This is a genomic window from Streptomyces sp. NPDC096048 (assembly GCF_044763415.1).
Lineage (GTDB): Bacteria > Actinomycetota > Actinomycetes > Streptomycetales > Streptomycetaceae > Streptomyces.
The window spans coordinates 112,490-340,535 of record NZ_JBIWGG010000003.1; the positions used below are offsets into that span (position 1 = coordinate 112,490).

At 71.7% G+C, this 228,046-nt stretch carries 196 protein-coding genes, 1 tRNA gene and 1 pseudogene (2 of these 198 cut by a window edge); 84 read left to right on the top strand and 114 right to left on the bottom strand.

Annotated elements, in window-relative coordinates; genetic code table 11:
- Positions 1-1,106, top strand: the 3' portion of a protein-coding gene (locus ACIQ6R_RS08525; protein ID WP_404219761.1) for an MFS transporter. The gene continues 142 nt to the left of window position 1, outside the view; 1,106 of the gene's 1,248 nt are visible here — the last part of the coding sequence; its start codon lies beyond the left edge, outside the window; it ends in the stop codon at positions 1,104-1,106.
- A 114-nt stretch (positions 1,107-1,220) separates the two neighbouring features.
- On the opposite strand, the gene ACIQ6R_RS08530 is transcribed toward ACIQ6R_RS08525, so the two are convergent.
- The gene (locus tag ACIQ6R_RS08530; RefSeq protein WP_404219763.1) at positions 1,221-2,387 is read right to left on the bottom strand and encodes a hypothetical protein; all 1,167 of its coding nucleotides are present in this window, start codon (positions 2,385-2,387) and stop codon (positions 1,221-1,223) included.
- The gene (locus ACIQ6R_RS08535; protein ID WP_404185436.1) at positions 2,384-3,334 is read right to left on the bottom strand and encodes a 5-dehydro-4-deoxyglucarate dehydratase; all 951 of its coding nucleotides are present in this window, start codon (positions 3,332-3,334) and stop codon (positions 2,384-2,386) included. Before ACIQ6R_RS08535 ends, ACIQ6R_RS08530 begins: the two co-directional genes overlap by 4 nt.
- A 236-nt stretch (positions 3,335-3,570) precedes the next feature.
- On the opposite strand from ACIQ6R_RS08535, the gene ACIQ6R_RS08540 reads away from it, so the two are divergent.
- The 7 genes from ACIQ6R_RS08540 to ACIQ6R_RS08570 all read left to right on the top strand — a co-directional run bounded on the left by ACIQ6R_RS08540 (position 3,571) and on the right by ACIQ6R_RS08570 (position 11,099).
- Entirely contained in the window at positions 3,571-4,380 is an 810-nt protein-coding gene (locus tag ACIQ6R_RS08540) for an NAD-dependent epimerase/dehydratase family protein (RefSeq protein ID WP_404219765.1), read from the top strand.
- Between the two features lie 272 nt (positions 4,381-4,652).
- Positions 4,653-5,423, top strand: a complete 771-nt coding sequence (locus tag ACIQ6R_RS08545; protein ID WP_404185531.1) for a DeoR/GlpR family DNA-binding transcription regulator — start codon at positions 4,653-4,655, stop codon at positions 5,421-5,423.
- Between the two features lie 79 nt (positions 5,424-5,502).
- Positions 5,503-6,873, top strand: a complete 1,371-nt coding sequence (locus ACIQ6R_RS08550; RefSeq protein WP_404185442.1) for an ABC transporter substrate-binding protein — start codon at positions 5,503-5,505, stop codon at positions 6,871-6,873.
- Entirely contained in the window at positions 6,870-7,814 is a 945-nt protein-coding gene (locus tag ACIQ6R_RS08555; protein ID WP_404185445.1) for a carbohydrate ABC transporter permease, read from the top strand. The genes ACIQ6R_RS08550 and ACIQ6R_RS08555 overlap by 4 nt, the downstream gene beginning before the upstream one ends.
- A complete protein-coding gene (locus ACIQ6R_RS08560) occupies positions 7,811-8,695 on the top strand; it encodes a carbohydrate ABC transporter permease (protein WP_404219766.1) in 885 nt (294 codons plus the stop codon). Before ACIQ6R_RS08555 ends, ACIQ6R_RS08560 begins: the two co-directional genes overlap by 4 nt.
- Positions 8,692-9,681, top strand: a complete 990-nt coding sequence (locus ACIQ6R_RS08565; protein WP_404185451.1) for a zinc-dependent alcohol dehydrogenase family protein — start codon at positions 8,692-8,694, stop codon at positions 9,679-9,681. The genes ACIQ6R_RS08560 and ACIQ6R_RS08565 overlap by 4 nt, the downstream gene beginning before the upstream one ends.
- Before the next feature lie 197 nt (positions 9,682-9,878).
- Positions 9,879-11,099 carry a TerD family protein gene (locus ACIQ6R_RS08570; RefSeq protein WP_404219768.1) on the top strand — a complete coding sequence of 407 codons (1,221 nt, stop codon included), beginning with the start codon at positions 9,879-9,881 and terminating at the stop codon, positions 11,097-11,099.
- 127 nt (positions 11,100-11,226) lie between these two features.
- Here ACIQ6R_RS08570 and ACIQ6R_RS08575 read toward each other — a convergent pair whose 3' ends face one another.
- The 3 genes from ACIQ6R_RS08575 to ACIQ6R_RS08585 form a co-directional block, all read right to left on the bottom strand.
- Complete coding sequence (locus tag ACIQ6R_RS08575) at positions 11,227-11,805, bottom strand: TetR/AcrR family transcriptional regulator (protein WP_404185454.1); 579 nt, start codon at positions 11,803-11,805, stop codon at positions 11,227-11,229.
- Between the two features lie 329 nt (positions 11,806-12,134).
- The gene (locus ACIQ6R_RS08580) at positions 12,135-13,598 is read right to left on the bottom strand and encodes an alkaline phosphatase PhoX (protein ID WP_404219770.1); all 1,464 of its coding nucleotides are present in this window, start codon (positions 13,596-13,598) and stop codon (positions 12,135-12,137) included.
- Between the two features lie 289 nt (positions 13,599-13,887).
- On the bottom strand, positions 13,888-15,315 hold the full coding sequence (locus ACIQ6R_RS08585; RefSeq protein ID WP_404185468.1) for a hypothetical protein: 1,428 nt from the start codon (positions 15,313-15,315) through the stop codon (positions 13,888-13,890).
- A gap of 313 nt (positions 15,316-15,628) precedes the next feature.
- Here ACIQ6R_RS08585 and ACIQ6R_RS08590 point away from each other — a divergent pair, with 313 nt between their 5' ends.
- Entirely contained in the window at positions 15,629-17,458 is a 1,830-nt protein-coding gene (locus ACIQ6R_RS08590) for an endonuclease/exonuclease/phosphatase family protein (protein WP_404219772.1), read from the top strand.
- Positions 17,459-17,751: 293 nt separating this feature from the next.
- On the opposite strand, the gene ACIQ6R_RS08595 is transcribed toward ACIQ6R_RS08590, so the two are convergent.
- Positions 17,752-18,249 (bottom strand): DUF3618 domain-containing protein, encoded by a 498-nt coding sequence (locus ACIQ6R_RS08595; protein WP_404219774.1) that lies wholly within the window; start codon positions 18,247-18,249, stop codon positions 17,752-17,754.
- Positions 18,246-18,668, bottom strand: coding sequence for a phage holin family protein (locus tag ACIQ6R_RS08600; protein WP_404185476.1), 423 nt, complete (start codon positions 18,666-18,668; stop codon positions 18,246-18,248). The genes ACIQ6R_RS08595 and ACIQ6R_RS08600 overlap by 4 nt, the downstream gene beginning before the upstream one ends.
- A 155-nt stretch (positions 18,669-18,823) precedes the next feature.
- On the opposite strand from ACIQ6R_RS08600, the gene dapA reads away from it, so the two are divergent.
- The gene (gene dapA, locus ACIQ6R_RS08605; RefSeq protein WP_404219776.1) at positions 18,824-19,750 is read left to right on the top strand and encodes a 4-hydroxy-tetrahydrodipicolinate synthase; all 927 of its coding nucleotides are present in this window, start codon (positions 18,824-18,826) and stop codon (positions 19,748-19,750) included.
- Here the strand turns inward: dapA and ACIQ6R_RS08610 are convergent.
- The 12 genes from ACIQ6R_RS08610 to ACIQ6R_RS08665 form a co-directional block, all read right to left on the bottom strand.
- On the bottom strand, positions 19,735-19,965 hold the full coding sequence (locus tag ACIQ6R_RS08610; protein ID WP_404185482.1) for a hypothetical protein: 231 nt from the start codon (positions 19,963-19,965) through the stop codon (positions 19,735-19,737). The genes dapA and ACIQ6R_RS08610 overlap by 16 nt on opposite strands.
- Positions 19,966-20,210: 245 nt before the next feature.
- Positions 20,211-21,212 carry a 2,3,4,5-tetrahydropyridine-2,6-dicarboxylate N-succinyltransferase gene (gene dapD / locus ACIQ6R_RS08615; protein ID WP_404219778.1) on the bottom strand — a complete coding sequence of 334 codons (1,002 nt, stop codon included), beginning with the start codon at positions 21,210-21,212 and terminating at the stop codon, positions 20,211-20,213.
- A gap of 109 nt (positions 21,213-21,321) precedes the next feature.
- Positions 21,322-21,861 (bottom strand): TetR/AcrR family transcriptional regulator, encoded by a 540-nt coding sequence (locus ACIQ6R_RS08620; protein WP_404185488.1) that lies wholly within the window; start codon positions 21,859-21,861, stop codon positions 21,322-21,324.
- Positions 21,861-22,181: a DMT family transporter gene (locus ACIQ6R_RS08625; RefSeq protein ID WP_404185491.1), complete on the bottom strand. Its 321-nt coding sequence runs from the start codon at positions 22,179-22,181 to the stop codon at positions 21,861-21,863. The genes ACIQ6R_RS08620 and ACIQ6R_RS08625 overlap by 1 nt, the downstream gene beginning before the upstream one ends.
- Positions 22,182-22,298: 117 nt before the next feature.
- Positions 22,299-22,631: a metal-sulfur cluster assembly factor gene (locus ACIQ6R_RS08630; RefSeq protein WP_055416328.1), complete on the bottom strand. Its 333-nt coding sequence runs from the start codon at positions 22,629-22,631 to the stop codon at positions 22,299-22,301.
- Positions 22,628-23,098, bottom strand: a complete 471-nt coding sequence (sufU, locus tag ACIQ6R_RS08635; RefSeq protein WP_404185494.1) for a Fe-S cluster assembly sulfur transfer protein SufU — start codon at positions 23,096-23,098, stop codon at positions 22,628-22,630. The genes ACIQ6R_RS08630 and sufU overlap by 4 nt, the downstream gene beginning before the upstream one ends.
- A gap of 17 nt (positions 23,099-23,115) precedes the next feature.
- Complete coding sequence (locus tag ACIQ6R_RS08640; RefSeq protein WP_404185497.1) at positions 23,116-24,372, bottom strand: cysteine desulfurase; 1,257 nt, start codon at positions 24,370-24,372, stop codon at positions 23,116-23,118.
- Positions 24,369-25,133 (bottom strand): Fe-S cluster assembly ATPase SufC, encoded by a 765-nt coding sequence (gene sufC / locus ACIQ6R_RS08645; RefSeq protein ID WP_404185500.1) that lies wholly within the window; start codon positions 25,131-25,133, stop codon positions 24,369-24,371. The genes ACIQ6R_RS08640 and sufC overlap by 4 nt, the downstream gene beginning before the upstream one ends.
- A gap of 7 nt (positions 25,134-25,140) precedes the next feature.
- Positions 25,141-25,458 (bottom strand): non-heme iron oxygenase ferredoxin subunit, encoded by a 318-nt coding sequence (locus ACIQ6R_RS08650; protein WP_003976896.1) that lies wholly within the window; start codon positions 25,456-25,458, stop codon positions 25,141-25,143.
- A complete protein-coding gene (gene sufD / locus ACIQ6R_RS08655) occupies positions 25,455-26,639 on the bottom strand; it encodes a Fe-S cluster assembly protein SufD (RefSeq protein WP_404219780.1) in 1,185 nt (394 codons plus the stop codon). The genes ACIQ6R_RS08650 and sufD overlap by 4 nt, the downstream gene beginning before the upstream one ends.
- 58 nt (positions 26,640-26,697) lie before the next feature.
- Positions 26,698-28,119 carry a Fe-S cluster assembly protein SufB gene (gene sufB, locus ACIQ6R_RS08660; RefSeq protein WP_003976894.1) on the bottom strand — a complete coding sequence of 474 codons (1,422 nt, stop codon included), beginning with the start codon at positions 28,117-28,119 and terminating at the stop codon, positions 26,698-26,700.
- A complete protein-coding gene (locus ACIQ6R_RS08665) occupies positions 28,116-28,877 on the bottom strand; it encodes a helix-turn-helix transcriptional regulator (RefSeq protein ID WP_404219781.1) in 762 nt (253 codons plus the stop codon). Before ACIQ6R_RS08665 ends, sufB begins: the two co-directional genes overlap by 4 nt.
- A gap of 160 nt (positions 28,878-29,037) precedes the next feature.
- Here ACIQ6R_RS08665 and ACIQ6R_RS08670 point away from each other — a divergent pair, with 160 nt between their 5' ends.
- The 4 genes from ACIQ6R_RS08670 to ACIQ6R_RS08685 all read left to right on the top strand — a co-directional run bounded on the left by ACIQ6R_RS08670 (position 29,038) and on the right by ACIQ6R_RS08685 (position 32,883).
- On the top strand, positions 29,038-29,826 hold the full coding sequence (locus ACIQ6R_RS08670; RefSeq protein WP_404219783.1) for an aminoglycoside N(3)-acetyltransferase: 789 nt from the start codon (positions 29,038-29,040) through the stop codon (positions 29,824-29,826).
- Between the two features lie 294 nt (positions 29,827-30,120).
- Positions 30,121-31,044: an ABC transporter ATP-binding protein gene (locus ACIQ6R_RS08675; protein ID WP_404185513.1), complete on the top strand. Its 924-nt coding sequence runs from the start codon at positions 30,121-30,123 to the stop codon at positions 31,042-31,044.
- Positions 31,041-31,817, top strand: a complete 777-nt coding sequence (locus ACIQ6R_RS08680) for an ABC transporter permease (RefSeq protein ID WP_404219785.1) — start codon at positions 31,041-31,043, stop codon at positions 31,815-31,817. The genes ACIQ6R_RS08675 and ACIQ6R_RS08680 overlap by 4 nt, the downstream gene beginning before the upstream one ends.
- A 58-nt stretch (positions 31,818-31,875) precedes the next feature.
- Positions 31,876-32,883 carry a heme A synthase gene (locus ACIQ6R_RS08685; protein WP_404185519.1) on the top strand — a complete coding sequence of 336 codons (1,008 nt, stop codon included), beginning with the start codon at positions 31,876-31,878 and terminating at the stop codon, positions 32,881-32,883.
- Here the strand turns inward: ACIQ6R_RS08685 and ACIQ6R_RS08690 are convergent.
- From ACIQ6R_RS08690 to ACIQ6R_RS08700, 3 genes are all read right to left on the bottom strand, one after another.
- The gene (locus ACIQ6R_RS08690) at positions 32,870-34,024 is read right to left on the bottom strand and encodes an amidohydrolase family protein (protein WP_404219787.1); all 1,155 of its coding nucleotides are present in this window, start codon (positions 34,022-34,024) and stop codon (positions 32,870-32,872) included. The two genes, ACIQ6R_RS08685 and ACIQ6R_RS08690, sit on opposite strands and share 14 nt — an antisense overlap.
- A 131-nt stretch (positions 34,025-34,155) precedes the next feature.
- The gene (locus tag ACIQ6R_RS08695; protein ID WP_404185525.1) at positions 34,156-34,500 is read right to left on the bottom strand and encodes a hypothetical protein; all 345 of its coding nucleotides are present in this window, start codon (positions 34,498-34,500) and stop codon (positions 34,156-34,158) included.
- A gap of 98 nt (positions 34,501-34,598) precedes the next feature.
- Positions 34,599-35,552, bottom strand: a complete 954-nt coding sequence (locus ACIQ6R_RS08700; RefSeq protein WP_404173816.1) for a heme o synthase — start codon at positions 35,550-35,552, stop codon at positions 34,599-34,601.
- A gap of 398 nt (positions 35,553-35,950) precedes the next feature.
- Between ACIQ6R_RS08700 and tkt the strand changes: the two genes are divergently transcribed.
- From tkt to pgl, 5 genes are read left to right on the top strand one after another with little or no spacing between them, the layout of a single operon-like run.
- Positions 35,951-38,038, top strand: coding sequence for a transketolase (gene tkt / locus ACIQ6R_RS08705; RefSeq protein WP_404219789.1), 2,088 nt, complete (start codon positions 35,951-35,953; stop codon positions 38,036-38,038).
- Between the two features lie 34 nt (positions 38,039-38,072).
- Positions 38,073-39,191 carry a transaldolase gene (gene tal / locus ACIQ6R_RS08710; RefSeq protein WP_404219791.1) on the top strand — a complete coding sequence of 373 codons (1,119 nt, stop codon included), beginning with the start codon at positions 38,073-38,075 and terminating at the stop codon, positions 39,189-39,191.
- 4 nt (positions 39,192-39,195) lie between these two features.
- Complete coding sequence (zwf, locus tag ACIQ6R_RS08715; RefSeq protein ID WP_404173825.1) at positions 39,196-40,719, top strand: glucose-6-phosphate dehydrogenase; 1,524 nt, start codon at positions 39,196-39,198, stop codon at positions 40,717-40,719.
- Positions 40,716-41,783 carry a glucose-6-phosphate dehydrogenase assembly protein OpcA gene (opcA, locus tag ACIQ6R_RS08720; RefSeq protein WP_404219793.1) on the top strand — a complete coding sequence of 356 codons (1,068 nt, stop codon included), beginning with the start codon at positions 40,716-40,718 and terminating at the stop codon, positions 41,781-41,783. The genes zwf and opcA overlap by 4 nt, the downstream gene beginning before the upstream one ends.
- Complete coding sequence (gene pgl, locus ACIQ6R_RS08725; protein ID WP_404173831.1) at positions 41,780-42,562, top strand: 6-phosphogluconolactonase; 783 nt, start codon at positions 41,780-41,782, stop codon at positions 42,560-42,562. Before opcA ends, pgl begins: the two co-directional genes overlap by 4 nt.
- Before the next feature lie 124 nt (positions 42,563-42,686).
- Here pgl and ACIQ6R_RS08730 read toward each other — a convergent pair whose 3' ends face one another.
- The 5 genes from ACIQ6R_RS08730 to ACIQ6R_RS08750 all read right to left on the bottom strand — a co-directional run bounded on the left by ACIQ6R_RS08730 (position 42,687) and on the right by ACIQ6R_RS08750 (position 49,373).
- Positions 42,687-43,526, bottom strand: a complete 840-nt coding sequence (locus ACIQ6R_RS08730) for a carbohydrate ABC transporter permease (RefSeq protein ID WP_375924448.1) — start codon at positions 43,524-43,526, stop codon at positions 42,687-42,689.
- Positions 43,527-43,536: 10 nt separating this feature from the next.
- Positions 43,537-44,904, bottom strand: a complete 1,368-nt coding sequence (locus ACIQ6R_RS08735; RefSeq protein WP_404219795.1) for a carbohydrate ABC transporter permease — start codon at positions 44,902-44,904, stop codon at positions 43,537-43,539.
- A 6-nt stretch (positions 44,905-44,910) separates the two neighbouring features.
- Entirely contained in the window at positions 44,911-46,242 is a 1,332-nt protein-coding gene (locus tag ACIQ6R_RS08740; protein ID WP_404219797.1) for an ABC transporter substrate-binding protein, read from the bottom strand.
- A gap of 47 nt (positions 46,243-46,289) precedes the next feature.
- On the bottom strand, positions 46,290-47,912 hold the full coding sequence (locus tag ACIQ6R_RS08745) for a glycoside hydrolase family 13 protein (protein ID WP_404219799.1): 1,623 nt from the start codon (positions 47,910-47,912) through the stop codon (positions 46,290-46,292).
- A 189-nt stretch (positions 47,913-48,101) separates the two neighbouring features.
- Positions 48,102-49,373 (bottom strand): ABC transporter substrate-binding protein, encoded by a 1,272-nt coding sequence (locus ACIQ6R_RS08750; protein ID WP_404173843.1) that lies wholly within the window; start codon positions 49,371-49,373, stop codon positions 48,102-48,104.
- A gap of 110 nt (positions 49,374-49,483) precedes the next feature.
- Here ACIQ6R_RS08750 and ACIQ6R_RS08755 point away from each other — a divergent pair, with 110 nt between their 5' ends.
- The 3 genes from ACIQ6R_RS08755 to ACIQ6R_RS08765 are packed head-to-tail and all read left to right on the top strand — an operon-like array spanning position 49,484 to position 53,265.
- Positions 49,484-49,999 carry a PadR family transcriptional regulator gene (locus tag ACIQ6R_RS08755; RefSeq protein WP_404173846.1) on the top strand — a complete coding sequence of 172 codons (516 nt, stop codon included), beginning with the start codon at positions 49,484-49,486 and terminating at the stop codon, positions 49,997-49,999.
- Positions 49,996-50,751 (top strand): ABC transporter ATP-binding protein, encoded by a 756-nt coding sequence (locus ACIQ6R_RS08760; RefSeq protein ID WP_404173849.1) that lies wholly within the window; start codon positions 49,996-49,998, stop codon positions 50,749-50,751. The genes ACIQ6R_RS08755 and ACIQ6R_RS08760 overlap by 4 nt, the downstream gene beginning before the upstream one ends.
- A gap of 51 nt (positions 50,752-50,802) precedes the next feature.
- Positions 50,803-53,265, top strand: a complete 2,463-nt coding sequence (locus ACIQ6R_RS08765) for an FtsX-like permease family protein (RefSeq protein WP_404219801.1) — start codon at positions 50,803-50,805, stop codon at positions 53,263-53,265.
- A 33-nt stretch (positions 53,266-53,298) separates the two neighbouring features.
- On the opposite strand, the gene pgi is transcribed toward ACIQ6R_RS08765, so the two are convergent.
- The 11 genes from pgi to uvrC all read right to left on the bottom strand — a co-directional run bounded on the left by pgi (position 53,299) and on the right by uvrC (position 67,716).
- On the bottom strand, positions 53,299-54,975 hold the full coding sequence (gene pgi / locus ACIQ6R_RS08770; protein ID WP_404219803.1) for a glucose-6-phosphate isomerase: 1,677 nt from the start codon (positions 54,973-54,975) through the stop codon (positions 53,299-53,301).
- Between the two features lie 118 nt (positions 54,976-55,093).
- Complete coding sequence (locus ACIQ6R_RS08775; RefSeq protein WP_003976875.1) at positions 55,094-55,429, bottom strand: RNA polymerase-binding protein RbpA; 336 nt, start codon at positions 55,427-55,429, stop codon at positions 55,094-55,096.
- 205 nt (positions 55,430-55,634) lie between these two features.
- Positions 55,635-55,871, bottom strand: coding sequence for a preprotein translocase subunit SecG (gene secG / locus ACIQ6R_RS08780; protein WP_079160504.1), 237 nt, complete (start codon positions 55,869-55,871; stop codon positions 55,635-55,637).
- Between the two features lie 137 nt (positions 55,872-56,008).
- Entirely contained in the window at positions 56,009-56,785 is a 777-nt protein-coding gene (tpiA, locus tag ACIQ6R_RS08785) for a triose-phosphate isomerase (RefSeq protein ID WP_404219805.1), read from the bottom strand.
- A gap of 5 nt (positions 56,786-56,790) precedes the next feature.
- On the bottom strand, positions 56,791-58,002 hold the full coding sequence (locus ACIQ6R_RS08790) for a phosphoglycerate kinase (protein ID WP_404219807.1): 1,212 nt from the start codon (positions 58,000-58,002) through the stop codon (positions 56,791-56,793).
- A 139-nt stretch (positions 58,003-58,141) separates the two neighbouring features.
- Complete coding sequence (gene gap / locus ACIQ6R_RS08795) at positions 58,142-59,149, bottom strand: type I glyceraldehyde-3-phosphate dehydrogenase (RefSeq protein ID WP_404173865.1); 1,008 nt, start codon at positions 59,147-59,149, stop codon at positions 58,142-58,144.
- Positions 59,150-59,376: 227 nt separating this feature from the next.
- Positions 59,377-62,331, bottom strand: coding sequence for a M14 family zinc carboxypeptidase (locus tag ACIQ6R_RS08800; RefSeq protein ID WP_404219808.1), 2,955 nt, complete (start codon positions 62,329-62,331; stop codon positions 59,377-59,379).
- 210 nt (positions 62,332-62,541) lie between these two features.
- Positions 62,542-63,534, bottom strand: coding sequence for a DNA-binding protein WhiA (whiA, locus tag ACIQ6R_RS08805; RefSeq protein WP_122615079.1), 993 nt, complete (start codon positions 63,532-63,534; stop codon positions 62,542-62,544).
- Entirely contained in the window at positions 63,525-64,616 is a 1,092-nt protein-coding gene (gene yvcK, locus ACIQ6R_RS08810) for a uridine diphosphate-N-acetylglucosamine-binding protein YvcK (protein WP_404173870.1), read from the bottom strand. Before yvcK ends, whiA begins: the two co-directional genes overlap by 10 nt.
- Positions 64,613-65,629 (bottom strand): RNase adapter RapZ, encoded by a 1,017-nt coding sequence (gene rapZ / locus ACIQ6R_RS08815; RefSeq protein ID WP_404219810.1) that lies wholly within the window; start codon positions 65,627-65,629, stop codon positions 64,613-64,615. The genes yvcK and rapZ overlap by 4 nt, the downstream gene beginning before the upstream one ends.
- A complete protein-coding gene (uvrC, locus tag ACIQ6R_RS08820; protein WP_404173875.1) occupies positions 65,626-67,716 on the bottom strand; it encodes an excinuclease ABC subunit UvrC in 2,091 nt (696 codons plus the stop codon). The genes rapZ and uvrC overlap by 4 nt, the downstream gene beginning before the upstream one ends.
- Before the next feature lie 372 nt (positions 67,717-68,088).
- Here uvrC and ACIQ6R_RS08825 point away from each other — a divergent pair, with 372 nt between their 5' ends.
- A complete protein-coding gene (locus tag ACIQ6R_RS08825; RefSeq protein ID WP_404219812.1) occupies positions 68,089-69,039 on the top strand; it encodes a hypothetical protein in 951 nt (316 codons plus the stop codon).
- 256 nt (positions 69,040-69,295) lie between these two features.
- Here the strand turns inward: ACIQ6R_RS08825 and ACIQ6R_RS08830 are convergent, their stop codons facing one another.
- Positions 69,296-69,721, bottom strand: coding sequence for a Rieske 2Fe-2S domain-containing protein (locus ACIQ6R_RS08830; RefSeq protein WP_404173881.1), 426 nt, complete (start codon positions 69,719-69,721; stop codon positions 69,296-69,298).
- 216 nt (positions 69,722-69,937) lie between these two features.
- Between ACIQ6R_RS08830 and ACIQ6R_RS08835 the strand changes: the two genes are divergently transcribed.
- Together ACIQ6R_RS08835 and ACIQ6R_RS08840 are read left to right on the top strand one after the other, a co-directional pair.
- Complete coding sequence (locus tag ACIQ6R_RS08835) at positions 69,938-71,002, top strand: LacI family DNA-binding transcriptional regulator (protein ID WP_404219814.1); 1,065 nt, start codon at positions 69,938-69,940, stop codon at positions 71,000-71,002.
- Entirely contained in the window at positions 70,999-71,907 is a 909-nt protein-coding gene (locus tag ACIQ6R_RS08840) for a carbohydrate kinase (RefSeq protein ID WP_404219816.1), read from the top strand. The genes ACIQ6R_RS08835 and ACIQ6R_RS08840 overlap by 4 nt, the downstream gene beginning before the upstream one ends.
- Positions 71,908-72,386: 479 nt before the next feature.
- Here ACIQ6R_RS08840 and uvrA read toward each other — a convergent pair whose 3' ends face one another.
- Positions 72,387-75,431, bottom strand: coding sequence for an excinuclease ABC subunit UvrA (uvrA, locus tag ACIQ6R_RS08845; RefSeq protein WP_404219818.1), 3,045 nt, complete (start codon positions 75,429-75,431; stop codon positions 72,387-72,389).
- Between the two features lie 223 nt (positions 75,432-75,654).
- Between uvrA and ACIQ6R_RS08850 the strand changes: the two genes are divergently transcribed.
- Together ACIQ6R_RS08850 and ACIQ6R_RS08855 are read left to right on the top strand one after the other, a co-directional pair.
- Positions 75,655-76,341: a maleylpyruvate isomerase family mycothiol-dependent enzyme gene (locus ACIQ6R_RS08850; protein WP_404219820.1), complete on the top strand. Its 687-nt coding sequence runs from the start codon at positions 75,655-75,657 to the stop codon at positions 76,339-76,341.
- A 46-nt stretch (positions 76,342-76,387) separates the two neighbouring features.
- Entirely contained in the window at positions 76,388-77,044 is a 657-nt protein-coding gene (locus tag ACIQ6R_RS08855; RefSeq protein WP_404219822.1) for an MBL fold metallo-hydrolase, read from the top strand.
- Between the two features lie 79 nt (positions 77,045-77,123).
- On the opposite strand, the gene aroQ is transcribed toward ACIQ6R_RS08855, so the two are convergent.
- Entirely contained in the window at positions 77,124-77,597 is a 474-nt protein-coding gene (gene aroQ, locus ACIQ6R_RS08860) for a type II 3-dehydroquinate dehydratase (RefSeq protein WP_404219824.1), read from the bottom strand.
- Positions 77,598-77,701: 104 nt separating this feature from the next.
- Here aroQ and ACIQ6R_RS08865 point away from each other — a divergent pair, with 104 nt between their 5' ends.
- Positions 77,702-78,748 (top strand): S66 peptidase family protein, encoded by a 1,047-nt coding sequence (locus ACIQ6R_RS08865; RefSeq protein WP_404219826.1) that lies wholly within the window; start codon positions 77,702-77,704, stop codon positions 78,746-78,748.
- A 48-nt stretch (positions 78,749-78,796) separates the two neighbouring features.
- Here the strand turns inward: ACIQ6R_RS08865 and ACIQ6R_RS08870 are convergent, their stop codons facing one another.
- The 6 genes from ACIQ6R_RS08870 to ACIQ6R_RS08895 all read right to left on the bottom strand — a co-directional run bounded on the left by ACIQ6R_RS08870 (position 78,797) and on the right by ACIQ6R_RS08895 (position 86,269).
- Positions 78,797-78,925: a hypothetical protein gene (locus ACIQ6R_RS08870; RefSeq protein WP_404219828.1), complete on the bottom strand. Its 129-nt coding sequence runs from the start codon at positions 78,923-78,925 to the stop codon at positions 78,797-78,799.
- Positions 78,926-79,089: 164 nt separating this feature from the next.
- A complete protein-coding gene (locus ACIQ6R_RS08875) occupies positions 79,090-80,091 on the bottom strand; it encodes a TerC family protein (protein ID WP_404219830.1) in 1,002 nt (333 codons plus the stop codon).
- 254 nt (positions 80,092-80,345) lie between these two features.
- Positions 80,346-82,388, bottom strand: a complete 2,043-nt coding sequence (locus tag ACIQ6R_RS08880; RefSeq protein ID WP_404219832.1) for a TerD family protein — start codon at positions 82,386-82,388, stop codon at positions 80,346-80,348.
- A gap of 95 nt (positions 82,389-82,483) precedes the next feature.
- The gene (locus ACIQ6R_RS08885) at positions 82,484-83,062 is read right to left on the bottom strand and encodes a TerD family protein (RefSeq protein ID WP_404173910.1); all 579 of its coding nucleotides are present in this window, start codon (positions 83,060-83,062) and stop codon (positions 82,484-82,486) included.
- Between the two features lie 140 nt (positions 83,063-83,202).
- On the bottom strand, positions 83,203-85,353 hold the full coding sequence (gene uvrB / locus ACIQ6R_RS08890; protein ID WP_404219834.1) for an excinuclease ABC subunit UvrB: 2,151 nt from the start codon (positions 85,351-85,353) through the stop codon (positions 83,203-83,205).
- 40 nt (positions 85,354-85,393) lie between these two features.
- Positions 85,394-86,269: an MHYT domain-containing protein gene (locus ACIQ6R_RS08895; protein WP_404173916.1), complete on the bottom strand. Its 876-nt coding sequence runs from the start codon at positions 86,267-86,269 to the stop codon at positions 85,394-85,396.
- 289 nt (positions 86,270-86,558) lie between these two features.
- Between ACIQ6R_RS08895 and ACIQ6R_RS08900 the strand changes: the two genes are divergently transcribed.
- Entirely contained in the window at positions 86,559-87,452 is an 894-nt protein-coding gene (locus ACIQ6R_RS08900; protein WP_404219836.1) for a glycerophosphodiester phosphodiesterase, read from the top strand.
- Between the two features lie 81 nt (positions 87,453-87,533).
- Positions 87,534-88,088 carry a methylated-DNA--[protein]-cysteine S-methyltransferase gene (locus ACIQ6R_RS08905; protein ID WP_404219838.1) on the top strand — a complete coding sequence of 185 codons (555 nt, stop codon included), beginning with the start codon at positions 87,534-87,536 and terminating at the stop codon, positions 88,086-88,088.
- Between the two features lie 50 nt (positions 88,089-88,138).
- Here ACIQ6R_RS08905 and ACIQ6R_RS08910 read toward each other — a convergent pair whose 3' ends face one another.
- Complete coding sequence (locus ACIQ6R_RS08910) at positions 88,139-88,567, bottom strand: VOC family protein (protein WP_404219840.1); 429 nt, start codon at positions 88,565-88,567, stop codon at positions 88,139-88,141.
- 121 nt (positions 88,568-88,688) lie between these two features.
- Here ACIQ6R_RS08910 and ACIQ6R_RS08915 point away from each other — a divergent pair, with 121 nt between their 5' ends.
- Both ACIQ6R_RS08915 and ACIQ6R_RS08920 read left to right on the top strand, forming a co-directional pair.
- Positions 88,689-89,597, top strand: coding sequence for a pseudouridine-5'-phosphate glycosidase (locus ACIQ6R_RS08915; protein ID WP_404173928.1), 909 nt, complete (start codon positions 88,689-88,691; stop codon positions 89,595-89,597).
- The gene (locus tag ACIQ6R_RS08920; protein WP_404219842.1) at positions 89,594-90,520 is read left to right on the top strand and encodes a carbohydrate kinase family protein; all 927 of its coding nucleotides are present in this window, start codon (positions 89,594-89,596) and stop codon (positions 90,518-90,520) included. Before ACIQ6R_RS08915 ends, ACIQ6R_RS08920 begins: the two co-directional genes overlap by 4 nt.
- Before the next feature lie 276 nt (positions 90,521-90,796).
- Here the strand turns inward: ACIQ6R_RS08920 and ACIQ6R_RS08925 are convergent, their stop codons facing one another.
- Positions 90,797-91,591: a methyltransferase domain-containing protein gene (locus tag ACIQ6R_RS08925; protein WP_404219844.1), complete on the bottom strand. Its 795-nt coding sequence runs from the start codon at positions 91,589-91,591 to the stop codon at positions 90,797-90,799.
- 233 nt (positions 91,592-91,824) lie between these two features.
- Between ACIQ6R_RS08925 and ACIQ6R_RS08930 the strand changes: the two genes are divergently transcribed.
- The gene (locus ACIQ6R_RS08930) at positions 91,825-92,952 is read left to right on the top strand and encodes a magnesium and cobalt transport protein CorA (protein WP_404219846.1); all 1,128 of its coding nucleotides are present in this window, start codon (positions 91,825-91,827) and stop codon (positions 92,950-92,952) included.
- A 105-nt stretch (positions 92,953-93,057) separates the two neighbouring features.
- On the opposite strand, the gene ACIQ6R_RS08935 is transcribed toward ACIQ6R_RS08930, so the two are convergent.
- Positions 93,058-93,690 (bottom strand): uridine kinase, encoded by a 633-nt coding sequence (locus tag ACIQ6R_RS08935; RefSeq protein WP_404219848.1) that lies wholly within the window; start codon positions 93,688-93,690, stop codon positions 93,058-93,060.
- Between the two features lie 163 nt (positions 93,691-93,853).
- On the opposite strand from ACIQ6R_RS08935, the gene ACIQ6R_RS08940 reads away from it, so the two are divergent.
- Positions 93,854-94,333, top strand: a complete 480-nt coding sequence (locus ACIQ6R_RS08940) for a DUF1772 domain-containing protein (protein ID WP_404173943.1) — start codon at positions 93,854-93,856, stop codon at positions 94,331-94,333.
- A 190-nt stretch (positions 94,334-94,523) separates the two neighbouring features.
- Complete coding sequence (locus tag ACIQ6R_RS08945; protein WP_404219850.1) at positions 94,524-96,014, top strand: glutamate synthase subunit beta; 1,491 nt, start codon at positions 94,524-94,526, stop codon at positions 96,012-96,014.
- A gap of 159 nt (positions 96,015-96,173) precedes the next feature.
- Here the strand turns inward: ACIQ6R_RS08945 and ACIQ6R_RS08950 are convergent, their stop codons facing one another.
- Entirely contained in the window at positions 96,174-96,449 is a 276-nt protein-coding gene (locus ACIQ6R_RS08950) for a DUF397 domain-containing protein (protein ID WP_404173949.1), read from the bottom strand.
- The gene (locus tag ACIQ6R_RS08955; protein ID WP_404173952.1) at positions 96,450-97,310 is read right to left on the bottom strand and encodes a helix-turn-helix transcriptional regulator; all 861 of its coding nucleotides are present in this window, start codon (positions 97,308-97,310) and stop codon (positions 96,450-96,452) included.
- A 223-nt stretch (positions 97,311-97,533) separates the two neighbouring features.
- Here ACIQ6R_RS08955 and ACIQ6R_RS08960 point away from each other — a divergent pair, with 223 nt between their 5' ends.
- The 3 genes from ACIQ6R_RS08960 to ACIQ6R_RS08970 all read left to right on the top strand — a co-directional run bounded on the left by ACIQ6R_RS08960 (position 97,534) and on the right by ACIQ6R_RS08970 (position 100,741).
- The gene (locus tag ACIQ6R_RS08960) at positions 97,534-98,175 is read left to right on the top strand and encodes an ATP-binding protein (protein ID WP_404173955.1); all 642 of its coding nucleotides are present in this window, start codon (positions 97,534-97,536) and stop codon (positions 98,173-98,175) included.
- On the top strand, positions 98,172-98,618 hold the full coding sequence (locus ACIQ6R_RS08965) for a hypothetical protein (protein ID WP_404219852.1): 447 nt from the start codon (positions 98,172-98,174) through the stop codon (positions 98,616-98,618). Before ACIQ6R_RS08960 ends, ACIQ6R_RS08965 begins: the two co-directional genes overlap by 4 nt.
- Before the next feature lie 161 nt (positions 98,619-98,779).
- The gene (locus tag ACIQ6R_RS08970; protein WP_404219854.1) at positions 98,780-100,741 is read left to right on the top strand and encodes an ABC transporter ATP-binding protein; all 1,962 of its coding nucleotides are present in this window, start codon (positions 98,780-98,782) and stop codon (positions 100,739-100,741) included.
- A 45-nt stretch (positions 100,742-100,786) separates the two neighbouring features.
- Here ACIQ6R_RS08970 and ACIQ6R_RS08975 read toward each other — a convergent pair whose 3' ends face one another.
- The 4 genes from ACIQ6R_RS08975 to ACIQ6R_RS08990 all read right to left on the bottom strand — a co-directional run bounded on the left by ACIQ6R_RS08975 (position 100,787) and on the right by ACIQ6R_RS08990 (position 105,286).
- Entirely contained in the window at positions 100,787-100,972 is a 186-nt protein-coding gene (locus ACIQ6R_RS08975) for a hypothetical protein (protein WP_121746457.1), read from the bottom strand.
- Positions 100,973-101,127: 155 nt separating this feature from the next.
- On the bottom strand, positions 101,128-101,817 hold the full coding sequence (locus tag ACIQ6R_RS08980) for a DUF899 domain-containing protein (RefSeq protein ID WP_404219856.1): 690 nt from the start codon (positions 101,815-101,817) through the stop codon (positions 101,128-101,130).
- 140 nt (positions 101,818-101,957) lie between these two features.
- Positions 101,958-103,376, bottom strand: a complete 1,419-nt coding sequence (locus ACIQ6R_RS08985) for an amidohydrolase (protein WP_404219858.1) — start codon at positions 103,374-103,376, stop codon at positions 101,958-101,960.
- On the bottom strand, positions 103,376-105,286 hold the full coding sequence (locus tag ACIQ6R_RS08990; protein WP_404219860.1) for an FUSC family protein: 1,911 nt from the start codon (positions 105,284-105,286) through the stop codon (positions 103,376-103,378). Before ACIQ6R_RS08990 ends, ACIQ6R_RS08985 begins: the two co-directional genes overlap by 1 nt.
- Positions 105,287-105,585: 299 nt before the next feature.
- Between ACIQ6R_RS08990 and ACIQ6R_RS08995 the strand changes: the two genes are divergently transcribed.
- The 3 genes from ACIQ6R_RS08995 to ACIQ6R_RS09005 all read left to right on the top strand — a co-directional run bounded on the left by ACIQ6R_RS08995 (position 105,586) and on the right by ACIQ6R_RS09005 (position 114,827).
- A complete protein-coding gene (locus ACIQ6R_RS08995; RefSeq protein ID WP_404219862.1) occupies positions 105,586-106,827 on the top strand; it encodes a serine/threonine protein kinase in 1,242 nt (413 codons plus the stop codon).
- Between the two features lie 206 nt (positions 106,828-107,033).
- A complete protein-coding gene (locus tag ACIQ6R_RS09000) occupies positions 107,034-109,796 on the top strand; it encodes a DEAD/DEAH box helicase (RefSeq protein ID WP_404220306.1) in 2,763 nt (920 codons plus the stop codon).
- Positions 109,797-109,817: 21 nt separating this feature from the next.
- Positions 109,818-114,827 (top strand): class I SAM-dependent DNA methyltransferase, encoded by a 5,010-nt coding sequence (locus ACIQ6R_RS09005; RefSeq protein ID WP_404219864.1) that lies wholly within the window; start codon positions 109,818-109,820, stop codon positions 114,825-114,827.
- Between the two features lie 56 nt (positions 114,828-114,883).
- On the opposite strand, the gene ACIQ6R_RS09010 is transcribed toward ACIQ6R_RS09005, so the two are convergent.
- Both ACIQ6R_RS09010 and ACIQ6R_RS09015 read right to left on the bottom strand, forming a co-directional pair.
- Positions 114,884-115,096: a DUF397 domain-containing protein gene (locus tag ACIQ6R_RS09010; RefSeq protein ID WP_404219866.1), complete on the bottom strand. Its 213-nt coding sequence runs from the start codon at positions 115,094-115,096 to the stop codon at positions 114,884-114,886.
- Positions 115,093-115,932: a helix-turn-helix domain-containing protein gene (locus ACIQ6R_RS09015; protein ID WP_404220308.1), complete on the bottom strand. Its 840-nt coding sequence runs from the start codon at positions 115,930-115,932 to the stop codon at positions 115,093-115,095. The genes ACIQ6R_RS09010 and ACIQ6R_RS09015 overlap by 4 nt, the downstream gene beginning before the upstream one ends.
- Before the next feature lie 193 nt (positions 115,933-116,125).
- On the opposite strand from ACIQ6R_RS09015, the gene ACIQ6R_RS09020 reads away from it, so the two are divergent.
- Complete coding sequence (locus ACIQ6R_RS09020; protein ID WP_404173988.1) at positions 116,126-116,680, top strand: ATP-binding protein; 555 nt, start codon at positions 116,126-116,128, stop codon at positions 116,678-116,680.
- On the opposite strand, the gene ACIQ6R_RS09025 is transcribed toward ACIQ6R_RS09020, so the two are convergent.
- The 4 genes from ACIQ6R_RS09025 to ACIQ6R_RS09040 all read right to left on the bottom strand — a co-directional run bounded on the left by ACIQ6R_RS09025 (position 116,616) and on the right by ACIQ6R_RS09040 (position 119,522).
- On the bottom strand, positions 116,616-117,740 hold the full coding sequence (locus ACIQ6R_RS09025; RefSeq protein WP_404219868.1) for a hypothetical protein: 1,125 nt from the start codon (positions 117,738-117,740) through the stop codon (positions 116,616-116,618). The two genes, ACIQ6R_RS09020 and ACIQ6R_RS09025, sit on opposite strands and share 65 nt — an antisense overlap.
- A complete protein-coding gene (locus ACIQ6R_RS09030; RefSeq protein ID WP_404219870.1) occupies positions 117,737-118,159 on the bottom strand; it encodes a hypothetical protein in 423 nt (140 codons plus the stop codon). Before ACIQ6R_RS09030 ends, ACIQ6R_RS09025 begins: the two co-directional genes overlap by 4 nt.
- 113 nt (positions 118,160-118,272) lie before the next feature.
- Positions 118,273-118,890, bottom strand: coding sequence for a hypothetical protein (locus tag ACIQ6R_RS09035; protein ID WP_404219872.1), 618 nt, complete (start codon positions 118,888-118,890; stop codon positions 118,273-118,275).
- Between the two features lie 14 nt (positions 118,891-118,904).
- The gene (locus ACIQ6R_RS09040; RefSeq protein ID WP_404219874.1) at positions 118,905-119,522 is read right to left on the bottom strand and encodes a hypothetical protein; all 618 of its coding nucleotides are present in this window, start codon (positions 119,520-119,522) and stop codon (positions 118,905-118,907) included.
- Between the two features lie 153 nt (positions 119,523-119,675).
- Between ACIQ6R_RS09040 and ACIQ6R_RS09045 the strand changes: the two genes are divergently transcribed.
- From ACIQ6R_RS09045 to ACIQ6R_RS09060, 4 genes are all read left to right on the top strand, one after another.
- A complete protein-coding gene (locus ACIQ6R_RS09045) occupies positions 119,676-120,794 on the top strand; it encodes a hypothetical protein (RefSeq protein ID WP_404219876.1) in 1,119 nt (372 codons plus the stop codon).
- Between the two features lie 159 nt (positions 120,795-120,953).
- The gene (locus ACIQ6R_RS09050; RefSeq protein WP_404219878.1) at positions 120,954-122,258 is read left to right on the top strand and encodes a DUF262 domain-containing protein; all 1,305 of its coding nucleotides are present in this window, start codon (positions 120,954-120,956) and stop codon (positions 122,256-122,258) included.
- Between the two features lie 3 nt (positions 122,259-122,261).
- Complete coding sequence (locus ACIQ6R_RS09055; RefSeq protein ID WP_404174009.1) at positions 122,262-123,401, top strand: DUF3696 domain-containing protein; 1,140 nt, start codon at positions 122,262-122,264, stop codon at positions 123,399-123,401.
- Positions 123,402-123,430: 29 nt separating this feature from the next.
- The gene (locus ACIQ6R_RS09060) at positions 123,431-124,375 is read left to right on the top strand and encodes a hypothetical protein (RefSeq protein ID WP_404219880.1); all 945 of its coding nucleotides are present in this window, start codon (positions 123,431-123,433) and stop codon (positions 124,373-124,375) included.
- Positions 124,376-124,519: 144 nt separating this feature from the next.
- On the opposite strand, the gene ACIQ6R_RS09065 is transcribed toward ACIQ6R_RS09060, so the two are convergent.
- Positions 124,520-125,638 carry a hypothetical protein gene (locus ACIQ6R_RS09065; protein ID WP_404219881.1) on the bottom strand — a complete coding sequence of 373 codons (1,119 nt, stop codon included), beginning with the start codon at positions 125,636-125,638 and terminating at the stop codon, positions 124,520-124,522.
- A 203-nt stretch (positions 125,639-125,841) separates the two neighbouring features.
- Here ACIQ6R_RS09065 and ACIQ6R_RS09070 point away from each other — a divergent pair, with 203 nt between their 5' ends.
- Positions 125,842-132,738, top strand: a complete 6,897-nt coding sequence (locus ACIQ6R_RS09070) for a DEAD/DEAH box helicase (protein ID WP_404219882.1) — start codon at positions 125,842-125,844, stop codon at positions 132,736-132,738.
- A complete protein-coding gene (locus tag ACIQ6R_RS09075) occupies positions 132,735-134,975 on the top strand; it encodes a UvrD-helicase domain-containing protein (protein ID WP_404219884.1) in 2,241 nt (746 codons plus the stop codon). The genes ACIQ6R_RS09070 and ACIQ6R_RS09075 overlap by 4 nt, the downstream gene beginning before the upstream one ends.
- Before the next feature lie 101 nt (positions 134,976-135,076).
- On the opposite strand, the gene ACIQ6R_RS09080 is transcribed toward ACIQ6R_RS09075, so the two are convergent.
- Entirely contained in the window at positions 135,077-135,853 is a 777-nt protein-coding gene (locus tag ACIQ6R_RS09080; RefSeq protein ID WP_404219886.1) for a nucleotidyltransferase domain-containing protein, read from the bottom strand.
- Between the two features lie 142 nt (positions 135,854-135,995).
- On the opposite strand from ACIQ6R_RS09080, the gene ACIQ6R_RS09085 reads away from it, so the two are divergent.
- Genes ACIQ6R_RS09085 through ACIQ6R_RS09095 form a run of 3 tightly spaced genes read left to right on the top strand, consistent with a single transcriptional unit; the run spans position 135,996 to position 137,361 of the window.
- Positions 135,996-136,487 (top strand): hypothetical protein, encoded by a 492-nt coding sequence (locus ACIQ6R_RS09085; protein WP_404219888.1) that lies wholly within the window; start codon positions 135,996-135,998, stop codon positions 136,485-136,487.
- Positions 136,484-136,897, top strand: a complete 414-nt coding sequence (locus ACIQ6R_RS09090) for a RidA family protein (RefSeq protein ID WP_404219890.1) — start codon at positions 136,484-136,486, stop codon at positions 136,895-136,897. Before ACIQ6R_RS09085 ends, ACIQ6R_RS09090 begins: the two co-directional genes overlap by 4 nt.
- Complete coding sequence (locus ACIQ6R_RS09095) at positions 136,894-137,361, top strand: GNAT family N-acetyltransferase (RefSeq protein WP_404219892.1); 468 nt, start codon at positions 136,894-136,896, stop codon at positions 137,359-137,361. Before ACIQ6R_RS09090 ends, ACIQ6R_RS09095 begins: the two co-directional genes overlap by 4 nt.
- 46 nt (positions 137,362-137,407) lie before the next feature.
- Here the strand turns inward: ACIQ6R_RS09095 and pip are convergent, their stop codons facing one another.
- Together pip and ACIQ6R_RS09105 are read right to left on the bottom strand one after the other, a co-directional pair.
- Positions 137,408-138,373, bottom strand: coding sequence for a prolyl aminopeptidase (gene pip / locus ACIQ6R_RS09100; RefSeq protein WP_404174039.1), 966 nt, complete (start codon positions 138,371-138,373; stop codon positions 137,408-137,410).
- Between the two features lie 55 nt (positions 138,374-138,428).
- The gene (locus tag ACIQ6R_RS09105) at positions 138,429-139,142 is read right to left on the bottom strand and encodes a uracil-DNA glycosylase (protein WP_404174042.1); all 714 of its coding nucleotides are present in this window, start codon (positions 139,140-139,142) and stop codon (positions 138,429-138,431) included.
- A gap of 149 nt (positions 139,143-139,291) precedes the next feature.
- Between ACIQ6R_RS09105 and ACIQ6R_RS09110 the strand changes: the two genes are divergently transcribed.
- A complete protein-coding gene (locus ACIQ6R_RS09110) occupies positions 139,292-139,960 on the top strand; it encodes an RNA-binding S4 domain-containing protein (protein WP_404219894.1) in 669 nt (222 codons plus the stop codon).
- A 26-nt stretch (positions 139,961-139,986) separates the two neighbouring features.
- Here ACIQ6R_RS09110 and ACIQ6R_RS09115 read toward each other — a convergent pair whose 3' ends face one another.
- The 3 genes from ACIQ6R_RS09115 to ACIQ6R_RS09125 all read right to left on the bottom strand — a co-directional run bounded on the left by ACIQ6R_RS09115 (position 139,987) and on the right by ACIQ6R_RS09125 (position 141,789).
- On the bottom strand, positions 139,987-140,463 hold the full coding sequence (locus tag ACIQ6R_RS09115; protein WP_404219896.1) for a DoxX family protein: 477 nt from the start codon (positions 140,461-140,463) through the stop codon (positions 139,987-139,989).
- An 80-nt stretch (positions 140,464-140,543) separates the two neighbouring features.
- Positions 140,544-141,230, bottom strand: coding sequence for a class I SAM-dependent methyltransferase (locus ACIQ6R_RS09120; protein WP_404219898.1), 687 nt, complete (start codon positions 141,228-141,230; stop codon positions 140,544-140,546).
- Positions 141,231-141,519: 289 nt separating this feature from the next.
- A complete protein-coding gene (locus ACIQ6R_RS09125) occupies positions 141,520-141,789 on the bottom strand; it encodes an acyltransferase domain-containing protein (RefSeq protein ID WP_404219900.1) in 270 nt (89 codons plus the stop codon).
- A gap of 57 nt (positions 141,790-141,846) precedes the next feature.
- Here ACIQ6R_RS09125 and ACIQ6R_RS09130 point away from each other — a divergent pair, with 57 nt between their 5' ends.
- Complete coding sequence (locus ACIQ6R_RS09130; protein WP_404174054.1) at positions 141,847-142,104, top strand: DUF6343 family protein; 258 nt, start codon at positions 141,847-141,849, stop codon at positions 142,102-142,104.
- A gap of 3 nt (positions 142,105-142,107) precedes the next feature.
- Here ACIQ6R_RS09130 and ACIQ6R_RS09135 read toward each other — a convergent pair whose 3' ends face one another.
- The 4 genes from ACIQ6R_RS09135 to rpsA all read right to left on the bottom strand — a co-directional run bounded on the left by ACIQ6R_RS09135 (position 142,108) and on the right by rpsA (position 145,966).
- Positions 142,108-142,488 carry a tetratricopeptide repeat protein gene (locus tag ACIQ6R_RS09135; RefSeq protein WP_404174057.1) on the bottom strand — a complete coding sequence of 127 codons (381 nt, stop codon included), beginning with the start codon at positions 142,486-142,488 and terminating at the stop codon, positions 142,108-142,110.
- A gap of 100 nt (positions 142,489-142,588) precedes the next feature.
- On the bottom strand, positions 142,589-143,194 hold the full coding sequence (coaE, locus tag ACIQ6R_RS09140) for a dephospho-CoA kinase (RefSeq protein WP_404174060.1): 606 nt from the start codon (positions 143,192-143,194) through the stop codon (positions 142,589-142,591).
- Between the two features lie 135 nt (positions 143,195-143,329).
- Positions 143,330-144,268, bottom strand: a complete 939-nt coding sequence (locus ACIQ6R_RS09145) for a PAC2 family protein (protein ID WP_404174063.1) — start codon at positions 144,266-144,268, stop codon at positions 143,330-143,332.
- A 183-nt stretch (positions 144,269-144,451) separates the two neighbouring features.
- On the bottom strand, positions 144,452-145,966 hold the full coding sequence (gene rpsA / locus ACIQ6R_RS09150) for a 30S ribosomal protein S1 (protein WP_404174066.1): 1,515 nt from the start codon (positions 145,964-145,966) through the stop codon (positions 144,452-144,454).
- 337 nt (positions 145,967-146,303) lie between these two features.
- Here rpsA and ACIQ6R_RS09155 point away from each other — a divergent pair, with 337 nt between their 5' ends.
- Together ACIQ6R_RS09155 and ACIQ6R_RS09160 are read left to right on the top strand one after the other, a co-directional pair.
- Positions 146,304-147,173, top strand: coding sequence for a class I SAM-dependent methyltransferase (locus tag ACIQ6R_RS09155; protein WP_404219902.1), 870 nt, complete (start codon positions 146,304-146,306; stop codon positions 147,171-147,173).
- 148 nt (positions 147,174-147,321) lie between these two features.
- Positions 147,322-150,117 carry an ATP-dependent RNA helicase gene (locus ACIQ6R_RS09160; protein ID WP_404219904.1) on the top strand — a complete coding sequence of 932 codons (2,796 nt, stop codon included), beginning with the start codon at positions 147,322-147,324 and terminating at the stop codon, positions 150,115-150,117.
- A gap of 64 nt (positions 150,118-150,181) precedes the next feature.
- Here ACIQ6R_RS09160 and ACIQ6R_RS09165 read toward each other — a convergent pair whose 3' ends face one another.
- Positions 150,182-152,035: a lytic murein transglycosylase gene (locus ACIQ6R_RS09165; protein ID WP_404219906.1), complete on the bottom strand. Its 1,854-nt coding sequence runs from the start codon at positions 152,033-152,035 to the stop codon at positions 150,182-150,184.
- 261 nt (positions 152,036-152,296) lie between these two features.
- On the opposite strand from ACIQ6R_RS09165, the gene ACIQ6R_RS09170 reads away from it, so the two are divergent.
- Positions 152,297-153,151, top strand: a complete 855-nt coding sequence (locus ACIQ6R_RS09170; RefSeq protein ID WP_404219908.1) for a DUF4184 family protein — start codon at positions 152,297-152,299, stop codon at positions 153,149-153,151.
- Here ACIQ6R_RS09170 and ACIQ6R_RS09175 read toward each other — a convergent pair.
- Complete coding sequence (locus tag ACIQ6R_RS09175) at positions 153,072-153,419, bottom strand: hypothetical protein (RefSeq protein WP_404219910.1); 348 nt, start codon at positions 153,417-153,419, stop codon at positions 153,072-153,074. The genes ACIQ6R_RS09170 and ACIQ6R_RS09175 overlap by 80 nt on opposite strands.
- Before the next feature lie 472 nt (positions 153,420-153,891).
- Positions 153,892-156,618 carry a DNA polymerase I gene (gene polA, locus ACIQ6R_RS09180; protein WP_404219912.1) on the bottom strand — a complete coding sequence of 909 codons (2,727 nt, stop codon included), beginning with the start codon at positions 156,616-156,618 and terminating at the stop codon, positions 153,892-153,894.
- A gap of 222 nt (positions 156,619-156,840) precedes the next feature.
- Here polA and ACIQ6R_RS09185 point away from each other — a divergent pair, with 222 nt between their 5' ends.
- From ACIQ6R_RS09185 to ACIQ6R_RS09225, 9 genes are all read left to right on the top strand, one after another.
- Positions 156,841-159,135, top strand: a complete 2,295-nt coding sequence (locus tag ACIQ6R_RS09185; RefSeq protein ID WP_404219914.1) for an FdhF/YdeP family oxidoreductase — start codon at positions 156,841-156,843, stop codon at positions 159,133-159,135.
- 79 nt (positions 159,136-159,214) lie between these two features.
- Positions 159,215-159,703 (top strand): PaaI family thioesterase, encoded by a 489-nt coding sequence (locus tag ACIQ6R_RS09190; protein ID WP_404219916.1) that lies wholly within the window; start codon positions 159,215-159,217, stop codon positions 159,701-159,703.
- Positions 159,704-159,997: 294 nt separating this feature from the next.
- Positions 159,998-160,474, top strand: coding sequence for a hypothetical protein (locus ACIQ6R_RS09195; protein ID WP_404219918.1), 477 nt, complete (start codon positions 159,998-160,000; stop codon positions 160,472-160,474).
- Complete coding sequence (locus ACIQ6R_RS09200) at positions 160,471-161,070, top strand: Tat pathway signal sequence domain protein (RefSeq protein WP_404220310.1); 600 nt, start codon at positions 160,471-160,473, stop codon at positions 161,068-161,070. The genes ACIQ6R_RS09195 and ACIQ6R_RS09200 overlap by 4 nt, the downstream gene beginning before the upstream one ends.
- Before the next feature lie 287 nt (positions 161,071-161,357).
- Positions 161,358-162,599, top strand: a complete 1,242-nt coding sequence (locus ACIQ6R_RS09205) for a branched-chain amino acid ABC transporter substrate-binding protein (protein ID WP_404219920.1) — start codon at positions 161,358-161,360, stop codon at positions 162,597-162,599.
- Between the two features lie 120 nt (positions 162,600-162,719).
- Entirely contained in the window at positions 162,720-163,652 is a 933-nt protein-coding gene (locus ACIQ6R_RS09210; protein ID WP_404174098.1) for a branched-chain amino acid ABC transporter permease, read from the top strand.
- A 5-nt stretch (positions 163,653-163,657) separates the two neighbouring features.
- On the top strand, positions 163,658-165,481 hold the full coding sequence (locus tag ACIQ6R_RS09215) for a branched-chain amino acid ABC transporter permease (protein WP_404219922.1): 1,824 nt from the start codon (positions 163,658-163,660) through the stop codon (positions 165,479-165,481).
- Between the two features lie 5 nt (positions 165,482-165,486).
- Positions 165,487-166,404, top strand: a complete 918-nt coding sequence (locus ACIQ6R_RS09220) for an ABC transporter ATP-binding protein (RefSeq protein ID WP_404174104.1) — start codon at positions 165,487-165,489, stop codon at positions 166,402-166,404.
- Positions 166,401-167,117, top strand: a complete 717-nt coding sequence (locus ACIQ6R_RS09225; RefSeq protein ID WP_121746487.1) for an ABC transporter ATP-binding protein — start codon at positions 166,401-166,403, stop codon at positions 167,115-167,117. Before ACIQ6R_RS09220 ends, ACIQ6R_RS09225 begins: the two co-directional genes overlap by 4 nt.
- 73 nt (positions 167,118-167,190) lie before the next feature.
- On the opposite strand, the gene ACIQ6R_RS09230 is transcribed toward ACIQ6R_RS09225, so the two are convergent.
- Positions 167,191-167,847, bottom strand: coding sequence for an ANTAR domain-containing response regulator (locus ACIQ6R_RS09230; RefSeq protein ID WP_404174107.1), 657 nt, complete (start codon positions 167,845-167,847; stop codon positions 167,191-167,193).
- 101 nt (positions 167,848-167,948) lie between these two features.
- On the opposite strand from ACIQ6R_RS09230, the gene ACIQ6R_RS09235 reads away from it, so the two are divergent.
- Positions 167,949-168,022: transfer RNA gene (locus ACIQ6R_RS09235), tRNA-Leu, on the top strand.
- 57 nt (positions 168,023-168,079) lie between these two features.
- On the opposite strand, the gene pyk is transcribed toward ACIQ6R_RS09235, so the two are convergent.
- The gene (gene pyk / locus ACIQ6R_RS09240; protein WP_404219924.1) at positions 168,080-169,510 is read right to left on the bottom strand and encodes a pyruvate kinase; all 1,431 of its coding nucleotides are present in this window, start codon (positions 169,508-169,510) and stop codon (positions 168,080-168,082) included.
- Between the two features lie 213 nt (positions 169,511-169,723).
- On the opposite strand from pyk, the gene ACIQ6R_RS09245 reads away from it, so the two are divergent.
- On the top strand, positions 169,724-171,529 hold the full coding sequence (locus tag ACIQ6R_RS09245; RefSeq protein ID WP_404219926.1) for a bifunctional metallophosphatase/5'-nucleotidase: 1,806 nt from the start codon (positions 169,724-169,726) through the stop codon (positions 171,527-171,529).
- Positions 171,530-171,551: 22 nt separating this feature from the next.
- Here the strand turns inward: ACIQ6R_RS09245 and ACIQ6R_RS09250 are convergent, their stop codons facing one another.
- The 5 genes from ACIQ6R_RS09250 to ACIQ6R_RS09270 form a co-directional block, all read right to left on the bottom strand.
- On the bottom strand, positions 171,552-172,958 hold the full coding sequence (locus ACIQ6R_RS09250; RefSeq protein ID WP_404219928.1) for a lysine N(6)-hydroxylase/L-ornithine N(5)-oxygenase family protein: 1,407 nt from the start codon (positions 172,956-172,958) through the stop codon (positions 171,552-171,554).
- Positions 172,955-174,325 (bottom strand): pyridoxal phosphate-dependent decarboxylase family protein, encoded by a 1,371-nt coding sequence (locus ACIQ6R_RS09255; RefSeq protein WP_404219930.1) that lies wholly within the window; start codon positions 174,323-174,325, stop codon positions 172,955-172,957. Before ACIQ6R_RS09255 ends, ACIQ6R_RS09250 begins: the two co-directional genes overlap by 4 nt.
- A 140-nt stretch (positions 174,326-174,465) precedes the next feature.
- Positions 174,466-176,964, bottom strand: a complete 2,499-nt coding sequence (pepN, locus tag ACIQ6R_RS09260) for an aminopeptidase N (protein WP_404219932.1) — start codon at positions 176,962-176,964, stop codon at positions 174,466-174,468.
- 133 nt (positions 176,965-177,097) lie between these two features.
- The gene (locus ACIQ6R_RS09265) at positions 177,098-177,472 is read right to left on the bottom strand and encodes a chorismate mutase (RefSeq protein ID WP_404219934.1); all 375 of its coding nucleotides are present in this window, start codon (positions 177,470-177,472) and stop codon (positions 177,098-177,100) included.
- Between the two features lie 44 nt (positions 177,473-177,516).
- On the bottom strand, positions 177,517-177,990 hold the full coding sequence (locus tag ACIQ6R_RS09270) for a GNAT family N-acetyltransferase (protein ID WP_404174127.1): 474 nt from the start codon (positions 177,988-177,990) through the stop codon (positions 177,517-177,519).
- Between the two features lie 138 nt (positions 177,991-178,128).
- On the opposite strand from ACIQ6R_RS09270, the gene ACIQ6R_RS09275 reads away from it, so the two are divergent.
- Entirely contained in the window at positions 178,129-179,028 is a 900-nt protein-coding gene (locus tag ACIQ6R_RS09275; protein WP_404219936.1) for a hypothetical protein, read from the top strand.
- Between the two features lie 88 nt (positions 179,029-179,116).
- On the top strand, positions 179,117-179,752 hold the full coding sequence (locus ACIQ6R_RS09280; RefSeq protein WP_404219938.1) for an SIMPL domain-containing protein: 636 nt from the start codon (positions 179,117-179,119) through the stop codon (positions 179,750-179,752).
- Positions 179,753-179,780: 28 nt separating this feature from the next.
- Here the strand turns inward: ACIQ6R_RS09280 and ACIQ6R_RS09285 are convergent, their stop codons facing one another.
- Entirely contained in the window at positions 179,781-180,506 is a 726-nt protein-coding gene (locus ACIQ6R_RS09285) for a vWA domain-containing protein (RefSeq protein WP_404219940.1), read from the bottom strand.
- Between the two features lie 153 nt (positions 180,507-180,659).
- Between ACIQ6R_RS09285 and ACIQ6R_RS09290 the strand changes: the two genes are divergently transcribed.
- Together ACIQ6R_RS09290 and ACIQ6R_RS09295 are read left to right on the top strand one after the other, a co-directional pair.
- Positions 180,660-181,595, top strand: a complete 936-nt coding sequence (locus ACIQ6R_RS09290) for a rhomboid family intramembrane serine protease (protein WP_404219942.1) — start codon at positions 180,660-180,662, stop codon at positions 181,593-181,595.
- Positions 181,592-182,494 carry a chitosanase gene (locus ACIQ6R_RS09295; RefSeq protein ID WP_404219944.1) on the top strand — a complete coding sequence of 301 codons (903 nt, stop codon included), beginning with the start codon at positions 181,592-181,594 and terminating at the stop codon, positions 182,492-182,494. Before ACIQ6R_RS09290 ends, ACIQ6R_RS09295 begins: the two co-directional genes overlap by 4 nt.
- Before the next feature lie 110 nt (positions 182,495-182,604).
- Here the strand turns inward: ACIQ6R_RS09295 and ACIQ6R_RS09300 are convergent, their stop codons facing one another.
- From ACIQ6R_RS09300 to ACIQ6R_RS09310, 3 genes are all read right to left on the bottom strand, one after another.
- A complete protein-coding gene (locus ACIQ6R_RS09300; RefSeq protein ID WP_404174145.1) occupies positions 182,605-184,068 on the bottom strand; it encodes a glutamate synthase subunit beta in 1,464 nt (487 codons plus the stop codon).
- Entirely contained in the window at positions 184,061-188,605 is a 4,545-nt protein-coding gene (gltB, locus tag ACIQ6R_RS09305; RefSeq protein ID WP_404219946.1) for a glutamate synthase large subunit, read from the bottom strand. Before gltB ends, ACIQ6R_RS09300 begins: the two co-directional genes overlap by 8 nt.
- A 427-nt stretch (positions 188,606-189,032) precedes the next feature.
- Entirely contained in the window at positions 189,033-189,764 is a 732-nt protein-coding gene (locus ACIQ6R_RS09310; protein ID WP_404174151.1) for a VIT1/CCC1 transporter family protein, read from the bottom strand.
- Positions 189,765-189,999: 235 nt separating this feature from the next.
- On the opposite strand from ACIQ6R_RS09310, the gene ACIQ6R_RS09315 reads away from it, so the two are divergent.
- From ACIQ6R_RS09315 to ACIQ6R_RS09340, 6 genes are read left to right on the top strand one after another with little or no spacing between them, the layout of a single operon-like run.
- Positions 190,000-191,190 (top strand): ADP-ribosylglycohydrolase family protein, encoded by a 1,191-nt coding sequence (locus ACIQ6R_RS09315; RefSeq protein ID WP_404174154.1) that lies wholly within the window; start codon positions 190,000-190,002, stop codon positions 191,188-191,190.
- Complete coding sequence (locus ACIQ6R_RS09320; protein ID WP_404219948.1) at positions 191,187-192,506, top strand: ADP-ribosylglycohydrolase family protein; 1,320 nt, start codon at positions 191,187-191,189, stop codon at positions 192,504-192,506. Before ACIQ6R_RS09315 ends, ACIQ6R_RS09320 begins: the two co-directional genes overlap by 4 nt.
- Entirely contained in the window at positions 192,503-193,726 is a 1,224-nt protein-coding gene (locus ACIQ6R_RS09325; RefSeq protein ID WP_404219950.1) for an ADP-ribosylglycohydrolase family protein, read from the top strand. Before ACIQ6R_RS09320 ends, ACIQ6R_RS09325 begins: the two co-directional genes overlap by 4 nt.
- A complete protein-coding gene (locus tag ACIQ6R_RS09330; protein WP_404219952.1) occupies positions 193,714-195,072 on the top strand; it encodes an ADP-ribosylglycohydrolase family protein in 1,359 nt (452 codons plus the stop codon). Before ACIQ6R_RS09325 ends, ACIQ6R_RS09330 begins: the two co-directional genes overlap by 13 nt.
- Positions 195,069-196,292, top strand: coding sequence for a CaiB/BaiF CoA transferase family protein (locus tag ACIQ6R_RS09335; protein ID WP_404219954.1), 1,224 nt, complete (start codon positions 195,069-195,071; stop codon positions 196,290-196,292). The genes ACIQ6R_RS09330 and ACIQ6R_RS09335 overlap by 4 nt, the downstream gene beginning before the upstream one ends.
- Positions 196,289-197,113 carry an HpcH/HpaI aldolase/citrate lyase family protein gene (locus ACIQ6R_RS09340; RefSeq protein ID WP_404219956.1) on the top strand — a complete coding sequence of 275 codons (825 nt, stop codon included), beginning with the start codon at positions 196,289-196,291 and terminating at the stop codon, positions 197,111-197,113. Before ACIQ6R_RS09335 ends, ACIQ6R_RS09340 begins: the two co-directional genes overlap by 4 nt.
- 257 nt (positions 197,114-197,370) lie before the next feature.
- On the opposite strand, the pseudogene lgt reads toward ACIQ6R_RS09340, so the two are convergent.
- The 11 genes and pseudogenes from lgt to hisI form a co-directional block, all read right to left on the bottom strand.
- Positions 197,371-198,214, bottom strand: a pseudogene (gene lgt, locus ACIQ6R_RS09345) (prolipoprotein diacylglyceryl transferase); the annotation flags it as partial.
- A gap of 114 nt (positions 198,215-198,328) precedes the next feature.
- Positions 198,329-199,102 carry a DsbA family protein gene (locus ACIQ6R_RS09350; RefSeq protein WP_404174171.1) on the bottom strand — a complete coding sequence of 258 codons (774 nt, stop codon included), beginning with the start codon at positions 199,100-199,102 and terminating at the stop codon, positions 198,329-198,331.
- Between the two features lie 86 nt (positions 199,103-199,188).
- The gene (gene trpA / locus ACIQ6R_RS09355; protein ID WP_404174174.1) at positions 199,189-200,004 is read right to left on the bottom strand and encodes a tryptophan synthase subunit alpha; all 816 of its coding nucleotides are present in this window, start codon (positions 200,002-200,004) and stop codon (positions 199,189-199,191) included.
- On the bottom strand, positions 200,001-201,284 hold the full coding sequence (gene trpB / locus ACIQ6R_RS09360; RefSeq protein WP_404219958.1) for a tryptophan synthase subunit beta: 1,284 nt from the start codon (positions 201,282-201,284) through the stop codon (positions 200,001-200,003). The genes trpA and trpB overlap by 4 nt, the downstream gene beginning before the upstream one ends.
- Positions 201,285-201,389: 105 nt before the next feature.
- The gene (gene trpM / locus ACIQ6R_RS09365; protein WP_104635843.1) at positions 201,390-201,563 is read right to left on the bottom strand and encodes a tryptophan biosynthesis modulator TrpM; all 174 of its coding nucleotides are present in this window, start codon (positions 201,561-201,563) and stop codon (positions 201,390-201,392) included.
- A 20-nt stretch (positions 201,564-201,583) separates the two neighbouring features.
- Positions 201,584-202,393 carry an indole-3-glycerol phosphate synthase TrpC gene (gene trpC / locus ACIQ6R_RS09370; protein WP_121746507.1) on the bottom strand — a complete coding sequence of 270 codons (810 nt, stop codon included), beginning with the start codon at positions 202,391-202,393 and terminating at the stop codon, positions 201,584-201,586.
- Positions 202,394-202,510: 117 nt separating this feature from the next.
- On the bottom strand, positions 202,511-202,969 hold the full coding sequence (locus ACIQ6R_RS09375) for a DUF2752 domain-containing protein (protein WP_404175175.1): 459 nt from the start codon (positions 202,967-202,969) through the stop codon (positions 202,511-202,513).
- 95 nt (positions 202,970-203,064) lie between these two features.
- Positions 203,065-203,316 carry an HGxxPAAW family protein gene (locus ACIQ6R_RS09380; RefSeq protein WP_404174181.1) on the bottom strand — a complete coding sequence of 84 codons (252 nt, stop codon included), beginning with the start codon at positions 203,314-203,316 and terminating at the stop codon, positions 203,065-203,067.
- Between the two features lie 205 nt (positions 203,317-203,521).
- Entirely contained in the window at positions 203,522-204,163 is a 642-nt protein-coding gene (locus ACIQ6R_RS09385) for a TIGR02234 family membrane protein (protein ID WP_404174184.1), read from the bottom strand.
- Positions 204,164-204,247: 84 nt separating this feature from the next.
- Positions 204,248-205,747, bottom strand: coding sequence for an anthranilate synthase component I (locus ACIQ6R_RS09390; protein ID WP_404175177.1), 1,500 nt, complete (start codon positions 205,745-205,747; stop codon positions 204,248-204,250).
- A 29-nt stretch (positions 205,748-205,776) separates the two neighbouring features.
- Positions 205,777-206,214 (bottom strand): phosphoribosyl-AMP cyclohydrolase, encoded by a 438-nt coding sequence (gene hisI, locus ACIQ6R_RS09395; protein ID WP_404219960.1) that lies wholly within the window; start codon positions 206,212-206,214, stop codon positions 205,777-205,779.
- An 81-nt stretch (positions 206,215-206,295) separates the two neighbouring features.
- Here hisI and ACIQ6R_RS09400 point away from each other — a divergent pair, with 81 nt between their 5' ends.
- Complete coding sequence (locus tag ACIQ6R_RS09400) at positions 206,296-206,931, top strand: TIGR03085 family metal-binding protein (RefSeq protein ID WP_310873838.1); 636 nt, start codon at positions 206,296-206,298, stop codon at positions 206,929-206,931.
- Between the two features lie 17 nt (positions 206,932-206,948).
- Here the strand turns inward: ACIQ6R_RS09400 and ACIQ6R_RS09405 are convergent, their stop codons facing one another.
- The 11 genes from ACIQ6R_RS09405 to hisD all read right to left on the bottom strand — a co-directional run bounded on the left by ACIQ6R_RS09405 (position 206,949) and on the right by hisD (position 214,617).
- A complete protein-coding gene (locus ACIQ6R_RS09405; protein ID WP_404219962.1) occupies positions 206,949-208,214 on the bottom strand; it encodes an MFS transporter in 1,266 nt (421 codons plus the stop codon).
- 4 nt (positions 208,215-208,218) lie between these two features.
- Positions 208,219-208,593, bottom strand: coding sequence for a hypothetical protein (locus tag ACIQ6R_RS09410; RefSeq protein WP_404219964.1), 375 nt, complete (start codon positions 208,591-208,593; stop codon positions 208,219-208,221).
- Positions 208,590-208,808: a hypothetical protein gene (locus ACIQ6R_RS09415; protein ID WP_018545641.1), complete on the bottom strand. Its 219-nt coding sequence runs from the start codon at positions 208,806-208,808 to the stop codon at positions 208,590-208,592. Before ACIQ6R_RS09415 ends, ACIQ6R_RS09410 begins: the two co-directional genes overlap by 4 nt.
- Positions 208,809-208,875: 67 nt before the next feature.
- A complete protein-coding gene (hisF, locus tag ACIQ6R_RS09420) occupies positions 208,876-209,631 on the bottom strand; it encodes an imidazole glycerol phosphate synthase subunit HisF (protein ID WP_404174198.1) in 756 nt (251 codons plus the stop codon).
- Positions 209,628-210,032 (bottom strand): RidA family protein, encoded by a 405-nt coding sequence (locus ACIQ6R_RS09425; RefSeq protein WP_003976767.1) that lies wholly within the window; start codon positions 210,030-210,032, stop codon positions 209,628-209,630. Before ACIQ6R_RS09425 ends, hisF begins: the two co-directional genes overlap by 4 nt.
- Complete coding sequence (gene priA / locus ACIQ6R_RS09430) at positions 210,029-210,754, bottom strand: bifunctional 1-(5-phosphoribosyl)-5-((5-phosphoribosylamino)methylideneamino)imidazole-4-carboxamide isomerase/phosphoribosylanthranilate isomerase PriA (RefSeq protein ID WP_404174201.1); 726 nt, start codon at positions 210,752-210,754, stop codon at positions 210,029-210,031. The genes ACIQ6R_RS09425 and priA overlap by 4 nt, the downstream gene beginning before the upstream one ends.
- A 2-nt stretch (positions 210,755-210,756) precedes the next feature.
- Positions 210,757-211,410, bottom strand: a complete 654-nt coding sequence (gene hisH, locus ACIQ6R_RS09435) for an imidazole glycerol phosphate synthase subunit HisH (protein ID WP_375905961.1) — start codon at positions 211,408-211,410, stop codon at positions 210,757-210,759.
- Positions 211,407-211,571, bottom strand: a complete 165-nt coding sequence (locus ACIQ6R_RS09440; protein WP_375905958.1) for a hypothetical protein — start codon at positions 211,569-211,571, stop codon at positions 211,407-211,409. The genes hisH and ACIQ6R_RS09440 overlap by 4 nt, the downstream gene beginning before the upstream one ends.
- 3 nt (positions 211,572-211,574) lie before the next feature.
- A complete protein-coding gene (hisB, locus tag ACIQ6R_RS09445; RefSeq protein WP_404174205.1) occupies positions 211,575-212,168 on the bottom strand; it encodes an imidazoleglycerol-phosphate dehydratase HisB in 594 nt (197 codons plus the stop codon).
- Entirely contained in the window at positions 212,165-213,295 is a 1,131-nt protein-coding gene (locus ACIQ6R_RS09450) for a histidinol-phosphate transaminase (protein ID WP_404174208.1), read from the bottom strand. Before ACIQ6R_RS09450 ends, hisB begins: the two co-directional genes overlap by 4 nt.
- Positions 213,292-214,617, bottom strand: a complete 1,326-nt coding sequence (gene hisD / locus ACIQ6R_RS09455; protein WP_404174211.1) for a histidinol dehydrogenase — start codon at positions 214,615-214,617, stop codon at positions 213,292-213,294. The genes ACIQ6R_RS09450 and hisD overlap by 4 nt, the downstream gene beginning before the upstream one ends.
- A 211-nt stretch (positions 214,618-214,828) precedes the next feature.
- On the opposite strand from hisD, the gene ACIQ6R_RS09460 reads away from it, so the two are divergent.
- The 4 genes from ACIQ6R_RS09460 to ybaK all read left to right on the top strand — a co-directional run bounded on the left by ACIQ6R_RS09460 (position 214,829) and on the right by ybaK (position 218,942).
- On the top strand, positions 214,829-216,406 hold the full coding sequence (locus ACIQ6R_RS09460) for an oxidoreductase (RefSeq protein ID WP_404219966.1): 1,578 nt from the start codon (positions 214,829-214,831) through the stop codon (positions 216,404-216,406).
- Between the two features lie 250 nt (positions 216,407-216,656).
- A complete protein-coding gene (locus tag ACIQ6R_RS09465; protein ID WP_404175180.1) occupies positions 216,657-217,676 on the top strand; it encodes a hypothetical protein in 1,020 nt (339 codons plus the stop codon).
- A gap of 11 nt (positions 217,677-217,687) precedes the next feature.
- Positions 217,688-218,428, top strand: coding sequence for an LON peptidase substrate-binding domain-containing protein (locus tag ACIQ6R_RS09470; RefSeq protein ID WP_404174217.1), 741 nt, complete (start codon positions 217,688-217,690; stop codon positions 218,426-218,428).
- A 13-nt stretch (positions 218,429-218,441) separates the two neighbouring features.
- A complete protein-coding gene (ybaK, locus tag ACIQ6R_RS09475) occupies positions 218,442-218,942 on the top strand; it encodes a Cys-tRNA(Pro) deacylase (RefSeq protein ID WP_404174220.1) in 501 nt (166 codons plus the stop codon).
- Positions 218,943-219,060: 118 nt separating this feature from the next.
- Here ybaK and ACIQ6R_RS09480 read toward each other — a convergent pair whose 3' ends face one another.
- From ACIQ6R_RS09480 to ACIQ6R_RS09495, 4 genes are all read right to left on the bottom strand, one after another.
- Positions 219,061-219,771, bottom strand: coding sequence for an AAA family ATPase (locus ACIQ6R_RS09480; protein WP_404174223.1), 711 nt, complete (start codon positions 219,769-219,771; stop codon positions 219,061-219,063).
- Positions 219,772-219,805: 34 nt separating this feature from the next.
- Positions 219,806-220,630, bottom strand: coding sequence for an ABC transporter permease (locus ACIQ6R_RS09485; RefSeq protein ID WP_404174226.1), 825 nt, complete (start codon positions 220,628-220,630; stop codon positions 219,806-219,808).
- A gap of 125 nt (positions 220,631-220,755) precedes the next feature.
- Entirely contained in the window at positions 220,756-221,730 is a 975-nt protein-coding gene (locus ACIQ6R_RS09490; protein ID WP_404175183.1) for an ABC transporter ATP-binding protein, read from the bottom strand.
- A gap of 142 nt (positions 221,731-221,872) precedes the next feature.
- Entirely contained in the window at positions 221,873-223,093 is a 1,221-nt protein-coding gene (locus ACIQ6R_RS09495) for an NYN domain-containing protein (protein ID WP_404219968.1), read from the bottom strand.
- A gap of 236 nt (positions 223,094-223,329) precedes the next feature.
- Here ACIQ6R_RS09495 and ACIQ6R_RS09500 point away from each other — a divergent pair, with 236 nt between their 5' ends.
- Positions 223,330-223,494 (top strand): hypothetical protein, encoded by a 165-nt coding sequence (locus tag ACIQ6R_RS09500; RefSeq protein WP_404174232.1) that lies wholly within the window; start codon positions 223,330-223,332, stop codon positions 223,492-223,494.
- A 123-nt stretch (positions 223,495-223,617) separates the two neighbouring features.
- On the opposite strand, the gene dnaE is transcribed toward ACIQ6R_RS09500, so the two are convergent.
- Positions 223,618-227,157: a DNA polymerase III subunit alpha gene (dnaE, locus tag ACIQ6R_RS09505; protein WP_404219970.1), complete on the bottom strand. Its 3,540-nt coding sequence runs from the start codon at positions 227,155-227,157 to the stop codon at positions 223,618-223,620.
- 298 nt (positions 227,158-227,455) lie between these two features.
- On the opposite strand from dnaE, the gene ACIQ6R_RS09510 reads away from it, so the two are divergent.
- Positions 227,456-228,046: the beginning of a DUF2252 domain-containing protein gene (locus ACIQ6R_RS09510; RefSeq protein WP_404174238.1), read on the top strand. It continues 747 nt past the right edge of the window; only the first 591 of its 1,338 coding nucleotides appear in the window; its start codon is at positions 227,456-227,458; its stop codon lies beyond the right edge, outside the window.

The following is a 228,046-nucleotide window of genomic DNA, read 5'->3' on the forward strand; positions in this document are numbered from 1 at the left end:
CCGGTGTCTGGGTGAAGGACCTCACCGGCTCGGACGGACTCGCGGCGCTGTGCATGCTCGCCATGTGGGCGCCGACGCTGGTGGGCCCGGTGCTGGGCACGCTCGCCGACCGCGTCCGCCGCAGGCCGCTGCTGATCGCCACCAACCTGCTGCTGGCCGTCCTCCTGCTCTCCCTCTTCGCCGTGGACTCGCCGGACGCGCTGTGGCTGCTGTTCGCGGTCCTGTTCGTGTACGGCGCGGCGGGCGTCGTCCACGACGCGGCCGAGTCGGCACTCGTCGCCGCGGTCGTCGGCCCTCGCCTGCTCGGCGACTTCAACGGGCTGCGCATGACCGCGGGCGAGGGCCTGAAGCTGGTGGCGCCGCTGGCGGGGGCGGGCGTCTACGCGGCGTACGGCGGCGCGAGCGTGGCGGCGCTGGACGCGGCGACGTTCGTGCTGGCCACGGGGTTGTACGCCGCCCTGCGGGTACGGGAGGCACCGCCGGGGCGCCCCGCGGCGAACTGGCGGCGGCGGACGGCCGAGGGCGCCCGGTACCTGTGGGGGCGCCCGCGGCTGCGCCCGCTCGTCGTCGCGGGCGGCGTCATGATGCTGTGCGCGGGCGTCTGCGGGCCCACGGTGTACGCCGTGGTCGAGTCCCTCGGGCACTCCCCCGCGTACGCCGGTGTGCTGTACGCCTGCCAGGGCGCCGGCTCGGTGGCGGTCGGCCTGCTGGCCGGGCCCGCCCTGCGGCGACTGGGCGAGCGGCGGTTCGCGGCGGCCGGGATCGCACTGCTGGCGGTGGCGGTGGCGGTGCGGGCCGTTCCGTACGACGCGGTGGCCCTGGCGTCCGGTGCGGCGGCCGGAGCGGGGATGCCGGCGGTGCTGATCGCCGCCCTGACCGCCGTCCAGCACGAGACGCCGGGGCCGCTGCTGGGCCGGGTCACGGCGACGGCCAACTCCCTGATCTTCCTACCGAACGTGCTCGGACTGGCCGCGGGCGCGGCACTGGTCGAGACGGTCGGGCTGCCGCTGCTGCTGCCGACGCTGGGCGGCGTCCTGCTGGCGACGGCGGTGGCACTCGTGGCGGCTCCCCGCACCCCCTCGGGTACCTGCGCCGGACGCCCCTGAAAGGGGCGCGGGGAACCGCGCGACCGGCCCCCACCGACCCGCAGCCGAAACACGACGTCCAGTCCTCACCGGCCCGCAGCCGGACCCCGACGTCCCGCCCCGCCCCCGTCCCGCTCACCTCACCCGCAGCCCCGCCCGCACCCCCTCCAGGTCCGCGTCCGACGCCAGCCCCGCGTGGTACAGCCGCAGTTCCGTCGCACCCAGTTCGCGCGCGCGGGCGGCGTCGGCCGCGAGCGCGTCCGGTCTGCCGCCCATGCCGGAGACCACGGTGAGGTTGGCGGCGAGTACGGCCCCGGCGCGGCCCTGCTCGGCGAAGGGCGTCAGCAGGCCCGCGCCGCCCGTGCAGGGCACGATCACGCCGTCCGCGACGGACAGGATGTGCGCGGGGTCCACGCCGGCGTTGGCGCCGCAGTGGTACGAGACGGGGTCGGCGTGCAGCAGGACCTGGAAGCCGTCGGGCGCGGCGGCGCGTACGGCCGCGACCGCCGCCTCCTGGAGCGTGCGGGCGGTCTCGTCCCGCCACGCGCGCGTGGCGTTCGCCGGCGCCTCGCCGAGCAGCTTCGCCACGCCCGCCCAGCCCCCGTCCGACGGCACCGCTCCCCGCCACACCGGTTCGAGCGCGGCGCGCACGGCGGCGGCCAGTTCGTCGGGGTCGAGGCCCTGACCGCCGTAACCCGCCCGGCAGTCCGGGCAGAAGCACAGTGACATCAGGTACTGCCCGGCGTCCCCGAGGCCGACTCCGCCGGTCTTGTCGTGGGCGTGCAGGTGGGCGAGCCCGTACCAGCCGAGGGACTCCAGTTCGGTGCCGCGCGCCCCCGGCCGCACCGCCGCCTCGGCGGCCAGGTCGGTGAGGTACGCGCGCGTGGCGGGCTGCGCGATACAGGGCGCCCATGGGTAGCGGTCGCCGTAGGCGTTGACGACGGAAGTGCGCGGACGCTCGGCGCCGAGGCGGGAGTTGTGGGCGAGGACGACCCAGGTGTGCACGTCCAGGCCCGCGTCCGCGAGGGCGGCGGCGGCCTCGCCCCAGGCATCGCCGGGCGCCCAGTCACCGGCCTCGTACGGGCGCAGGTCCCGTCCCTCCCAGCGGGCGTCCGGCGGGTAGAGGACGGCGGCGTACTCGGCGGTGACGACGCGGTGGCGCGGGTGACGGGGGGTGAGGGCGCGGGTGGAGTGGTAGGCGGCGGCGAGCGTCACCTGCCCGACGCCGGTTCCGGCGAGGAACTCCGGCGCCGACGGGTCCCCGTTGACGTCCCAGGGGTAGACGAACGCCGACGCCCTCATTTGCGGCCCTCCTCGTCGAGCAGCGCGTAACCCCGCTCGATCAGCCGCGCGAGTTGCTTCACATGGTCCTCGGTCGGCTCCTGCAACGGCGGCCGCACCTCCCCCACGTCCAGCCCGCGCAGCCGTACGCCCGCCTTGACCAGGGCGACGGCGTACCCGCGGCCCTGTGCGCGCAGTTCGACGAACGGCCGGTAGAAGCCGTCCAGCAGGCGGTGCGCGACGGCGTCGTCGCCCGAGCGGAGCGCCCGGTGGAAGGCGAGGGCGATCTCGGGGGCGAAGCAGAACGCGGCGGACGAGTAGAGGGTGACGCCGAGCGCGCGGTAGGCGAGCTGCGTCTGCTCGGCGGTCGGCAGCCCGTTGAAGTAGAGGAACTCGTCGCCGGGCGCCTCGGTGCGCACGGCGCTGATGATCCGCTGCATGAGGTCGAGGTCGCCGAGCCCGTCCTTGAGGCCGACGATCCCGTCCGTGCGGGCCAGTTCGACCACGCTCTCCGGCGTGAACACGGCGTTGTCGCGCTGATAGACGATCACCGGCAGGGAGGTCGCCGCGGCCACCTCCCGGTAGTGCCGGACCAGCCCCTCCTGCCCGGCGAGCACGAGGTACGGCGGCATGGCGAGCAGCCCGTCGGCGCCGGCCTCCTCGGCGAGGCGGGCGTAGCGCACGGCGAGGGCGGTGCCGTAGCCGGCGCCCGCCAGGACGGGCACCCGCCCCGCGGCCTCCTCGACGGCCGCCCGGACGCAGGCCTGGAACTCCTCCGGGGTGAGCGCGTGGAACTCGCCGGTGCCGCAGCAGGCGAACACGGCGGCGGCTCCGGCCTCGATCCCGCGGCGCACGTGCGTACGGAAGGCGTCGAGGTCGGCCTCGCCGCCGGGGCCGTAGGCCGTGACGGGGAAGAACAGCGGACCGCTGGGGGTGGTGAGCCGGGCGGCGAGAGGGGCTGAGGTCACGGGCGCTCCCCATTCCATGTGTAAGGCCTGCGTCTGCGAGACCTGCATCATATTCGTGATCTGCGTCTACATTTCTGAACGCAACCACGCTAAGCCGCCCCGCGAACACCGTCAAGCAGGCCGCCTCTTGACGGGCCACCACCCGTTCTTTAGCGTGTCCACGCATATGAACGGCAGGCGCCCATACGCACGGCCGCCGGTTCAGGAGACCCACAGGAGACCTAGGAGTCCCGAGGATGCCCGCTCCCCGCACCGTCCTGCTCACCGGCGCCGCCGGCGGCCTCGGCACCCTGATGCGGGACCTGCTTCCCGACCACGGGTACACGCTGCGCCTGCTCGACCTGCGCCCGATCGAGGGCGAGCCGGACGCCGTGGTCGCCGATCTCGCCGACCGGGCGGCCGTGCGCGAGGCGGTCCGCGGCGTCGACGCGATCATCCACCTCGCGGGCATCTCCCTGGAAGCCCCGTTCGAGAAGATCCTGAAGGCCAACATCGAGGGGACGTACAACCTCTACGAGGCCGCGCGCGAGGAAGGCATCCGGCGCGTCGTCTTCGCCTCCTCCAACCACGCCGTCGGCTACACCCCGCGCCCCCAGGGCGACGACCCCCTCATCCCGGTCGACACCCCGCGCCGCCCGGACACCTTCTACGGCCTGTCCAAGTCCTTCGGCGAGGACCTCGCCCAGTTCTACTGGGACAAGCACGGCATGGAGACCGTCTCGGTCCGCATCGGCTCCTGCTTCCCCGAGCCGACCAGCGTGCGCATGCTCTCGGTGTGGATGAGCCCCGCCGACGGCGCCCGCCTCTTCCACGCCGCCCTGACCGCCGAGAACGTCGGGCACACCGTCGTCCACGGCTCCTCCGCCAACACCCGCCTGTGGTGGGACCTCACCTCCGCGCGGGCGCTCGGTTACGAACCGCGGGACGACTCCGAGTCGTATGCCGAGAAGCTCGTCGCCGAGCAGGGCGACCTCGACCCGGACAACCCGGCGCACGCCTGCCTCGGCGGCCACTTCGTGACCGACCCCCCGATCTGGCCGTACTGACCAAAAACCGATCGATCACGAGGCGGGCGGGCACCGAACGGGCCCGCCCGCCTCCGCATGCGGGCATCCGTGTTGCCCGTTCTCACGCCCCGCCCCGCCGCCTCCCAGGTCCGTGACGGGCACCCGGCGACCGGAACGGGCACAAGCGGGCAGTATCGGATCCGCAACAGGCCTGGTCAGTGCCGCGCGGCCGCTGTAGAACTTCCCCCATGGCCCTCACGGGCCCGAACGGGCAAGGACACGGCGACGAGGCGGTGAGGCAGGTGTTCGGCATGGGCACGAGGACGACGGAAGAACGCCGGCACGAGATCGTGCGGCTCGCCCGCGCCACCGGCTCGGTCGACGTCACCGCGCTCGCGGCCGACCTGGGCGTCGCGAAGGAGACGGTGCGACGGGACCTGCGCGCCCTGGAGGACCACGGCCTGGTCCGCCGCACCCACGGGGGCGCCTACCCCGTGGAGAGCGCCGGGTTCGAGACCACGCTCGCCTTCCGCGCCACCAGCCACGTGCCCGAGAAGCGCCGGGTCGCCGCCGCGGCGGCCGAACTGCTCGGCGACGCGGAGACGGTCTTCGTCGACGAGGGCTTCACCCCCCAGCTCATCGCCGAGGCCCTGCCCCGGGACCGGCCGCTGACCGTGGTCACCGCGTCCCTGCCGGTCGCCGGCGCGCTCGCCGAGGCCGGCGACATGTCCGTCCTGCTGCTCGGCGGCCGGGTCCGCTCGGGCACGCTGGCCACCGTGGACCACTGGACGACGAAGATGCTGGCCGGCTTCGTCATCGACCTGGCGTACATCGGCGCCAACGGCATCTCCCGCGAACACGGCCTCACCACCCCCGACCCGGCGGTCAGCGAGGTCAAGACCCAGGCCATCCGCGCCGCCCGCCGCACCGTCTTCGCGGGCACGCACACCAAGTTCGGGGCGGTCAGCTTCTGCCGGTTCGCGGAGGTCGGCGCCCTGGAGGCGATCGTCACCAGCACGCTGCTGCCCACGGCCGAGGCGCACCGCTACTCGCTGCTCGGGCCGCAGATCATCCGCGTCTGAGAACAACACGCACGTCCCCCGCAGGGCGCCCTTTCGCCCCGCACTGCCCCATACCTCCCCATATGTTCAGGAGCGATCCATGCGAACCCAGAGCCGACGGAGGCCGCGAGCCACGCTCGCCATGGCCGCCGCAGGGACGCTGCTCGCCCCGCTGCTCTCCGGCTGCTGGGTCGGGGCGGGCGGCGCCGGCTCCGGCGGCAACGCCATCAACGTCCTGATGGTCAACAACCCGCAGATGGCCGAGTTGCAGAAACTCACCGCCGACCACTTCACCGAGGAGACCGGCATCAAGGTGAACTTCACCGTCCTGCCGGAGAACGATGTCCGCGACAAGATCAGCCAGGACTTCGCCAACCAGGCCGGCCAGTACGACGTCGCCACCCTCTCCAACTACGAGATACCGATCTACGCCCGCAACGAGTGGCTGCGGCCGATGGACTCCTACGTCGCCGAGGACCCGGCGTACGACGAGAAGGACGTCCTGGGGCCGATGCGCGAGTCCCTCACCGGCGACGACGGCAAGCTCTACGGCCAGCCCTTCTACGGCGAGTCGTCCTTCCTGATGTACCGCAAGGACATCTTCGAGAAGGAGGGCCTGACGATGCCCGAGCACCCCACCTGGACCCAGGTGGCCGAGCTCGCCGCCGAACTCGACGGTGCCGAGCCGGACATGAAGGGCATCTGCCTGCGCGGCCTGCCCGGCTGGGGCGAGCTGATGGCGCCGCTGACGACGGTCGTGAACACCTTCGGCGGCACCTGGTTCGACACGGACTGGCAGGCACGACTGGACTCCCCCGAGTGGGAGAAGGCGACGAAGTTCTATGTCGACCTCGTCCGCGAGCACGGCCAGTCCGGCGCCGCCCAGTCCGGTTTCGCCGAGTGCCTGAACAACATGACGCAGGGCAACGTCGCCATGTGGTACGACGCCACCTCCGCCGCCGGATCGCTGGAGTCGGCGAACTCCCCCGTCAAGGGAAAGATGGGCTACGCGCCCGCTCCCGTGGAGAAGACCGAGTCCTCCGGCTGGCTCTACACCTGGGCCTGGGGCATCCAACAGGCCTCCCGCAACGCCGACAAGGCGTGGAAGTTCGTCTCCTGGGCGTCCAGCAAGGAGTACGAGCAGCTGGTCGGCGACGAGATCGGCTGGTCCAATGTCCCGGCCGGCAAGCGCGCCTCGACGTACGAGAACCCGGACTACGTCAAGGAGGCCGCCGCCTTCCAGGAGATGACCCGGAAGGCCATCGAGGGCGCCAAGCCCAACGACCCCGGCGTCCAGCCGCGTCCCGCGCCCGGCATCCAGTTCGTCGGCATCCCCGAGTTCACCGACCTCGGCACCAAGGTCTCCCAGGAGATCAGCGCGGCCATCGCCGGACGTCAGTCCGTCGAGGAGGCCCTGAAGAAGTCCCAGCAGCTCGCCGAGCAGATCTCCGAGGAGTACGAGGGACGATGACCGCCACGACAACGGCCCCCTCGGCCGCACCCGACCACGCACGACCCGCCGTCCGCCCGCCGTCCTCCCGGCTGCGGGCCTGGGCCACCCGGGCCCCTCTCCTGCCCGCCCTGATCTTCATGATCGTGGTCACCCAGCTGCCCTTCGTGGCGACCCTGGTGATCTCCTTCTTCGACTGGAACTCCCTCTATCCGGACGCCCGCACCTTCACCGGCTTCGGCAACTACGGCGATGTCCTGTCCGACCCGGCGCTGCGCAAGTCGGTGTGGACGACGATCCTGCTGACGGTGGCGGTGGTCCTCGCCAGCCTGGTCCTCGGCCTGGCGCTCGCCCTGCTCCTGGACCGCCGGTTCAAGGGCCGGGGTGTGGTCCGCACCCTGCTGATCGCCCCCTTCCTGGTGGTCCCGGTGGCGGCGGCCCTGCTCTGGAAGCACGTCCTCTACAACCCGGAGTACGGCCTGCTCAACGGCCTGCTGCACTACGTCGGCGGCCCACAGCCGGACTGGATCTCGAACACCCCGCTGCTCGCGGTGGAGGCCGCGCTGGTGTGGCAGTGGACGCCCTTCATGATGCTCATCCTGCTGGCCGGACTGCAGAGCCGGGACCAGCAGCAGATCGAGGCCGCCCGGGTGGACGGCGCGAGCGACTGGCAGATCTTCGTCCACCTCACCCTCCCCCACCTGCGCCGCTACCTGGAACTCGGCGCCCTGCTGGGCTCGATCTACATCGTCCAGAACTTCGACGCGGTCTTCACGATCACGTCCGGCGGCCTGGGCACCGCCAACCTGCCCTACACCGTCTACCAGAGCTTCTACCAGGCCCACGAGAACGGCCTCGCCTCGGCCGCGGGCGTCCTGGTCGTCATCGGCTCCATCATCATCGCCACCTTCGCGCTGCGCGTGGTGTCGTCCCTGTTCCGCGAGGAGGTCGGCCGCGCATGAGCGCCACCGCCGTACGACCCGCCGCCACCGGCACCACCGCCGACAAGCCCGTGCGAGTCCGCCGCAAGGCGGGTGCCGGACTGGGCCTGGTGGCCTGGCTGGCCGGCATCGTCTTCTTCCTGCCCATCGCCTGGATGGCCCTGACCTCCTTCCACTCGGAGGAGGACGCCGCCACCAACCCGCCGTCCTTCGCGGCCTCCCTCACCCTCGACGGCTACCGCGAGTTCTTCGGCGCGGACGGTGGCGCCAGCCCCTGGCCGGCGCTGATCAACTCGGCGGTGGCGTCGGTCGCGTCGACCCTGTTCGTCCTGGTCCTGGCCCTCCCCGCCGCGTACGCCCTCTCCATCCGCCCGGTGAAGAAGTGGACGGACGTCCTGTTCTTCTTCCTCTCCACCAAGATGCTGCCGGTGGTGGCGGGCCTGCTGCCGATCTACCTGTTCGCCAAGAACACGGACCTGCTGGACAACATCTGGCTGCTGGTCATCCTCTACACGTCCATGAACCTGCCGATCGCGGTATGGATGATGCAGTCCTTCCTGGCCGAGGTCCCGGTCGCGATCATCGAGGCGGCCCGGGTGGACGGCGCGAATCTGCCGACGATTCTGGCGAGGATCGTCGCCCCGATCGCCCTCCCCGGCATCGCCGCTACCTCCCTCATCTGCTTCATCTTCAGCTGGAACGAACTGCTCTTCGCCCGGGTGCTGACGGGCGTGGTCGCCGAGACCGCCCCCGTCTTCCTGACCGGCTTCATCACCAGCCAGGGCCTCTTCCTGGCCAAGGTGTGCGCCGCGTCGCTCGTCATCTCCCTGCCGGTGCTCGCCGCGGGGTTCGCCGCCCAGGACAAACTGGTCCAGGGCCTGTCGTTGGGAGCCGTGAAATGAAGGCCGCCGTCATCGAGTCCGTGGGCCGTGCCGTCGTCTCCGAGGTCCCCGACCCGACGCCAGGGCCGCGCGAGGTCGTCGTCGAGGTCGCCGCCTGCGGCCTGTGCGGCACCGACCTGCACATCCTCCAGGGCGAGTTCGCGCCCAAGCTCCCCATCGTGCCGGGCCACGAGTTCGCCGGCGAGGTGGTCGGCGTCGGCGACCGGGTCACGGAGGTGTCCGTCGGCGACCAGGTCGCGGTGGACCCGTCCCTGTACTGCTACGAGTGCCGCTACTGCCGCACCGGCCACAACAACCTCTGCGAGCGGTGGGCGGCCATCGGCGTGACGACGGCCGGCGGCGCCGCGAAGTACGCGGTGGCACCCGTGGCGAACTGCGTGAAGCTCCCCGAGCACGTCCGCACCCAGGACGCGGCCCTGATCGAGCCCCTGTCCTGCGCGGTCCGCGGCTACGACGTCCTCCAGTCCCGCCTCGGCGCCCACGTCCTGATCTACGGCTCCGGCACGATGGGCCTGATGATGCTGGAGCTCGCCAAGCGCACCGGCGCGGCCAGCGTCGACATGGTCGACCTCAACCCGGCCCGCCTGGAGACCGCCCGCGGCCTCGGCGTCTCGGCCTCGGCGGCGACCCCGGACGAACTGGACCGCCCCCAGGGCTGGGACCTCGTCATCGACGCGACCGGCAACGCGGCGGCCATCCAGGACGGCCTGGACCGGGTCGCCAAGGCGGGCACGTTCCTCCAGTTCGGCGTGGCCGACTACGCGACACGGGTGCGGATCGACCCGTACCGCATCTACAACCAGGAGATCACCATCACCGGCTCGATGGCGGTCCTGCACAGCTACGAACGCGCCGCCGAACTCTTCGCCAACGGCGTCCTGGACCCGGACGTCTTCATCAGCGACCGCATCCCGCTGGACCGCTACCCCGAGGCGCTGGAGCAGTTCGCGGCGGGGGTGGGGAGGAAGATCGTGGTCGTGCCGTGATGATGAGCCCGTCCGGCGCTTGAGGACGAGGCCGAAGGCCGAAAGGGGTCTCTGGGGGCGCGGCCCCCGGGGACGGGGAGGGAAGGGGCGGCGGGGGCGAAACCCCTGGACCGGCCGCCCCACCACCGCACTCCCCGATTGGCCCTCGGGTAAGGGAACGGTAAAACGCCCTCGCTCGTTCACCCGGCATGACAGCTATGACCCCCGGCTCGAACATCCCCCTCTCCGCCGCCCGCGTGACGGTGGACGTCGCCGCGCCCGTGCGGCTCGACGTATCGGGCCTGCTGCTCACCGCCGACGGCAAGGTGCGCTCCGACGACGACTTCATCTTCTACAACCAGCCCACCGGCCAGGGCGTGACCTACCGCTCCGGCGGCGGCGCCGCCCCGGACGCGATCGTGGTGGACACCTCCGCCGTGCCGCCGGGCATCGAGAAGATCGTCGTCACCGCCAGCCCGGACGCCGCCGGGCAGTCCTTCCAGGGCATCGAACCGACCGCCACCATCCGCAACGCGGACGACAACTCCGTCCTCGCCACCTTCACGCCCCCGCAGCTCGGCACCGAGACCGCGCTGGTGATCGTGGAGGTCTATCTGCGCAACGGCGCCTGGAAGGCCCGCGCGGTCGGCCAGGGCTACGCCAACGGACTCGCCGGTATCGCGACGGACTTCGGCGTCACCGTCGAGGAGCCCGCCGCCCCGGCCGCCCAGCCGACCACCCCGCCGGCCCCGCAGCGGTCCCAGGCGGCCACCCCGCCGCCCCCGCCCGCCGCCGCGCCCACGATGCCCTCCGCGCCGCCCACCGCACCGGCCGCCCCGCCGGCCCCCGCCCCGGGCGCCGGGAAGATCAACCTCGACAAGGGCCGGGTCAGCCTCCAGAAGAACCAGACCGTCTCCCTCGTCAAGGGCGGCCGCCCGATGCTCGCCCAGGTCAAGATGGGCCTCGGCTGGGAGCCGGCGTACCGCGGCAAGGACATCGACCTGGACGCCTCGGTCATCGCGTACGGCCCGCAGCGCAACCACATCGACAGCTGCTACTTCGGCAAGTTGTCCATCGTCGGCGGCGCCATCAAGCACTCCGGGGACAACCTCACGGGCGAGGGCGGCGGCGACGACGAGGTCATCACCGTCGACCTCGGCCGGCTCCCCCAGGAGGTCAGCGGCCTGGTCTTCACGGTGAACTCCTTCTCCGGCCAGAAGTTCACCGAGGTCGCCAAGGCCTACTGCCGCCTCATGGACGCCGCGACCGGCGAGGAACTGGTCCGCTTCGACCTGACCAGCGCCGAGCCGCAGACCGGCGTGATGATGGCGAAGCTGATCCGCCAGTACTCCGGCGAGTGGGAGATGACCGCCATGGGCGACTTCGTCAAGTCCCGCACGGTCCGGGGCATGGTCAAGCCGTCGGCCCAGGCCCTGTAGGCAACGGCAGGCGGGGCGCTCCCGGCACCGCGAGCGCCCCGCCGAAGCCGCCGAGAGCCCGTCCGGCGGATCCTGTCGCAGGAAGGCGACGGCGCCTCATCCGCGCCGATGAGCCGCCGGACCGGCCCTACGCCCGCAACCCGCCCCACACCAGGGACAGATACCGGCGGACGGACTCCCCGGCGTCCCCGCCCGCCCCGTCGGTCGACTCGGACGCCGTCACCACCCCGTGCACCAGCCGCAGCACCTCGATCGGCTCGACGTCCCGCCGCAACGTGCCCTGGTCCCGCGCCGCCCGCACCAGCCGCCCGGCCGCGCCCCGCACACAGTCGCCGCACGCCGTGTCCACCGCCGAGCCACCGGCCGTGACGGCGGTGCCCAGCAAGGCCTTCATCCCGCGGACCTGGATCATCCCCGCGGCAAGCTCGTTCAGCCACTCCAGCAACGCCTCGTCCGGCGCCCGCTCGGCCGCGATCACATCGGCACGCGCCGCGATCGCCTCGATCCGGTCGAGGTAGGCGGCCTCCAGCAACGCCCGTCGCGTCGGGAAATGCCGGTACAGCGTGCCGGTCCCGACGCCCGCGCGCTTGGCGATGTCGTCCAGGGAGGCGCCCTCCCCGTGCTCCGCGAACGCCACGACCGCGGCTTCCAGCAGCCGCTCATGGTTACGGCGGGCGTCCGCGCGCATGGGCCTGACCTGCGCCATTCCCGACTCCCTACCCAGCGGTGTCTCCCCGGCCAGCCTATCCGAGGCATCCACCACCACGGATGACGCGCATCGAGCACAGTGGGTGGGCGAAGTCCGTAGGTCCTTGTGCCGCCCCGGTGACCAAGCCATTCACGATGAACAGGACGCGGGCCCGACGGTCGGACTCAAGACCCGTCCACCACCCGCCGCTTCGATCCGGGTGACTCTGTCCAGAGCTCGCCTCTCCCGGACATGCCCATCCGTGTCGATCAGTCCGGAAACGCATCCGCCCCAGAAGCGGTGGCTCAACAGCTCCCAGGGCAGTCGCCGCCGAGTGGCAGAGGCGCTTACCGGCGCTTCTGCCGCTTCCAGGGCCCGGTGATGGCGAGCAGGATACCGGGGTCCTGGATGTTGGCGTAGAGGGTCTTTCCGTCGGGCGAGAAGGTGACGCCGGCGAACTCGCTGTACTCGGGCTCCTCTTCGGAGCCGACGTTCAGGTCGTTGCGGGCGATGGGGTACGTGCGCCCGCTGTCGGTGGCGCCGAAGAGGTGCTGGACGCCGTCGCCGTCCTCGGCGATGACGATGCCGCCGTACGGGGAGACGGTGATGTTGTCGGGGCCGTCGAAGGCGCCGTCCGCCGACGGGTCGGGGTTGACGCCGAGGAGGACCTTGAGGGTGAGGGTGCGGCGCTTGGGGTCGTAGAACCAGACCTGGCCGTCGTGCGGCCGGCCGGGGCTCTCGTCACGGGCGAACGAGGAGACGATGTACGCGCCGCCGTCGGCCCACCACATGCCCTCCAGCTTGCGGGCGCGGGTGACCTGGCCGGCGCCGAACTGCTTGCGCACGGAGGTGCTCTGCGCGTCGCGGTCGGGGACGTCGATCCAGTCGACGCCGTAGACGGTGCCGGTCTTCGTCGCGCGGGAGAGGTCGTCGACGAACTTGCCGCCGGAGTCGAAGCACTTGAACGCCTGGAGGACCCCGGCGTCGTCGGCGAGGGTGCGCAGCCTGCCGCGGCCGTGCCGGAAGCCCTCCGGCGGGGTCCAGCGGTAGAAGAGGCCGTTGGGGCCGGAGGCGTCCTCGGTGAGGTAGAGGTGGCCGCGCCTGGGGTCGACGACGACGGCCTCGTGGGCGTAGCGGCCGAGCGCCTTGATCGGCTTGGGGTCGCGGTTGGCGCGGCGGTCCTCGGGGTCGACCTCGAAGACGTAGCCGTGGTCCTTGGTCATCCCCTCCTCGCCGGCCTTGTCCTCGGTCTCCTCGCAGGTCAGCCAGGTGCCCCAGGGGGTGCTGCCGCCCGCGCAGTTCTGGGCGGTGCCGGCGATGCCGACCCACTCGGCGACGTGGCCGCCGCGGCGGACCTCGACGACCGTGCAGCCGCCGGCCGCGGCGGGGTCGTAGACGAGGCCCTCGATGAGCGGGACGGGGTGGTCCCAGTCGTCGCGGTGGCCGCCGAGCTCGTGGTTGTTGACGAGGAGGGTGGTGCCGCGCGGGCCGTCGAAGGCGGCGGTGCCGTCGTGGTTGGACGGGGTGTACTCGCCCGACTCCAGCTTGGTCCGGCCGCAGTAGGTGAGGATCTCGTAGCGGAAGCCGGCGGGCAGGGCGAGGATGCCGTCCGGGTCGGGGATCAGCGGCCCGTAGCCGACCCCGCCGTGGTCGTGTCCGTGGCCTCTGCCGTGCTCCTCCCCCGCGCTCTCGGTGTCCGTGGACGCGAGGGCGTTCGGGGCGGTGGCGAGGGCGCCGACGCTGCCCGCCAGCACGACTCCGGCGCCGGTGAGCGCGGAGCGACTGGCGAAGTCCCTGCGGGTGAGCGACATGGTGACTCCTGTGACGGTGGACGTGCCGTGGAGGGTGGCGGACCTCGGTCCGGCGACACGGTTCCGCTCGCGCCTGAACGGCGGTTGAACTGTGCACGGCGCCCGCGGGGCAACCCGCACAACCACGAGCCCGCCCCCGGCAGCCACGGTCACCCGCGGGCATGCGTCCCGCTCTGGGCGGCACGGCTGGGCGCGGGCGGCACCCCGCGACGCCGGGCCGCGGCATCCACCCCCACCCTGCCGACCGACCGGAACCAGGCTCCGCCCGGCTCCGTCCCGCGCGCCGGCGTCAGCCGCCCTGCTGCGACCGTGCCTTGAACGCCGCCTTGCGCGCTTCCTTCGCCACCTTCTTGTCGGGATGCAGCCGCCCCATCGCCTCCAGGACGTCCGGCGTGGCCGGGTGGTCGACCCGCCAGACCGTCTCGAAGAACCCGCTGTGCTGCCGGGCCAGGCCCTCCACCAGGAGGCGCAGTTCCTCGGAGTTGCCCTCGGCCGCGAGCTGCGCCGCCACGGTGTCGATGGTCAGCCAGAAGACCATCTCCTGCGGCGGGGCGGGAACGTCCTGCGCGCCGTGCTCGGTCAGCCAGACCCGGGCCAGGCCGCCCAGCTCGGCGTCGTCGAGGACCTCCCGCAGCGCGGGCTCCGCCTCGGCGCCGACCAGGGACAGCGCCTGCTGGCAGCGCAGCCGGCGCAGGGGCGCCCCGGTGTCCGAGCCGCGTGCCGCCGCCAGCAGTTCACGGGCCGCGTCGAGAGGGCTCCGGCCGGCCAGCCACAGCTCGGTCTCGGCGTGCGCCGCGGCCGGCGGGAAGGGTGCGGTGCCGTCCAGCAGCGCGTCGGCGCCCTTGTCGGCGAGGTCACCGACGGCGGGTGCGTCGAAGCCGGCCTCCAGGAGCCGGGCGCGCAGTCCGTACAGGCCGAGCGGGGTGAGCCGCACCATGCCGTAGCGGGCGACGTCGGTCTCGTCGACGGGCGCCGCGGGCTCCTCGTCCGCGTCGGCCATCAGGGCCTCGTCGACCGGCTGGTACTCGACGAGGCCGATGGGCTCCAGCAGCCGGAACTGGTCGTCCAGCCGCATCATCGCGTCGGACACCTGCTCCAGTACGTCGTTGGTGGGCTCGCCCATGTCGCTGGGCACGATCACGGACGCCGCCAGCGCGGGCAGCGGCACCGAGGCGTCGCCGGGGCGGTCCTCGCCGACGGTGAGCAGGTAGAGGTTGCCGAGCACGCCGTCGAGGAACTCGGCCTCGGCCTCCGGGTCCCAGTCGAGGGACGACAGGTCGACCTCGCCGCCCTCGGCCATCGCGTCGACCAGGTCGTCGAGGTCGGGCACGCTCGCGTCGGCGAGGACCGCCTCCAGGGCGGTGAGCCACAGCCCGAGCACGTCCTGCGGGGAGCCGCCGGTGAGCAGGGCGACGTCCTCGCCCGCCGCGACGGTGCCCGCCTCCTCGTCGGTGATCTCGACGAGACCGGTGTCCACGGCGATCCGCCACGCCTCGCTCGCGTGGGCCGCGGCGTCGTCCCCGCTCAGCCCGAGCTCCTCGGCCGCCGTCGGCAGCTGCTCCTCGACGAGCCCGCCCCCGGCGTCGACACGGGTGTCGGGACCGGCCCAGCGGGCCAGCCGGGCGGCCCGGGAGAGCACCGGCGTGGACAGCGCGTCGCGGGCCAGTTCCGCTTCGGCGCGCAGCCGTGCGGGCGGCAGGGTGGAGCTGTCTGACATCGGCTGTTCTCTCCTCGCGCGCCTTGACCGCCGTACGGCCATCCGGACGCCGTACGGCTCAACAGCTCAGCCTAGACGGGTTTCCACCCATGCCGCCCGGTTCATCTCCCCGACGGGTGGAGTACATGGCCGAAACCTTGACAACTGGCGTGGCCAAGCAGGAGATTGACGCGCGTAGAAAGCGGGGGGACAAGTGTTCACTCAGGTCCACGTGTGCCCTGCGGCCCCTCGCGTCCCCTCACCCTCGTCCCGTCGCGCCACCCCTCGTCCCACCCTCGTCCCGGCGCTCTTTCACGTCCCCGGAGGGATCACGTTGGCCAGCAAGTCCTCCTCGCGCCTCGCCGCGCTCACCGTCGCCGCAGTCTGCTCGGCGGCGTCCACGGTCGTCCTCGTCCCGCCCGCGCACGCCGACTCCGTGCGCGTCCACGACATCCAGGGCAGCACCCGGCTGTCGCCGTACGCCGGCGAGCAGGTCACGGACGTGGCCGGAATCGTCACCGGCGTCCGCGGCTACGGCTCCTCCAGAGGTTTCTGGATCCAGGATCCGCGGCCGGACGCCGACCCTGCCACCAGCGAGGGCGTCTTCGTCTTCACCGGTTCCACCCCGAAGGGCGTCGCCGTCGGTGACGCGGTCACCGTGTCCGGCACCGTCTCGGAGTACGTCCCGGGCGGCACCTCGTCCGGGAACCAGTCGCTGACCGAGATCACCCGCCCGACCTTCACGGTCGTCTCCAGCGGCAACGCGGTCCCGGCCGCGACGACCGTCTCCGCCCGCACCGTGCCGCGCGCGTACGCCCCCGAGGGCGACGAGGCCGCGAACGGTTCGGTCAACGGCCTGCCGCTGCGGCCCACGCGCTACGCCCTGGACCACTACGAGTCCCTGGAGGGCATGAACGTCCGGGTCGCCGACGCTCGCGTGGTCGGCGCCACCGACCCGTACACCGAGCTGTGGGTCACGGTGAAGCCCTGGGAGAACGCCAACCGTCGCGGCGGCACGGTGTACGGCTCCTACGACTCCCAGAACACCGGCCGGCTCCAGGTCCAGTCCCTGGGCGAGCCGGCCGACTTCCCCGACGCCCACGTGGGCGACACCCTCGCCGGGACTACCGCGGGCCCCCTGGACTACAACCAGTACGGCGGCTACACGCTGGTCGCGAGCGAGATCGGGGCGCTGGAGAGCGGGGGCCTGGAGCGCGAGTCGACGCGCCGGCAGAGCAGCCGCGAGCTGGCGGTGGCGACGTACAACGTCGAGAACCTCGACCCGTCCGACGGCACCTTCGCCGCGCACGCCGAGGCGATCGTGCACAACCTCGCGTCGCCCGACATCGTGTCCCTGGAGGAGATCCAGGACAACAACGGCGCCACGAACGACGGCACGGTGGCCGCCGACGCGACGGTCGGCAAGCTGATCGACGCGATCGTCGCGGCCGGCGGCCCGCGCTACGACTGGCGCGGCATCGACCCGGTCGACGGCGAGGACGGCGGCCAGCCCGGCGGCAACATCCGCCAGGCGTTCCTGTTCAACCCGGAGCGGGTCTCCTTCACCGACCGCGGGTCCGGCGACGCGACCACCGCGACCGGGGTGACGAAGGTGCGCGGCAAGGCGGCGCTCACCCACTCCCCCGGCCGTGTGGACCCGGCGAACCCCGCCTGGGAGGACAGCCGCAAGCCGCTGGCCGGCGAGTTCGTCTTCCGCGGCCGGACGGTCCTGGTCATCGCCAACCACTTCAACTCCAAGGGCGGCGACCAAGGGCTGACGGCTCAGTACCAGCCGCCGTCGCGTGGTTCGGAGACGCAGCGCCACCTCCAGGCGGAGGTCGTGAACACCTTCGTCAAGGACGTGCTCTCCACCCAGAAGAACGCGGACGTCATCGCCCTCGGCGACATCAACGACTTCGAGTTCTCGCAGACCACGCGCATCCTGGAGGACGACGGCGCCCTGTGGTCGGCGGTCAGGTCGCTGCCGCGGAGCGAGCGTTACTCGTACGTCTACCAGGGCAACAGCCAGGTCCTCGACCAGATCCTGGTCAGCCCGTCGATCCGGTGGGGCGGACGCCTGTCGTACGACAGCGTGCACGTCAACGCCGAGTTCCACGACCAGATCAGCGACCACGACCCGCAGGTACTGCGGTTCCGTCCGTGACCGGTGGCCGGAGGGAGCGGGTCCAGCGGGGTACGAGGCCGAGGGCGTGGTCGTAGCGGTTGACCGTACCGCTCTTCGGACCCGGCCGGTTCCGCACCCGCTCCCACCGTGCCTACGCCGAGCCGACGCCGTCGCCCGGTGTGGCGAGGGCGTCGACGCGGGCCTGGACAGCGGCTCCGCCGCGGGCCCGCCGGCGCGAGCGCGCCCGGCACGCCGTGCACCGGTACGCCGTACACCGCTACGCCATGCGTGACGAGGGGCCCCGCCCGGAGCCCCTCGTCACGCCCGCGCCCTCAGCAAGGCCCGTGCCGGTGACGGCGCCGCCACACGCCCGCGGCGACCACCGCGCCGGCCGCCGCACCGGCGACCAGCACCGCACGGGGATGCCCGAGCCCGGCCCGAACCGCACCGCGCGCCCTTCCCGGCACCCGCTGCTCCACGGTGTGCCCGGCCCTGCCCGCCTTGTCCTGCGCTGTACGGCCGGCCCGGCTCGCCTTGTCCTGCGCGGTGTGCCCGGCCCGGCTCGCCTTGTTCTGCACGGTGTGCCCGGCCTGCGCGGCGGAACTGCGCAGCTGCACGGTCATGGCACCGGCCTTGTCCCTGAGGTCGGCGGCCCGGGCCTTGGCGCGGCCCTTCACATCCGCCTTCCCCGCCAGCTCCTCCACGGTGTCGCCGAGCTGGCCGCGGGTCTGCTCGATCTGCTGCCGCAGCTCGTCGGGCCCCTTGGCCCCGCCGATCGGCTGCGCGGTGGAGCCGGTCCTCGTGCCGTCACCGCTTGTCGCGTCGGTCATCGATGCGCCCTTTCCCTGATCTGGTCCACGTCGGCCTTGACGCTGCCGAGGGCTTCCTCGGGTTTCGGGGGCACGGCGCGGCGGAGCTGGGCGCGGCCCATCATGGCCAGTACGCCGGCGATCACGAAGAGCACCGCCGTCACGATGAGGGCCGCGGCCCAGACGGGCAGCGCCAGCGAGAGCGCGGCGGTGGCCGTTCCGGCCAGGGCGAACAGGCCGACGTACGCGATGGCGCCCGCGGCGCCGAGCATCCCGCCGCCACGCCCGGCCCGCTTGCCCTTCTCGGCCAGCTCCATCTTGGCGAGGGCCACTTCCTGGCGCACGAGCCGGGAGAGCTGTTCGGTGGCCTGACCGACGAGTTCACCCACGGAGTGCTGCTGCTCGTCGCGCACAGGCCTGGTGTGCATGGTCCCGGTCACGGTTCCGCCTCCTCTCGGTTCGGAGCACCCCGGGTACCCATGGCCGACCGGCACTACCCTGCCCTGTCCCGCCCGCCGACCACGCAGCACTCCTTACACATACCTCGTAGCAGATTTAAGTGGAGCTACACGATTCGTCCGCCGACACTACTCCCATGACGACAGACGACGACCGCCCCTCCCCACCCCCCTTCGGCCGCGCCCTGTGCGCCATGGTCACGCCCTTCACCGGGACCGGCGCGCTCGATCTCGACGGCGCGCAGCGGCTCGCCGACCGGCTGGTGGCGCGGGGCTGCGACGGCCTGGTGCTGTCCGGCACCACGGGTGAGTCGCCGACCACCACGGACGCCGAGAAGGCGGCACTGGTCACGGCGGTCCGGGAGGCGGTCGGGGACCGGGCGTCGGTCGTCGCCGGAGTGGGCACCGCCGACACCCGGCACACGGTGGAACTGGCGCTGGCCGCGGAGAGGGCCGGCGCGGACGGGCTGCTGGTGGTCACGCCGTACTACAGCAAGCCCCCGCAGGACGCCCTGGAGGCGCACTTCCTGGAGGTCGCGGACGCCTGCGGACTGCCGCTCGCCCTCTACGACATCCCGGGCCGCACCGGCACCCGCATCGAACCCGACACACTCGTCCGCCTCGCCGGTCACCCGCGGATCGTCGCCGTCAAGGACTGCTCCTACGACGTCCTCGGCATCCAGAAGGTGCTGTCCCGCTCGGACCTGGCGTACTACGCGGGATGCGACGAGCAGGTCCTCGCCTTGTACGCGGTCGGCGCGGCGGGGTACGTCAGCACGGTCGCGAACGTCGTGCCGGACCTGTTCCGGGCCGTCCTCGACGCCTTCGACGCGGGCGACACCGGGCGGGCCGCCCTGCTCCAGCGGCGGGCGATCGCGCTCGTCGAGCCGATGATGGCCGCGGACCTGCCCGGCACGGTCACCGCGAAGGCCCTCCTCGGCGCACTGGGCCTGCCCGCGGGGCCGGTCCGCGCACCGCTGCGGCCCGCGGACCGCGAGACGACCGACCGGCTGCTGGCGACCTACGAGGAACTGGTCGCCGACACCGGTCAGCTCCAGGTGTAGCCGTCCCCGAGCAGCAGCGTGTGCTCCAGTACGTCCTCCGCCGGGTCGTCGATCTGCCCCACGTTGACGTTGAGGAGGCCGACCCGGGGGCCGTTGTGCGAACCGGAGGTGGTCTCGTCCGCCTGCGCGACCCCCGCCGAGCCCCAGCACACCAGCACCGCGGCGCCCGCCCCGGCCAGCCAACGCGCCACGGTCCTCGCCCGCTCGTTCGTCATACCAGGCCCCTCGTTTCGTCGGATCGGCGTCTGATCGGACTCTGCGTCCACCAGTTCATCCGCCAAGACCACCGGAAGGTCACGGGCCGTCATCCGTACGTGCGGGGGCGCTCGCGGCACGCGCCCTCGCCGCGTCGGCGGAACACACCCCCCACAGCCACGCCCAAAAACGGCGACCGCCCTCCCGACAGCCCGGCAGGGGCGTGTCAGAAGGGCGGCCCGTCCGTCGGCGACCGGCTACGGCGTCAGTTGTGGCTGTGCAGGACGTCGTTCAGACCGCCCCACACCGCGTTGTTCGGGCGAGCCTCGACCGTGCCCGTGACCGAGTTGCGGCGGAAGAGGATGTTGGAGGCGCCGGAGAGTTCGCGGGCCTTGACGACCTGGCCGTCGGGCATCGTCACGCGGGTGCCGGCGGTGACGTAGAGGCCGGCCTCGACCACGCATTCGTCGCCGAGCGCGATGCCGACGCCCGCCTCGGCGCCGACCAGGCAGCGCTCGCCGATGACGATGCGGACGTTGCCGCCGCCGGAGAGGGTGCCCATGGTGGAGGCGCCGCCGCCGATGTCGGAGCCGTCGCCGACGACGACGCCCGCGGAGATGCGGCCCTCGACCATCGAGGTGCCGAGCGTGCCCGCGTTGAAGTTGACGAAGCCCTCGTGCATGACCGTGGTGCCCGCGGAGAGGTGCGCGCCGAGCCGGACCCGGTCGGCGTCGGCGATGCGGACGCCCTTGGGGGCGACGTAGTCCGTCATGCGCGGGAACTTGTCGACCGAGGTCACCTGGAGGTGCAGGCCCTCGGCGCGGGCGTTGAGGCGCACCTTCTCGATGTCGTCCACGGCGACCGGGCCGAGCGAGGTCCAGGCGACGTTGGCCAGGTGGGCGAAGATGCCGTCCAGGTTCTGGCCGTGCGGCTTGACCAGGCGGTGGGAGAGCAGGTGCAGGCGCAGGTAGACGTCGTGCGTGTCGACCGGCTTCTCGTCCAGCGAGGCGATGACCGTGCGGACCGCGACCACTTCGACGCCGCGCCGGGCGTCCGGACCGACCGCCGCGGCCGCGCCGCCGCCGAGGAGTTCGGCGGCCTGCTCGGCGGTGAGGCGCTCGGTGCCGGACGGGCCAGGGCCCTCGGCGCTCGCAGCGGAGAGTTCGGGGGCCGGGAACCAGGTGTCGAGGACGGTGCCGTCGGCGGCGATCGTGGCAAGCCCGGCGGCCACGGCGCCGGTGGTGCGGGGAGCAGTCGTGTCGGTCATGAGGGCAACCTAACCGGCCGTCGCCCGCGGAAGCGAGCCGGCCCCTCGGGCGTCTCGCGTGCCGGGCGGTACGGGACGCGCCGGGGGCTTTTCGCGAGGTTCGTCCCGGTCACCGACCGTGTACCCGCCCCAGCATCTCCCTCGCGCACTCCTCGTCGTACGGCGCCCCCGTCAGCAGTACCTGGAGGCAGATGCCGTCCAGCAGGGCGACCAGGGCGCGGGCCGTGACCGGGTCCGTGCGGCAGGCGAGGAGGTCGGCGACGCCCTCGGCCCACTCCGCGGCGACCGGGCGCAGGGCGGGGCGGCGCAGGGCGGCCAGGTACAGCTCGTACTCCAGCTCGACGCCGGTGCGGTCGCCGGCCAGCCATTCGCCGAGCACGCGGGCGAGTTCGGCGGGCAGGTCGGCGCGGGGGTCCGCCAGGGCCGGGTGGGCGGCGACCACCTTGGCGAAGCCCTCGTTCGCCTGGCGCAGGGCGGCGACCAGGAGTTCGTCCAGGGTCGCGAAGTGGTACGTCGTCGAGCCGAGGGGCACGTCGGCCTCGGCGGCGACGGTGCGGTGACTGAGGCCGGCGATGCCCTTCCGTCCGACGACCCGGATCGCCGCGTCGATGATGCGCTGGCGCCGCTCGGGGTCGTGGCGCCGGGACATCAGTGCGCGCCGCCCAGGTTCAGCACCACCACGCCGACGATGATCAGTGCGATGCCGGCGGCCTTGGTGACGGTCATCCCCTCGCCCATGAACGTCACCCCGATCGCGGCGATGGCGGCGGTGCCCACGCCGGCCCAGATGGCGTACGCGGTGCCGACGGCGAGGACCTTCAGGGTCTGGGCGAGCAGCGCGAAGGAGAGCACGTACGCGAGCGCCGTCAGCAGTGAGGGGCCCAGCCTGCTGAAGCCCTCGCTGTACTTCATGGCGGTGGTCCCGGCGACCTCGGCGGCGATGGCTCCGGCCAGGAGCAGATATCCCATGTGTACGAGCGTACATAACGGAGCCCCGAGAGGCTCCCCGGACACAGAAACGGCGACACCCGGTGGGTGTCGCCGTTCTCGTTGTGTACCGCGGTGTCTACGCGGCAGCGGTGTGCCTCAGACGTTGAACCCCAGCGCGCGCAGCTGCTCGCGGCCGTCGTCCGTGATCTTGTCCGGGCCCCACGGCGGCATCCAGACCCAGTTGATCCGCAGCTCGTTGACGATGCCGTCCGTGGCGGACTTGGCCTGGTCCTCGATCACGTCGGTCAGCGGACAGGCCGCCGACGTCAGGGTCATGTCGATGGTCGCGATGTTCGCGTCGTCGATGTGGACGCCGTAGATCAGGCCCAGATTGACCACGTCGATGCCCAGCTCGGGGTCCACGACGTCCAGCAGGGCCTCGCGGACCTCCTCCTCGGAGGCCGGCTTCATTTCCACGGTCTCACTCATGCCGTCGTCTCCTTCTCGGCGTCGGCGCCGTCCAGTGCCTGGGACGTCGCGTCCTTCCAGGCCATCCAGCTCAGCAGGGCGCACTTGACCCGGGCCGGGTACTTCGAGACCCCGGCGAACGCGACCGCGTCCTCCAGGACCTCCTCCATCGCGTCGTCCGGCTCGATCCTGCCCTTGGACTGCATCAGCTCCAGGAAGGTCTCCTGGATCCGCTGCGCCTGGGCGAGGTCCTTGCCGACCAGCAGGTCGTTCAGCACGGAGGCGCTCGCCTGGCTGATCGAGCAGCCCTGGCCCTCGTAGCTGACGTCGCTGACCGTCGTGCCGTCGTACTTCACGCGCAGCGTGATCTCGTCGCCGCACGTCGGGTTGACGTGGTGCACCTCGGCGTCGCCGTCCCTCAGACCACGCCCGTGCGGGTTCTTGTAGTGGTCCAGGATGACTTCCTGGTACATGGAGTCCAGCTTCATGCTCTTCGCTCGTCCCGTCAGCCGAAGAAGTTCCGTACGTGCTCCAGGCCGTCGACCAGTGCGTCGATCTCGGCCGGCGTGGAGTACAGATAGAACGACGCTCGCGTGGTCGCAGGAATTCCGTAGCGCAGGCAGACGGGGCGGGCGCAGTGGTGGCCGACCCGGACCGCGATGCCCTGCTCGTCGAGGACCTGGCCCACGTCGTGGGGGTGGATGTCGCCGAGCGCGAAGCTGATCGCCGCGCCGCGTTCCTCGGCCGTCGTCGGGCCGATGATGCGCAGGTCCGGGACCTCCAGCAGGCGCTTCACCGCGTACTCGGTCAGCGCGTGCTCGTGGGCCAGGATCTTGTCCATGCCGATCGAGCCGAGATAGTCGATCGCCGCGCCCAGGCCCACCGCCTGCGCGATCGGGGGCGTGCCCGCCTCGAACTTGTGGGGGGCCGGGGCGTAGGTCGAGGAGTGCATCGAGACCGTCTCGATCATCTCGCCGCCGCCGAGGAAGGGCGGGAGGTCCTCCAGCAGTTCCTGGCGGCCCCACAGGACGCCGATGCCCGTCGGGCCGCACATCTTGTGGCCGGTGAAGGCCACGAAGTCGGCCTGGAGGGCCTGTACGTCCATCGGCATGTGCGGCGCGGCCTGGGAGGCGTCGACGCAGACGAGCGCGCCGACCTCCTGGGCGCGGCGCACGATCGCCTCGACCGGGTTCTGGGTGCCCAGGATGTTGGAGACCAGCACGAAGGAGACGATCTTCGTCTTCTCGGTGATGACCTCCTCGATGTTCGAGAGGTCGAGGCGGCCGTCGTCCGTGAGGCCGAACCAGCGGAGCTTCGCGCCGGTGCGCTGGGCGAGCAGCTGCCACGGCACGATGTTGGAGTGGTGCTCCATCTCCGTGATGACGATCTCGGTGTCGGAGTCCACGCGGTAGGGGTCGTCGGCCCAGCCCAGCATGTTCGCGACCAGGTTGAGCGACTCCGAGGCGTTCTTGGTGAAGATCACCTCGTCGCGGGAGGGCGCGTTGATGAACTCCGCGACCTTGTCCCGCGCGCCCTCGTACAGTGCCGTGGCCTCCTCGGCGAGGACGTGCACGCCACGGTGGACGTTGGCGTTGTAGCGCTCGTAGTACTCGCTGAGCGCGTCCAGCACCTGGCGCGGCTTCTGCGAGGTCGCCGCGTTGTCCAGGTAGACGAGCTTGTGCCCGTCGTGGACCTGGCGGTCCAGGATCGGGAAGTCCTTGCGGATCGCCTCGGTGTCGAGGAGGCCCGGCAGCTGTGTCACTCGGATGCGCCGCCCTTCGTGTATGCCTCGTAGCCCTCGGCCTCCAGCTTGTCGGCCAGCTCGGGGCCGCCCGACTCGGCGATGCGGCCGCCTGCGAAGACGTGGACGTGGTCGGGCTTGATGTAGCGCAGGATGCGCGTGTAGTGGGTGATCAGCAGAGTGCCGACCTCGCCCGACTCGTGGACGCGGTTGACGCCCTCGGAGACGACGCGCAGGGCGTCGACGTCGAGGCCGGAGTCGGTCTCGTCGAGGATCGCGATCTTCGGCTTGAGCAGCTCCAGCTGGAGGATCTCGTGGCGCTTCTTCTCACCGCCGGAGAAGCCCTCGTTGACGTTGCGCTCGGCGAAGGCGGGGTCCATGTTGAGGCGCTCCATGGTCTCCTTGACCTCCTTCACCCAGTGGCGCAGCTTGGGGGCCTCGCCGCGGACGGCGGTGGCGGAGGTGCGCAGGAAGTTGGAGACCGAGACGCCGGGGACCTCGACCGGGTACTGCATCGCGAGGAACAGGCCGGCGCGGGCGCGCTCGTCGACGGACATCTCCAGGACGTCCTCACCGTCGAGCAGCACGGTGCCGCCGGTGATCGTGTACTTGGGGTGACCCGCGAGGGAGTAGGCGAGGGTCGACTTGCCGGAGCCGTTCGGGCCCATGATGGCGTGCGTCTCGCCCTGCTTCACGGTGAGGTCGACGCCCTTGAGGATCTCCTTCGTGGCGTTGTCGGCCTCGACGGTGACGTGCAGGTCTCGGATTTCAAGCGTTGCCATGGGTGCCTCAGGACTCCTGGGTGAGGGAGACGAGCACGTCGTCCCCTTCGATCTTTACGGGGTATACGGGGACGGGGCGCGTCGCCGGAAGACTGTCGGGCTTGCCGGAACGGAGGTCGAAGCGCGAGCCGTGCAGCCAGCACTCGATGTGGCAGTCGTCGACCTCGCCCTCGGCGAGGGAGACGTTCGCGTGCGAGCAGATGTCGTGGATCGCGAACAGCTCGCCCTCGGTCCGCACGACGGAGATCGGCGTGCCGTCGAGTTCCACCCTCTTGGGGGTGTCCTCCTCCAGCTCGTCCGCTCCACAGACGCGTACGAAGGTCATGCGACCGACGCCTCCAGCTCCTCGTCGATCTTGGCGAGCAGACGCTCCTCGATGTCCGCGACGCCGATCTGCTGGACCAGCTCGGCGAAGAAGCCGCGGACCACCAGGCGGCGGGCGTCGATCTCGGGGATGCCGCGCGCCATCAGGTAGAAGAGCTGCTCGTCGTCGAAGCGGCCGGTGGCGGAGGCGTGACCGGCGCCGACGATCTCGCCGGTCTCGATCTCCAGGTTCGGCACCGAGTCGACCCGGGCGCCGTCCGTGAGGACGAGGTTGCGGTTCATCTCGTAGGTGTCGGTGCCCTCGGCCGCGGCCTCGATGAGCACGTCGCCGATCCAGACCGCGTGCGCGTCGTCGCCCTGCAGCGCGCCCTTGTAGACGACGTTGGACTTGCAGTGCGGGACGTTGTGGTCGACCAGGAGGCGGTGCTCCTGGTGCTGGCCCTGGTCGGTGAAGTACAGGCCGAACAGCTCGGCCTCGCCGCCGGGACCGGCGTAGGCGACGCGCGGGTGCAGCCGGACCAGGTCGCCGCCGAAGGTGACCACGAACGACTTGAAGGTCGCGTCCCGGCCGATCAGCGCGTTGTGCTGGCCGACGTGCACGGCCTTGTCGTCCCAGTCCTGGACGGAGACGACGGTCAGCTTGGCGCCGTCGCCCAGGACGTAGTCGACGTTGGCCGCGAGTACCGCGTCACCGGTGTGGTCGATGACGACCACGGCCTCGGCGAAGGCACCCAGCTCGACGACCTGGTGGGCGTAGGCGGTGCCGCCGTCGCCGTGCACGGAGATGCGGATCGGCTCGGTGAGGACCGTCTCCTTGGGGACGGTGAGCACGCCGGCCTTCTCGAACGCCGAGTAGGCCTGGGCGGCGACCCGGTCCACCGGGGTGCCGGCCCTGCCGATGCGCGCGTCGTCACGGCCGACGGTCTCGACGACGACGCCCTCGGGCGCGTCGATGTCGACCTTCACGCCGTCGCCGGTGGCGACCGCGGTGCCGTCGTGCAGCCCGCGCAGCCGCTCCAGCGGCGTGAACCGCCACTCCTCCTCGCGGCCGTGCGGGACCGGGAAGTCCGCCACGTCGAAGGACGCGGGCGCGCTCATGCGCGTGGCGACGGTCGACTCGGCGGCCACCGCGATCTGGCCCGCGGTGGTGGACCCCACGGGGATGTTCTGAGCCTCAGCCATGGCTGTCGGTCTGCTCTCTTCCTACGTCAGAAATCTGGCGACTGCTTCGGGGCGGGTCTTAACCGACCGCGCCTTCCATCTGCAGCTCGATCAGCCGGTTGAGCTCGAGGGCGTACTCCATCGGCAGCTCCTTGGCGATCGGCTCGACGAAGCCGCGCACGATCATCGCCATCGCCTCGAACTCGCTCAGACCGCGGCTCATCAGGTAGAAGAGCTGGTCCTCGGAGACCTTGGAGACGGTCGCCTCGTGGCCCATGGACACGTCGTCCTCGCGGACGTCCACGTACGGGTACGTGTCGGAGCGGGAGATGGTGTCGACGAGCAGCGCGTCGCACAGCACGTTCGACTTGGAGCCGTGGGCGCCCTCGCCGATCTCGACGAGACCGCGGTAGGACGTACGGCCGCCGCCGCGCGCCACGGACTTCGAGACGATGTTGGAGGACGTGTTCGGCGCCATGTGGACCATCTTGGAGCCGGCGTCCTGGTGCTGGCCCTCGCCCGCGAAGGCGATGGACAGGGTCTCGCCCTTGGCGTGCTCGCCCATCAGGTAGACGGCCGGGTACTTCATCGTCACCTTGGAGCCGATGTTGCCGTCGATCCACTCCATGGTCGCGCCCTCGTACGCCACGGCGCGCTTGGTGACCAGGTTGTAGACGTTGTTCGACCAGTTCTGGATGGTCGTGTAGCGGCAGCGGGCGTTCTTCTTGACGATGATCTCGACGACCGCGGAGTGCAGCGAGTCCGACTTGTAGATCGGGGCGGTGCAGCCCTCGACGTAGTGCACGTAGGCGCCCTCGTCGACGATGATCAGGGTCCGCTCGAACTGGCCCATGTTCTCCGTGTTGATACGGAAGTAGGCCTGGAGCGGGATCTCGACGTGCACGCCCTTCGGCACGTAGATGAAGGAGCCGCCGGACCACACCGCGCTGTTCAGCGAGGCGAACTTGTTGTCGCCGACGGGGATGACGGTCCCGAAGTACTCCTTGAAGAGCTCCGGGTGCTCCTTCAGGGCCGTGTCGGTGTCCAGGAAGATGACGCCCTGCTCCTCCAGGTCCTCACGGATCTGGTGGTAGACGACCTCCGACTCGTACTGGGCCGCGACACCGGCGACGAGGCGCTGCTTCTCCGCCTCGGGGATGCCGAGCTTGTCGTACGTGTTCTTGATGTCCTCGGGCAGGTCCTCCCAGGACTCCGCCTGCTTCTCCGTGGAGCGCACGAAGTACTTGATGTTGTCGAAGTCGATGCCCGACAGGTCCGAGCCCCAGTTGGGCATGGGCTTCTTCTCGAAGAGGCGCAGGCCCTTGAGGCGGAGCTTGGTCATCCACTCCGGCTCGTTCTTCTTCGCGGAGATGTCGCGGACGACGTCCTCGTTGATGCCGCGCTTGGCAGAGGCGCCGGCCGTGTCGGAGTCGGCCCAGCCGTATTCGTACTTGCCCAGGCCCTCGAGCTCAGGGTGAGCAGTCTCCGTGGGGAGAGTCATGCGGGGTTCCTCCCGGCCGTGCTTGCAGATGCGTTAGCGGTGTTCGTGGACGCTTGCGCCGCCGTGGGCGGCGCGTGCGAAGTCTTCGGAATGAACGTGGTGCAGACCCCGTCGCCGTGCGCGATGGTCGCGAGCCGCTGTACATGAGTACCGAGCAGCTCGGCGAAAAATTCCGTCTCCGCCTCGCACAGCTGCGGAAACTGCTCTGCGACGTGGGCGACCGGGCAGTGGTGCTGGCACAGCTGCTCGCCCTGTTGGGGATGGGGTGCGCTCCGCGCGGTAGCAGCGTACCCGTCCGCGCTCAGGGCCCTGGCCAGCGCTTCCGTGCGCTTTTCGGGCGGGACGGACTCGACCGCCTTGCGGTACGCGCCTGACTGGGCGGCGATCCGGGCGCGGGCGAAGGCGGCGATCGCCTGCTCCCCGCCCTCCTGCCGACCGATCCAGCGCAGGGCGTCCGCGGCCAGCTTGTCGTACGACTGGTCGAAGGCGTCCCGGCCGCAGTCGGTGAGCGCGAAGACCTTGGCGGGTCGCCCGCGCGTGCGCGTGCCGTAGACCCGCTGCTCACGGGCTTCGACCACGTCGTCGGCGACCAGCGCGTCGAGGTGGCGCCGGACGGCGGCCTGAGTGAGGCCCAGGCGCCCGGCGAGCTCGGCGACGGTCGACGGCCCGTGGTCCAGGATGGAGCGCGCGACGCGGTTGCGGGTGGACCGCTCACCGGTCGCGAGTTCCTCCTGCGGAGCCTCGCCAACGTTTTTCACAACGCCATTGTTGCGTAATTCCGCCGAGGCGGGCAAGCCGGGTCCGGATCTTCGGACGGTGCCCTGCGTCACTTAGGTATACCTAATCTGACCTGCGGAAACGATCTTTGATCGATCAATCCGGTGGCGCCCGTGACCGGCCTGCGGGACACTCCCCGGCATGCCCACACCCCCTCCCACCGGCCCACTCGTCACCCGCGGCACGATCGCCGCCGGGCTGCGCGAGCTGGGCGTGCGGACCGACGACACCCTGCTCGTGCACTCCTCCCTCAGCTCCCTCGGCTGGGTCTGCGGAGGCCCGGTCGCGGTCGTCCAGGGACTGCTCGACGCGCTCGGCCCGGACGGCACGCTGGTGGTCCCCACCCAGACCGGCGACCTCTCGGACCCGGCCCTGTGGAAGAGCCCGCCGGTGCCCGAGGAATGGTGGGCCACCGTCCGGACCGCGATGCCCGCCTACGACCCGCTGATCACTCCCTCACGCGGGGTCGGGGTGGTTCCCGAGACCGTGCGCACCTGGCCGGGCGCCCTGCGCAGCGCGCACCCGCAGACGTCCTTCGCGGCCCTGGGCCCCCGCGCCGCCGAGGTGGTCGCGGGGCACGCGACCGACTGCCGGCTGGGCGAGCGCAGCCCGCTGGCGACCCTGGAGCGGATGGGTGCCCGGGTCCTTCTGCTCGGCACGGGCTTCGAGGCCTGCACGGGCTTCCACCTCGCCGAGTACCGGATTCCGTCCCCGCTGGTGGAGGTGGGGCGGCCGGGTCCGGTGGGCTGGGAACGCGTGACCGAGGTGTCGATCACCTCGGACCGGTTCGACGAGCTGGGCCACGACTTCGAACGCGATCGGCCCGTCGTACGCGGGCGGGTCGGCGCGGCCGTCACCCGGCTGTTCCCGCTGGTGGACGCGGTCGCCTACGCGGAGCGGTGGCTGCCGGTGCACCGGCCCCGCGAGTAGCGGCGCGGGCGGGGGCGACGTGCCCGGTCGCGCAGCCCCCGCACCGCTCACCGGCGCGGGTCGGCGGCGGCCCCGCACGGACCCCGCGCACCCCGCGAGCGACGGCTCACGGGGCCCCGAGCGCCGTACGCCGGCCCCGCCGCAGCCCCCGCGCGGGCCCCTTGAGCGCGCCGTACGCCGGTCCGACGCGGGGCGTTCACCGGCCCCCGCGAGCGCCCCGTACGCCCACCCCCGGGGAGGAGATCCCGCACCCCCGCGCCTGAGCCCCCGTCCGCGTACCTAGACTCGTGACCCATGCGAAGCGAGCCCGTGGTCCAGGTCCAGGCCCTGGTGAAGCGGTACGGCACGAAGACCGCGGTGGACGGCCTCGACCTGGCGGCCCGGGCGGGTGTCACCGCCGTACTCGGCCCCAACGGGGCGGGCAAGACGACCACGGTCGAGACCTGCGAGGGGTACCGCAGGCCCGACTCCGGCACGGTGCGCGTGCTGGGCCTCGACCCGGTGGCACAGGGCTCCGAGCTGCGGCCCCGGATCGGCGTGATGCTCCAGTCCGGCGGCGTCTACTCCGGCGCCCGCGCGGACGAGATGCTGCGGCACGTCGCGAAGCTGCACGCCCACCCGCTGGACGTCGACGCGCTCATCGAGCGGCTCGGCCTCGGCGCGTGCGGCCGGACGACGTACCGCAGGCTCTCCGGCGGCCAGCAGCAGCGGCTCGCCCTCGCGATGGCCGTGGTCGGCCGCCCCGAGCTGGTGTTCCTGGACGAGCCGACCGCCGGCCTGGACCCGCAGGCCCGCCGCGCCACCTGGGACCTCGTACGGGACCTGCGCGGTGACGGCGTCTCGGTGATCCTCACCACGCACCACATGGACGAGGCCGAGCAGCTGGCCGACGACGTCGCCATCATCGACGCCGGCCGGGTCATCGCGCAGGGCTCGCCCGAGGAGCTGTGCCGCGGCGGGGCCGAGAACACCCTGCGGTTCTCCGGCCGGCCGGGACTGGACGTCGCCTCCCTGCTCAAGGCGCTGCCCGCGGACTCCGCGGCCGCCGAGCTGACCCCGGGCTCCTACCGCGTCAACGGCAAGGTCGATCCCCAGCTGCTCGCCACGGTGACCTCCTGGTGCGCCCAGCACGGAGTGATGCCGGACCGCATCTCGGTGGAGCGGCACACCTTGGAGGACGTGTTCTTGGAACTGACGGGCAAGGAACTGCGCTCATGACGACGACACCCACCGGCACCTACACGCCGAAGCCCGGTGCCGCGCCGCTCGGCCGGATGATCGCGACCCAGGCCCTGCTCGAGACGAAGATGCTGCTGCGCAACGGCGAGCAGCTGCTGCTGACGGTGATCATCCCGACGCTGCTGCTCGTCCTGTTCAGTTCCGTGGACATCATCGACACCGGCGCCGGCGAGGCCGTCGACTTCCTCGCGCCCGGCGTCCTGGCGCTCGCCGTGATGTCGACGGCGTTCACCGGGCAGGCCATCGGCACCGGCTTCGAGCGCCGGTACGGGGTGCTGAAGCGGCTGGCCGCCTCACCGCTGCCGCGCTGGGGCCTGATGACCGCGAAGACGGTGTCCGTGCTGGTCACCGAGGTGCTCCAGATCGTGCTGCTGACGGTGATCGCCTTCGCGCTGGGCTGGTCGCCGCACGGCAACCCGTTCGCCGTGCTGCTGCTCCTGGTCCTCGGCACGGCCGCCTTCTCCGGGCTCGGGCTGCTCATGGCGGGCACGCTGAAGGCGGAGGCCACGCTGGCCGCCGCCAACCTGGTCTTCCTGCTGCTGCTCGTGGGCGGCGGCGTGATCGTGCCGCTGGACGAGTTCCCGGACGCGGCGCAGAGCGTGCTGGGGCTGCTGCCGATCTCCGCCCTGTCGGACGGGCTGCGGGACGTCCTCCAGCACGGGGCCGGGATGCCCTGGGGCGACCTGGGAATCCTCGCCGTCTGGGCGGTCGCGGGGCTCGCGGCGGCCGGGAGGTTCTTCCGCTGGGAGTGAGGACGCGCGCGGGGGGACGGGGCCCCCTCGTGAAAGCGTGCACAAGCGGGCGCCTACGATGGACGGCGTGCCAAACGTGACCCGTGCCGACGCCGCAGCCGCCGTGCGCAACCCGCTCGCCTTCATCGCCGCACGCTGGACCCCGGAGCCCCGGACGGTCCGCCGGGCGGCCCTCGCCGCGCTCACCATGGCGGTGCTCATCGTCGTCACCGGCGGTGCCGTACGCCTGACCGGCTCGGGCCTCGGCTGCCCGACCTGGCCCAAGTGCACCGACGACTCGCTGACCACCACCAGCGAGATGGGCTTCCACGGCGTCATCGAGTTCGGCAACCGCCTGCTGACCTACGTGCTGTGCGCCGCGGTCGGCTGGGCGATCATCGCCGCGCGGTCGCAGAAGCCCTACCGGCGCGGCGTGACGCGGCTGGGCTGGCTGCAGTTCTGGATCGTGATGGGCAATGCCGTCCTCGGCGGCATCGTGGTCCTGGTCGGCCTCAACCCGTACACCGTCGCGGCCCACTTCCTGCTGTCGACCGCGCTGATCGCGGTCGCGACCGTGATGTGGCAGCGCACCCGGGAGGGCGACGCGGCACCGCGCCCCCTGGTCGGCAAGGCCGTCCAGCAGCTGGTGTGGGCGCTGATCGCCGTCTCCGTGCTGCTGATCGCGGTCGGCACGGTGGTCACCGGCGCCGGCCCGCACGCGGGCGACTCCAGTGACGTCCCCCGGATGCCGCTCGACTGGGAGACGGTGAGCAAGGTGCACGCCGTGCTGGCGTGGATCGTGGTGACGCTGACGTTCGCCCTGTGGTTCGTCCTGAAGGCGGTCGACGCGCCCAAGGGCCCGCTGGCCCGCACCCGCGACCTGTTCCTGGTGCTGCTCGCGCAGGGGGCCATCGGCTACGTCCAGTACTTCACCGACCTGCCCGAGGTCCTGGTCGCCCTGCACATGTTCGGCTCGTGCGTGATGTGGATCGCGGCGCTGAGGGTGCTGCTGGCGCTGCGCGAGCGGCCGGAGGAGACGGCCGGTGTGCCCGGCCCGGCGGTGGAGGCGACGCTCACACGGGCCTGAACGGCCTCACGTTCCCGGCGGCACCCGCCGGTTCCCGCTCCAGGCCGTACACCCGCCCCGCGTTCCCCGACGCGATCATCCCGGCCACCCGCTGCGCGTCCCCGAGGGACCAGGCCCCCTCGGCCACCCAGGTGCCCAGCACCCGTCCCAGGGCCTCGCGGAACAGGCGGGCGGCGACCACGTGCAGTTCGGGCAGGCCCTGGGCGCCGCTGGAGAACAGGATCTTGCCGAAGGGGGCCAGCTCCAGGATCTCCGCGAGGACCGTCGCCGCGCGGGCACCGGTGCGTACCAGGGCGGCGCCCGAGTCGGCGTAGACGTGCGGGAAGACGCCGGCGAGGTGGGCGGCGTGGCGGTGGTACGGGTAGCCGTGCAGCAGGACCAGGTCGGTGCCGAGGCCGGCGGTGGCCCGCACGAAGTCGGTCAGCAGGACCGGGTCGGTGCGGTCGATGCGCAGGCCGGGCTCGCCGAGGCCCGCGTGCAGCTGGAGCGGCAGCCCCGAGGCCACGGCGATCCACAGCAGGTGCCGCAGGAGCACCGGGTCGCTCAGCTCACCGCCGACCTCGCGTCCCGTCAGCCAGCGGGCGGCGGCGCCGCGCACCTCCCCCGGGCCCGGCGGTTCCGGCGCGAGCGCCAGACCGTGCCGTACGCCCGCGACGGAGGTGAAGGCGACCGCGTTCGCGGCGGCGCCGTGCACGGCCTCGGCGAGGTTGGCGAGAAAGGACTCGACGGTGCCGGAGGTGTCGGCGACCTGCTCGGCCAGCAGTTCGAGGCGCACGATCTCGTGAGCGTCCGCGTCCGCCGCGGACGCCATCTCGGCGGGGCCGGTGAGGTCGCCGGGCAGGCCCGCGTCGACCAGGTAGGTCGTGATGCCGCTGCCGCGCAGCAGCCGGCGGTCGGCCTCCATGACGCCCAGTTCGCGGCGCCGGGCCAGATAGCGGGCGGGCGTGCAGTGCGGTTCCAGGCCCAGCAGGGGCGGGCACCAGCGGCGTACCGCGAAGCCGGTCTGGGTGTCGAAGAGGGTGGTGCCCGGCGCGGGCGGTCCCTCGGTGCGGGCCAGCCGGGCCTCGAAGGTGCCGAGGCCCAGCTCCGTTCTCAGGACGCCGTGGCAGTACTGGTCCACCAGGGACGGCGTTTCGATCATCCGGACTCCCCGTGATGGGACCGTGCGCCTTTTGGCTCGTGCGCCTTGTCGCTCGTGCGCCCTGGGGCACGTGCGCCTTCACGGCTCGCGCGCCTCACGGCTTCCTACGGTCCTAACGGGTGAACCCGGTCTCAGGTGTTGCTCGGCCCGCCCACCTGGATGCCCGCCATGCGCGACCACTCGTAGGGGCCGGTCTCCACCTTGGCCGCGAACTCGCCGTCGAAGTCCTCGTGGACGGTGATCCCGGACTTCTCGACGGCCTTCCGCGCCGTCTCGTAGGAGCGCGCGACCAGGTCGCCCCAGGCGCCGTCCGCGCCGACGAGCACGATCCGGGCGCCGCGCTCACCGAGGTAGGCCACCTGGCCCTCGGCGCCGCCGTGCGCCTTGGAGAAGGAGTCGATCCGCCCGGCCAGCCGGGTCACCCGGCGCTCGGCCCACCGGTCGGCCTTCGTCTCAACCTGCTGCGTGTCTGCCATGACCAGGATGCTACCGACGGGTAGATCGAACGGCGACGGGCGGGGTGCGTGGCCTTGGCCACGCACCCCGCCCGTCGGAGTTCTCGGAGAACGGGTACTCAGCGCAGGAAGGGGTCCACCGCGATCGCCAGGAACAGCACCGACACATAGGTGATGGACCAGTGGAAGAGGCGCATCTCCTTGAGCTTGCCGCCCGTGGCCTCGGCCTTGGCGCGGTTCTGCAGCCCGTGCGCCTCCCACAGCCACATGCCGCCGGCCAGCAGGGCGACCGCCGTGTAGAACCAGCCGGTGTAGCCGAGCGGCGTCAGCAGCAGCGACACGACGACCATCACCCAGCTGTAGATGACGATCTGCCGGGCCACGACCTTGTTGGAGGCGATGACCGGGAGCATCGGCACGCCCACGCGCGCGTAGTCCTCCTTGACCTTCATGGACAGCGGCCAGTAGTGCGGCGGCGTCCAGAAGAACATCACCCCGAAGAGGATGATCGGTGCCCAGGACATCGAGTCGGTCACGGCCGACCAGCCGATGAGCACCGGCAGACAGCCGGCGATGCCGCCCCAGACGATGTTCTGCGAGGTGCGGCGCTTGAGGATCATCGTGTAGACGACGACGTAGAAGAGGAGCGCGCCGAGCGAGAGCCAGGCCGACAGCCAGTTCACGGTGAGGCCGAACAGCAGGGTCGAGACGATGGCCAGCGTGATACCGAAGACGAGGCATTCGGCCGGGCTGACCATGCCGGTCACCAGCGGGCGCTGCGAGGTGCGGTCCATCAGCGCGTCGATGTCGCGGTCGATGTACATGTTCAGGGCGTTGGCGCCGCCCGCGGACAGATAGCCGCCGACGCAGGTCAGCAGCACCAGCTTCAGATCCGGAACACCCTGCTCGGCGAGGAACATCACCGGAACGGTGGTGATCAGCAGAAGCTCGATGATCCGCGGCTTGGTCAACGCCACGAATGCCTTGACACGGGCCCCGAACGGCCGGTGACTCGGGCTCTCGCTCGTCCCGATAACCCCCGCAGGACGGGATTCAACGGCCGTCACGCACACCCCTGACAGAGACTCCCAGCAAGCCCGACCGTGTGAAGTGGCGGTAAAGGGCTCGCGCGTACCACGCCACTTTAGACGTTGCCCATACCTCGGCCTTCGCGGGGGTGGGGTCGTGTTGAGGGGGGTGCTCCAGGACGCATGCGAGGGGGTGCTCCGACGTGCGTTCGGGGAGTCGATTGAGCGGTCAGATGAGCGGCTCCGTATTCACTTGCCGAATGCGGTTTCGCCCAGTCGACAGGCGGATCCAGGAGAGTCCCGGCAGTCTGGTTTCCAGCGGAAAAACGCACGTACTTACGGGGGTAGGCTCAACAACGGCCGGCCGACTCAGGACGCGCCGGCAGCCGGTGGGCGCCCACGTGCACCGGCATCCGACATGTGGAGAGGAGCCCTGACTCAGGGTGAGCACCAAGCCGACCACCACAGACCTCGAGTGGACCGAACTGGACCAGCGGGCCGTGGACACCGCCCGCGTCCTGGCCGCCGATGCCGTACAGAAGGTTGGCAACGGCCATCCGGGTACGGCGATGAGCCTGGCGCCCGCCGCCTACACCCTCTTCCAGAAGGTGATGCGGCACGACCCCGCCGACGCGAACTGGGTCGGACGCGACCGTTTCGTGCTGTCCGCCGGCCACTCGTCGCTGACCCTCTACACCCAGCTCTACCTGGCCGGCTTCGGCCTGGAGCTGGCGGACCTGGAGTCCTTCCGCACGTGGGGCTCCAAGACCCCGGGCCACCCCGAGTACGGCCACACCACGGGCGTGGAGACGACGACCGGCCCGCTCGGTCAGGGTGTCGCCAACGCGGTGGGCATGGCGATGGCCGCCCGCTACGAGCGCGGCCTGTTCGACCCGGAGGCCGCCGAGGGCGAGTCCCCGTTCGACCACTTCATCTACTGCATCGCCGGTGACGGCTGCCTCCAGGAGGGCATCTCCGCCGAGGCCTCCTCCCTCGCGGGCCACCAGAAGCTCGGCAACCTGGTCCTGCTGTGGGACGACAACCACATCTCGATCGAGGGCGACACCGAGACCGCCGTCTCCGAGGACACCTGCAAGCGGTACGAGGCGTACGGCTGGCACGTGCAGCGCGTCGCCCCGAAGCCGGACGGCGACCTGGACCCGAACGCGCTCTACGACGCGATCGAGGCGGCGAAGAAGGTCACCGACCGGCCGTCCTTCATCGCCATGCGCTCGATCATCGCCTGGCCCGCCCCGAACGCCCAGAACACCGAGGCCGCGCACGGCTCGGCGCTCGGCGACGACGAGGTCGCGGCGACCAAGCGGGTCCTGGGCTTCGACCCGGAGAAGTCCTTCGAGGTCTCCGACGAGGTCATCGGCCACACCCGGCAGGCGCTGGAGCGGGGCCAGGCGGCCCGCGCGGTGTGGGAGAAGTCCTTCCAGCAGTGGCGGGACAACAACCCCGACCGCGCCGCCGAGTACGAGCGGGTCGCCAAGGGCGAGCTGCCCAAGGGCTGGGAGGAGAAGATCCCGGTCTTCGAGACGGGCAAGGGCGTCGCCACCCGCGCCGCGTCCGGCAAGGTCCTCCAGGCGCTCGGCGCGGTCGTCCCCGAGCTGTGGGGCGGCTCGGCCGACCTGGCCGGCTCGAACAACACGACGATCGACAAGACGTCGTCCTTCCTCCCGGCGGACAACCCGCTGCCCGAGGCGGACCCGTACGGCCGCACGATCCACTTCGGTATCCGCGAGCACGCGATGGCCGCGGAGATGAACGGCATCGCGCTGCACGGCAACACCCGCATCTACGGCGGAACGTTCCTGGTCTTCTCGGACTACATGCGCAACGCCGTCCGTCTGTCGGCGCTGATGCACCTGCCGGTGACGTACGTGTGGACGCACGACTCCATCGGTCTGGGCGAGGACGGCCCGACCCACCAGCCCGTCGAGCACCTCGCCTCGCTGCGCGCCATCCCGGGTCTGAACGTGGTCCGCCCGGCGGACGCCAACGAGACCGCGATCGCCTGGCGCGAGATCCTGGGGCGCTGGACGAAGGAGTTCGGCAAGGGCCAGCCGCACGGCCTGGCGCTGACCCGTCAGGGTGTGCCGACGTACGAGGCGAACGAGGACGCGGCCAAGGGCGGCTACGTGCTGTTCGAGGCGGAGGGCGGCGACGCCGAGGTCCTCCTCATCGCCACCGGTTCCGAGGTACACGTCGCCGTGGAGGCGCGCGAGCGGCTCCAGGCCGACGGTGTGCCGACCCGCGTGGTGTCCATGCCGTCCGTCGAGTGGTTCGAGCAGCAGGACCAGGGGTACCGGGACAGCGTCCTGCCCCCGTCCGTGCGGGCCCGTGTCGCGGTGGAGGCCGGGATCGGCCTCACCTGGCACAAGTACGTGGGGGACGCCGGCCGCATCGTTTCCCTGGAGCACTTCGGTGCTTCGGCGGACGGCAAGGTGCTCTTCCGCGAGTTCGGCTTCACTGCCGAGAACGTGGCCGCCGCCGCCCGGGAATCGCTGACCGCAGCCCAGCGCTGACGCTGACACACGACACGTAGGAGATGCATTTTCCATGACAGACGCACTCAAGCGCCTCTCCGATGAAGGCGTCGCGATCTGGCTGGACGACCTGTCGCGCAAGCGGATCACGTCCGGCAACCTCGCCGAGCTGATCGACCAGCAGCACGTCGTGGGCGTCACCACCAACCCGTCGATCTTCCAGAAGGCGATCTCCCAGGGCGACGGCTACGACCAGCAGCTCTCCGACCTCGCCTTCCGCAAGGTCACGGTCGAAGAGGCCATCCGCATGATCACCACGGCGGACGTCCGCGACGCCGCCGACATCCTGCGCCCCGTCTTCGACGCCACCGGCGGCAAGGACGGCCGGGTCTCCATCGAGGTCGACCCGCGCCTCGCGCACAACACCAAGGCGACGGTCGCCGAGGCCAAGCAGCTCGCCTGGCTGGTGGACCGGCCCAACACGCTGATCAAGATCCCGGCGACCGAGGCCGGTATCCCGGCGATCGCCGAGACGATCGGTCTGGGCATCAGCGTCAACGTCACGCTGATCTTCTCGCTGGAGCGCTACCGCCTGGTCATGGACGCCTTCCTCACCGGCCTGGAGAAGGCCAAGGAACGCGGCCTGGACCTCTCGCAGATCCACTCCGTGGCGTCCTTCTTCGTGTCCCGCGTGGACACCGAGATCGACAAGCGGATCGACGCGCTCGGCACCGACGAGGCCAAGGCGCTGCGCGGTAAGGCCGCCGTCGCCAACGCCCGGCTCGCCTACCAGGCGTACGAGGAGATCTTCTCCTCCGACCGCTGGAACGCCCTGGAGAAGGCCGGTGCCAACAAGCAGCGTCCGCTGTGGGCGTCGACCGGCGTGAAGGACAAGGCGTACAGCGACACCATGTACGTCACCGACCTGGTCGCGCCCAACACGGTGAACACCATGCCGGAGGCGACCCTGTTCGCCACCGAGGACCACGGCGAGATCACCGGCAACACCGTCGCCGGCACCTACGAGCAGGCCCGAGCCGACCTCGACGCGGTCGAGAAGCTCGGGATCGGCTACGACGAGGTGGTCCAGCTGCTGGAGAAGGAGGGCGTCGACAAGTTCGAGGACTCCTGGAACGACCTGCTGAAGTCGACCGAGGCGGAGCTGAAGCGCCTCGCCCCCTCGGAGGGCTAGGACATTGTCAAGCAGCAATCCGCTGCGTGACCCCGCAGACCGACGGCTCCCGCGTATCGCGGGGCCGTCGGGTCTGGTCATTTTCGGCGTCACCGGCGACCTCTCCCGCAAGAAGCTCATGCCCGCCGTGTACGACCTCGCCAACCGGGGTCTGCTGCCGCCGGGCTTCTCGCTCGTCGGTTTCGCCCGCCGCGACTGGGAACACGAGGACTTCGCCCAGGTCGTGCACGATGCCGTCAAGGAACACTCGCGAACCCCCTTCCGTGAGGAGGTCTGGCAGCAGCTCAGCCAGGGCATGCGCTTCGTCCAGGGCACCTTCGACGACGACGAGGCGTTCGAGCGGCTGCGCGGCACCATCGACGAGCTGGACAAGGCGCAGGGCACGGGCGGCAACTTCGCCTTCTACCTCTCGGTGCCGCCCAAGTCCTTCCCCGTGGTCATCCAGCAGCTGAAGAAGCACCAGCTGGCCGACCAGTCGAGCGGCTCCTGGCGCCGCGCGGTGATCGAGAAGCCGTTCGGCCATGACCTGAAGTCGGCCGAGGAGCTCAACGGGATCGTCCACGAGGTCTTCGCCCCGGACCAGGTCTTCCGCATCGACCACTACCTGGGCAAGGAGACCGTCCAGAACATCCTGGCGCTGCGTTTCGCCAACCAGATGTTCGAGCCGATCTGGAACCGGTCCTACGTCGACCACGTGCAGATCACGATGGCCGAGGACATCGGCATCGGCGGCCGGGCCGGCTACTACGACGGCATCGGCGCCGCCCGTGACGTCATCCAGAACCACCTCCTCCAACTGCTCGCGCTGACCGCGATGGAGGAGCCCGCCTCCTTCGACGCGGACGCGCTGGCCGCCGAGAAGACCAAGGTGCTCGGCGCGGTCCGGCTCCCCAAGGACCTGGGCCGGGACACCGTGCACGCCCAGTACGCGGCGGGGTGGCAGGGCGGCGCGAAGGCCGTCGGCTACCTCGAAGAGGACGGCATCGACCCGAAGTCGAAGACGGACACCTACGCCGCGATCAAGGTCGGCATCGACAACCGCCGCTGGGCGGGCGTCCCCTTCTACCTGCGCACCGGCAAGCGGCTCGGCCGCCGGGTCACCGAGATCGCGGTCGTCTTCCAGCGCGCCCCGCACTCCCCCTTCGACTCCACGGCCACCGAGGAACTCGGCTCGAACGCGATCGTCATCCGGGTCCAGCCCGACGAGGGCGTCACCGTCCGCTTCGGCTCCAAGGTTCCGGGCACGTCGATGGAGATCCGGGACGTGTCCATGGACTTCGCGTACGGCGAGTCCTTCACGGAGTCCAGCCCGGAGGCGTACGAGCGCCTCATCCTGGACGTCCTGCTCGGCGACGCCAACCTCTTCCCGCGCACCGAGGAGGTCGAGCTGTCCTGGAAGATCCTCGACCCGATCGAGGAGTACTGGGACGAGCACGGCGCTCCGGCCCAGTACCCGGCGGGCACCTGGGGGCCCGTCGAGGCGGACCACATGCTCGAACGAGACGGACGGAGCTGGCGCCGCCCATGAAGACAGACCTCACGGACACCACGGCCAGCAAGATCAACAAGGCGCTGGTGCTGGGCCGCCGGGCGATCGGCACCCCGGCCATCGGCATGGTGCTCACGCTGGTCATCGTCACCGACGAGGAGAACGCCTACGACGCGCTGAAGGCCGCGAGCGACGCCGCGCACGAGCACCCCTCGCGCACGCTCGTCGTCATCAAGCGCGTCTCGCGTTCGCCCCGGGACCGTACGAAGTCCCGGCTGGACGCCGAGGTACGGCTCGGCGCCGACGCGGGCACCGGGGAGACGATCGTGCTGCGCCTGTACGGCGACGTCGTCGACCACGCCCAGTCGGTGGTCCTGCCGCTGCTGCTGCCGGACGCGCCGGTCGTGGTGTGGTGGCCGGTGAACGCGCCGCTGGACCCGGCCGGGGACCCGCTGGGCGCGCTGGCCCAGCGCCGGGTCACCGACACCTACGCCTGCGAGGAGCCGGTACGGGAACTGGCCGCCCGCGCCGACGCCTACGCGCCGGGCGACACCGACCTGTCCTGGACCCGGATCACGCCGTGGCGTTCGATGCTGGCGGCGGCCCTGGACCAGGTCGACTGCAAGGTGCGGTCGGTCGAGGTGGAGGGCGAGGAGTACAACCCGAGCTGCGAACTGCTCGCGATGTGGCTCGCGGACCGGCTTGACGTCCCGGTGCAGCGCTCCGCGTCGAACGGTCCGGGTCTGACGGCGGTCCGGATGGACACCGACTGCGGCCCGGTCGTCCTGGACCGGGCCGACGGCTCGCTGGCGAACCTGTCCATCCAGGGCCAGCCGGCCCGCGCGGTGGCGCTCAAGCGCCGCGAGACGGCCGAGCTGATCGCCGAGGAGCTGCGGCGCCTCGACCCGGACGACACCTATGCCTCGGCGCTGCGGTACGGGGTGCACCGGCTGAACGCGCCGGACGAGCCGGACGCCCCGGGCAAAGGGGGCTCCGGCGACGGGGCCGTCGCGGTGGCCGCTCCCGTCGAGACGGCCGCGAAGGCTCCCGCGAAGGACGCGGCGCGGGAGAAGACCCCGGTGAGGAAGGCGGCGGCGAAGTGAGCACTCCCCAGCTGGTCGTGCACCGAGACAAGGAGCTGATGGCCGAGGCCGCGGCGGCCCGGCTGATCACGAAGATCGTGGACGCGCAGGCCTCCCGGGGCAGCGCGTCCGTGGTCCTGACCGGCGGCCGCAACGGCAACGGCCTGCTGGCCGCGATCGCCGGGTCCCCGGCCCGGGACGCCGTCGACTGGGCCCGCCTCGACCTGTGGTGGGGCGACGAGCGCTACCTCCCGGAGGGGGACCCGGAGCGCAACGTCACCCAGGCACGGGAGGCGCTGCTCGACTCGGTGCCGCTGGACCCGCAGCGGGTGCACGCGATGCCGGCGTCCGACGGGCCGCACGGCTCGGACGTGGAGGCCGCCGCGGCGGCGTACGCGCGGGAGCTGGCCGAGGCGTCCGTTCCCGAGAACCACGCCGCGGTGCCGTCCTTCGACGTCCTGCTGCTGGGCGTGGGCCCGGACACGCACGTGGCGTCGCTCTTCCCGGAGCATCCGGGCGTACGGGAGACCGAGCGCACGGTGATCGGCGTCCACGGCTCCCCCAAGCCGCCGCCCACCCGCGTCTCCCTGACCCTCCCGGCCATCCGCACGGCCCGCGAGGTATGGCTGCTCGCGGCCGGCGAGGACAAGGCGAACGCGGTCGCGATGGCCCTGTCGGGCGCGGGCGAGATCCAGGCCCCGGCGGCCGGGGCGCAGGGCCGCGCCCGCACCCTGTGGCTCCTGGACACGACGGCGGCTTCGCGACTACCGAGGTCCCTCTACCCACCGGCGTCGGCCTGACCAGCCCGCCCGGCGTTCGAGGACGAGGCCGTCAAGGCCGGAAGCGGGGGTCTGGGGGCGCAGCCCCCGGGACGGGAACGGGAAGGGGCGGCGGGGGCGAAATCCCTCCCCGCCCCGCCCACCGTCACTTCACCGACCCCGCCATGACTCCTTGCACGAAGTGCCGCTGGAACGCGAAGAACACCACCACCGGCACCACCAGCGACAGGAACGCCCCCGGCGCCAGCACGTCGATGTTGCTGCCGAACTGCCGGATTTGCGACTGGAGTTCCACGGTCAGCGGCTGTGACGAGCTGTCCGCGAACAACAGCGCCACCAGCATGTCGTTCCACACCCACAGGAACTGGAAGATGGCGAGGCTGGCGATGGCCGGCTTCCCCACCGGCAGCACCAGCCGCGTGAAGATCCGCCACTCGTTGCCGCCGTCCATCCGTGCGGCCTCCAGCATCTCCTTGGGCATCTCCGCGAAGTAGTTCCGCAGCAGGAACACCGCGAACGGCAGCCCGTACGCCACATGGAACAGCACGACACCCGGGATGGTCCCGAACAGCCCCAGCTGGCCGAAGAGTTTGGCGACCGGCAGCAGCCCGATCTGCACGGGCACCACCAGCAGCGCCACGACCAGCAGGAAGATCGCCTCGCGCCCCGGGAAGTCCAGCCACGCGAAGGCGTACCCGGCGAGCGCGCCGACGACCACGACGAGCACGGTCGTCGGCACGGAGATGAGCACCGTGTTCCAGAAGGCCTGGGTGATGCCCGAGTTGCCGAGCAGCGCGGAGTAGTTGTCGAGGGACAGCTGCCCGGGGCTGGCCAGCGCCGTCCACCAGCCGCCCTTCGCCGTGTCCTCGGCCGACCGCAGCGAGGACAGGAACAGCCCGGCCAGCGGCGTCATCCACACCAGGCCGATGAGCACGAGGAAGGCCTGCACGACCCCGTTGCCCAGATACCGCCGCACGGCGTTCATCGCTGACTCCTCATCGCTGACTCCTCTTGAAGCGGCGGACGTTGAAGACCATGGCCGGGACGACGAGCAGCAGGAGCAGTACGCCCAGCGCGCTGCCGAGCCCTTGGTTGTTGCCGCCGCCGAACGACACGAGCCACATCTGCGTCGCGAGCACCGTCGCGTCCTCCTGCACGGGTCCGGGCGCGATGATGTAGACGAGGTCGAAGACCTTCATCACGTTGATCACGAGGGTGATGAAGACGACCGTCAGCACCGGTGCCAGCAGCGGGACGGTGATCCGCCGGAAGATCTGCCATTCGTTGGCGCCGTCCATCCGCGCCGCCTCCAAGGCGTCACGCGGCAGCGACGACAGGCCGGCGCCGATCAGGACCATCGCGAACCCGGTCCAGATCCACAGGTACGCGCCGATGATCGCGGGCGTGACCAGCGCGGGGCCTAGCCAGGAGACGCCCTCGTAGGGCGGGGCGAAGTTCGACGCGGGCAGCTCGACGGCGTACGAGCCCTCGGCCAGGTCCTCGAAACGGAAGGAGCCGTCGGCCGCGGTGGTCGTGGTGGCGACCGTACGGCCGTCGCGCACGGCCTCGACCGTCATCTCGGGCAGCCCGCTCTCGCGCCGGTCCACCCTGCCCCGCTCCCCTCCCCCGCCGGGCGTGAAGTCCAGGTACACGACACCGCTCACCTCACCGGCGGCCGCCTCGCGCCCCGCCGCGCCGTACGCGGGCTCCGTGCCGGACGGCAGGTCGTCGGGCCCCACCCCGACCAGGCCGAGCGCCACCGTGTCGCCCGGGGACACGTCCGTACTCGTCCGGTACGAACCGTCCGCCGCCTTGACCAGACCGCCGCCGTCCTGTCCCTCGCGGGCGCGCGCGCCCGGATAGGTCGACGTACCGGCGAAGGCGTCGTGCACGCCGGTCACGGCGGCGTTGAGGACGCCCTTGTCCGGGTCGTGGTCGTAGGCGAGCCGGAAGATGATGCCGGCGGCCAGGAAGGACACCGCCATCGGCATGAAGAGGAGCAGTTTGAAGGCGGTGGCCCAGCGGACCTTCTCGACCAGCACGGCGAGGATCAGGCCGAGGCCGGTCAGCAGGGTGGGGGCGATCACGACCCAGATGGCCGTGTTGCGTACGGCCTTGAGGGTGGCCGGGTCGCTGAACATCTCGGTGTAGTTGTCGCCGCCCACGAAACGCGTGCCCGAGGCGTCGAAGAGGCTGCGCCCGACGGAGAACAGCACGGGGTAGACGACGAGTGCGCCCAGCAGGAGCAGTGCGGGCAGGACGAAGAGCAGGGCGACGGCCGCCCGGCGCCGCCGGGGGCGCCGTACGGGCGCCGGGCCGGGGGCGGTGGGCGGGCTCGCCTCTTTCACCAGGGTCGTGGTCATGACCGGTCAGCCCTTGTAGGCCTTGGCCGCCGCGGCTTCCAGCTGCGCGGCGGTCGCCTTCGGGTCGGACGGGTCGCGCAGGAAGTCCTGGAGGATCTTCCACTCGCCCGTGCCCTTGGTGCCGCCGAAGGCCGCCGGTGCCTGGTCGGACATGTCGAAGCGGACCGAGTCGCCGGCGTCCACGAGGGACTTGGCGGTGGCCCGGCCGACGTCGTTCCCGTAGGAGGCGAGGTCGAGCTTCTTGTTCGGGGAGAGGAAGCCGCCCGCCTCGGCCCACACGGCCGCGGCCTCGGGGGTGGCGAGGTACTCCAGGAGCGCCATGCCGGCCTCGGAGTTCTTGCCGTCCTTCAGGACGACGGCCGCGTCGCCGCCGCTGACCACGGGCGCCTCACCGCCCGCGACCGCGGGGAACGGGAAGAAGTTCGCGTCCTTGCCGATCTCCTTGCCGAACTGGTCCTTGGCGACCCCGGCGACGAAGTCGCCCTCGTAGACCATGCCGGCCTCGGGCTCGGGGCCGAAGACCTTCTCCACCGAGCCCGGGAAGTCGGTGTTCAGGGCGCCCTTCTGGCCGCCCTCGATGAGCTGCTTGTCCTTGAAGAGCTTGCCGAGGGTGGTGAGCGCCTCGACCACGCTCGCGTCGGTCCACTTCAGTTCGTGGGCGGCGAGGGCGTCGTACTTCTCGGGGCCGGCCTGGGAGAGGTAGATGTTCTCGAACCAGTCCGTGAGCGTCCAGCCGTCCTGTCCGGCGACCGAGAAGGCGGCGAGCCCGGAGTCGGAGACGGTCTGCCCGGCCTTCAGCATCTCGTCGTACGTCTTCGGCGGCTCGACCCCGGCCTGGTTCAGGGCGTCGGGGCTGTACCAGACGGTCGACTTGTGGGCGGCCTTGAAGTACAGCCCGTAGAGGGCGCCGTCGACGCTGCCGTACGACTTCCAGACATTCGCGAAGTTGGCGTCCACGGACTGCTGGGCCGTCTTGGACAGCGGCTTCAGCCAGCCCTTGCCGGCGAACTGCTCGAGCACGCCCACCTGCGGGACCATCACGACGTCGGGGGCGTTGCCGCCCTCGATCTTGCTGCCGACGACGGTGGAGACGTTGTCGCCGGTGGAGACGAAGGAGGTCTTGGCGCCGGTCTTCTCGGTGAAGGCGTCCAGCACCTTCTGGAAGTTCTCCTGCTCGGTGCCGGACCAGACGCCGGCCACGGTGACGGACTGTCCGCCGAGCGCCTTGTCACCGCCGCCGGCCGTGACGGGTCCGCCGCCGCCGCCGCACGCGGTGGCGCCGAGGGCGAGTACGAGGGCGGTGCAGCCGGTGAGCAGGGTGGTACGTCGTCGCATCATCGTCGATGTCCCTTCGAGGATCGGGCAGGCAGAGGTCGCGTCGCAGGTCAGAGGTCGGCGATCCACCAGGCGGCGGTGGAGCCGGGCAGGACGCCGGGTGGGCAGGGTCCGCTGGTGAGCAGCGGGGTGCCGGGGACCGGCGCCGGGGTGGGGGCGGTGCCGAAGTTGACGGCACAGACCAGGCCGTCGCCGCGGACGAAGGCCAGGACGCCGGGCGGGGTGTCGAGCCAGCGCAGGGTGCCCTCGCCCAGCTGGGGCAGGTCGCCCCGGAGCTGGAGGCCGTCGCGGTAGAGGTGCCAGAAGGAGCGGGTGTCGGCGAGGGCGCGGTCGGTGGCGTACTCGGCGAAGTACTCCGGCTGCGGCAGCCAGGGCTTGGCGCTCCCGTCACCGGAGGTGAAGCCGAACGGGGAGGCCTGACCCGACCAGGGCAGCGGCACCCGGCAGCCGTCGCGGATGCGGGCGCGGCTGCCGGTGCGGTGGAAGATCGGGTCGGTGAGCACGTCGTCGGGCAGGTCGACGACCTCGGGAAGGCCCAGTTCCTCGCCCTGGTAGATGTACGCGGCACCCGGCAGCGCCAGCATCAGCAGCGCGGCGGCGCGGGCGCGGGCGGTGCCGAGGCCGCTGCCGTCGGTGGCGGGCTCGCCGTAGCGGGTGACGGTGCGGACCTGGTCGTGGTTGTTGAGGACCCAGGTGACCGTGGAGCCGGTCCCGGCGATGTCCTGCATGGCCTCGGAGATGACCTTGCGGAAGGCGTCGGGGTCCCAGGGGGCGCCGAGGAGGTCGAAGAAGAAGGCCTGGTGGAGCTCGTCGGGGCGGACGTAACGCGCGTGTTCGCGGGCGCTGGGGACCGACACCTCGCCGACGAGGAGGCGTTCGCGGCCGTCGCGGTCGGCGTACTCCTCGCACACCGCGCGCCACTGCCGCCACACGTCGTGCACCTCGGGCTGGTTCCAGGCGAGCGGGTTGACCGAGTCGCGGGTGCGGGCGTCGGCCTCCGGGTCCGGCGAGTCGGGCAGGTCCGGGTGCTTGAAGAGGCCGGCGGCCACGTCGATGCGGAAGCCGTCGACGCCCCGGTCGAGCCAGAAGCGGAGTATCCGGTCGAACTCGGCGGCGACCTCGGGGGTGCGCCAGTTCCAGTCCGGCTGCTCGGGCGTGAACATGTGCAGATACCACTGGCCGGGGCGGCCGTCGGCCTCGGTCACGCGGGTCCAGGCGGGGCCGCCGAACATGGCGTGCCAGTTGTTGGGCGGTTCGTCGCCGTGCGGACCACGGCCGTCGGCGAAGTGGAAGCGGGCGCGGGCCGGGCTGCCGGGCTCGGCGGCGAGGGCCTCGCGGAACCACGGGTGCTCGCTGGAGCAGTGGTTGGGGACGATGTCCAGCAGCAGCCGGATGCCGAGGCGCCGGGCCGCCGTGACCAGCGCGTCGAACTCGTCGAGGTCGCCGAAGATCGGGTCGACGCCTCGGTAGTCGGCGACGTCGTAGCCGTGGTCGTGCTGGGGCGAGGGGTAGAAGGGGCTCAGCCAGATCCCGTCCACGCCGAGCTTGCGCAGATACGGCAGTCCGGCACGGACGCCGGCGAGATCGCCGACACCGTCGCCGGTGCTGTCGAGGAAGCTGCGGACGTAGACCTGGTAGATCACCGCGTCACGCCACCAGTGGTGCCTGTTCACCCCGTAGACCTGTCTGTCGAGAGCCGCCGTTGTTATGCATGCATGTTAGGTAGCCGTGTCGCGGAGATGTCAACGAACAGAACGGAAGCTACTGAGGGGTTGGGGCCTTAAATGCTGACTTTTCACCGCACTGGGAGGCGAGATGAGACGCCCGCGTTACCTAACACGTAACTAGGGAGGAGTGCGGAATCAGCGCTGCGAGATCGCGGCCAGCTCGCGCGCCAGCCGGCGCACCGCCGCCTCGGGCGTCTGCCGCCCGGTCATCGCGTCGCGCACGACCGCCTGCACGGCCAGGCTGACCTGGTCGTAGCGCGGGCTCTTGGGGCGCGGTGCGGCGGCGAGCACACTCTCGCGCAGAGTCGGCAGGTACGGGAACGCCTCGACGAGCCGGGGGTCCTCGTAGAGATCGGCCCGTACGGGCGGCAGCGCGCCGCGGGTGAGGACCTGGCGCTGGACGCGCTCGCTGGTGAGGTACGCGATGAGGCGCGCGGCCGAGTCGGGGTGCCGGGCATGGGTGCCGACGGCCAGGTTGGAGCCGCCGAGGACGCTCGTACCGGGACCGCCGGGTCCGGGCAGCGGTACGGCGCCCACCTTTCCGGCGATCTTGGAGTCCTCGGCGGAGGCGCCGACGTAGGCGTAGGGCCAGTTGCGCAGGAAGAGCAGGCGGCCGTCCTGGAAGGCCTGCTTGGACTCCTCCTCCTTGTAGGTCAGCGCGTCCTTCGGGATCCAGCCCTCGCGCACCCCGCGCGCCAGGAATCCGATGCCCTCGCGGGCCGCCGCCGAGTCCACGGTGACGCGTTCGCCCTCGTCGCCGAGGATGCTGCCGCCGGCCGAGTAGACGGCCTCGGCGACGTTGACGGTGAGGCCCTCGTAGGGGAGGAACTGGCCCGCGTAGCCGTCGAGACCGTGCTTCGGGGCCAGGGTCTCGGCGTACCGCTCCAGCTCCGCCCAGGTGCGCGGCGGCGGGACGCCCTCCTCGGCGAGGACGTCCTTGCGGTAGAGGAGGAGGCCCGCGTTGGTGACGTACGGGACGGCGTACAGCCGCCCGTCGTAGGTCGCGGTGTCGACGACCGGCGGCAGGAAGGTGCCGAGCGGGAAGCGGTCGCGGGGCAGCGGGCGTATCCAGCCCGCGGCGGCGAACTCGGAGGTCCAGTTGACGTCGATGTTGAGGACGTCGAAGCGGTGCCGGTCGCCGTCGCGCAGGTCGGTGGCCATCTGCGCGCGGGTCTCGTCGGCGGAGTCGGGAAGTTCGACGAGGGTGACCCGCTCGCCGGGATGGTCGCGGTTCCAGCCCTCCAGCAGCGGGCCGAGATAGCCGGTGAGGTCACCGGCGGTGGCCAGGGTGAGCGGTCCGCGCCCGCTCTCGACGCCCACGTCGGCGCGGGCGCCCGAGGCGACGTACCCGGTCAGGAGCACGACGAGGACGAGAAGGCCCCTACCGGCGGCGTGGATCCACCGCATAGGTTCCTCCCTGTACACCCTCGTACACCGGTCAGGGGCCATGTATACCTGTTAGGTATGCGCGATACTAGGGCCTGGAGCACATGTGACCAGAAGGGAAGGACGGCTGAGTGCGCCTGCACCTTCTGGCCCTTCTGGCCCGCGGACCGGCCCACGGCTACGAGCTGAAGCAGGACCTTGAGCAACTGCTGGGCTCCGCGTACCCTCAGCCGAACGTCGGCCAGATCTACGTCACCCTCGGCCGCCTCGAGAAGACGGGACTGATCGAGGGCGAGGACATCGCGCAGTCGAGCCGGCCCAACAAGAAGGTCTACCACCTCACCGAAGCCGGGCGCGACGAGCTGCGGGCCTGGTACGAGGAGACGGCGGACGAGCCGCGGGTGCGGGACGAGTTCTTCATGAAGCTCGCCCTGGCTCCGCAGACGGGGCTCGCCGACCAGGTCGCCCTCATCAACAAACAGCGGCGGCAGTATCTGAACACGATGCGCCAGTTGTCGAAGCTGGCCGCCGCCGAAGACCGTGACAACCGCGTCGCCCACCTCCTCATCGAGGGCGCGATGCTGCACCTGCAGGCCGACCTCGACTGGCTGGAACGGTGTCAGGAAGAGCTGGAGGAGCTGGAGTGAGCGCGGACGAGGCTCCCCTGCTGCGCGCCGAGGGGCTGGTCAAGACGCATCACGGCGAGGGCGCCCCGGCGCACGCCGTGCGCGGGGTCGGCCTGTCCGTGCGGCGGGGCGAGTTCGTGGCGATCACCGGTCCGTCCGGCGCCGGGAAGTCGACGCTGCTGCATCTGCTCGGCGGGCTCCAGCGGCCGGACGCCGGCAGCCTCTGGCTGGACGGCGCGTGCACGGACCGGTACAGCGAGGCGCGCTGGGCGGTCGAGCGCAGGAAGCGCATCGGGATCGTCTTCCAGTTCTTCAACCTCGTCTCCGACCTGTCCGTCGCGGACAACGTCGAGCTGCCCGCCCTGCTCGCCGGGCTGCCGCCGAAGCGGGCGCGCGCCGAGCGGGAGGAGCTGCTGGCCGAGCTGGGCCTCGCGGGCAAGGAGCGCAGCATGCCCGGTGAGCTGTCCGGCGGCGAGCAGCAGCGGGTGGCGCTCGCCCGGGCGCTGGTCAACCATCCGCCGCTGCTGCTGGCCGACGAGCCCGCGGGCAGCCTGGACAGCAAGGGCACCCGCGAGGTGATGCGGCTGCTGACCCGCTTCCACCAGCGCGGGCAGACGATCCTGCTGGTCACCCACGACGCCCGGCTCGCGAGCGCCGCGGACCGGGTGATCAGCTTCTTCGACGGGCGCATAGCCGACGACGCCGAACTGGACGCCGGTACGCCCCCGCGCCACCGGTCCGGGGCGTCCGCCGTGCTGGAACTCAAGGACTGACATGCGGGCGTACGACCACCGCGTGCACCGCTCACCGGAGGGCTGAGGCCCGTGCGAGCCACCCTGCGCTGGGCCCACTCCGATCTGCGCACGCACCGGGGCGAGGCGCTGTTCCTCGTCCTCGCCACCGCGGGCATCGTCGCCTCGCTGCTGCTGGCCACGGCCCTGTTCGGGTACGCGACCAACCCCTGGCAGCGCGTCTTCACGCAGGCCCGCGGTGCCCACGTCTGGCTGCACACCGACACCGCGGCCGACACCGACAGGCTGACCGGCCTGGGCGGCGTCCAGTCCGTCGCCGGCCCCTACCCCACCGCCTCCGCCACCGTCGCCGTACGCGGCACCCGCGCCTCCGTCGAGCTGCGCGGCACCGCCGACGAGCCCGACGTGGGGCGCCCGCTGCTCACCGCCGGGCACTGGCTCGACCCGGCCGATCCCGACGGGGTGGTCCTGGAGAGCCGCCTCGCCCGCGCGCTGCTGGCCCAGCCCGGGGACACCCTCACGCTGCCCGGCACCGCGCGCACCCTGACGGTGCTGGGCATCGCCGACAGTCCCGAACGCCGCTACCGGCCGGGCGAGCGGCCTGGCCTGGTGTGGGCGCCGCCGGCCGCGGTGCCCGACCCGGGCGGCCAGGTGATCGGGCTGCGGCTGACGGATCCCGGGGACACCGACTACGCCGTGCAGCGCGCGGTGACCGTGCTGGGCGCCGGTGCGATCGGGCAGGTCTCCACCTGGCAGCAGGCCCGCGCGGAGGCCCAGGGCGACAACCGGCTGCTCGGCCAGGTCCTCGGCCTCTTCGGTCTCGGCGCGCTGCTCGCCGCCGGGCTCGCGGTGCACGGGGCGATCGGCACCCGGATCCGCGGCCATCTGCGGGACATCTCCGTCCTGAAGGCGATCGGCTTCACGCCGGGCCAGGTCGTCCGGGTCTTCCTGCTCCAGCACCTGGCCTACGCCCTGCTCGGCGCGGTGGCCGCTGCCGTGCTCACGCAGACCCTCGGCAGCCTCGTCCCCGGGCGGCTCGGGGACGCGGTCGGCGTGTGGCAGGGCCTGCCCGGGCACACCGTCGCGCTGTTCGCCGTACCGGCGGGCGCGGTGCTGTTCATCGGCGCCACCACCGGGCTCGCGGCCTGGCGGGCGGGACGGGTGCCGCCGGTTCCGGTGCCGCGCCCGGCGGCGGCGCGGGGCAGCCGGCTGTCCGACGCGGCACGGAGGGCGCTGGGGCTGCGGGTGCTCAGGGTGCGGGTGCCGGTGCGGGTGCGGGGCGTCCAGGGACGCGGCGGGCGAGCGTCCGGCGAACGCGCGGCCGATGAGCGGGCGCCCGACGCACAGGGCCGCCCTGGTGAGCGGCGTTCCGAAGAGCGGCCCGCCGGTGCACCGCGTCCCGACGTACGCGCACTCGAGGTCCGGGTGCCGCCGGCGCTCGTCCTCGGCTGGCACAAGGCGTTCACGCGCCGCCCGCGCTCGCTCGCCACGGTCGCCCGCCTCACGCTGCCACTGCTGCTGATCGTGGTGGCGATGAGCGCGTGGACCACCATCGACCGCTTCCACAGCCGGCCCGAGCAGCTCGGCCTGCCCACCGCCCTCACCGTCCGTGCCGACGCCGGTCTCGGCGACCGCGGCACCCGTGCCCTGCTGGGCGGCGACCCGCAGGTCGCCGCCGCCTACCCGGGCGTCGAGGTGGCCGCCCTGGTGCCGGGCCAGACCGCGACCATCGCGCTGCGCGGGCTCGGCACCCGCGAGGACCCCTACCCGTACGCCCTGGCCGAGGGCCGCCGCGCGCACGGACCGGACGAGGCGGTGGCGGGGCAGGGGCTGCTCGACCTGCTGGACGTGCGGGTCGGTGACTGGGTGCGGATGACCGTCGGCGACCAGCCGCAGATCCTGCACATCGTGGGCCGCAGCATCGAACCGGAGAACGGGGGCCGGGTCATCTCCACGTCCCTCGACACCCTCCGGGAGAACGACCCGCGGCTGAGCCCGACCCTCTACCAGCTCCGACTGCGCCCCGGCGCCGACCCGGGCGAGGTCGCCGGGCGGCTCGCCGAGGCCGGGCACGGACGGCTCGACGTGCACTCCGTGACGAACCCCGCCGACGGGCTCTCGCCGCTGCGTGGAGTCGTCCTCGGACTGATCGCCGTCCTCGCTCTCATCGGCCTGATCGAACTGCTCACCGCCATCGGCGGCACCGTCCGGGAGAGCGAACGCGACCTGCTCGCCCTCAAGGCGATCGGCCTGTCCCCGCGCCAGATCACCGGCATCACCGTCACGGCCACCGCGTGCACCGCCCTGGCGGCCGTGCTTCTCGCCACCGCTCTCGGGCTGCCGCTCGCGCGCTGGCTGATCGACGCCCAGGGCGCCTCCAGCGGCATCGGCGCGGGGATCGCCCAGGCCCCCTCCCCCGTCTTCCTCGCCCTCCTGGGCGCGACCGCCGTGTTCGGTGCCGCGGCGCTGGCCGCCGTACCGTCGGCACGGGCGGCCCGGCGCCGCCTCGCGGACACCCTGAGCGCGGTGGCCTGACCGGACCGGCCGGACCACCGCGCCCGCCGCCCGTCACTGCCGCCCGCGCAGCTCCCGGTAGGCGGCGACCAGCGCCTTGGTGGAGGCGTCCAGACCGGGGACCGAGCCCGCCGCGGCAGCGGCTGACGGGAACGTCTCGGTGAGGGCGGGTTCGACGCGCTTGGCGAGCACCTTGCCGAGTTCGACGCCCCACTGGTCGAAGGAGTCGATGTTCCAGATGGCGCCCTGGACGAACACCTTGTGCTCGTAGAGGGCGACGAGCTGGCCGAGTACCGACGGGGTCAGCTCGCGGGCGAGGATCGTGGTCGTCGGGTGGTTGCCCCGGAACGTCTTGTGCGGGACCAGTTCCTCCGGCACGCCCTCGGCCCGCACCTCGTCCGGCGTCTTGCCGAAGGCGAGCGCCTGGGTCTGCGCGAAGAAGTTGGCCATCAGCAGGTCGTGCTGGGCCTTCAGCTCGTCGCTCAGCTCGGCCACCGGCTCGGCGAAGCCGATGAAGTCCGCCGGGACGAGCTTGGTGCCCTGGTGGATCAGCTGGTAGTAGGCGTGCTGTCCGTTGGTGCCGGGCGTGCCCCAGACGACCGGTCCGGTCTCCCACTCCACGGGGCGCCCGTCGCGGTCGACCGACTTGCCGTTGGACTCCATGTCCAACTGCTGGAGGTACGCGGTGAACTTCGACAGGTAGTGCGAGTACGGCAGCACCGCGTGCGACTGGGCGTCGTGGAAGTTGCCGTACCAGATGCCCAACAGGCCCATCAGCAGGGGCACGTTGGACTCCGCGGGGGCGGTGCGGAAGTGTTCGTCGACGAGGTGGAAGCCGTCGAGCATCTCGCGGAAGCGGTCCGGGCCGATGGCGATCATCAGGGAGAGGCCGATCGCCGAGTCGTACGAGTAGCGTCCGCCGACCCAGTCCCAGAACTCGAACATGTTGGCCGTGTCGATGCCGAAGCCGGCGACCTTCTCGGCGTTCGTCGACAGGGCGACGAAGTGTCGGGCGACGGCCTTCTCGTCACCGAGTGCGCTCAGCAGCCAGGTCCGGGCGGAGGTCGCGTTGGTGACCGTCTCGATGGTGGTGAAGGTCTTGGAGGCGATGACGAACAGCGTCTCGGCCGGGTCCAGGTCGCGGGTGGCCTCGTGCAGGTCGGCGCCGTCGACGTTGGAGACGAAACGCACCGTCAGCTCGCGGTCGGTGAAGGCGCGCAGCGCCTCGTAGGCCATGGCGGGGCCCAGGTCGGAGCCGCCGATGCCGATGTTGACGACGTTCTTGACGCGCTTGCCGGTGTGGCCCTTCCACTCACCGGAGCGGATCCGGTCGGCGAAGCCGGCCATCTTGTCGAGCACCGCGTGCACCTTGGGCACGACGTTCTCGCCGTCGACCTCGATCACCGCGTCCCGCGGGGCGCGCAGCGCGGTGTGCAGCACCGCCCGGTCCTCGGTGGTGTTGATCTTCTCGCCGCGGAACATGGCGTCGCGCAGCCCGAACACGTCGGTGGCGGCGGCCAGCTCGCGCAGCAGCCGCAGGGTCTCGTCGGTGACGAGGTGCTTGGAGTGGTCGACGTACAGGTCTCCCACCCGGAGCGTGCAGGCGGTGCCGCGGCCCGGGTCGGCGGCGAACAGCTCGCGCAGCCGCACCTCGCCGAGTTCTTCGCGGTGCTTGGCCAGTGCGGCCCATTCGGGCGTCTGGTTGAGCCTGGTACGGCCGTCTGCGTTCATGTCGGACTTCAGCCTTCTTCCTTAGGTGTCCCAGCTGTCCCGGCTGTTCCAACCTAATTGATCAGCACGGGAGAAGACCCGGCTGAAGAAGACCGAAGGGGCCCTGAAGGGGGCCGCTCTAGATCTCGCCCCGCAGTTTGGCGAGCGCCTCGGCGAGAATCGCCTCCCCGTCCGCGTCGCTGCGACGCTCGCGCACATAGGCGAGGTGGGTCTTGTAGGGCTCGGTGCGCGGCGGGTCCGGTGGATTGTCCCGGTCCTGTCCGGCGGGGAAGCCGCAGCGCGGGCAGTCCCAGGTCTCGGGGACCTGTGCGTCGCTCGCGAAGCTCGGCTGCGTCTCGTGTCCGTTGGAGCACCAGAAGGAGATGCGCAGGCGCGGCGCGGACTCGCCGCGCTCGGCCTCGCCCATCGGCCCCGCCCCGACCCGGCTTCCCCGGATCGCGTTGCCACTTGCCACGGTCGTAACTCCCTGCGTGATGGTGCCGCAAAGCGAGTCGGCGTTCGCTTCGCTGCGAGCGCCTCAGTCTACGTAAGGGCCAACGCGCGTCCAGTGATTGGAGTTACAAGCCCCACACAAGACGCAGGCCCCATGATAGGCGGCGCCGTGGGGCGCGTACCGAACATGGGGCTTTACGTGCTCGAGTGGGGGGTGTGTCAGTTGTTCAGTTGTTCGCCTTCATCAGCAGGCCGAGCACCATGATGCACGCGAACCACAGCAGACCGACCACCACGGTGATCCGGTCGAGGTTGCGCTCGGCGACCGAGGAGCCGCCGACGGACGACTGCATGCCGCCACCGAACATGTCGGAGAGGCCGCCGCCCTTCCCCTTGTGCATCAGCACCAGCAGCATCAGCAGCAGGCTGAAGACGATCAGGGCGATCGAGAACCCCAAAACCACGGCTGGACCAACTTCCTCGGATTCGGATGAACGACGGGGGCACGGTGACTGCAGGCCACCATGCCCCCGCAAGGGTACGACGTATCGCCGCTACGGCATACTCACCGGCCGATCTGCCGGACGGCGGGCCTGCCGGCCTACTGGTCGCGGAAGCGGACGATCTTGACGAACTCGTCCGAGTCCAGCGAGGCGCCGCCGACCAGGGCGCCGTCGATGTCGGCCTGCGACATGATCTCGGCGACGTTGCCGGACTTGACCGAGCCGCCGTACTGGATGCGGACCTTGTCGGCCAGCTCCCGCGAGTACAGCTCGGCGAGCTTGCCGCGGATGGCCGCGCAGACCTCCTGGGCGTCCTCGGCGCCGCAGACCTTGCCGGTGCCGATGGCCCACACGGGCTCGTAGGCGATCACGACGGTCTCGGCCTGCTCGGCCGGGAGGTCCTTCAGGCCGCCCTCGACCTGGGCGAGGGTGTGGGCGACGTGGTTGCCCGCCTCGCGCACGTCCAGCTCCTCGCCGACGCACAGGATCGGGGTCAGGCCGTGCTTGTAGGCGGCCTTGACCTTGGCGTTGACCAGCTCGTCGGTCTCGGCGTGGTACTGCCGGCGCTCGGAGTGGCCGATCGCGACATAGGTGCAGCGCAGCTTGGCCAGCATCGGGCCGGAGATCTCGCCGGTGTAGGCGCCGCCGTCGTGGGCGGAGACGTCCTGGGCGCCGTACTTGATCTTGAGCTTGTCGTGCTCGACCAGGGTCTGCACCGAGCGCAGGTCGGTGAAGGGGACGAGGACGGCGACCTCGACGGCGTCGTAGTCCTTGTCCGCGAGGGCGAAGGCGAGCTTCTGGACGTGGGCGATGGCCTCGAGGTGGTTGAGGTTCATCTTCCAGTTGCCCGCCATCAGCGGCGTGCGGGTGGTCATTGAGGTCAGTCCTCCAGTGCGGCGAGGCCGGGGAGCGTCTTGCCCTCGAGGTATTCGAGGGAGGCGCCGCCGCCGGTCGAGATGTGGCCGAATGCGTTCTCGTCGAAGCCGAGCGTACGGACGGCCGCGGCGGAGTCGCCGCCGCCGACCACGGTGAAGCCCGGGGCGTCGAGGAGGGCCTGGGCGACCGCCTTGGTGCCCTCGGCGTAGTCGGGGTGCTCGAAGACGCCCATGGGGCCGTTCCAGAAGACGGTGGCGGCGTCGGCGAGCTTCGATGCGTACAGCTTGCGGGTCTCGGGACCGATGTCCAGACCCTCCTGGTCGGCCGGGATGGCGTCCGCGGCGACGGTGGCGGGGTTGGCCGGGGCCTTGGTCTTCAGGTCCGGGAACTCGGACGCGACCAGGACGTCGACGGGGAGGACCAGCTCGACGCCGTTCTTCTCCGCGCGCTCCATGTACTCCTTGACGGTCGGGATCTGGTCCTCCTGGAGGAGGGAGATGCCGACCTCGTGGCCCTGGGCCTTGAGGAAGGTGTACGCCATGCCGCCGCCGATGAGGAGCCGGTCGGCCTTGCCGAGCAGCTGGTCGATGACGGCGAGCTTGTCGGAGACCTTGGCGCCGCCGAGGGCGACCACGTACGGGCGCTGGACGTCGTCGGTGAGCTTCTTCAGGACGCCGACCTCGGTGGCGATGAGGTAGCCGGCGTAGTGCGGGAGCTTCTTCGGCAGGTCGTAGACCGACGCGTGCTTGCGGTGCACGGCGCCGAAGCCGTCGCCGACGTAGACGTCCGCGAGGCCGGCCAGCTTGTCGGCGAAGGCGGCGCGCTCGGCGTCGTCCTTGCTGGTCTCACCGGCGTTGAAGCGCAGGTTCTCGATGACGGCCACCTGGCCGTCGGTGAGGCCGGACACGACGGCCTCGGCGGAGGCTCCGACCGTGTCCTCGGCGAAGGCGACGTCGGCGCCGAGCAGTTCACCGAGACGGGCGGCGGCCGGGGCGAGGGAGAAGGCCGGGTCCGGGGCGCCCTTGGGGCGGCCCAGGTGCGAGGCGACGATCACGCGCGCGCCCGCGTCGGCCAGGGCCTTGACGGTGGGCACCACGGCGCGGATGCGGCCGTCGTCGGTGATGGTGGTGCCGTCCAGCGGCACGTTGAGGTCGGCGCGGACGAAGACGCGCTTGCCCGCGACGCCTTCGGAGAGCAGTTCGTCGATCGTCTTCAAGAGGGCTCCTGGGTTCTCGTGATCGCTCGTGATCCTACGAGGGCTGGTCGCTGCGGACGCGACGCAGGGCTCGGGCAGCGCGGCCTTGCGCTGCCCGAGCCCTGCTACCGCATCGAGGTGCCTGCTGCGTCCGAGTCGATCAGAGCTGGTTGCCGACGAAGACCGTGAGGTCGACGAGGCGGTTGGAGTAGCCCCACTCGTTGTCGTACCAGCCGATGACCTTCACGTTCTTGCCGTCCTGGACCATGGTCAGGGACGAGTCGAAGGTGCAGGACGCCGGGGCGTTGACGATGTCCGAGGAGACGATCTCGTCCTCGGTGTACTCCAGGATGCCCTTGAGCTCGCCCTCGGCGGCCTTCTGGAAGGCGGCGTTGACCTCTTCCTTGGTGACCTCGCGGCCGAGCTCCAGGACGAGGTCGGTGACCGAGCCGGTCGGGACCGGGACGCGCATGGCCATGCCGTCCAGCTTGCCCTTGAGCTGCGGGAGGACCAGCGCGGTGGCCTTGGCGGCGCCCGTGGTGGTCGGGATGATGTTCTCCGCGGCGGCACGGGCGCGGCGCAGGTCCTTGTGCGGGAAGTCCAGGATGCGCTGGTCGTTCGTGTACGCGTGCACCGTCGTCATCAGGCCCTTGACGATGCCGAAGTTCTCGTCGAGGACCTTCGCCATCGGCGCCACGCAGTTGGTGGTGCAGGAGGCGTTGGAGATGACGTGGTGGTTCGCCGGGTCGTACTTGTCCTGGTTGACGCCCATCACGATGGTGACGTCCTCGTCCTTGGCCGGGGCCGAGATGAGGACCTTCTTCGCGCCGCCCGCGATGTGCTTCTCGGCGTCGGCCTTCTTGGTGAAGATGCCGGTCGACTCGATGACGATGTCGACACCCAGCTCGCCCCACGGGATGTCGGCGGGGTTGCGCTCGGCGAGGACCTTGATGGTCTTGTCGCCGACGGTGATGGTGTCCTCGGTGTGCGAGACCTCGTACGGGAGGCGCCCGAGGATGGTGTCGTACTTCAGCAGATGGGCGGTGGTCGCGGTGTCACCCAGGTCGTTGACAGCCACGATCTCGATGTCTGCACCCTGCTCCAGCAGCGCGCGGAAGTAGTTACGACCGATGCGGCCAAAGCCGTTGATGCCTACGCGGATCGTCACGAACCGATCTCCTCGTTGGTACGCCGGCCCGATGTGCCGGCGAGCTGTATTTGGGATGTCCCCGACCACCTCCGACCCTACCTCTCCGGGGCCTCGGGGGTGACATCGAGACGCCCCATACCCGGCAGGGCGGTCCGTACCCGCCAGTAGGGGTACGGACCGCCCTGGGCCGTGGGGACCGATCACCCGATTTCGCTACACCGTGTCAGTCCCCAGCGGCCCGGGATTCACTCATCCAGGGCACGCAGCGCCTGCCGGACCAGAGCCGTCCGGGCGGCCGGCTCGGTGAGGTGCTCCAGGCCGAAGCCCAGCAGGACCGTGTCGTCCGTGGTGACCGCGCCGTACGTCTGGAACAGGGTTCCGGTACGGCTCCAGTCCTTCAGGACGGCGGGGCTGCCCGCGGGCGGTCCGGAGACCCGCCAGGCGCCGAGCGCGGTCTCGAAGCCCTCGGTCGCGGTCGTCGTACCGCCGACGACCAGCGAGGCCTCGTCGGCGAGGACGCCGCGTCCGCCGCTGCCGGGGTCGGTGACGTAGGCGATCGACACCTCGACGGACTTCCCGGCGTACGCGCTCAGGTCGAACTCGACCTGCCGCCATCCCCCGGAGGAGCCGGTGAGGCTGTTCCACTGCCCGGTCGTGCCGGTCGCGGTGCAGCCGTCGTCGGACAGGGTCAGGTAGTGCTCCAGCCAGGGGTGCTCGCCCATGTAGAAACCGGCCGCGCATTCCGCCGGTACGGCCGTGCCGGTGGCGCCGCCCGCCTCGGGGAGCGTGGTCCAGTCGTCGCCGCCGGTGGTGTGCGCCTCGACCAGGGCGTGGTCGTAGCCGCGCTCGGTGTCCCACAGCAGCTGGGTGCGGAGCGTGGGCCGGTCGGCGGCGGTGACACCGGTGAGGTCGACGGTGCGGGTGAGGCGCTTGTAGGCGTCGTCGGTGTGGACGGCGGCGGCCATCCACTCCCCCGCGTAGGGCCCGTACGGGTTGACTGTCCCGGCGAACTTCCCGGCGCCCTCGCTCGCGAACTGCGGGTAGGTGTCGGCGGGCAGCTGGTCCGAGGTCACGCTGTAGGTGCCCGCTGTGTCCAGCGGGTTGCCGGGGGCGTCGCCGAGTGCGCCGGCGGTCCCGTCGAGCTTGCCGGAGCCGGTGAACCCGGTGGCCCCGGGGGTCGACGTACGGGTGTAGGCGCCCAGGTAGTACTGGCTGAAGTCGTCGGACAGGGTGCCGCCGCCGAGGTCGACGCTGCCGCCGGCCCGCTCGCCCGCCTCGATCAGCCTGCCGCCCTCGTTGAGGAAGGCACGCAGCTGGAGCTGGGTGGTGTTGCCGGGCACCGCGGCGCCGGTGTAGTGGACGACGGTGTGGAAGTGGGCGAGGACGCCGAGCGCGTCGGGCGCGCCCTGCGCGGCGACGTCCCAGACGGCCGCCCGCTTGCCGTTGGCCTTGAGGGCGTCGACGTACTTCTGGGTCTGCGTGGCCTTCGCGCCCTCCTCGGCGACGACGAGGACGTCCGCGCGGGGCCGCTCGGCGATCGTGTACGTGAAGTGCTCGCTCTCGGTCCGCTTGCCGCGCTTCGTCTCGCCGGCGAACCAGACCTCGACCCGGTCGCCGCGGTCGCCGTCCCTGACCTTGGCCCGGTACTCGTCGAAGTAGAGGTTGTCCTCGCCGCCGTACGTCTCGCCGCCCCGCCAGGGCCGCAGCTTCATGTCGTGGACGCGTCCACCGTTGACGCGGTACTTCAGCTCCTTGTCGCGTACCGACTTGCGTACGACGACGGAGACCTCCTGGTCGGCGCCGCGCGAGTAGGACGTGGTGAAGGGGGCCGGGGTGAAGTCGGCGGCCTCCAGGCCGACCGCGGAGGACGGCCGGTCGGGGTGGGCGGCGCTCTCGGCCAGCGACAGCGCGAAGGGGATGTTCTTCGCGAACTCCTTCTGGATGAGTTCCTCGTCGTCGGGGAAGTTGAAGCCCGACTGGCAGTCGCGCGGGTCCCACTCGTCGTCGGGGTCCTGCTGGGAGATGGTCTGGCAGGTCGACATCTCCGGGGTGAACATCGCCACGCCGTTGACGTTGGCCGCGTGGCCGTCCGCCTCGCCGTTGGTGGTGTACAGCTCCGAGGAGACCTGCGGGTGGTAGCCGGGGATCGCGGGGTTGTCCGGCGTGCCGGCGAGCGCCTCGTAGAGGACGTCGTCCGGAGTGTTCGTGGCCACCTGCCAGCCGACCCCGTAGAGGATCAGTTCGGCGGCGGAGTGGTAGTTGATGCCGTAGGTGAAGCCGATCCGCTTCTGGAAGGCGTCCAGGGCCTTGGTCTCGGGCTCGGAGTTCGGGCCGTCGCCGCGGTAGGTCTGGCTGGTGGGATTGGGGGACGATCCCTCGTCGTCGTAGCCCCACTTGTAGGCGAAGTTGCGGTTGAGGTCGACGCCGTCGCCGGTGCCGATGGCGCCGTCGCCGTTGTTGTCGCGCAGGTTCTTGCGCCACAGGCGGTTGTCGGTGCTCTCGAACGTGTAGTCGTAGCCGTCGGGGTTGGCCGACAGGAGGAACCACAGTTCGGTGGAGTCGACCAGCTTCTTGATCCGCCGGTCCTCGTCGTACTTGTCCAGGTAGTGGTGCATCAGCCGCCGGGTCATCTCCGGGGTGATCCACTCGCGCGCGTGCTGGTTGGACATGTAGAGGACGGAGGGCTTGGAGCCGTCCTTCGACTTCTTCGCGTTCTTGGTGAGCTTGAGCGCGAGGATGTCCTGACCGTTCACCGACTTGCCGATGGAGACGACCTTGGTGAGGCGGGGATTGTCCCGCGCGGTCCGCAGGATCTCCTCCTTCAGGCCGCCGCTGCCGCTGTACGGGCGGAAGACGCCCTCGGCGGCGTCCTCGACCCGCTTCTCGGCGCGGGAGGAGAGGGTGTGCTCCTCGAGGTCGACGCCCTGTTTCTCCAGCTTCCCGGCCTGCTGGTCGGTGAGGTAGACCTCGACGGTGGCCGTCCCCCGGTCGGGGACCCGCTCACCGAGTTCGTGGCCGTCCTGGCCGGCGGCCAGCAGCAGGGGTACCTGCTCCTGGGTCACGTCGGCACGGAAGACCTTCACCTCGTCGGCGTCCGCGGTCGCGGGGCCTTCGGGTTGTGCCTGGGCGATGGGCGCGAAGCTCGCTCCGCCGATCAGGAGCGCGCCGACGGCGAGGATCGATCTCGCTCTTCGTCTCATGAACCCCCCTAGATGGGGCCTGTCCGACAGGCCTGCGTTCGCCACAGCAGCGAACAGATGCCAGGCTCATGACAGCTCATGATCGAGTCAAGAGCGCGGCAAGGACACGCGAAAGCCGGTGCGGGTCACCCAAGTGGGCGCCCGCACCGGCTTGTTGACGGACCGTGTGCGGCGGGCCGGTTCGCGTGCGGCGGGCCGACGCGTGTTCGGTCAGCCGACGAGGTTGTCGGCCAGCTCCTCCTCGCCGAGGTTGGCGTCCGTGCCGGGGATGCCGAGGTCCGAGGCCCGCTTGTCGGCCATGGCCAGCAGGCGGCGGATGCGGCCGGCGACGGCGTCCTTGGTCAGCGGCGGGTCGGCGAGGGCGCCCAGCTCCTCCAGGGAGGCCTGCTTGTGCTCCATGCGGAGCCGGCCCGCGGCGGCGAGGTGCTCGGGCACGTCGTCGGCGAGGATCTCCAGGGCGCGCTGGACCCGGGCGCCGGCGGCGACGGCCGCACGGGCCGAGCGGCGCAGGTTGGCGTCGTCGAAGTTGGCGAGGCGGTTGGCGGTGGCGCGGACCTCGCGCCGCAGCCGCCGCTCCTCCCAGGCCAGCACCGAGTCGTGGGCGCCGAGCCGGGTGAGCAGGGCGCCGATCGCGTCGCCGTCGCGGACCACGACCCGGTCCACGCCGCGCACCTCGCGGGCCTTGGCCGGGATCGACAGCCTGCGGGCGGCGCCGACCAGGGCGAGCGCGGCCTCGGGGCCCGGGCAGGTCACCTCCAGGGAGGAGGAGCGGCCGGGCTCGGTGAGCGAGCCGTGCGCCAGGAAGGCCCCTCGCCAGGCCGCCTCGGCGTCGCAGGTGGCCCCCGAGACCACCTGCGGCGGCAGGCCCCGGATCGGGCGGCCCCGGCCGTCCACCAGGCCGGTCTGGCGGGCCAGCTGGTCACCGCCCGCGACCACCCGAACGACGTAACGCGAACCGCGGCGCAGTCCGCCCGGCGCCATCACGATCAGCTCCGAGCTGTGCCCGAAGATCTCCAGAATGTCCTGCTTCAGCCGGCGGGCCGCCCTCGCGGTGTCCAGCTCGGCCTCGATCACGATGCGCCCGCTCACCAGGTGAAGGCCGCCGGCGAACCGCAGAATGGCGGAGACCTCCGCCTTTCTGCAGCAGGTACGGGTGACGGGGAGCCGGGAGATCTCATCCTTCACCGCTGCCGTCATCGCCATGGGCCGATCCTTCCATGCATCCGAAAAATACGGTCGTACGCGGCGGCCAGCAGCTCCGGGTCGTGCCTCGGGGTCCCGTCGGTCCGGGCGACCGGAGCCAGTTCGACCGCGGCGCCGAACCGTTTCGCGGCGTCGGTGAGCGAGTCACGGTCGGGCACGGCGGCCTCGTCGGCCAGCACCACGTCCAGGGCGAGTTTAGGGGCGTGTCGTCCCAAAACCTCCAAATGACGCTGCGGGGAGAAGCCCTCGGTTTCTCCGGGTTGCGGAGCGAGGTTCAAGGAGAGCACCCGGCGGGCCTTCGTCTCGGCGAGCGCGTCCAGCAGATCGGGTACGAGCAGGTGCGGGATGACCGAGGAGAACCAGGAGCCGGGGCCGAGCACCACCCAGTCCGCGTCCAGGACGGCGTCGACCGCCTCGGGGACGGCGGGCGGGTCGTTCGGCACCAGGTGCACGGACTGCACCTCACCGGGCGTGAGCGCCACGTTCGCCTGCCCGCGCACGGTGTCCACCTCGTCGGGCCGGTCCGGGTCGTGCCCCCTGACCAGGGCCTGGAGCTCCAGCGGCACGGCCGACATGGGCAGCACGCGCCCCTGCGCGCCGAGCAGCTTGCCGACCAGGTCCAGCGCCTGGACGTGGTCGCCCAGCTGCTCCCACAGGGCGACGATCAGCAGATTGCCGACCGCGTGCTCGTGCAGGTCGCCCTGGGACTGGAAGCGGTGCTGGATGACGCGGGCCCAGGTCTGGCCCCAGTCGTCGTCGCCGCACAGCGCGGCCAGCGCCTTGCGCAGGTCGCCGGGCGGCAGGACACCCAGCTCGTCGCGCAGCCGCCCGCTGGAGCCGCCGTCGTCGGCCACGGTGACGACGGCGGTGAGGTCGCCGGTGATCCGGCGCAGTGCGGCGAGCGAGGCGGACAGGCCCATGCCGCCGCCGAGGGCGACGACCTTGGGCTGGGTGCCGCGGCGACGCGGCTTGCCGCCGCGCGCCTGTTCGGGCCGGGCGGCGCGGGCTTCGGCGGGCCTGCCGCCGCGCCCCTCGGGCACCACCCGGCGCAGCCTGCTCAGCCGCGGAGTACGTCCTGTCATTCCCGTCCCATGTCCCGGTGGACGACCACCGTCTCCACGCCCTCGGCGACGAGCCGGGCGGCGAGCTTCTCCGACATGGCCACGGACCGGTGCTTGCCGCCGGTGCAGCCGACGGCGACGGTCACATAGCGCTTGCCCTCCCGACGGTAGCCCGCGGCGATCATCTGGAGCAGCTCGGTGTAGCGGTCGAGGAACTCCTTGGCCCCGGGCTGGTTGAGGACGTACGAGGACACCTCCTCGTTCAGGCCGGTGAAGGGGCGCAGCTCCGGGACCCAGTGCGGGTTGGGCAGGAAGCGCATGTCCACGACCAGGTCGGCGTCGACCGGGAGGCCGTACTTGAAGCCGAAGGACATGACGGTGGCCCGCAGCTCGGGCTCCTCGTCGCCGGCGAACTGGGCGTCCATCTTGGCGCGCAGCTCGTGCACGTTGAGACTGGAGGTGTCGATCACCAGGTCGGCGTCGCCGCGCAGCTCGCGCAGCAGTTCCCGCTCGGCGGCGATGCCGTCGACGATGCGGCCGTCGCCCTGGAGGGGGTGCGGGCGGCGCACCGACTCGAAGCGGCGCACCAGTGCGTCGTCGGAGGACTCCAGGAAGACGATCCGCCGGGTGACGCCGCGGGCGTCGAGGTCCGCGAGGGATTCGCGCAGGTTGTCGAAGAAGCGCCGGCCGCGGACGTCGACGACGACCGCGATCCGGGCCACGTTGCCCTGGGAGCGGGCGCCGAGCTCCACCATGGTGGGGATCAGCGCGGGCGGGAGGTTGTCGACGACGAACCAGCCCAGGTCCTCCAGACACTTGGCGGCCGTCGAGCGGCCTGCCCCGGACATGCCGGAGATGATCACCAGCTCGGGGATGGCCGCCTCGTGCGCCCCGGCTGTTTCCTTGCCCGTACTCACCTGTGCTCCGTCGTCCTGGCGCTGTTCGGAGGCGGCCGTCTGCGGGCCCGCCCCCTCGCCGGTCGTGCCGTGGGCCTGTTCTCGTTCCACTGCGGGCTGTGCCTCGTGCTCGGTCATCTCTCCTGCCCCCGTCGTTCGTCCGGGGTGCCCGCGGACACGGGCTCCCCCGGGGCATCCGTCGTCGTCTCGGGTGCCCCGTCCTCGTCATCCATGATCTCTCCGGTCGCCGTGTTCACGGCGGGCGCGGCCGGGGTGGCCCGGGCGAGGGCCACGGCCACGGTCTCGGCCGTCTTGCGGCCTATGCCGGGCACCTCGCAGATCTGGTCGATCGTCGCCGACCGGAGCCTCTTCACCGAACCGAAGTGCTTGATCAGCGCCTGCTTGCGGGTCTCCCCGAGGCCCGGCACGTCGTCCAGCGGGCTGGAGCGGAAGCGCTTGGCGCGCTTGGCGCGCTGGTAGGTGATCGCGAAGCGGTGCGCCTCGTCGCGGACCCGCTGGAGCAGGTACAGGCCCTCACTGGTGCGGGGCAGGACGACCGGGTCGTCCTCGCGGGGCAGCCACACCTCCTCCAGTCGCTTGGCGAGTCCGCAGACGGCGATGTCGTCGATGCCGAGCTCGTCCAGGGCCCGCTGGGCCGCCGCGACCTGCGGCTGCCCGCCGTCGACGACGACGAGCTGCGGCGGGTAGGCGAAGCGCTTGGGACGGCCGTCGTCGTCCTTCAGGGCCGGGCCGTCCGTGAGCTGCTCGCCGCCTGCCTCCGTCCCGTCCGCCGGGTCCTCCCCGTCCGCCCACTCGCCGGTCTTCTCCTTCTCCGCGAGGTAGCGGCGGAAGCGGCGGGTGATGACCTCGTGCATGGAGCGGACGTCGTCCTGGCCGGCGAAGCCCTTGATCTGGAACCGGCGGTATTCGCTCTTCCGGGCCAGCCCGTCCTCGAAGACGACCATGGAGGCCACGACGTCGTCGCCCTGGAGGTGCGAGATGTCGTAGCACTCGATCCGGAGCGGGGCGCTGTCCAGGTCGAGGGCCTCGGCGATCTCCTCCAGCGCGCGCGAGCGCGTCGTCAGGTCGGAGGCGCGCTTGGTCTTGTGCAGGACGAGTGCCTGCTGTGCGTTGCGCTGGACGGTCTCCATCAGCGCCTTCTTGTCGCCGCGCTGCGGGATCCGCAGCGACACGCCCGACCCGCGGCGCTCCGTCAGCCACTGCTGGACCGGCTCCAGCGGATCGGGCAGGGCGGTGACCAGGACCTCCTTGGGGACGGCGTCCCCGGTCTCCTCGCCGTACAGCTGCTGGAGGGCGTGCTCGACGAGGGCGCCGGTGGTGACCTCCTCCACCTTGTCCGTGACCCAGCCGCGCTGGCCGCGCACGCGCCCGCCGCGCACGTGGAAGATCTGGACGGCCGCCTCCAGCTCGTCCTCGGCGACCGCGATCAGGTCGGCGTCGGTCGCGTCGGCGAGCACGACCGCGCTCTTCTCCATGGCCTTCTTGAGGGCCCCGATGTCGTCGCGCAGGCGCGCCGCCCGCTCGTACTCCATCTCCTCGGCCGCCTCGGCCATCTGCCGCTCCAGGCGGCGCAGGTAGGTACCGGTGCGGCCGGTCATGAAGTCGCAGAACTCGTCGGCCAGGTCCCAGTGGTCGTCCGCGGAGATGCGCTCGACACAGGGCGCCGAGCACTTGCCGATGTAGCCGAGCAGACAGGGGCGGCCGGTCCGGGCGGCGTTCTTGAAGACTCCGGCGGAGCAGGTGCGCACCGGGAAGACGCGCAGCAGGAGGTCGACCGTGTCGCGGATCGCCCAGGCGTGTCCGTACGGTCCGAAGTAGCGCACGCCCTTCTTCTTGTGGCCGCGCATCACCTGCACGCGCGGGAACTCCTCGTTCATCGTCACCGCGAGGTACGGGTAGCTCTTGTCGTCGCGGTACTTCACGTTGAACCGGGGGTCGTACTCCTTGATCCAGGAGTACTCCAGCTGCAGCGCCTCGACCTCCGTGGACACCACCGTCCACTCCACGGACGCGGCCGTGGTGACCATGGTGCGGGTGCGGGGGTGGAGGTTCGCCAGGTCCTGGAAGTAGTTCGCCAGGCGCTGGCGCAGGCTCTTCGCCTTTCCGACGTAGATCACCCGGCGGTGCTCGTCACGGAACCTGTACACCCCCGGGGAGTCCGGGATCTCACCCGGCCTGGGGCGGTAGCTGGAGGGGTCGGCCATGACTCACACCCTACTGGCGGGGACCGACACTCCGACGGGGCTGTGGACGACGGGCCAGGACCTTGCGGACGACCGGAAGGGGGGGCGGGGGGGCGACGGTCCGGGGCCGCTCGGTCACGCCGGGTGCCCTCGGGGCGGCGGGCCGGTGTGTTCTCGGCCAGGAGCGCGTCGCGGTCGGGCGTCAGGTGTTGTCGGGGCTTGGTCAACACGCTTCAATGCGGGGGGACTCGGGGCCCTGGAGCGCGGCGTACGGATGTGAAGACCCTCTGTGCCGCAACGGGGGCGGCGGCCCCGACCCTCGGCGGATCCACTCGACGGATCCGCGCCGAACGGTCTGACCAGCCGTTGTGGACTTCACAGAAAGGCCCCTGCATGCCGCACGCCACTCAGCACGCGGACGTCGCCACCGCGGAACTCGACTCGGCCCTGCGCGGCGGCCCCTTCCACGTCGCCCTGCGCGCCGCGATCGCCGCTCGTGGACTACCGCTGCAGCGGGTGCAGCACCATCTGTCGCGCCACGGGGTGAGAGTGGGCGTCACGAGTCTGAGCTACTGGCAGCAGGGCGCTCGGCGGCCGCAGCGCCCGGAGTCGCTGCGGGCCGTGCGTGCACTGGAGGAGATACTCCAGCTGCCCGAGGAGTCGCTGATACGCCTGCTCGCCGAGGCCGACGAGGACACCTCGGCCAAGCGGCCCGCGACCCGTTCCTACCGCTCCTACGTGGAGGCCTCGGGCGCACTCGACCGGCTGCTGGCCGAGCTGGATCATCCGCCGTCGGACGGCGGGGTGTACACCCTCGGGCACCAGGAACTGATCCGGGTCGGGCCCCGCCGCGAGCTCGCGGGCCGCGAGTCGCACCACATCGTCCGTGCCCACCGCGACGGCGTCGACCGTTTCGTCGCCGTCCACCAGGGCGACCCGGGATGCGCTCCCGCGCGGATGACCGTCCACGCGCTGGAGAACTGCCGTACGGGACGCGTCCGCACCCACCACGAGACCGGGGTGCTCGTGACCGAGCTGCTCTTCGACACGCGCCTGCGGGCCGGGGACACCCACCTCTTCCGCTACGGCGTGGAGGACGGCACGGCGGGGGCGTCGCGCGAGTACGTCCGCGGGTTCGGCTCGGCGAGCGGGCAGTACGCGCTCCAGGTGCGGTTCGACGCCGCGGCCCTGCCGGTGCGCTGCCACCGGTTCACGCAGCACTCGCCGGCGGCACCGCGCGGCGGCCGGCAGGAGCTGGCCCTCAGCGGGCGGCACCACTCGGTGCATCTCGTGGAGCCGCGGGTGCGGTCGGGGATGCTGGGGATCGGGTGGGACTGGGAGTGAACTGGTCGCACTGGGAGTGAGCGGGCCTGCCTGACAGTAGGCGGGCCGACCTGGGAGTGAGCGGGCCGACCTGGGAGTGAGCGGGTGGGACCCGAGGCAACAGGCGGGACCCGGAAGGGACAGGCGGGACCGGCACGGGCAGGTGGAACCGGCAGGGACAGGCAGAACCGGCACGGACAGGCGGAACCGGAAGGGACAGGCGGAACCGGAAGGGACAGGTGGAACCGGAAGGAGCAGGTGACGCCGCCCGTGCCGGTCAGACCCCGGGGCTCGCGACGATCCGGCCCTGCTTCTCCTCGACCGGCAGTTCGATGAGTGGCACGGTCGCCGGGGCGTGCAGCACCTCGCCGGTCCGGGCGTCGAATTCGCTGCCGTGGCAGGGACAGACGAGTTTCGTTCCCTCCAGCTTCTTGATGGGACAGCCCGCGTGCGTGCAGACCGTGCTGAACGCCTTCAGGGAGCCGTCCTCGGCCCGGCTGACCACCACGTTCGCGTCCCGGTAGAGCTTGGTCGCGCCCTTGGCGACCTCACCGTCCGTACCGAGGTCGACCGGCGCGGTCGGCCTGGCCGGCGCGGCACCGTCGTCGCCCGGTGAACAGGCGGCCAGACCGAGTCCGGCGACAGGCGTGAGGGCCGCCGAGCGCAGGACGGTGCGGCGGCTCGGGACGGGACGGCCGGGCATGGGGTCTCCACTGGTCGGGGGCGTGCAGGGCGACGATATCCGGCGGCCGTGACCGCGACCGAGGGCGGGTCGCACCGACGCGGCGGCATCCGCGAGGGTCGCGTAAACGCTTGCGCAAGCGTTTACGCGACCCTCGCGGATGGGGTACGGTCCCGGCCAGTACGCGCGGGGCGGCACAGAGGCGACGCGCGGCAGTACGGGAAAGGGGGCACGCCGATGGCGACCATGGCCGACGTCGCACGCAGCGCCGGGGTCTCCGTGGCGACCGTCTCGCACGTGCTCAACGACACCCGTCCCGTGCTGCCGCGCACCCGCCAGGCGGTGCTGGACGCCATCGAGGAGCTCGGCTACACCCCGAACACCCTGGCCCGCTCCCTGGTGACCGCCCGCACCCGCTCCATCGGGCTCGCGGTGTCGGCGATCAGCAACCCGTACTTCACGGAGATCCTCCAGGGCGTCGAGGCCGCCGCCCTGGAGCACGGCTACAGTCTGCTCATCGCGGACCCGCACGACGATCCGGGACACGAGCGCAAGGTCGTCCAGCTACTGCACGAGCGGCGTGTGGACGGCATGATCGTCGCGCCCTCCGCCGATCCGCGCGACCTCGTCGCCTACCTCGGCCGCCATCGCGTGCCGGCCGTGTTCCTCGACCGGGTCCTGGACGTGCCGGAGGGCGACGGGGCCCCGCGCTTCGACCAGGTGTGCGCCGAGAGCGCCGAGCCGACGACCCGGCTGGTCACCCATCTCTCCGGGCTCGGCCACCGCAGGATCGGGCTGGTCGCGGGCCGGCCGGGGCTCAGCACGACGCGCGAGCGGATCACCGGCTACCGGCACGGCCTCGCCGCCGCCGGACTGCCGTACGACGAACGGCTCCTGGTCCATGGCGACTCCGAGGCGGACGGCGGTGCCCGGGCCACGGCGGCCCTGCTGTCCCTGGCGGTGCCGCCCACCGCGCTGGTCACCGCGAACAACGCGATGACCATCGGCGCGCTGCGCGCCCTGCGGGACCACGGTCTGTCCGTGCCCGCCGACCTCGCACTGTGCTGCTTCGACGACTTCGCCTGGGCGGACCTCTTCTCCCCCCGGCTCACCGCCGTCGCGCAGCCCAGCAGGGAGCTGGGCGCCCAGGCCGTACGGCTGCTGCTGGAACGCCTCGCCGCGCCGGACCGGCCGGCGCGGACCCTGCGGCTGCCCTGCGCCTTCGTCCACCGCACCTCGTGCGGCTGCCCCGAGCAGCCCCAACGAGCCTCCGCAAAGGCTCAGGAAAGGAGTCTTCCGTGATCGTCGTCGCCGGTGAGGCACTGATCGACCTGGTACCGCAGGGCACGGGTGCGCTCGCCGCGCTGCGGCCGGCGCTCGGCGGCGGGCCGTTCAACACGGCCGTCGCGCTGGGCCGTCTCGGCTCGCCCACCGCCTTCTGCTCCCGGGTGTCGCACGACGCCTTCGGCGAGGCGCTCCTGGACCGGCTGCGTGAAACCGGCGTGGACGTCTCGCCGGTACAGCGCGGGGCCGAGCCGACGACACTCGCCGTGGCCACGGTGGACGCCGACGGCTCGGCCGCGTACTCCTTCTACGTGGACGGGACGGCGGACCGGCTGTTCTCGGTGCCCGCCGCGCTGCCGTCCGGCGCCCGGGCGGTCTCCTTCGGCACCTGCTCGCTGGTGCTGGAGCCGGGGGCGAGCGCGTACGAGGAACTGCTGCGCGGGACGGCCGCGCGGGGGGTCTTCACGGCGCTGGACCCGAACATCCGGGCGGGTTTGATCGCGGACCCGGACGCCTACCGGGCCCGGTTCAGGAGCTGGCTGCCCTCGGTGTCGCTGCTGAAGCTGTCCGCCGAGGACGCCGAGTGGCTGGGCGGCACGCCCCGGGAGTGGCTGTCGGCGGGCCCGGCGGCGGTCGTGGTCACCCGGGGCGGTGCCGGGCTGACGGCGTACACCCGTGACGGGAGTGAGTACACCGTGCCGGGCGAGCGCGTCGACGTGGTGGACACGATCGGTGCGGGCGACACGGTGAACGCGGCGCTGCTGCACGGCCTCGCGGTACGGGACGCCCTCGGTGCGGAGGCGGTGGCCGGTCTGGGGGCGGAGGGCTGGGCGGAGCTGCTGGGGTTCGCCGCCCGCGCGGCGGCGGTCACCTGTTCGCGGGCGGGCGCGGAGCCGCCGTACGCCCACGAGGTGGCCGTCTGAACACCAACGGCAACGGCTCGTCTCGGTGATCAGCCCGTCGGCCTCACCCCACGCAGGGCGCCGGGGCGGCGGCCGTCGAGGCGGTCCGGGGCCGCGGCCGTGGCGTCGTTCGCGGGGAGGTGTACGACGATCCGTCGGCCCTCCTCGGGAAGCGCCGGCGTCTCGTACGACAGCTGCGGGGGCCCGGCCTCCGGGTGCTCGACGTACTGCGTCCCGACGCGTCGAGGGCCACAGCGAGGTCTGCGAACCGGTCGGCCACCACCGGCCGACACCGGTTGACACGGGTTGACGCCGGTTGACGCCGGTTGACGCCGCCCTCGCCGTCACCGTCAGCTCGTCGCTCCGGGGCTGCTCGGGGAGGTGGTGAAGATCCAGCTCCTCATACGGTTCGTGGAGCCGGCGGGTGCCTGCGCCGCGTCGGTGCGCGAACGCCGCGCCGGGCCCCACGGGATCTCCGTGGGGCCCGGCGCGGCTTCGGCTCAGGCCTTGCTCGTCCGCGTCGTCTTCTTCGCGGCGGGCTTGGTGGCCTTCGTGGTGGCCTTCTTGGCCGCCGTGGTGGCGGATTTCTTCGCGGCCGTGCCGGTGACCGTCCTGGTGGCGGTCTTCTTCGCGGAGGCCCTGGTCGCCACCGTCTTGGCGGCCGCCTTGCGCGGGGCCTTCACCGGGGCGGCGTCACTGATCCGGTCGGCGCCCAGGACGTCTTGCAGGAACTTCCCGGTGTGGCTGGCGGGAACGCCGGCCACCTGCTCGGGCGTGCCCTCGGCGACCACCAGGCCACCACCGGCGCCGCCCTCGGGGCCCATGTCGACGACCCAGTCGGCGGTCTTGATCACGTCGAGGTTGTGCTCGATGACGATGACCGTGTTGCCCTTGTCGACCAGGCCGGACAGGACGGTGAGCAGCTTGCTGATGTCCTCGAAGTGCAGACCGGTGGTCGGCTCGTCCAGGACGTAGACCGTGCGCCCGGTGGAGCGGCGCTGCAGCTCGCTGGCGAGCTTGACGCGCTGTGCCTCGCCGCCGGACAGGGTGGTCGCGGACTGACCGAGCCGGACGTAGCCGAGGCCGACGTCCTTCAGCGTCTTCATGTGCCGGGAGATCGCGGGGACCGCCTCGAAGAAGTCGGTCGCCTCCTCGATCGGCATGTTCAGGACGTCGGCGATGGACTTGCCCTTGTAGTGGACCTCCAGGGTCTCCCGGTTGTACCGGGCACCGTGGCAGACCTCGCACGGGACGTAGACGTCCGGGAGGAAGTTCATCTCGATCTTGATCGTGCCGTCGCCCGCGCAGTTCTCGCAGCGGCCGCCCTTGACGTTGAAGGAGAACCGGCCGGGCATGTAGCCGCGGACCTTCGCCTCGGTCGTCTCGGCGAACAGCTTGCGGACGTGGTCGAAGACGCCGGTGTACGTCGCCGGGTTCGACCGCGGGGTGCGGCCGATGGGCGACTGGTCGACGTGGACGACCTTGTCGACCAGGTCGTCGCCGTCCACGCGCGTGTGCCGGCCGGGGACGCTCCGTGCGCCGTTCAGCTCGCGCGCCAGGTGCGTGTACAGGATGTCGTTGACCAGGGTCGACTTGCCGGAACCGGAGACGCCGGTGACGGCCGTGAACACGCCCAGCGGGAAGGACACGTCGATGTCCTGGAGGTTGTTCTCGCGGGCGCCGTGCACGGTGAGCTGCCGGGAGGGGTCGCGCGGGCGCCGGATGTCGGGCAGCGGGATGGCCTTCTTGCCGGACAGGTACAGACCGGTCTGCGACTCGGCGTTGTCGAGCAGTTCCTTGAGGGAGCCGCTGTGCACGACCTTGCCGCCGTGCTCACCGGCGCCGGGGCCGATGTCGACGATCCAGTCGGCGACCTTGATGGTGTCCTCGTCGTGCTCGACGACGATGAGCGTGTTGCCCATGTCGCGGAGCCGGACGAGGGTCTCGATCAGCCGGTGGTTGTCGCGCTGGTGCAGGCCGATGGACGGCTCGTCGAGGACGTACAGCACGCCGACGAGTCCGGAGCCGATCTGGGTGGCCAGGCGGATGCGCTGGGCCTCGCCGCCGGAGAGGGTGCCTGCCGCGCGGTTCAGCGAGAGGTAGTCCAGGCCTACGTCGACCAGGAACCGCAGCCGCTCGTTGACCTCCTTGAGCACGCGCTCGGCGATCTTCTTGTCGCGGGCGCTGAGCTTCAGCTCGCCCAGGAAGTCCGCGCAGTCGCTGATGGACATCGCCGAGACCTCGGCGATCGACTTGCCCATGACGGTGACCGCGAGGACGAGCGGCTTCAGCCTGGTGCCCTCACAGGTGGGGCAGGGCACCTCGCGCATGTAGCCCTCGAAGCGCTCACGGCTGGCGTCGCTCTCGGCCTCGCTGTGCCGGCGCTTGACGAAGGGGATCGCGCCCTCGAAGGCCGTGGTGTACCGGCGCTCGCGGCCGTACCGGTTGCGGTAGCGGACCTCGACCTGGGTCTTGTGGCCGTACAGCAGGGCCTTGCGGGCGCGCAGCGGCAGGCCCGCGAAGGGGATGTCCGTCCGGAAACCCAGGGCGTCCGCGAGGGCACCGATGAGGCGGCCGAAGTAGTCCTTGGTGTGTCCGTGCGACCAGGGGTGGATGGCGCCCTCGTCGAGGGACTTGTCCTCGTCCGGGACGATCAGTTCCGCGTCGACCTCCATGCGCGTGCCGATGCCGGAGCAGTCGGGGCAGGCGCCGAAGGGCGAGTTGAAGGAGAAGGAGCGGGGCTCCAGCTCCTCGAAGGACAGGTCGTCGTACGGGCAGTACAGGTGCTCCGAGTACATGCGCTCGCGCTCGGGGTCGTCCTCGGGGAGGTCGACGAAGTCGAGCACGACCATGCCGCCGGAGAGGCCGAGGGCGGTCTCCACGGAGTCGGTGAGGCGGCGCTTGGCGGTGTCCTTGACCGTGAGGCGGTCGACGACCACCTCGATGGTGTGCTTCTCCTGCTTCTTCAGCGTGGGCGGGTTGGAGAGCTGGATGGTCTCCCCGTCGACACGCGCGCGGGAGTAGCCCTTGGTCTGGAGGTCGGCGAAGAGGTCGACGAACTCGCCCTTGCGCTCGCGCACCAGCGGCGACAGCACCTGGAAGCGACTGCCCTCGGGCAGCTCCAGGACCCTGTCGACGATGGCCTGCGGCGACTGGCGCGTGATCGGCCGGGCGCACTGGGGGCAGTGCGGCTTGCCGATGCGGGCGAAGAGCAGGCGCAGGTAGTCGTAGACCTCGGTGATGGTGCCGACGGTGGAGCGAGGGTTGCGCGAGGTCGACTTCTGGTCGATGGAGACCGCCGGGGAGAGGCCCTCGATGAAGTCGACGTCCGGCTTGTCCATCTGGCCGAGGAACTGCCGGGCGTAGGAGGAGAGCGACTCCACGTAGCGCCGCTGGCCCTCGGCGAAGATGGTGTCGAAGGCCAGGGAGGACTTGCCCGACCCGGACAGGCCCGTGAAGACGATGAGCGAGTCACGAGGCAGGTCGAGCGAGACGTTCTTCAGGTTGTGCTCGCGCGCGCCACGGACGATGAGACGGTCGGCCACGCCGGTCCGCACCTTTCTTGAGAGAAGTGACAGGGGCGAGGCCCCCGTCTTTCTCAGACTAGGGGGAGCCACTGACAACGCCGGTCGGATTCACCGGTTGTCAACAAACCCCGACTCCCCAGCATGCCCGACGCCGCATCCGACCATATAGCACGTGCATTCGATTTGCGGGCGTCGTCCGCCACCTTCACCCGAAGGTGTGGCACGGTCTAGGGTCAGCAGCATGATTGATCACGCGCATGACCTGGCGTCTGTACGTGACGCTACCGAGCGGCTGCTCACCGCGGTCGGGAAACTGGACAACGCGTCCGTGACGGAGTCGTCACGGCTTCCGGGCTGGACCCGGGGCCACGTCCTCGCCCACCTCGCCCGCAACGCGGACGCCCTCGTGAACGTCCTCGAAGGACGCCCCATGTACGTCTCCGGCGAGGCCCGGGACGCCGACATCGAGCGGGACGCCCCGCGCCCCCTCGACGCCCAGCTCACCGACGTGCGCGAGAGCGCGGCCCGGTTCCAGGACGCCTCGGCCGCGCTCGCGGACTGGTCGCGCACGGTGGAGCTGCGGGGCGGCGTCACCGACTCCGCGTCCCGGTTGCCGTTCCGGCGGTGGGTCGAGGTGGAGCTGCACCACGTGGACCTGGACATCGGGTACGAGCTGGAGGACCTTCCGGCGGAGTTCACGGAGCGGGAGACCGACTTCCTGGCCGCCCGGTTCGCGGGGCACCCTGACGTGCCGCCCACCCGCCTCACGGACGGCACGCGCGCGTGGAGCACGGGCCGGGAGGCGGCCGGGCCCGAGGTGACGGTCACCGGTCCCCCGGCCGACTTGCTGGGCTGGCTCGCCGGGCGCCGCGAGGGGACCGCGCTGTCGGCGGAGGGCGGCCCGCTGCCGTCGCTGCCGCCGCTGTAGCCCGGGGACGGCGGTCGGGCCGCCTCCCAGCGCTAGGCTGGCGGTCATGACCTACAGCGGAGAGGTGCGGGTCGGCGGCCCCGCCGACGTGCACGAGCTCAAGGACCTGATGATCACCAAGGTCGCGGTCGGCCCGATGGACAACAACGCCTATCTGCTGCGCTGCCGGGCCACCGACGAGCAGCTGCTGATCGACGCCGCGAACGACGCGCACTCGCTGCTCGGCACGATCGGTGACGGCGGCCTCGCGTCCGTCGTCACCACCCACCGGCACGGCGACCACTGGCAGGCGCTCGCCGACGTCGTCGGGGCCACCGGCGCCCGCACCTACGCGGGCCGGCACGACGCCGAGGGCATCCCGGTGCCGACCGATGTCCCGGTCGACGACGGCGACACGATCCGGGTGGGGCAGGTGGAACTCACCGCGCGTCACCTGGTCGGGCACACTCCGGGCTCCATCGTCCTGGTGTACGACGATCCGCACGGGCATCCCCATGTGTTCACCGGGGACTGTCTCTTCCCCGGCGGTGTGGGCAACACACACGACGATCCGGAGGCGTTCGCGAGCCTGATCCGCGATGTCGAGACCAAGGTCTTCGACGTCCTCCCGGACGAGACGTGGGTCTACCCGGGGCACGGCAAGGACACCACGCTCGGCGCGGAGCGGCCCCACGTGCCGGAGTGGCGCGCTCGCGGCTGGTGAACGCCGCACGCGCCTCGTGTGACGCGTACAAGGGCCGCCGGTTCCCCGATTCCCGCTCCCGGCCGGCGGCCCCGGCAGCTCAGGCCTGGGCCCGTCCCGCCCCGGCCAGCGCCGCGATCCGCTCCACGCCGAACACGTACCCCTGCACACCGCACCCCGCGATCACACCGTCGGCGCGCTGCGAGACGTAGGAGTGGTGCCGGAACGACTCGCGCTGGTGGATGTTGGAGATGTGGACCTCCACCACCGGCAGCCCGTCGCAGGTGTTGAGCGCATCCAGGAGCGCGACGGATGTGTGCGAGTAGGCGGCGGGGTTGATCACGATCCCGCAGTGGTTCAGCCGGGCCTCGTGGATCCAGTCGACGAGTTCGCCCTCGTGGTTGGACTGCCGGAAGTCCACCGTGCCTCCGTGTGCCGTCGCCGCCTTCACGCACAATGCCTCGACGTCGGCGAGGGTGTCGGAGCCGTAGATCTCCGGCTGACGCTGACCCAGCAGGTTCAGGTTGGGGCCGTTGAGGATCATGATCGGGGCGCTGGCCAGGGTGCGGGGCACGGTTCCTCCGGTCCGTTCGGGGTGCGGTGGCCCTTGCGCGACCGCTGCTCGGACCCCGGTCTATCACGGTGCGCCGATGATCCGTCCGGCCGTACCCTCCGTGCATGACGCCGATCGCGTACCCGCCCAAGCCCTCGCCCGGCGACCGTGTCGCGGTGCTGTCCCCCTCCTCCGGTCTGCCTGGACTCTTCCCGCTCCCCTACGAGTTGGGCCTGGAACGGCTGCGCAAGGAGTACGGGCTGGAGCCGGTGGAGTACCCGGCCACCCGGAAGATGGGCTCGACGCCCGGCGAGCGGGCCGCCGACATCCACGCGGCCTTCGCCGACCCCGGGATCAAGGCCGTGATCGCGTCGATCGGCGGCGACGATCAGATCACCGTACTGCCGCTGCTCGACCGGGAGCTGATCCGGGCCAACCCGAAGCCGTTCTTCGGCACGAGCGACAACACGAACCTGCTCGCCTATCTGCGCAACACCGGCATCGTCGGCTACCACGGCGCGAGCGTCATGGTCGAGCTGGGACGTCCCGTCGCCATGCACCCGCAGACCGCCGACTCCCTGCGCGCGGCGCTGTTCACCCCGGGCCCGTACGAGCTGCGGCCGGCCGAGCGCTGGAACGACGTCAACCGCGACTGGGCCGACCCGGCGACCTTCGACGAGGAGCCCGGGTCCCGGCCCGGTTCGGGCTGGTCCTGGGTGAACGCCGGCCGGGTGGCCGAGGGACGCAGCTGGGGCGGCTGCCTGGAGATCCTCGCCGGGCTGCTGATGGCCGACCGCGAGATAGCGCGCGACCCCGCGGAGTACGACGGCGGCGTGCTGATCCTGGAGACCTCCGAGGAACTGCCGAGCGCCACGGAGGTCTTCCGCACCCTGCGCAACATGGGCGAGCGCGGGCTGCTCCACCGTTTCTCCGCACTGCTGATGGCCCGACCCAGGACGTGGTCCTTCGAGCGGCCCAACAGCCCCGAGGAGGCCGCCCGGTACGCGGCGGAGCAGCGTGAGGCGGTACTGCGGGCGATGCGGGCCTACGCTCCCGAGGCCACGATCGTCTTCGACGTGGACTTCGGCCACACCGATCCGCAGGTCGTCATCCCGTACGGGGGCACCGTACGGGTCGACGGACCCGCCCGGCGCATCACCGTCACGTACTGACGCTCGCCCCGCCTATGTCCGTGTCTACGACTGTGACTACGGCTACGGCTACGGCTTGACGGCGAGTTCCAGATACGCCGCGAACGGCACCAGGTGGGTGAAGGCCAGCCGCACGACCGCGACCACGGACGTGGCAGTCGTCCCATGCGTGATGAGCGCCCTGGGACGAGTGACCATGCGGAGATCGTCGCAGCGGGCGACGGCCCCGCATTCTTAGTCACGCGGGCCGGGGGGACCGGTTCGTCCTCCCCGCGGTGGGCACGCCAGAAGCGGCGGGCGGCTCTTCGCCGCCCGCCGCTCCCGGTGCCGGTCCCCGACGCCCGGCCGGGGGTCGTACGTGGTCAGGCCTCGACGCTGTCCTTCGGGGCGTCGTCGTCCTTGGCGACCGCGGCTTCCGCCTCGGCCTGCTTCTTGGAGGCGCGGAGGCTGGTGATCGTGGTGATGATCAGGACGGAGCAGATCACGCCGAGCGAGACCGGGATGCTGATCTCGGGGACGTGGACCCCGGACTCGTGCAGGGCGTGCAGCACCAGCTTGATGCCGATGAAGCCCAGGATGACCGACAGACCGTAGGAGAGGTGCACCAGCTTCCTCAGCAGGCCGCCGAGGAGGAAGTACAGCTGGCGCAGACCCATCAGGGCGAACGCGTTGGCCGTGAACACGATGTACGGGTCCTGGGTCAGACCGAAGATCGCCGGAATGGAGTCCAGGGCGAAGAGCACGTCGGTGGTGCCGATCGCGAGCATCACGACCAGCATCGGGGTCATGACGCGCTTGCCGTTCTCCTCGATCCACAGCTTGGTGCCGTGATAGCGGTCGGCGACGCCGAAGCGGCGCTCGGCCGCCTTGAGCAGCTTGTTCTCTTCGAACTCCGCGTCGTCCTCGTCGGCCCTGGCCTCCTGGATGAGCTTCCAGGCGGTGTAGATGAGGAAGGCACCGAAGATGTAGAAGACCCAGGAGAAGTTGGCGATGATCGCGGCGCCCGCCGCGATGAAGATGGTCCTGAGGATCAGGGCCACGAGGACACCGATGAGGAGGACTCGCTGCTGGTACTGCGTGGGCACCGCGAACTTCGCCATGATCAGGATGAAGACGAAGAGGTTGTCCACGCTGAGGGACTTCTCGGTGATGTAGCCCGCGAAGAACTCGCCGGCGGGCTGACCGCCACCGAAGACGAACAGGCCGATTCCGAAGAGGGCCGCCAGGGCGATCCAGACGGCCGTCCAGATCCCGGCTTCCTTGATCGATACGTCGTGCGGCTTGCGGCCGATGAAGAAATCGGCGCCGATCAGAGCGGCAAGGCCCACGACGGTCAGGACCCAAAGGGTCACAGAAACTTCCACTACTACGCCTCCGGCAGTACGTCACACGGCAAATGTCAGCGTCGTCGCTACCGGAGGTCTCTTCCACCCGGGTCCGGGACGCGTGACGCGCTCGGAACCCACGGGCCGACGCCCCGGGATCTGGCCTGATCCGTATTGACGGGTACGCCGCACAGACAGGGAGTACTCCCCTCCGTACGGACGACAGTACCCCATTCCCCAAGGGAGGGTAAAGAGATTTGCAAATTAAGCTCAAAAGCCCAGCTCGGGAGCGGTCACCGGTCCCACGGACGGCGGGCTGCGGCGACCTGGGTGAGCACGCGCTGGAGCACCTGGCTGCCGGGCGGCACGAGCGCGGGCTCGTACGTCCAGGCATGCCCGACCCACGGGTCGGCGAGGTGGTCGTCGGCCACCGGCGTCAGCCGGAGCAACGAGCGCCACAGCGGGTCGAGCAACGGCCCGTACCCGGCGGACTCCTCACGGTCGGCGACCATCATCAGGTGGACGCCCACGGCCGGCCCCTCGTCGGCGAGATAGCGGAGCTGGTTCACCGCCCGGTCGTCGAAACCGTGCGGGAAGTCGTTGACGATCAGGAGCTGCTGGGACGTGTCGAGACCGGGCGGAAGCGCGTCGGGAGCGCCTCCGCGCAACGCCATCTGCACCAGGTCGACGCGCTGGGTGAGGCGGGCGAGCACGTCCGCCGTCCCGGCGGCGCCCAGGGCGGGCGGGGCCGCGAGCACTCCGGTCTGCACCAGCGGCGCCAGTGCCGACGCCCCTGATCCGGCCGGGTCGATGACGTGCACGGTGAACTCGCCCGCCGGATAGACGGCGAGCAGCCTCGCCGCGTGCGCGACCGCCGTCTCCAGACCCAGGCGCCGCATCTCGTGGGAGTCGGCGAACGAACCGTCGCGCGAGGCGGAACGCCCGCTGTCGATCCACAGACCGCGCTCCAGCGGCAGCCGGACCAGCAGCGGGATGCGTATGCGGTCCGTCTCGGGGAGATGGAGATCACCCAGCCGCAGGGCCATGGGGATCTCCATGGGTACGCGGTAGGCGTGCCAGACCGGGTTGTCCCAGCGCGCGTAGGCCGCCGGGAGGGCGGGCTCGACCACTTCCGCCTCGGCGGCGAGCTGAGCGACGTCCCGGTCCAGGGCCTCCCGGGCCTTGGACACGAGCTGGGTGTGCCGGGTGCGCGCCGCTTCCCGGGCGGCGTCGCCCTGACCGCCGATCCGGCTGCGCGGGTCGGACAGGACCTGGTCGAGTTCCTTCTCCATACGCGAGTCGGCGAAGTCGACGGCGCTGCGGTACGCGGCCGTGGTGCGGGCCAGGTCCTCGAACATGCCCCACACCTGGTTGTAGAGCCGCTCTTCCATGGACCAGCCGGTGGCGTCGCCCGCGACGGGCCGCGCGGGCTGCCCGGGTGCGGCCGGGGGCGCGGTCGGTGGAGGCGGAGGCGGAGCGGCGTTCCGCCGGCGCGGGTGGCTGTAGTCGATCGGGCCGCTGCCGGTGGGCGCGGACGGCTGGCCGGCGGTGGTGGAGTCCCCCGGTGCGGCCGGATACGGCTGCTGTGTGCCGTGCTGTGCCGGAACGCCGGGCGTCTGCGGGTCGGACACACCCTGGGCGTCGTACGGGGACGCCGGGGGCACGGGGCCGGGGGCGCCCTGGGGTGCGGCGGCGCCGTGGTCCGGGCCGTGCGCCGGGGTGGCGGCCTGCCGGGAGCGGTTGCCGTCGGCCGTCCGTGCCGGGGGTGCCGGCACCGAACGGGCCAGGCCGCCGGCCACCGCCTCCTGGATGCTTCGGGCGAGCTGGTGGGCCTGGGGCAGGTTCTGGTCGGTGAGGAGTTCGGCGAGGCCGCCCGTGTAGCCCTGACCGACGGCGCGCACCTTCCAGGCACCCTGCCGCCGGTAGAGCTCCAGCGCGATGACGGCTGACTCGGCCTCAAGACCGGTGATGGTGTAGCTGGCGACCTCGTCGCCGTCGAGGTCCGTGACGGCGACGAAGGGGGCGGCGACGGCACCGAAGCGGCCCGGGCCCGTCCCGCCGGCAGGCAGGGCGAGCAGCACACTGACGCGGTGCACCGCGTCCGGCACGGCGTCCAGGTCCACCGCGAGACGGTGGTCGGCGGCCGCCTGCCGGGAGACCTCCAGACCGGGCAGGGCGGGCGTGCCCGGGTGGGCCACCCATTCGACGCCGTGGACCCTGCCGCTCTCGTCGCCGAGCGTTGCTCCGGCCACGATCGGCGTGCCGGCCGAGACCCGGATCTCGAGACGGGTCCGGGGAAGCGGGTGGTTCTGTCCCCGCGTCAGCTCGGCCGTCATCGCCTTTCCCCCTGTGTCACTCGTGCGTCACTCGTGATGTGTCGTGCGGCGACCGCCCGCCCTGCTCACGGGGCCGGCCAGTACCTGTCGTCCTGCTACAGGACCGGCAGGATGGTCGGCATGAGGTCCTGGAAGGTGCGGCCGTTGGCCGGGGAACCGATGGCGGTCATCGCCCAGCCCTGGCCCGCGCGGTGCACCTTCGCCATGATCTGGGCCGTGTAGGCGCCGCCGCCGGCCAGCGTGTAGCGGGCGAGCTCCTGGCCGTTGGTCTCGTCGACCAGGCGGCAGAACGCGTTCTGCACTTCCTGGAAGGTCTGGCCCGTGAAGGAGTTCACGGTGAAGACGATCTGGTCGATGTGGACCGGGACGCGCTGCAGGTCGACGAGGATCGCCTCGTCGTCGCCGCCCTGGCCGACACCGCCGACGAGGTTGTCCCCGGTGTGGCGCACCGAGCCGTCGTCGCTCACCAGGTGGCGGAAGAAGACGACGTCGACCGGCTGCTTGTCCGCGAACAGGACGGCCGAGGCGTCCAGGTCGATCTCCCGGGTGCGCGAGCCGAAGAGGCCGCGCCGGGGAGCCGCCTGCCAGCCGAGACCCATGCGCACCGACGTCAGGCTGCCGCCGTCGCTCTTCTGCAGACTGATGGCCTGACCCTTGGTCATGTTGACGGTCACGCGCTGATCCCCTCTCGAACTGTCCCCTGTTGCCGCGGACCCGCGGTTGACCAGAACCCTACGCAGGGACACTGACAGCGCCCCACCCCGGTCCGCACTTTGTGTCGGTCTTGCAACACAGCGCGTGCCCGGGCGGGCCGTCAGGCCAGACCGGCCTCCTTCATCTGACGCAGTTCCTTCTTCATCTCGGAGACCTCGTCCCGCAGCCGGGCCGCGATCTCGAACTGCAGGTCCGCGGCGGCCGCCCGCATACGGGTGGTGAGGTCCTCGATCTGTCCGGCGAGCTCCGCCGCGGGCCGGTCGGTCGGCACGGTTTCCTTGCTCTTGCCCTTGCCCTTGCTCTTGGCCGCCTTGGCGCCGGCCGTCGCCTGGCCGCCGAGGGCGGGCACGGGGGCCTTGGCGCCCTTGCCGTCCTTCGACTGGCGGTAGCCGGAGCCGAGCAGCTGCTCGGTGTCGATGTCCTCGCGGGCGATCTGCGCGACGATGTCGTTGATCTTCTTGCGGAGCGGCTGCGGGTCGATGCCGTTCGCCTTGTTGAACGCGACCTGCTTCTCGCGGCGGCGGTTGGTCTCGTCGATCGCCTTCTCCATCGCCGGCGTGATCTTGTCGGCGTACATGTGGACCTGGCCCGAGACGTTGCGCGCGGCGCGGCCGATGGTCTGGATCAGGGAGGTGCCGGAGCGCAGGAAGCCCTCCTTGTCGGCGTCGAGGATCGCCACCAGGGAGACCTCCGGCAGGTCGAGGCCCTCCCTCAGCAGGTTGATGCCGACCAGGACGTCGTACTCACCGGCGCGTAGCTCACGCAGGAGTTCGACGCGGCGCAGGGTGTCGACGTCGCTGTGCAGGTAGCGGACCTGGATGCCGAGTTCCAGGAAGTAGTCGGTGAGGTCCTCGGCCATCTTCTTGGTGAGCGTGGTCACCAGGACGCGCTCGTCCTTCTCGGTCCGCTTGCGGATCTCGTGCACCAGGTCGTCGATCTGGCCCTCGGTGGGCTTGACGACGACCTCCGGGTCGACGAGCCCGGTGGGGCGGATGATCTGCTCGACGGCGCCGTCCGAGCGGGAGAGCTCGTAGGTGCCCGGGGTCGCCGACAGGTACACCGTCTGTCCGATGCGTCCCTGGAACTCCTCCCACTTCAGTGGACGGTTGTCGAGGGCGGAGGGCAGCCGGAAGCCGTGGTCGACCAGGGTCCGCTTGCGGGAGGCGTCGCCCTCGTACATGGCGCCGATCTGCGGGACGGTGACGTGCGACTCGTCGATGACGAGCAGGAAGTCGTCCGGGAAGTAGTCCAGCAGGGTGTTCGGAGGGGAGCCGGGCAGGCGGCCGTCGAAGTGCATGGAGTAGTTCTCGACGCCGGAGCAGGAGCCGATCTGGCGGAGCATCTCCAGGTCGTACGTCGTGCGCATCCGCAGTCGCTGGGCCTCCAGCAGCTTGCCCTGCTTCTCCAGCTCGGACAGTCTCTCGCCCAGCTCCTTCTCGATGTCGTTGACCGCCCGCTCCAGGCGCTCGGGACCCGCGACGTAGTGGGAGGCGGGGAAGACGTACAGCTGCTGGTCGTCGCTGATGATCTCGCCGGTGACCGGGTGGAGCGTGGACAGGGCCTCGATCTCGTCACCGAACATCTCGATGCGGACCGCGAGCTCCTCGTAGACCGGGAAGATCTCGATGGTGTCGCCGCGCACCCGGAAGGTGCCGCGGGCGAAGGCCATGTCGTTGCGCGTGTACTGGATGTCCACGAAGCGGCGCAGCAGCTCGTCCCGGTCGTGCTCCTCGCCCACCCGGAGCGGGACCATGCGGTCCACGTACTCCTGCGGGGTGCCGAGGCCGTAGATGCAGGAGACGGAGGCGACCACGACGACGTCGCGGCGGGTGAGCAGCGAGTTGGTCGCCGAGTGGCGCAGGCGCTCCACCTCCTCGTTGACCGAGGAGTCCTTCTCGATGTAGGTGTCCGACTGCGGGACGTACGCCTCGGGCTGGTAGTAGTCGTAGTACGAGACGAAGTACTCGACGGCGTTGTTCGGCAGCAGTTCGCGGAACTCGTTCGCCAGCTGGGCGGCCAGTGTCTTGTTCGGTGCCATCACGAGAGTGGGGCGCTGGAGCTTCTCGATCATCCACGCGGTGGTGGCGGACTTGCCGGTGCCGGTCGCGCCGAGCAGGACGACGTCCTTCTCGCCTGCTTCGATACGCCGGGCGAGCTCGGCGATGGCCGCCGGCTGGTCGCCGTTCGGCTGGTAGGGGCTGACGACCTCGAAGGGCGCCACCGTGCGTTCGATCTGGGAAACGGGCCGCATGGGTTCCACCGTACGACCCCGCACTGACAACGGGTCCGGATCAGCGGTTCTGCGGGGTTCGGGAGCGCCGGACGCGCGGGCGGCGCGTGTGGTGGGCGGGGTGGTGCGGAGGACGGCGGACCGTGCGCGGAGGCTCGGGGTGGGCGGGGACGCCCGGCTTCCGCTCGACGGGGGCTCCGGCGGACTTCTCCATGATCATCAGCGGGTCGAACATCACCACGACGCCGGCGAGGAGGAGGAAGGCCAGAGGGCCGATCAGCATGGGGGCGAGCAGTTCCGCGGCCGAGCCCCCGGTGGAGGGATCGGCCGTGCCGTGGAGGTGGACTTCGAGGGCGGCCATGCCCGTGTAGTGCATGCCGGTGACGGCCAGCCCCATGACCAGGCTGGCGCCGACGCTCCACAGGAATCCCCGGACCTGTCCGGCAGCCCACAGGGCGGCGGTGGCGGCGGCCATGGCTATGACGACGGACACGGCCACGGTGAACGTGTTGTACGTCAGCTGCCCGTCCAGGCGCATCCCGGCCATACCCAGGTAGTGCATCGACGCGATGCCCAGGCCGGTGATGGTGCCGCCGGTGAACAGGGCCGTTCCTCGCGCGCCCCGATAGCCGACGATGAAGATCCCGATGCCCACCATGACGATGGCGACGGCCAGGCTGGCGAAGGTCATCAGCCAGTCGTAGCGGATCGGCGTGTGTTCGATCGTGAAGCCCATCATGGCGATGAAGTGCATGGTCCAGATACCGGAGCCGATCGCCGCCGAGCCGAGCGCGAGCCATCCCGGGCGCCCGGACCGGGTGACCCGCATGGACCTGGTGGTGCAGCGCAGACCGAGGGCACCGCCGAGGCAGGCCATGAGGTAGGCCACCAGCGGTGTGACGAGTCCGTAGCTGAATCCGTCGACCGTGCCTTGCATGTGCGGCTGCCCTTCCGCCTTCTTGCACCCCGGTTACGACCCGGAATCACCTGATGTGCGCCCCTCCCGGAACCGCGCGAACGGTCAGGGTCGAGGCAGAGAGTATGACTCCCACCGGAATGGTCGAACGATTCTCCGGCAAAGAATCACGGCCCTGACCCACTTGTGGGGCCCCGGTGAGCGGAGTTGAGCAACTCCATTCAGCCTGTGGCCATTCTGCACCCCTCTCCCGTTGACTCTCCGGTGTCACAGTGGTGCTGTCCGTGATCGCTCGACGCGAGGAGTACGTATGCACGCGCGCGCAGTCGCCGTCACGACCACCGCGTTCCTGGGAGTCGCCCTGCTCACTCCGCTCTCGCACGCCAGGACCGCCCAGAGCGGGGACGACGGTCCCTCGGTCGTCGCCCACCGGGGCGCCTCCGGGTATGCGCCCGAGAACACGCTGGCCGCCGTCGACAAGGCGGCCGAGCTGGGCATCCGCTGGGTGGAGAACGACGTCCAGCGCACCAGGGACGGCGAACTCGTCGTCCTCCACGACGACAACCTGCGGCGCACGACCGACGTGGAGGAGGTCTTCCCCGACCGCTCGCCCTGGAAGGTGAAGGACTTCACCGCGGCGGAGATCGCGCGGCTGGACGCGGGAAGCTGGTTCGGATCCGAGTACGCGGGCGCGCGTGTGCCGACGCTGAAGCAGTACGTGGACCGCGTGGAGCACAACCACCAGAAGCTGCTGCTGGAGCTGAAGAACCCCCAGCTGTACCCGGGCATCGAGCAGCAGACCCTCAAGGTCCTCGCCAACGAGGGCTGGCTCGACCGGCGGCACGTGGCCGGCCGGCTGGTCGTGCAGAGTTTCAGCGCGGACAGCGTCCGGACCGTCCACGAGCTCAAGCCTGCCGTCAAGACCGGGTTCCTCGGCACCCCGCCGGTGTCGGACCTGCCGGAGTACGCGGAGTTCACCGACCAGATCAACCCCTCGTACGGCTCCCTCTCCATGGGCTACGTCTCCTCCGTGCACGCGTTCACGGGGCCGCACGGCAGGCCGATGGAGGTCCTCACCTGGACGGTCGACGACGCGGACACCGCCCGGCGGGTCGCCGGGTACGGCGTGGACGGCATCATCACCAACAAGCCCGACGTGGTGCGGGACGCCGTCGGCGAGGACGAGGACTCGGCACGCTGGTGATCCAGTCCCGCCCGGGGCCGGGGGCGGGCCGCGTCCGCCGCCGCCCCGGGCGTTGTCAGTGGTCGGCCGTACCGTTGGCGCATGGACAGCCATGGGCAGTACGAACAGCAGGTCGTGTGGACCGTCGTCGGCACCGACATCGGTCCGCTGCTGCTGGCCGCCACCCGCGACGGACTGGTCAACGTCGTGTTCCACGCCACCGACGCCGCGCGCGACCGTGCGCTCGAAAGGCTCGCGGCGCGGCTGGGCACGGAGCCCGTCGAGGTGCCCGGCTCGCCGCTGCTGTCCGAGGCGATACGGCAGGTGGAGGCGTACTTCGCGGGCCGCCGACGCGACTTCGACCTGCCGCTGGACTGGTCGCTGACCTCGGGCTTCAACCGGGAGGTGCTGCGCGAACTGGCGTCCGGCGTCCCCTACGGCTCGGTCGTCGGCTACGGCGACCTCGCCGGCCGGGTCGGCCAGCCGGGCGCCGCCCAGGCGGTGGGCATGGCGATGGGGGCCAATCCGCTGCCGGTCGTCGTGCCGTGCCACCGGGTCCTCGAGAGCGACGGTGGCATCGGCGGGTTCGGGGGCGGCGTGGGCACCAAGCGGCAGTTGCTCGCGCTCGAGGGCGTGCTGCCCGAGCCGCTGTTCTGAGAGGTCGGCCTTCCGGGAACCCGGCGGGGCTACTCGTGACACCTCGCCTTCTACTCGTAGTGCCGTGCCTCGAAGATGTTGCCGTCCGGGTCACCGAAGTAGAAGCTGCGCCGGGCCGGACCTCGGGCACCGTAGGAGTCGTACGCCAGTTCCGAGACCGGCACGGCCTGTTCTTCAAGGCGGGCGCGCAGTGCCTCGAAGTCCCGCGGTGACAGCGACAGGCAGACGTGGTTGACGGGATGGCCCGCGCTGGCGTCGGCGCCGGGGACCACTCGCATGCGTTCCGCCAGGGAGTGCGGCGCCAGGTCGAGGATGGTCTCGTCGTTGAGGCGTACAGAGGGGAAGCTCACGGTCCCCGCGGCGTACTCGGTGACCCGCAAGGGCTCCAGCCCCAGGGTCTTCTCGTAGAAATCGGCAGCGGCGACCGGGTCGCGCACCCAGAGGACGACATGGTCGAGACGTGTCGTGTTGTCCGTCATGGTTCCCAGGCTGGTGGTCTTCCCGGAGGGCCGCAAGACTCCGGCCGGGGCCCTTGAGGGGTTTGGCCCGGTCCCCCGCCCGCCAGAGATGAGGGAGAACCGACGGACAGGAGGCAGACGCGTGATGCTGATGGTGTCGGAAGAGGTACGGGCGGCGATCGACGCGCGTCGCCCCGTGGTGGCGCTGGAGTCCACGATCATCGCGCACGGGCTGCCGCGCCCGCGCAATCTGCTGGTGGCGCGTGAGCTGGAGGAGGCCGTACGGCAGGAGGGCGCCATACCGGCGACCATCGCCGTGCTGGACGGGCGGCCCCATGTCGGCCTGGACAAGGAGCAGCTGGAGCGGGTCGCGAACGAGGACGGCATCCGCAAGCTGGGCCACCGCGACCTGCCGCTCGCGGTGGCCGCCGGAGCGAGCGGGGCGACCACCGTCTCGGCGACCGCCCTGCTGGCGGCCCTGGCGGGCGTCCGGGTGTTCGCCACCGGCGGGCTCGGCGGCGTGCACCGGGAGTGGACGGTGACGCAGGACGAGTCGGCCGACCTGGGCCTGCTGGCACGCACCCGCATCACGGTGGTCTGCGCGGGCGTGAAGTCCATCCTGGACGTGCCGGCGACACTCCAGCGGCTGGAGACGCTGGGGGTCGCGGTGGCCGGTTACGGTACGGACCGCTTCCCCGGCTTCTACCTGTCCGACTCGGGGCATCCGGTGGACTGGACGCTGCACACCCCGGAAGAGGTGGCGACGGTCATGCGGGCGCAGGACGCGCTGGGCGGGCCGCGGTCCGCGCTCGTGGTGGCCCATCCCGTCCCCGAGGAGGAGCAACTCGATCCCGCGCTGCACGCGCGGGTGCTCGCCGACGCGCTGCACGCCTGCGAGGAGGAGGGGGTCAAGGGCCAGGCGGTCACGCCGTTCCTGCTCGACTACCTGGTACGGCACACCGACGGGGCCTCGCTGAGCGCCAACCTGGCGGCGGTGCGCGGAAACGTGCGGCTGGCGGCACGCGTCGCGGCGGCCTGGGCCGCGGCATGACCACGGGGCCGGGCGGCGCGCTGCTGGTCGTCGGGGACGTCATCACGGACGTCGTCGCCCGGCACCGGGGGCCGCTGGCCTCCGGCACGGACACGGCCGCCTCGATCCGCCGACTGCCCGGCGGGGCGGGTGCCAACGTGGCCTGCTGGGCCGCGTACGGAGGGTGCCGGGACGTGCGGCTGCTCGGGCGGGTCGGCACCGACGCGGCGGACTGGCACGAGCGTGAGCTGGCGGACCGTGGTGTGCGTCCTCTTCTGGTCGTCGACGACGCGGCGCCGACGGGGACGGTGATCTGCCTCGTCGACACGGGCGACTCGGCCGAGCGGACGTTCCTCACGGACAGCGGGGCGTCGCTGCGGCTCGGCCCCGGCGACTGGTCGGACACGCTGCTCGACGGCGTCGCCCGGCTGCACCTGTCGGGCTACCTCCTGTTCTCGAAGCCGAGCCGTGCCCTGGTGCCGGTCGCCCTGGCCGCGGCACGCGCGCGCGGGGTGCCGGTCAGCCTGGACCCGGCGTCGGCCGGGTTCCTCACCGAGCTGGGCGTCGACCGTTTCCTGGACCTGGTCGAGGGGGTGGACGTGCTGCTGCCCAGCCGGGACGAGGCGTGCCTGCTCACCGGGCTGCCCGACGCGGCGGACGCGGCGGCGAAGCTGAGCCGGCTTGTCCCGCTGGTGGTCTCCAAGCAGGGCGCGGAGGGGGCCTTGGTGGCCCGGTCCGGCACCGTGTCCGCGCGTGTCCCCGCCGCCCCGGCGTCGCCACGGGACAGTACGGGCGCCGGTGACGCCTTCACCGGCGCGTTCCTGGCCGCACTGCTCACGGGCGCGGGGCCCGAGGAGGCGGCGGTGGCGGGGTGCCGGGCGGGAGCGCGGGCGGTCGAACAGGTGGGCGGGAGGCCTCCACGGGCGACGGCTGACGGTCGGTAGGCAGGTAGGCAGGTAGGCAGGTGTGAGAGGAGGGCGCCGGTGGCGACGGGCGCCAGGAGTTCGCCGTGGTCGGTGGCGGCGCGAGCGCGTGCGACCCGAGGTACGAGGGCACGGGGCGCGGGGCATGGGCGCGTTCGATGGCCCGTCGGCAGCCCTCGCCCACGACACCGCATCGGTCGACCGGGCCGTGCCACGGCCGCCGCGGCTCCATGAGGCGAGGTGGTGCCCCGTCGCGTGTCGGCCGGGGGCATTCCGGGCCGGCCGGGACCCGCTTCCCTATGCCTTGCGTCCCCACGCCGAGACCATCGGAGCCGTCGCGAGGTCCATGCTGCCGGACGCGACGTTCGCGAGGTGGCGGTCGATGTCCTCGTGGGTGGCCACCCCGGCGCCTACCAGCTGGTCGCGGACCTGACGGACCGTCGCGGATTCCAGGACGGCGCACGCGGGCGAGGTGACCGGGAAGTAGGCATCGGCCTCCACGCGGCGCAGCCCGGCCTCCCGGAGCAGACGCGGGAGCCGGCGGCCGTAGGAGAGATCGGCGCCGCGCCGGGTCAGCAGTTGGCGGAAGCCGTGCCGCAGCCGGTTCGCCAGCTGCTGCTCGGGACCGTGCTCGTCGGGACAGAGCAGGGGCTGCAGCGCGGGATCGGCGTCCTCGACCAGGAGGCGGCCGCCGGGACGCAGGGCTTCGACCATCGAGCGCAACGCTCTCTCCCGGTCCGGGACATGGACGAGCACGAGCCGGGCGTGCACCAGGTCGAACCCCTCCCCCGGCGGTTCCTCGACGCCCACGTCGTGCACGCGCACCTCGACCGGAGGCCGGCCCGCCGGAGCGACCCGCGAGGTGTCGATGTCGGTCGCGAGGACCCTCCCGGTCGGCCCCACCCTCTTGGCCAGCCAGGACGCCACCGAGGTGCCTCCGGCCCCGACCTCCCAGCAGCGCCAGCCGGGTCCGACGCCGAGCGCTTGAAGGTGCCGGAACGTGGTGGGGTCGAAGAGGGTGGCGAAGGCCTCGAAGCGCTCCGCCGCCTCGGCCTGCCGGTTGTCGAGGAGGTATCCGTCGGTTCGCGTCATGCCGCGATCATCCCAGTTGTCCGGCTTGCCGGAAGCGGTCGACGCTCCGGCGCGGCGGCCTGTCGGGGGAGGCCGGATCATGTGCGTCCGCGTCCGAACGCCCTGTCCACAGCCGGGAACAAAGCGGAACGCTCCGTACCCACAGGCTCGTCCGCGGTTGACGCCGGCCTGGCAGACTGGCTCGCCAGGGCGCGGGAAGCACGGCGCGAGGGGACCCACGCGAGGGGACACGGATGACGATGGCAGGGAATCTACGGAAGGTCACGGGCCTGGGGCGGGCCGGCGGCCTCCGCAAGGTGGCCCGGCTGGCCCGGCGGCGCCCGCGCGTGGACCTGAGCCACCCCGCCCGCTCCCCGCTCGGTTCCTCGGTGGTGAACTGCGTGACCTACCGGGACGGTGTCCGTACCCCCGAGGGCGGCGATCCGGTCGACGCGGTGAAGCGGATGCGGGGGCGCGGGGCCGGTTTCGTCTGGCTCGGCCTGCACGAGCCCACGGACCAGGAGTTCGCGGGTGTCGCGGAGCTCTTCGACCTGCACCCGCTGGCGGTCGAGGACGCGATCGAGGCCCACCAGCGCCCGAAGGTGGAGCGGTACGGGGAGACGCTCTTCGCCGTGTTCAAGACGGTCTGCTACGTGGAGCACGAGGAGCTCACGGCCGCGAGCGAGGTGGTGAACACCGGCGAGATCATGGTGTTCGTCGGCCAGGACTTCGTGATCACCGTGCGGCACGGGCGACACGGCTCGCTGGGACCGTTGCGGGAAGGGCTGGAGTCCGATCCCGCGCAGCTCGCCAAGGGGCCGTCCGCTGTACTGCACGCGATCGCGGACCACGTGGTGGACGAGTTCCTGAGCGTCATCGACGCAGTTCAGGCGGACATCGACCATGTCGAGACGGAAGTGTTCGCGGAGCACGGTGCGCGGGTCGACCCGGGGCGGATCTATCAGCTCAAGCGGGAACTCCTGGAGCTGAGGCGGGCCGTGGTACCGCTCGGCCGGCCGCTGGAGGAACTGGCCACCCGGCCGGTCCGCGTGGTCGAGCCGGAGATCCAGGCCTACTTCCGCGACGTCGCCGACCATCTGCTGCGTGCCACGGAGCAGATCGCGGCGTTCGACGAACTCCTCAACTCCATCCTCCAGGCGCACCTCGCACGGGTGACGGTCGCGCAGAACGAGGACATGCGGAAGATCACCGCCTGGGCCGCGATCATCGCGGTACCCACGATGGTCTGTGGGGTGTACGGCATGAACTTCGACCACATGCCCGAACTGCGCTGGCGGTACGGCTACGGCCTGGTCATAGGGGTGATAGCCGTCGCGTGCCTGGCGCTGCACCGGGGCTTCCGGCGCAACGGCTGGCTCTGACGACGGGCGGTCTCGGCGGTACCGCGCATTCCTGCGGACGCGTACGGGTTGGCGAAGTCGTGGGCAGACGGGCTGATTGGGCGAACCGGCCGTCCGCCCGGCGCGTCAGCCGTTCCACGCGGGATGCCGTGGATCGTCGGCGCGCACGAGGACGTCGGCGGTGCCGGAGGGGTCGGCCTCGTCCTCGTAGCGCTCGAAGGCGGGCAGGGTCCAGTGCTCGGCCTCGGGGGTGCGGCGGCGCAGTGCGCCGGGGCTGAGGACCAGATGGACGCTCAGATCGAGGGGGAACCAGTGGCGCAGCAGGAAGGGGCCGTGCAGCAGCAGAGCGCCGCCGGGTGGGAGGCGGACGTAGGAGCTGCGGGTGGCGCGGTCGGTGACCGGGTCCCAGAGGTCGGGCAGAAGGCGCCCGTCGCCGCCGGGCCCGAGGGGGTCGAAGACCTCGCGCCACAGAGCGCCGGTGTCGTGCCAGCCGTTGTAGTAGGACTCGACGTCCTCATGCCCGTATTCGAGGCGGAGCGAAGCGGGGCGCAGGAAGCCCTCCGCCCCGACGACGACGGAGGGGCGGCCGCGCACACGGAGCGCCTCGGAGACCCGCTCCGCGAGCTCGCCGGGGCGGGCTGCCGGGGCACCGTCGAAGGCGACGCGCGACCAGGCGCTGCCGTCGGCGGGATCGAGGTCGAGCAGGCGCTCGGCGAGCAGGTCGCCGAGCCGGTCCCAGGTGATCGCTTCCAGTCGCACCCGCCCATGATGCGTCAGCCACCGGTCCGCCCGCCTGGACGCTCGCGCATGCGCTCGCGCCGGTCGGCCATGGTCACCGTGCCCGTGCGGAGGTTGACTTGGGGTGATCGATGGCCGACGGTGCCGAGCGGGCATCGACGCGACGGGTGGGAGCTGACGCGACATGATCGACGGACCGTACTTCGTACTGACGGTGCTGGGTGTGCTGGGGACCGGTCTGACGGCCGGCGCCTTCTGCGCGTTCTCGACCTTCGTCATGCGGGGGCTCGCGGCGCTGCCGCCCGCGCAGGGAGTCGCCGCGATGAACGCGATCAACACGGCGGCGGTGCGGCCGGCCTTCATGCTCGTGTTCCTGGGGACGGCGGTGCTGACCGCGGTGATCGCCGTGGTGACCTTCGTGCTGTGGCCGGACGGGGCCGCGGTGGAGCTGCTGCTGGGCAGCGCGCTGTACCTGTTCGGGTCGTTCGGGGTGACCGCGGCCGCCAATGTGCCGCGCAACACCGCGCTGCTCCGGCTGGAGCCGGGCACTGCGGAGGCGGCCGACCAGTGGCCCTCGTACGTGCGCGAGTGGACGGCGTGGAACCACGTGCGTACGGTCGCCTCGGCCGGGGCGGCGGTGGCGTACGTGCTGGCCCTCGCCTGAGGAGGCGGGCGCGCCTCGCCTGAGAAGCAGGCGCCGCCACCTCGCCTGAGAAGCGGGCGCCGCCACGGCCGGGACCTGTGGCGAGGGGCCGCCCGGCGCTCTGCGCGCGGGGCGGGCGGGACGTATGGTGGGCCGGAAGAGCGCCGCCCCACGACGCACGGCCTGCCACCCGCACGCAAGGAAGACGGCCATGGCCGATCCCAAGGGTTTCCTGACCACGCCCCGCGAGGAGTGGCCCCGCAGGCCGGCCGAGGAGCGGGTCCGGGACTGGCGGGAGGTCTACGCCCCGGGAGCGCTGCTGCCGATCATCGACGCCCAGGCCGACCGCTGCATGGACTGCGGCGTCCCCTTCTGCCACGAGGCCTGCCCGCTCGGCAACCTGATCCCGGAGTGGAACGACCTGGTCTCCCGGGCGGACTGGAGGGCGGCCAGCGAGCGGCTGCACGCCACGAACAACTTCCCCGAGTTCACCGGCCGGTTGTGCCCGGCACCGTGCGAGGCCGGCTGTGTGCTCGCCATCAACCAACCGGCCGTCACCATCAAGAACGTCGAGTGCGCGATCGCCGACAAGGCCTGGGAGGAGGGCTTCACCCCGCCGCGTCCACCGGACCGGCTGTCCGGGCGGACGGTGGCGGTGGTCGGTTCGGGGCCCACCGGGCTCGCGGCGGCACAGCAGCTGACCCGGGCCGGGCACACGGTCGCGGTCTACGAGCGGGACGACCGGATCGGGGGGCTGATGCGGTACGGCATCCCCGCGTTCAAGATGGAGAAACGGCACCTGGAGCGGCGCATCGACCAGATGCGGGCCGAGGGGACGAAGTTCCGTACGTCGACGGCGGTCGGACGGGACGTGGCCGCCGGCGAGCTGCGGGCCCGCTACGACGCGGTGGTGATCGCCACCGGCGCGACCGCCTGGCGCGAACTGGCGGTGCCCGGCCGCGAGCTGGCCGGCGTCCATCAGGCGATGGAGTACCTGCCGCTGGCCAACCGGGTGTGCGAGGGCGACCTGGAGGGCTCCCCGCTGTCGGCAGCCGGCCTGCACGTCGTCATCGTCGGCGGTGGCGACACGGGCGCGGACTGTCTCGGCACCGCGGTGCGGGAGGGGGCCGCGTCCGTGACCCAGCTGGACATCTACGCGCGGCCAGGCGGGGAACGCGACGAGGAGGCGGAGCCCTGGCCGACGTATCCGCGGTTGTACCGGCTGTCGGCCGCGCACGAGGAGGCACGTGACCTGCGGTCCGCTCCGGCGGCGGACGCCGACGCGCGGCTCTTCGCCGCGTCGACGCTCCGACTCACCGGTGACGCGGAGGGGCACGTGCGGTCGCTGCACCTGGTCGGTGTGGACGCCGGGCGCCGTCCGCTGCCCGGCACCGAACGGTCGCTCCGCGCGGACCTCGTCCTCCTCGCCCTGGGCTTCTCAGGACCGGACCGGGAGGACGGGCTCGTCGAGGGGCTGGGGCTGGAACTGGAGCCCCGTGGCACGATCGCCCGGGACCGGGACTTCGCGACCAACGTCCCGGGGGTGTTCGCCGCCGGGGACGCGGCACGCGGGCAGTCGCTGATCGTGTGGGCGATCGCGGAGGGGCGGGCGGTGGCGGCGGCCGTCGACCGCCACCTGTCGGGCGGCAGCACACGGCTCCCGGCACCGGTCGGCCCGTACGACCGGCCGATGACGGCCTGAACGCACCCGCCGCTACCCGGCCCGCGACCGGTTCGCCCAGCTCCGGGGGAACAACGGGCGAACTCGGCGGGTGTCTCGTCCTCCTCGCGATCAGTGATCGACTCAGTGCCAAACTCAGTGCCAAACAGCTTAAGAACAACAATCAACAGGGCGCGCGCCTCAGGCCAGCAGGAAGTCCGCCTCTCCCGCCTTGGCGCCCTCGATGAAGGCCGTCATCTCGGCGGAGGTGTAGATCAGCGCGGGGCCGTCGGGGTCGGTGGACTGACGTACCGCGATCCGGCCGTCGGCGAGTTTCATCGCTTCCAGGCAGTTGCCCCCGTTGCCGCCGCTCCACGGCTTGTGCCAGCCCTCGCTGCCCAGCTCACGGGCGGGCATGCCGTTGTAGATCCGCTCACTGCGGGTCCGCGGCGAGCGCTGGGGTTTGATGCGGTTCATTCACAGCTCCTTGCGGAGATCCCGGAGGATCTCCTTCGTGCGATGTGCCGTGGCGGCCTGCGCCGCCATGCGGTCCATGACCTCGAGGTGGGTCGCCACCTCGGCACGCGCGTCGAGGTAGACGGCGCCGGTCAGGTACTCGCTGTAGACCATGTCCGGCAGTTCCGGCATGGCGAATCGGAACAGCACGAAGGGCCCGTACGTGCCCGGGTGCGGCCCGTTGGAGAACGGGGCGACCTGCAGCGTCACATTGGGCAGCTTCGTGGCCTCGAGCAGCCTGTCGATCTGGGCACGCATCACCTCCGGGCCCCCGACGGGGCGGCGCAGCGCGGTCTCGTCCATGACGACCCACAGCCTGGGCGCGTCCTTACGGGTGAGCAGTTCCTGGCGTCGCATGCGCAGGTCGACGTGGCGCTCGATGTCGTCGGGCCGGGTCTGTCCGATGGCTCCCGAGCGGAGCACCCCGCGCGCGTAGTCCTCGGTCTGCAGCACTCCGGGGACGAAGTGGGGCTCGTAGGAGCGGATCAGGGCGGCCGCGCCCTCCAGGCTGACGTACATGGAGAACCAGCCCGGCAGGATGTCGTGGAAGCGCTGCCACCATCCGGGCTTGTTGGCGTCCTCGGCCAGCCGGACGAAGGCGTCGGCCTCGTCGTCGCCGATGCCGTAGGCCTTCAGCAGGAGCTGGAGGTACGGGATCTTGAAGGCGACCTCGGCCATCTCCATGCGGCGGACCGTGGCGGGGGCGACGCGCAGGATGCGGGCGGCTTCCTCGCGCTTGAGACCGGCGCGTTCCCGGAGGTCCAGCAGGCGTCGGCCGAGAACGACCTGGCCGACCGTCGGCGCGGACCGCGGCTCGCTCACCGCCCACCTCCTGAAGAGTCCCGAAGAATCCCTGTGCCCTTGTGCGGACAGCCCGGCGGCGCCATTCGAAGATCTGTTCGAAAGCCTTGGCAGGCCTTCGGGGATCCGAAGTGGCGCCGCTCGACATGCTGTTGCGAGCAGTGTGCCACGGCCGTCCAGACCGTCACACAGCACTCTGCATTTTTCAGAGTGACTCTTGCCAAGTGTTCACGGCGGGGCGATAGTGGCAAGCGTGATTCCGTCCGCGCCCTTAGGAACAGACGCCACCGCGGGCTCTCTGGGCCTCGGTGCCGCCATGGGAGCCGGCCCTTCGGGGGCCGCCGCCGTCGAGCGCCGGTTCCGTTTCGAGCTGGCCGCTCATCCGGGCTCTCCCTCGCAGGCCAGACGCCTGACACGGGCCCGGCTGAGCGGCTGGTCGGTGTGCGAGGACACCTGCGACACCGCGGCCCTGGTCGTCTCCGAGCTGGTGACCAACGCGATCGTGCACACCGCGAGCAGACACATAGTGTGCGAGCTGCACGACGACGCCGACCTGGTCCGCATAGCCGTGCGCGACGAGGGCTGCGCCCCCGGCCAGCCCCACCCCTCGGCCGATCAGCAGCCCGAGGACGAACACGGCAGGGGACTGCTCCTGGTCGACGCCCTGTGCGACGCCTGGGGCGCCCACGAGCACGGCCCCGGACTGCTGGTCTGGGCCGAGCTGCCACGCAAGGCCGACGGACCGCGCGACCCGTCGGAGCCCCACAACGACCTGGGCTGGGGCGCCCGCCCGAAGCCCGGCCCCGCCGACGGCACGGGTGACGAGGGCGAGGCGGAGGAACGCCGTCGAGAGGCGCGCCGCGGAACGGGGACCGAATGGCAATGAGGGCAGCGTCCGGCATCCGACCGCTCGGTCTGGACACCCTGGTACGCCTCCAGCGCGGGCTGACCACCCGCGGAACGGCTTCCGCGACACCCCGGCGGCTGCCGGTGCCGGACGGCATGACGGCCCCGCTGGGCTGCGACGCGGTGGCGGTGCCCGCCCGCTTCGGCCCCCTGGTGCTGCCCCGGCTGCCGCGCGTGGGGTGCGTCTACGCCGACGACGCGCACTGGTGGTGGATCGTCCCGTCCGACTCCGACTACGCACTGGAGTGGCCCGCGCCCGCGCGGTATGCCACGGGTGCGATGGTTCCCGACACTCCGGGCCTGCCCGGCCTCATCCACCGCCCGGACGGCACGGTCCCGTACACCCCGCCCATCCCGCTCTACCTGGCACTGTGCCGGCTGACGGACACGACGCCGACCTGGTCGCGGCCGGTGAGCGCGTAGGCGCCGCCGCGCTCTCCCGTCCCTCTTCGCTCCCCCGGCTCCACCCCGCACGCCCCCTTCCGGCTTCCTCCGGCCGGGCGTGCGCCCGCGCGCTCCGGCCTCCCCCGTCCGCGCCCTGCCCGTAGGCGTCCCGCCCCCGCGATAGTGGCCGTCCGTCCACGATGGGGAGGCAGACGGTGCGCAGGAAGGGCGGCACGGAACCAGCCGGGGTCTCGGAGTCGGAGCGGCTGCTCTTCGGCGGTCCACTGCGCTACGACATGGGCTGGAACCAGCACGCCGACGCGTTTCTGGAGCTGGGTTTCCGGGCGATGCTGACACGGTTGCCGTCCCTGCTGTCGTCCAGCCTCCGGCTCGCCCGGCAGGCCGACCCGCAGGCCGCGCGGACCGTACTGGCGGCCGAGGTGGGCCGTGGTCTGGCCCAGGCGGTCAGTCTGCTCGCGGTCAACAGTGTGCTGGCCGGGCTGATGGCCGCCGGGCCCATCGAGGGACGCCTGCGCGAGGCGCTACCGGCGCTGGTCACCGTAGCGGCGGTGATGGTGCTCGCGGCGCTGCTGCGGGCGGCCTCGACGTACGCCACCGGACGGCTGGAGCCCAAAGTGGAGCGGGTGGCCACCGAGCGGTACCTGGAGCGGGCGGCGGCCGTGGAGCTGTCCGCGATCGAGGACCACGCCTTCCACAAACTCCTGGACACCGCCCAGTACGGCGCGGCCTCCGCACGACGCATGATCATGTACGGCACGCGCGTGGTGAACGCGATGATCTCCCTGATCGCGGCGGCCGGCGTCCTGACCGTGCTGCATCCGGCGCTGCTGCCGCTGCTGGTGACGATGACCCTGCCGAGCGCCTGGAGCGCGCTGACCCTGGCCCGCCGCCGGTACGAGTCGTTCCACGCCTGGGTGCAGCACGAACGCGCGGGGCGGCTGCTGGGCAGTCTGCTCATCGAACCGGCCGCGGCCCCGGAGATCCGGGTGCACGGCGTGGGCCCCTTCCTGCTGCGGCACTTCCGCGCGATGTCGGAGACCGCCGAGGCGGAGCAGGCCCGACTGGCCCGGCTGGCGGCCCGTACGGGGCTGATCGCGGCGGCGTGGACCGGGCTGGCCACGGCGGCGACGTACGCGACGCTCGGCGGGCTGCTGCTGGGCGGAGCGATGTCCCTGGCGGTGGCGGGTACGGCCGTGATCGCCATCCGCACCGGCTCGCAGAGCCTCGGCACCCTGGTCGTGGAGGTCAACGCGCTCCACGAGGAGGCCCTGTTCGTCGGCGATCTGGAACGGCTGCACGTGGAGGCGGCCGACCGGGCCATTCCGGTGGGCGGTGCCGCGCTGCCGGAGGACCCGAAGGAGATCCGGTTCGAGAACGTCACGTTCCGCTACCCGGGTGACGCCACCCGCCCGGCGCTCGACGACGTGACGCTCTCCCTGCCGCTGGGCCGGATCGTGGCGCTCGTCGGCGAGAACGGCTCGGGCAAGACGACACTGGTGAAACTGCTCGCCGGGCTGTACACGCCGGACCGGGGCCGGATCACGTGGGACGGCGTCGACGCGGCAACGGCGGACCGGCACGCGCTCGCCGAACGCGTCGCGATGGTGGCGCAGGACTTCAAGCGGTGGCCGTTCACCGCGCGGGTGAACGTCGCGGTGGGCCGCTCCTCGGTACCGCTCGGTGACGACCGGGTGGCCGCCGCGGTCGCCGAGGCCGGGGCCGAGGAGGTGGTCGCGGATCTGCCGCGCGGCCTGGACACCCTGCTGGCCCGCAACTTCAGCGGCGGCCACGAGCTGTCCGGCGGTCAGTGGCAGCGGGTCGGAATCGCCCGCGCGGCGTACCGGCAGGGCCGCATCCTCATCGTGGACGAGCCGACGGCGGCCTTGGACGCCCGGGCCGAACTGGAGGTCTTCGAGAAGATCCGCGCCCTGGCCGGCAGCGGACAGACGGTCGTCCTGATCACCCACCGGCTGGCGTCCGTGCGCCACGCCGACCTGGTGCACGTCCTCGACCAGGGCCGGCTCGTGGAGTCCGGAACACCGGACGAGCTCCTGGCCACCGGTGGCGTGTACGCGGAGCTCTACTCCCTGCAGGCGGAACAGTTCACCAGGGCGCCGGTACCCGCCCCGAAGGCGGGCTGACGCCCGGGCCGCGCACTGACGCCAGGACCGCGCCCGCCCCGCCCGTCAGGCGGCTACGTCACCGGCGGCGTCGCCGGCCCGGACGATGACCAGGAACATGTCCGTGGCGAGATCCATGACGACCTCGGCGGGCAGGCCCTCCAGACGCCGCGCGTTCGCGAACTCCTCCGCCGGCCAGGAACCACGCGGTCCGCCGGCGGGAAAGCGTTCGAGCACCGTTCGCCCGTTCACCCTGCACCTCCATGTAGCGCTGTACTCGTAGAGTTAAACGCCAACCATGGAGCGATCGCCTCGCGGAGTGATGGTACTGAGACATAGTTGACACTCGTTCACCGCAAAGTGTGAGCGGCGTCTCAGCCGTTCGGTCTCCTTCGCTACGGTGCGTGTCAGCCCTCGTACTCGTCGTGGTACCGGATTCTCTCGCTTCCCGCAGGCGCACCGAGAGCCGACGCGCGCCCCTCGGGTTTCTCCCACTGCTCCTGCCTGCCGAGGGCGGTCAGGTCGAGCAGACTGGTGGTCGAGCCGAGTCCGTCGAGGCCGCGTTCGTACGTCGAGTAGGTGTGGAAGACCCGGTCGCGGTCCCGCAGGAAGCAGCTGAGCCCGGGCCTCTCGACCAGCTCGCCCTCGTGTTCGAGGGTCACCTCGAAGTCGGAGTTGAAGTCGCTGACGTACGACGAGTACCAGGGCAGCGTCCAGCCCATCCGCGCCTTGAACGGAAGGATCCGCGGGTACGGCGCACGGGACACGGCCGCGAAGGACGTACCGCGCGCCCTGAGGTGCGCGAGGTGTCCGATCTGGTCCAGGAACGCCGAGCAGCTCCGGCAGCCGGCGTCCCACTCGGGCGCGAACATGAAGTGGTAGACGACGAGCTGGTCGCGTCCCTCGAAGAGGTCGAGCAGCGTGGCCTTGCCGTCGCCGCCCTCGAACACGTACTCCTTGTCGACCTCCACCATGGGCAGCCCGCGCCGCTCGGCGTTGAGCGCGTCACGCGCGCGTGTCGCCGCCTTCTCCTTGGCCAGGAAGGCCTCGCGCGCCGCGCGCCAGTCCGCGCGGGTGACGATCTCGGGCAACGACATGGGATCCAGCTCCTCCGGTGCGACACACGACGGTCCGTCGGAGGTGGTGACCGACGGGCGGAGCGGAACTCATCGCGGCTCGGCAAGATTCTTTCCGAGACGCCGCCCGAAGGCCGCCGGTAAGCCGCTGACCTCGTCGTTCAGGTGTCGTACTCCTGGACCCGCCGGCCGTGTCCGCGGTCGGTCAGGGCGGGCAGCCGCTCTCCGAGTTCCCGTACCACCGCGGGGACGTCGAGGGTCAGCAGCTCGCGGTCCCGCATGAGGACGCGCCCGTCGACGATCGTCGTGCGCACGTCCGAGGACCGCGCGCTGTGCCCCAGGGTGGCGGCGAGGTCGTGCACGGGCTGGGTGTGCGGGCCGGTGAGGTCGACGAGGACGAGGTCGGCCCGTCTCCCCGGCGCGATGCGGCCGACGGTGTCGCCGAGCCCGACCGCGAGGGCGCTCTGCGGGCCGGCGTGGTGGAGGGCCTGACGGGAGGTCAGCCAGCGGGGGTCGCCCTCGGTGGACTTCTGGATCAGGGAGGTGAGCGCCATCGACTCCCACACGTCCAGGGAGTTGTTGGACGCGGCGCCGTCGGTGGCGAGCCCCACGGGGACGCCGATGTCGCGCAGGGCGCGCACGGGTGTGGTGGTGGGCCAGGCGAACTTGAGGTAGCCGCGGGGCGCGGTCGCCACCGCCGTCCGGCCGCCCGCGCGCGCGAGCAGCGGCAGATCGGCCTCGACGATGCCGGTGCCGTGCGCGATGAGCACGTCGGTGTCGAGGATGCCGGCGCGTTCCAGGATCTCGATCGGGGTGGCGCCGTGCCGGGCGAGGCTGGTGTCGGTCTGGTCGCGGTTCTCGGCGGCGTGGAGGTGCACGGGCAGGCCGTGGTCGCGGGCGAGTCCGGCGGTGGCGGCGAGGTCGGCGTCGGTCACGGTGTAGGGGGCGTGCGGGGCGAGGGCGGTGGTGATGCGCCCGCCGGCGGTGCCGCGGTGCCGCAGCGCGAACTCCAGTGACGCCTCCCGCCCCTCGGGCCCCTGCGAGGAGAAGTACGCCTGGCCCAGCAGCGCCCGCATCCCGCAGTCGGCGACGACGGCGGCGACGGCGTCCATGGCGAAGTAGTGGTCCGCGAAACAGGTCACGCCCGCGCGGATCATCTCGGCGCAGGCGAGCCGGGCCCCCAGTTCCACGTCGCGGTCGGTGAGGTTGGACTCGACGGGCCAGACGACGTCGTTGAACCACTCCTCGGTGGGCAGATCCTCGGCGAGGCCCCGCAGGGCGACCATCGGCGCGTGCGTGTGGCAGTTGATCAGCCCGGGGAGGGCGACCTGGCCGCGCGCGTCGATGCGGTCGCCGGCCGCGAGGCCTTCCACGGCGGCGGCGGTCGTCACGGAGTCGACGGCTCCGTCCCGTACGACGACGGCCGCGTCCTCCTGGAAGCCGATCCGTTCCCGGTCGTCGTGCACGAGGACGGTGCAGCCGGTGATGACGAGATCGGCGGGCTTCTCGGAACCATGATGGCCCTTGTGGCTCTCTCGGCTCTCGTGGCTCTCACGGCTCTCGTGGGAAGAAGGCGTCATCACGCCAACGTACGGTGCCGTCCCACGCGCCCGCGCCGCTCCGCGAGTTCGTCCCGCAGTCCGGCGAGCCGGTCGGTGTGGCGGGGCGTGAGCCGGCCGGTGTCGTCGAGATGCACGGCGCACGCGGTGGTGGTGTCGACGAGCCGTTCGAGGACGGCGGCGACCTCGTCCGCGCCCTCCGAGTGCCGGGCGAGGGCGGGCAGTTCCGCGGCGGCGAGGGCGATCGCCGCGCGGGCCTCGGCGAGCGTGCGGTAGGCCTCGCGTCGCAGCGTCCACCGGCCGGCGCGGTCGCCGGACTCGCCCAGTACGTGGGCGAGGTAGGCGTGGGCCGCGGCGTCGGCGACGTCGATCCGGGCCCGGACCCGGCCGCCCCGCTGCCCCGGCACCGGCAGGTGCCCGACGACCAGGACGATCGCGCAGGCCAGCAGTGTCTCGCCGATGCGGCTGACGGAGGCCTGCGGTTCGCCGCCCACCATGACCAGCGCGAGGACGAGGACGGTGACGACGGTGGTCTGGGCGGCGAAGTGCCGCGCGGCGACCGGCACCAGGGCACCGCAGACGGCGACGAGCGCGACGAGCCCTTCCGGCCGGGGCAGCACGGCGGCGAACCCGGCGAAGACGAGCGCCCCCAGGACGGTCCCGGCCGCCCGGCACAGCACCCGGGAGACCAGCGGGCCGAGGTCGGGCTTGACGAGGAAGACGGCGGTGGCCGGCAGCCAGTACCAGTGCTGGTGGGACCCGTACCAGTGGCCGTGGTGCAGTACCTGGGCGACGGCGGCACTGGCACCGAAGCACAGCCCCGCGCGCAGCCCGTACTCCCGTCCGCCCGCACCGAGGACGGTGCGGGCCAGGGAGACGACCGACCGCCTGCGGGTGTGCAGGTCCCGGCCCCTGCCCCGGTCGAAGGCCTCCGCGGCGTGCAGCAGGGCGTCGTCCAGGGCGCGCAGGGCGGGTTCGGTGCGCGTGGGCGCGGGCAGCGGACCCGCGTGGGTGCTGCCGCGGACGGCCGCGGCGAGCCTCCGGGGCCCCTCGGACGCTCGCGCGGGCACGGCCTGCTCGGCCCAGGCGAGGGCGGTCGCGGCCTCGCCGAGAGGCAACGCGGCGGCGTACTGGGCGTGCAGCCGCCGTTCGGCCGCGGACGCGGCACGGCGCCGCAGCCGGGGCCCGGCGAGCGCGTCCTGCGCGTGATCGAGGGCGGCGGTGAGCGCGGCCCGGCGGGCGACGGCCTGCTCCGTGCCGACCGCGTCCAGGAGCGCGGCAACCGCGTCGTAGACCTCGGCGACGGCCGCCCGCTCCCCGTCGAAACGGAAGTCGAGGCGGAAGTCGAAACGGGAGTCGAGGCGGGAGTCGAGGCGGAAGTCGCCCGTGAGGGAGCCGGGCGTGGGCAGGACCAGCCGCAGCGCGAGCAGCCATCCGGCGCCGGCGAGGAAGGCCAGCACACTCTGCCACCCGGGGTCGGGCAACGGCATCCCGGCTCCCACGGCGGTGGTGACCAGCAGTTGCGTCCCGGCCCCGGACGCCACGGTTCCGACGGAGCTGACCCCTCCGGCGACCAGTCCGAGCCCGGTCAGCACCAGGGTCAGCGGAACGGCTCCGAGGTGCTGCCCGGCGTACGTCCCGACCAGCAGCCCGACGGCCCCGGCGAGCGCGGGAACGCCGATGCGCCGCACGGAGGTACGGCGGCTGCCCGGCCGGTCGTTGATGCCGGCCAGCATGGCGGCGATGGCGGCGACGACGCCCAGGGAGGCCCGGTCGGCGAGCACGGCGGCGAGCAGCAGCGGCCCGCCGGCCAGCGCGCCCCGGATCACCGCGCTCCAGGGCACGGGCCCGCGCTGGGCTCTCAGGGCGTGGGCGATCCAGGGCGGAAGCGCGAGGCCGACTCGGCGTGCGGGACGGACGGTGCGGGACACGGGGCGCGGGGCTCCTGTCGTCTGGTCGAGGGCGGGGGTGAGCCTTCGGGCGACGGTGGCCGGGCTGTGTGGTGTGCGGTCCAGCCTACGGCCGGCTTTCGAGGGGCGGGAAACGGGCGGGTTTCGGCGGTGTGACGGTGAGCCGTGCCGCAAGGGCCGACGTGGCGGCTCCGCGCTGCCGCCGAGCGGGCCGGGACGTCCCGCCCGATCAGGCAGGACCGGCGTCGCGCGTACCTCTGTTGGACTACGGTTGCGACTGCTGACATACACAGGCCGACCAGGGCGAAAGGACGACCCACGTGAACGCGGCTCCGCTGAGCCCCGAAGACCCCACTGAGCTCGGCGGTTTCGAGCTGCTCGGCCGCGTCGGCCAAGGCGGGATGGGCCAGGTCTACCTCGGGGAGTCCCCGGGCGGGGAGCCCGCGGCGGTGAAGGTGATCAAGTCGTCGGTGGTCGACTCCGAGACCCGGCTGCGCTTCGCCCAGGAGATCGAGGTGCTGAAGACGATCTGGGGTCCGCGCATCGCCGCGTTCCTGGACGCCGACGCCGACGCCGAGCAGCCCTGGCTGGCCACGGAGTACATCGACGGTCCCGACCTGCGCAAGCACGTGCAGACCCACGGGCCGCTGCCGATGGTGCTGACGGCGTCCCTGGGCGCCACGCTGGCCGAGGCGCTCGCGGGCGTGCACAAGCAGGGCCTGCTCCACCGGGACCTCAAGCCGGCCAACATCCTGCTCGGGCCGAACGGGCCGAAGGTCATCGACTTCGGTCTCGCGGTGTTCACCGAGTCCAACGCCTCGCTCACCGCACCGAACACCGTGCTCGGCACTCCCACCTGTATGGCGCCGGAGCAAGCGAACGGTGTCAAGCCGCTCACCCCGCCGGTGGACGTCTACGCCCTCGGTGCCGTCCTGCTGTACGCGGCCACCGGCCACTATCCCCATCAGGCCGACAACATCCACGCGCTGTTCCATCTGATCACGAAGGCGGACGTGCCCCCGGACCTGACGGGAGTGCCGGTGGAGCTGGTACCGCTGATCGGCTCGATGCTGTCCCACGAGGCACAGGAGCGGCCGGCCCTGCCGCAGGTGGTCACCGCTTGCCGGGCGGTGATCGAGGGGCAGGGCCTGAAGATCGCGCAGGCCCGCCGTCGTCTCACCGCCCACACGTCCGCCGCCACCCCGCCGCCCCCGGCGGTGAACCCACCCACTCCGCCGCAGAACGTCCCGTTCGCCGACCGGACGACCGTGACGGCGCCGCAGCCGGAGCCCCCGGCCACACCCACCGCGCCACCCCCGCTCAGCGGCGTCCCCTGTACACCGACGCTGCGGGCCGAACCCGCGCCCGAACCCAACGGCGAGCCGCGACAGCAGCCAGGCCCTGTCGCCCAGGTCCCTCGCCCGACCGCCCGTCCCGGCCCGCTCCCCTCCGTACGGCAGGGGCACGGCCGTACGGGCCCGGGCCGGCCGCGCACCTCGGCGCACGCCCGACGGGTCGCCGAGCAGCTGCGCGAGGCCTACGCCCAGCGCGCGAAGTTCTGACCCGCACATTCTCCCGGCGCACCTCGACGACACGAGGCCGCCCGGCACCACGCGAAGCACAGCAGCTCAGCTGCTCAGCAGCACAGGAGGCAGCGCACGTGACCGTCGACCAGGCCGACGTCGCCGGGGACGCCCAGCGGGGCGACGCACCAAAAGCCGCCGAGGCCCAGGCTCCCGACGCCGCCAAGTACCCGCCCGGTTCGCAGATCGAGGTACGGGACGAGGAGTGGCTCGTACGGAACGTGACGCGCACGGCGCACGACGGCGACCGGATCGAGGCGGTGGGCGTCTCGGAGTTCGTACGGGACCAGGAGGCGGTGTTCTTCACCGCGCTGGACGACGTGCAGCTGATGGACCCGCGCCGCACCACGCTGATCCCCGACGACTCCCCCACCTTCCGCCGCAGCCGCCTGTTCCTGGAGGCCGTCCTGCGCAAGACCCCGCTCCCCCAGTCCGAGCGCGGTCTGGCCCTCGCCGACTCCTTCCTCCTCGACTCGCTCCCCTACCAGCACCGCCCGGCGCAGCTGGCCCTGTCGGGGAAGAACCTGCGGCCGCGCATGCTCATCGCGGACGTGGTCGGCCTCGGCAAGACCCTGGAGATCGGACTGACGCTGGCGGAGCTGATCCGCCGGGGCCGGGGCGAGCGCATTCTGGTGGTCACCCCGCAGCACGTCCTGGAGCAGTTCCAGCACGAACTGTGGACGCGTTTCGCGATCCCCCTGATCCGTCTCGACTCGGTGGGCATCGAGCGCATCCAGCGGGAGATCCCCGCCGGCCGCAACCCGTTCACGTACTTCAAGCGGGTCATCGTCTCCATCGACACCCTGAAGAACACCGACCAGTACAAGCATCACCTGGAGCGCATCCGCTGGGACGCGGTCGTCATCGACGAATCGCACAACCTGATCAACCGCGGCTCCCTGCGCAACCAACTGGCCCGTCTCCTCGCCCCGCAGACCGACGCGCTGATCCTGGCCTCGGCCACCCCGCACAACGGTGACGCCCGGAGCTTCGCCGAGCTGATCTCCCTCCTCGACCCGGCCGCGATCCGCGATCCGGGGCGCTACGCCGCGAAGGACATCGAGCACCTCTTCATCCGCCGGACGAAGGTCAGCCCCGAGGTCCGCGAGCAGATGAAGGGCCAGTGGGCGGACCGGGGCCCCAGTACGTCGGTGTACTGCGCGGCGACCCCGGCCGAGGAGGCGGTCTTCGAGGAGCTGGCGCGGGTGTGGCTGCCCGAGGACGGCCGCCCGTCGGTGAGTGAGAGCCGCCTCTTCCCGTACACCCTGCTCAAGTCCTTCCTCTCCTCGCACGCGGCGCTGGCGACGACGGTCGACAACCGCACGCGGACCGTGAAGGACAAGGAGGGCGCGGCGGCGGAGGCCGAACTCGCCGCGCTCCAGCGCCTGCGGGATCTCACCTTCGGCATGTCGGAGGCGGACTCGGCGAAGTTCCGGGCCCTCGTGGAGCAGTTGCGGGAGATCGGTGTCGGCCCGAGGAGCGACACGCGGGTCGTCGTCTTCTCCGAGCGGGTGCAGACGCTGGAGTGGCTGCGCGAGGCGGTGCCGGCGGCCCTGGGCTTCAAGGGCAAGGCGCTGCGGGAGGCCGCCCGGGTGATGCACGGCGGGCTGTCGGACGAGCAGCAGATGCAGTGCGTGGAGGACTTCGGCCTCGCGGACACCCCGGTGCGCGTGCTGTTCACCGGCGACGTGGCCTCCGAGGGCGTCAACCTGCACCGCCAGTGCCATCAGCTCGTCCACTACGACGTGCCGTGGTCGCTGATCCGCATCGAGCAGCGCAACGGCCGCATCGACCGCTACGGCCAGTCCCGTCCGCCCGAGTTCCGCGCGCTCCTCCTCACCAGCGAGACCGACGGCGCGAAGGACGACCGTACGGTGGCCGAGCGGCTGCTGGAGCGGGAGGACGAGGCGCACCGCAGCCTCGGTACGGCCGAGGCGGTCTCCGGCCTGTACCGGGCGGACGCGGAGGAGAAGTCCCTCGTCCAGGATCTGCTGCGCGGCCGTACGGTCGACGAGTCCCTGGACGCGACGAAGGAGGCGGCCGAGGACGAGGACGCGGGCGGCGACTTCCTCGCGGACTTCTTCGGCGCGGTCGGCGACGACCCGCAGGACGCGGACGGCGACGCCCCGCCCGCGCCGGCGGACGTGCCGCGTCTGTTCTCCGGCACCCGCGAGTTCCTGGACGAGGCGCTGCGTGAGGTGTTCCCCGATCCGCAGCGGCAGCTGGAGCTGGACCGGGACCCGGAATCCGGTCTGGTCTCCTTCCGTCCGCCGTCCGACCTGCTCCACCGCCTGAAGGCGCTGCCACCCGACTACCGCCGCGAGCAGCGCCTGCACGAGCGGCTGCTGGTCACCATGAACCGCAAGCTCGCCGACCTCTCCCTCGTCCGGGCCCGGGAGTCCTCCACGTCCAGCTGGCCGGAGATCTCCCTGCTCACCGACCTCCACCCGGTGGTGGAGTGGCTGACGGACAAGGTCCTGGTCCGCCTCGGCCGCCAGGAGGCTCCGGTCGTCACGGCGGACGTGGACGCCCCGACCTACCTGATCCAGGGCATCTACTCGAACGCGCTGGGCCGGCCGACCGTGGTGAAGTGGATGGCCGTCCGCTCCGGTGAGGTCACCGACGACATGGTGGGCGTGCTGCGCCGGGCAGGTGTCGGCCCCACCATGGCCAACCCGCTCCATCACCACGACCTCGACGCGCTGAGCACGGGCATCCCCGGCGCGCTGGAAGCGGCGGAGGACTTCTTGCGCCGCCACCGCGACGAATGGGAGCGGGCCCTGCTGGGCCCCATCGAGGACTACAAGCAACGCCTCGGCGACTGGGAGCAGCCCACGCTGGCGGGCGAGCACACCAAGTCCCAGCTCGCCGACCTGGCCGACTCGCTGCTCACCACCGGCCGCCCGCTGCTCCGGGTCCTCGCCGTCCTCGACTCCGCCGCCGCCTGACGTTCCGAAGGTTCTCCCACGATGACGTACGACTCCCTCGTCAACCGCGGCGACTACTTCTCCGCGCACTACCTGGCCGAGGTGTTCCCGAAGGACCTCAAGTCGGGCTTGCTGAACATCTGGAAGGAGCGCGAGGAGGCCGCCCGGGACACGGAGGCCGGCCCGGCCGAACCGGACGCACTGCCGGTGACCCCGCGCGCGGGTCTGCGCGAGCTGCGCCGCCCCTACTTCCGGGCGCGGGCGGGGTTCGCGGAGGCGGCGGCCGAAACGGACGACGCGACGACGTACGGTTCCCCCGCCTGGCGGGAACGGGCCGCCGAGCTGAACGCCTCGGTCCTGCGCGCGCTCGGCTACGACGCCAAGCCGCAGACCGTGACCGTCCAGCGCGCCGACCACTCCCACGAGGTCCGGGTCGCCCACGCCGAGCCCGGCCTCATGGCCCTCGACTGCGGCTGGGCGGCGGAACCGGACGCCGCCCTGGACGCGGACGGGCCGGGACGCCTGCTCCACCCGGTCCCGCTGGAGGGCGCCGCCGAGCTGACGACCGGCTCCAAGCTGGCGTCCTTCCTCTTCGCCTGCGAGGACGCGCCCCGCTACGTCCTGCTGCTGGTCGGCGGGGTGATCGTGCTCGCCGACCGCGCGGCCTGGGGCGAGGGCCGCTACCTCGCGGCCTCCCTGGACGCGGCCCTGGAACGCAACGACAGCAAGGCAGGCGGCGAACTCGACACGCTGGCCGCGCTGTTCGGAGCGGACTCGCTGCGCACGCCGGAGGAGGGCGGCGAGAGCCCGCTGGCCGGCCTGCTCGACAAGTCGACGAAGCACGCGGTGGGCGTCTCATCGGACCTGCGCGACGGCCTTCGCCTGTCGGTGGAGCTGATCGCCAACGAGGTCCTGGAGCGGCTGCGGACCGCCGGCGTCCGCCCGGACGAGGTGGGAGAACTCCCCGAACTGTCCAAGCAGCTCACCCGCGAGTCGCTGCGCTATCTGTACCGGATCCTGTTCCTGCTGTACGCGGAGGCACGCCCCGAGCTGGGCATCCTGCCCTCCGACTACCCCGAGTACCACCAGGGCTACGGCCTCGGCCGCCTCGGCGAGCTGGTGGCGGAGCGGGACCTGGTCGGCGAGAAGGCCCGCGAGGGCTTCTACCTGTACGAGTCCCTGGACCTCCTCTTCCGCAAGGTCCAGGAGGGCTACCGCTCGCGCCGCACGCACGGCGAGCCCGAGTCGGCCTCGCAGGACATCGGCCTGCGCTTCGAGCCGCTGCACTCCAAGCTGTTCGAGTCCGCGTCGATCCGGCTGATCGGCGCGCGTACGGTCGTCGACCCTCGCGTCGACGAGGACGAGACCGGCGAGCCGGCCTACCTCGACACGCGCCTGCGCAACGCCACCCTGTACCGCGTCCTGCGCCTGCTGATGCTCACCCGGGGGCGAAAGGGCGAGCGCGGCGGGTTCATCTCCTACGCCCAGCTCGGCATCAACCAGCTCGGCGCCGTGTACGAGGGCCTGATGTCGTACTCCGGTTTCGTCGCCGACGAGGAGCTGTACGAGGTCGCCAAGGGCGGCGACCCCAAGGACGGCTCCTGGCTGGTACCGGCGTCGCGGGCCGACGAGTACGCGGACTCCGTCTTCGTACGGCGGAAGGACGAGGAGACGGGCGAGGAGGTACGGGTCCGGTACCGGCCGGGGTCCTTCGTGTACCGGCTGTCCGGGCGCGACCGGCAGACCTCGGCGTCGTACTACACGCCGGAGTCGCTGACCAAGGTGACCGTCCAGCTCGCGTTGCAGCACCGGCTGGACCAGGACGGCACGACGACCGAGGCACGGGAGCTGCTGGACTGGAAGATCTGCGAGCCCGCGTTGGGCTCCGGCGCGTTCCTCAACGAGGCGATCAACCAGGTGGCGGCGGAGTACCTGCGGCGACGGCAGGACGAGCTGGGCACCGCCATCGACACGGAGAAGTACGCGGTCGAGCACCAGAAGGCCAAGGCGTACATCGCCCTGCACAACTCCTACGGCGTCGACCTCAACTCGACGGCCGTGGAGCTGGCGGAGGTGTCCCTGTGGCTCAACACCATGCACCCCGGCATGGAGGCGCCCTGGTTCGGCCTGCACCTGCGGCGCGGCAACTCGCTCATCGGCGGCCGGCGGGAGGTGTACCCGGCGGAGCGGCTGAAGAAGGGCGGCTGGCTGGGGACGACTCCGGAACGTTTCCCGTTGACGGAGGCGGCGGACGGTCTGCCCGACGGGGCCGTGCACCACTTCCTGCTTCCGGCGAAGGAGTGGGGCGCGGTCGCCGCCGAGAAGGAGGCCAAGGCGCTGGCGCCGGAGGAGGCGAAGGCGCTGGGCGCCTGGCGGCGGGCGATCACCAAATCGCCGAACAAGAAGCAGACGGAGCGGTTGCAGGGGCTCGCGCGGCGCGTGGAGTACCTGTGGGGGCTGGTCGCGCGGCGACTGGAAATCTCCGAGCGCGACATCTCGCGGCGGATCGGTGTGTGGGGCGCGGAGGAGGAGTGGCTGCGGTCGCCCGAGGTCGCGGTCCAGCGGGAGAAGGTGCTGGCGGATCTGGAGGGTGTGGACACGCCGTACTGGCGCCTGAAGACGCTGATGGACGCGTGGTGCGCCCTGTGGTTCTGGCCTGTGCAGAGTGCCGCGCTGCTGGATGGTTCGCATGACGTGTATCGGCGTGCGGTGGCCGAGCTGGTGGAGATGGCGGAGGCGGTGGAGGCTTCCGACGATGTGCTGATGGCTTGGGAGGCGGATGCGCTGCCGGGCTTCGCCGCCGGGCCCGAGCAGATGAGCCTCACGCGGGAGAGTGTGGAGCGGAAGCGTGCGGGGCGGCGCAAGGAGCAGGTGAAGGGCCCCGAGCGGGCGGTTGTCGCGCTGGCTGAGCTGGATGACTGGCTGGACTTCGCGGAGTCGTTGCTGGGGCGGCGGGATGTCCCGGAGGGCTCGCTGATCTCCGAGTTCGAGCGGCTGGATGAGCTGGAGAGGTTCGAGGACGCGCTGCCGGATTTGATGGGCATGGAGGGGGCTCATCGGTTGGAGGAGCGGTATCCGTGGGCGGGGGTGGCGAAGGATGTTGCCGGGCAGCAGGGGTTCTTTCATTGGGAGTTGGAGTTTGCGCAGGTGTTTGCGTGTGGTGGATTTGATTTGCAGATGGGAAATCCGCCTTGGGTGCAGCCACGCTGGTATGAAGACCAAGTCCTCGCAGAACTCGAGCCATGGTTCACTCTGAGCGATAGGCCGAGTACAGCAGAGTGGCGCCTGCGCAAGGGCGAAGCGCTCAGCACGTCCGGAAACAGTAGTTACTTCCTTGGTGAGTTGACAACAAATACGGGAACTGTCGCAACACTGAGCAGCGAGGCTACTTATCCGTTGCTCACAGGAACGAAGGGTGACCTCTACCGCGCATTCATGGTTCAGGTATGGCAACATATCGCACCGCAAGGCAGTGCGGGACTGATCCACCCAGACACACATTTCGGCGGCGTGCGCGAGGCTGATATTCGAGCCGCCGCATATCGACACCTTCGCATCCACGCCCATTTCGTTAACTCCGCCCAATGGGCTTTCGAAGATGTAGATTGGGCGCAACAATTCGGGATGCACGTCTACGGCACACCGCAGGAGCCACACTTCCTACACGTAAGCCAGCTCCGTGATGCCGACACCCTACCCTCATCACTGATGCACGACGGGAATGGCCCAACGCCAGGCATCAAATACAACGGATCTTGGGATATTCGGCCACATCGAGACCGCGTGGTGCGTGTGGACACTTCCCTGCTAACCAGTTGGCGGGCCCTGACAGGTTCGACAGGCGAAATAGCGCAGACACCCCTTCTGTATCCAGTCCTCGTCAGCGAACAAGGAGCTATCGAAGCTCTGGCGGCATACCCGTACAGCCTCGCCGATTGCCAGCCGATGATTACAACTGGATATGACGAAGGCGCCGCAAAAAAGGAAGGGATAATCCGCTGGGGAAACCAGAGCGTTTCAGAACTCGCAGATGTAATCCTACAAGGGCCACACTTTTCCCCTGCACATCCTTTCGCCAAGGAACCGAAACTTCCATGCCGAAGCAACAGGGATTGGAATCCGCTTGCACCAACAGATCTCTCGGAGGACCACGTACCCGTAACTAACTACGTACGAGCCACCGACGAGAAAAGTTACCTTGCCCGCCAGGATACGTGGATTGATAGGCCATATAGCACTTTCTTCCGGCTCGCCTGGCGCAGCATGATTCCACACAATACTAGCCGGAGTCTACAGGCGGCCCTTATCCCGCCTGGCCCAGCTCACGTGCACGCCGCACACTCGCTAGCGTTCACGGAGGATCGCTTGACGGTCCTCAATGCAGGATTTTGGGCTTCGCTTCCACTAGATTACCTGCTGCGAATCACGAGTCGCACCGGCCTCGGGATCAAAGAGGCCCGCCAAATGCCAGCGGCCGACCCGCACCATCCTCTCGCCTCCGCTCTCCTTCTCCGCACCATGCGCCTTAATGCACTCACCATTCACTACGCCACGCTCTGGACGGAGTTGTTCGACCACCAGTGGGGAGGCTATGAGGACTGGGCCAATCCGAACTGGCCCAACCTGTCACCATTGGCTGCCGGCCTCAAACCGGCGTGGGAGCACACCACTCCCCTCCGTACGGAATACGAGCGTCGCGCCGCACTCGTAGAACTCGACTCCCTCGTCGCCGTTTGGCTCGGCATCAGCGCCGACCAGCTCGTTGCCCTCTACAAGACCCGATTCCCGCAGTTGCATGACTTCGAAATGGCCACATACTTCGATGCGCAAGGCCGCAAAATCGCAGCAAGCTCTTTCACTTACGGCTACGGACAGTCCAAGCAGGACTACGTCGACCTGCTTGCCCACCTGGAGGCCCCGGAGAGCACCCCGCCCCCGGACGGCTACGAGACACCTTTCTACAAGGCCGACCGCGTAGCCGAAATGCGGGCTGCACATGCTCACTTCCAAGCCCGCCTGGACGCCGAGATCGCAGCCGATCGCTGGTCGTGAACACGCAGTGCCCGTGACCCCAGTCAGCGGTCACGAGGCACTGCCTGCTCTTCGCTCTACGCGGTGCGCTGGGCGGCGAACCCGACGAACTCCGCCCACGCCTCCGACGTAAGGCTGACCATGGGGCCCGCCTCGTGCTTCGAGTCGCGCACATACAGGGCGCCGCTCCCCGTAGCTACCTCAACGCACTGACCACCATCGCCAGCGCTGTGACTGCTCTTGAACCACGCCAGATCATCGGCGTTGGGCCTGGCCTTGTCCCCGCTCATCTCTCTCCCAGCAACTTTTCGATCAACGCAAGCGAGTCTGTAGGAGTGAGGGCCTGCGCGCGGAGGATCCCGTACGTGCGCTCAAGACCTCGTACCTTCTGCCGCTCTGTGTGGACACGGCTGTCGCCTTGGACCTCCGTGTAGGCGATCCTCCGCTCATCCCTGGTCTCCATCAAGGTGAACGGGCCAGCCAGTCCGGCATGTTCCTGACGAGACAGCGGCATCACCTGGATCACCACGTTGCGCTTCTCCGCGATCAGCATGAGGTGCTCCAACTGTCCCCGCCAGGCTGCCTTGCCCCCAATCGGGCGGAGCAGGACACTCTCCTCCATCACGAAGCCGAGGTGCGGCGTGGGGCGCTTGGTGAAGATCTCCTGCCGTGCCAGTCGCGCCGCAACACGCTCTTCAATGATCGCCTCGTCCAAGAGCGGCTGCCACATGGCGAACACCGCTCGCGCGTACTCCTCGGTCTGAAGCAGCCCGTTGACCAGGTGAGTGTCGTACAGGTGGATTTCGACCGCCTCACCCTCCAACCTGGCCGCATCCCGAAAGAACGCCGGATACTGAGCCCTCGCCACCTCCTCCTTCCCCGCCTTCAACAGCCCCCCGGCGTCCAGCACCTCATCCGCGCAGTCGATGAACTTGGGCGGCGGGATCCGCCTCCCCTGCTCAAACGAAGCGATCGTCGACGCCGAGTACCCCGCCCTGCTCCCCAGCTCCGCCCGATCCAGCCCCGCCCGCTCCCTGCACAGCTTCAGTTGCCGTCCGAAGACGTGCAGGATGCCCGCGCTCGCCTCCTGCTCCTGGCCGTCCACCTGTTGCCGCTGTTCCTCCACGCCCGGCACCTCCCGTACGTACTCGCCCACCGCCGAACACCCCGCACAGACCTCGCGCTCGCACTCAACCCGCCCCGCGGAGGCCCCGTCACGGTTCACCCCGTGTACAGCCCCCGCTCCCACCGCGTACAGCCTCCGCCGGCCAGCGCGTCACGCCTGTTCAACGCTACGCAGAGTCCACGACCGTTACCGCATGAAGTCAGCAACTCCCCCACAAAGGCGGACGCCTCAACCGCCCCGGCCACCCGCCCACGTCTTCGAGATGCAGTTCACGTCGACCCCGCGCGGCGCCCGCCTCGCCCGGCGGCTGGTCTCGCACCGCCTCGACGCCTGGGGCCACCCGTACGACTCACCGGCGAACGAGACGGTCACCCTGATCGCCGCCGAGCTCACCGCGAACGCCGTCCGCCACGGACACGTACCCGGCCGGGACTTCCACCTCCGCCTCACCGAGGCCGACACCGAGACCGGCGCCGGAGGCGGTGGCACCCTGCGCATCGAGGTGACGGACACCCGCACGGAGAGACGACCGGTCCCCGGAACACCAGCCTCGGACAGCGAGTCGGGCCGGGGCCTGCTCCTGGTGAACGCCCTCGCGGACGACTGGGGCGTCACGCCCCGCACCGCCGGCCCGGGGAAGACCGTATGGGCGGAGTTCTCGCCGCCGTCACGACCAGCCGCTGCTAGCCCAGCCCCACGGCGGAGGCCAGACCCCGCCCCCACTCCCCGGCCGGGCCGGGCCAGCTGAGCGGTGTGAAGAACGCGGCCACCAGGAACACGGCGGTCGCGACGAGGCTGAGCAGGAGCGCGGGGACACTGGCGTTCACCTCCGAGTCCCGGTTCAGCATGTCCGTGGTCGCCATCACCGCGAGCACGAGGCCGAGGAAGACCGCCACCACCCCCACGAGCACGGTGCCGAAGGTGAACGGCACCACTCCCCAGAGACTCGCGTCCGACGCGTACGCGGCGCGGTTGGCCGTGACGACGAGCATCGGGACGCACGGCGGGAGCGCGCACACCACCCACGCCACGCCGATCAACGAGTACCGGGGCGGTCCGGGAACCGGTGTCCGGTTCCCGGACCCGGCAGGCGGGTCGGCAGCCGGGGCACCGGCGTCGCCGTTCGCCGCGACCGCCCGGACGGGCACAGGCTGCTCGTCCATCCCGGACTGCCGCGTCCATTGGCCTTCGATGACCTGCGCGGTGCCCCGGCCGTCGCCCTGGCCGTCGATCTCGCCACCGAGCTGACGCAGTTCCTCGCGCACGGCGCCGAGTTCCGCCTCGGCCCGCTCCAGGAGTTCGGAGAACTGCTCCGTCTCCTGCCGGTCCCTCGCCATGCCGGCGGTATCGTGCCGAGAGGTGTCCTCGCCGTCCCGGTCGGCGACCCGCCGATGCCGGGCCAGCTCCTGCTGGGCCTGCGCCAGCAGCGCTTCGGCCCTGCGGCGCTCCTCCTCGGCCTGCCGCATCGTCCGCTGGGCCTGCATGACGCGCAGCTCGGCGTCCCGCAACTTCTGGGCGAACTCGGCGTGTGCCTCGGCGCGTCCCTCGGCCTTGGCCCTACGGGCCTTCTCCTCCAGTTCCTGACATCGCGCCGCCCACTCCCCGACGGCGCGGGTCAGCACCTGGACGACCACGTCGGCCCGTTCGCGTGCCTCGTGGGCGGCCTGGCCCCTGGCCTCGGCGGTGATGTGGAAGTGGGTCACGTACTGGTTGGCGCCGGACTGGTACACATGCGCGTTGTCGGAGGCGCGCCCGTACGCTTGGGGCTGTCCGGGCGCGCCGCCCTCCCGGTTCTCCAGGTCGCTCATCGCTCGGTGATGTGCTGGTCCCGCGCCGCCTGGTAGACGCGGGCGTTGTCCTGGGCCCGCGCCTCCAGACGTACTCCGCCGTCGATCCGCTGACCGTCCGACGCCTGCCGCTGCCAGCCGTCCACCAGGTCCCGCAGCTCGCCGGCGGCTTCCGGGTGCTCGCCCAGCAGGGCGGCGAACCGGCCGACCCACTGGCCCTCCAGCCGCCCGGCGGGGTCGGAGCCGTCGGTGTCGGCGGCGTCGAGGGCGGCGGTCCGGGACGCTTCGAGTTCCCGCTCGACCTCCTCGGCGGCCTGCGGGCGGAAACGACGCCAGACGGTCACCACTCCGTCCCGCGTCTGCTGCCACCCCTCACCGACGAGCAGCGCCACCAGGGACGTACCCGCGGTGCCGGCCAGTGTGAGCAGATAGGGATCCATCGAAGCCCCCGAGATTCCAGACCCGCCGGGAGCGTGTGCCCCCCGGCCGCAACGAGGCTCCACCGTAACGCAACCGCTCCCGGCGGCCCCGCTGTTGGCGGCCCGTCCGGTGCCTAGGTGCCGAAGGACTGCAGGTCGTTGAAGTGAATGGGCTGCCTGATCACGACCTCCTCCGTGAGCCGATCGTCCTGGACGACGTAGTAGCCCTTCTCCCGGTCGCGCCCCTGCGCCCACTCGGTCAGGCTGCGCAGGGCCGCCGACCCGTCCGCGTAGCCTCGCCAGGCCATCCGCCCGGCGCCGAAGCCGTAGAGGGCCGCGTGCGCTCCATCCTCGATCCGGTCCTTGGCGTGGTAGGAGAAACCCGAGGCGTGCCCGGTCTCGAAGTCGGTGATCCGGACGCCGTTGACGGCCCGCCGGTTGCGCACCCGCGTGAAGGCGCCGCCCAGTTCACGGGCGTAGTACAGCGTCAGCGCGATGTCCTCGGCGGTGTGGCCGGCGCGGGTCGCCAGCCCGGGGTGGTAGGCCACCTCCAGGCGGTCGTGCTCGCGCGGCACGAAGAAGTGCTGGACGACCGGGTTCTTCTGGCGGAGGAACGGAAACGCCACCTGGTGCGGAGGGTAGAGGAACTGCACGTCCTCGATGGTCAGGGTCCCCTCCCCGCCGGACGCCCACTCCACCCGTGCCAGGTATCTCTTGTGTGCCGTCAGGAAACCCGGAATCACATCGTTCATTTCCCTGCCCTCCCCTATTCCCTGGTGTGGTTGTAGTTGACCACCGCGGCCCTGCTCCCCTTTGCCACGACGAGGACCTCGTACACATCCGCTCCGGATTCGAAGACGAACCTCCAGGCGGACTCGCCCGGCTCGTATTCCTGTTCGCGGATATCCAGCGGCTCGCCCTCCGGGAGATCGAATTCCTCGATCAGTTCCCGGCGGGCCAGATCCAGCAGGACGGAGCGCTTCATCCTGGGTTCCGCCTGCACGCCCTTCGCGTCCTGCACGCCCTTCGCGTCCTTCGCGTCCTTCGCGCTCGTCGGGTCCTGGACGTCCGGCGTGCCCGGGGACCCCGCCCCTGCCGGGGGGAGCCGCCCGCCGCCCGGGCGTGCCGGGCCATCAGCCCCAGCCCTCTGCTTTCCGCGCACCCAGGACCTCGCGCCCCGCCAGGAACGCCAGGCCATCCACCCCACCGCCGCGGCGCCGGCGGCGTCCCCCGCCGCGTGCAGCCCCTCATGCAGTCCGGAGGAATCGTCGCCCCCGGCACCTCCATCCGAGGTGTCGACTCCGGCCACATGACCCACTCGAACATAATCGAGCACGACCGGATCAACTTCGCTCAACATTTGCCTGAGTCTTTCCGACGCCATGGCGTCACCCCCTTCGGTCCGGCACAATCCGGTCCGCCTTCAGGTCGTTCCCCTCCCTATGATGGGTTAATCGCCTTATGCTGTGGGCACATTCCCTTTCTCGTGAGGCGCACAGCGCACTCTCGGCCCACCGGAAACCGCCCCGGGAGTCACATGACCGCACGGGAATACCGCGCCAAGCTGGAGCAGGCGAGAAAAGGGCAGGCGGACGCCGAGCGGCGGGCTGCCTCGCTCCGCCGGAAGGAGGCGACGGCCCGCGCCGCCGCCGCCCAGCAGCGTTCATCGGCGGCCCGGACGGACCGTGCCGGCATCCGCGACAGCAGACTCCGTACCGCCGCCCGGCGCGAGAAAGAGGCCAACAAGGCCGCGCGCGACGCCTCTTCGTGGGAGACGCGGGGCGCGCGCCTCGGCCGACGGGCCGCGGTGCTGGACGTGCTGCACGCCGAGGCGGAGGCGGAGGAGCGCGAGGCCGTGGAGACGGTGCTTCGGCGGGAACGGCGGGAGGCGATGCTGCGGATCGCCTCCGAACAGGCACGACTCGACGCACGACTCACCCTGACGGAGGGGTACATGAACGACGTTCTCAGGCATCTGCGCGCGCCCAAGCCGGAACCGCTGCGCATCCTGATGCTCGGCGCGGCGGCCGGCGGCGACCTGCGCATCCCCCGTGAACAGGCCCGCATCCGCGCGGCGGTGGAGCGGGCGCTGCACCGCGATCTGGTGGAGCTGGACGCCCACCCCGCCGCGACAGCCGACCACCTCCTCGACGGCCTCACCCGCTTCAAGCCGCACGTCGTACACTTCTCGGGGCACAGCGCGGAGGACCTCGTCGTCTTCGAGAAGGACGTCGACCACTTCCACAGCGGCGCGGTCGTCACCGCCGGAGCCTTCGCCCGCGCCATCGCCGCCGTCGACGACCAGCCGCTGCTGGTGCTGCTCAACTCCTGCGACTCCGCGCCCCAGGCGGCCCGCCTCGTGGACACCGTCCCGCTCGCGATCGGCATGTCGGCGTCCATCGGGGACATCGACGCGATCACCTACGCGGCACGCTTCTACGCCGCCGTCGCGGACGGACAGTCGATCCGGTCGGCACACGCCCAGGGGCGAGTAGCCATCGAGATGGCCGGGCTCCTCGACCACGACCTGCCCACCCTGTTCCACGCCGACGACGTGGATCCGTCCGCGGCCATGCTCGTCGTACCCCCGACCACCGCCCCGCCGCCTCCACCCGCCCCGACGGATGACGTCTCCGAGCCCATGGCCAGTCCCTGAGCCCACCTGTGTCCCGACGGAGCCCCGAGCCCTCTCCACGTTCCACGAGGGGAGAGCAGACAGGGAGCCTGGCCGTGACTTCCGCGTCCGGCACAATCTGAACCGGCGTGAGGACGCGTCACCGAGTCATTCCGGCTACGAAACGGGGCACGAGGGCACATGACGCAGGACGACAGCATCGGCGGCCGCAGGGCGGCGCGGGAACAGGCGTCGCTGTTCAGCCGCTATATGAACGACGACGCCGAGGGCAGCGGAGCGTTCCGTGTCGAAGTGGGCGCCGACGGGCGGGCGACCGATGTCGAGCTGGAGCTTCCCGATGCCGAAGCCGAGGACGCCGGGGACCGGATCACCGCGCCGTACGACCCGTCCAAGATCGAGATCCAGACCAGCAATCCCACGATCAATCTGCTGATGTCCCGGCTGAGCAACGGCATGATCGACCTCGCCCCCGACTTCCAGCGGCGGGCCGGGATCTGGTCGGACGAGCGGCAGAGCCGACTGATCGAATCCCTGTTGCTGCGCATCCCGATCCCCTCCTTCTACGCCGCCGAACTGGACGACAGCTCCTGGACGCAGGACAGTTCGTGGGCCATCGTCGACGGCATCCAGCGCCTGACGGCCATCGCGCGGTTCATCGCGCCGAAGGCGCTGGCCGAGGCGGCGGGCATGGACGCGGGCCCGCTGCGGCTGCGCGGGCTGGAGTACCTGAAGAAGGACTTCGAGGGGAAGGGATACGAGGACCTCACCGGCCGATTGCAGATCCGGCTGAACGAGACACAGGTCGTCGTCCACGTGATCCGGCCCGGTACTCCGGAGGAGGTCAAGTTCAACATCTTCGCCCGGATCAACACAGGTGGCCTCCCTCTCACCCGCCAGGAGATCCGGCACGCGCTGATCCCCGGGCCGGCCCGGCAGATGCTGTCCTCCCTGGCCGGATCGGCGGAGTTCCTTTCGGCGACCGGCAACAGTGTCGGCAGCGCGCGCATGGCGGACCGGGAGATGGTCCTGCGTGCCCTGGCCTTCATGCTCACGGCGCCCGACTCGTTCAAGTACCAGGACTTCGACCAGTTCCTCGCCCACACCATGCGGCTCATCAACCGGTTGCCCGAAGACGCTCGTGCCTCACTCGCACGGCACTTCAGGAAGTCGATGACCACCGCCGAGATGATCTTCGGCAAGCACGCCTTCCGCAAGCTCTATCCGGGCCAGGAGTGGCGCAATCCGGTGAACAAGGCCCTCTTCGAATCAGTGGCGGTGAACCTGTCCGAACTGGACGGCGCCCAGCTCGGCACGCTGGTAGCGTCCCGCGAGAAGGTCCTGGCCGGCTACCAACAGCTCATGGCCGACCGGGACTTCGAGCGTGCCGTGTCCGTGGGCACCGGCGACCGTGCCAAGGTCCACGTGCGGTTCGGGAGAGTCCGCGACCTCTTCTCCACGATCTTGAACAGCGACGGGGGCAGCTAGGCAGTGATCGACCAGTTGTTCCTGGGCAACTTCAAGGCGTTCCGGTCCGCCGACATCCCCCTCGCCCCCGTCACCCTGCTCACGGGCCTGAACTCGTCCGGCAAGAGCTCGGTTCTGCAGTCCCTCGCCCTGCTCCGGCAGTCGTACGACTCGTTCACGCTGTTCTCCGCGGACGGGGAGGCGGAGGACGAGGGTGGCTTCCTCCTCAACGGCGAGCTCGTCGAACTGGGCACCGGGCACGACCTCATGCACGAGGATTTCGTACGGTCGCCCGGGCTTCCCACGCCCCTGATCAGCGTCGGCCTCCGTACGCGTGACGGACGGACTCACCAGTGGTCCGCGCTGTACGCGCCCGAACAGGACGTGCTACCGCTCCACTCGTCGTCGGGCATCCCGGCGGAGGACACCCTCTTCGATCGCTGCTTCCAGTACCTCAAGGCCGACCGGATCGTCCCCGCCACGAGCTACCCCCGGTCCCATCACCAGGCGATCGGGCGCGGCTTCCTCGGGCCACGCGGCGAGCACACCGTCAACTACCTGCGCCACCATGCCCAGCACCCGCTGGAAGCAGGACCGCTGCGACACCCCCGGGCACGGGCCCACACCTTCCTCGACCATGTGGTCGCCTGGATGCAGGAGCTGTGCCCGGGCGTCAATCTGGAGGCGAGCGAGATCCCCGGCCTCGACTCGGTCCGCCTCAGCTACGGTTTCGACGGCACGGCCGGCCTGGAGTCCTCCTCCCGACGCCGCCCCACGAACGTCGGCTTCGGCCTCACCTACGCCCTGCCCATCGTCGTGGCGTGCCTCACGGCGGGCCCGGGAAGCCTGATCCTCCTGGAGAACCCCGAGGCCCACCTCCACCCGCGCGGCCAGTCCCGTATGGCCGCCCTCCTGGCCGCCGCCGCGGCGGCGGGAGCGCAGCTCATCGTCGAGACCCACTCGGACCACGTGCTCAACGGGCTGCGTCTGGCCGCCAAGAACGGCGTCGTCTCCGCCTCGGACACCGCCGTGCACTTCTTTCGCCGCAACGGCCTGCGAGCGGAGTTCGTCACCCCGCGCATCCACGATGACGGCACGCTCTCGGAGTGGCCGGCAGGCTTCTTCGACGAGTGGGAGAACTCCCTCGAACAGCTTCTGGACTGATCACCCGGCACATTGTGGGAGGGGCCGAAGTGCCGCTGTCGTTATTCCTCAACGAACTGTCCTGCCAGTCCGAGGCGAGCCCGAGGCAGGTCGACGAGGCCATGGCCACGTTCGTGAACACACTGAAGCGCCTCAAAGGGTGGGGGCAGGGCGTCGAACTCGTCACCGACGGCTCCTTCAACAAGGGTGAGTTGGCCCGGGGGTACTCCTACGCACAGTGGGTCAACGCCACCGGTATGAACCGGGAACGAAGCCGCCTCATCCTCAGCCTGCGCAGCCGTACGCCGGGGGCCCTGCGCGACGTCCTCGAAGCCGCAGGGCACGACCCGGCGGAGGTCGAGCACTTCCACGACGGCCGCCGCGCCGTCGGTATCGGCGCCGCCCAGCTCGTGGACGGCTTGGCGGTCAGCCTCCCGGTGAGTCCGAAATGGGCGGCCACCTGGCTCGACGTCGACGTCAACCGCGTCGGCGAGGACGACATCGAGACGGACCGGGCCCGGGTTCGGCACTGCTCCACACCGGAGGAGGCCGACGATCACGAGGCGTGGGCACGGGACACGGGGCTGAGCCGTCTGTCCAGCCCGGCCGTCCTCCTGGACCGCTGGGACGACTCCTTTCCGGCGTTGGAACGCCTGCCCCGCTTCGACCGGGACCTGAGCGCCCTCGACCCGAAGTGGTTCCGCCCGGTCCGCGACCTGCTCGCCGCCCTCCAGACCACGGCAGCCGACCACTGGGATCTCGGCCGTTCCCCCGAACCCGACTGGCAGGACCCGCACATCACACCCGAGTCGCTCAGACGGCAGCACCTGTGCACCTTCCCCGACCCGGGCCTCGACGGCCGGGCCGTCTGCTTCTCGTGGCACGGCCGCATGACACCGGGCAAGGGGCGCCTCTACTTCCGACTCGTGCCCGAGCGGATGACGTTCCGGCTCGCCTACGTCGGCGACAAACCCGGCAGCGACCGTCTGTCCTGACGTCCCGGGCGGCCGAGGGGGACGGCCGAGACCGCTCCGGTCGTTCCGCCGCGCCCCGCGTCCGGCCCGGGTCGGGTCGGCGGCCGAAGGCCACGCCCGCGTGCAGGACGACGGTCGGCTCCGGCCGAAGTCCGCGCACAAGCCTCATGACGAGCCGCGGCCCACATGAGGCGTCGTACCGCCCAGGAGTTGCTCCACCACGAACGTCATGTGCTGGACGTGCCCCGCCCTGATCCACGTCTCCGCGTTCCCCGACCCCGCCCGCCCGTCGCCGCCCGCGCACGCGTGCAGCCACGCTTCGCCGTCGCTGTACTCCGCTCCCCGGAAGGCGGGCGACCGGGTGATCCGGCGGGCCGTGCCGCGTACCCGGTCGACGCGGTCGGCGCCGCCCCTGGTCGGAACCCGCGCGAGCAGGTAGCCGTCCGGTCCGGTGTAACGCAGCAGACCCCAGGGCGGGGCGTGCGGGCGGATGTGCGGGAGGTTCGCGGAGAGGGCGTGCTCGACGGAGTAGTCGCCGTACAGCAGGCGGCGGGGGAAGGCCGGGCGGGCGGCGCGTACGCCCCGGTGCAGCTGCCGGTCGTGGCGGGGGACGGTGAGAAAGGGGCCCGAGTCGGGGTGCTCGGGCAGGCGGGGGAAGGCTCCGGCGGTGAGGACGACGGTGCGCCACGGGGCGAGGGCACCGAGCAGATCGAGCGCGGCGACGGCGAGTTTGGTGCCGTCCGCCGCGTCCGCGACCGGGCCGACGTCCACGATGAGGTCGATCCGCGAGGGCGGCAGGCAGAGCCGGTCCACGAGGGCGAGCAGTGCGGTCGTGTCCGGCTCGTCGGCGGTGGTGTCGGCGAGCACGCGGATGCCGATGCCCCGGCCGGTGAGAAAGGCGAGGTCGGCGGCGTACCGCTGGAGGGCGGGAGAGCGTTCCGGTCCGGTCACCGGCCGCAGGCGGGTTCCGGTCAGCAGACGCCACAGGCCGGTCGCCGCGCCGAGCAGCGCCTCCACGTGGCCGGCGTCCACCCAGCCGGGCATTCCCCGCACAGCGTCCGCGAGTTGGTCCACGCGGGGCGGGAGCCAGCGCTCCAGGCCGACGCGGTCCTCCTCGGGGTCGGCGTTGCCCGGCACACCCCGGGTCCGTTCCGCACCGGTGAGCGGGACGAGTGTCCACAGGGGCGCGACCCGTGGGCGTACCGCGTCGTCGAGCCGGGCGTACGCCTGCCAGGCGCCCCGCCGTACGGGCAGGACCGGAACATAGACCGGATCGACGGACATGGCGCCTCCCCCTCGTGTTCCGCCCCGCTCGTCCGCGCTGCGTCGTCGTGTCGCCCCTGGTCGCAGGGTGAACGGGGAGGTTCGCGGACGAAAGGGTGCGTTTCCGGCCAGGACGCCGACCGGGTGATCCGGGAAGGGGGCGGACCGTGTCAGATGTCCGCTATACGGTTGACCCGGACGATCACCGGGACGAAGGAGCAGCCGTGAGGCCCACCCTGGCCGCCGCGCAGGTCCGCGGCAGTCTCACGCAGTACCTCACGACGACCTACGCCCTGACCGACGGGGACACCCGGCTCGCCCTGGAGCGGTTCCTCGGACATCCGGAGACGGGCATCTTCCGGGGGCCGTACCTGCGGATCAGGACACCGTTCCACAAGGCCGACGACGGGTGGCGGCGGGAGCTGGAGTGGCGCCCCGGATTCCCTCCCTACCGGCACCAGGCCAAAGCGTGGGAGCGGCTCAGCACGCTGCACGGACCGGCCCGGCCGACGCTGATCACGACCGGTACCGGGTCCGGCAAGACGGAGTCCTTCCTCGTACCGGTGCTCGACCACTGCCGCCGCGAGAGGGCGCGGGGCCGACGCGGGGTCAAGGCCGTGCTGCTGTATCCGATGAACGCGCTCGCCACCGACCAGGCGGGACGCATCGGGGAGTACCTCTCGGCGCCGGATCTCGCCCAGGTGACGGCGGGACTCTACATCGGCGACCGGCCCGACACCGACTTCCGCCGGGTGCTGACCCGGCGCGAGGAGATGCGGGTGTCGCCGCCGGACGTGCTGATCACCAACTACAAGATGCTCGACCTGCTGCTCCAGCGCGGTGAGGACCGGCCGTTGTGGCAGGACGCGGAGATCGCGTACGTGGTGCTCGACGAGTTCCACACCTACGACGGCGCACAGGGCACCGACGTCGCGATGCTCCTGCGGCGGCTCGCCGCTGCCACCGGGCAGAGCGCGCCGGGGCGGCCCCTGGGGACGGTCTGTCCGGTGGCGACCTCGGCGACGTTGGGAGGCGCCGCCGGGGAGCGCGAGGACGGCATCCTCGACGTGGCGGCCCAGGTGTTCGGCATGCCGTTCGCGCCGGACGCGGTGGTCGGGGAAGAGCGCATGTCGGCCGGACAGTTCACCGGCGAGGTGGACTACGAGCTGCCGGAGCCGCCGACACCCAGAGAGGTCATCGACCGCTCCGGCGGCCCCGGTGTCGAGGCCCGGCCCGACCTGCTGGACCTGGACGGGCTGGCGGAGCGCCTCCTGGGGCGGCGCGGGCTCGACCCCTTCCAGCTCGGCAGGCTGCTGCGGCGGCACGACTTCACGCACGGTGTGCTCTCGCTGCTGGACGGGGAACCGCTCGGCGAGTGGGAACTCCGGGACCGCATGAGCCGGTTCGGCTACGCGTGGGGGCGGGCCGCCCGGGAGAATCCGCGGCTGGTGCTTCAGGCGCTGTCCCGGTTCGTCGCCCTGCTGTCGGCGGCCCGGGACCCGGAGTCGGACGAGAAGCGGCCCCGGCCGCTGCTGCACGTCGAGGCACATCTGTGGGTGCGGCCCGTCACCCGCGTGCTGCGCGGCGTGGGGCCCCTGCCGGAGTTCCGCTGGTACGAGGACGACCGCACCGCCGCGCGCCGGGCCGCCCTCGCCGCTCCCCCGGGGGGCGACGACGAGCGTTCCTCGGGCGGCTGGCCGTCCGGCGACGCGCGCAGGGCGGTGGCGCAGCCCGGGTCGGACACGGCGGCCCGGCCCGCCGCCGTGCACCTGCCGGCGGTCTACTGCCGTACCTGCGGGCGGTCCGGCTGGGCCGCGCTGTCGCCGGAGGCGGACCCGCAGCGGCTCGTCATGGCGCAGGACAAGGTGTGGCGGGCCGGCGTCGGCCGGGACAAACGGCGCATCCGGTACTTCATCGCCGCGACCGCCGCCGAGCGCGACGAGGCACTGAACGCGCTGACCGGCGCGGGCCCGGCGCCGGCCGGCGGCGTCGATCCGCTGTCCGTCGTCGTACTCGACGGCGCGCAGGGCACGTACCGGCTCCCGACGGCGGCCGACCGCGACGAGTTGCAGGACGGCTGGTTCGCGCTGGTGATCACCGACAAGAAGTCAGCCGACCGGGCCGCCGTCGACGACCGCTGCCCGGCCTGCAACACGGACAACGGCATCCGCTTCCTGGGCACCTCTCTCGCCGCCCTCGCCTCCGCCACGGTCACGCAGCTCTTCACCGGCGGCGACATCGCGCTCGTCCCGGAGGAGCGCAAGACGCTGCTGTTCAACGACTCCACGCAGGACGCCGCGCACCGCGCGGGATACGTCGCCAACGCCTCGTACAAGTTCTCGCTGCGCTCCCTGCTCGCGCACGCCCTGGACGCTTCCCCGGAACCGCTGGCGCTCAACGACCTGATCGGGAACGTGCTGGACTCGGTGGACGACCCGGAGGCGCTGGCCGCCGTGGTACCGCCCGACCTGCACGACGAGCCCGGGGTGGACCGGGTGCTGTCCGGGCGGGGCGCCGGTGACGCGCGGGCGTGGAAGCTGATCGGCGAGCGGCTCGCCTTCGCCACCGTCATGGAGTTCGGCCTGCGCTCCCGGCAGGGACGCACCCTGGAGCTGACCCGTACGGTCGCCGCCGAGGTCGCCCTGCACGACCCGGAGCGCGTCACGGCCATCGCCCGCGACCTGCACCTGACCCTGCCCGGCCAGCTGGTCGCGACGGACTCGCTGCCCACGCCCGACCGCTATCTGGCCTTCCTGCGCGGCCTGCTGGAGCGGGTGCGGCTGCGCGGCGGCGTGCGGCACCGGTGGCTGGAGCCGTGGATGCGGGACGGCGGGGTCACCCGGTTCAAGGTGTGGGGCGGACGGCCGGACGGCATGCCCGCCTTCCCCGACGGGGTGGCGGCGCCGCGCTTCCTGCTGGACGTGCCCAAGGAGCGGTCGGCGTTCGACGCGGCCGGCGGGCGGCTCGGCTGGTACCAGGACTGGACCCGGCGGTGCCTCGGCCTGGACGCGGCGGGAGCCCACGAGTACCTGCGGCGGCTGCTGCCCGTACTGGCGGAGGAACACGTCCTCGCGGTCCGTACCGCGCAGGACCGCACCACCCGGGTGTACGGGCTGCAGCCCGGCCACATCGAGGTGCGGCTGCTCGACGACGCCGTCGTCAACAAGGCCTTCGTCTCGTGCGCCGACTGCGGCTGGGAGCAGGTCGTGCCGCCCGCGCGCCGCACCCGCTGGTACGGCCACCCGTGCCCGCGCTACCGCTGCCGGGGCACGCTCAGGCCTCCGCAGGACGACGTCCCCGTCCAGGTGAGCAGCACCTCGGGGAGCTTCGGCGGGACACGCGAGCGCGACTACCGCAACGACTACTACCGGCGGCTGTACCTGACGGGCGGCACCTTCCGCGTCGTCACCGCCGAGCACACCGGCATGCTCACCAGGCCGCAGCGCGAGCGGGTGGAGCGCACCTTCCGGCAGGGCACCCACTACACCGACCCCAACGTGCTGTCCTGCACGCCGACGCTCGAACTCGGCATCGACATCGGCGACCTGTCGGCCGTCCTCCTCGGCTCCCTGCCCAAGGGCCCCGCCAACTACGTCCAGCGGGCCGGACGGGCCGGACGCAGCACCGGCAACGCCCTGGTGGTCGCCTTCGGCGGGCGGCGCGCCCGCGACCTGTACTACCTCGACGAACCCCGCGAGATGATCGACGGCGAGATCGTGCCCCCGGGTTGCTACCTGTCCGCGGTGGAGATCCTGCGCCGCCAGTACACGGCGCACCTGCTGGACCTCGCCGCCCGCGGAGCGCTGACCACGGCGGACGGGGAGCGGCTCCAGCCCGCGCCGCGCCTGGTCTCGGCGCTCTTCGGCACCACGGGCTGGTGTCAGGACCTCGCGGACGCCGCCCTCACCCACGGAGCGCGGCTGGTCGAGGAGTTCCTGGCCCTCTTCCCGGCGGGCGGGACGGACGGCAGCGGGGTCTCCGGGCACGCCGCCGGTGAACTGCGCGCCTACGCCACCGGCGGTGTCGTGCGGGCACTTCAGGAGGCGGAGGAGGACTGGACGTCCCGGCGGGAGGAACTGCGCCGGCGGATCGCCGCGATCGACACGGCGCTGGACGGCCTGGTCCGCTCCGACCCCGAACAGGACCGTGAGCACCGGGAGTTGCTGGCCGAGCGCCGCGCCACCGGGAATCTGCTGCGCGAGCTGAGCCAGGCCGGCGCCCACGGTGCCCTGGTGGACCTCGGCCTGCTGCCCAACTACAGCCTCGTGGACACCACGACCCGGCTGGAGGCGACCCTCTACTGGACGGAGGAGCAGGCCGGCTCCGGTGACGGTGAGGAGGCCGGCACGAGGAAGACGTACCGCAGCGAGGTGCGGGACTACGAACGCTCCCGGCGCCTGGCCCTGTCCGAACTCGCCCCGGGCAACAGTTTCTACGTCAACGGCTACCGGCACGTCGTACGGGCCCTGGACATCGGCAGTCCGGAACGGCGCGCCTGGTCGGTATGGCGGCTCTGCCCGGCCTGTGGCTACACCCGCACCAACGACGCCCGGACGGACACGTCGCCGTGCCCGCGCTGTGGCGGCCGGGAGATCGCGGACGCCGGCTGCGTCCAGCACGTCATGGAACCGAGGCGGGTCCTGGCCCGGGACAAGCGGGACGACGCCCGGGTGCGGGACGACAAGGACGAGCGGGACCGCCGCCGCTACGCCGTGCTCACCACCGTCGACATCGACCCGGCCCACCTGGCCGCCGGTTCCTGGCGGCACGACACGGCCGTCTTCGGCGTCGACTTCACCCGGCGCGCGGTCGTCCGCACCCTCAACCTCGGCCTGGACCGGCAGGACGGCAGCAGTACGGTGCCCATCGCCGGTGAGGACGTCCGCCTCAACCCCTTCTACGTGTGCACCCACTGCGGAGGGGCGACGGCGGACGGACGGCCCGTGGTGGACCAGCCGCGCGACGCACTCACCGAGTCACTCGCCACGAGCGGCAGAGCCGCCGCCCACCACATGCTGTGGTGCCCGCGCCGCAAAGCGGCCCGGTCCTCCGGCGGCGACCGTGCCACCGGTCAGGACGTGCCGCTGCTGCTGGCCCACGAGCTGACCACCGAGGCCGTACGCATCCTGCTCCCGGCGTCGGTCGCCCGTGCCAAGGAGCGGCTGGCGTCCTTCACGGCCGCCCTGTTCGTGGGCATAGCGGCCCGGTACGGAGGCGATCCCGACCACATCGAGATCGCCTCCGCGTCCATGCCCGACAACGGCGACGCCGACTGGCCACGGCGCTTCCTCGTGGTCTACGACCGGCTGCCCGGCGGCACCGGCTACCTGCACCGGCTCGCGTCCGCCGACGGCTTCCGCGAGGTGCTCCTGAAGGCGCGGGAGGTCATCGAGCGCTGCCCGTGCCTGGAGAAGGGCCAGGACGGCTGCCACCGGTGCCTGCTGCGCCGGGTACCGGCGGGCGACTACGACCGGGTGAGCCGCAACGAGGTCCGGCAGATGCTGGACGAGTTGCTCGGTGAGAGCGGCGAGAGCTGGCGGACGTCGCCCGTCGCCGCCACGCACCACATTCCGCTGGAGCGTCAGGCCGAGAGCGACCTGGAGGTGATGTTCATCGACACCCTCAAGGAATGGGCCGCCCAGCCCGACGCCCGGGCCAGTGCGGACGCGTACACCACCACGGCCGGCACCTACTCGCTCGACCTGCGGCTGACCGGTACGGACGGCGCCACCCTCAGCTGGCGCGTCTCGCAGCAGCGGGTGCTGGACGGTACCCGGCCCGACGTGCTGTTCGAACGCCTCGACGCCCCCGGGCCGCGCCTGGCGCTGTTCCTCGACGGCTTCGAGTTCCACGCGAGCGCCCGGCACAACCGGCTCGCGGGTGACGCCGCCAAGCGCACCCGGCTGCGCGCCGAGGGTCTGCGGGTCTTCCAGCTGACGTACCACGACGTCAAGGAGTGGCAGGGCCGGGTGCGGGACACCGGCTACGCGGCCGCCGGTCCGGCGGACCCGGTCTGGCGGCCGTACGGGGAGCAGGGACAGCGGCAGGCGCGCGACTACTACGCCAAGGTCCGCGGCGGTCTGCCGGGCGAACTCGCCGAGCACGTGTGGGTCAACCCGGCGGACCTGCTGCTGTCCTACCTCCGCCGGCCGGACCACGCGCTGTGGCTGGCCCGCGCCGAGGCGGTCACCGCCGGGCTGACGGGCCTGCGCCCGCACACGGCGGCGGTCGGCGCGGACGCCGTGGGCGACCAGCTCGTCGCGGCACTGCACGGCACGCCCCCGCGCGGGCAGGCGGGTCCGCTGCGGCTGCTCGCCGCCGTGGACGACTCCGGCTGCCCGGTCACGGCGGTGGCGGACGGCCGTCGCAAGCCGCCCGCCTGGACCGCCGCCACCGTCCTGGACGACGGTGAGGCGGCCGTCGAGGACCGGGACGCGCACCGCAGGCGCTGGCGGGCGTGGCTGTACTGGAGCAATCTGCTGCAGTTCCTGGAGCACGGGGGCGGTGACAGCGTCCAGCTGACCACGAGCATGCTGGGGGGCTTCTCCGTCGAGGCGCTCACGGTGACCGGCGGGTGCGGCTGGCTGACCTCGACCCGCGTCGAACTGGGTGTCGCCGCCGAGGAGAGCGACACCACCGCCGCGGACCTCCGGGAGTCCCTGGCAGCCGCCGCCGAGATCCCGCACACGGCCACCGTCTCGTCCGCTGCCCCGGCCGCGCCGGAGCCCACGGCGTCGGCGGGCACCGGCTGGGACCAGGTGCTGGAACTGCTGGATCCGGACGACACCGAACTACAGCTCCTCGCGGTCGCTCTCGCCACCATGGCCGCCCCCGTCCCCGTGGACGGATTCGAACTCGACGACCGGGGCTGGATGGCCGAACTGGCCTGGCCCGACCGGAAGGTGGCCGTCGTTCTCGCCCCCCGCCCGACCGGCGGCGAGCCCGACTACGAGGCGGCGGACCGAGACGCGGCGTTCGCGGCCGCCGGCTGGGAGGCACGGCCCGCCAGCGACTGGACGGCCCGGGAACTGGCCGGACGGCTCGGCCCGCAACCATCCGCGGACGAACCGCATCGTGATCGACAGGACGACGGAACGACCCCCGGGGGGCACCACCGATGAGCAACGCGAGTGTGACGCTGCGGCTACTCGACAAGGCCGACAAGGAAGTCCTGCGGCTCCCCCGCACGGTCAAGGGCGCCCTCTACGACTTCCAGCACAAGTTCAAGGCCAACCCGCAGGCCACCGGCCTCCAGCTGAAGCAGCTCAAGGGCGACACCAGGCTGTGGTCGGCCCGTGTCAACGACGAGTACCGCGCCCTGCTGCTGCGGCTCGCCGACAGTGACTGGCTGATCGTCTCCGTCAAACACCGCAAGGAGGTCTACGAGAACCTCGACCGCCTCGCGTACGGCATCAACCAGATCACCGGCGGCATCGAGTACGTCGACCTCCAGGTCGTCGAGGAGAGCGTCCTGCGGCGCACGGCGCCCCGGCCGACCGTGCCCGCCCCGGAGCCCCGGCCCGCACGGCCGGCACCGCTGTTCGCCCGCTTCACGGACGAGCAGCTCACCGAGCTCGGTGTGGCCGAGCCACTGGTCCCGGTGGTCCGTACTCTCAGCACCGAGGACCAACTGCTCGGACTCGTCGAGTACGCGCCCCAGCTCACCGGCGAGATCCTGCTCTCCCTCTTCGACGGCAAGTCCTACGAGGACGTACTGGAGCAGGTGACCGCCCCGGTCGCGGCGCCCGAACCGGTCGACACCGAGGACTTCCAGGCCGCCGCCGAGCGCCCGGCGACGATGGTCACGACCACGGACGACGCACTTCGCGAAGCACTGGAAGGGGAGGACTTCGGCCGTTGGAAGGTCTTCCTGCACCCCACCCAGTCCCGGCTGGTCGAACGGGACTACTCCGGCCCGGCACGGGTGGGCGGAGGCCCCGGCACGGGTAAGACCATCGTCGCCCTGCACCGGGTCAGGCACCTCGTCGGGCAGCTGCCGCCGGGCCACAGCAAACCCGTTCTGCTGACCACGTACAACAAGAACCTCGCCGCCGATCTACGGGCCCGGCTGCTGGAACTGGGCGGGGAACAGCTGCTGTCCCGGGTGGACATCAGCCACGTCGACCAGCTGGCGCTGCGCGTGGTCCGGGAGGCCGAACCAGGCAGCACGAAGCAGACGATCGACGACAACCAGGCCCTGCGCGAGTGGCGTGCCATGCTCGACGAGACCGGCGACGTCCCGTGGGACGCCGATTTCCTGCACGACGAGTGGACGCAGGTGATCCTCGGCCAGGCGGTCGCTTCCCGCACCGACTACTTCAGGGCCCGGCGCTCCGGCCGGGGACGCAACATCACACGGCCCGAACGGGCCGAGATCTGGCAGCTGGCCGACAAGTTCACCCAGCGCCTGGACCGCCTCGGACGCCAGACGTGGGCACAGGTGGCCGAGCGGGCGGCGCGCCTGGAGATGGAGCGCGAGCAGCGCATCCAGGCCGTCGAGCGTCAGCGCTCGGAGAGCGGCGGCCTGGACAACGTCCACCTGCAGGACGGTTCCGCCGGCTGGCTGCGCCCCCGATACCGGCACATCGTCGTCGACGAGGCCCAGGATCTCCGTCCGGGGCACTGGAAGATGCTGCGGGCCATGACCGCGCGCGACCGCAACGACATCTTCCTGGTCGGCGACACACACCAGCGCGTCTACAACAACCAGGTGACGCTCGGCAGCCTCGGTATCAACATCCGCGGCCGGTCCGCCCGACTCACCCTCAGCTACCGGACGACGCGGCAGATTCTCGGTTCGGCCCTCGGGCTGCTGAGCGGGGAGTCCTTCGACGACCTCGACGGCAACCAGGAGACGCTGGCGGGATACCGGTCCGTGCTGAGCGGTACCCGGCCGCGGCTGCACCCGGCCCCGGACTGGGAGGCCGAGCGGCGGGCCATCGCGGAGCTGGTCGCCGAGTGGGACGACATCCCCGCCGAGCAGATCGCCATCTGCGTGCCCACCAACGACATGGCGCGCGAGGTCGCCGTGGCACTCGCCCACGCCGGGATCCACGCCGTGGAGATCGGGCCGGACGGACCACGCGGCGACGAGGGTGTCCATATCGGCACCATGTTCCGCTTCAAGGGACTCGAGTACCAGCGCATGGTGATCGCCGGCGTCAACGAGGGCTTGGTGCCGCGTACGGCGGTGATCCGCCTGCGGGACACCGACGCGCTGCGTCACCGCCGGGAACTCCAGCGGGCCCGCTCCCTGCTGTTCGTCGCCGCCACGCGTTCCCGCGACGCACTGGCCATCTTCTGGCACGGCACACCGAGCAGGTTCCTCCAGCCTCTGCTCGCCGCGGAGTCGGCGTAGTCCGGGAAGGCTCACATGCCGCCGCTGCCGACGGAGCCACGGGGCGACGGAGGACGTAGGCCGCTGACGGTGGTCGAGGCGGACCCATACTTCCCACAGCGTCAGCCCAGTTCCGTAGCCCCGCGCAGCAGCGTCTCGGCACGCGTGACCGACCGCGCCAGGGCCTCCGGCCGGGGTGTCAGGTTCGCCAGCAGCCCGTCGATTCCGTCGGCCCCGCCCAGCCCGGCCCGGCGGACCAGCCCCTTCTCGTTGGTGACCCACTCTCCCCGCGCCGCCAGAACCGCGTGCGCCGTCTGCGTCGCGGCCAGGGCGATCGCGCCGGCGACCTGGGTGAGGGCGCCCTTGGGCGCGTGGCCGGCCTTGGCGTAGGCGAGGGTGGCGGTGGCCGCGCCGTACCAGCGGTCGGGGGCGGTTGCGCGCAGGGCCTCGGGGTAGGCGGGGCGGGGCAGTTCGCCACGCAGCACCTCGTTGATCGCGAGCTCCGCGACCACGAGGTACGTCGGGATGCCCGCGAGGTGGAACATCAGCGGCTCGACACCGAAGCGTCCCGCCTCCGCCTCCGCCACCTCGCGCTCGACCACGTCGAGGTCGCGGTAGTGCAGGTCGACCCGGCGTTCGTCGATCGTCAGCCAGGCCCCTCCGTTGAAGACACCGCCGCCCCATGCGCCGATCGCGGAGACCTCCCCGGGCCAGCCGAGGGCACGGAGATCGTCCGGGTCGAAGTCGCCTCGGTAGTAGACCGCCAGGTCCCAGTCGCTGTCGGGCCCATGGGTGCCCTGGGCCCGGGAGCCGCCGAGGGTGACCGCCCGGACGTTGGGCAGGGCGGCCAGGCGGTCGGCGGAGGTGTCGAGGAACGCCTGGTCCGTGAGGGAGGGCACTGGTGCGGGCTCCTGACGGGTGGGAGTGGGCGCGGGCGGACGCCGGAAGCCTACGCGCGGGCGACCGGCGGCACGAGGCAATTGTCAGTGGTGCGCGTTATCAATGAAGTCGTCACACAACGTAGCGACGGGGGAGGTCGTGATGGCGTCGTGGGAGTGGGACGAAGGGGCTCCGGAGCCGGTACGGAAGGAGCGCGCGGCACGAAGTCGGAAGCCCGGCGGGGTCGAGCCGGAGCCCGGGCGCACGCATGTGTCCACCGCCGGGCTGCGGGCCAGAGGCTGGACCGCGGGGATGGTGCGCCGCCTGCTCGGTGAGCCCGACCTGCTGCGCGCCCACCCGTACGTCCGCTCCGCGCCGCCGACGCGCCTGTACGCCGTCGAGCGGGTCGAGGCCGTGGAGCGCGGCGCCGCGTTCCGGGCCGCGTCGGCGGCGGCAGCGCGCCGGTCCACCGCGGTGCGGGCGGCCGCTCGGCGCAGGGCACGGGAGTTGCGGGCGCGGATGACCGCGCGGCCGGGTGGAGGCCGGTCGGGCAAGCACCCGGACGGGACCGGGTGGGGAAATTCGGGTGCGGGGCCGGTCCGGAGAACGGACGATCGGGAGGTCGACCGTTCACCGCCCCAGGAGCCCACGTGATCCAGCGCACCACCGTGCCCGGCCTGTTCCCGCCGCCCGCCTACTCCCATGCCTCGGTCGTCGAGGCCGGGACGAGGCTCGCTTTCCTCGCCGGGTCCGTTCCGCTCGACGCGGAGGGGAAGCTGGTCGGTGAGGGTGATCCGGTCCGGCAGGCCGAGCAGGTGATCGCCAACCTCACCGCGCAGTTGCGCGCCGTCGGGAGCGAGTTGAGGGACGTTCTCCATACCGATGTGTATGTGGTCAGCGGCGAGACCGCCGCGCTGTCCGCCGTCTGGGATGTCGTCGAGGCGTCCGGACTCAGTACCGGCCCGCACTCCTCGACGCTGCTCGGGGTGAGCTGCCTCGGGTATCCGGGACAGCTGGTGGAGATCACGGCGACGGCGGTCGTGCCGGAGGAGATACGTCCGTGAGCCGGCAGGGTGGCGAACCGGTCGTCCTGCGGCGGGCGGAGGCCACCGACGCGCGTGCGGCGGCCGACGTCTGGCTGGCCTCCTTCGCGGCCGCGCTGCCGACCGTGGTCCGGCCCCGCACCGACGAGGAGGTCCTGGACTACTTCCGCCATGTGCTGGTGCCCCTGCGCGAGACCTGGGTGGCGGAGGCGGCCGGCCGTGATGTCGTGGGCGTGATGGTGCTGGAGGAGGGGGAGCTGTCGCAGTTGTATCTCGCCCCGGACTGGCGCGGGCGCGGCATCGGGGACCGTTTCGTCGCCCTGGCCAAGGAACGCGGGCCGCGAGGACTTTCGCTGTGGACCTTCCAGGTCAACGCGCCCGCGCACCGCTTCTACGAGCGGCACGGTTTCAGAGCCGTGGAGTGGACGGACGGCGCCCGGAACGAGGAACGGGAGCCTGACGTGCGGTACGTGTGGCGGCCGTAGGGCGGTGGGGGCGGTGAGGCCGGGTTCGGCCCTGCCGCCCGGCTGTTCAGGCCTCGGCGCGGGCGTATGTGTCCGTCGCCGCCAGCAGTGCCTCGTCCCCGGTCGCTCCGGTGTCGTGTCCGGCCTCGTCCACGACGATCAACTCGCTGCCCGGCCAGGCGTGGTGGAGCCGCCATACGATGCCGAGGAGGTTGCCGAAGTCGAGGCTGCCCTGCACCAGGGTGCCCGGAATGCCCTTCAGCAGGTGCGCGTCCCGCAGGACCACGCCCTCGTCGTTTCCCTCGCCGAGGAAGTGGTCGTTGCCCCAGTAGTGGGTGACGGTTCGTGCGAAGCCCATCCGGAACTCCGGGTCCTCGAACCGGGCGACGGAGCGAGGCGGCGCGGGGATGATCGCCGTCTCCCAGTCGGTCCACGCACGGGCGGCGCGCGCCCGGACCTCGGCGTCGGGCGACTCCAGCAGCCGGTTGTACGCGGCGGCCGGATTGCCGTCGCGTTCGTCTGCGGGCAGTTCGGCGAGGAACCGCTCGTGTGCCTCGGGGAAGAACTCCCCCAGCCCTCTGGTCAGGAGGGCCACTTCGGCGTTGGAACCGGTCGCGACCCCGGTCAGTACCAGCTCGGTCACCACTCCCGGGTGAGTCTGCGCGTACCGCAGTCCCAGTGCCGATCCCCACGACACACCCCACACCAGCCACCGCTCGATGCCGAGGTGGGCGCGCAGCCGCTCCAGGTCCGCCATGATGTGGGCGGTCGTGTTGACGCTCATGTCGGTGCCGTGGTCGCTCGCCCGCGGGACCGACCGTCCGGCGCCGCGCTGGTCGAGGAGCACGATCCGGTAGGCGGCCGGGTCGAAGTACCGTCTGAGGTTCGGGCTGGTGCGGGATCCCGGTCCCCCGTGCAGCACCAGCGCGGGCTTGCCGTGCGGGTTGCCGCAGGTTTCCCAGTAGACGCGGTTGCCGTCACCGACGTCGAGCATGCCGTGGTCGTACGGTTCGATCTCCGGATACAGGCCCATCGGGGCACCGTAACGCCGTCGGCCCGGGACGTTCACCCCCTTTACGCCGTGGGCCCTACGCCGTGGGCAGCCCCGCCGTCTCCGCCGCCGTGCGCAGCACGTCCCGGAGCATCTCGGGGGTGAGTCGGCCGGTGAAGGTGTTGCGCTGACTGACGTGGAAGCAGCCGAAAAGCTGCAGGTCGGGCCCGTCAGGGGCGTCCAGTGTGACGTGCCCGCCGTGCGTGAAGGCGGGGCGGGGCCGGGGCACCGTCCAGCCGGCCGCGGCGAACGCGGGCAGCGCCGCCTGCCAGCCGAAGGCGCCGAGTACCACCACGGCCCGCACGGTCGGCCGCAGCAGATCCAGCTCCTGGACGAGCCAGGGACGGCAGGTGTCGCGTTCGGTGGGGGTGGGCTTGTTGGCGGGCGGAGCGCAGTGCACCGGCGAGGTGACGCGTACGCCGTACAGTTCCAGGCCGTCGTCGGCGGAGACGGCGGTGGGCTGCGAGGCGAGTCCCACGTCGTACAAGGCCTGGAACAGCACGTCTCCGGAGCGGTCGCCGGTGAACATCCGGCCGGTGCGGTTGCCGCCGTGGGCCGCGGGGGCGAGTCCGACGATCAGCAGACGCGCGTCCGGCGGACCGAAGCCCGGCACCGGCCGGCCCCAGTACGTCCAGTCGGCGAAGGCCGCCCGCTTGGTACGGGCCACCTCCTCCCGCCAGTCGACCAGCCTCGGGCAGGCCCGGCACCCCGCGATCCGCTGGTCGAGTACGGAGAGGCCGCTGGTGTCCATGCCTCCACCGTAAGACCAAGGAGCCGTGACGCCCGCCCCGGCTCCTTGGCCCTGGTGCCTGCCCCGGCCCCGCCCCTGGCTCGCACGTCAGCGCCGGGCCCCCGGAAATAGGAGCCCCTCTCGTCCGGCCGAGCGGTTAGGGTCGAGCCATGGCTTCCGAGCATGACGAGGGCAGGAAGGGCCGGGCGGCCGGCCCACAGGACACCGCCGGGGCCAAGGCCGGCACGACGGCCGACGAGAAGACCGGCGACGAGACCGGCGACAGGACCGACGGCAAGGCCGCCGGCACGGTCGGCGGGAGTGTCACCGGCCAGGAGCCCGACGCGGGCGACGGCACGGCTGCCGCCGCCCCGCCCCCGGACCCGAAGACCGCCGCCGCGATCGCCGCCGCCGAGGCGGCCGGGCCGCAGAACGGCGGGAGCGTCCGCGTGGACAGCTGGATCTGGGCCGTCCGCCTCGTCAAGACCCGCTCGCTCGGCGCGACCGCCTGCAGGGGCGGCCATGTCCGGGTGAACGGCGAGCGGGTGAAACCCGCGTACTCGCTGCGCGTCGGAGACGAAGTGCGCCTGCGCCACGAGGGCAGGGAGCGCGTAGTCGTCGTGAAGCGACTGATCCGCAAGCGCGTCGGAGCCCCGGTCGCCGCCCAGTGCTACCTCGACAACTCCCCGCCGCCTCCGCCCCGCGAGGCCGTCGCCCCGGCCGGCATCCGCGACCGCGGCGCCGGCCGCCCCACCAAGCGGGACCGTCGCGAGCTGGAACGCCTGCGCGGGCTGGAGGGCCTGAGCCAGGCCCGGCGGGATGCCGAGAACAGGCCCTGAACACCCGCACGGCCGTGGCTGGCTGGTCAGACCCGCCCGCGTCGGGCCAGCCGGAACAGTTCCTCGTTCTGCCCGCGGCGGGCCCAGGCGACGACCAGGAGCGGCACCATCAGAACGAGCGGTGTCGCGGCGTTCTCTCCGTCGAAGTAGGTGAGCTGGACGATGAACGCGCCCACCATCAGCGCGCTCAGGGCCGTCGCCGCCACCGACTGCAGCGCCGGAACGAACAGGGCGATCGCTCCGGCCAGTTCGAGGACCCCGATGGCGTACATGCCCGCGCTGCCCCAGCCCATCTCCGCGAAGGAGTCCGCCGCCGAGGAGTGCGCGACCAGCTTGGGCGCGGCGCTCGCGACGGCGAAGAACAACGCGAGAAGCACCTGCACCGCCCGCAGGGCGATCCGGGCGCCGCGCCCCCGGGCCGACCTGGCGGAGGGCGTGGAGATCGCGGAGGTCGCGGGAACAGTGACGGCGGTGGCGGTGGCGGGAACGGTGGTCTCGGACATGAGGGTCTCCTGAGCTGAGCGGTCCGTGATGCAGTCAGGTATTCAGACCGCTCGCCCGCCCGGAACTCATCGCCGATCCGCTAACTCCGGGGCACGGGAACCGCCCTCACCCACGTCCCGTCGTCGGTCAGATACCGGTCCACCGCGAGTCCCGCCTCCCCCAGTGCCTCCTCGAACTGTTCCTTGGTCAGCGGCCGGGCCCGGAACGTCTGTGTCCAGACGGCGTCCGGGAACTCGTACTCCGCGTGTACCGCGTTGACGCCGTCCCCGACCGGCTCCGACGACACGATGCGCACGGTGAAGCCGCTGGGGTCGACCCGCTTACGCGGCAGGTTCGCGTGGTAGTCCTCGCCCTCCCGTTGGATCAGTACACAGCCGTCGTCCGTGACATGCCGGGCACAGGTGCGCAGTAACCCGCGGCTCACCTCGGCGTCCCCCGAGTGCACGAGGAACGACGCCAGCATCACCACGTCGAAGCTCTCGCCCAGGTCCAGTTCCTCGATCGGGCTGCGTATCGTCCGTGCCCCGCGCACGTGCTCCAGCATCTCGGCGGACTCGTCCACCGCGGTCACGGCGAACCCCCGCTCCAGCAGCGGATGGGTCACGCGCCCCACACCACTGCCCAGCTCCAGGATGCGCGCCCCCGCGGGCACGGCGGCGGCGACGATGTCCGGCTCGGCTCCGGCGGGCAGCCGTGAATAGAGCTCGACCGCGCAACCGTCCGGGGTGATGGCTCCGGGTCCCGTCCCCTGGTGTCCCTCTCGCATTCTCAGCTCCATGCCCGTCCAACGGGCCGTGCCCGCACACCCGTTCCCACCGAGCGCCGGTTCACCCGACCGAGTGAACGGGGCCCACCCGTCAGAACGGAAAGCGCCCGTGCCCGTCAGAACGGAAACCAACCGTGCCCGACGTACCAGTGCACTCCGCCCGTGCCGTGCCGCCTGCGGTGGCTCGCCCTGTTCCGCCCCAGGTCGGCGAGGGTGTGCCGGTGGTCTCGGCCGGGATGCCACGCTCTCGGTGGTAGGCGCGGGTGTACGGCAGCGCCGCGACGAACACCTACGCGGCGAAGTACCCGCCCAGCGCCTCAGGAGCCTCGGCCGGCCGCTTCCCGAACCGCCGCACGCCCTCCGGGTCCGCGGCCGGCTCCCCGAGGTCCCGCACCAGCTCCTGCACACATTCCTCCAGCAGCCGCACCGTCCCGGCATCGCGCGTCACCCGGCCGCGCAGTCCCACCAGCTCGTTGATGTCCTCGTGCGGGACCGCCAGGTCGAGCAGTACGTCGGGCAGGTCGTCGGCGTCCGGGAGGCAGGGTCGGTGCTGTGGCACGGCTCGTTTCCCCCTCGCCGTCTCCCGGAGTACGTTTTCCACAGGAGTGGTGATCCGATGCGTACCGGCAGTGAACCGGCCACCGCGCGCAGTGCCCTGCGGGCGCGTTTCTGGCTGAGCCTGTGGGGGCTGGTCTGGGCGATCTTCGGAACGGCCGCGTTCGCGATCGCCGGGCGACCGGGGTGGGCCGTCGCGTGCGGAGTGTTGTGGCTCGTCGTCACGGTCGACCTGGCCGTGATCCTCCGGCACATCCGCCAGGGCCCGCACTACCAGCCCGGGCCGGACGTACCGCCGTACCGGCCGCCGAGGAGCTGACCGTCAGGAGTCGAACCGCGCCTGCTGCAGATACTCCGGGTTCGGGTCCAGAGCCGCCGCCAGCCGGAAGTGGCGCCGGGCCTGGTCGGGGCGCCCCCGGCGCTCGTAGGTGCGGGCGAGGGCGAAGTGCGCGAACGCGTTGTCCGGCTCACGCTCCAGGACGATGGTGAACTCCAGCTCGGCGGCTCTCAGCTGTGCCGCCGCGAAGAAGGCACGCGCGCGCAGCAGCCGGGCGGCGGTGCTTTCCGGGTGCGCGGCGATGACTCCGTCGAGCAATTTCACCGCGCCCCGCGGGTCCCGCGCCGCGAGCAGTTGCTCGGCGGCACGGAAGTCGATGACATCCGTCTCCGGAGTACGTCCGGTCGAACCGCTGGTCTCGGGCACGGCAGAGTCCTTCCCTCACTGAAAGGGATCAACGCCCGCTCGGGGACCGCTATTCCTGGGCCGGGCGGAGCCACCGGAGCCCGTGGACGCGCCAGGGCGCTCAGCGCGGCGCGTGCGCCCTGCGGGTCAGTTCGGCCCACACCTCTTCCACGCGGCGCCGCAGTTCGTCCAGCGGTACGTCGTTGTCGATGACCACGTCCGCGATCTTGCGGCGCTGCTCGCGCGTGGCCTGGGCGGCCATCCGCGCACGCGCGTCCTGCTCGGTCATGCCGCGCAGCCTTACCAGTCGGTCGAGCTGGGTAGCGGGCTCGGCGTCCACGACGACCACGACGTCGTACAGCGGTGCCAGGCCGTTCTCCGTGAGCAGCGGAACGTCGTGGACGACGACGGCGTCCTCGGCGGCGGCCTCTTCGAGGGCGCGGGACCGGTCGCCGACCAGGGGGTGCACGATCGAGTTCAGCGCGGCCAGCTTCTCCGGATCGGCGAACACGATCGAACCGAGCTTCGGCCGGTCCAGGCCGCCGTCCTCGGTGAGTACCTCCTCGCCGAACGCCTCCACGACCGCCGCGAGCCCGGGAGTACCCGGCGCGACGACCTCGCGCGCGATCCGGTCCGCGTCGATCAGTACGGCACCGTACTCGACGAGCAGCCGCGACACCTCGCTCTTGCCGACGCCGATCCCGCCGGTCAGACCCACGGACAGCATGACCGCGCCTCCACCTCACCAGTCCCCGCAGGTGCGGGCAGCAACTTACCGACTCCGATACCGCCGGTCAGGCCCACCGGAACAACCCGCCACGGCGGGGACAGGCGCGGCACGAAGATTCGCCAGATTACCGGATCAGCCGTCGCCCTCCCGCTCCGCCAGGAACCGTTCGAACTCTCGGCCGATCTCGTCCGCCGACGGGATCTCGACAGGCTCGGCGAGCATGTTGCCGCGGGTCTCGGCGCCAGCGGCCGCGTCGTACTGGTGTTCCAGACCCTGGATCAGGGCGGTGAGTTCCTCGTCGCCCTCCTGGATCTGCCGGTCGATCTCCGTCTGGGTGCGGTGGGCGTCCGTGCGCAGGGTGTGCGCGATGCCCGGCAGCACCAGACCGGTCGCCCCGGTGATCGCCTCCAGGACGGTCAGCGCCGCGTCCGGGTACGGGGAGCGGGCGATGTAGTGCGGGACGTGCGCGGCCACGCCCAGCACCTCGTGGCCGGCCTGGAGGAGCCGGTACTCGACGAGTGCCTCGGCGCTGCCGGGTACCTGCGCCTCCTCGAAGGGGCTGCGGTGCCCCGGCACCAGGTCGGCGCGGTTGCCGTGCGGCGTGATGCCGACGGGGCGGGTGTGCGGGACGCCCATGGGGATGCCGTGGAAGTTGACCGAGAGGCGGACACCGAGCCGCTCGACGATCTGCCGCACGGCCGCGGCGAAGCGCTCCCACTCGACGTCCGGCTCGGGGCCCGACAGCAGCAGGAACGGCGCCCCGGTGGCGTCCTGGACGATCCGCACCTCGATGGCGGGTTCCTCGTAGTCCGTCCAGGTGTCCCGCTTGAAGGTCAGCAGCGGCCGGCGCGCCCGGTAGTCCACGAGCCGGTCGTGGTCGAAGCGGGCGACGACCTGGTGAGGCAGCGAGTCGAGCACCTGGTCGACGATCTGGTCGCCGGTCTCGCCGGCGTCGATGTATCCGTCGAAGTGGTAGAGCATGATCAGCCCCGCCGACTCCTGGGCGAGCGCCATGTCGACGACGGCCAAGCCCTTCGGCTCCCACTCGTACAAGCCCTGCGGATCAAGCACAGTGACCGCTCCCCTCCTGGTGTTCGTACTCCACAACACGGGTCCCGGCCCGGGCATTCCCCGTCCGCACGCCCGCCCGGCGTCGCCGAACGCGCCGAGGGCCCGCACCCCGGGAAGGGGTACGGGCCCTCGGTTCACGAGCTACCGCTCGATGAGGAGCTCCTGCTCGGCCTCAGCCTGCGTTCAGCTCTGGCCGCCGGCCAGCTTCTCGCGCAGCGCGGCCAGCGCCTCGTCCGACGCCAGGGCGCCGGAGTTGTCGCCGCCCTCGGAGGAGTACGAACCGCCCCCGCCGCCACCACTGCCGGACGCGGCCGGAGCCGCACCCGCGGTGTCGACACCCTCGGCAGCGGCCTTCTCGTCCGCCTCGCGGGACTTGATGACCTGCGCCTGGTGCTGCTCGAAGCGCTGCTGCGCCTCGGCGTACTGGGTCTCCCACGCCTCGCGCTGGGTCTCGTAGCCCTCGAGCCAGTCGTTGGTCTCGGGGTCGAAGCCCTCGGGGTAGATGTAGTTGCCCTGGTCGTCGTAGGACGCGGCCATGCCGTACAGGGTCGGGTCGAACTCGACCACCGACGGGTCGGCACCGAAGGCCTCGTTGGCCTGCTTCAGCGAGAGGCTGATGCGGCGGCGCTCGAGGTCGATGTCGATGACCTTGACGAAGATCTCGTCGTTGACCTGGACGACCTGCTCCGGGATCTCCACGTGGCGCTCGGCCAGCTCGGAGATGTGGACCAGACCCTCGATGCCCTCGTCCACGCGGACGAACGCACCGAACGGCACCAGCTTCGTGACCTTGCCGGGCACGACCTGGCCGATCTGGTGGGTGCGGGCGAACTGCTGCCACGGGTCTTCCTGGGTCGCCTTCAGCGACAGGGAGACGCGCTCGCGGTCCATGTCCACGTCGAGGACCTCGACGGTGACTTCCTGGCCGACCTCGACAACCTCGGACGGGTGGTCGATGTGCTTCCAGGAGAGCTCGGAGACGTGGACCAGACCGTCGACGCCACCCAGGTCCACGAAGGCACCGAAGTTGACGATCGAGGAGACGACGCCGGAACGGACCTGACCCTTCTGCAGGGTCGTGAGGAACGTCTGGCGGACCTCGGACTGGGTCTGCTCCAGCCAGGCACGGCGGGACAGGACCACGTTGTTGCGGTTCTTGTCCAGCTCGATGATCTTCGCCTCGAGCTCCTTGCCCACGTAGGGCTGGAGGTCGCGGACACGGCGCATCTCGACCAGGGAGGCCGGAAGGAAGCCGCGGAGGCCGATGTCGAGGATGAGACCACCCTTGACGACCTCGATGACGGTACCGGTGACGATGCCGTCCTCTTCCTTGATCTTCTCGATGGTGCCCCAGGCACGCTCGTACTGGGCGCGCTTCTTCGAGAGGATCAGGCGGCCTTCCTTGTCCTCCTTCTGGAGAACAAGGGCCTCGATCTCGTCACCGACGGCGACGACCTCGTTGGGGTCGACGTCGTGCTTGATCGAGAGCTCGCGGCTCGGGATGACACCTTCGGTCTTGTAACCGATGTCGAGCAGGACCTCGTCCCGGTCGACCTTCACGATGACGCCGTCGACGATGTCGCCGTCGTTGAAGTACTTGATCGTCTCGTCGATCGCGGCGAGGAAGGCTTCCTCGTTACCGATGTCGTTGACCGCAACCTGCGGGGTGGTGGCGGTGGTCTCGGTGCTGCTCGTCATGTGGGAAAGGGCTCCGGTACGGACATTGAAGTCGTAGGTACTGCTTACGCCGGGAGCCCGTTTCGCTCTGCAGAAGCCGGACAGCCAAGGAAGTGTCACCCAAACCAGGGGTGACACCTCGAGAACCGAGGGGACATACAACAGATGCGAGCGCGACCTGCTACGTCTGAGGTGCGCAGGCCCGCAGCGCAACTTGTAGCATACGGGGGCAGCCGGGCAGGGTCAATGCGCGAAGCCGCACACCCGGGGCGGATCGCCGCATACCCGGCACAAAAGCCGTCCCCCGAGGCCACGCGGACCCGCAGAGGCCCCCTCAGTGACACGCGGGACCGGCTGCGTGGAAGAGCCGCAGACTAGTACGAGGGAGCCGGTCATCCAAGAGCCCGAAGCGTCCGAGGCGTCCGAAGCCACAGGGACCGAGCCCGAGGCCACCCGGCGTGCCGCCGGTGTCACGGAAAGCTCCCGCGCCAACCGTGGCTGGTGGGACCGGAACGCGGACGAGTACCAGGTCGAGCACGGCACCTTCCTCGGCGACGACCGCTTCGTGTGGTGTCCCGAGGGCCTGGACGAGGTGGAGGCCGAGCTGCTCGGCCCGGTGGAGGACCTGAAGGGCCGGGACGTCCTGGAGATCGGCGCCGGCGCCGCCCAGTGCTCGCGCTGGCTGACCGCCCAGGGTGCCCGTCCGGTGGCCCTGGACCTCTCCCACCGCCAGCTCCAGCACGCCCTGCGCATCGGCGGCTCGTTCCCCCTGGTCTGTGCCGACGCGACCGTGCTGCCCTTCGCGGACGGCTCCTTCGACCTGGCGTGCTCTGCGTACGGGGCGCTGCCCTTCGTCGCCGACCCGCGGCTGGTGCTGCGCGAGGTGCGCCGGGTGCTGCGGCCCGGGGGCCGCTTCGTCTTCTCCGTCACGCACCCGCTGCGCTGGGCGCTCCCGGACGAGCCGGGCCCCGAGGGGCTGTCGGTGTCCTCCTCCTACTTCGACCGCACGCCGTACGTCGAGCAGGACGACGAGGGCCGCGCGGTGTACGTCGAGCACCACAGGACGCTCGGCGACCGTGTCCGGGACGTGGTGACGTCGGGGTTCCGGCTGGTGGACCTCGTGGAGCCGGAGTGGCCGGACTGGAACACGTCCGAGTGGGGCGGCTGGTCGCCGCTGCGGGGGCATCTGATCCCGGGCACGGCGATCTTCGTGTGCGAGCGCGACTGAGCCGCACCAATCCGTTCTGCCGCGTGTGCACGCGCGCGTGGGGAAGTGTTCCGCTGTCGCGCGTCCACGCGCGCGTGGAGGCTGGTCTCGGCGGCCCGCGTCCACGCGCGCCTGGAGGCTGGGCTCGGCGGCGTACGACACTGGGGGCGTGATCCGTTACGACGCCCTGGACGCCCTGCCCGTACGCGGTGCCCTGCCCGCTCTGCACGACGCCCTGGAAGGGCACGGCACCGCGGTGCTGGTCGCGCCGCCCGGTACCGGCAAGACGACGCTGGTTCCGCTCGCGCTGGCCGGGCTGCTGGGCGAGGGGCCCGAGCGGCGTGTGGTCGTGGCCGAGCCGCGGCGGATCGCGGCGCGGGCGGCGGCCCGGCGGATGGCGTGGCTGCTGGGTGAGAAGCCCGGCGCGAGCGTCGGGTACACCGTGCGCGGTGAGCGGGTCGTCGGGCGGCACGCCCGCGTGGAGGTCGTCACGACCGGTGTGCTCTTGCAGCGGCTCCAGCGGGACCAGGAGCTGACGGGCGTCGACGTGGTGGTGCTCGACGAGTGCCACGAGCGGCATCTGGACGCGGACACGACGGCGGCGTTCCTGTGGGACGTGCGGGCGGCACTGCGGCCCGAGCTGCGTCTGGTGGCCGCGTCGGCGACGACGGACGCGGAGGGCTGGGCCCGGCTGCTGGGCGGGGCGCCGGTGGTCGAGGCGCGGGGCGTGTCGTATCCCGTGGAGGTGGTGTGGGCGCCGCCGGCGCGTCCGGTCCGCCCGCCGCACGGGATGCGGGTGGACCCGGTGCTGCTCGCGCACGTGGCGTCGGTGGTGCGGCGGGCGCTGGGCGAACGGGACGGGGACGTGCTGTGTTTCCTGCCGGGCGTCGGGGAGATCTCCCGTGTCGCCGGGCAGCTGGGGGATCTCGGAGACGTCGACGTGCTCCAGGTGCACGGGCGGGCGCCGGCGGCCGTCCAGGACGCGGTCCTGTCCCCCGGGGCGCGGCGCCGGGTGGTGCTGGCGACCTCGGTGGCCGAGTCGTCGCTGACGGTCCCGGGCGTACGGGTGGTCGTGGACGCGGGACTGGCGCGGGAGCCCCGAGTGGATCACGCGCGCGGGCTGAGCGCCCTGACGACGGTACGGGCCTCGCGGGCGGCGGCGCGGCAACGGGCGGGCCGGGCCGGGCGTGAGGCGCCGGGGGCGGTCTACCGCTGCTGGGCGGAGGCGGAGGACATCCGTCTCCCGCGGTTCCCGGCGCCGGAGATCAAGGTGGCCGACCTGACGGCGTTCGCGTTGCAGGCGGCTTGCTGGGGCGACCCGGACGCGTCCGGGCTGGCGCTGCTCGATCCACCGCCGGGCGGGGCGATGGTGGCGGCCCGGTCGGTACTGACGGCGATCGGCGCGGTGGACTCCTCCGGCCGGGCCACCGCGCGGGGCGTACGGCTGGCCCGCCTGGGCCTGCATCCACGGCTGGGGCGTGCGCTGCTCGACGCGGGGATGCCGGGGGCGGTGGCGTCGAGCGCCGGGGCCTCCGGTGGGGGCGGCTCCGGCGGAGGCCCCGCAGACCCGGGCTCCCGGGCGGCCGCCTCGTACACCGCCCCGTCCGGTGCCGGGAGTCCGGGCAGGGGTGCCACGGGCACGGACGGCTCCGCCGCGGGGGTCTCGGGCGCAAGCAGCTCCCACGCGGGGGCCTCGGACGTGGACGCCTTCCACGAGCGGGCCTCGGGCGTCGGCGCGGCGGCCGGTAGTGGCACCTCCCGTGCGGGCGCCTCCAGTACGGGCGCCTCCCGTGCGGTGGCGGAGGTGGTGGCTCTGCTCAGTGAGGCGCCGCCGCGGGAGTACGGGGACGATCTGGTGTCCGCGCTGCGGGCGGCTCGGCGTGGCGGCGATGCCTACGGGACACGGTGGCGGGCGGAGGTGCGGCGGCTGCGGGCCGCCGCGGAGAGCGCCGGACGGCCGGCTCAGGGCGACACCGGCGACACCGGCGACACCGGCGACAGCGGCGCGGGGCTGGTGGCCGCGCTGGCGTTTCCCGAGCGGGTGGCCAGGAAGGACGGTGGTTCGTACTTGATGGTCTCCGGCACCCGGGCGGAGCTGCCGGAGGCGTCGGCGCTGCGCGGGGCGCCGTGGATCGCCGTGGCCGTGGCCGACCGGCCCGTGGGAAGAGGGCACGCGCGCGTGCAGCTCGGCGCGGTCGTCGACGAGCGGACGGCCCGGCTCGCCGCGGGAGCGTTCCTGGAGGAACGCGACGAGGTGCACTGGGGCGACGGCGACGTCGTGGCCCGGCGTGTCGAACGGCTCGGGGCCGTGGAGCTCACCGTCCGGCCGCTCGCCGGCGCCGACTCCGGTCTCGTAAGGGACGCGCTGCTGGAGGGGCTGCGGCAGGAAGGGCTCGGGCTGCTGCGCTGGTCGGCCGACGCGGACGTGCTGCGCAAGCGGCTCGCCTTTCTGCGGCGGCGGCTCGGTGAGCCCTGGCCGGACGTCTCCGACGACGCGCTGCGCGCGCGTGTGGACGAATGGCTGGAGCCCGAGCTGGGCCGGGCCCGGCGGCGGGCCGACCTGGCGCGGATCGACGCCGGGCAGGCACTGACGCGGCTGCTGCCCTGGGCCTCCGGGGAGGCGGCGCGGCTCGATGAACTCGCCCCGGAGCGGATCGTCGTCCCCAGTGGGTCCGGGATCCGGATCGACTACGACGACCCGGGCCGGCCCGTCCTCGCCGTGAAGTTGCAGGAGATGTTCGGGCTCCAGCGCTCGCCCGAGGTCGCGGGGGTTCCGCTTCTCGTCCACCTCCTCTCGCCCGCGGGCCGCCCGGCCGCGGTCACCGCCGACCTGGCCTCCTTCTGGAAGGACGGCTACAAGGGTGTACGGGCGGAGTTGCGCGGCCGGTACCCGAAGCATCCGTGGCCCGAGGACCCGGCCACGGCGGAGCCGACGCGGCACACCAAGGCGCGCCTCGGGAAGTGACGAGGGCACCCCTCCGCTGCGGCGGAGGGGCGCCCTCGGTCGGTCGGTCCTGCGCGAGTCGCGGCTACGCGTCCGGCTCGGTCGACGGCACGGTCGACGGCTCGGTGGACGGCTCGCTGGAGGGGCTGGGCGAGGCGTCCGGCGAGGCGTCGCCGGACGGGCTCGGCGACGGCTCCGGCTCGGCCTCGGCCACCTTCAACTGGACGTTGAGCGCGGCGCCACCCGCGGTGGTGAGGCGGAGCACGAACGTGCCGGCGGTGTTGTCGGCGTACAGCTTCGGCAGCTTCAGCAGGCCCTTGGCGTCGGTCTTGAGGCCGGTCAGGGTGCGGACGGCCTTGCCGTCGGCACCCTTGAAATAGGGGCCCTTGTCGTTCTCGGCCGGGTCGAGGACCGACTTGACGAGCGTGGCGGTGACGGCGACCTTGTCCGCGGCGGCGCCCTTGTGCGTGGCCTTCACCTCGACCTGGCCCGCGAACTCGCCGCCCGGCGTGCAGGTCAGCGCGGTGTCCTCGGTGCGGGCGAGGACGTCGGCCACGCGCTCGGTGACGGTGGCCTTGTAGTCGAGGCCGGCGACGGTGCGGCCGACGACGGTGGCACGGACGGTGAACGCGCCGGTCTTCTCACCCGCCACCAGCGCGGGCGCGACGGCCACGCCGGCCGCGTTGGTCGTGGCCGCGGCGAACTTGTCGCCGCCGATGAAGGTGGCGTCCGTGTCACCCAGGACGGTGAAGCGGATGCGTACCTTGCCGACGGCCTTTCCGGCCTTGGTCTCGGCGCGGGCGCTGATCTTCTTGTCGAACGTGTCGCCCGCGATCGCCGTGAGCCCCGTGGCGCCGGCGTTCTCCAGGTGGTGCACCGTGTCCGTGGGGGTCTCGGTCTCGGGCGGGGTCTCCGGGCCGGTCGGGGGCGGCTCGGGACTCGGGGAGCCGGCGCCGGGATCCTTGGGATCGTCGGGCGGGGTGGGCTTGTCCGGCTTCTCGGGGACGGGGCTGGGGCTGGGGCTGGGCGGCGTCGTGCCGGGGGCCTGGGGTCCGGTGGTCGCGCCCGTTCCACCGGGCGAGGGGTCGGGCCCGCTCACGTCGGTGCCGTCGTCGCTGCGGCCCACCGGCAGGGTGCCGGTGCCGTCCGGGATCTCGTGGGTGCCCTTGCGGTAGTGCTCCAGCCAGGACAGGACCGTGTGCAGGTAGTCCTGCGAGTTGTTGTAGCTGAGGATCGCCCGGTTGAGGTCCGCCTGCGTGGACAGGTCCCAGTCGAAGCGGCACAGGTAGTGGCCGGCGGAGAGCGCGGCGTCGTAGATGTTGTTGGGGTCTGCCTTGCCGTCGGCATTGCCGTCGCGGCCCGCCCACGCCCAGGTGGAGGGGATGAACTGCATGGGACCGACGGCGTTGTCATAGGCGCTGTTGCCGTCGTAGACGCCGTTGTCGGTGTCCTTGATGAGGGCGAAGCCGTTGCCGTCGAGCTGCGGGCCGATGATCCGGCCGAGGGTGTTGCCCTGGGCGTCGACACGGCCGCCACGGGCCTGGCCCGACTCCACCTTGCCGATGGCGGCGAGGAGTTGCCACGGCAGATTGCAGCCGGGCTTGGACTGGCGCAGCGTGGACTCGGCCTTCTTGTAGGCGTCGAGGACGGTGGCGGGAATGCCCGCCTCGGACGGTGTCCGGGAGGCGGGGGTGCCGATGGTCGGTGCGGGACTCGGGCTGTCGAGCGGCGGCAGGTCCGTGTAGTACGGCGAGTTGCCGGTCGCGCTCTCCTCGGCGGGGGCGTCGGACGCCGGCATGTTGTCGGCGGTGGTCTGTCTGCCGTTGGCGTCGGCCGTCACGTCGGGAGCCTGGGACGCGGACAGGGCCGCGACGGCCACCGCCGCCACGGTGGTGGTGACCGCCGCCTTGCGGAGCCTCCGGTCGAAATGCGCCGCCATAGAGTGACCCCTCCCGTGGACGCCCGCGCGTCCGTCTCCGTCTGTTCCGACTGCCTTCACCGGTCTTCGGCCGTCGTGCTCGCCCGTGGTACCCGCCCTGTTGTGACGATCGGTCCGTGCCGACGGTTGCACCGCAACCTTCCCCGCGCGGTGCTCGTCTGTTCGACCAGTTGGGTGCCGCAGGCGACCCTACGACAACTTGGTTTGCACGGGCACCCGTTCGTGCCCGATATTCACCAGTTGGCCATATGAGGAGTTCTCTTGCCGTTCACCCTCAGTCATGCGGTCGCCGTGCTGCCGGCCGTACGGAGCGACGGGACCGGCCGAGGGCCGCTGGTGCCTGCCGTGCTCGTCGCGGGCTCCCTCTCGCCCGACATGACCTACTACGCGGCGAGTTTCCTGTCCGGGGCGATGGAGTTCGGAGACGTCACGCACTCCTTCCCGGGCGTCTTCACGGTCGACGTGATCATCGCCTGGGCGCTGGTGGCGGTGTGGCTGCTGGTCCGCGAGCCGCTGGTGGCCCTGCTGCCGCGGGCCGGGCAGGGCCGTGCGGCCACCCTGCTGCGCTGCGGGGCGCCACGCGCGCGCGTACGGCCGTCCCTGGTGGCGCGGTGGTACATGTCGGCGGTGCTGGGGGCGCTGACGCACGTGGTGTGGGACGCGTTCACCCACCTCGACCGCTGGGGGATGCGGGTGTTCCCGGCGCTGGGCCGGGAGATAGCGGGCTCGCCGCTCTACTGGTACCTCCAGTACGGCGGTTCCGCGGTGGCAGCGGTCGTGATCGCCGTGTTCCTGGCGCGTGCACTGCGCCGGGCGCCCCGGGCCGAGCCGCTCGGCGTCCCGGTCCTCTCGGTACGGGACCGGTGGTGGGCCGGGGCGGTGCTGGGCGGCTGTGCGGTGGCCGGGGCCGTTCAGCGGGCGACCCGGTGGTGGGACTACTGGGGCCCCGTCGCGAAGCCCTGGGAGCTGATCCCGACGGTGTGCTTCGGGGCGGGCGCGGGACTCGTCCCGGGTTTGCTGCTGTACGCCGTGGGGGTCAGGGCGTGGCGTCCGGCTCCGGTCCCCACAAGCCCGGCCGGCGTCGGTAGGGAGCCGAGCCGCCGGATCCCGCACTGAGGGTGTCGGCGGTCGCGACGAACACGGTGAAGGTGGGTGCCGGACGTGACCGCGGCAGCAGGGTGAGGGCCAGCGCCAGGTAACCGCGGGCCAGGTCGGCCCACAGACGCCAGGCGGGCGTCTCGCGCGGGGGCGCGGCGGCCGGGTCCCGGTGGACGAGTCCGCGGCGGAGGTCCGCCGCGGTGCGCCGCAGGACCGTCACGAGGGTGGCGGGGATGCGGCCGGTACTCGCACCGGGCGCGACGACCGGGACCGGTGGTGGTGACACGCGGGCGGGTCCGTCTGTGCTTGCCCGAGCCGGTGCCGTCCGGTGGTGGAGCATGCGTATACCCATGCCCGCATCCTCACGGGAGACGGGGGCAGGGGCGTTTCCGCGAGGGCCACCTGAGTGACGGGCCCTGGAGGGCGGCCGTGGGCGCGCGGACGAGGGCCGGGCGGACGAGGGCCGGGCGGGGCGGTGCTGTCCATGCCCGCCCTCCTGGGCCGACGAGAAGCGCGATCCCCGGGGGGCGGCGTCGGCGCTACCCGGAGCCCCCGGTCCGGCGAAACCGCCCGTCCCCCAGGAGCCGGCGAGTCGCGGCACGCCCGCGCCGGCGGTGAGGCGGCGCGGCACCGCACACTCGCGCCGCTCCGCGCCCGTACCAACCACCGAACACCGCGACCCCGAGCACCGCACACCGACCGCCGACCGCCGACCGCCGACCGCCGACCGCCGACCGCCGACCGCCGACCGCTGGAGGCTAGTGCGCCGCCGACTCCCAGTCCGGCCCGGAGCCCACCGAGACGCCCAGGGGGACCCGGAGCCGCACCGCGTTCGCCATTTCGCGGCGAACCAGTTCTTCCGCCGCCGCGCGCTCGCCCGGGGCGATCTCCAGGACGATTTCGTCGTGGACCTGGAGCAGCATGCGGGACGTGAGGCCGGCCTCGCGCAGTGCCTTGTCCACGTTGAGCATGGCGATCTTGACGATGTCGGCCGCCGTGCCCTGGATCGGGGCGTTGAGGGCCATGCGTTCGGCCGCCTCGCGGCGCTGGCGGTTGTCGCTGTTGAGGTCGGGCAGGTAGCGGCGGCGGCCGAAGAGGGTCGCCGTGTAACCAGTCGCCCGTGCCTCGTCGACGACCCGGCGCAGATAGTCGCGTACGCCGCCGAAGCGCTCGAAGTAGGCGTCCATCAGACCGCGCGCCTCGGCCGCCTCGATGTTCAGCTGCTGGGAGAGGCCGAAGGCCGAGAGCCCGTACGCCAGGCCGTAGGACATCGCCTTGATCTTGCGGCGCATCTCCGCGTCGACCGCGGACTGCTCGACGGAGAAGACCTGCGCGGCGGCGGTGGTGTGCAGGTCCTCGCCCGAGGTGAACGCCTCGGTCAGGCCCTCGTCCTCGGACAGGTGGGCCATCACCCGCAGCTCGATCTGGCTGTAGTCGGCCGTCATCAGGGACTCGAAACCCTCGCCGACGACGAAGCCGCGGCGGATCGCGCGGCCCTCGTCGGTGCGGACCGGGATGTTCTGCAGGTTCGGGTCCGTGGACGAGAGGCGGCCGGTCGCGGCGACCGTCTGGTTGAACGTGGTGTGGATGCGGCCGTCCGCGGCGATCGTCTTGATCAGGCCCTCGACCGTGACGCGCAGCTTGGCCTGCTCACGGTGGCGGAGCATGATCACCGGCAGTTCGTTGTCGGTCTGGGCCGCGAGCCAGGCCAGGGCGTCGGCGTCGGTGGTGTAGCCGGTCTTGGTCTTCTTGGTCTTGGGGAGGTTCAGCTCGCCGAAGAGGACTTCCTGGAGCTGCTTGGGCGAGCCCAGGTTGAACTCCCGTCCGGCGGCGGCGTGTGCCTCCTTGACCGCCTGCTGCACGGCGCCCGCGAACATCTGCTCCATCGCCTGGAGGTGCTCGCGGTCGGCCGCGATGCCGTGCCGCTCCATGCGGGCCAGCAGCGCGGACGTGGGCAGCTCCATGTCGCGCAGCAGGTCCGCGGCACCGACGTCCGCCAGGCGGCCCTCGAACGCCTCGCCCAGGTCGAGGATGGCGCGGGCCTGCACCATCAGCGCCTCGGCCTCGGCACCCTCGTCCGCACCGAAGGCCAGCTGGCCGTCGGCCGCGGCGGCGGGGGCCAGCTCACGGTGCAGGTACTCCAGGGACAGCGCGTCCAGGTCGAAGGAGCGGCGGCCCGGCTTGACCAGGTAGGCGGCGAGGGCGGTGTCCATGCCGACGCCGGCGACGCTCCAGCCGTGCTCGGCGAAGACGCGCATCGCGCCCTTGGCGTTGTGGAAGATCTTCGGCCGGTCCGCGTCGGACAGCCACGCCGTGAACGCCGCCTCGTCGGCCTCGTCCACCTCCGTCGGGTCGAACCAGGCGGCCTTGCCGTCGGGCGCGGCGAGCGCGACCTCGGCGACCGAGCCGGTGCCCAGCGCCCAGGTGTCGACCGTGGCGACGCCGAGCGGCTGCGTGCCGTGCTCGGCGAGCCAGCCGGCCAGCTCGCCCGTGCCCAGCACCGTGCCGTCCAGCTCGACGCCGTCCGCCACGACCGGGGCGGCCTCGGCCTCCTCGGCACCCGGGTCGACGGCGTAGAGCCGCTCGCGCAGCGACGGGTTGCGGATCTCCAGGGTGTCCAGAATCATCGCGACGCCCTTGCGGTCGTACGCCGTCCGCTCCAGGTCGGTGACGGTCTTCGGCAGCTCGACCCGGCGCTCCAGCTCGGTGAGCCGGCGGTTGAGCTTGACGGACTCCAGGTGGTCGCGGAGATTCTGGCCCGCCTTGCCCTTGACCTCGTCCACGCGCTCGACCAGATCGGCGAAGGACCCGAACTGGTTGATCCACTTCGCGGCGGTCTTCTCGCCGACGCCCGGGATACCCGGGAGGTTGTCGGACGGGTCGCCGCGCAGTGCCGCGAAGTCGGGGTACTGCGCGGGGGTCAGTCCGTACTTCTCGAAGACCTTCTCCGGCGTGAACCGGGTCAGCTCGGAGACGCCCTTGGTCGGATACAGGACCGTGGTGTGCTCGCTGACCAGCTGGAAGGAGTCCCGGTCGCCGGTGACGATCAGCACGTCGAAGCCCTCGGTCTCGGCCTGCGTGGCGAGCGTGGCGATGACGTCGTCGGCCTCGAAGCCGTCGACGGCGAAGCGCTGCACGTGCATGGCGTCGAGCAGCTCGCCGATCAGCTCGACCTGGCCCTTGAACTCGTCCGGGGTCTTGGAGCGGTTCGCCTTGTACTCGGTGAACTCCTGGGACCGCCAGGTCTTGCGGGAGACGTCGAACGCCACCGCGAAGTGCGTGGGCGCCTCGTCACGCAGCGTGTTGGCCAGCATCGACGCGAAGCCGTAGATCGCGTTGGTCGGCTGGCCCGTCGCGGTCGTGAAGTTCTCCGCGGGCAGCGCGAAGAACGCGCGGTACGCCAGTGAGTGCCCGTCCATGAGCATCAGGCGCGGACGGCCGCCGCCGGAGGTGTTGTCGGTCTTCTTCGCTGCTGTCTCTGCCACGTCCCCGATCCTGCCACGGACCACTGACACTCGGACCCGCGCTCGCCGGTGGCAGGGGCGCGGCCGCCCCGCGCCACAGGACCGGCCCCCTGCCCTCGCCGCACCCACTGCTCCCGGACCCCGGCCTGCCCGGCCCGCCCCGCCTGCCCGACCTCCGCCACTGTCACCGGGGCGTGCGAGGATCGGAGACGTACCTCACACGTGTACGCGAAGGAGCGCGCGATGGCCACCAAGCCGCCCAAGGGTGATCCGGTTCAGGACGCGCCCCAGGTCACGAAGGTCCAGCACGCGGCGGCGGGCATCCCGGCCATCGGCCACACCCTGCGTATGGCACAGCGGCAGATGGGCGTGAAGCGGACCGCGCTGACGCTGTTGAGTGTCAACCAAAAGGACGGCTTCGACTGCCCGGGCTGCGCCTGGCCGGAGCCGGACCACCGGCACAAGGCGGAGTTCTGCGAGAACGGCGCGAAGGCCGTGGCCGAGGAGGCCACCCTGCGCCGGGTCACCCCCGAGTTCTTCGCCGCGCACCCCGTCGCCGACCTGGCGACCCGCAGCGGCTACTGGCTGGGCCAGCAGGGCCGGCTCACGCACCCGGTGTACCTGCCGGAGGGCGGCGAGCACTACGAGCCGGTGACGTGGGAGCGCGCCTTCGACATCGTGGCGGAGGAGATCGCCGCCCTGGACTCGCCGAACGAGGCGGTGTTCTACACCTCGGGACGCACCAGCAACGAGGCGGCGTTCCTCTACCAGCTCTTCGCGCGCGAGCTCGGCACGAACAACCTGCCGGACTGCTCCAACATGTGCCACGAGTCGTCCGGCTCGGCCCTCGGCGAGACCATCGGCGTCGGCAAGGGCAGCGTCCTCCTGGAGGACCTCTACAAGTCCGATCTGATCATCGTGGCCGGCCAGAACCCGGGCACCAATCACCCGCGCATGCTCTCCGCCCTGGAGCGGGCCAAGGCGAACGGCGCGAAGATCATCAGCGTCAATCCGCTGCCCGAGGCCGGCCTGGAGCGCTTCAAGAACCCGCAGACCCCCAAGGGGCTCACCGCGGGCGCCGCGCTCACCGACCTGTTCCTGCAGATCCGCCTCGGCGGCGACCAGGCCCTCTTCCGCCTCCTCAACAAGCTGATCCTGGAGACGGAGGGCGCGGTCGACGAGGCCTTCGTCGAGGAACACACGCACGGTTACGAGGAGTTCGCCGAGGCCGCCCGCGCCGCGGATTGGGACGAGACGCTCACGGCGACCGGCCTCACGCGCGCGGAGATCGGGGAAGCGCTGCGCATGGTGCTCGCCTCGAAGCGCACCATCGTGTGCTGGGCGATGGGACTCACCCAGCACAAGCACTCGGTGCCCACCATCCGCGAGGTCGTGAACTTCCTCCTCCTACGCGGCAACATCGGCCGTCCGGGCGCGGGCGTCTGCCCGGTGCGCGGCCACTCCAACGTGCAGGGCGACCGCACGATGGGCATCTTCGAGCGCCCCGCGCCCGCCTTCCTGGACGCGCTGGAGAAGGAGTTCGGCTTCGCGGCGCCGCGCGAGCACGGCTACGACGTCGTACGGGCCATCCGGGCGCTGCGCGACGGCGAGGCGAAGGTCTTCTTCGCCATGGGCGGCAACTTCGTCTCCGCCTCCCCCGACACGGAGGTCACCGAGGCCGCCATGCGCCGCGCCCGCCTCACCGTGCACGTCTCGACGAAGCTGAACCGCTCGCATGTGGTCACGGGCGCGCGGGCGCTCATCCTGCCGACGCTGGGCCGTACCGAGCGCGATCTGCGGGTCGGCCCGGACGGGCAGGGCACAGAGCAGTTCGTCACCGTCGAGGACTCCATGGGCATGGTGCACGCGTCCCGGGGCCGGCTGGAGCCCGCGAGCGGGCAGTTGCTGTCCGAGCCGGCGATCGTGTGCCGGCTGGCGCGCCGGGTGCTGGGCGAGGGCAGCCGCACGCCGTGGGAGGAGTTCGAGAAGGACTACGCGACGATCCGCGACCGCATCGGGCGCGTGATCCCGGGCTTCGAGGACTTCAACGCGCGCGTGGCGCACCCCGGAGGCTTCGCCCTCCCCCACGCCCCGCGCGACGAGCGGCGCTTCCCGACGGCCACCGGCAAGGCCAACTTCACCGCCGCGCCGATCGAGTACCCCGCGCTGCCCGAGGGGCGCCTGCTGCTCCAGACGCTGCGCTCGCACGACCAGTACAACACCACGATCTACGGTCTGGACGACCGCTACCGGGGCATCAAGAACGGCCGCAGGGTCGTCCTGGTCAACCCGGAGGACGCCCGGAGGCTCGACGTCCGGGACGGCTCGTACGTCGACCTGGTCAGCGAGTGGAGGGACGGCGTGGAGCGGCGGGCGCCCGGCTTCCGCGTCGTGCACTATCCGACGGCCCGGGGGTGCGCGGCGGCGTACTACCCGGAGACCAACGTCCTGGTGCCGCTGGACGCCACGGCGGACACCAGTAACACCCCGGCCAGCAAGTCCGTCGTCGTCCGTCTGGAACAATCGGCGACCGACTGAGCGTTTGCTCAGTCGAGCCGACGGCCGCGCCGGCCGGCGGACCAGACAGACAGACGGAGCAACGGAACGGAGCCGGTCCATGGGCGAGCAGCAGCAGGTGCAGTTCCCGCAGGAGGTCATCGACGAGTACGCCGCGCTCGGCGTGGACCTGCCCGCGCTGTTCTCCGCCGGGCACCTGGGGACGCGCATGGGCGTCCAGATCGTCGAGGCGTCGGCGGACCGGGTGGTCGGCACGATGCCGGTGGAAGGCAACACGCAGCCGTACGGGCTGCTGCACGGCGGGGCATCGGCGGTGCTGGCCGAGACGCTCGGGTCGGTCGGCTCGATGCTGCACGGCGGCAGCAGCAAGATCGCCGTCGGTGTCGACCTGAACTGCACCCACCACCGCGGGGCCCGCTCCGGCCTCGTCACCGGAGTGGCCACGCCGGTGCACCGGGGCCGGTCGACGGCGACGTACGAAATCGTGATCAGCGACGAGCAGGACCGCCGCGTGTGCACCGCCCGACTGACCTGCCTGCTGCGGGACGTGAACCCGGGCGACGGGGCGCCTGCGGGCACGACGGGCTGAGCGGCGCGCGGGCGGCCGGAGCCCACCCCGACCGCGCACCACTCCAGGCCGCGCACCCTCCAAGCCGCACACCACTCCAAGCCGCACACCACTCCAAGCCGCACACCACTCCAAGCCGCACACCACTCCAAGCCGCACACCATTCCAGGCCGCGCATCCCTGCCGGCCGCGCATCCCTGCCGGCGGCCACGTAACAGGCCACGCATCACTCCCGGCCACGGCGCTGCCGTCGCCCACGGCGTCACTACCGGCCACGGCATTGCTCCCGGCCGCGCGGCGCTCTAGCTTCAGGACATGGGACGGGGAGAGACCCCCTGGCCGGGGGCGGCGGCTCGACGGTTCCGGTTCGCGCCCGGACTGCTCACTCTCGCGCTGACCCTGCCGGCCGCCGCCCTGGCGGCCGGCTGCGACGACTCCGGCGCCGAAAGGCCCGGTTCCGGCGACACCGCCCGGGCGACCGCGACCGTGACCGCGTCGGCATCGGCATCGGCATCGGCACAAGGCAGCCTGTCCGGCGAGGAGTTGTGCACGAGCGCCGTCGGTTACTGGGCACACGAGATGCTGGCCGGCAAAACCCCCTACGGCGACTACCAGTCGATGGGGCTGTCCAACCGGCAGTACGACATCCTGCGGGAAGTCGTGGACGCCGCGCGGGCCACGAGACGCGACCAAGGCCCCGCGGCAGCCGAGGAAGTGACCGACCGCCAGGTGCGCGCCTCCTGCGCCGCCCACTACCGTGACGGCGGCCCGACCGACGGCCCGTGGCGGTGAGCGGCACCGGCCCCGTCGAGCCGGGCGAGGGCACCCACGAACACAGCGGCCCGGACGTTCCCCGGACATCCGCCCGGCGCCGTGGACGGCCCGCCCGGTACTACGAACGCCACCGCCGGGCGGTCCTCGCGATCGCCGTGGCCGTCGTGGCCCTGGCGGGCGGCGGCTATCTGTACGCCAGTCGACCGCAGCCAGCTCCCCCCGCCCCGCCGCCGCACCCCTCGCAGGCGGTCGACCTCCGCTACCTGGACGCGGTACCCGCCCCAGGTGACGACTTCAGTTTCGCGGTGCGGCTGAGCGTGCGGACCGGCCCGCCCGTCACCGTGACCCGGCTCGACCAGCCCTACGACGGCATCTCGATGACGTCGTCACCGGCGGCACCTTTCCAGACAAAGGCGCATTCCGCCCGCAAGATCATTGTCACGCTGCGGGTGACGGAATGCGCGAAAGCACCGCGGAACCTCGCCCTCCCTTTTCTGCACGTAACACTGCGTAATACCCGCGCAATACAAGCCCACAGTTTCATCCTCGGGACGCACTATGCGCAGGACCTCTCACGGGCCCTCGAGGTCGCCTGCAGCAACGAATCCAGGTAATCACCAAAACAGCCCAGACACCTGAACACCCCCGGCGGGTCCTGCAAGTTCTCACCATGCGGACAGGGCGAATCGGCCGGAATTCCGCACTTCTTCGCAGCCAGTACCGCTCTGCATTACCCCGTGTCATAACAAGAGCGTCACAGCATGAGTCAGACCCTCCTCCACGTTCCCCACACACGCTTAGAGTCACGGCCAGTCACCGCGCCGTCCGATTGTCACTTCGGCCCAGCGCTCGACTCGGCCGCCTCCACGGGGAAGCGGCTGTGCCAGGGAAAGGACTGATCGTGCGTCAACGTTCGCTCATCGCCATCACCGCCGCTCTGGCGGCGGGAGCACTCACCCTCACCGCCTGCGGCTCGCGCGACGACGACGGCGGCTCGGACTCCGGCAACGGCGGCAGCGGTGGTGGCACCACCGTCGTCATCGGCGTCGACGCCCCGCTGACCGGCGACCTGTCCGCGCTGGGCCTCGGTATCAAGAACTCGGCGGACCTGGCGGCCAAGACGGCCAACAAGGACAAGCACGTCGAGGGCATAACCTTCAAGGTCGAAGCCCTCGACGACCAGGGCCAGCCCTCCGTGGGCCAGCAGAACGCCAGCCAGTTCGTCGCCAACGACAAGGTCCTCGGCGTGGTCGGCCCGCTGAACTCCTCGGTCGGCGAGTCCATGCAGCAGGTCTTCGAGTCCGGCAACATGGCCCTGGTCTCCCCGGCCAACACCGGCCCCTCGCTGACCCAGGGCCCGGACTGGCGCACCGAGAAGAAGCGCCCGTTCAAGACCTACTTCCGCACCGCGACCACCGACGCCATCCAGGGTCCGTTCGCCGCGCAGTACGTCTTCAACGACTTCAAGAAGACGAAGGCCTTCGTCATCGACGACAAGAAGACCTACGGCGCGGGCCTCGCCGGCACCTTCACCGACGAGTTCAAGAAGCTCGGCGGCAAGATCGTCGGTACCGAGCACATCAACCCGGACACCAAGGACTTCTCCGCGGTCGCCACCAAGGTCAAGAACTCGGGCGCCGACGTCGTCTACTACGGCGGCGAATACCCGCAGGCCGGCCCGCTCAGCAAGCAGATCAAGGGCACGGGCGCCAAGATTCCGCTGGTCGGTGGTGACGGCATCTACAGCGCCGACTTCATCAAGCTCGCCGGCGCCAGCGGTACCGGTGACCTGGCCACCTCCGTCGGCGCGCCCGTCGAGGAGCTGCCCTCCGCCAAGGAATTCGTCGCCAACTACAAGGCCGCGGGTTACAAGGAGGCCTACGAGGCCTACGGCGGCTACTCCTACGACTCCGCCTGGGCCATCATCGAGGCCGTCAAGGCGGTCGTCGAGAAGAACGACGGCAAGCTCCCCGACGACGCCCGAGGCCAGGTCGTCGAGGCCATGCAGAACGTCTCCTTCGACGGAGTGACCGGCAAGGTCTCCTTCGACGAGTTCGGTGACGCCACCAACAAGCAGCTGACCGTCTACGCCGTCGAGAACGGCGACTGGAAGGCCGTGAAGTCCGGCACCTACACCGGCTGACCCGTCCGACGAGACACCCGCACCACCAAGAGCCGCGCGGGGCGCTGTTCCACAGGCGCCCCGCGCGTACTCACACCCGGCCACATCCGTCGAACATCCGAACATCTCGGAGGACATGCGGTGAACGAACTGCCGCAGCAGCTGGTCAACGGCCTGCTACTGGGATCCATGTACGGGCTGATCGCCATTGGCTACACGATGGTCTACGGCATCGTCCAGCTCATCAACTTCGCCCACGGCGAGATCTTCATGACCGGCGCCTTCGGCGCGCTCACGGTCTACATCTACATCCTGCCCGACGGCACCTCCATGCTGATCGCCCTGCCCCTGATGATCCTCGGCGCGGTGATCGTCTCGGTGACCGTCGCCATCGGGGCTGAACGTTTCGCCTACCGCCCCCTGCGCGGAGGCCCCCGCCTCGCCCCGCTCATCACCGCCATCGGCCTCTCCCTCGCCCTCCAGCAGGCGGTCTGGGCCTGGTACCCCGACGCCAAGTCCGCCCGCACCTTCCCCCAGATCGAGGGCGGCCCCTTCCACATCGGCGACATCACCCTGCAGACCGGCAGCATCTTCCTGCTCATCGCCGCCCCCGTCAGCATGGCCTTCCTCGGCTACTTCGTCATGAAGACCCGCACCGGACGCGGCATGCAGGCCACCGCCCAGGACCCCGACACCGCCAAACTGATGGGCGTCAACACCGACCGCATCATCGTGATCGCGTTCGCCCTCGGCGCCGTGTTCGCCGCGATCGGCGGAGTCGCCTACGGCCTGGAATACGGCCACGTCGACTTCAAGATGGGCTTCATCCTCGGTCTCAAGGCCTTCACCGCGGCCGTCCTCGGCGGCATCGGCAACATCTACGGCGCCATGATCGGCGGTGTGGTCCTCGGCGTCGCCGAAACCCTGGCCACCGCCTACATCGGCGACATCCCCGGCCTGGGCCAGTTCGGCAGCCAGTCCTGGGCGGACGTCTGGGCCTTCATCCTCCTCATCCTTGTGCTGTTGTTCAGGCCACAGGGCCTGCTCGGCGAGCGCGTCGCGGACAGGGCGTGACACCGATGACCACACAAACCACAGAGAAGACCCCGAACACCCCCGTCACCGGCGCGGCGACCGGCCTCATCGGCATCCCACCGCACCTCGGACGCGCCCTCGCCACCGGCGGCGGCCTCCTCACCATCATCTCCACCTTCCTCGCCTGGACCTGGACCGCCGCGTTCCCGGGCGACCTCACGGTCTACGGCTACCCGGGCGGCCTGCAGGTCCTCGTCCTCATCGGCGGCGCCCTGACCACCCTCTTCGGCCTCTCCTCCTACGGCGTCAAGGGCCTTGGCTGGCTCACCCCCGCCGGCGGTGACGCCGCTCTGAGGTTCGCCGCACTCGCCACCTTCGCGACCACCTGGTACACCGTCCTCGCCATCAGCTTCCAGCTCGGTGGCCTGGTCAACCTCGAACCCGGCGCCTACATCGCGGCGATCGTCACCCTCACCGCCCTCCTCGGCGCCCTCGCGCTCCCCTTCGAGCGCCCCGCGCCCGACCCCATCGACCCCGACGAGACCGGCTGGAGCCTCGCCAAGCACCGCGCGGGCCACGGCTGGCAGACCGTCAAGGCCGCCTTCGCCTCCGGCGAGCCCGGCCCCGTACGCGCCCTGCCCTCCTACGCCGAGATCCTCATCATCGTCGCGGTCCTCACCGTCTGCCTCACCGTCTTCACCTACGGCATCGGCACCGAGTACGACGAACTCTTCGTCGGCTTCCTGATCACGGCCGGGTGCGGCTTCGCGGCCGCCCACAAGGCGGGGCTCATCCGCCAGGCCACCCAGATCACCGCACGCCACCAGACCATCACCATCTGGGGCGCCTTCGTCGCCGCGGCGCTGTTCCCGTTCACGCAGACCGACGACCAGTACGCGACCATCGGCGTCTACATCCTGATCTTCGCCACCGTCGCCCTGGGCCTGAACATCGTCGTCGGCCTCGCGGGCCTCCTCGACCTCGGCTACGTCGCCTTCCTCGGCGTCGGCGCCTACGCCGCCGCCCTGGTCTCCGGCTCGCCCAGCTCCCCCTTCGGCGTCCACTTCCCCTTCTGGGCCGCCGTCCTGGTCGGTGCCGCCGCCTCGCTGATCTTCGGCGTACTGATCGGCGCCCCGACCCTGCGGCTGCGCGGTGACTACCTCGCCATCGTGACCCTCGGCTTCGGTGAGATCTTCCGCATCGCCGTCCTCAACATGGACGGCACCTCCGGACCCGACATCACCAACGGCTCCAACGGCATCTCGGCCGTGCCGGACCTGCACATCCTCGGTTTCGACCTCGGCGCCCGGCACGACATCCTCGGCGTCACCATCGGCCGGTTCGCCAACTACTTCTTCCTGATGCTGATCATCACCGCCGTCGTCGTCCTCGTCTTCCGGCGCAGCAGCGACTCCCGTATCGGCCGGGCCTGGGTCGCCATCCGCGAGGACGAGACCGCCGCGCTCGCCATGGGCATCAACGGCTTCCGCGTCAAGCTGATCGCGTTCGCCGTGGGCGCCGCCCTCGCCGGCCTCGCCGGCACCGTGCAGGCACACGTCACCTACACCGTGACCCCCGAGCAGTACCTCTTCGCCGGTACGACGCCGCCCAACTCCGCGTTCCTGCTCGCCGCGGTCGTCCTCGGCGGCATGGGCACCATCGGCGGACCGCTGCTCGGCGCCGCACTGCTCTTCCTCATCCCCAACAAGCTCCAGTTCCTCGGCGACTACCAGCTCCTCGCCTTCGGACTCGCGCTCGTCCTGCTGATGCGGTTCCGGCCCGAAGGCCTCATCCCCAACCGGCGCAGCCAACTGGAATTCCACGACAAGGCCGAAGCGCCCGCAGTCCTCGGCAAGACAGGGGCCTGACCACCATGACCACGGACACCACCACCAAGGACACCGCCCCGGGCGCCCCCTCGCCCGGCACCACGGTCCTCGACGCACGCGGCGTCACCATGCGCTTCGGCGGACTCACAGCCGTCAACGGCGTGGACCTCACCGTCAACAGCGGCGAGATAGTCGGCCTCATCGGCCCCAACGGCGCCGGCAAGACCACCTTCTTCAACTGCCTGACGGGCCTGTACACACCCACCGAGGGCGAGGTCCGCTACAAGGACCAGGTGCTGCCCGCCAAATCCTTCAAGGTGACGGCCGCCGGCATCGCCCGGACCTTCCAGAACATCCGCCTGTTCGCCAACATGACGGTCCTGGAGAACGTCCTCGTCGGCCGCCACACCCGCACCAAGGAGGGCTTCTGGTCGGCCGTCCTGCGCGGGCCCGGCTTCCACAAGGCCGAGGCCACCTCTCGTGAACGCGCCATGGAGCTCCTGGAGTTCGTCGGCCTCGCCCCCAAGGCCGACCACCTCGCCCGGAACCTGCCCTACGGCGAACAGCGCAAGCTGGAGATCGCCCGCGCCCTCGCCAGCGAACCGGGGCTGCTGCTCCTCGACGAGCCGACGGCCGGCATGAACCCGCAGGAGACGCGGGCCACCGAGGAACTCGTCTTCGCCATCCGCGACCAGGGCATCGCCGTCCTCGTCATCGAGCACGACATGCGCTTCATCTTCAACCTCTGCGACCGCGTCGCCGTCCTCGTCCAGGGCGAGAAGCTCATCGAGGGCGACAGCGCGACCGTCCAGGGCGACGAGCGGGTAGTCGCCGCCTACCTCGGCGAACCCCTCGCGAACGACCCCGGCGCCGCGGAGGCTGCCGAAGTGGAGGCCGCCGAGGCGCACGCCCAGGCCGACACGACCACGGACACCGCGGCCGGCAAGGAGAACGACCGATGACCGCACTGCTCGAGGTCGAGGACCTCCGCGTCGCCTACGGCAAGATCGAGGCCGTCAAAGGCATCTCGTTCAAGGTCGACGCCGGCGAGGTCGTCACCCTCATCGGCACCAACGGCGCCGGCAAGACCACCACCCTGCGCACCCTCTCCGGCCTCCTCAAGCCGGTCGGCGGACAGATCAAGTTCGGCGGCAAGTCGCTCAAGAAGGTCCCCGCGCACCAGGTCGTCTCCCTGGGGCTCGCCCACTCCCCCGAGGGGCGGCACATCTTCCCCCGCATGACCATCGAGGACAACCTCCGCCTCGGCGCCTTCCTGCGCAACGACAAGCCGGGCATCGAGAAGGACATCCAGCGCGCCTACGACCTCTTCCCCATCCTCGGCGAACGCCGGAAGCAGGCCGCGGGCACCCTCTCCGGCGGCGAGCAGCAGATGCTCGCCATGGGGCGCGCCCTGATGTCCCAGCCCAAGCTGCTCATGCTCGACGAGCCCTCCATGGGCCTCTCGCCGATCATGATGCAGAAGATCATGACGACGGTGGCCGAGCTGAAGTCCCAGGGCACCACCATCCTGCTCGTCGAGCAGAACGCCCAGGCCGCCCTGTCCCTGGCCGACCACGGCCACGTCATGGAGGTCGGCAACATCGTCCTGTCCGGCAGCGGCCAGGACCTCCTCCACGACGAGTCGGTCCGCAAGGCCTACCTCGGCGAGGACTGAGCCGGTAGTCGTACGACGAGGCCCGCGCCCCCACCGGGGACGCGGGCCTCGTTCATGATCCGGGTGCGGGTGTTCAGCCCTTGGACGCCTTCTTCTCCTCGGCGTCCTGGATGACCGCCTCGGCCACCTGCTGCATCGACATCCGCCGGTCCATCGACGTCTTCTGGATCCACCGGAACGCGGCCGGCTCGGTCAGCCCGTACTCCGTCTGGAGCACCGACTTCGCGCGGTCCACCAGCTTCCGGGTCTCCAGCCGCAGACTGAGGTCCGCGACCTCCTTCTCCAGTGCCTTCAGCTCCGTGAACCGCGAGACGGCCATCTCGATCGCCGGAACGACGTCGCTCTTGCTGAAGGGCTTCACCAGGTACGCCATGGCCCCGGCGTCCCGGGCGCGCTCCACCAGGTCGCGCTGCGAGAACGCGGTCAGCATCAGCACCGGCGCGATGCTCTCCTCGGCGATCTTCTCGGCCGCGGAGATGCCGTCCAGCTTGGGCATCTTCACGTCGAGGATCACCAGGTCGGGCTTGTGCTCCCGGGCCAGCTCCACGGCCTCCTCACCGTCACCGGCCTCACCGACCACGGAGTACCCCTCCTCCTCCAGCATCTCTTTGAGATCCAGCCGGATCAGGGCCTCGTCCTCGGCGATGACAACACGGGTCGTCAGCGGAGGCACGTGCGACTGGTCGTCGTCGGTCACGTCGGCGGGCTGGGGCGACTCGGGGGCGGTCACGTGAGCTCCTCGTTCGGGGCAGGGGTACTGCTGACAAGAGCCTACCTAGCTCCTGTATGTTTGAGTCACCGAGGGGCTACACTGACCTTCGGTTCGAAGAGGCTCCGGTAGTCCAATCGGCAGAGACGATGCCCTCAAAAGGCATTCAGTGTGGGTTCGAGTCCCACCCGGGGCACTTTACCTTCAATTCGAAGGCCCCCCAGCGTCTCCGGGCGCGGCCGTCGGCACCCGTTCAGCGGTCGTCCTCCCCGATGTGGTGCACCCGGACCAGGTTCGTCGTACCGGAGACTCCCGGCGGCGAGCCGGCCGTGATGACCACGACGTCGCCCTTCTCGCAGCGCCCGTACTTCGTGAGCAGTTCGTCCACCTGGTCGACCATCGCGTCCGTGGAGTCCACGTGCGGGCCGAGGAAGGTCTCCACGCCCCAGGTCAGGCTGAGCTGGGAACGCGTCGCCGGCTCCGGGGTGAAGGCGAGCAGCGGGATGGGCGAACGGTAGCGGGAGAGGCGGCGGACGGTGTCGCCGGACTGGGTGAAGGCGACCAGGTACCTCGCACCGAGGAAGTCGCCGATCTCCGCCGCCGCGCGGGCGACCGAGCCGCCCTGGGTGCGGGGCTTGTTGCGCTCGGTCAGCGGGGGCAGGCCCTTCGCCAGGATGTCCTCCTCCGCCGCCTCGACGATCCGGGCCATCGTCCGCACCGTGTCGGTCGCGTGCTTGCCGACGCTCGTCTCGCCGGACAGCATCACGGCGTCCGTGCCGTCGATGACCGCGTTGGCGACGTCCGAGGCCTCGGCGCGGGTCGGGCGGGCGTTGTCGATCATCGAGTCGAGCATCTGGGTCGCGACGATGACCGGCTTGGCGTTGCGCTTCGCGAGTCTGATCGCGCGCTTCTGGACGATGGGGACCTGCTCCAGAGGCATTTCGACGCCGAGGTCTCCCCGGGCGACCATGATGCCGTCGAAGGCCGCGACGATGTCCTCGATGTTCTCCACGGCCTGCGGCTTCTCGACCTTGGCGATGACGGGGAGGCGGCGGCCCTCCTCGTCCATGATGCGGTGGACGTCGACGACGTCCCGTCCGCCGCGGACGAAGGACAGGGCGATGACGTCGAAGCCGTTGCGCAGGGCCCAGCGCAGGTCGTCCTCGTCCTTCTTGGAGAGGGCGGGGACGGACACGGCGACGCCCGGGAGGTTGAGGCCCTTGTGGTCGGAGACCATGCCGCCCTCGATCACGGTCGTACGGACCCGGGGGCCGTCGACGTCGGTGACCTCCAGGCAGACCTTCCCGTCGTCGACGAGGACCCGTTCACCGGGGGTGACGTCGGCGGCGAGGCCCGCGTAGGTGGTGCCGCAGGTGTGGCGGTCGCCGTGGACCCCCTCTTCGACGGTGATGGTGAAGGTGTCGCCGCGTTCAAGGAGTACGGGGCCTTCCGCGAAGTGGCCGAGCCGGATCTTCGGACCCTGAAGGTCGGCGAGGGTGCCGACGCTGCGGCCGGTCTCGTCGGAAGCCTTCCGGACACGGCGATAGCGCTCTTCGTGTTCGGCGTGGGTGCCGTGACTGAAATTGAAACGGGCGATGTCCATTCCGGCGTCGACCAGGTCCTTGATCTGGTCGTACGAGTCGGTGGCGGGCCCAAGAGTGCAGACGATCTTTGCTCGGCGCATGAGTCGAGCCTATGACTTACCGACCGGTAGCGAATTGGCCACGCATGACCACTCAACAACCTTTGAGTAAAGGGCTATTGACAAGTGTTGAATTGTGCGTCAGGCCGCTCCGATGAGCATTCGAATCGGCTCCCACCCTTGACAGGCGCCATGTTCAGGACAGAATCTACGCGCGTCGCCAAGATGTTCATGGGTCACCGAGGAGAGTCAGCCATGCCGTTGAACCGCCGGAAGTTCCTGAGCAGGTCCGCCGTGACGGGGGCGGGTGTCGCGCTGGCCGGCGCGGCGGCGGCGCCGGCGGCCGAGGCGGCCCCCGCGCACAGGGGCCGCGGGAAGCCGAAGCGGTACGCGCTGACGGTGCTGGGCACCACCGACCTGCACGGGCACGTCTTCAACTGGGACTACTTCAAGGACGCCGAGTACACGGACGCGGCGGGCAACGCCCAGGGCCTGGCCCGAATCTCCACGCTGGTGGACCAGGTCCGTGAGGAGAAGGGCCGCCGCAACACGCTGCTGCTGGACGCGGGCGACACCATCCAGGGCACCCCGCTGACGTACTACTACGCGAAGGTCGACCCGATCACCGCCAAGGGCGGCCCGGTGCACCCGATGGCACAGGCGATGAACGCGATCGGGTACGACGCGGTGGCGCTCGGCAACCACGAGTTCAACTACGGCATAGAGACGCTGCGCAAGTTCGAGGAGCAGTGCGACTTCCCGCTGCTCGGCGCGAACGCGGTGGACGCGAAGACGCTGCGGCCCGCGTTCCCGCCGTACTTCATGAAGACCTTCCGGGTGAAGGGCGCGCCGCCGGTGAAGGTGGCGGTGCTGGGGCTGACCAACCCGGGCATCGCGATCTGGGACAAGGCGTACGTACAGGGGAAGCTGGCGTTCCCGGGACTTGAGGAGCAGGCGGCGAAGTGGGTGCCGAAGCTGCGCTCGATGGGCGCGGACGTGGTGGTCGTGTCGGCGCACTCCGGGTCGTCCGGCACGTCCTCCTACGGTGACCAGATCCCGTACGTCGAGAACGCGGCGGCCAACGTGGCCAAGCGGGTGCCGGGCATCGACGCGATCCTCGTCGGGCACGCGCACGTGGAGATCCCGGAGCTGAAGGTCGTCAACGACGAGACCGGGAAGACGGTCGTGCTGTCGGAGCCGCTGTGCTACGCGGAGCGGCTCGCCCTGTTCGACTTCGAGCTGGTCTTCGAGCGGGGCCGGTGGCACGTCGAGTCGGTCAAGGCGTCGCTGCGGAACTCCAACACCGTCGAGGACGACCCCCGGATCACCGAGCTGCTCACGGACGAGCACGCGAAGGTCGTGGCGTACGTCAACCAGGTGGTCGGCACCGCCACCGAGACGCTGACGACGGTGGAGGCGCGCTACAAGGACGCCCCGATCGTCGACCTGATCACCAAGGTCCAGGAGGACGTGGTCAAGGAGGCGCTGGCGGGCACGGAGTACGCGTCGCTGCCGGTGCTGGCGCAGGCCTCGCCCTTCTCCCGGACGTCCGAGATCCCGGCCGGCGACGTGACGATCCGGGACCTGTCGAGCCTGTACGTGTACGACAACACCCTGGTGGCCAAGTTGATGACGGGCGCCCAGCTGCGGGCGTACCTGGAGTACTCGGCGGAGTACTTCGTCCGGACGGCGGCCGGCGCGCCGGTGGACGTGGACAAGCTGACCAACGCGGGCGGCCGCCCGGACTACAACTACGACTACGTGTCGGGGCTGACGTACGAGATCGACATCGCGCAGGCGGCCGGGTCGCGCGTCAAGAACCTCGCCCACGCCGGGGCTCCGCTGGACGACGCGCAGCAGTTCGTGCTGGCGGTGAACAACTACCGGGCCAACGGCGGTGGCGCCTTCCCGCACGTGGCGTCGGCCAAGGAGCTGTGGGCGGAGTCGACGGAGATCCGGACGCGGATCGCCGAGTGGGCGACGGCCAAGGGCGTGCTGGACCCGAAGGACTTCGCGTCCGCCGACTGGTCGCTGACGCGGGACGGTACGCCGGTGTTCTGATTCCGGTTCGGCCGGGGCAGCCTCAGATTCCGTCCACCAGAGGGGTGAGCGTCCGGTGCCGGCGCGCGGACGGGATCCGGGGCTGTGCGTCTTCCAGGCCGAAGGTGGTGAAGGCGGTGCGGCCCGGCAGCGGGTACGGCTCCTGCCCCGTCAGGTCGTTGAGGATGGTCGCGCCGCGCCAGGCGGCGAGGCCGAGGTCGGGCGCGCCGACCCCGTGGGTGTGCGTCTCGGCGTTCTGGACGTAGACCCGGCCGGTGACGGAGGGGTCGAGGACGAGGCGGAAGCGGTCGTCGACGCGGGGGCGTTCGCGGCTGTCGCGCCGCATGTAGGGGTCGAGTCCGGCGAGGACGCGGCCGAGGGGGCGTTCGCGGTAGCCGGTGGCGAGGACGACGGCGCCGGTGGTGAGGCGGGTGCGGGTCTTCTGCTGGGCGTGTTCCAGGTGCAGTTCGACCTTGGTGGTGGCGATGCGGCCGGCGGTGCGGACGTGGACGCCGGGAGTGAGGACGGTGTCGGGCCAGCCGCCGTCGAGGGTGCGCCGGTAGAGCTCGTCGTGGATGGCGGCGGCGGTGTCGGCGTCGATGCCCTTGTGCAACTGCCACTGGCCGGCGACGAGGCGGTCGCGGACCGGTTCGGTCAGCGCGTGGAAGTAGCGGGTGTAGTCGGGGGTGAAGTGCTCCAGGCCGAGTTTGGAGTACTCCATGGGCGCGAAGGCCTCGGTGCGGCCGAGCCAGTGCAGCTTCTCGCGGCCGGGGGGCCGGTGGCGGAGCAGGTCGAGGAAGACCTCCGCGCCGGACTGGCCGGTGCCGATGACGGTGATGTGCTCGGCGGCGAGGAGCGCCTCGCGGTGGTCGAGGTAGTCGGCGGCGTGGACGACGGGGACGCCGGGGGCGTCGACGAGGGGTCTGAGCGGGTCGGGGACGTACGGCTCGGTGCCGACGCCGAGGACGACGTCGCGGGTGTGGGTGCGGCCGAGGGCCTCGGCCTCTCCGTCGGCGTCGAGCTGGGTGTAGTCGACCTCGAAGAGGTCGCGTTCGGGGTTCCAGCGGACGGCGTCGACCTGGTGGTGGAAGCGGAGGGAGGGGAGGTTCTCGGCGACCCAGCGGCAGTACGCGTCGTATTCGGCGCGCTGGATGTGGAAGCGTTCGGCGAAGTAGAAGGGGAAGAGGCGTTCGCGGGCCCTGAGGTGGTTGAGGAAGGTCCAGGGGCTGGCCGGGTCGGCGAGGGTGACCAGGTCGGCGAGGAAGGGCACTTGGACGCGTGCGCCGTCGATGAGCAGGCCGGGGTGCCAGTGGAAGGCGGGGCGCTGGTCGTAGAAGACGGCGTCGAGGCCGGCGAGGGGGTCGGCGAGCGCGGCGAGGGAGAGGTTGAAGGGGCCGATACCGATGCCGACGAGGTCGCGGGGGGCGTCGGGCGCGGGGATGGCGTTCATCGCGGGGCGGGTCCTTCCGGGGGGTTTTCCACGAGGGTCAGGAGCGCGGCCAGGTCGTCGGGCCGGGTGTGGGGGTTGAGCAGGGTCGCCTTGAGCCAGAGCCGGCCGTCGGCGCGGGCGCGGCCGAGGACGGCGGCGCCGGTGGTGAGCAGGGCGCGGCGTACGGCGGCGACGGCCTCGTCGGTGGCGTGGGCGGGCCGGAACAGCACCGTGCTGATGGTGGGCGGGGCGTGCAGTTCGAAGCCGGGGTGGCCGTCGACGAGGGCGGCGAACCGCTCGGCGAGCAGGCAGACTCCGTCGACGAGCGCGCCGATACCGCCGCGCCCCAGGGTCTTGAGGGTGACGGCGGCCTTGAGGATGTCGGGGCGGCGGCTGGTGCGCGGGGAGCGGCCGAGGAGGTCGGGGAGTCCGGCGTCGGTGTCGTCGTCGGCGTTGAGGTAGTCGGCGCGGTGGTGGAGCGCGGTGAGGTCGTCGGGGTCCTTGACGGCGAGGAGTCCGGCGGCGATCGGCTGCCAGCCCAGCTTGTGCAGGTCGAGGGCGACGGTGTGGGCGGCGTCCAGCCCCGCCAGCCTGGGGCGGTGGCGGTCGCTGAAGAGGAGGCCTCCGCCGTAGGCGGCGTCCACGTGCAGGCGGGCGCCGTGGGCGGCGCAGCGGTCGGCGATCTCGGGCAGGGGGTCGATGAGTCCGGCGTCGGTGGTGCCGGCGGTGGCGACGACGAGGTGCGGCCCGGGGACCTGGGTGAGGGCCTCGTCGAGGGCCGCGGGGTCGAGGGTGCCGGCGGGGGCGGGGACGACGACCGGCTCGGGCAGTCCCAGCAGCCAGGCGGCGCGGGGCACCGAGTGGTGGGCGTTGGCTCCGTGGACCAGCCGCACGCCCGCGCCGTGCGCTTCGCGGGCGAGCAGGACGGCGAGCTGGTTGGACTCGGTGCCGCCGGTGGTGACGAGGGCGTCGGCGGCGCCGGTCTCCCGGGCCAGGGTGCGGGTGACGAGGGCTTCCAGCGCGGAGGCGGCGGGTGCCTGGTCCCAGGAGTCGAGGGACGGGTTGAGGATGCTCGCGGCGAGGTCGGCGGCGGCGGCGACGGCGAGGGGCGGGCCGTGCAGATGGGCGGCGCAGAGCGGGTGGGCGGGGTCGGCGGCGCCCTCGGCGAGCGCGGTGACCAGGACGCGGAGCGCGTCGGGCTCGCCCAGGTCGGGCAGGATCTCGCCGGCCGCGTCCGCCACCCGGGCGGCGACGGCGTCCGGGCCGCCTGCGGGCAGCGGACCTCCTCGAGCCGCCGCGCCGGTGCGCAGCGCGTCGAGCACGGTGTCGAGCAGGGGCCGCAGGGCGTCGCGGCCGTGCGGGCCCGAGGCGAGGGGCGGCAGACCCATGGGCTGTCCTCCGGGCGCGGGGACGACGGGGTTCCAGCTTGTACGCGGAGACGCGCGTACGCCCGGACAGCCCAAGATCACAACCCGAAAGGGGTATGCCGCGGCCGGTCCCCCGGGTCGGGGACCGGCCGCGGCCGGGGTCAGTGCGTGTCCGCCTCCCGTACCCGCAGGGCGCGGGCCAGGTCGTCGAGCTGGTCGGCGAGCTTGCGGCGCAGGGCGGGGATCGGTTCGGCCTCGCTCAGGCACTCCCGGCCGAGGCGCAGGTTGTCGGCGTCGACGGCGTGGACGGGGAAGGCCCAGCGGCCGGCGGCGTCGGCGATGGCGGGGCCGCGGCGGGCCGCGACGGCGACCGCCTCGGCGTAGTAGCGCGGCACGTAGTCCCGCACGAGGTCGGCCTGTTCGGGCTGCCAGAAGCCCTGGGCGGTGGCGGTGAACAGGTAGTTGGAGAGGTCGTCGGTGGCGAACATGGCCTCCCAGGCGCGGCTCTTGGCCTCGGCGTCGGGCAGCGCGGCGCGGCAGCGGGCGGCGCCTTCCTGGCCGGTGGCGCTCGGGTCGCGTTCGAGTTCGGCGGCGATGGCGGCCTCGTCGGCGGCGCCGAGGACGGCGAGGCGGGTGAGGATGCGCCAGCGCAGCTCGGGGTCGACTTCGGGGCCGCCGGGGACGATGCCGTCGGCGAGCCAGGCGGCGATGGTGTCGGGGTGGGCGGCGGTGGCGATGCGGTGGCGTACGGCGATGAGGCGCAGCCCGGGATGGTCGCCGTCCTCGGTGCGGCGGATGAGGTCGCGGCACAGGTCGGTGAGGGTGGCCAGGGCGGCGGGCCGCCGCTCGGGCGTGACGTAGCGGTCGGCGACCTGGGTGTCGGCGAAGGCGAGGACGCCGTCGACGAGTGCGAGGTCGGTCTCGTACGGGAGGTGGGTGCGGGCGATGTCCAGGTAGGCCCCGGCGGGGAGTTCGCCGTCGCGGACGGCGTCCCGCAGGGCGTTCCAGACGACGGCGCGGGTGAGCGGGTCGGGCAGTCCGGACAGGCCGGTGCGCAGGGTCTCGAAGGACTCGGCGTCGAAGCGGATCTTGGCGTAGCTCAGGTCGCCGTCGTTGAGGACGACCAGGGCGGGGCGCTTGCCGATGGCCCGGGGTTCGGCCTGGGGGACGTCCAGGTCGAGGCGTTCGCGCAGGGTGAGCCGGCCCTCGTCGGTGAGGTCCCGGTCGTAGAGGCCGACGGCGACGCGGTGGGGCCGGGTGCCGGTGCGGTCGGCGGTGAGCGCGCGGCTGCCGTTGTCGCCGGTGACGCGGGGGGCGAGGGTGTCGACACCGGTGGTGCGCAGCCAGGCGTCGGCCCAGGCGTGGACGTCGCGGTCGGTGGCGGCGGCGAGGGAGTCGATGAAGTCGGCGAGGGTGGCGTTGGCGAACTTGTGCCGGTCGAAGTGGATGTTGATGCCGGCCAGGAAGTCCTTCTCGCCGAGCCAGGCGACGAGTTGCCGCAGGGCGGAGGCGCCCTTGGCGTAGGAGATGCCGTCGAAGTTGAGGAGGGCGGAGGCGGTGTCCTCGACGTTCTCCGGGGCGACGGGGTGGGTGGTGGGGCGCTGGTCGGCGTCGTAGCCCCAGGGCTTGCGGGTGACGCCGAACTCGGTCCAGGTCTCGGTGAAGCGGGTGGCCTCGGCGGTGGTCTGGTAGCCCATGTACTCGGCGAAGGACTCGTTCAGCCAGATGTCGTCCCACCACCGCAGGGTGACGAGGTCGCCGAACCACATGTGGGCCATCTCGTGGGCGATGACCATGGCGCGGGTCTGCCGCTGGGTGTCGGTGACGGCGGACCGGAAGACGAAGTCGTCGCGGAAGGTGACCAGACCCGGGTTCTCCATGGCGCCGGCGTTGAACTCGGGGACGAACGCCTGGTCGTAGGAGTCGAAGGGGTAGGGCTCGGTGAACTTCTCGTGGTAGCGGTCGAAGCAGTCGCGGGTGACCTCGAACAGTTCGTCGGCGTCGGCGTCCAGGTAGGGGGCGAGCGAGCGGCGGCAGTGGATGCCGAAGGGCAGACCGCGGTGCTCGGTGCGCACGGAGTGCCAGGGACCGGCGGCGACGGCGACGAGGTAGGTGGAGATCGGCGGGGTGGTGGCGGCCTTCCAGTGGCCTTCGCCGGTGTGCTCGGTGACGCCGTTGGACAGGACGGTCCAGCCCCGGGGTGCCGTGACGGTCAGGTCGAAGACGGCCTTGAGGTCGGGCTGGTCGAAGGCGGCGAAGACGCGCTGGACGTCGTCCAGGAACAGCTGGGTGTAGACGTAGGTCTCGCCGTCGGCGGGGTCGGTGAAGCGGTGCATGCCCTCGCCGGTGCTGGAGTAGCGCATGGCCGCCTCGACGCGCAGCTCGTGCTCCCCGGGGGTGAGGTTCTTCAGCGCCAGCCGGTTCTCGTCCAGGGCGGCCGGGTCGAGGGGGTGTCCGTCCAGGGTGGCGGTGCGCAGCTCGGCGGGCTTGACCTCGACGAAGGTGTCCGTGGTGTCCGTGTCGCCGCGGACGGTGAACCGGATGACGGTACGGGAGTCGAAGGTCTCGTCCCCACGGGTCAGATCGAGGTCGATCGCGTAGTGGTGGACGTCGAGGAGCCGGGCACGGGTCTGCGCTTCGTCGCGCGTCAGTACGGACATGCACGACATGCTGCCTGATGGCGTCGGCAGGGCACAGAGGCGGATCGGTACGCGGGGTATGTCCGTTCCGTACGAGGCCCCCGCGCCCCCGGCGTGCGCCCCCGTGGGCGAGGGGCGCGGGGAGACGCGGGACTCAGCCGGAGGCCGGAGCCGTGCCGTTGACGCTTTCGTTGCCGTTGCCGTTGCCGTTGCTCTCCGCGATGCGCTCGTGGTGGTGGATCACCTCGGCGATGATGAAGTTCAGGAACTTCTCGGCGAACGCCGGGTCCAGCTTGGCGCTCTCGGCGAGGGCCCGCAGCCGGGCGATCTGCTTCGCCTCACGCGTCGGATCGGCGGGCGGCAGCTGGTGCCGGGCTTTGAGGTGGCCGACCTGCTGGGTGCACTTGAAGCGCTCGGCGAGCATGTGGACGACGGCCGCGTCGATGTTGTCGATGCTGTCCCGCAGCCGGGCCAGCTCCTCGCGGACTGCGGGGTCGACGGCACCGGTACCGGTGTGGCTGGTGGTCATGGTGGCCAACCCTACGGGCGGACCCCGGGCCGCCGCAGTCCGTCTCAGGCCCCGAGAATCCCTCCGGTGCCACCGGTCCCGATGCGCTTGTGGAAGTACACGTCCTCGTGTCCGCCGGGCACGCCCTCGATGCGCCCCCGCTCCCGGAAACCGAGCCTCGGGTAGAAGCCGGGCGCCTGGAAGGTGTACGTGGACACGATCATGTCGGTGCAGCCGCGCCGGACCGCCTCCTCCTCCGCCGCCCGCATCAGCCGGCTCCCCCAGCCGGCCCGCCGCTGCTCCTCACCCACCCACAGCATGTCCACGGAGGCGAGGGTGCCCCAGGTCCAGGCGGTGAGTCCGCCGACCAGGGCGCCCGCCTCGTCGGTGACGCGCACGGTGAGGGGTTCGGTCCGCGCGCCGCCGGCGGCCGCCGTGTTGAAGGCGGTCAGTTCGTCGTCGAGCCGCTGGTCCAGGTCGTCGTCCGCGCCGCCCACGCGCAGGGAGGCGGCGGCGACGGGGTGCTGTTCGCTGGTCACGGTTCCGGATTGTGCCGCGTGCCGGGGCGCGGGGCGAACGGTTTGTGCGGGGCGCAGCGGGTGGCGGTGCGGCGCTGCTCGTACGGCGGTCCTCCTCGTACAGTGGGAGAAGGGTTCAGGCGTCTTGGGGGTTCAGGCGTGGCGAACGGCGGACCGGTCGAGCACGGTTACCCGCACCTGGAGACGGTGCGGGCCGCCGTCACCGCGCTCTACAAGCGGCTGTCCTACGACACCGTGCGGACGTTCTCGGCCAGCGTGGCCCCGGCCGACGTGGCGTTCCGCGACACCGACGACCTGTACCTGGGCACCCAGCGGGTGGCCCACGAACTGGTGCGTCACTACCGTCTCCCCGACGCCCGGATGATCGTCTCCTTCCGGGAGATGACGCACGCGGCGAGTGTCGAGCTCGCGGCGGGTCCCGAGTACTTCATCGAGCTGAACGACCGCTTCCGCACCCATCGCCGGGACATCGGCGCGGCCCTCGCGCACGAGGTGATGCACGTGTACCTGCACCGCCTCGGCCTGTCCTTCCCCGGCACCCGGGAGAACGAGATCCTCACCGACACCGCGACGGCGTACCTGGGCGCCGGCTGGCTGCTGCTGGACGCCTACCGGGAGGACTCGGCGTCGTCGCAGAAGCTCGGGTATCTGACGCCGGAGGAGTTCGGCTACGTCCTGGCCAAGCGGGCGCTGGTCTTCGGTGAGGACCCGTCGGTGTGGTTCACCAGTCCGCAGGCCTACACGGCGTACGTCAAGGGCATGGCCAGGGCCCGCCGGGACGAGCGGCAGCCGCCGCTCACCGCGGCCGGCTGGGCGGGCCGCCGCCGCTACGCCCGGGACCGCCGCCACGCGCAGGACCCGCACGCCGCCCCCCTCCTGCCGGGGGAGGGCCCGTACTCCTTCACCCCGGGCGGGCGCGCCCCCCTGCGGGTGTCGTTCCCCTGCCCGACCTGTCACCAGCGGATCAGGGTGCCGGTGCGGGGGCGGGTACGGGCGCGGTGCGGGCTGTGCCGGACGGTGCTGGAGTGCGACACGTAGACCGGCGCGTGGACCGGCACACAAGCCGGCACCCGGACCGGCACACGGACCGGCACACGGGCCGGGTGAACGGTGCTTCAATGCGCGCATGACGGAGACGATCAGGGAGCCCTGGGGGCTCAGTGTGTTCGGTGCCGGCAGCGTGCGGGTCGAGCCGCAGCTGGTACGCGTGAAGCTGGCGGTGGACGTGCTGGAGCCCTCGCCGGACCGGTCCTTCCAGGAGGCGGGCACGGCCGTGACACGGCTGCGCGACGTACTGCGCCGGCACGGGATACCGGACACCTCGGTCTCGGGCTCGCGGCTCACGCTCAGCTCGGAGTACAACGGCTACGGCGGCGAGCGGACGTTCGCCGGCTACCGCTGCCAGGCCTCGTACTCCGTGGAGACCGGGGCGCTGGACGACCTCCAGCAGTTGATCGTGGACGCGGTCGAGGCGGGCGCGCACCGCATCGACAGCGTCGAGTTCGACGTGCACGACAAGCCGGGAATGCGCGACGAGGCCCGCCGCAGGGCCGTGGCCGCCGCGCGGCGCAAGGCCGAGGTGTACACGGAGGCGGCGGGCGTACGGCTGGGCCCGGTGGTGCACATCCAGGACGTGGACGCCGAGTCCTTCGTCCAGTACCGCGGCCACGGCGGCGGGGGCGGCAGCTCGGCCGGGGACCTGGCACCGGGGATGGTGGAGGTGTCGGCGGGCGTGGTGCTGGGGTACGCCCTGACGCGCTGACACCGGCTCCCGACCCGTCGGCCCCGTCTCAGGCGGGCCGCACGATGCCCTGCGCGCGTGCGGCCACCAGCCACTTGGGGAACTCGCCCACCAGACGGTCGTACAGCGCGGCGTCGGTCATCTCCTTCGGGTCGCGGCCCGCGTGGAAGAACCCGGCGTTGTCGACGACCCGTTTCTCCGGCACCGCCAGTTCGTCGAGCTTGCGCAGGTACTCGAACTGGCGGCTGTCCGGGTCACCGAAGCCGACGAACTGCCAGAACAGCGGCAGCGGCGCCGCCTTGCACAGGTACCGCTCCGCGGCGAGCCGGTTGATCGGGCCGCCGTCGGTCTGGAAGACGACCAGGGCGGGCCGGCGGGCGCCGCTGTCGAGGTAGTGGTCGATGACGGCGTCCATGGCCAGGTGGTAGCTGGTCCTGCCCATGTGCCCGAGGCCGGCCACGATCCGCTCGATCCGGCCCCGGTGGTCGGCGAGCGCGATCTCGGTGACGGCGTCGACGTCCGTGGAGAAGAACACCACCGGCACGATGCCGTCGTCGTCGAGGTGCGCGGACAGCCCGAGCACCCGGTCGGCGAGCGCCTGCACGCTGCCGTCCTTGTAGTACGGCTTCATGGAGCCGGAGTAGTCGACGACCAGGTAGACCGCCGCCCGCGTGCCCTCCAGCCCGTGCTTGGTCAGCGACACCCCGGCGCTCTTGTACAGGTCGACGAGTGCCGGAGCGCTCTCCCGCACCTTGGTGAGACTGATCGCGGCCATGCGGACTCCCCCGTCACCCCTGGGACTTACGGCATCTGCGTGCCGAGGCTACGGCACGGCGCACCCCGCCTCTCAGCCCGTCCACAGGCATTCGCTATTTTGTTCGCCGCCGCCCCCACCGGCTCACCGTCCGTCCGTCCCGAGGAGCCGGCCGTGGATCCCGAGTCCACCGTCACCACCTGCTACCGCCATCCCGCGGTGGAGTGCCACGTCCGCTGCACCCGCTGCGAACGCCACATCTGCCCCGACTGCATGCGCGAGGCGTCCGTGGGCCACCACTGCCCCGAGTGCGTGAAGGAGGGGGCGCGGTCGGTCCGGCAGGCCCGGACGATCGCCGGCGGCCGGGTGTCGGCGACGCCCGTGGTGACGTACGTCCTGTTCGGACTCAACATCCTCGCGTATCTGGCGGAGGTGGTGCGGCCGGAGATCGTCGACCGGTTCGCCATGGTCGGCGCGCGGCTGGTCGGCCCGGACGGCGGCCACTACGCCGGCGAGGGCCCCCGCATCGTCCTCGGGCCGCTGCGGATGGAGGGTGTCGCCGGAGGCGAGTGGGAGCGGATGCTCACCGGTGCCTTCCTCCACGTCTCGCCCTTCGAGGGGACGTTCGGGATCCTGCACATCGCGATGAACATGATCGCGCTGTGGCAGCTGGGGCGGGTGGTGGAACTGATGCTCGGCCGGGTCCGCTTCACCGTCCTGTACCTGCTGTCGGCGCTCGGCGGTTCCGTCCTGCAACTGGTGCTCGGCGACCCCTGGCGGTCCTCGGTCGGCGCGTCGGGCGCGGTCTTCGGCGTGGCGGCCGCGTACTACGTCCTGCACCGCCGGCTGGGCGCGGACATGGCCTCGGTCAACCGCTTCATGGCGTGGCTGCTGGTGTGGCTGGTGGTGTCCGCCGGGCTGACCTCCTGGCAGGGCCACCTCGGCGGGCTGCTGGCGGGCGGCGCGCTGGCCCTCGCCTACGCGTACGCTCCCCGGGACGGACGCCGGGCGGCGGTGCAGGCGGGTGCCTGTGCGGCGCTGGTGGTGCTGCTGACGGTGACGGCGGCGATCAAGGTGTCGGAACTGACAGGCGGAGGTATTCCCCTATGAAACGTGCCGGTGTGCTGCTCCTCGCGGCCGTTCCCGTGATCGCCACGGGGGTGTACTTCGTCATGCCGACGGACTCGGCCGACGCCCCGGTGACGCCGCCCACGGCCACCACCCAGTCGTCCCGCGAGGACGCCAAGAGCCGGGCGGAGGAGGAGCGGGCGGCGGACGACGCGCTGATCGCCGACCTGCCGCCGGGCCTCGCCGCCCCCGCGAAGAAGGAGCTGGCCCAGCAGTTGGTGTCCAGCGCGGAGAACTCGACCACGAAGTGGCGCACCTCCTACGGCACCATCGAGGACCTCGGCGACGGGTGCGGCTACACGGCCGGCATCATCGGCTTCTGCACCGGCACGCACGACCTGCTCACCCTGGTCGAGCGCTACACCGAGGCCCACCCGGGCAACGGCCTGGCCGAGTACCTGCCCGCCCTGCGCGAGGTCGACGGCAGCGACTCCCACGAGGGCCTGGACCCGGGCTTCACGGCCGCCTGGCAGGCGGAGGCGGAGCTCCCGGCGTTCCGCGAGGCGCAGGAGGAGGAGCGCGACCGCGTCTACTTCGAACCGGCGGTGCGCCTCGCCAAGCTGGACGGCCTCGGCACGCTGGGGCAGTTCGTCTACTTCGACGCGATGGTCTTCCACGGCCCCGACACGGACCCCGAGGGCTTCTACGGGCTGCGCGAGCAGGCCATGCGCAAGGCGAAGACGCCGGGGCAGGGCGGCCCCGAGAAGGCCTACCTGAAGACCTTCCTGGACGTCCGCCGGGAGGCCATGAGGACGAAGCGCCCGGGCATCGACACCTCCCGTGTCGACACCGCGCAGCGCCGCTTCCTGGAGGCCGGGAACCTGAAGCTGGACACGCCGCTGGTGTGGGAGATGTACGGGGACACCTACAGGCTGCCGTAGCGACTGCCGTAGGTGCGACGGCGCCTGCCCTTTGTCCGGTCGGGGACGGGGCAGGCGCCATCAGTGTTCCGCACGCCTTTGTGCGGGACGTTCTTCGGTTGTTCCGTCCGTCAGACCGCGAGGGCGCGGTCCGTCGGGCGGATCGGGGCCGGCAGTTCGCTGGCTCCGGTCAGGAAGCTGTCGGCGCCGCGGGCGGCCGAGCGGCCCTCCGCGATCGCCCAGACGATGAGCGACTGGCCGCGGCCGGCGTCACCGGCGACGAACACACCCGGCACGTTGGTCTGGAAGTCGGCGTCCCGGGCGATGTTACCGCGTTCGTCGAGCTCCAGGCCGAACTGGTCGACCAGGCCGTTCTCCCGGTCGGTGCCGGTGAAGCCCATGGCCAGGGTGACCAGCTGGGCCGGGATCTTGCGCTCGGTGCCCGGCTTCGGGGTGAGCTTGCCGTCGATGAACTCGACCTCGCTCATGTGCAGCCACTGGACGTTGCCGTCCTCGTCGCCCTCGAAGTGGGTGGTGGAGACGGCGTAGACCCGCTCGCCGCCCTCCTCGTGGGCGCTGGTGACCTTGTAGAGCATCGGGAAGGTCGGCCATGGCTGGCGCACGGCGTCCCGCTCCTCGCCCGGCCGGGGCATGATCTCCAGCTGGGTGACGGAGGCCGCGCCCTGCCGGTGGGCGGTGCCCACGCAGTCGGCGCCGGTGTCGCCGCCGCCGATGACGACGACGTGCTTGCCCTCGGCCGTGATCGGCGGGGCGACGTAGTCACCCTCCTGCACCTTGTTCGCCAGGGGCAGGTACTCCATGGCCTGGTAGATGCCCTGAAGCTCGCGGCCGGGGACCGGCAGGTCGCGGGCGGTGGTGGCGCCGGCGGCGATGACGACGGCGTCGTAGCGCTTCTTCAGGTCGGTGGCTTTGAGGTCGCGGCCGATCTCGACGCCGGTGCGGAAGCGGGTGCCCTCCGCGCGCATCTGCTCGATACGGCGGTTGATGTGCCGCTTCTCCATCTTGAACTCGGGGATGCCGTAGCGGAGGAGGCCTCCGATGCGGTCCGCGCGCTCGTAGACGGCGACGGTGTGGCCGGCCCGGGTGAGCTGCTGGGCGGCGGCCAGGCCCGCCGGGCCCGAGCCGATGACGGCGACGGTCTTGCCGGACAGGCGCTCGGGGATCTGCGGGGCGACGTCCCCGGTCTCCCACGCCTTGTCGATGATCGAGACCTCGACGTTCTTGATGGTGACCGGCGGCTGGTTGATGCCGAGCACGCACGCGGACTCGCACGGCGCCGGGCACAGGCGGCCGGTGAACTCCGGGAAGTTGTTGGTGGCGTGCAGGCGCTCCTGCGCGGCCGACCAGTCCTCGCGGTAGGCGTAGTCGTTCCACTCGGGGATCAGGTTCCCGAGCGGGCAGCCGTTGTGGCAGAACGGGATGCCGCAGTCCATGCACCGGCTGGCCTGCTTGCTGATGATCGGCAGCAGGGAGCCGGGTACGTAGACCTCGTTCCAGTCCTTGACGCGCTCCTCGACGGGGCGGGTCTTGGCGACCTCGCGTCCGTGGTTCAGGAAGCCCTTGGGATCAGCCATTGGTCGCCGCCTCCATCATCTTCTCGGTGGTCTCGGTCTCGGAGAGACCGGCTCGCTCGGCGGCGTCCTTGGCGGCGAGCACTGCCTTGTACGTGCTGGGGATGATCTTGCTGAAGCGCTCCACGGCGGCGGGCCACTCGGCGAGCAGCTTCTCGGCGACGGTCGAGCCCGTCTCCTCCTGGTGCCGGCGCACCACGTCGTGCAGCCACTGCTTGTCGGCGTCGTCGAGGGCCTCGATCGCGCCCGTGTTGCCGGCGTTGACGTTGTCGCGGTCGAGGTCGACGACGTACGCGACGCCGCCGGACATGCCGGCCGCGAAGTTGCGTCCGGTCTCGCCGAGGACGACCGCGTGGCCGCCGGTCATGTACTCGCAGCCGTGGTCTCCGACGCCCTCGGAGACGACCAGCGCGCCGGAGTTGCGGACGCAGAAGCGCTCGCCGACCTTGCCGCGCAGGAACATCTCGCCGCCGGTGGCGCCGTAGCCGATGGTGTTGCCGGCGATGGTGGAGTACTCGGCGAGGTGGTCGGCGCCCCGGTCCGGGCGGACGACGATCCGGCCGCCGGAGAGGCCCTTGCCGACGTAGTCGTTGGCGTCGCCCTCCAGGCGCAGCGTGATGCCGCGCGGGACGAAGGCGCCGAAGGACTGGCCGGCGGAGCCGGTGAACGTGATGTCGACGGTGTCGTCGGGCAGGCCCGCGCCGCCGAACTTCTTCGTCACCTCGTGGCCGAGCATGGTGCCGACCGTGCGGTTGATGTTGCGGATCGCGACCTGGGCGCGTACCGGCGCGGCGCCGGTGGCGTCCGAGGCGGCCAGCGCGTCCGACGCGAGCTTGATCAGCTGGTTGTCGAGCGCCTTCTCCAGGCCGTGGTCCTGGACGACGGCCTGGTGGCGTACCGCGCCCTCGGGCAGCGCGGGCACGTGGAACAGCGGCGCCAGGTCGAGACCCTGCGCCTTCCAGTGGTTCACGGCGCGGGTGACGTCGAGGGTCTCGGCGTGGCCGACGGCCTCCTCGATGGAGCGGAAGCCCAGCTCGGCGAGGATCTCGCGGACCTCCTCGGCGATGAACCGGAAGAAGTTCACGATGTACTCGGCCTTGCCGGAGAACCGGTCGCGCAGCGTCGGGTTCTGGGTGGCGATGCCGACCGGGCAGGTGTCCAGGTGGCAGACGCGCATCATGACGCAGCCGGAGACGACGAGCGGCGCGGTCGCGAAACCGAACTCCTCGGCGCCGAGCAGCGCGGCGATGACGACGTCCCGGCCGGTCTTGAGCTGGCCGTCGGTCTGGACGACGATCCGGTCGCGCAGGCCGTTGAGCAGCAGGGTCTGCTGGGTCTCGGCGAGGCCCAGCTCCCAGGGTCCGCCGGCGTGCTTGAGCGACGTGAGCGGCGAGGCGCCGGTGCCGCCGTCGTGGCCGGAGATGAGGACGACGTCCGCGTGCGCCTTCGACACACCCGCCGCGACCGTGCCGACGCCGACCTCGGAGACCAGCTTGACGTGAATCCGCGCCTGCGGGTTCGCGTTCTTCAGGTCGTGGATCAGCTGGGCCAGGTCCTCGATGGAGTAGATGTCGTGGTGCGGCGGCGGGGAGATCAGGCCGACGCCGGGGGTGGAGTGCCGGGTCTTGGCGACCCAGGGGTACACCTTGTGGCCGGGCAGCTGACCGCCCTCGCCGGGCTTGGCGCCCTGGGCCATCTTGATCTGGATGTCGTCGGCGTTGACCAGGTACTCGGAGGTGACGCCGAAGCGGCCGGAGGCGACCTGCTTGATCGAGGAGCGCCGCGCGGGGTCGTACAGGCGCTCCGGGTCCTCGCCGCCCTCACCGGTGTTGGACTTGCCGCCCAGCTGGTTCATGGCGATGGCGAGGGTCTCGTGCGCCTCCTGGGAGATGGAGCCGTACGACATGGCGCCGGTGGAGAAGCGCTTGACGATCTCGGAGACGGGCTCGACCTCGTCGACGGAGATCGGCTGACGGTCGCTCTTGAAGCCGAAGAGGCCGCGCAGCGTCATCAGCCGCTCGGACTGCTCGTTCACCCGCTCGGTGTACTTCTTGAAGGTGTCGTACTGGCCGGAGCGCGTGGAGTGCTGGAGGCGGAAGACCGTCTCCGGGTCGAACAGGTGCGGCTCGCCCTCGCGACGCCACTGGTACTCGCCGCCGATGTCCAGGGCGCGGTGCGCGGGCGCGATGCCGCTGGCCGGGTACGCCTTGGCGTGGCGGGCGGCGACCTCCTTGGCCACGACGTCGATGCCGACGCCGCCGATCTTGGTGGCCGTGCCGTTGAAGTACTTGGCGACGAAGGCCTCGTCGAGGCCGACGGCCTCGAAGACCTGGGCGCCGCGGTAGGAGGCGACGGTGGAGATGCCCATCTTGGACATGACCTTGAGGACGCCCTTGCCGAGGGCGTAGATCAGGTTGCGGATGGCCTGCTCGGGCTCGCCGTCGACGGCCTCCAGGAAGGTGCCGGCGCGGACCAGGTCCTCGACGGACTCCATGGCCAGGTACGGGTTGACCGCCGCCGCGCCGTAGCCGATGAGCAGGGCGACGTGGTGGACCTCGCGGACGTCGCCGGCCTCGACCAGCAGGCCCACCTGGGTGCGCTGCTTGGTGCGGATGAGGTGGTGGTGGACGGCCGCGGTGAGCAGCAGTGACGGGATCGGGGCGTGCTCGGCGTCCGAGTGGCGGTCGGACAGGACGATCAGCCGGGCGCCGTTCTCGATCGCGGCGTCGGCCTCGGCGCAGATCTCCTCTATGCGCGCGGCGAGCGCGTCGCCGCCGCCGTGCACCCGGTAGAGGCCGGAGAGGGTCGCGGCCTTGAAGCCGGGCATGTCGCCGTCGGCGTTGATGTGGATGAGCTTGGCCAGCTCGTCGTTGTCGATGACCGGGAAGGGCAGCAGGACGCTGCGGCAGGAGGCGGCCGTCGGGTCCAGCAGGTTGCCCTGCGGTCCCAGGGAGCTGCGCAGCGAGGTGACCAGTTCCTCGCGGATCGCGTCCAGCGGCGGGTTGGTGACCTGTGCGAAGAGCTGGGTGAAGTAGTCGAAGAGCAGCCGGGGGCGCTCGGACAGCGCGGCGATCGGCGAGTCGGTGCCCATGGAGCCGATCGGCTCGGCGCCTGCCTTGGCCATCGGTGCGACGATGACGCGCAGTTCCTCCTCGGTGTACCCGAAGGTCTGCTGGCGGCGGGTGACCGAGGCGTGGGTGTGCACGATGTGCTCGCGCTCGGGCAGGTCGGACAGCTCGATCTCGCCGGCCTCGATCCACTCGGCGTACGGCTTCTCCGCCGCGAGCTGGGCCTTGACCTCGTCGTCCTCGATGATGCGGTGCTCGGCGGTGTCCACGAGGAACATGCGGCCGGGCTGGAGGCGGCCCTTGCGGACGACCTTCGCGGGGTCGATGTCGAGGACGCCGACCTCGGAGCCGAGGACGACGAGGCCGTCGTCGGTGACCCAGTAGCGGCCGGGGCGCAGGCCGTTGCGGTCGAGCACGGCGCCGACCTGGGTGCCGTCGGTGAAGGTGACGCAGGCGGGGCCGTCCCAGGGCTCCATCATCGTGGAGTGGAACTGGTAGAAGGCGCGCCGGGCGGGGTCCATGGAGTCGTGGTTCTCCCACGCCTCCGGGATCATCATCAGCACGGAGTGCGGCAGCGAACGCCCGCCGAGGTGCAGCAGCTCCAGGACCTCGTCGAAGGAGGCGGAGTCGGAGGCGTCCGGCGTACAGATCGGGAAGAGCCGCTCCAGGTCCGGGGACGAGCCGAACAGGTCGGACACGAGCTGGGACTCTCGGGCGACCATCCAGTTGCGGTTGCCCTTGACCGTGTTGATCTCGCCGTTGTGCGCGACGAAGCGGTACGGGTGGGCGAGCGGCCAGGCCGGGAAGGTGTTCGTCGAGAACCGGGAGTGCACGAGCGCGATCGCGGAGGCGAAGCGGCGGTCGGACAGGTCCGGGAAGAAGGGCTCCAGCTGGCCGGTGGTCAGCATGCCCTTGTAGACGATGGTCCGCGCGGACAGCGACGGGAAGTAGACGCCGATCTCGCGCTCGGCGCGCTTGCGCAGCACGAAGGCGCGGCGGTCGAGGGCGATGCCCCGCGACTCGCCGTCGGCCACGAAGATCTGGCGGAACACCGGCATGGTCGAACGGGCGGTGGCGCCCAGCATCTGCGGGGCGACCGGGACTTCGCGCCAGCCGAGGACGGTGAGCCCCTCCTCGGTCGCGATCGTCTCGATGCGCGAGACGGCGTCCTCGGTGTCGTCCACCGGCAGGAAGGCGATACCGACGGCGTACGCCCCGGCCTCGGGCAGTTCGAATCCGGCCACCTCACGGAGGAAGGCGTCCGGCACCTGGGAGAGGATGCCCGCGCCGTCGCCCGAGTCGGGCTCGGAGCCGGTGGCACCGCGGTGCTCCAGGTTGCGCAGCACGGTGAGTGCCTGGTCGACCAGGGTGTGGGACGCCTCGCCGGTCAGAGTGGCGACGAAACCGACGCCGCAGGCGTCGTGCTCGTTGCGGGGGTCGTACATACCCTGCGCAGCAGGGCGAGCATCCATGAAGGACCGGTTCTGGCCATTCGCGGAATGCTGGGACGGCTGGCGCGGCGTACGCATCGGCTCTCCCGTCGTCGTCATCTGGCATGTGCAAGTGCCGAGGGACGACGTTGGCCCTCTGCGTGAGTGCAAAATTTCGTGCAGGTTACATGATGGAGCGGTTCTCGGGAACCGGGATAATCCGTTCCAACATGCGGACACCCAGGGGTTCGCGGCGGGGTGCCGGACCCGGCGGTGGAAGCTATGGAGACCGCGGCGGACAGATCGATGTCCGTCGGTCCGAGGCACGGAGGGAGCTTCGTCGCTCACTCCGCCGATGCGCGGCGGGCCTCATTGCCCACAGCGCTTACGGCTCATGCCCGGGGATCACACACTCGAAACCAGCGAGTAACGGCTACTTATGCGGCCCGTCGCATAAGTTCGAGCCGGGCTATCCTACGGCCGTTCCGAACAGGCTGCCCAGGAGGTACGTCACACCGGCCGCGGCACCACCGAGGGCGAGCTGCCGCAGTCCGCTGTACCACCAGCTGCGCGCCGTCACCTTGGCCACCACCGCGCCGCACAGGAACAGCCCGGCCAGCGAGAGCACCACCGCGGGCCACAGCGCACCGGCGCCGAGCAGGAACGGCAGGACGGGGAGCAGGGCGCCCAGCGCGAACGAGCCGAACGACGACACGGCCGCGACCGACGGCGAGGGCAGGTCGCCGGGGTCGATGCCCAGCTCCTCACGGGCGTGTATCTCCAGCGCCTGCTCCGGATCACGGGACAGCTGCCGGGCCACCTCACGCGCGAGGTCCGGCTCCACACCCCGCGCCTCGTAGAGCGCCGCCAGCTCGGCCTCCTCGTCCGCCGGGTGCTTCCTCAGCTCCCGGCGCTCCACGTCCAGCTCGGCCTCGACCAGCTCACGCTGCGAGGCCACGGAGGTGTACTCGCCGGCGGCCATGGAGAAGGCGCCGGCGGCCAGCCCGGCCAGCCCGCTCAGCACGACGGTCTGCTGACCGACCGCGCCGCCCGCGACACCGGTCATCAGGGCGAGGTTGGAGACCAGGCCGTCCATCGCGCCGAAGACGGCCGGGCGCAGCCAGCCGCCGTTCACGTCGCGGTGCGTGTGGTTGTCGCGGTGCGCCTCGTGCAGCGACGCCTCGGTCTCGATGATGGCCATGAGGGTTCCCCCGGGGAAGCTAGATTGGACCTGGTCTACTTCTCGACAACAACAAATCTACGCCGATCATTTCCGCCTCGCCAGCAAGGAAAGGCTGGGCTTACCTGCGGCTTTACCTTTTCCTGCTCATCCGTGATCTTGGCCGCACAGATGTCGACCGGGTGACGCTGAGCCCTGTGAGGCTGCGCGGCACACCGCACCGGGGACAGATGCGCAAAGGGAGAGGAGAGGCCGCATGGCATCCACCGCCTGCATTCCCCCGGCCGCCGCGCCCGGTGACGCCGTCGGACTCCGCGAACGGGCCCGGGGCGCGCTGCTGGGACTGGCCGTCGGGGACGCCCTCGGGGCGCCGGCCGAGAACATGAAGCCCTCCGAGATCCGCGCCCGCTGGGGCCGCATCACGGGATACGTGGCCAGGAAGCCGGCCGGCACCGACGACACCGAGTACGCGATCTTCTCGGGCCTGCTGCTGGCCCGGTACGGCTCCGCGCTCACCCCCGCCCATGTCGAGGACGCGTGGCACGAGTGGATCGCGGACCGGGAGGAGGGTCCCTTCCGGGGCGCGGGCTTCAGCGAACGCGGCACCCTGGAGAACCTGCGCCGGGGCCTCGCCGCCCCCATCTCCGCACAGCACCGCCACGCCTGGAGCGACGGACTGGCGATGCGGGCGGCGCCCTATGGCGTCTTCGCGGCGGGCCGTCCCGCCGAGGCGGCCCGGCTGGTGGCGATCGACGGCTCGGTCAGCCACGACGGCGAGGGCATCTACGGCGGCCAGGCGGTGGCGGCGGGGGTCGCGGCGGCGATGGCGGGGGCACCGACCGTCGCGGTCGTCGCCTCCGCCCTGGCCGTGGTCCCGGACGACTCCTGGACGGCCCGCTGCCTGCGCCGCGCGATGACGGCGGCCCACCGCGGCGAACGCGCCGTCCGCTCCGCGGTGGTCATCGGCGGCTACCCCTGGACCGACCTGGCCCCCGAGGCGGTCGCCCTCGCCTTCGGCGCGTACGCGGCGGCCGACGGCGACTTCACGGACGCGGTGCTGACGGCCGTCAACATGGGCCGCGACGCCGACACCACGGCAGCGGTGGCCGGCGCCCTGGCCGGCGCGGCCCAAGGGGCCGCCGCCATCCCGGCCGAGTGGGCGTCGGCCATCGGCCCGGCCCACGGCAGCTGCCTGCCGGCGATGGCCGGCCACCACGTGCTGGAGGTCGCGGACCTGCTGGCACGGGGGGCGGAGGAGGCGCGGCGCGGTGTGGAGGCGGGAAGGCGGGGGACGGAGCCGGCGACGCGGAGCGGGGAGACGGGGGCGCCGAACGCGGGACCGGCGACGCGGAGCACGGACACGAAGACGAAGACGAAAACGAAGACGCCGAGCACGGAACCAGCAACGCGGACGGACCGCGACGAGGTCACGGGGGTGACGCCGTGAGCAGGGGACGTCCCGGCGCTGAGGAACCCGCCACCACGGCGTACGTCGCACCGCCCGGCGCGCCGGAGGAGCCCGCGCCCTCCGGGAGCGGGCACCGGCCGGGCCCCGAGCACGCCGCACCGCCCCGTACCGCGCCGTGGGCCGAAGCCACCGCGCCCGGGGCCGCCGCCCCGCCCCGCCCGGCGCCGCGACCCGACCGCATCGAGGGTCTCCTCCTCGGGCTCGCCGCTGGAGACGCCGCCGGCTGGCCCGCCGCCCGGCACCGGGCCGCCCGGATGCCCGAGTGGACGCGCCGCCTCACCCGCGAGCTGGACACCTTCGCCGAGCAGAACGCGACCACCACCCTCCCCGTCCCCATCGCCCTGAACCAGCCCCCGGAGCCGCTGCGCCTCGGCCCGTCCGACGACGCCGAGTGGGCGGCGTTCGCGGCGGAGGCGGTGCTGCGGGCCGGGGACGACAGCGCGCTCGGGGACCTGAGCCGGGAACGCCGGATGCGGGCGGCGATCGACCTGACCTGGAACGCGGTCGCCAGTGAGGTGGCCGCGGCGACGGAACGCGCCCCGGAGGCCGAGTCGGCGATCCTGCCACTGCGGGCCCGCATCTCGGTACGGGCCGGGCTCGGCAACCTCGCCACCGGCCTGCGCCCGCCCGCCACCGGCCACGACAACCCGCACTACTTCGACGACGCCGCCTGCGTCCGGGCGTGTGTCCTCGCCGTCGCCCACCCGGGCGCCCCGCGGCCCGCCGCCGACCTCGCCGAGTTCGACGCCCGCTACACCCAGGACGGCGACGGCGTGCACGGCGCGCGGGCCATGGCGGCGGCGTTGGCGTGTGCCCTCGGCGGCGCGGACGTGCGCACCTGCGTGGACGCCGCGCTCGCCGAGCTTCCCGAGGAGACGGAGATCGGCCGCAACGCCCGCCAGGCACTGGCCCTGGCGGCGGACGCCGAGAGCACCTTCGCCCTGGTCCCACTGCTGGAGCACCAGATCGTCGACCACGTCTACAGCTACGGCATCGCCGCCGCCGAGACCGTCCCGGTCGCCCTCGCCCTGGCCACCGCCGCCCGGGGCCGCATCGCCGAGGCCGTACCGGCGGCGGCCTGTCTGTCGAGGGTCGCGGACTCCGCTCCCGCGCTGGCCGGCGCCCTCACCGGTGCGCTGGGCGGCGGCGGGTCGATCCCCGGGTCCTGGCGGGAGACCTGCCGCACCCTCCCCGGCTGCGTACTGCCCCGTCTCACCGGCACCGACCTGGTCGAACTCGCCGGACTCCTGCACGCCACGCGACCGTCCCGACGAGAAGGGCGACACACGACATGAGGACACCCGGCACAGCGGAGAACGAGGACGACACGGGGACACGGGCGGAGCACGGCACGGCCGAGAACGGCACAGCGCCCCTGGAGGACCGCATCACCGGCGCCCTCGTCGGCGCGGCCGTCGGCGACGCGCTCGGCGGCCCGGTCGAGGGCTACTCCCCCGAGCAGATCCTCGAACGCCACGGCGGCCGCGTCCACGGCGTCGTCGGCCCCTGGAACGGCGACGCCTGGCGCACCGCCCGCCCCATCGCCCCGTACCACAAGGGCGACGGCCACGTCACCGACGACACCTTGATGACCCACGCGCTGGTCCGGGTGTACGGCACGGTCCGCGACCACCTCGACGCCTACTCGGTCGCCGAGCACCTGGTCCCGGACCTGATGACGGCCCCGCGCTGGATCCCGGAACTGGAGGCCGAGGCGCTCCCGCTCCAGCGGATCTTCCTGGCGGAGAAATGGCTGGTCGCGAGGATCCACTACGGACACGTGGACCCCCGCGAGGCGGGCACCGGCAACATCGTCAACTGCGGTGCCGCGATGTACATGGCCCCGGTCGGCCTGGTCAACGCGGCCCACCCGGCGGGCGCCTACGCCGAGGCGCTGGACGTCGCGGGCGCGCACCAGGCGTCGTACGGCCGTGAGGCGGCCGGTGTCCTCGCGGCGGCGGTGGCCGCGGCGTGCGCGCCGGGGGCGACGCCGGACTCGGTGGTGTCGGCCTGTCTGTCCCTGGCGAAGGACGGCACCCGGGCGGCGATCGAGGCGGTCTGCGAGGTGGCCTCGCGGTACTCGGACTTCGAGTCGGCGCTCGCGCCGCTGCGGGAGGCGGTGGCCCCGTACGACACGGTGGGCCCCGACTACCGGGCGCCCTCGCTGGCCGCCCGCCGCCCGTCCCGCGTGCACGCGATCGAGGAACTGCCCGTCGCCCTCGGCATGTTGCTCGTCTCCGGCGGCGACTACCGGCACGCGGTCCTCGGCGCGGTGAACTACGGCCGCGACTGCGACTCCATCGCCACGATGGCGGGTGCGCTCGCCGGGGCGCTGGGTTCACCGGTCCCGGAGGACTGGGCGAAGACGGTCGCGGAGGCGAGCCGCCTGGACCTCTGGGAGCCGGCCGCGACGCTCACCGCGGTGGCCCGGGAGGTCTTCGCGCGCGACGTGGCGCGACGCCGCCTCCACGAGCGGGCGTTCACCGCGATCGGGGGCGCGAGATGCTCCGACTGACCTGGGTCCAGCCCGAGGACCTGATCGGCCACGAGCTGCGCCAGGCGGCGCAGGACGGCCGCGACCCGTCGTCGATCGCGGCTCGGTGGAGAGCGGCGGGCGGCCGCGAGGCCCCCGCCCGGGCAGGCTCGTCCGCCCGGCCGGCCTCCCCTCGCCTCCGTCTTCTGGCGGAAGACCTGCTGGACGAACTGTCCGGCCTGCCGAGCCCGTCGGCGGACGAGGAACCGACGGAACTGGACCGGATCAGGGCCCTGTGTCCCGACTGGCCCGCCCGCCGGTCCGGGGCCGTGTCCCGTGCCCGCCTGGAAGCGGCCTGGCTGGGCCGGGCCGCCGGCTGCCTCCTCGGCAAGCCCGTCGAGAAGCTCCCCCTGACCGGCATCCGCCTCCTGGCCGAGGCCGCCGGCAACTGGCCCCCGACCACCTACTTCACCGCCCGGGGCGTCCCCGAGAACCTCACCGCGACCTACCCCTGGAACCGCCGCTCCGCGCCGACCTCCCTCGCCGAGCACATCGACGGCATGCCCGAGGACGACGACCTCGACTACCCCCTGATCAACCTGCTGCTCCTCCAACGCCACGGCAGGACCTTCACCACCGCCGACGTCGCCCGCGTCTGGCTCGACGAGCTGCCCGCCGGCCGCACCTTCACCGCCGAGCGCATCGCCTACCGCAACCTCCTCACCGGCCTCGAACCCCCGCACACCGCCCGCCACCGCAACCCCTTCCGCGAGTGGATCGGCGCCCTGATCCGCGCCGACGTGCACGGCTGGACCAACCCCGGCGACCCGGCCGCCGCCGCCGCACAGGCACACCGCGACGCGACCCTCACCCACACCGCCAACGGCGTCTACGCGGCGATGTTCGCGGCGGCCGTCATCGCCACCGCCGCCACCGGCAGGCACGACGTCCACGCCTGCCTGCGCACCGGCCTCGCGGTCGTACCGCCCGGCTCCCGTCTCGCCGAAGCCGTCCGCCACGGCGTCCACCTCGCCGAGACCCACGCCGACTTCGACACGGTCGTGGACGCGCTCCACGCCCGCCACTCCCCCACCCACCACTGGGTCCACGCCGTCCCCAACACCGCACTGATCGCGGCCGCCCTCACCCACGCGGACGGCGACTTCACCGGCTCGCTCTCCCGCGCGGTGTCGGGAGGCTGGGACACCGACTCCAACGGCGCCACCGTCGGCAGCGTCGCCGGACTCCTCGCCGGTTCTCCCGCCGCCCTGCCCGAGTACTGGACGGCCCCGCTCAAGAACCGCCTGGCCACCTCGGTCGGCGACTTCGACGGCACCGGCTTCGACACCCTCGCCCACCTCACGCACAGGGAGGCCACCCGCCCATGACCGCGCCCCCGCCCGTCGTGTCCCCCGCCCCGGTCCACGCCCCGCTGACCGGCCTGCGCGTCCTCGACCTCGCGACCCTCTTCGCGGGCCCGCTGGCCGCCACGATGCTCGGTGACTTCGGCGCCGACGTGGTCAAGGTCGAACACCCCGACCGGCCCGACCCCTCCCGGGGCCACGGCCCGTCCAAGGACGGCATCGGCCTGTGGTGGAAGGTGCTGGGCCGCAACAAGCGCACCATCACCCTCGACCTGTCCAGACCCGCCGGCCGCACCACCCTGCTCCGCCTCGCCGCCACCGCGGACGTCGTCGTCGAGAACTTCCGCCCGGGCACCCTGGAGAAGTGGGACCTGGGCTGGGACGAGCTGTCCGCCGTCAACCCGCGCCTGGTCCTCGCCCGGGTCACCGGCTTCGGCCAGTTCGGCCCGTACGCGCGCCGCCCGGGATTCGGCACGCTCGCCGAGGCCATGAGCGGCTTCGCCGCGATGACCGGCGAGCCGGACGCGCCCCCGACGCTGCCGCCCTTCGGCCTCGCCGACTCCATCGCCGCCCTGGCGACGGCGTACGCCGTGATGACCGCGCTGGCCGCCCGCGAGCGCACCGGCGAGGGCCAGGTCGTCGACATGGCGATCATCGAGCCGATCCTGACCGTGCTCGGCCCGCAGCCGACCTGGTACGACCAGCTCGGCCACGTCCAGCCGCGCACCGGCAACCGCTCCCAGAACAACGCCCCGCGCAACACCTACCGCACCGCCGACGGCACCTGGGTCGCTGTCTCCACCTCCGCCCAGTCGGTCGCCGAGCGCGTGATGCGCCTGGTGGGCCGCCCGGAGCTGATCGACGAGCCCTGGTTCGGGTCGGGCGCCGAGCGGGCCCGGCACTCCGACGTGCTCGACACGGCGGTCGGCGACTGGATCGCCCGGCACAGCCGCGCCGACGTCCTCGCCGCCTTCGAGAAGGCCGAGGCGGCGGTCGCCCCGGTCCAGGACGTACGGGACGTGATGACCGACCCGCAGTACCAGGCCCTGAACACGGTCACCACCGTCGACGATCCCGAGCTGGGCCCGCTGCGCATGCAGAACGTCCTCTTCCGGCTCTCCGCGACCCCGGGCGGGATCCGCTGGGCGGGCCGCCCGCACGGCGCGGACACCGAGGAGGTGCTGACCGAGCTGGGCCTGTCCCCGGCGGATGTGAAGGGGCTGCGTGAGGAGGGCGTCGTATGACCGCACCACCGCTGACCTGGCTGTACGCCCCCGGGGACCGGCCTGCGGTGGTCGCCAAGGCGCTGGCCGCCGGCGCCGACGTCGTGGTGATCGACCTGGAGGACGCGGTCGCCCCGGACCGCAAGGACTACGCCCGGAAGGCCACCGCCGAGCTGCTCACCGAGCCGCAGCCGGTGCCGGTGCACGTCCGTGTGAACGCCCTGGACGGGCCGCTCGCCGCTGCGGATCTGGCGGCGCTGGCCGCGCTGCCGGGACTGTCCGGGCTGCGCCTGCCCAAGGTGACGGCCCCGGAGCAGATCACCGGCGTCGCGGCGGCCACCGGTGGGCCGCCCCTGTACGCGCTCCTGGAGACGGCCCTCGGGGTGGAGCGGGCGTACCCGATCGCCGCCGCCCACCCGTCGCTGCGCGGCATCGCCCTCGGCGAGGCGGACCTCCGCGCCGACCTGGGCGTGCGCGGCGACACGGGCCTGGACTGGTCCCGCTCGCGCGTGGTCGTGGCCGCGCGGGCGGCGGGGCTGGCGCCGCCGTCGCAGACGGTGCATCCGGACACCCGGGACCTGGAGGGTCTGGCCGCTTCCTGCGCCCACGGCCGCGCCCTGGGTTTCCTCGGCCGGGCCGCGATCCACCCCCGACAGCTGCCGATCATCGAGCGGGCGTACCTGCCGACCGAGCGGGAGCTGGAGGAGGCGGAGACGATCGTCAAGGCGGCCACCGCGCAGCCGGGCGCGCTGGCGTTGCCGGACGGGCGGTTCGTCGACGCGGCGGTGGTGGCGACGGCCCGGCGCACCCTGTCGCTGGCCCGGCGGCCCGTCTTGTCCTGACACACGCCGAGGGCGCCCGGGGAGTTCCGGGCGCCCTCGGCGACGTGCGGCGGCGGGCCGTCAGCCCTGCTTGGCCGAGTCGGCCCCGTCCTTCACGTCCTTCACGCTCTTGTCGTCCTCCGCGGTGCCTTCGTCGCCGGCGTGCTTGTCGGCACCGGCGCCCTCGGGGTCTCCGGCGTCCTTGGTGTCCTTGGAGTCCTTGGTGTCCTTGGACACGTCGGAGTCCTTGGAGAGGGCGTCCGTGTCCCCCTTCGCGTCGTCCCCGGTGTCACCGTCGGGGGACTCCGCGCCCGGCTCGACCACGGCCTCCCGGCCCGGCCTCATCCGCGCCGACAGCACCATGTACACCACGGCGAGCAGGAACACGAAGAGCGCGGTCCAGTTGTTCAGCCGCAGACCGAGGATGTGGTGGGCGTCGTCGACGCGCATGTACTCGATCCAGAACCGGCCCGCGCAGTACGCGGCGACGTACAGCGCGAACGCCCGCCCGTGGCCCAGCCTGAAGCGACGGTCGGCCCAGATGACGAGCACGGCCACGCCGATGCACCACAGCGACTCGTACAGGAAGGTCGGGTGGTACGTGCCGGGCACCCGTCCGTCGGCCGACGAGGTGATCTCCACGGCCCAGGGCAGGTCGGTGGCCTTGCCGTACAGCTCCTGGTTGAACCAGTTGCCCCAGCGGCCGATGGCCTGCGCGAGGGCGATGCCGGGGGCGACGGCGTCGGCGTACGCGGGCATCGGGACACCTCGGCGGCGGGCGCCGATCCAGGCGCCCACGGCGCCGAACGCGATGGCGCCCCAGATGCCGAGGCCGCCCTCCCAGATCTTGAAGGCGTCGACCCAGTCACGGCCCTCGCTGAAGTACAGCTGGTAGTCCGTGATCACGTGGTAGAGCCGGCCGCCGATCAGGCCGAAGGGAACGGCCCAGACCGCGATGTCGGCCACCGTGCCGGGCCGCCCGCCCCGGGCGACCCAGCGCCTGTTGCCGAGCCAGACGGCAACGAAGACGCCGATGATGATGCAGAACGCGTAGCCGCGCAGCGGGATGGGGCCGAGGTGCAGCACCCCGCGCGACGGGCTGGGAATGAAGGCAAGTTCCATGGCAGGGTCGACGCTACCGTGTCGGGCGGTACCCGCGCCGGGCAGCCCGGCTACGGGTCCGTAACGGGCGGACGGAAGGAGCGCACCGCGGGCGCTCCGCCGCCCACCGCCACGCTACTTGTCGGCGTCCTGCACCAGCTGCTTCAGCTTCGCCGGTGTCATGGAGCGGTCCTGGTAGATGTTCTTGCCGTCCAGCAGCACGGTCGGCGTGCCGCTGAAGCCGCCGGCGCGGAAGGCCTCGTTGGACTTCTCCACCCAGCTGTTGTGCGTGCCGTTCCTGACGCACTCCTGGAAGGCGGTGGTGTCGAGGCCGTCGACCTTGCCCGCCAGGTCGATCAGCTTGCCCTCGTCGGCGTAGGCGTCGTCGGTCTCGGCGGGCTGGTTGGTGAACAGCACGTCGTGGTAGGCGGGGAACTTCCCGGCGTCCTGGGCGCAGGCCGCGGCGTTGGCCGACTCGCGGGAGCCGGTGCCGCCCATGTTTCCGTCGATGATCGTCGCCAGGTGGTACTCGACCTTGAGCTGCCCGGCTTCGGTGAGCTCGTGGATCGTGTCGCGGTACGCCAGCTCGAAGGCCTTGCAGGCCGGGCAGCGGAAGTCCTCCCAGATGACGAGCGTCGACTTGGCGCTCTCCTCGCCGACGGGGATCGCGAGGCTGTCCTTGCCCTGCGCGCCCGAGGGCGCCACGATCGGGCCCGCCGCCTCGCTGCCGTCGTCCTTGCCCGCGTTGGCGGCGACCACGCCGATCACCGCCGCGAGGCCCAGGACGCAGACCACGCTCGCGCCGACGATCAGCGCGCGCCGGCGCTTGTCCTTGGACTTCTGCTTCTCGCGCTCGGCCGCCAGCTTCTGACGGGCGGTGCGCTTTCCCTCTCGGTTCTTCTCGCTCACACCCCGCAGAACGAACCGGGGAGGCGCAGCGCGCCTCCCCGGTCCCAGGTCCACCCGTACGAGGGACCTCTGTCACGTGCTCGTCGTCACGCCTGTCCGCGCACGCCCTTCGCCAGGTCGGCGGCGAGCGTGCGGACGCCCTCCAGGCCGGCCGCTTCGTCGGGGGCGTCCAGCATGCGCTTGACGAACGCCGAGCCGACGATCACGCCGTCGGCGAAGCCGGCCACCTCGGCGGCCTGGGCGGCGTTGGAGACGCCGAGCCCGACGCAGACGGGGATGCCGGTGGTGGCGCGGGTGCGTCGCACCAGGTCCTCGGCCTGCGCGCCGACCGACTCGCGGGTGCCGGTGACGCCCATGAGGGAGGCGGCGTAGACGAAGCCGCTGCCGGCCGCGGTGATCTCGGCGAGCCGCGCGTCCTTGCTGCTGGGCGCGACCACGAAGACGGTGGCGAGACCGTGCTTGTCGGCGTGCTCCCTCCACAGCGCCGACTCCTGGACCGGCAGGTCGGGCAGGATGCACCCGGCGCCGCCCGCCTCGGCCAGCTCGGCGGTGAAGCGCTCGACGCCGTAGCGGTCGATGGGGTTCCAGTAGGTCATGACGAGGATCGGCTTGCCGGTGGCCGCGTGCGCCTCCCGGACGGTGCGCATGACGTCGGCGATACGGACGCCGCCGCGCAGGGCGATGTCGTCCGCGGTCTGGATGACCGGGCCGTCCAGGACCGGGTCGCTGTGCGGCAGGCCCACCTCGACGACGTCGGCGCCGCCGTCGAGCGCGGCCTTGATCGCCTCGATGCCGCCGTCCACGGTCGGGAACCCGGCCGGGAGGTAGGCGATGAGGGCGGAGCGGCCCTCGGCCTTCGCCGCGGCGAGGGTGTCGTTCAGCAGCTGTACGTTCCCGCTCACTTGGCGTCCCCCTCGATCTCGGCGGTGCCGGCCTCGTCGGCGGCGACCTCGGCGTCGGTGTCGTACAGCCCGAAGTAGCGGGCGGCGGTGTCCATGTCCTTGTCACCGCGGCCGGACAGGTTGACGACGATCAGCCCGTCCTTGCCCAGCTCCCTGCCGACCTCCAGGGCTCCGGCCAGCGCGTGGGCGCTCTCGATGGCCGGGATGATGCCCTCGGTGCGCGACAGCAGACGCAGCGCCCGCATGGCGGCGTCGTCGGTGACCGCGCGGTACTCACCGCGGCCGGAGTCCTTGAGGTAGCTGTGCTCGGGGCCGATGCCGGGGTAGTCGAGCCCCGCCGAGATCGAGTACGGCTCGGTGATCTGGCCCTCGTCGTCCTGGAGGACGTAGGACCGGGAACCGTGCAGGATGCCGGGCTCGCCCGCGGTCAGGGTCGCCGCGTGCTCGCCGCTCTCGATGCCGTGCCCGGCGGGCTCGCAGCCGATGAGGCGGACGTCCGCGTCGGGGATGAAGGCGTGGAAGAGGCCGATGGCGTTGGAGCCGCCGCCGACGCAGGCGATCGCCGCGTCGGGGAGGCGTCCGGCCTGTTCCAGGAGCTGGCGGCGGGCCTCGACGCCGATGACGCGGTGGAAGTCCCGCACCATCGCCGGGAAGGGGTGCGGGCCGGCGACGGTGCCGAACAGGTAGTGGGTGCGGTCGACGTTGGCGACCCAGTCGCGGAAGGCCTCGTTGATCGCGTCCTTCAGCGTGCGGCTGCCGGACTTCACGGCGATGACCTCGGCGCCGAGCATGCGCATGCGGGCCACGTTGAGGGCCTGGCGACGGGTGTCGATCTCGCCCATGTAGATGGTGCAGTCGAGACCGAAGAGGGCACAGGCCGTCGCCGTCGCCACTCCGTGCTGGCCGGCGCCGGTCTCCGCGATGACCCGGGTCTTGCCCATGCGCTTGGTCAGCAGGGCCTGGCCGAGCACGTTGTTGATCTTGTGGGAGCCGGTGTGGTTCAGGTCCTCGCGCTTGAGGAAGACGCGGGCACCTCGCGCTTCCGCGGCGAAACGGGGGACCTCGGTGAGCGAGGACGGGCGGCCCGTGTAGTGGACGAGCAGGTCGTCGAGCTCACGGGCGAACTCGGGGTCCGACTTGGCCTTGTCGTACTCGACGGCCACCTCGTCGACTGCCGCGACGAGGGCCTCGGGGATGAACTTGCCGCCGAACGCGCCGAAGTAGCCATCGGTGGTGGGGACTTGACCCTCCGGGTCGGGGATGAAGAAGTTGCTGGGCATGCGTGTACCTCACGGTGGTGTCTGGTGGTGACTAATCGCCGTGGGAGCGGGGATCGTCCGTCGGCTGCGGACCAGCTGTGGCCTGTCGCGCAGTTCCCCGCGCCGCTAGGTCGGCTGGTGCCATCGCATGCCGTTGACCTGCCCGGGTTCGTCGCCGATGACGTACCGCACCCGGCGGCCGTGGACCCGGCGCGCGGGGGCGCGGCAGCCGCGGGGGCGGCAGCCTCGCGCCAGGCGCGCGTAAGGGTCCCGGGGTACCGGGACGAGCGGGAGCGTCATGGGAGTCAGCCTACCGGGGGTCAGCCCCGGCCGTGCCGCAGTGCCGGGTGTTCGCCCGCCGCCACCAGGTCGGAGACCGCCGTCTTCGGGTCGCGGCCGGTGACCAGGGACTCGCCGACCAGGACGGCGTCGGCGCCCTCGTTGGCGTAGGCGATGAGGTCGTGCGGGCCGCGGACGCCGGACTCGGCGACCTTGACGATGTGCGCCGGGATCTCCGGGGCGACCCGCTCGAACGTGCCGCGGTCGACCTCCAGCGTCTTCAGGTTGCGGGCGTTGACGCCGATGATCTTGGCGCCGGCGTCCACCGCGCGCTCGACCTCGTCCTCGTCGTGCACCTCGACGAGCGGGGTGAGTCCGATGGACTCGGCGCGCTCGATCAGCGACTCCAGCGCCGGCTGTTCGAGGGCCGCGACGATCAGCAGCACGAGGTCGGCGCCGTGCGCCCGGGCCTCCCACAGCTGGTACGAGGTGACGATGAAGTCCTTGCGCAGCACCGGAATGTCCACGCGCGCGCGGACGGAGTCCAGGTCGGCCAGCGAGCCACCGAAGCGGCGCTCCTCGGTGAGGACGGAGATGACGGCGGCGCCGCCCGCCTCGTAGTCCGCGGCGAGCCCGGCGGGGTCGGCGATGGCGGCCAGCGCGCCCTTGGACGGGCTGGAGCGCTTGACCTCGCAGATGACCTTGACGCCGTCACCGCGCAGGGCGGACACGCCGTCCTTGGCGGGGCGAGCCTTGGCCGCGCGCTCCTTGAGCTCGTCGAGGCTGACGCGCGCCTGCCGCTCCGCGAGGTCGGCACGGACTCCGTCGATGATCTCGTCGAGCACACTCACGCGAGCGGCCCCCTTCCAGACGGCGAAATGTGTGGTCACTGTGATGGTATCCGGAGCAGGACGACGGGCCCGCATCCGGTTGACGCCGGTCCCACTACCTGGACATTCACCAAGTGATCAAGGGAGGAGCCAGCCACCGAAGGGCAGGTTCCGGACAACCGTGAAGACCAGCAGCAACGCCCCCAGCGTCCACAGGTGGACCGGCCCGAGGTCGACCCGCAGGGGCCGGCCGCGCGCCACGCGGATCACCCAGACGGTCCACAGCACGGCGAAACCCAGATAGCCGAGGACGGCCGGCGCGTTGGCCTGCAGCGCGGTCAGCACGTCCCCGTGGACGAACGCGTGGGCGCTGCGCAGGCCGCCGCAGCCGGGGCAGTAGACGCCCGTGAAGCGCAGCAGGGGGCAGACGGGGTAGTGACCGGGTTCGTTGGGGTCGACGCTCCCCACGTACGCGAAGGCGCCGACGACGGCCGCGAGCACGCCGGCCGGGACGGCCAGGCCCAGGAGGGCGGGCACGCCCCGCGTCACGGTCCTGTCCTGCGTCGGCTTCCCGGTCTCCGCGTCCACGCACCGCATTCTGCCCCCGGCGGGCCGTACGCGCACGTGAGGGGCGGCCCCGGCACCCTCGTGCCGATCCGCCCCTCGGGAGGTACCGCGACCGCCGTGCCTGGTCAGCCCTTGGCGCCGGCCGGCTCGCGCTCGCCGGCGACCTGGTGCACGGGGTGGTTCTGCTTCGGCTGGCCGAGGCCCATCATGCGCATGATGCCGCCCACGACACCGCCGAGAAGCACGACCACCATGCCGGCCCAGAAGCCCAGCGGCTGGGCCGCCACCATGAACACGCCCGCGATGCAGAAACCTATGAAGGTGATGATGACACCCGTCCAGGCGGCCGGGGTGTGACCGTGGCTGCTGCCCGACATTGCTTGCTCCTCGTTGCTGTGTGCCAAGTCTGAGCGGGACGCTCGTGCCCATTGTCCCGCACGGGCGCGCGCGGTGTGAGCGGGGGTACTCCCCACGCGCGCGTGACGCCCGCCGGGCCCCGGAGCGCGCGTGGCGCGTCAACGGGTGCCCGCGTGCCCGCGGGTGAACCGCCGGGTGCCCGCGTGCCCGCGGGTGAACCGCGGGTCAGGCGCCGGTCGGGTCCTCGCCGCGGTCGAGGGCCTTCCAGAGGTCCTCGGGGCGGTCCGGGTCGACGGTCTGCGGCTTGCGGCGCGGGCGCGGGGTGCCGTCGCGCTCGTAGCGGCCGGACATCGCGGGCCACAGGCGGCCGTAGCGCAGGGCGAGCAGCCCGGCCACCAGGAGCAGGGCGCCGCCCACGGCCGCGGCATACGGCCAGGCGGTGTGGGAGAGGGCCTCCACGGTGGCCGAGGTGTCGCCGGCGGCCTTCGCGGCCTGGTCGTCCAGGGCGGAGCTGTCGGAGGCGCCGACCAGGGCCGCGGCGACGGTGCCCGCGCCGCTCAGCGCGAGCAGGGCGGCGACGGCGAACCGGCCCGCGCGGCGGACGGCGAAGACGGCGACGAGCGCGGCGAGGCCCACTATGGCGAGCGCCGCGGGTACGCCCGTGACGTCGCTGCCCTTGGCGGTCAGGGGAAACGCGCCGCCGGCCACCGTCGCGGTGCCCTCCGCCCACTGCTGCCGGGTGGCGAGCAGGGCGATCGCCGCGCCGAGCGCGCCGCACAGCAGGGCGGCGGCGAGGCTCCGGCGGCCGGCCCGGGCGGGTCCTGCGGCTGGGGTACGGGGGTCAGGAACAGCTGTCACGTACTCCACTATCACCCGAACCCCGGGCGAACCGTCACCCGGGGTTCGGATTGGCGGGCGTGAGATCCGCCCCATCCGCGGAGCCGGATCGTCCTACTGCCCCAGCCGGTTGGCCGTGTGCACGGCGCGCAGCACCGCCGCCGCCTTGTTGCGGCACTCGGTGTCCTCGGCGACCGGGTCGGAGTCGGCGACGACGCCGGCGCCGGCCTGCACGTAGGCGGTGCCGTCGCGCAGCAGTGCCGTGCGGATGGCGATGGCGGTGTCGGAGTCGCCCGCGAAGTCGAGGTAGCCGACGCAGCCGCCGTACAGGCCGCGCCGGGACGGTTCGAGCTCGTCGATGATCTGCAGGGCGCGCGGCTTGGGCGCGCCGGAGAGGGTGCCGGCCGGGAAGCAGGCGGTGAGGACGTCGAAGGCGGTGCGGCCCGGGGCGACCCGTCCGGTGACCGTCGAGACGATGTGCATGACGTGCGAGTACCGCTCGACGGACATGAAGTCGACGACCTCGACCGAGCCGGGCTCGCAGACCCGCCCGAGGTCGTTGCGCCCGAGGTCGACGAGCATCAGGTGCTCGGCGCGCTCCTTGGGGTCGGCGAGCAGTTCGTCGGCGAGGGCCTGGTCCTCCTGCGGGGTGGCGCCGCGGTGCCGGGTGCCGGCGATGGGGTGGACCATGGCCCGCCCGTCCTCGACCTTGACCAGGGCCTCCGGCGACGATCCGACGACGTCGAAGCCGTCGAGCCGCAGCAGGTACATGTACGGGGACGGGTTGGTGGCCCGCAGCACCCGGTAGACGTCCAGCGCGCTCGCCGTGCAGGGCGTCTCGAAGCGCTGGGAGGGGACGACCTGGAAGGCCTCGCCCGCGCGGATGCGCTCCTTGATGTCCTCGACGGCTTCCTGGAAGTCGGGGCCGCCCCACAGGGCGGTGTACTCGGGCAGCTCGGACGGCGGCAGCGCGGCCGGGGGCTGGGCCACCGCGCGCGTGAGGTCGGCCTCCATGGCGTCCAGGCGGGCGATCGCGTCGGCGTAGGCCTCGTCGACGCCCGTTTCGAGGTCGTTGTGGTTGATCGCGTTGGCGATCAGCAGGACCGAGCCCTCCCAGTGGTCCATGACGGCGAGGTCGCTGGTGAGCAGCATGGTCAGCTCGGGGAGCTTCAGGTCGTCGCGCTCCCCCGGGCCGACCTTCTCCAGGCGGCGCACGATGTCGTAGCCGAGGTAGCCGACCATGCCGCCGGTGAAGGGCGGCAGGCCCAGGTCGTGGGCGAGGTCGCGCGGCGTGTGCAGGGCCTCGACGGTGGCGCGCAGGGCGGCGAGCGGGTCGCCGTCGGTGGGGACGCCGACGGGCGGGGTGCCCTGCCAGTGGGCCTCGCCGTCCCGCTCGGTGAGGGTGGCGGCGCTGCGGACGCCGACGAAGGAGTAGCGAGACCATTGATACGCCGTGCGGCCGTTCTCGGCGGACTCCAGCAGGAAGGTGCCGGGGCGTTCGGCGGCGAGCTTGCGGTACAGCGCGACCGGGGTGTCGCCGTCGGCGAGGAGTTTGCGGCTGACCGGGATCACGCGGCGGTCGGCGGCCAGCTTCCGGAAGGTCTCGAGGTCCATGTCGTCCGTGTCGTCCATGTCGGCAGACCCTACTGATCCGCGCCGGGCGCGCCGGAACCCGTGCCGCCTGCGGTGTCCGCGCCTTCCGCGCCGTCCACGCCGTCGGCGAGGAGCACGTCGGCGTCGAAGCAGGTGCGGTCGCCGGTGTGGCAGGCGGCGCCGACCTGGTCGACCTTGACCAGGACGGTGTCGGCGTCGCAGTCCAGGGCGACGGACTTCACCCACTGGAAGTGCCCGGAGGTGTCGCCCTTGACCCAGTACTCCTGACGGCTGCGCGACCAGTAGGTGCAGCGTCCCGTCGTCAGGGTGCGGTGCAGTGCCTCGTCGTCCATCCAGCCGAGCATCAGCACCTCACCGGTGTCGTACTGCTGGGCGATGGCGGGCAGGAGGCCGTCGGCGCCGCGCTTGAGACGCGCGGCGATCTCCGGGGCGAGCGGGCTGGGACGCCGGGGGGAGCTGCTGGTCATGCGCCCATTGTGCCGCGCGGGACGGACACGCCCCGGCCCTGTCCATTGGGCGGACCCGGCCGGCCGCCGTAGGCTGACTTCATGTCGACTTTCGCCAAGCGTGAACGACTTCTGCTCGCGGACCTGTTGGAGACGGCGGGCCCGGACGCCCCGACCCTGTGCGACGGCTGGCGGACCCGTGATCTCGCCGCGCACGTGGTGGTGCGCGAGCGCCGGCCGGACGCCGCCGGGGGCACCCTGATCAAGCAGCTGTCGTCCCGGCTCGACCGGGTGATGGAGGAGTACGGCGCGAAGCCGTACGAGGAACTGCTCCAGCTGATCCGCACCGGCCCGCCGCGGTTCTCGCCGTTCCAGCTCAAGCAGGTCGACGAGGCGGCGAACACGGTGGAGTTCTACGTCCACACCGAGGACGTGCGCCGTGCCCAGCCGGACTGGTCGCCGCGCGAGCTGGACCCGGTCTTCCAGGACGCCCTGTGGTCCCGCCTGGAGCGCGCCGCCCGCCTGATGGGCCGCGGCATCCCGACGGGCCTGGTGCTGCGCCGCCCGAACGGCCAGACGACGGTCGCCCACCGGGGTACGCCGGTGGTGACCGCGACCGGCGAGCCGTCCGAGCTGCTGCTGTTCGCCTACGGCCGGCAGAGCGCCGCGAAGGTGGAGCTGGAGGGCGAGAAGGACGCGATCGCGAGGCTGCACGAGACCAAGCAGCTGGGCATCTGAGCCGAGCGCCGGGGCGGCTACCCCGGCAGTTCGGCCCGCCGTACGCCCGGCGCGCACAGGGCGACGACCCCGCCGAGTGCGCAGACCGCACCGCTGACGGCGAAGACCGGGCCGGTGCCCCAGACGCCGATGGCGGCGGCGGACAGCGGCATGCTCAGCGGCGCGACGCCGAGGCTGACGATCCCGCCGACCGCGGTGACGCGCCCCAGGTAGGCGGGTTCGGACTGGGTCTGCAGCAGGGCCCCGCACATGGCGCCGCTGAGCCCCGTGAGCAGCCCGACGACCACGGCGGTGCCGACGGCCACGGGGAGTCCCGGGGCCTGCGCCAGGGCGCCGATCGCGGCCGCGCCGGGGATGATCGCGCCGGCGGCGACACACCCGGCCCGCGGCAGGCGCCCCCGCACGGTCAGCAGCAGGGCGGCGACTCCGGCCCCCGTGCCGAAGCCCGCGAGCACCCAGCCCATCCCGGACGCGCCCCAGCCGCGTTCGTCCGCGAGCAGGGCCAGGCCGACGTTGAGGGGGCCGACGAAGCCGAGGTCGCCGAGGGCGATGGCCACCATCAGCGGGCCGAGGACGCGGTGCCGGCGGATGTAGCGGAGCCCGGCCACCAGGTCCCGCCAGGCGGTGGCGTCCGGCGCGGGGGCCGTGGCGTCGTCGGCCGGCAGCTCGCGCGTCCGTACGGAGATCAGCAGCGGCAGCGACACGGCGATCAGCAGCCCGGACAGGGTGAAGGCGGCGGCCGAACCGCCGACCGCCACACCGAGCCCGCCGAGCGGCGCGCCCACGACGGCGGCGAACCGGACGGCGAGGCCGCGCATGCCCTGGACGCGGGCGAGCTGGTCCTTGGCGGTGATACGGGCGGGGAGCGCCCCCACGGCGGGCATGAACACGGCGTCGACGATGCCGAAGACGACCGCGAGCAGGGCCAGCAGCCACAGCCCGGGGTCGGCCGCGAAGAGCACCGCGGCGACCGCCAGGACCGTGGCGCACCGTACGGCGTCACTGCCGATGACGACCTTGCGCGGCCCGAACCGGTCGGCGACCACCCCGCCACCCAGCATCAGCAGCGCGCGCGGCACCGCGCTGACGGCGGTGACGAGGCCGGCCTCGGCGGGGCTGCCGTTCCGCACGGCGGCCCAGGACAGCGCGAGGAAGAAGACGGTGTCCCCGACCATGGAGGCGGTGTAGGCGGCGACCCAGCGCAGGACGTTGGGGTCGCGGTGGGCGGGGCGGCCGGGGGCGATGCCGGTCTGGTGGTCGGCTATGTCGGTGAGGTCGGACACCGGGTCAAGCAGCCCAGTCGCGGAGCAGGCGGGCGGTCGCAGGGAGGTCGGCCTCGTCGCTTCGGATGTCGGACACGAGTGTGGCCACCTCTCCGTACGGCAGCTCGAACGGCATTCCGGACTGTTCCATGTACTCCCAGGCGCAGGCCACACCGATGGAGGCGTTGTAGTCGGTGAAGGGCCTGAGCCGAAGCGCGGTATGGAGGAAGGTGGCAGCCCGCGAGGGCACCTCCTCGTAGTAGGCCTCACCGGCGACGCGCTCGTACCTGTGCCGGTCGACCATGCAGTGCAGCGCGCCCCAGTCCCGGATCGGCGTGTTCTGCGGAGACACGTTGACCTGGATGTTGAGAACCCAGCCCGTGTCCACGTAGAGCGTCATCGAAGCCCCTTCGGAAAGCGCTCCTCGAAGTCGGCCATGATCTCGCGGGCCTTCTTGGAAGCCCCCTCGACGAACCGCTGCTTCTGCCGCCTCCGCACCACGTCCTCGGTCAGGATGTCGTGTGCCAGCCGCTTGATCGCGACGCCCTGCTCCTTGGCCTCGGCGCGCAGCTCGGCCAGCTCTTCCTCAGTGAACTCGATCGTGATTCCAGGCATATGAGCACCCTAGCGGGACGGATACCTCAACCACTACCGCGTTCACTACCGAGTGCGACACCCCGAACTAGCGAACGGGATGCCCCGCCCCCCGCAGCGTCTCCTTCACCTCGCCGATCCGCAGGTCGCCGAAGTGGAAGACGGACGCCGCCAGCACCGCGTCCGCGCCCGCCTCGACGGCCGGGGGGAAGTCGGTGAGGCGGCCCGCGCCGCCGGAGGCGATGACCGGGACGGTCACGTGCCCCCGGACCGCCGCGATCATCTCCAGGTCGTAGCCGTCCTTCGTGCCGTCCGCGTCCATCGAGTTCAGCAGGATCTCCCCCGCGCCCAGCTCGGCCGCGCGGTGCGCCCACTCCACCGCGTCGATGCCGGTGCCGCGCCGGCCGCCGTGGGTGGTCACCTCGAAGGTGCCCGCCTCGGTGCGACGGGCGTCGACCGACAGGACCAGGACCTGGCGGCCGAAGCGCTCGGCGATCTCGCGGATCAGGTCGGGGCGGGCGATGGCGGCCGTGTTCACGCCCACCTTGTCCGCGCCGGCCCGCAGCAGCTTGTCGACGTCGTCCGCGGTGCGCACGCCGCCGCCGACGGTCAGCGGGATGAACACCTGCTCGGCGGTGCGGCGCACCACGTCGTACGTCGTCTCGCGGTTGCCCGACGAGGCGGTGATGTCCAGGAACGTCAGCTCGTCGGCGCCCTCGGCGTCGTACACCTTGGCCATCTCGACGGGGTCGCCGGCGTCGCGCAGGTTCTGGAAGTTGACGCCCTTGACGACCCGGCCGTTGTCCACGTCCAGGCAGGGGATGACTCGGACCGCCAGGGTCATGAATCCACGGCTCCTCTATACGCTTCCACTTCGACTGACACCAGCACCCGCGAGTCGATGAAGCCCTGCACGACCAGCAGGGTCGTGACCGGGCGTACGGAGTCGAACAGCTCCTTGTGGGCGCGGCCCACCGCATCGACGTCGCGGGAATGTGCCAGGCACACACGGGTCCGGATCACGGACTCGATACCGAGCCCGAACTCCGCGATGGCCTCGACGGCGGTGCCGAAGGCCACCTTCGTCTGTTCGTACGGGTCGCCCTCGCCGTAGAGCATGTCGCCCTTGAAGGCGGTGGTGCCCGCCACGATGACACGGTCACCCGCCGCCACGGCCCGTGCGAAACCGAAGGACTCTTCCCAGGGACTTCCGCTCTGCACGCGCCGTACGGCTTCGGATGTCATGGCGACACAGCCTCCAAGGCTTCTTCCAGGGTGAACGCCTTCGCGTACAGGGCCTTCCCGACGATGGCCCCCTCGACACCGGCCGGGACGAGACCGGCGATCGCGCGGAGGTCGTCCAGGGAGGACACGCCGCCCGATGCCACCACCGGGCGGTCGGTCGCCGCGCAGACGTTCTTCAGGAGCTCCAGGTTGGGGCCCTGGAGGGTGCCGTCCTTGGCGATGTCGGTGACGACGTACCGGGTGCAGCCCTCCTTGTTCAGGCGGTCCAGCGTCTCGTAGAGGTCGCCGCCGTCGCGGGTCCAGCCGCGGCCCCGGAGCGTGGTGCCCCGCACGTCCAGGCCCACCGCGATCTTGTCGCCGTGCTCGGCGATGACCTTGGCGACCCACTCGGGGGTCTCCAGGGCGGCCGTGCCGAGGTTCACGCGCGTGCAGCCGGTGGCGAGCGCGGCGGCGAGGGTGTCGTCGTCGCGGATGCCGCCGGAGAGCTCCACCTTGATGTCCATCGCCTTGGCGACCTCGGCGATCAGCTCGCGGTTGTCCCCGGTGCCGAACGCGGCGTCCAGGTCGACGAGGTGCAGCCACTCGGCGCCGGAGCGCTGCCAGGCGAGGGCGGCCTCCAGCGGCGAGCCGTAGGAGGTCTCGGTGCCGGACTCGCCGTGCACGAGGCGGACGGCCTGGCCGTCGCGGACGTCGACGGCGGGGAGGAGTTCGAGCTTGCTCATCTCTACAGGGTCTCGATCCAGTTGGTGAGGAGCTGGGCTCCGGCGTCGCCGGACTTCTCGGGGTGGAACTGCGTGGCCCACAGGGCGCCGTTCTCCACGGCCGCCACGAAGGGCTTGCCGTGCGTGGACCAGGTGACCTTGGGCGCGGCGATCAGCGGGTTGTGCGACTCCTGCGTCCAGTCGTGGACGGCGTAGGAGTGCACGAAGTAGAACCGGGCGTCCGCGTCCAGGCCGGCGAAGAGCTGGGAGTCGGCCGGTGCCTCGACCGTGTTCCAGCCCATGTGCGGCACGATGTCGGCCTGGAGCGGTCCGACGGTGCCGGGCCACTCGTCCAGGCCCTCGGCCTCCACGTCGTGCTCGATGCCGCGCGCGAACAGGATCTGCATGCCGACGCAGATGCCCATCACCGGGCGCCCGCCGGACAGCCGGCGGTCGACGACCCAGTCGCCGCGCGCGGCCTTCAGGCCGTCCATGCAGGCGGCGAAGGCGCCGACACCCGGCACCAGCAGCCCGTCGGCGTTCATGGCCTTGTCGTAGTCACCGGTGATCTCGACGTCGGCGCCCGCGCGCGCGAGGGCACGCTCGGCGGAACGGACGTTGCCGAAGCCGTAGTCGAAGACGACGACCCGCTTGGCGGCGGAGTTCACTGAGGTCAACTCCACACCTCCAGCCTCAGGACGCCCGCGAAGAGGCACATCGCGGCGCCGATGGAGAGCAGCACGATCAGCCCCTTGGGCATCTGCTGCTTCGCGAAGGAGTAGATGCCGCCGAGGAAGAAGAGGCCGACGACGATCAGTGCGGTGGACGTACCGTTCATGGGTTACAGCGCACCCTTCGTGGAAGGCAGGATGCCGACCGCGCGCGGGTCGCGTTCCGAGGCGTAGCGCAGGGCCCGGGCCAGCGCCTTGAACTGGCATTCCACGATGTGGTGCGCGTTGCGCCCGTAGGGCACGTGCACGTGCAGCGCGACCTGCGCCTGGGCGACGAAGGACTCCAGGATGTGCCGGGTCATCGTCGTGTCGTACTCGCCGATCATCGGCGCCATCTTCTCGGGCTCGGTGTGCACGAGGTAGGGGCGGCCGGACAGGTCGACGGTGACCTGGGCGAGGGACTCGTCCAGCGGGACCGTGCAGTTGCCGAAGCGGTAGATGCCCACCTTGTCGCCGAGGGCCTGCTTGAAGGCGGCGCCCAGTGCGAGGGCGGTGTCCTCGATGGTGTGGTGGGAGTCGATGTGCAGGTCGCCGTCGGTCTTCACGGTCAGGTCGAACAGACCGTGCCGGCCGAGCTGGTCGAGCATGTGGTCGTAGAAGCCGACGCCGGTGGCGATGTCGGTCTTGCCGGTGCCGTCGAGGTCGATCTCGACGAGGACCGAGGTCTCCTTGGTGGTGCGCTCCACGCGCCCGACGCGGCTCATCCGCTCTGCTCCTGTTCCTTCTTCAGTTCGCGTACCGCATCGAGGAACGCGTCGTTCTCCGCCGGAGTGCCGGCGGTCACCCGCAGCCATCCCGGCACGCCGTTGTCCCGGACCAGGACGCCCCGGTCGAGGATCTTCCGCCAGACCTCATGGGAGTCCGCGAACCGCCCGAACTGGACGAAGTTCGCGTCGGACTCGGTCACCTCGTAGCCGATGGCGCGCAGTTCGGCGACGAGTCGGTCCCGCTCGGTCTTCAGCTGCTCCACGTACTTGAGCAGCGTGCCGGTGTGCTCCAGGGCGGCCAGCGCGGTCGCCTGGGTGACGGCCGACAGGTGGTAGGGCAGCCGTACGAGCTGCACGGCGTCGACGACGGCCGGGTGCGCGGCGAGATAGCCGAGGCGCAGGCCCGCCGCGCCGAACGCCTTCGACATCGTGCGGGAGACGACGAGGTACGGCCGCCCCTCCAGCAGCGACAGCAGGGAGGCGCCGTGGCTGAACTCGATGTAGGCCTCGTCCACGACGACCATCGAGGCCAGCCCCTGATCGGCACGCGCGCGTTGCGCCGCCTCGTAGAGCGCGAGGACGGTCTCGGCCGGGACCGCGTTGCCGGTGGGGTTGTTGGGGGTCGTGATGAAGACGACGTCCGGGCGGTGCTCGGCCACGGCCCGCTCGGCCGCGGGCACGTCGATGGTGAAGTCGTCGTGGCGCGGGCCGGAGATCCAGCCCGTGCCGGTGCCGCGCGCGATGAGGCCGTGCATCGAGTACGACGGCTCGAAGCCGATCGCGGTACGGCCCGGTCCGCCGAAGGCCTGCAGCAGCTGCTGGATGACCTCGTTGGAGCCGTTGGCCGCCCAGACGTTGCGCACGTCTACGGCGTACCCGGAGGTCTCCGTCAGGTACTCGGCGAGCTTGGTACGCAGCTCGACCGCGTCCCGGTCCGGGTAGCGGTTGAGGTCGCGGGCGGCCTCGCGGACCCGCTCGGTGATCCGCTCGACCAGCGCCTCGGGCAGCGGGTAGGGGTTCTCGTTGGTGTTCAGCCGTACGGGCACGTCCAGCTGGGGCGCGCCGTAGGGGGACTTGCCGCGCAGCTCGTCCCGTACGGGGAGGTCGTCGATTCCGAACGTCACTTGCTTCCCGGGACCTTCCACTCGAACCTCGCCTTGATCGCCGCGCCGTGCGCGGGCAGGTCCTCCGCCTCCGCCAGCGTCACCACGTGGTGCGCGACCTCCGCGAGCGCGTCCCGCGTGTAGTCGACGATGTGGATGCCGCGCAGGAAGGACTGCACCGACAGGCCCGAGGAGTGGCAGGCGCAGCCACCGGTGGGCAGGACGTGGTTGGACCCGGCCGCGTAGTCGCCGAGCGAGACGGGTGCCCAGGGGCCGACGAAGATCGCGCCGGCGTTCTTCACCCGGTCGGCCAGCGCCGCCGCGTCGGCGGTCTGGATCTCCAGGTGCTCGGCGCCGTAGGCGTCGACCACGCGCAGGCCCTCGTCCAGGCCGTCGACCAGGACGATCGCGGACTGGCGGCCGGCGAGGGCCGGGCGGATGCGGTCCTCGACGTGCTTGGTGGCCTCGACCTGCGGCTGGAGTTCCTTCTCCACCGCGTCCGCGAGCTCCGCGGAGTCGGTGACCAGGACGGCGGCCGCCAGCGGGTCGTGCTCGGCCTGGCTGATCAGGTCGGAGGCGACGTGCACCGGGTCGGCCGTGGCGTCGGCGAGGACCGCGATCTCGGTCGGGCCGGCCTCGGCGTCGATGCCGATCCTTCCGGTGAAGTAGCGCTTGGCGGCGGCGACCCAGATGTTGCCGGGGCCGGTGACCATGTTGGCGGGCGGGCAGGACTCGGTCCCGTACGCGAACATCGCGACGGCGGTGGCGCCGCCGGCCGCGTACACCTCGTCGACGCCGAGCAGGGCGCAGGCGGCGAGGATCGTCGGGTGCGGCAGACCGTGGAACTCCGCCTGCGCCGGGGAGGCGAGCGCGATCGACTCGACGCCGGCCTCCTGCGCCGGCACCACGTTCATGACCACGGACGACGGGTAGACCGAGCGCCCGCCGGGCGCGTACAGGCCGACCCGCTCGACCGGCACCCACTTCTCGGTGACCGAGCCGCCGGGCACCACCTGGGTGGTGTGGGTCGTACGGCGCTGCTCGCGGTGGACGAGACGGGCGCGGCGGATGGACTCCTCCAGGGCCGCACGCACGGCCGGGTCGAGCTCCTCCAGCGCGCGCGTGAGCGCCGCGGCCGGCACCCGGACCCGGTCGAGCCGGACACCGTCGAACCGCTCGGCGAAGTCGATCAGCGCCGCGTCGCCACGATGATGCACGTCCTCGCAGATCGGACGCACCTTCTCCAGGGCGGCCGAGACGTCGAAGTCGGCTCGGGGCAGCAGGTCGCGCAGGGCGGGTCCCTCGGGGAGGTCGTCGCCGCGCAGATCGATTCGGGAGATCACGGAACCAATTCTCTCAGACCCGCGTCGGACACCGTCCGCGCGTATCAATGGCTGATACAGAACGCGACGGGCCGTCGCGGCCACGGCGGGGCGGAGGCGGGGCCCCGACAGATCGTGCTCACTTTGAGTGTTCGGCGCGTCACCCAGTGGGCATGAACAGTTGTACGAAGAGTGAGCGACCGGCGAGTAGTTGGGGAGGGAGTGAAGCGCCGTGACCGAGGGGGCCGGCCACCGTGACGGAGAGCTGCCGGACGACCTGACCGCCACCGAAGCCGGCATGTGGCAGGCCTTCCGCAACGGCAGCGTGTACGACCTGAGCAGCGGGGACGCACGCGTCGACGACCCGCACGGCGCGCAGCCGTGGGGACCGGAGCGGACGGTGCGGGCCCGCATCGTGTGCTGGCTGCTTCTCGACGGCCCGCCCGCGCTCGCCGGCCGGGTGTCCTCGCTGCAGCTCGTGAGCGTGCGGATCAGCGACACGATGGATCTCGCGGGCGGCACGGTGGTGCCCTACGTCGAGTTGCGGGGCTGCCGCTTCGAGCGGGAGGTTCTGCTGCCGGAGACCCGCTTCACGACCGTACGGCTGGTGGACTGCTATGTGCCCCGGCTGGAGGCGGCCCGGCTGCAGACCGAGGGCGACCTGCATCTGCCGCGTTCCCGCTTCCCGGGCGGGATCCGCCTCACGGACGCGCAGATAGGCACCGACCTGCTGCTCAACCAGGCGATCGTGCACCGGGACCGCAGCGGGCGTTCCATCGCCGCGGACGGCCTGACCGTCGGGCAGGACCTCCAGGCCGAGATGCTGGAGTCGTACGGCGAGGTGAGTCTGCGCAGCGCCCAGGTCGGCGTCTCGCTGAGCCTGCGCGGCGCCCGGCTCCTCAACCCGTACACGCGGCACGCGCTGAACGCCCCCCAGCTGACCGTGGAGCGCACCCTCTACATGACCCCGGCGGGCCTGGGCAGCCCGCTGCTGCGGGGCACCACCCCGGCGCAGGGGACGCGGATCCAGCGGTTCGAGTGCGAGGGCGGGGTGCGGCTGGACGACGGGCGGTTCGGCGACGCCGTCGACCTGGAGCACGCCCGGTTCACGTTCACCGACGACCAGGAGCTGTCGCTGCGTCGCGTGCAGACGCCCGAGCTGCGGTTCCTGGGCGAGCGACCGGCACGCGGCCGGGTCGTGCTGTCGGGGGCGCGGGTGGTCAACCTGATGGACCGGGCGGACAGCTGGCCGGGGCCGGGCCGACTGCACATGGGCGGCTTCGCCTACGAGAACCTGGTGCCGCGGGGCCCGTTCCCGCTGGCGAAGCGGCTGCGGTGGGTGGGCGCCGCGACCGCCGAGTACAACCCGGAGCCGTACGAGCGCCTCGCCGCCGTGCTGCGGGCCGGCGGTGAGGACGAGGACGCCCGCGAGGTGCTGCTCGCCAAGCACCGCCGTCGCCGCGAGAGCCTGCCGATCGCCGCGAAGCTGGTGGGATACGCCCAGGACTGGACGGTCGCCTACGGCTACCGGCCGGGCCGTGCGGCGGTGTGGATGGCGGTGCTGTGGGCGGCCGGTTCGTTCGCCTTCGCCCGCGCCGACCCGCCACCCCTGAAGAGCGGCGAGCATCCGGACTGGAACCCCGCCCTCTTCGCCCTGGACCTGCTCCTGCCGGTCATCGACCTCGGCCAGGCCGGCTCCTGGCAGCTCCACGACGCCTGGCAGTGGCTGGCGACGGCCCTGATCCTGCTGGGCTGGATCCTGGCGACCACGGTCGCCGCGGGAGCCACCCGACTGCTCCGCCGGAACTGACCGCCCGGGAGCAGCCCACCCGGGACGGCAGGGCTCCCCGCCGTGGAGAAGAGGGCCCCGCCCGCAACAGCAGAGCCCTCAACGGTGCGAACGCCCACCGGCACCCGGCATCCCCCCGCACCCGCACCCGCACCCGCACCCGCACCCGCACCCAGCGAACCCGGCACGGGCGGCGCGGGTGGGCACACGAACGGCCGAAGGCCAAGCCGAGGCGCACAACCATCGCGAACCGTCGGTCGTCGTACTGGCCATGCTGCGCGCGTTCCTCCGGACGGCGGCCCGGGCCCGCTCCCGGGCGTCACGGCCCGCCCAAGACGACGACGTGCTCCTCGACGCGCCCGACGACCGCCTCGCCCCCGCCCTGGTCGCGGCGGCCCAGGGCGAGTACGCGCCCGCGGCCGGGCTCCTCGCCGGCACCCGGGAGGGCGCCGACTGGGAGCACCGCGACCGCTACGCGACCCGGCTGGCCGCCTTCGCCCGCTCACGCACCGAATGGCTCGAGAACTGGCGCGCCACCGCCCCGGACGACCCCGACGCCCTGCTGGTCGCGGCCCGCCTGGCGGTGGACCGGCACTGGGACTCACCGGCCCGCGCCGAACTGCTGCGCCAGATCGCCCCCGCGGTCACCGCCGCCGCCGAGGCCGCCGGACGCGACCCGGTGCCGTGGCGGACCGCACTGGACGCCGCCCGGGGCGCACACGCCGGACACGCCGAGTTCGAGCGGTTGTGGGCGCAGGCGGTCCGCCGCTCCCCGCACCACTACGGCTGCCACGTCGCCGCCCTGGAGTACCTGGCCGCCGCCTCGCCCGCCGCCCACCGCGAGTGCCTGGACTTCGCCGAGACGGCGGCGCAGGACGCGCCCGAGGACGCGCTCGTACGGTCGCTGCCGGTACGAGCGGCCTTCACCTGTCTGACCACGAACGACGACGCGGCCGGCGTCCCCCGGGCCCGCCTGGACGCGGCGGCCGACCGCGCCATCGCCCTCTCGGCCGCCCACCCGGCGGCCGACCCGTGGCCGGCGGAGCTGCGGAACCTCCTGACGTACGTACTGGTACGCCTGGAGCGCCACCAGGACGCGGCGGAGCAACTGCGTCTGACCGGCCCGTACGTCACGTCCTTCCCCTGGGCCAGGGACGCGGACGACCCGCTCGGCCGCTTCCTCCAGGTGCGCGCGGACGTCCGCGCGGCGGTGGCCTCCGGGTCCGGGACGACAGGTTCAGGTCATCCACGAAGTGGGCACGGCGGTCGCGTCCGCCCCGGCGACCATTAGGCTTCTGCGTCGTGACCACCGTCCGGCTTCCCCTCTTCCCCCTGAACTCGGTTCTGTTCCCGGGGCTGGTGCTCCCGCTCAACATCTTCGAGGAGCGTTATCGCGCCATGATGCGCGAGTTGCTGAAGACCCCCGAGGACGAACCGCGCCGGTTCGCCGTCGTGGCGATCCGCGACGGATACGAGGTCGCCCAGAGCGAGCCCGGCCTGCCCGACCCGACGACGACGCTGGAGCGCGGGCCGACGGCCGGGTTCGGGACCGACCCGGTCAAGGCGTTCCACAAGGTGGGCTGCATCGCGGACGCGGCGACGATCCGCGAACGCGCCGACGGCACCTTCGAGGTGCTGGCGACCGGCACGAACCGGGTGCGGCTGCTGTCGGTGGATGCCTCGGGCCCCTTCCTGACGGCCGAGCTGGAGCCGCTGTCCGAGGAGCCCGGCGACGAGGCGGGGGCGCTGGCCGAGGGGGTGCTGCGCTCTTTCCGGCAGTACCAGAAGCGGCTGGCGGGGGCACGCGAGCGGTCGCTGGCGGCCGGCGCCGAGCTGCCGGACGAGCCGGGCGTGGTCTCCTACCTGGTCGCCGCCGCGATGATGCTGGACACGCCGACCAAGCAGCGTCTGCTCCAGGCCCCGGACACGGCGTCCCGCCTCCGGGACGAGCTGAAACTCCTTCGCTCCGAGACGGCCATCATCCGTACGCTGCCGTCGTTGCCGGCGTCGGACCTGACGCGCGGTCCGACGAGTCTCAACTGAGGTACTGACCCGGATGGCGAAGAAGTCGAAGAAGCAGCAGTCCGGCGGCACCCCCGCCACGGTGGCGCTCGCGGCGGCCGGGGTGACGTACGCGGTCCACGCGTACGACCACGACCCCGCCCACCCGTCCTACGGCGAGGAGGCGGCCGAGGCCACGGGCGTCCCGCCGGAGCGGGTCTTCAAGACACTGGTGGCGGACGTCGACGGCGCGCTGACGGTCGCCGTGGTGCCGGTGGCGGGCCAGCTGGACCTGAAGGCGCTGGCGGCCGCGGTCGGCGGCAAGCGCGCGGCGATGGCCGATCCGGCCCTGGCCGAGCGCACCACGGGCTACGTGCGGGGCGGGATCTCTCCCCTGGGCCAGCGCAAGAGGCTCCCGACGGTCCTGGACGCGTCCGCCTCGGGCCACACCACGATCTGCGTCTCGGCGGGCCGCCGCGGCCTGGAGGTCGAACTCGCCCCCGAGGACCTGGCCAAGCTCACGGACGCGGTCCTCGCCCCGATCGGCCGCGCCTAGCCCCGCGACGGGCGCCCGGTTCTCGGCTGATCAGACGGGGCATGTCGAAGAGAACCCGCGAACGCGGGTGGCGCGTCAAGAAGCGCGAAGCCAGCCACGGCCGCCGCCCCGCGTAGGGCTACGCCGACTTCTCGTCCCCGTACGGCCCCGCCGGGTACCGCTGGGGCGCGGGCCAGGGATCCGGCTCCGGGTCCCTGGGCCCGAACAGTCCCGTCAGTCCCAGGTGAACCACCAGCGCCGCCACCGACCACACCAGCAGGGCCCCCTTGGCCCCCAGCTTCAGCGGCGCGGAGAACGTCACTCCCTTGCCGACGTCCTTCGCGTGGGCGATCACGTCCTGCGCGGGCCCCAGCCACACGCCGACCCGCCACGCCAGCAGCGACCCGAGCAGCCCGCCGACGCCGAGCGCCACCACCAGCGGCACGCCCCCGCGCCGCCGCAGCAGGAAGACGACCACCGCACTGAGCGCCCCGAACACCAGCGCGAGCAGCGTGAACGTGCCGTCGACGCCGACCGCGTGCTCGCTCTCGGACTCCTTGAGGTAGACGACCCACTCGTCGCCGACCAGATCCCCGACCAGCGGCACGGTCGGCGCCAGCTTCCACCACAGCACGCCCAGCAGCACCCCGGAGACCGCCATCGCCACCACGGCCACGGCGGCCTGACGCACTTCGGTCAACATCCCGGGACCGTCCTGTTCGCCGTGGTGGTCGTACGTGGCGCCGGACGCGGCGCCCACCGCGTGCGCGCCGACGGGCGGAGGCACCGGCCCACCCTGGTACGACGAGCGTTCGTTCGGGGGCGGTGGCGGAGTCAGAGGTGCGGTCACCCCGCCATCGTGCCAAACCCGCCTGTGCGGCGCGTCACCGGACGGCGGCCCGGCGGTACGCCCAGGTGGCGACGGCCAGCGAGATCACGCCGACCAGGGCGCACACCGCTAGGTCGCCGAGGACGAAGGCCCAGTCGGGACGGTCTCCGAAGGTGCGCGCGAGGGCCTCTACTCCGTACGTGGAGGGCAGCAGGTCCCGCGCCAGGCGCACCGCCTCCGGCATCCGCTCGGCGGGCAGCACGCCCAGCAGCAGCGCCGCCGACATGCCCAGCTGGCCGAGCAGGGTGGCGAACTCGGGCCGCGGCGCGAGCAGACCCAGCGCCGCGCCCAGTCCGGCGAGCGCGGCACCGGCCAGCGGGATCACGGCGACCAGCACCCACAGATGTGTCATCGGCAGCCCGAACAGCAGGCACCCGAACACCGCGGTCACCACGGTCCCCGGCACGGTGAAGGACGCGTACGCGCCCGCCGCGCCCAGCACCACCGCGGCCGGCGGCACCGGCAGCGTCGCGTAGTGGTCGAGGCCGCCGCTCGCGCGCAGCTGGCCGAAGTACTGGGCGAGGAGGTTCAGCGCGACGAAGGCCACGACGAGCACCGCCGACCCCGCGACCACGGCCTGCGCCTCACCGCCGCCGTCCACCACTCCGCGCATCAGGATCATGATGCCGACCGACTGGAAGGTGGCCACGAACAGCAGCGGGATACGCGCGACCCGCGCCCGTGACAGCTGCGCCCGGTACACGGCCACCAGGGAGGGCCACAGCCGGGCCTTGGGGCCGAGCTCGGCCGCGCCGACGGCGCCCTGCTCCTCGACGGCCAGGGCACCGCCCGGCAGGACATCGGCGGGTACGACACTCACGTCGCGCTACTCCCCTTCGTCCGGGTCGTTCGAATAGGTCAGGGTCGTTCGAAGTGGTCGCCCTGATGGGTACGGATCGGGTACGGGTACGGATGCGGCGGCCGGTGTGCTCACCGTTCGGGTGCTCAAGCCCTCACCAGCCCCTGTCGCGCGGCGCCGCCCAGCGCCAGGTAGACGTCCTCCAGGCTGGGTGTGGCGAGGGTGAAGTCGTCCAGGGCCGCGAAGGCGGCGCCGCCGGTGACGGTGGCGACGACCGCACGGGCCTCCTCGGGGGCGAGCCGCAGCGTCCAGCGGCGCCCCGACTCGGTGGCCCGGTCGCGCAGGGCGGCGACCTCCGGCACGTGCAGCGGTGCCGTCTCGCGCCACACCAGGTCGACCCGGACCTCTCCGGCGACCTTCTCCTTGAGTCCGGAGGGCGTGTCACAGGCGATCACCCGTCCCCGGTCGAGGACGGCGACCCGGTCCATCACGGTCTCCGCCTCGATGACGTTGTGGGTGACCAGCAGCACGGTCGTGCCGTGCTCGGCGCGCCGCCGGTCGACGGCCGCCCACACCGCACGCCGGGCCACCGGGTCCATGCCGGTGGTCGGCTCGTCCAGGACGAGCAGCGGGCGCTCCCCCACCAGCGCGGCGGCGAAGCAGGCGAGACGGCGCTGCCCGCCGGAGAGCTTCTTGATCGGGCGCGCGGCGAGCGGGGTCAGGCCCAGCTCGTCGAGGACGGCGTCCCGCTCGGCGCGCGCCTGCCGCACCTCCAGGCCGCGCAGCCGTCCGGTGGTCTCGGCGGCGAGGGACACGGTCAGCTCGTCCAGGGCGCTGGACTCCTGGCCGAGGTAGGCGAGGATCCGCGCGGCCCGCTCCGGGTGGCGCACGATGTCGTGGCCGAGGATCTCCACGCCACCGCGGTCGGGCCGCATCAGCCCGGTGAGCTGGCGTACGAGGGTGGACTTGCCGGCGCCGTTCGGCCCGAGCAGTCCGAAGATCTCACCGCGGCGGATCTCCAGGGTCACGTCGTCGGTGGCCCGCACCTCGGGAGTGGCGGGAACGCCGCGCCTGCCGCGTGCCGCCGGATAGGTCTTGGTCAGTCCGCTCATCACGCACACGGCATCGCCACCGGGTCGAAGTGCCTGTGCCGCGCGCGTACTCACAAGGGACGAGACTACGGGGTCCGCCCCCGCGCCCCGCCCTCGGGTCCGCCCATAAGTGTCGATTCAGCCGGGAAAGCCAGGGGGCGGCCGGAGGGTCTCACTCCGCCGCCGGGGTGCGCTCGGTCGCCGTCCGCACATCGATCTCCCGCCAGAACCCGGCCCGGATGGCGTACCGGTCGTGCTCGTCGATCTGGTCGTCCTTGTGCGCCAGCAACCCGAAGCGGGCCGCGTAGCGCAGCAGCTCACCGTCGACGCGGTGCGGGATGCGCGGGTACATCCCGGAGAGCTTCTGCAGGTGGCCGTGGTCGCCGAGGCGCTCCAGCCAGCGGCGGGCGAAGACCTGCCCGACCTCGTAGGGGTCGCCGCCGACCGTGGTGATGTCCTCCTCGCGGTCGGCCCAGCGCTGCTCGGCCGTGGTGAGCTGGGCCAGCGTCGGCAGCGAGACGGCCTCGGGCGGCTCGGCGCCGGACCGGTCGACCCAGCCCTTGTCGGAGGACCAGCGCAGGGTCGCGGTCGAGGGCTGCGGGGCGGGGTGGGCGGCTCCGGGAGCGCGCAGGGCGGCGAGGTCCTTGGGGGTGGGGACGCCCTTGGCGGGCGGTACGCGCTCCTCGGTGCCGTTACGGGCGGCGGCGCCGGCCGCGGTGGGGTGCTCGGGCTCCTGGGCGGGCCGTTCGGTGGCCGCGGAGAGGGCGGACTCGGGCAGCGGCGCGGAGAGGATCGCGGCGATCTCGGGGCGGGGCACGGGCGGCGGCGCGCAGATCCCGCCGAGTTCCTTGGCGCGTACGGCCTTGATGATCCACACACGGTCCAGCACGCGGCGCTCGTCGGCCTCCGCGACCAGGTCCTCGGACTGGTTGTAGTCGCCGTCGGCGGCCTGCACGGCCCACAGGTGGACGGCGACGCCGTGTTCCTTGGCGGCCATCATGCCCGGCAGCAGGTCGCCGTCGCCGGTCACCAGGACGACGTCGGAGCAGGCGCGGTTGCGGGCCAGCTCGGTCAGCTCGGCGTGCATGGCGGCGTCCACGCCCTTCTGCGCCCAGCGGCCGTCACTGCGCGTGAGGGCGCCGAGCCGGACGGTGACCCGGGGCATGACGCGCAGGCGGCGGTGCTCGGGCTGCGGGACGCGGTCGGGGGCGCCGTCGAACCAGTAGATGCGCAGCAGGGGCTGCTGCGTGTCGGACTCGGCGCGATCGCGAAGCCCCTGGATGAGGGCGGCGTGATCGACGGTGATACGCGAGCGCGAGGGCTCTCCGGCGAGGAGACTGGCGGCGGCCCCCAGCAGATACCCGGCGTCCACCAGGACGATGCAGCGGTCCACGCGATCCACCCTCTTTCCGGGAGGTTTGCTTCGGGCTTCCTTCGAGTCTGCCCGACCACGCGGAGGTTAACGGCCGGAACTCGATCTTCGGCGTGGCGTTTCGGCACAAGCCGTCCGCCACCGCACCCCGACGAGCCGCGTCACGGACGGTAATTGCCCGATATGCGTTCTTTGTTGGCCTATGTGAATCTGGTTCCGGCCCTGGCCCCTAGATCCCCCTCAGGAGGTAGATCACCATGGCCAAGAACAAGAACAACCGTGATCGTAAGCAGCCCCAGGCCGAGCGCGCCCAGCAGACGGCCGAGGCGGCCGTGATGGACCGCGAGGAGCAGCACGCCCCGCAGCTGACGCCCGGCGACGTCACCTCCCGCAAGCGGCAGAAGCGCTTCGGCCACAACTGACATCCGCGAACCGGGTCGTTACGGCCCCGCGGACACGAGGGGCGCACCCGGCACCGGGTGCGCCCCCGTCTCGCTCCGCTCGCGTTCCGCTCGTGAGATCCGCCCGCTTCTCGTTCCGTCCGCTCAGCCCGCCAGACAGGACGGGCCGAGGAGCACCTTCAGGTCGCCGAACAGGGCCGGGTCGGGCTTCACCCGGTGCCGGTCCAGGCGCAGCACCGTCGTCTTGGTCGGCCCCTGGAGCTTGATCCGCACCTCGCTGTCGCCGCGGTGGTGCGTGAGGATCTCGCCGAGGCGGCTGACCATCGGCGGAGTGACCCTGGTCGCCGGGATGGTGAGCACCACGGGCGCGTTGGTGCCCGCGTTGGACAGGTCGGGGACCATCAGCTCCATCGCGACCAGCCGCGGCACGTCCTCCCGCTTGTCGAGCCGTCCCTTGACGAACACGACGGCGTCCTCGACGAGTTGGGTGGACACCAACTGGTAGGTCGCCGGGAAGAACATGCACTCGATGGAGCCCGCGAGGTCCTCCACGGTGGCGATGGCCCAGGCGTTGCCCTGCTTGGTCATCTTGCGCTGGAGGCCCGAGATGATGCCGCCGATGGTGACGACCGCGCCGTCGCCGAAGTCACCGCCGGTGAGCTGGGAGATGCCCGCGTCGGCCTTGTCGGACAGCACGTGCTCCAGCCCGAAGAGCGGGTGGTCGGAGACGTAGAGACCGAGCATCTCCCGCTCCTGGGCGAGCAGATAGGTCTTGTCCCACTCGTCCTCACCGAAGACGACGTCCAGTCCGAAGCCGGGCTCGTCGGTCGCCTCCTCGCCCATGCCGCCGAAGAGGTCGAACTGGCCCTCGGCCTCCTTGCGCTTGACCGCGACCACGTTGTCGATCATCGGCTCGTACTGCGCGGTGAGGCCCTTGCGGGTGTGCCCCATCTCGTCGAAGGCGCCGGCCTTGATCAGCGACTCCGTGGTCCGCTTGTTGCAGACGACCGCCTCCACCTTGTCCAGGTAGTCGGGGAAGGAGGCGTACTTTCCCTTGGCCTTGCGGCACCTGATGATCGACTCGACGACGTTGGTGCCGACGTTGCGGACGGCGGAGAGGCCGAAGAGGATCACGTCGTCGCCCTGCGCGGCGAAGTTCGACATGGACTCGTTGACGTTGGGCGGGAGGACCTTGATGCCCATGCGCCGGCACTCGTTCAGGTAGACGGCCGACTTGTCCTTGTCGTCCTTGACCGAGGTGAGCAGGGCGGCCATGTACTCGGCGGGGTGGTTCGCCTTGAGGTACGCCGTCCAGTACGAGACCAGTCCGTACGCGGCCGAGTGCGCCTTGTTGAACGCGTAGCCGGCGAAGGGGACCAGCACGTCCCACAGGGCCTGGATGGCCTCGTCGCTGTAGCCCTTCTTGCGGGCGCCCTCCTGGAAGAGGACGAAGTTCTTGGCCAGTTCGTCGGGCTTCTTCTTGCCCATCACGCGGCGCAGGATGTCGGCCTCGCCGAGCGAGTAGCCCGCGATGATCTGGGCGGCCTTCTGCACCTGCTCCTGGTAGACGATCAGGCCGTGGGTGACCGCGAGGACCTCCTGGAGGGGCTCCTCCAGCTCCTTGTGGATCGGCGTGATCTCCTGGAGGCCGTTCTTGCGCAGCGCGTAGTTGGTGTGCGAGTCCATGCCCATGGGGCCGGGACGGTAGAGCGCGGAGACGGCGGAGATGTCTTCGAAGTTGTCGGGCTTCATCAGCCGCAGCAGCGAGCGCATCGGTCCGCCGTCGAACTGGAAGACGCCGAGCGTGTCGCCGCGCTGGAGCAGCTCGAAGGTCGTGGGGTCGTCCAGCGGCAGCGACAGCAGGTCGAGGTCGATGCCCTTGTTGGACTTCACCATCTTGACGGCGTCGTCCATGATCGTGAGGTTGCGCAGGCCGAGGAAGTCCATCTTCAGCAGGCCGAGCGACTCGCACTGCGGGTAGTCCCACTGCGTGATGGTCACGCCGTCGGTGTGCCGCACCCAGATCGGGGCGTGGTCGACGATGGGCTCGCTGGACATGATCACGCCGGCGGCGTGCACGCCCATCTGCCGGACCAGACCCTCGACGCCCTTGGCGGTGTCGATGACCTTCTTCACGTCCGGCTCGTTCTCGTACATCGCGCGGATCTCGCCGGCCTCGCTGTAGCGGGGGTGCGTCGGGTCCGTGATGCCGTTGAGGTCGATGCCCTTGCCGAGGACGTCGGCGGGCATGGCCTTGGTGAGCCGGTCGCCCATCGCGTACGGGTAGCCCAGCACGCGCGCGGAGTCCTTGATCGCGTTCTTCGCCTTGATCTTGCCGTACGTGCCGATCATGGCGACCTTGTCGGCGCCGTACTTCTCCGTCACGTACCTGATCACCTCGACGCGCCTGCGCTCGTCGAAGTCGATGTCGACGTCGGGCATGGAGACGCGCTCGGGGTTGAGGAACCGCTCGAAGATCAGGCCGTGCGGGATCGGGTCGAGGTCGGTGATGCCCATGGCGTACGCCACGATCGAACCGGCCGCGGAGCCTCGGCCGGGGCCGACCGCGATGCCCTGGTTCTTCGCCCACATGATGAAGTCGGCCACCACGAGGAAGTAGCCCGGGAACCCCATCTGGATGATGACGTCCATCTCGTACTCGGCCTGCTTCTGGCGGTCCTCGGGGACACCGCCGGGGAAGCGGCGCGCCATGCCGCGGCGGACCTCCTCCTGGAACCAGGTGACCTCGGTGAAGCCCTCCGGGATGTCGAACTTCGGCATGAGGTCGCGCTTCTCGAACATGCCGTCGACGTCGATCATCTCGGCGATCAGGCGCGTGTTGGCGCAGCCCTCCTGCCAGGCGTCGGAGGAGTCGATGGCGTACATCTCGTCCGTCGACTTCAGGTAGTAACCGGTGCCGTCGAACCGGAAGCGGTCCGGGTCGGAGAGGTTCTTGCCGGTCTGGATGCACAGCAGGGCGTCGTGGGCGGTCGCCTCGTGCGCGTAGGTGTAGTGCGAGTCGTTGGTGACCAGGGGCGGGATGCCGAGCTTCCTGCCGATCTCCAGCAGGCCGTCGCGGACCCGGTGCTCGATCTCGATGCCGTGGTCCATCAGCTCCAGGAAGTACCGGTCCTTGCCGAAGATGTCCTGGTAGTCGGCGGCCGCCTTCAGTGCCTCGTCGAAGTGGCCGAGGCGCAGGCGGGTCTGCACCTCGCCGGAGGGGCAGCCGGTGGAGGCGACGATCCCCTCGGACCACTGGGAGATGGTCTCCTTGTCCATCCGGGGCCACTTCTGCAGCCAGCCCTCGGCGTACGCGTCGGAGGAGAGGCGGAAGAGGTTGTGCAGGCCGGTCTTGTCGGTCGCCCACATCGTCTTGTGGGTGTAACCGCCCGAACCCGAGACGTCGTCCCGCTTCTGGTGCGGCTGGCCCCACTGGATCTTGCGCTTGTTGCGGCGCGACTCGGGGGCGACGTACGCCTCGATGCCGATGATCGGGGTGACCCCGGCCTTCTTGGCGGAGTGGAAGAAGTCGTACGCCCCGTGCAGGTTGCCGTGGTCGGACATGGCGATGTGCGTCATGCCCATCTCATTGCAGGCGTCGAACATGTCCTTCAGCCGCGCGGCACCGTCCAGCAGCGAGTACTGGGTGTGGACGTGCAGGTGCGTGAACGGCGGCTTGGACACGTTCGGCCTCCTGGGAGAACTGGGGATGACGGGCCGGCGGCGGGCTGCGGTCGGTCCGGGGGTCAGCGTCGAAGTCTATGCCTCGCCACTGACACTCCGAACGGATTCCGCGGCGCGAAGCGCCTCCGTGAGGGGCGGCGGTCGGGTGACGGGCGGGCCTTCCCCGCGTACCTTCGGGGGCGGGCCCGCGTGTCGGGGCGGGCCCCGGGCACGGGCACTCCCGCATCCCTTCGAACGTTGGTCCGAGTGGAGGATCGCTCCACTCGTCACGCACCATCCGCACCAGGAGGCACCAGGCATGTCGGTCCCGCAGCTCAACGAGGAGCGCGGCGAGGAGATCCTCGCCGTCTTCGACACCGCCTTCGGCCGGCTGCTGGCCGCGGATCCCGCGGCGTTCCGCGTGAAGTTCCGGAAGATGGCGGCCTCGGCCTTCGCGTTCTACCGCGGCACCGCATGCCTCTTTTACCACGACTTGACCGTGGACCGGGAGTTCGGTTCGCAGAGCGGCGGCCCGTACCTGGACGACCGGACCTCCCGGGTCTGGATCCACGGCGACCTGCACGCGGAGAACTTCGGCACGTACATGGACTCGACCGGTCGGCTGATCTTCAATGTCAACGACTTCGACGAGGCCTACGTCGGCCCCTTCACCTGGGACCTCAAGCGCTTCGCCGCCTCCATCGCGCTGATCGGGTACGCCAAGGCGTTCAGCGACGAGCAGATCACCGAGCTGGTGCGGGTGTACGCGGGCGCGTACCGCGAGCGGATCCACGCCCTGGCCACCGGCGCCAAGAGCGACGAGGTGCCGCCGTTCACGCTGGACACCGCGGACGGGCCGCTGCTGGGCGCGCTGCGCGTGGCCCGCTCCCTGACCCGTTTCGGGCTGCTG

Bases quoted from the DNA above. Each gene is read 5' to 3' on its own strand.
- uvrC (WP_404173875.1), bottom strand. From the start codon at position 67,716: ATGGCCGACCCCTCCAGCTACCGCCCCAGGCCGGGTGAGATCCCGGAC.
- ACIQ6R_RS09185 (WP_404219914.1), top strand. From the start codon at position 156,841: ATGGCCACCAAGCCGCCCAAGGGTGATCCGGTTCAGGACGCGCCCCAG.
- ACIQ6R_RS09255 (WP_404219930.1), bottom strand. From the start codon at position 174,325: ATGGGTCTGCCGCCCCTCGCCTCGGGCCCGCACGGCCGCGACGCCCTG.
- ACIQ6R_RS08905 (WP_404219838.1), top strand. From the start codon at position 87,534: ATGGACAGCCATGGGCAGTACGAACAGCAGGTCGTGTGGACCGTCGTC.
- ACIQ6R_RS09325 (WP_404219950.1), top strand. From the start codon at position 192,503: ATGAGGACACCCGGCACAGCGGAGAACGAGGACGACACGGGGACACGG.
- ACIQ6R_RS09340 (WP_404219956.1), top strand. From the start codon at position 196,289: ATGACCGCACCACCGCTGACCTGGCTGTACGCCCCCGGGGACCGGCCT.
- pgi (WP_404219803.1), bottom strand. From the start codon at position 54,975: ATGAACGCAGACGGCCGTACCAGGCTCAACCAGACGCCCGAATGGGCC.
- ACIQ6R_RS08540 (WP_404219765.1), top strand. From the start codon at position 3,571: ATGCCCGCTCCCCGCACCGTCCTGCTCACCGGCGCCGCCGGCGGCCTC.
- ACIQ6R_RS09045 (WP_404219876.1), top strand. From the start codon at position 119,676: ATGACCGCACGGGAATACCGCGCCAAGCTGGAGCAGGCGAGAAAAGGG.
- ACIQ6R_RS08920 (WP_404219842.1), top strand. From the start codon at position 89,594: ATGACCACGGGGCCGGGCGGCGCGCTGCTGGTCGTCGGGGACGTCATC.
- ACIQ6R_RS08585 (WP_404185468.1), bottom strand. From the start codon at position 15,315: ATGTCAGACAGCTCCACCCTGCCGCCCGCACGGCTGCGCGCCGAAGCG.
- ACIQ6R_RS08940 (WP_404173943.1), top strand. From the start codon at position 93,854: ATGATCGACGGACCGTACTTCGTACTGACGGTGCTGGGTGTGCTGGGG.
- ACIQ6R_RS08690 (WP_404219787.1), bottom strand. From the start codon at position 34,024: ATGATCGAAACGCCGTCCCTGGTGGACCAGTACTGCCACGGCGTCCTG.
- ACIQ6R_RS08735 (WP_404219795.1), bottom strand. From the start codon at position 44,904: ATGACCACGACCCTGGTGAAAGAGGCGAGCCCGCCCACCGCCCCCGGC.
- trpM (WP_104635843.1), bottom strand. From the start codon at position 201,563: ATGACGCTCCCGCTCGTCCCGGTACCCCGGGACCCTTACGCGCGCCTG.
- ACIQ6R_RS09130 (WP_404174054.1), top strand. From the start codon at position 141,847: ATGCGTACCGGCAGTGAACCGGCCACCGCGCGCAGTGCCCTGCGGGCG.
- hisF (WP_404174198.1), bottom strand. From the start codon at position 209,631: ATGACCCTGGCGGTCCGAGTCATCCCCTGCCTGGACGTGGACAACGGC.
- ACIQ6R_RS08880 (WP_404219832.1), bottom strand. From the start codon at position 82,388: ATGACGGCCGAGCTGACGCGGGGACAGAACCACCCGCTTCCCCGGACC.
- ACIQ6R_RS08675 (WP_404185513.1), top strand. From the start codon at position 30,121: ATGCGAAGCGAGCCCGTGGTCCAGGTCCAGGCCCTGGTGAAGCGGTAC.
- ACIQ6R_RS09315 (WP_404174154.1), top strand. From the start codon at position 190,000: ATGGCATCCACCGCCTGCATTCCCCCGGCCGCCGCGCCCGGTGACGCC.
- ACIQ6R_RS08610 (WP_404185482.1), bottom strand. From the start codon at position 19,965: ATGACGAACGAGCGGGCGAGGACCGTGGCGCGTTGGCTGGCCGGGGCG.
- ACIQ6R_RS08750 (WP_404173843.1), bottom strand. From the start codon at position 49,373: ATGCGGTGGATCCACGCCGCCGGTAGGGGCCTTCTCGTCCTCGTCGTG.
- ACIQ6R_RS08985 (WP_404219858.1), bottom strand. From the start codon at position 103,376: ATGACGCCTTCTTCCCACGAGAGCCGTGAGAGCCACGAGAGCCGAGAG.
- tal (WP_404219791.1), top strand. From the start codon at position 38,073: ATGACAGACGCACTCAAGCGCCTCTCCGATGAAGGCGTCGCGATCTGG.
- ACIQ6R_RS09410 (WP_404219964.1), bottom strand. From the start codon at position 208,593: ATGACGCTCTACGTGGACACGGGCTGGGTTCTCAACATCCAGGTCAAC.
- opcA (WP_404219793.1), top strand. From the start codon at position 40,716: ATGAAGACAGACCTCACGGACACCACGGCCAGCAAGATCAACAAGGCG.
- ACIQ6R_RS09280 (WP_404219938.1), top strand. From the start codon at position 179,117: ATGACGGAGACGATCAGGGAGCCCTGGGGGCTCAGTGTGTTCGGTGCC.
- ACIQ6R_RS09195 (WP_404219918.1), top strand. From the start codon at position 159,998: ATGGGACGGGGAGAGACCCCCTGGCCGGGGGCGGCGGCTCGACGGTTC.
- ACIQ6R_RS09300 (WP_404174145.1), bottom strand. From the start codon at position 184,068: ATGGCTGATCCCAAGGGCTTCCTGAACCACGGACGCGAGGTCGCCAAG.
- ACIQ6R_RS09065 (WP_404219881.1), bottom strand. From the start codon at position 125,638: ATGTCCGTCGATCCGGTCTATGTTCCGGTCCTGCCCGTACGGCGGGGC.
- ACIQ6R_RS09250 (WP_404219928.1), bottom strand. From the start codon at position 172,958: ATGAACGCCATCCCCGCGCCCGACGCCCCCCGCGACCTCGTCGGCATC.
- ACIQ6R_RS08950 (WP_404173949.1), bottom strand. From the start codon at position 96,449: ATGAACCGCATCAAACCCCAGCGCTCGCCGCGGACCCGCAGTGAGCGG.
- coaE (WP_404174060.1), bottom strand. From the start codon at position 143,194: ATGCTGTCCGTGGGTCTGACCGGCGGGATCGGCGTCGGCAAGAGCGAG.
- pepN (WP_404219932.1), bottom strand. From the start codon at position 176,964: ATGTCCGTACTGACGCGCGACGAAGCGCAGACCCGTGCCCGGCTCCTC.
- ACIQ6R_RS08680 (WP_404219785.1), top strand. From the start codon at position 31,041: ATGACGACGACACCCACCGGCACCTACACGCCGAAGCCCGGTGCCGCG.
- ACIQ6R_RS08970 (WP_404219854.1), top strand. From the start codon at position 98,780: ATGGGGAGGCAGACGGTGCGCAGGAAGGGCGGCACGGAACCAGCCGGG.
- tpiA (WP_404219805.1), bottom strand. From the start codon at position 56,785: ATGACCACCCGCACGCCGCTGATGGCGGGCAACTGGAAGATGAACCTC.
- ACIQ6R_RS08565 (WP_404185451.1), top strand. From the start codon at position 8,692: ATGAAGGCCGCCGTCATCGAGTCCGTGGGCCGTGCCGTCGTCTCCGAG.
- ACIQ6R_RS09010 (WP_404219866.1), bottom strand. From the start codon at position 115,096: ATGAGCGGGGACAAGGCCAGGCCCAACGCCGATGATCTGGCGTGGTTC.
- ACIQ6R_RS08930 (WP_404219846.1), top strand. From the start codon at position 91,825: ATGACGATGGCAGGGAATCTACGGAAGGTCACGGGCCTGGGGCGGGCC.
- ACIQ6R_RS08925 (WP_404219844.1), bottom strand. From the start codon at position 91,591: ATGACGCGAACCGACGGATACCTCCTCGACAACCGGCAGGCCGAGGCG.
- ACIQ6R_RS08895 (WP_404173916.1), bottom strand. From the start codon at position 86,269: ATGCAAGGCACGGTCGACGGATTCAGCTACGGACTCGTCACACCGCTG.
- ACIQ6R_RS08550 (WP_404185442.1), top strand. From the start codon at position 5,503: ATGCGAACCCAGAGCCGACGGAGGCCGCGAGCCACGCTCGCCATGGCC.
- ACIQ6R_RS08575 (WP_404185454.1), bottom strand. From the start codon at position 11,805: ATGGCGCAGGTCAGGCCCATGCGCGCGGACGCCCGCCGTAACCATGAG.
- pyk (WP_404219924.1), bottom strand. From the start codon at position 169,510: ATGCGCCGAGCAAAGATCGTCTGCACTCTTGGGCCCGCCACCGACTCG.
- ACIQ6R_RS09225 (WP_121746487.1), top strand. From the start codon at position 166,401: ATGACCGCACTGCTCGAGGTCGAGGACCTCCGCGTCGCCTACGGCAAG.
- whiA (WP_122615079.1), bottom strand. From the start codon at position 63,534: ATGGCGATGACGGCAGCGGTGAAGGATGAGATCTCCCGGCTCCCCGTC.
- ACIQ6R_RS09310 (WP_404174151.1), bottom strand. From the start codon at position 189,764: ATGGCCATCATCGAGACCGAGGCGTCGCTGCACGAGGCGCACCGCGAC.
- rapZ (WP_404219810.1), bottom strand. From the start codon at position 65,629: ATGACCGAGCACGAGGCACAGCCCGCAGTGGAACGAGAACAGGCCCAC.
- ACIQ6R_RS09500 (WP_404174232.1), top strand. From the start codon at position 223,330: ATGGCCAAGAACAAGAACAACCGTGATCGTAAGCAGCCCCAGGCCGAG.
- ACIQ6R_RS09115 (WP_404219896.1), bottom strand. From the start codon at position 140,463: ATGTCCGAGACCACCGTTCCCGCCACCGCCACCGCCGTCACTGTTCCC.
- ACIQ6R_RS09335 (WP_404219954.1), top strand. From the start codon at position 195,069: ATGACCGCGCCCCCGCCCGTCGTGTCCCCCGCCCCGGTCCACGCCCCG.
- ACIQ6R_RS09415 (WP_018545641.1), bottom strand. From the start codon at position 208,808: ATGCCTGGAATCACGATCGAGTTCACTGAGGAAGAGCTGGCCGAGCTG.
- ACIQ6R_RS09380 (WP_404174181.1), bottom strand. From the start codon at position 203,316: ATGTCGGGCAGCAGCCACGGTCACACCCCGGCCGCCTGGACGGGTGTC.
- ACIQ6R_RS08945 (WP_404219850.1), top strand. From the start codon at position 94,524: ATGGCCGATCCCAAGGGTTTCCTGACCACGCCCCGCGAGGAGTGGCCC.
- ACIQ6R_RS08555 (WP_404185445.1), top strand. From the start codon at position 6,870: ATGACCGCCACGACAACGGCCCCCTCGGCCGCACCCGACCACGCACGA.
- ACIQ6R_RS08740 (WP_404219797.1), bottom strand. From the start codon at position 46,242: ATGATGCGACGACGTACCACCCTGCTCACCGGCTGCACCGCCCTCGTA.
- ACIQ6R_RS08650 (WP_003976896.1), bottom strand. From the start codon at position 25,458: ATGACCTTCGTACGCGTCTGTGGAGCGGACGAGCTGGAGGAGGACACC.
- ACIQ6R_RS08870 (WP_404219828.1), bottom strand. From the start codon at position 78,925: ATGGTCACTCGTCCCAGGGCGCTCATCACGCATGGGACGACTGCCACG.
- ACIQ6R_RS09005 (WP_404219864.1), top strand. From the start codon at position 109,818: ATGACGTACGACTCCCTCGTCAACCGCGGCGACTACTTCTCCGCGCAC.
- ACIQ6R_RS09035 (WP_404219872.1), bottom strand. From the start codon at position 118,890: ATGAACGATGTGATTCCGGGTTTCCTGACGGCACACAAGAGATACCTG.
- ACIQ6R_RS08530 (WP_404219763.1), bottom strand. From the start codon at position 2,387: ATGAGGGCGTCGGCGTTCGTCTACCCCTGGGACGTCAACGGGGACCCG.
- ACIQ6R_RS08595 (WP_404219774.1), bottom strand. From the start codon at position 18,249: ATGACCGACGCGACAAGCGGTGACGGCACGAGGACCGGCTCCACCGCG.
- ACIQ6R_RS09020 (WP_404173988.1), top strand. From the start codon at position 116,126: ATGAAGTCAGCAACTCCCCCACAAAGGCGGACGCCTCAACCGCCCCGG.
- ACIQ6R_RS09440 (WP_375905958.1), bottom strand. From the start codon at position 211,571: ATGAACGGTACGTCCACCGCACTGATCGTCGTCGGCCTCTTCTTCCTC.
- hisI (WP_404219960.1), bottom strand. From the start codon at position 206,214: ATGACCAGCAGCTCCCCCCGGCGTCCCAGCCCGCTCGCCCCGGAGATC.
- ACIQ6R_RS09085 (WP_404219888.1), top strand. From the start codon at position 135,996: ATGGCGTCGTGGGAGTGGGACGAAGGGGCTCCGGAGCCGGTACGGAAG.
- ACIQ6R_RS09215 (WP_404219922.1), top strand. From the start codon at position 163,658: ATGACCACACAAACCACAGAGAAGACCCCGAACACCCCCGTCACCGGC.
- ACIQ6R_RS09110 (WP_404219894.1), top strand. From the start codon at position 139,292: ATGGCTTCCGAGCATGACGAGGGCAGGAAGGGCCGGGCGGCCGGCCCA.
- ACIQ6R_RS09245 (WP_404219926.1), top strand. From the start codon at position 169,724: ATGCCGTTGAACCGCCGGAAGTTCCTGAGCAGGTCCGCCGTGACGGGG.
- ACIQ6R_RS09120 (WP_404219898.1), bottom strand. From the start codon at position 141,230: ATGCGAGAGGGACACCAGGGGACGGGACCCGGAGCCATCACCCCGGAC.
- ACIQ6R_RS08570 (WP_404219768.1), top strand. From the start codon at position 9,879: ATGACCCCCGGCTCGAACATCCCCCTCTCCGCCGCCCGCGTGACGGTG.
- ACIQ6R_RS08730 (WP_375924448.1), bottom strand. From the start codon at position 43,526: ATGAACGCCGTGCGGCGGTATCTGGGCAACGGGGTCGTGCAGGCCTTC.
- yvcK (WP_404173870.1), bottom strand. From the start codon at position 64,616: ATGACAGGACGTACTCCGCGGCTGAGCAGGCTGCGCCGGGTGGTGCCC.
- ACIQ6R_RS09025 (WP_404219868.1), bottom strand. From the start codon at position 117,740: ATGAGCGACCTGGAGAACCGGGAGGGCGGCGCGCCCGGACAGCCCCAA.
- ACIQ6R_RS09465 (WP_404175180.1), top strand. From the start codon at position 216,657: ATGCTGCGCGCGTTCCTCCGGACGGCGGCCCGGGCCCGCTCCCGGGCG.
- ACIQ6R_RS08855 (WP_404219822.1), top strand. From the start codon at position 76,388: ATGACCTACAGCGGAGAGGTGCGGGTCGGCGGCCCCGCCGACGTGCAC.
- ACIQ6R_RS09050 (WP_404219878.1), top strand. From the start codon at position 120,954: ATGACGCAGGACGACAGCATCGGCGGCCGCAGGGCGGCGCGGGAACAG.
- rpsA (WP_404174066.1), bottom strand. From the start codon at position 145,966: ATGACGAGCAGCACCGAGACCACCGCCACCACCCCGCAGGTTGCGGTC.
- uvrB (WP_404219834.1), bottom strand. From the start codon at position 85,353: ATGCGGCCCGTTTCCCAGATCGAACGCACGGTGGCGCCCTTCGAGGTC.
- ybaK (WP_404174220.1), top strand. From the start codon at position 218,442: ATGGCGAAGAAGTCGAAGAAGCAGCAGTCCGGCGGCACCCCCGCCACG.
- sufB (WP_003976894.1), bottom strand. From the start codon at position 28,119: ATGACTCTCCCCACGGAGACTGCTCACCCTGAGCTCGAGGGCCTGGGC.
- ACIQ6R_RS08830 (WP_404173881.1), bottom strand. From the start codon at position 69,721: ATGCCCGGCCGTCCCGTCCCGAGCCGCCGCACCGTCCTGCGCTCGGCG.
- ACIQ6R_RS09285 (WP_404219940.1), bottom strand. From the start codon at position 180,506: ATGGCCGCGATCAGTCTCACCAAGGTGCGGGAGAGCGCTCCGGCACTC.
- ACIQ6R_RS08670 (WP_404219783.1), top strand. From the start codon at position 29,038: ATGCCCACACCCCCTCCCACCGGCCCACTCGTCACCCGCGGCACGATC.
- sufD (WP_404219780.1), bottom strand. From the start codon at position 26,639: ATGGCTGAGGCTCAGAACATCCCCGTGGGGTCCACCACCGCGGGCCAG.
- ACIQ6R_RS09040 (WP_404219874.1), bottom strand. From the start codon at position 119,522: ATGGCGTCGGAAAGACTCAGGCAAATGTTGAGCGAAGTTGATCCGGTC.
- ACIQ6R_RS09165 (WP_404219906.1), bottom strand. From the start codon at position 152,035: ATGGCGGCGCATTTCGACCGGAGGCTCCGCAAGGCGGCGGTCACCACC.
- ACIQ6R_RS08630 (WP_055416328.1), bottom strand. From the start codon at position 22,631: ATGAGTGAGACCGTGGAAATGAAGCCGGCCTCCGAGGAGGAGGTCCGC.
- trpB (WP_404219958.1), bottom strand. From the start codon at position 201,284: ATGCCCAGCAACTTCTTCATCCCCGACCCGGAGGGTCAAGTCCCCACC.
- ACIQ6R_RS09030 (WP_404219870.1), bottom strand. From the start codon at position 118,159: ATGGATCCCTATCTGCTCACACTGGCCGGCACCGCGGGTACGTCCCTG.
- ACIQ6R_RS08580 (WP_404219770.1), bottom strand. From the start codon at position 13,598: ATGTCGCTCACCCGCAGGGACTTCGCCAGTCGCTCCGCGCTCACCGGC.
- ACIQ6R_RS08800 (WP_404219808.1), bottom strand. From the start codon at position 62,331: ATGAGACGAAGAGCGAGATCGATCCTCGCCGTCGGCGCGCTCCTGATC.
- ACIQ6R_RS08900 (WP_404219836.1), top strand. From the start codon at position 86,559: ATGCACGCGCGCGCAGTCGCCGTCACGACCACCGCGTTCCTGGGAGTC.
- ACIQ6R_RS09400 (WP_310873838.1), top strand. From the start codon at position 206,296: ATGTCGACTTTCGCCAAGCGTGAACGACTTCTGCTCGCGGACCTGTTG.
- ACIQ6R_RS08695 (WP_404185525.1), bottom strand. From the start codon at position 34,500: ATGGCAGACACGCAGCAGGTTGAGACGAAGGCCGACCGGTGGGCCGAG.
- priA (WP_404174201.1), bottom strand. From the start codon at position 210,754: ATGAGCAAGCTCGAACTCCTCCCCGCCGTCGACGTCCGCGACGGCCAG.
- ACIQ6R_RS08835 (WP_404219814.1), top strand. From the start codon at position 69,938: ATGGCGACCATGGCCGACGTCGCACGCAGCGCCGGGGTCTCCGTGGCG.
- ACIQ6R_RS09330 (WP_404219952.1), top strand. From the start codon at position 193,714: ATGCTCCGACTGACCTGGGTCCAGCCCGAGGACCTGATCGGCCACGAG.
- ACIQ6R_RS09425 (WP_003976767.1), bottom strand. From the start codon at position 210,032: ATGACATCCGAAGCCGTACGGCGCGTGCAGAGCGGAAGTCCCTGGGAA.
- gltB (WP_404219946.1), bottom strand. From the start codon at position 188,605: ATGGATGCTCGCCCTGCTGCGCAGGGTATGTACGACCCCCGCAACGAG.
- dapA (WP_404219776.1), top strand. From the start codon at position 18,824: ATGACGACAGACGACGACCGCCCCTCCCCACCCCCCTTCGGCCGCGCC.
- ACIQ6R_RS08625 (WP_404185491.1), bottom strand. From the start codon at position 22,181: ATGGGATATCTGCTCCTGGCCGGAGCCATCGCCGCCGAGGTCGCCGGG.
- ACIQ6R_RS08685 (WP_404185519.1), top strand. From the start codon at position 31,876: ATGGACGGCGTGCCAAACGTGACCCGTGCCGACGCCGCAGCCGCCGTG.
- ACIQ6R_RS08560 (WP_404219766.1), top strand. From the start codon at position 7,811: ATGAGCGCCACCGCCGTACGACCCGCCGCCACCGGCACCACCGCCGAC.
- ACIQ6R_RS08825 (WP_404219812.1), top strand. From the start codon at position 68,089: ATGCCGCACGCCACTCAGCACGCGGACGTCGCCACCGCGGAACTCGAC.
- ACIQ6R_RS08545 (WP_404185531.1), top strand. From the start codon at position 4,653: ATGGGCACGAGGACGACGGAAGAACGCCGGCACGAGATCGTGCGGCTC.
- ACIQ6R_RS08865 (WP_404219826.1), top strand. From the start codon at position 77,702: ATGACGCCGATCGCGTACCCGCCCAAGCCCTCGCCCGGCGACCGTGTC.
- ACIQ6R_RS09220 (WP_404174104.1), top strand. From the start codon at position 165,487: ATGACCACGGACACCACCACCAAGGACACCGCCCCGGGCGCCCCCTCG.
- ACIQ6R_RS08965 (WP_404219852.1), top strand. From the start codon at position 98,172: ATGAGGGCAGCGTCCGGCATCCGACCGCTCGGTCTGGACACCCTGGTA.
- ACIQ6R_RS09375 (WP_404175175.1), bottom strand. From the start codon at position 202,969: ATGCGGTGCGTGGACGCGGAGACCGGGAAGCCGACGCAGGACAGGACC.
- ACIQ6R_RS09075 (WP_404219884.1), top strand. From the start codon at position 132,735: ATGAGCAACGCGAGTGTGACGCTGCGGCTACTCGACAAGGCCGACAAG.
- ACIQ6R_RS08980 (WP_404219856.1), bottom strand. From the start codon at position 101,817: ATGTCGTTGCCCGAGATCGTCACCCGCGCGGACTGGCGCGCGGCGCGC.
- ACIQ6R_RS08850 (WP_404219820.1), top strand. From the start codon at position 75,655: ATGATTGATCACGCGCATGACCTGGCGTCTGTACGTGACGCTACCGAG.
- ACIQ6R_RS08620 (WP_404185488.1), bottom strand. From the start codon at position 21,861: ATGTCCCGGCGCCACGACCCCGAGCGGCGCCAGCGCATCATCGACGCG.
- pip (WP_404174039.1), bottom strand. From the start codon at position 138,373: ATGGGCCTGTATCCGGAGATCGAACCGTACGACCACGGCATGCTCGAC.
- ACIQ6R_RS09265 (WP_404219934.1), bottom strand. From the start codon at position 177,472: ATGACCACCAGCCACACCGGTACCGGTGCCGTCGACCCCGCAGTCCGC.
- dapD (WP_404219778.1), bottom strand. From the start codon at position 21,212: ATGACCGACACGACTGCTCCCCGCACCACCGGCGCCGTGGCCGCCGGG.
- sufC (WP_404185500.1), bottom strand. From the start codon at position 25,133: ATGGCAACGCTTGAAATCCGAGACCTGCACGTCACCGTCGAGGCCGAC.
- sufU (WP_404185494.1), bottom strand. From the start codon at position 23,098: ATGAAGCTGGACTCCATGTACCAGGAAGTCATCCTGGACCACTACAAG.
- ACIQ6R_RS09190 (WP_404219916.1), top strand. From the start codon at position 159,215: ATGGGCGAGCAGCAGCAGGTGCAGTTCCCGCAGGAGGTCATCGACGAG.
- ACIQ6R_RS09105 (WP_404174042.1), bottom strand. From the start codon at position 139,142: ATGGACACCAGCGGCCTCTCCGTACTCGACCAGCGGATCGCGGGGTGC.
- ACIQ6R_RS09295 (WP_404219944.1), top strand. From the start codon at position 181,592: ATGAAACGTGCCGGTGTGCTGCTCCTCGCGGCCGTTCCCGTGATCGCC.
- ACIQ6R_RS08910 (WP_404219840.1), bottom strand. From the start codon at position 88,567: ATGACGGACAACACGACACGTCTCGACCATGTCGTCCTCTGGGTGCGC.
- ACIQ6R_RS09390 (WP_404175177.1), bottom strand. From the start codon at position 205,747: ATGGACCTCGAGACCTTCCGGAAGCTGGCCGCCGACCGCCGCGTGATC.
- hisB (WP_404174205.1), bottom strand. From the start codon at position 212,168: ATGAGCCGCGTCGGGCGCGTGGAGCGCACCACCAAGGAGACCTCGGTC.